The 221921-nt window shown below is 72.2% G+C and carries 225 protein-coding genes, 2 pseudogenes and 2 riboswitches (1 of these 229 only partly in view); of the genes and pseudogenes, 100 read left to right on the top strand and 127 right to left on the bottom strand.

From position 1 onward, the window contains the following. On the bottom strand, positions 1 to 802 hold the 5' portion of the coding sequence (locus OG344_RS26240; RefSeq protein WP_405085376.1) for an exo-beta-N-acetylmuramidase NamZ domain-containing protein. 305 nt of this gene lie to the left of the window's left edge; 802 of the gene's 1107 nt are visible here — the first part of the coding sequence; the start codon lies at positions 800 to 802; the stop codon falls past the left edge of the window. 31 nt (positions 803 to 833) lie between these two features. On the opposite strand from OG344_RS26240, the gene murQ reads away from it, so the two are divergent. From murQ to OG344_RS26225, 3 genes are all read left to right on the top strand, one after another. Further along, positions 834 to 1736 (top strand): N-acetylmuramic acid 6-phosphate etherase, encoded by a 903-nt coding sequence (gene murQ, locus OG344_RS26235; protein ID WP_405085375.1) that lies wholly within the window; start codon positions 834 to 836, stop codon positions 1734 to 1736. A gap of 73 nt (positions 1737 to 1809) precedes the next feature. Continuing rightward, a complete protein-coding gene (locus OG344_RS26230) occupies positions 1810 to 2847 on the top strand; it encodes a serine hydrolase domain-containing protein (protein WP_405085374.1) in 1038 nt (345 codons plus the stop codon). A 78-nt stretch (positions 2848 to 2925) separates the two neighbouring features. Continuing rightward, on the top strand, positions 2926 to 3738 hold the full coding sequence (locus OG344_RS26225; protein WP_405085373.1) for a DUF1206 domain-containing protein: 813 nt from the start codon (positions 2926 to 2928) through the stop codon (positions 3736 to 3738). A gap of 11 nt (positions 3739 to 3749) precedes the next feature. On the opposite strand, the gene OG344_RS26220 is transcribed toward OG344_RS26225, so the two are convergent. Beyond that, positions 3750 to 4349, bottom strand: a complete 600-nt coding sequence (locus OG344_RS26220) for a TetR family transcriptional regulator (protein WP_327045928.1) — start codon at positions 4347 to 4349, stop codon at positions 3750 to 3752. 143 nt (positions 4350 to 4492) lie between these two features. Here OG344_RS26220 and OG344_RS26215 point away from each other — a divergent pair, with 143 nt between their 5' ends. From OG344_RS26215 to OG344_RS26205, 3 genes are all read left to right on the top strand, one after another. Continuing rightward, positions 4493 to 5449 (top strand): SDR family NAD(P)-dependent oxidoreductase, encoded by a 957-nt coding sequence (locus tag OG344_RS26215; protein ID WP_405085372.1) that lies wholly within the window; start codon positions 4493 to 4495, stop codon positions 5447 to 5449. Between the two features lie 104 nt (positions 5450 to 5553). Then, positions 5554 to 6099, top strand: coding sequence for a TetR/AcrR family transcriptional regulator (locus OG344_RS26210; protein WP_405085371.1), 546 nt, complete (start codon positions 5554 to 5556; stop codon positions 6097 to 6099). A gap of 24 nt (positions 6100 to 6123) precedes the next feature. After that, on the top strand, positions 6124 to 8280 hold the full coding sequence (locus tag OG344_RS26205) for an MMPL family transporter (RefSeq protein ID WP_405085370.1): 2157 nt from the start codon (positions 6124 to 6126) through the stop codon (positions 8278 to 8280). 98 nt (positions 8281 to 8378) lie between these two features. Here OG344_RS26205 and OG344_RS26200 read toward each other — a convergent pair whose 3' ends face one another. The 8 genes and pseudogenes from OG344_RS26200 to OG344_RS26165 all read right to left on the bottom strand — a co-directional run bounded on the left by OG344_RS26200 (position 8379) and on the right by OG344_RS26165 (position 14597). Beyond that, positions 8379 to 8816, bottom strand: coding sequence for a fasciclin domain-containing protein (locus OG344_RS26200; protein ID WP_405085369.1), 438 nt, complete (start codon positions 8814 to 8816; stop codon positions 8379 to 8381). Positions 8817 to 8821: 5 nt separating this feature from the next. Further along, positions 8822 to 8929 (bottom strand): annotated as a pseudogene (locus tag OG344_RS26195) (sigma factor); the annotation flags it as partial. A gap of 164 nt (positions 8930 to 9093) precedes the next feature. Continuing rightward, positions 9094 to 9438: an RNA polymerase-binding protein RbpA gene (locus OG344_RS26190; RefSeq protein WP_327045920.1), complete on the bottom strand. Its 345-nt coding sequence runs from the start codon at positions 9436 to 9438 to the stop codon at positions 9094 to 9096. Between the two features lie 162 nt (positions 9439 to 9600). Continuing rightward, a complete protein-coding gene (locus OG344_RS26185) occupies positions 9601 to 11040 on the bottom strand; it encodes a hypothetical protein (RefSeq protein WP_405085368.1) in 1440 nt (479 codons plus the stop codon). A 40-nt stretch (positions 11041 to 11080) separates the two neighbouring features. Continuing rightward, complete coding sequence (locus tag OG344_RS26180; protein ID WP_405085367.1) at positions 11081 to 12430, bottom strand: MFS transporter; 1350 nt, start codon at positions 12428 to 12430, stop codon at positions 11081 to 11083. 56 nt (positions 12431 to 12486) lie between these two features. Beyond that, entirely contained in the window at positions 12487 to 13284 is a 798-nt protein-coding gene (locus OG344_RS26175) for a glycerophosphodiester phosphodiesterase (RefSeq protein ID WP_327045917.1), read from the bottom strand. 57 nt (positions 13285 to 13341) lie between these two features. Next, positions 13342 to 13938, bottom strand: coding sequence for a TrmH family RNA methyltransferase (locus OG344_RS26170; RefSeq protein WP_405085366.1), 597 nt, complete (start codon positions 13936 to 13938; stop codon positions 13342 to 13344). After that, entirely contained in the window at positions 13935 to 14597 is a 663-nt protein-coding gene (locus tag OG344_RS26165) for a class I SAM-dependent methyltransferase (protein WP_405085365.1), read from the bottom strand. The genes OG344_RS26170 and OG344_RS26165 overlap by 4 nt, the downstream gene beginning before the upstream one ends. A gap of 142 nt (positions 14598 to 14739) precedes the next feature. On the opposite strand from OG344_RS26165, the gene OG344_RS26160 reads away from it, so the two are divergent. The 3 genes from OG344_RS26160 to OG344_RS26150 all read left to right on the top strand — a co-directional run bounded on the left by OG344_RS26160 (position 14740) and on the right by OG344_RS26150 (position 17868). Then, positions 14740 to 15300, top strand: a complete 561-nt coding sequence (locus OG344_RS26160; RefSeq protein ID WP_405085364.1) for an RNA polymerase sigma factor — start codon at positions 14740 to 14742, stop codon at positions 15298 to 15300. Further along, positions 15300 to 16265 (top strand): hypothetical protein, encoded by a 966-nt coding sequence (locus OG344_RS26155; protein ID WP_405085363.1) that lies wholly within the window; start codon positions 15300 to 15302, stop codon positions 16263 to 16265. Before OG344_RS26160 ends, OG344_RS26155 begins: the two co-directional genes overlap by 1 nt. 187 nt (positions 16266 to 16452) lie before the next feature. Next, entirely contained in the window at positions 16453 to 17868 is a 1416-nt protein-coding gene (locus OG344_RS26150) for a hypothetical protein (protein ID WP_405085362.1), read from the top strand. Between the two features lie 5 nt (positions 17869 to 17873). Here the strand turns inward: OG344_RS26150 and OG344_RS26145 are convergent, their stop codons facing one another. Genes OG344_RS26145 through OG344_RS26135 form a run of 3 tightly spaced genes read right to left on the bottom strand, consistent with a single transcriptional unit; the run spans position 17874 to position 20778 of the window. Further along, entirely contained in the window at positions 17874 to 18821 is a 948-nt protein-coding gene (locus OG344_RS26145; RefSeq protein ID WP_405085361.1) for a VWA domain-containing protein, read from the bottom strand. Beyond that, positions 18818 to 19738 carry a DUF58 domain-containing protein gene (locus OG344_RS26140; RefSeq protein ID WP_405085360.1) on the bottom strand — a complete coding sequence of 307 codons (921 nt, stop codon included), beginning with the start codon at positions 19736 to 19738 and terminating at the stop codon, positions 18818 to 18820. Before OG344_RS26140 ends, OG344_RS26145 begins: the two co-directional genes overlap by 4 nt. Beyond that, positions 19735 to 20778, bottom strand: a complete 1044-nt coding sequence (locus OG344_RS26135; RefSeq protein ID WP_405085359.1) for an AAA family ATPase — start codon at positions 20776 to 20778, stop codon at positions 19735 to 19737. The genes OG344_RS26140 and OG344_RS26135 overlap by 4 nt, the downstream gene beginning before the upstream one ends. A 124-nt stretch (positions 20779 to 20902) precedes the next feature. Between OG344_RS26135 and OG344_RS26130 the strand changes: the two genes are divergently transcribed. Next, the gene (locus tag OG344_RS26130) at positions 20903 to 21655 is read left to right on the top strand and encodes a hypothetical protein (protein ID WP_405085358.1); all 753 of its coding nucleotides are present in this window, start codon (positions 20903 to 20905) and stop codon (positions 21653 to 21655) included. A 7-nt stretch (positions 21656 to 21662) separates the two neighbouring features. Here the strand turns inward: OG344_RS26130 and OG344_RS26125 are convergent, their stop codons facing one another. Next, the gene (locus OG344_RS26125) at positions 21663 to 22304 is read right to left on the bottom strand and encodes a response regulator (RefSeq protein ID WP_405085357.1); all 642 of its coding nucleotides are present in this window, start codon (positions 22302 to 22304) and stop codon (positions 21663 to 21665) included. 289 nt (positions 22305 to 22593) lie between these two features. Here OG344_RS26125 and OG344_RS26120 point away from each other — a divergent pair, with 289 nt between their 5' ends. Together OG344_RS26120 and OG344_RS26115 are read left to right on the top strand one after the other, a co-directional pair. Beyond that, on the top strand, positions 22594 to 22998 hold the full coding sequence (locus OG344_RS26120; RefSeq protein WP_405085356.1) for a hypothetical protein: 405 nt from the start codon (positions 22594 to 22596) through the stop codon (positions 22996 to 22998). A 3-nt stretch (positions 22999 to 23001) separates the two neighbouring features. Next, entirely contained in the window at positions 23002 to 25002 is a 2001-nt protein-coding gene (locus OG344_RS26115; protein WP_405085355.1) for a caspase family protein, read from the top strand. Here the strand turns inward: OG344_RS26115 and OG344_RS26110 are convergent. The 3 genes from OG344_RS26110 to OG344_RS26100 form a co-directional block, all read right to left on the bottom strand. After that, positions 24960 to 25166, bottom strand: coding sequence for a hypothetical protein (locus OG344_RS26110; protein WP_405085354.1), 207 nt, complete (start codon positions 25164 to 25166; stop codon positions 24960 to 24962). The genes OG344_RS26115 and OG344_RS26110 overlap by 43 nt on opposite strands. After that, positions 25163 to 26551, bottom strand: a complete 1389-nt coding sequence (locus OG344_RS26105) for a sensor histidine kinase (protein WP_405085353.1) — start codon at positions 26549 to 26551, stop codon at positions 25163 to 25165. The genes OG344_RS26110 and OG344_RS26105 overlap by 4 nt, the downstream gene beginning before the upstream one ends. Before the next feature lie 82 nt (positions 26552 to 26633). After that, positions 26634 to 27539 carry a hypothetical protein gene (locus OG344_RS26100; protein WP_405085352.1) on the bottom strand — a complete coding sequence of 302 codons (906 nt, stop codon included), beginning with the start codon at positions 27537 to 27539 and terminating at the stop codon, positions 26634 to 26636. A gap of 273 nt (positions 27540 to 27812) precedes the next feature. On the opposite strand from OG344_RS26100, the gene OG344_RS26095 reads away from it, so the two are divergent. Further along, positions 27813 to 28580: a TSUP family transporter gene (locus tag OG344_RS26095; protein ID WP_405085351.1), complete on the top strand. Its 768-nt coding sequence runs from the start codon at positions 27813 to 27815 to the stop codon at positions 28578 to 28580. Between the two features lie 60 nt (positions 28581 to 28640). Here the strand turns inward: OG344_RS26095 and OG344_RS26090 are convergent, their stop codons facing one another. The 3 genes from OG344_RS26090 to OG344_RS26080 form a co-directional block, all read right to left on the bottom strand. Continuing rightward, positions 28641 to 29879, bottom strand: a complete 1239-nt coding sequence (locus OG344_RS26090) for an MFS transporter (RefSeq protein ID WP_405085350.1) — start codon at positions 29877 to 29879, stop codon at positions 28641 to 28643. A 185-nt stretch (positions 29880 to 30064) separates the two neighbouring features. After that, entirely contained in the window at positions 30065 to 30826 is a 762-nt protein-coding gene (locus OG344_RS26085) for a DeoR/GlpR family DNA-binding transcription regulator (protein WP_405085349.1), read from the bottom strand. Positions 30827 to 30914: 88 nt separating this feature from the next. Beyond that, on the bottom strand, positions 30915 to 31280 hold the full coding sequence (locus OG344_RS26080; RefSeq protein WP_405085348.1) for a metalloregulator ArsR/SmtB family transcription factor: 366 nt from the start codon (positions 31278 to 31280) through the stop codon (positions 30915 to 30917). Positions 31281 to 31389: 109 nt separating this feature from the next. Between OG344_RS26080 and OG344_RS26075 the strand changes: the two genes are divergently transcribed. Together OG344_RS26075 and OG344_RS26070 are read left to right on the top strand one after the other, a co-directional pair. After that, complete coding sequence (locus OG344_RS26075; protein WP_327045906.1) at positions 31390 to 31857, top strand: ArsI/CadI family heavy metal resistance metalloenzyme; 468 nt, start codon at positions 31390 to 31392, stop codon at positions 31855 to 31857. Positions 31858 to 31968: 111 nt separating this feature from the next. Next, positions 31969 to 32670: a Clp protease N-terminal domain-containing protein gene (locus OG344_RS26070; protein WP_405085347.1), complete on the top strand. Its 702-nt coding sequence runs from the start codon at positions 31969 to 31971 to the stop codon at positions 32668 to 32670. Between the two features lie 762 nt (positions 32671 to 33432). Here OG344_RS26070 and OG344_RS26065 read toward each other — a convergent pair. Beyond that, positions 33433 to 34887, bottom strand: a complete 1455-nt coding sequence (locus tag OG344_RS26065; protein ID WP_405085346.1) for a nitrilase-related carbon-nitrogen hydrolase — start codon at positions 34885 to 34887, stop codon at positions 33433 to 33435. A gap of 229 nt (positions 34888 to 35116) precedes the next feature. Between OG344_RS26065 and OG344_RS26060 the strand changes: the two genes are divergently transcribed. Both OG344_RS26060 and OG344_RS26055 read left to right on the top strand, forming a co-directional pair. Beyond that, positions 35117 to 35668, top strand: a complete 552-nt coding sequence (locus OG344_RS26060; RefSeq protein WP_405085345.1) for a hypothetical protein — start codon at positions 35117 to 35119, stop codon at positions 35666 to 35668. Positions 35669 to 35785: 117 nt separating this feature from the next. Then, positions 35786 to 38845 (top strand): Tn3 family transposase, encoded by a 3060-nt coding sequence (locus OG344_RS26055; RefSeq protein WP_405085344.1) that lies wholly within the window; start codon positions 35786 to 35788, stop codon positions 38843 to 38845. Positions 38846 to 38896: 51 nt separating this feature from the next. Here the strand turns inward: OG344_RS26055 and OG344_RS26050 are convergent, their stop codons facing one another. Together OG344_RS26050 and OG344_RS26045 are read right to left on the bottom strand one after the other, a co-directional pair. Then, positions 38897 to 39514, bottom strand: coding sequence for an AAA family ATPase (locus OG344_RS26050; protein ID WP_405085343.1), 618 nt, complete (start codon positions 39512 to 39514; stop codon positions 38897 to 38899). Between the two features lie 106 nt (positions 39515 to 39620). Then, a complete protein-coding gene (locus tag OG344_RS26045; RefSeq protein ID WP_405085342.1) occupies positions 39621 to 40595 on the bottom strand; it encodes a tyrosine-type recombinase/integrase in 975 nt (324 codons plus the stop codon). Positions 40596 to 40785: 190 nt separating this feature from the next. Between OG344_RS26045 and OG344_RS26040 the strand changes: the two genes are divergently transcribed. From OG344_RS26040 to OG344_RS26030, 3 genes are all read left to right on the top strand, one after another. Next, positions 40786 to 41397, top strand: a complete 612-nt coding sequence (locus tag OG344_RS26040; protein ID WP_405085341.1) for a sensor histidine kinase — start codon at positions 40786 to 40788, stop codon at positions 41395 to 41397. A 4-nt stretch (positions 41398 to 41401) separates the two neighbouring features. After that, positions 41402 to 42082 (top strand): response regulator transcription factor, encoded by a 681-nt coding sequence (locus tag OG344_RS26035; protein ID WP_327045901.1) that lies wholly within the window; start codon positions 41402 to 41404, stop codon positions 42080 to 42082. Positions 42083 to 42184: 102 nt separating this feature from the next. Further along, the gene (locus OG344_RS26030; RefSeq protein ID WP_327045900.1) at positions 42185 to 43177 is read left to right on the top strand and encodes a transcriptional regulator; all 993 of its coding nucleotides are present in this window, start codon (positions 42185 to 42187) and stop codon (positions 43175 to 43177) included. Between the two features lie 170 nt (positions 43178 to 43347). Here OG344_RS26030 and OG344_RS26025 read toward each other — a convergent pair whose 3' ends face one another. Beyond that, on the bottom strand, positions 43348 to 45408 hold the full coding sequence (locus OG344_RS26025; protein WP_405085340.1) for a cellulose binding domain-containing protein: 2061 nt from the start codon (positions 45406 to 45408) through the stop codon (positions 43348 to 43350). Between the two features lie 189 nt (positions 45409 to 45597). Here OG344_RS26025 and OG344_RS26020 point away from each other — a divergent pair, with 189 nt between their 5' ends. Further along, the gene (locus OG344_RS26020) at positions 45598 to 45819 is read left to right on the top strand and encodes a hypothetical protein (protein WP_405085339.1); all 222 of its coding nucleotides are present in this window, start codon (positions 45598 to 45600) and stop codon (positions 45817 to 45819) included. Positions 45820 to 45855: 36 nt separating this feature from the next. Here the strand turns inward: OG344_RS26020 and OG344_RS26015 are convergent, their stop codons facing one another. From OG344_RS26015 to OG344_RS26005, 3 genes are all read right to left on the bottom strand, one after another. Continuing rightward, positions 45856 to 46332, bottom strand: coding sequence for a hypothetical protein (locus tag OG344_RS26015; RefSeq protein ID WP_405085338.1), 477 nt, complete (start codon positions 46330 to 46332; stop codon positions 45856 to 45858). A gap of 177 nt (positions 46333 to 46509) precedes the next feature. Next, a complete protein-coding gene (locus tag OG344_RS26010) occupies positions 46510 to 47283 on the bottom strand; it encodes an SDR family NAD(P)-dependent oxidoreductase (RefSeq protein WP_405085337.1) in 774 nt (257 codons plus the stop codon). Between the two features lie 94 nt (positions 47284 to 47377). Then, the gene (locus OG344_RS26005; RefSeq protein WP_405085336.1) at positions 47378 to 48121 is read right to left on the bottom strand and encodes a MarR family winged helix-turn-helix transcriptional regulator; all 744 of its coding nucleotides are present in this window, start codon (positions 48119 to 48121) and stop codon (positions 47378 to 47380) included. Positions 48122 to 48234: 113 nt separating this feature from the next. Between OG344_RS26005 and OG344_RS26000 the strand changes: the two genes are divergently transcribed. Together OG344_RS26000 and purB are read left to right on the top strand one after the other, a co-directional pair. Beyond that, positions 48235 to 51522, top strand: coding sequence for an efflux RND transporter permease subunit (locus OG344_RS26000; RefSeq protein ID WP_405085335.1), 3288 nt, complete (start codon positions 48235 to 48237; stop codon positions 51520 to 51522). A gap of 137 nt (positions 51523 to 51659) precedes the next feature. Further along, positions 51660 to 53087, top strand: coding sequence for an adenylosuccinate lyase (purB, locus tag OG344_RS25995; protein ID WP_405085334.1), 1428 nt, complete (start codon positions 51660 to 51662; stop codon positions 53085 to 53087). Between the two features lie 343 nt (positions 53088 to 53430). Here the strand turns inward: purB and OG344_RS25990 are convergent, their stop codons facing one another. After that, the gene (locus OG344_RS25990) at positions 53431 to 54180 is read right to left on the bottom strand and encodes an HAD family hydrolase (protein WP_405085333.1); all 750 of its coding nucleotides are present in this window, start codon (positions 54178 to 54180) and stop codon (positions 53431 to 53433) included. Positions 54181 to 54565: 385 nt separating this feature from the next. Between OG344_RS25990 and OG344_RS25985 the strand changes: the two genes are divergently transcribed. Then, positions 54566 to 56050, top strand: a complete 1485-nt coding sequence (locus OG344_RS25985) for a pectinesterase family protein (protein ID WP_405085332.1) — start codon at positions 54566 to 54568, stop codon at positions 56048 to 56050. A gap of 79 nt (positions 56051 to 56129) precedes the next feature. Here the strand turns inward: OG344_RS25985 and OG344_RS25980 are convergent, their stop codons facing one another. From OG344_RS25980 to OG344_RS25955, 6 genes are all read right to left on the bottom strand, one after another. After that, positions 56130 to 57209: a tyrosine-type recombinase/integrase gene (locus OG344_RS25980; RefSeq protein WP_405085331.1), complete on the bottom strand. Its 1080-nt coding sequence runs from the start codon at positions 57207 to 57209 to the stop codon at positions 56130 to 56132. A gap of 93 nt (positions 57210 to 57302) precedes the next feature. Next, the gene (locus OG344_RS25975; RefSeq protein ID WP_327045887.1) at positions 57303 to 57761 is read right to left on the bottom strand and encodes a ribosomal protein L7/L12; all 459 of its coding nucleotides are present in this window, start codon (positions 57759 to 57761) and stop codon (positions 57303 to 57305) included. Between the two features lie 50 nt (positions 57762 to 57811). Next, positions 57812 to 57991: a hypothetical protein gene (locus OG344_RS25970; RefSeq protein ID WP_405085330.1), complete on the bottom strand. Its 180-nt coding sequence runs from the start codon at positions 57989 to 57991 to the stop codon at positions 57812 to 57814. Between the two features lie 230 nt (positions 57992 to 58221). Further along, a complete protein-coding gene (locus tag OG344_RS25965) occupies positions 58222 to 58701 on the bottom strand; it encodes a hypothetical protein (protein WP_405085329.1) in 480 nt (159 codons plus the stop codon). Positions 58702 to 59847: 1146 nt separating this feature from the next. After that, positions 59848 to 60828: a diacylglycerol/lipid kinase family protein gene (locus OG344_RS25960; RefSeq protein WP_405085328.1), complete on the bottom strand. Its 981-nt coding sequence runs from the start codon at positions 60826 to 60828 to the stop codon at positions 59848 to 59850. A gap of 29 nt (positions 60829 to 60857) precedes the next feature. Continuing rightward, positions 60858 to 61253, bottom strand: a complete 396-nt coding sequence (locus OG344_RS25955) for a DUF3224 domain-containing protein (RefSeq protein ID WP_405085327.1) — start codon at positions 61251 to 61253, stop codon at positions 60858 to 60860. Between the two features lie 211 nt (positions 61254 to 61464). On the opposite strand from OG344_RS25955, the gene OG344_RS25950 reads away from it, so the two are divergent. Next, positions 61465 to 62202: an ATP-binding protein gene (locus OG344_RS25950; RefSeq protein WP_405085326.1), complete on the top strand. Its 738-nt coding sequence runs from the start codon at positions 61465 to 61467 to the stop codon at positions 62200 to 62202. 23 nt (positions 62203 to 62225) lie between these two features. Here the strand turns inward: OG344_RS25950 and OG344_RS25945 are convergent, their stop codons facing one another. Beyond that, entirely contained in the window at positions 62226 to 62675 is a 450-nt protein-coding gene (locus OG344_RS25945; protein WP_327045880.1) for a universal stress protein, read from the bottom strand. A gap of 164 nt (positions 62676 to 62839) precedes the next feature. Between OG344_RS25945 and OG344_RS25940 the strand changes: the two genes are divergently transcribed. The 5 genes from OG344_RS25940 to OG344_RS25920 all read left to right on the top strand — a co-directional run bounded on the left by OG344_RS25940 (position 62840) and on the right by OG344_RS25920 (position 67713). Continuing rightward, positions 62840 to 63775, top strand: coding sequence for an ABC transporter ATP-binding protein (locus tag OG344_RS25940; protein WP_327045879.1), 936 nt, complete (start codon positions 62840 to 62842; stop codon positions 63773 to 63775). Position 63776: 1 nt separating this feature from the next. After that, positions 63777 to 64550 (top strand): ABC transporter permease, encoded by a 774-nt coding sequence (locus OG344_RS25935; RefSeq protein WP_405085325.1) that lies wholly within the window; start codon positions 63777 to 63779, stop codon positions 64548 to 64550. Beyond that, positions 64550 to 65350, top strand: a complete 801-nt coding sequence (locus OG344_RS25930; protein WP_405085324.1) for an ABC transporter permease — start codon at positions 64550 to 64552, stop codon at positions 65348 to 65350. Before OG344_RS25935 ends, OG344_RS25930 begins: the two co-directional genes overlap by 1 nt. Positions 65351 to 65457: 107 nt before the next feature. Beyond that, on the top strand, positions 65458 to 66906 hold the full coding sequence (argG, locus tag OG344_RS25925) for an argininosuccinate synthase (protein WP_405085323.1): 1449 nt from the start codon (positions 65458 to 65460) through the stop codon (positions 66904 to 66906). A 69-nt stretch (positions 66907 to 66975) separates the two neighbouring features. Then, on the top strand, positions 66976 to 67713 hold the full coding sequence (locus tag OG344_RS25920) for a helix-turn-helix domain-containing protein (RefSeq protein ID WP_405085322.1): 738 nt from the start codon (positions 66976 to 66978) through the stop codon (positions 67711 to 67713). Between the two features lie 123 nt (positions 67714 to 67836). Here the strand turns inward: OG344_RS25920 and OG344_RS25915 are convergent, their stop codons facing one another. The 7 genes from OG344_RS25915 to OG344_RS25885 form a co-directional block, all read right to left on the bottom strand. Then, a complete protein-coding gene (locus OG344_RS25915) occupies positions 67837 to 68235 on the bottom strand; it encodes a VOC family protein (protein ID WP_405085321.1) in 399 nt (132 codons plus the stop codon). 181 nt (positions 68236 to 68416) lie between these two features. Beyond that, positions 68417 to 68734 carry a DUF952 domain-containing protein gene (locus OG344_RS25910; RefSeq protein ID WP_405085320.1) on the bottom strand — a complete coding sequence of 106 codons (318 nt, stop codon included), beginning with the start codon at positions 68732 to 68734 and terminating at the stop codon, positions 68417 to 68419. After that, positions 68731 to 69378 (bottom strand): TetR/AcrR family transcriptional regulator, encoded by a 648-nt coding sequence (locus OG344_RS25905; RefSeq protein ID WP_405085319.1) that lies wholly within the window; start codon positions 69376 to 69378, stop codon positions 68731 to 68733. The genes OG344_RS25910 and OG344_RS25905 overlap by 4 nt, the downstream gene beginning before the upstream one ends. 84 nt (positions 69379 to 69462) lie before the next feature. Continuing rightward, on the bottom strand, positions 69463 to 69786 hold the full coding sequence (locus OG344_RS25900) for a multidrug efflux SMR transporter (protein ID WP_327045871.1): 324 nt from the start codon (positions 69784 to 69786) through the stop codon (positions 69463 to 69465). Between the two features lie 159 nt (positions 69787 to 69945). Then, entirely contained in the window at positions 69946 to 71811 is a 1866-nt protein-coding gene (locus OG344_RS25895) for a CASTOR/POLLUX-related putative ion channel (RefSeq protein WP_405085318.1), read from the bottom strand. A gap of 427 nt (positions 71812 to 72238) precedes the next feature. Beyond that, on the bottom strand, positions 72239 to 74833 hold the full coding sequence (gene mgtA / locus OG344_RS25890; RefSeq protein ID WP_405085317.1) for a magnesium-translocating P-type ATPase: 2595 nt from the start codon (positions 74831 to 74833) through the stop codon (positions 72239 to 72241). Beyond that, entirely contained in the window at positions 74817 to 75170 is a 354-nt protein-coding gene (locus OG344_RS25885; RefSeq protein WP_405085316.1) for an ArsR/SmtB family transcription factor, read from the bottom strand. The genes mgtA and OG344_RS25885 overlap by 17 nt, the downstream gene beginning before the upstream one ends. Positions 75171 to 75398: 228 nt before the next feature. Between OG344_RS25885 and OG344_RS25880 the strand changes: the two genes are divergently transcribed. Further along, positions 75399 to 75662, top strand: coding sequence for a Sec-independent protein translocase subunit TatA (locus OG344_RS25880; RefSeq protein ID WP_405085315.1), 264 nt, complete (start codon positions 75399 to 75401; stop codon positions 75660 to 75662). A gap of 30 nt (positions 75663 to 75692) precedes the next feature. Here OG344_RS25880 and OG344_RS25875 read toward each other — a convergent pair whose 3' ends face one another. From OG344_RS25875 to OG344_RS25860, 4 genes are read right to left on the bottom strand one after another with little or no spacing between them, the layout of a single operon-like run. Continuing rightward, the gene (locus tag OG344_RS25875) at positions 75693 to 75890 is read right to left on the bottom strand and encodes a hypothetical protein (RefSeq protein WP_405085314.1); all 198 of its coding nucleotides are present in this window, start codon (positions 75888 to 75890) and stop codon (positions 75693 to 75695) included. 7 nt (positions 75891 to 75897) lie between these two features. Next, positions 75898 to 77274: a hypothetical protein gene (locus OG344_RS25870; protein ID WP_405085313.1), complete on the bottom strand. Its 1377-nt coding sequence runs from the start codon at positions 77272 to 77274 to the stop codon at positions 75898 to 75900. A 9-nt stretch (positions 77275 to 77283) separates the two neighbouring features. After that, the gene (locus OG344_RS25865; protein WP_327045865.1) at positions 77284 to 77772 is read right to left on the bottom strand and encodes a hypothetical protein; all 489 of its coding nucleotides are present in this window, start codon (positions 77770 to 77772) and stop codon (positions 77284 to 77286) included. A gap of 26 nt (positions 77773 to 77798) precedes the next feature. Next, entirely contained in the window at positions 77799 to 78752 is a 954-nt protein-coding gene (locus OG344_RS25860; RefSeq protein ID WP_405089173.1) for a copper resistance protein CopC, read from the bottom strand. A gap of 167 nt (positions 78753 to 78919) precedes the next feature. Between OG344_RS25860 and OG344_RS25855 the strand changes: the two genes are divergently transcribed. Continuing rightward, a complete protein-coding gene (locus OG344_RS25855) occupies positions 78920 to 80020 on the top strand; it encodes a radical SAM protein (RefSeq protein WP_405085312.1) in 1101 nt (366 codons plus the stop codon). 58 nt (positions 80021 to 80078) lie between these two features. On the opposite strand, the gene OG344_RS25850 is transcribed toward OG344_RS25855, so the two are convergent. Genes OG344_RS25850 through OG344_RS25840 form a run of 3 tightly spaced genes read right to left on the bottom strand, consistent with a single transcriptional unit; the run spans position 80079 to position 81107 of the window. Beyond that, positions 80079 to 80426, bottom strand: a complete 348-nt coding sequence (locus OG344_RS25850) for a DUF1048 domain-containing protein (RefSeq protein WP_327045863.1) — start codon at positions 80424 to 80426, stop codon at positions 80079 to 80081. A 1-nt stretch (position 80427) separates the two neighbouring features. Next, positions 80428 to 80784: a DUF1048 domain-containing protein gene (locus OG344_RS25845; RefSeq protein WP_327045862.1), complete on the bottom strand. Its 357-nt coding sequence runs from the start codon at positions 80782 to 80784 to the stop codon at positions 80428 to 80430. Beyond that, a complete protein-coding gene (locus OG344_RS25840; RefSeq protein WP_327045861.1) occupies positions 80781 to 81107 on the bottom strand; it encodes a PadR family transcriptional regulator in 327 nt (108 codons plus the stop codon). Before OG344_RS25840 ends, OG344_RS25845 begins: the two co-directional genes overlap by 4 nt. Before the next feature lie 147 nt (positions 81108 to 81254). Between OG344_RS25840 and OG344_RS25835 the strand changes: the two genes are divergently transcribed. Genes OG344_RS25835 through OG344_RS25825 form a run of 3 tightly spaced genes read left to right on the top strand, consistent with a single transcriptional unit; the run spans position 81255 to position 84447 of the window. Next, positions 81255 to 81851: a PadR family transcriptional regulator gene (locus tag OG344_RS25835; RefSeq protein WP_405085311.1), complete on the top strand. Its 597-nt coding sequence runs from the start codon at positions 81255 to 81257 to the stop codon at positions 81849 to 81851. A gap of 26 nt (positions 81852 to 81877) precedes the next feature. Further along, a complete protein-coding gene (locus OG344_RS25830) occupies positions 81878 to 82612 on the top strand; it encodes an ABC transporter ATP-binding protein (protein WP_405085310.1) in 735 nt (244 codons plus the stop codon). A 5-nt stretch (positions 82613 to 82617) separates the two neighbouring features. Then, the gene (locus OG344_RS25825) at positions 82618 to 84447 is read left to right on the top strand and encodes an FtsX-like permease family protein (protein ID WP_405085309.1); all 1830 of its coding nucleotides are present in this window, start codon (positions 82618 to 82620) and stop codon (positions 84445 to 84447) included. Between the two features lie 81 nt (positions 84448 to 84528). Here OG344_RS25825 and OG344_RS25820 read toward each other — a convergent pair whose 3' ends face one another. Beyond that, the gene (locus tag OG344_RS25820; RefSeq protein ID WP_405085308.1) at positions 84529 to 85059 is read right to left on the bottom strand and encodes a TetR/AcrR family transcriptional regulator; all 531 of its coding nucleotides are present in this window, start codon (positions 85057 to 85059) and stop codon (positions 84529 to 84531) included. Between the two features lie 189 nt (positions 85060 to 85248). Here OG344_RS25820 and OG344_RS25815 point away from each other — a divergent pair, with 189 nt between their 5' ends. The 3 genes from OG344_RS25815 to OG344_RS25805 all read left to right on the top strand — a co-directional run bounded on the left by OG344_RS25815 (position 85249) and on the right by OG344_RS25805 (position 86852). Then, a complete protein-coding gene (locus OG344_RS25815; protein WP_405085307.1) occupies positions 85249 to 85716 on the top strand; it encodes a nuclear transport factor 2 family protein in 468 nt (155 codons plus the stop codon). 51 nt (positions 85717 to 85767) lie between these two features. Continuing rightward, positions 85768 to 86523, top strand: a complete 756-nt coding sequence (locus OG344_RS25810) for a phytanoyl-CoA dioxygenase family protein (protein WP_405085306.1) — start codon at positions 85768 to 85770, stop codon at positions 86521 to 86523. 149 nt (positions 86524 to 86672) lie between these two features. After that, the gene (locus OG344_RS25805) at positions 86673 to 86852 is read left to right on the top strand and encodes a hypothetical protein (RefSeq protein ID WP_111697786.1); all 180 of its coding nucleotides are present in this window, start codon (positions 86673 to 86675) and stop codon (positions 86850 to 86852) included. Between the two features lie 34 nt (positions 86853 to 86886). Here the strand turns inward: OG344_RS25805 and OG344_RS25800 are convergent, their stop codons facing one another. Further along, positions 86887 to 87903 carry an Ig-like domain-containing protein gene (locus OG344_RS25800; RefSeq protein WP_405085305.1) on the bottom strand — a complete coding sequence of 339 codons (1017 nt, stop codon included), beginning with the start codon at positions 87901 to 87903 and terminating at the stop codon, positions 86887 to 86889. A gap of 730 nt (positions 87904 to 88633) precedes the next feature. Between OG344_RS25800 and OG344_RS25795 the strand changes: the two genes are divergently transcribed. Next, positions 88634 to 89725 carry a hypothetical protein gene (locus tag OG344_RS25795; RefSeq protein WP_405085304.1) on the top strand — a complete coding sequence of 364 codons (1092 nt, stop codon included), beginning with the start codon at positions 88634 to 88636 and terminating at the stop codon, positions 89723 to 89725. A gap of 34 nt (positions 89726 to 89759) precedes the next feature. Here OG344_RS25795 and OG344_RS25790 read toward each other — a convergent pair whose 3' ends face one another. Further along, a complete protein-coding gene (locus OG344_RS25790; protein ID WP_405085303.1) occupies positions 89760 to 92039 on the bottom strand; it encodes an ATP-dependent RecD-like DNA helicase in 2280 nt (759 codons plus the stop codon). A 108-nt stretch (positions 92040 to 92147) separates the two neighbouring features. On the opposite strand from OG344_RS25790, the gene OG344_RS25785 reads away from it, so the two are divergent. Genes OG344_RS25785 through OG344_RS25775 form a run of 3 tightly spaced genes read left to right on the top strand, consistent with a single transcriptional unit; the run spans position 92148 to position 95615 of the window. Beyond that, complete coding sequence (locus OG344_RS25785) at positions 92148 to 92813, top strand: helix-turn-helix domain-containing protein (RefSeq protein ID WP_405085302.1); 666 nt, start codon at positions 92148 to 92150, stop codon at positions 92811 to 92813. After that, positions 92810 to 94228 (top strand): MFS transporter, encoded by a 1419-nt coding sequence (locus OG344_RS25780; RefSeq protein ID WP_405085301.1) that lies wholly within the window; start codon positions 92810 to 92812, stop codon positions 94226 to 94228. Before OG344_RS25785 ends, OG344_RS25780 begins: the two co-directional genes overlap by 4 nt. 34 nt (positions 94229 to 94262) lie before the next feature. Beyond that, positions 94263 to 95615, top strand: a complete 1353-nt coding sequence (locus OG344_RS25775) for a serine hydrolase domain-containing protein (protein ID WP_405085300.1) — start codon at positions 94263 to 94265, stop codon at positions 95613 to 95615. A 9-nt stretch (positions 95616 to 95624) separates the two neighbouring features. Here OG344_RS25775 and OG344_RS25770 read toward each other — a convergent pair whose 3' ends face one another. From OG344_RS25770 to OG344_RS25755, 4 genes are read right to left on the bottom strand one after another with little or no spacing between them, the layout of a single operon-like run. Further along, a complete protein-coding gene (locus OG344_RS25770) occupies positions 95625 to 96869 on the bottom strand; it encodes an ABC transporter permease (protein ID WP_405085299.1) in 1245 nt (414 codons plus the stop codon). Continuing rightward, entirely contained in the window at positions 96866 to 97642 is a 777-nt protein-coding gene (locus tag OG344_RS25765; RefSeq protein WP_405085298.1) for an ABC transporter ATP-binding protein, read from the bottom strand. Before OG344_RS25765 ends, OG344_RS25770 begins: the two co-directional genes overlap by 4 nt. 20 nt (positions 97643 to 97662) lie before the next feature. After that, entirely contained in the window at positions 97663 to 98763 is a 1101-nt protein-coding gene (locus tag OG344_RS25760) for an efflux RND transporter periplasmic adaptor subunit (protein WP_405085297.1), read from the bottom strand. Continuing rightward, positions 98760 to 99341 carry a hypothetical protein gene (locus OG344_RS25755; protein WP_405085296.1) on the bottom strand — a complete coding sequence of 194 codons (582 nt, stop codon included), beginning with the start codon at positions 99339 to 99341 and terminating at the stop codon, positions 98760 to 98762. The genes OG344_RS25760 and OG344_RS25755 overlap by 4 nt, the downstream gene beginning before the upstream one ends. Before the next feature lie 162 nt (positions 99342 to 99503). Between OG344_RS25755 and OG344_RS25750 the strand changes: the two genes are divergently transcribed. From OG344_RS25750 to OG344_RS25735, 4 genes are all read left to right on the top strand, one after another. Next, a complete protein-coding gene (locus tag OG344_RS25750; protein WP_405085295.1) occupies positions 99504 to 100157 on the top strand; it encodes a response regulator transcription factor in 654 nt (217 codons plus the stop codon). Then, a complete protein-coding gene (locus OG344_RS25745; protein ID WP_405085294.1) occupies positions 100154 to 101386 on the top strand; it encodes a sensor histidine kinase in 1233 nt (410 codons plus the stop codon). The genes OG344_RS25750 and OG344_RS25745 overlap by 4 nt, the downstream gene beginning before the upstream one ends. Positions 101387 to 101638: 252 nt before the next feature. Continuing rightward, positions 101639 to 101773: riboswitch (cyclic di-AMP (ydaO/yuaA leader) on the top strand. Positions 101774 to 101786: 13 nt separating this feature from the next. Continuing rightward, positions 101787 to 102467 (top strand): CHAP domain-containing protein, encoded by a 681-nt coding sequence (locus OG344_RS25740; protein WP_405085293.1) that lies wholly within the window; start codon positions 101787 to 101789, stop codon positions 102465 to 102467. 78 nt (positions 102468 to 102545) lie between these two features. Then, entirely contained in the window at positions 102546 to 102764 is a 219-nt protein-coding gene (locus OG344_RS25735; protein ID WP_405089172.1) for an FAD-dependent monooxygenase, read from the top strand. On the opposite strand, the gene OG344_RS25730 is transcribed toward OG344_RS25735, so the two are convergent. Further along, positions 102746 to 103843 (bottom strand): SRPBCC domain-containing protein, encoded by a 1098-nt coding sequence (locus tag OG344_RS25730; protein WP_405085292.1) that lies wholly within the window; start codon positions 103841 to 103843, stop codon positions 102746 to 102748. The two genes, OG344_RS25735 and OG344_RS25730, sit on opposite strands and share 19 nt — an antisense overlap. A gap of 204 nt (positions 103844 to 104047) precedes the next feature. On the opposite strand from OG344_RS25730, the gene OG344_RS25725 reads away from it, so the two are divergent. After that, a complete protein-coding gene (locus tag OG344_RS25725; RefSeq protein ID WP_405085291.1) occupies positions 104048 to 105118 on the top strand; it encodes an RNA polymerase subunit sigma-70 in 1071 nt (356 codons plus the stop codon). A 193-nt stretch (positions 105119 to 105311) separates the two neighbouring features. On the opposite strand, the gene OG344_RS25720 is transcribed toward OG344_RS25725, so the two are convergent. Together OG344_RS25720 and OG344_RS25715 are read right to left on the bottom strand one after the other, a co-directional pair. Next, a complete protein-coding gene (locus OG344_RS25720) occupies positions 105312 to 105896 on the bottom strand; it encodes a dihydrofolate reductase family protein (RefSeq protein ID WP_405085290.1) in 585 nt (194 codons plus the stop codon). Between the two features lie 154 nt (positions 105897 to 106050). Further along, positions 106051 to 106704 (bottom strand): TetR/AcrR family transcriptional regulator, encoded by a 654-nt coding sequence (locus tag OG344_RS25715; RefSeq protein ID WP_405085289.1) that lies wholly within the window; start codon positions 106702 to 106704, stop codon positions 106051 to 106053. Positions 106705 to 106807: 103 nt separating this feature from the next. Between OG344_RS25715 and OG344_RS25710 the strand changes: the two genes are divergently transcribed. Next, positions 106808 to 108370 (top strand): FAD-dependent monooxygenase, encoded by a 1563-nt coding sequence (locus OG344_RS25710; protein WP_405085288.1) that lies wholly within the window; start codon positions 106808 to 106810, stop codon positions 108368 to 108370. Positions 108371 to 108595: 225 nt separating this feature from the next. Here the strand turns inward: OG344_RS25710 and helR are convergent, their stop codons facing one another. Beyond that, positions 108596 to 110776 carry an RNA polymerase recycling motor ATPase HelR gene (helR, locus tag OG344_RS25705; protein WP_405085287.1) on the bottom strand — a complete coding sequence of 727 codons (2181 nt, stop codon included), beginning with the start codon at positions 110774 to 110776 and terminating at the stop codon, positions 108596 to 108598. A gap of 208 nt (positions 110777 to 110984) precedes the next feature. Next, on the bottom strand, positions 110985 to 112208 hold the full coding sequence (locus tag OG344_RS25700; RefSeq protein WP_405085286.1) for a hypothetical protein: 1224 nt from the start codon (positions 112206 to 112208) through the stop codon (positions 110985 to 110987). A gap of 238 nt (positions 112209 to 112446) precedes the next feature. Between OG344_RS25700 and OG344_RS25695 the strand changes: the two genes are divergently transcribed. Further along, on the top strand, positions 112447 to 113154 hold the full coding sequence (locus tag OG344_RS25695; protein ID WP_405085285.1) for a YoaK family protein: 708 nt from the start codon (positions 112447 to 112449) through the stop codon (positions 113152 to 113154). Positions 113155 to 113178: 24 nt separating this feature from the next. Here the strand turns inward: OG344_RS25695 and OG344_RS25690 are convergent, their stop codons facing one another. The 14 genes from OG344_RS25690 to OG344_RS25625 all read right to left on the bottom strand — a co-directional run bounded on the left by OG344_RS25690 (position 113179) and on the right by OG344_RS25625 (position 128425). Continuing rightward, positions 113179 to 114825 (bottom strand): PucR family transcriptional regulator, encoded by a 1647-nt coding sequence (locus OG344_RS25690; RefSeq protein ID WP_405085284.1) that lies wholly within the window; start codon positions 114823 to 114825, stop codon positions 113179 to 113181. A gap of 54 nt (positions 114826 to 114879) precedes the next feature. Then, a complete protein-coding gene (locus OG344_RS25685; protein ID WP_405085283.1) occupies positions 114880 to 116040 on the bottom strand; it encodes a M20 family metallopeptidase in 1161 nt (386 codons plus the stop codon). A gap of 59 nt (positions 116041 to 116099) precedes the next feature. Next, positions 116100 to 116855, bottom strand: a complete 756-nt coding sequence (locus tag OG344_RS25680) for an SDR family NAD(P)-dependent oxidoreductase (protein WP_405085281.1) — start codon at positions 116853 to 116855, stop codon at positions 116100 to 116102. Continuing rightward, a complete protein-coding gene (locus OG344_RS25675; protein WP_405085280.1) occupies positions 116852 to 117868 on the bottom strand; it encodes an alpha-ketoacid dehydrogenase subunit beta in 1017 nt (338 codons plus the stop codon). The genes OG344_RS25680 and OG344_RS25675 overlap by 4 nt, the downstream gene beginning before the upstream one ends. Further along, positions 117868 to 118848 carry a thiamine pyrophosphate-dependent dehydrogenase E1 component subunit alpha gene (locus OG344_RS25670; protein ID WP_327045826.1) on the bottom strand — a complete coding sequence of 327 codons (981 nt, stop codon included), beginning with the start codon at positions 118846 to 118848 and terminating at the stop codon, positions 117868 to 117870. The genes OG344_RS25675 and OG344_RS25670 overlap by 1 nt, the downstream gene beginning before the upstream one ends. A gap of 59 nt (positions 118849 to 118907) precedes the next feature. After that, positions 118908 to 119771: a gamma-glutamylcyclotransferase gene (locus tag OG344_RS25665; protein WP_405085279.1), complete on the bottom strand. Its 864-nt coding sequence runs from the start codon at positions 119769 to 119771 to the stop codon at positions 118908 to 118910. Positions 119772 to 119806: 35 nt separating this feature from the next. Beyond that, the gene (locus OG344_RS25660) at positions 119807 to 121660 is read right to left on the bottom strand and encodes a gamma-glutamyltransferase family protein (RefSeq protein WP_405085278.1); all 1854 of its coding nucleotides are present in this window, start codon (positions 121658 to 121660) and stop codon (positions 119807 to 119809) included. Between the two features lie 70 nt (positions 121661 to 121730). After that, positions 121731 to 122615, bottom strand: coding sequence for an SMP-30/gluconolactonase/LRE family protein (locus tag OG344_RS25655; protein WP_405085277.1), 885 nt, complete (start codon positions 122613 to 122615; stop codon positions 121731 to 121733). Next, a complete protein-coding gene (locus OG344_RS25650; RefSeq protein ID WP_405085276.1) occupies positions 122615 to 124048 on the bottom strand; it encodes an amidohydrolase family protein in 1434 nt (477 codons plus the stop codon). Before OG344_RS25650 ends, OG344_RS25655 begins: the two co-directional genes overlap by 1 nt. Beyond that, positions 124045 to 124839: an ABC transporter permease gene (locus tag OG344_RS25645; RefSeq protein ID WP_405085275.1), complete on the bottom strand. Its 795-nt coding sequence runs from the start codon at positions 124837 to 124839 to the stop codon at positions 124045 to 124047. Before OG344_RS25645 ends, OG344_RS25650 begins: the two co-directional genes overlap by 4 nt. Before the next feature lie 2 nt (positions 124840 to 124841). Then, positions 124842 to 125645 carry an ABC transporter permease gene (locus OG344_RS25640; RefSeq protein ID WP_405085274.1) on the bottom strand — a complete coding sequence of 268 codons (804 nt, stop codon included), beginning with the start codon at positions 125643 to 125645 and terminating at the stop codon, positions 124842 to 124844. Then, a complete protein-coding gene (locus OG344_RS25635) occupies positions 125642 to 126472 on the bottom strand; it encodes an ABC transporter ATP-binding protein (protein WP_327045819.1) in 831 nt (276 codons plus the stop codon). Before OG344_RS25635 ends, OG344_RS25640 begins: the two co-directional genes overlap by 4 nt. Further along, positions 126469 to 127218: an amidohydrolase family protein gene (locus tag OG344_RS25630; RefSeq protein ID WP_405085273.1), complete on the bottom strand. Its 750-nt coding sequence runs from the start codon at positions 127216 to 127218 to the stop codon at positions 126469 to 126471. Before OG344_RS25630 ends, OG344_RS25635 begins: the two co-directional genes overlap by 4 nt. 148 nt (positions 127219 to 127366) lie before the next feature. Continuing rightward, positions 127367 to 128425, bottom strand: a complete 1059-nt coding sequence (locus OG344_RS25625; RefSeq protein ID WP_405085272.1) for an ABC transporter substrate-binding protein — start codon at positions 128423 to 128425, stop codon at positions 127367 to 127369. Between the two features lie 298 nt (positions 128426 to 128723). Between OG344_RS25625 and OG344_RS25620 the strand changes: the two genes are divergently transcribed. The 6 genes from OG344_RS25620 to rox all read left to right on the top strand — a co-directional run bounded on the left by OG344_RS25620 (position 128724) and on the right by rox (position 135617). Continuing rightward, positions 128724 to 129464, top strand: coding sequence for a VOC family protein (locus OG344_RS25620; RefSeq protein ID WP_405085271.1), 741 nt, complete (start codon positions 128724 to 128726; stop codon positions 129462 to 129464). A gap of 521 nt (positions 129465 to 129985) precedes the next feature. After that, positions 129986 to 130309, top strand: coding sequence for a circadian clock KaiB family protein (locus OG344_RS25615; RefSeq protein ID WP_405085270.1), 324 nt, complete (start codon positions 129986 to 129988; stop codon positions 130307 to 130309). Beyond that, positions 130306 to 131847 (top strand): circadian clock protein KaiC, encoded by a 1542-nt coding sequence (gene kaiC / locus OG344_RS25610; RefSeq protein ID WP_405085269.1) that lies wholly within the window; start codon positions 130306 to 130308, stop codon positions 131845 to 131847. The genes OG344_RS25615 and kaiC overlap by 4 nt, the downstream gene beginning before the upstream one ends. After that, on the top strand, positions 131837 to 132916 hold the full coding sequence (locus OG344_RS25605) for an ATP-binding protein (protein ID WP_405085268.1): 1080 nt from the start codon (positions 131837 to 131839) through the stop codon (positions 132914 to 132916). The genes kaiC and OG344_RS25605 overlap by 11 nt, the downstream gene beginning before the upstream one ends. A gap of 73 nt (positions 132917 to 132989) precedes the next feature. Continuing rightward, the gene (locus OG344_RS25600; RefSeq protein ID WP_405085267.1) at positions 132990 to 133403 is read left to right on the top strand and encodes a recombinase family protein; all 414 of its coding nucleotides are present in this window, start codon (positions 132990 to 132992) and stop codon (positions 133401 to 133403) included. A 762-nt stretch (positions 133404 to 134165) separates the two neighbouring features. Then, the gene (gene rox / locus OG344_RS25595) at positions 134166 to 135617 is read left to right on the top strand and encodes a rifampin monooxygenase (RefSeq protein ID WP_405089171.1); all 1452 of its coding nucleotides are present in this window, start codon (positions 134166 to 134168) and stop codon (positions 135615 to 135617) included. 80 nt (positions 135618 to 135697) lie between these two features. Here the strand turns inward: rox and OG344_RS25590 are convergent, their stop codons facing one another. Next, positions 135698 to 136120, bottom strand: a complete 423-nt coding sequence (locus OG344_RS25590) for a VOC family protein (protein WP_405085266.1) — start codon at positions 136118 to 136120, stop codon at positions 135698 to 135700. Between the two features lie 103 nt (positions 136121 to 136223). Here OG344_RS25590 and OG344_RS25585 point away from each other — a divergent pair, with 103 nt between their 5' ends. Continuing rightward, positions 136224 to 137177 (top strand): helix-turn-helix transcriptional regulator, encoded by a 954-nt coding sequence (locus tag OG344_RS25585; protein ID WP_405085265.1) that lies wholly within the window; start codon positions 136224 to 136226, stop codon positions 137175 to 137177. An 8-nt stretch (positions 137178 to 137185) separates the two neighbouring features. Here the strand turns inward: OG344_RS25585 and OG344_RS25580 are convergent, their stop codons facing one another. Next, on the bottom strand, positions 137186 to 138112 hold the full coding sequence (locus OG344_RS25580; protein WP_405085264.1) for a hypothetical protein: 927 nt from the start codon (positions 138110 to 138112) through the stop codon (positions 137186 to 137188). A 165-nt stretch (positions 138113 to 138277) separates the two neighbouring features. Between OG344_RS25580 and OG344_RS25575 the strand changes: the two genes are divergently transcribed. Beyond that, positions 138278 to 138691 carry a MarR family winged helix-turn-helix transcriptional regulator gene (locus OG344_RS25575; protein ID WP_405085263.1) on the top strand — a complete coding sequence of 138 codons (414 nt, stop codon included), beginning with the start codon at positions 138278 to 138280 and terminating at the stop codon, positions 138689 to 138691. A gap of 14 nt (positions 138692 to 138705) precedes the next feature. On the opposite strand, the gene OG344_RS25570 is transcribed toward OG344_RS25575, so the two are convergent. Further along, positions 138706 to 139158, bottom strand: a complete 453-nt coding sequence (locus OG344_RS25570; protein WP_405085262.1) for a winged helix-turn-helix transcriptional regulator — start codon at positions 139156 to 139158, stop codon at positions 138706 to 138708. Positions 139159 to 139248: 90 nt separating this feature from the next. On the opposite strand from OG344_RS25570, the gene OG344_RS25565 reads away from it, so the two are divergent. Both OG344_RS25565 and OG344_RS25560 read left to right on the top strand, forming a co-directional pair. Continuing rightward, complete coding sequence (locus tag OG344_RS25565; RefSeq protein WP_405085261.1) at positions 139249 to 139797, top strand: dihydrofolate reductase family protein; 549 nt, start codon at positions 139249 to 139251, stop codon at positions 139795 to 139797. A gap of 102 nt (positions 139798 to 139899) precedes the next feature. After that, positions 139900 to 140283: a TIGR03618 family F420-dependent PPOX class oxidoreductase gene (locus OG344_RS25560; protein WP_405085260.1), complete on the top strand. Its 384-nt coding sequence runs from the start codon at positions 139900 to 139902 to the stop codon at positions 140281 to 140283. Positions 140284 to 140349: 66 nt separating this feature from the next. Here OG344_RS25560 and OG344_RS25555 read toward each other — a convergent pair whose 3' ends face one another. Beyond that, positions 140350 to 141768 carry a xylulokinase gene (locus tag OG344_RS25555; protein ID WP_405085259.1) on the bottom strand — a complete coding sequence of 473 codons (1419 nt, stop codon included), beginning with the start codon at positions 141766 to 141768 and terminating at the stop codon, positions 140350 to 140352. 180 nt (positions 141769 to 141948) lie between these two features. Between OG344_RS25555 and trpB the strand changes: the two genes are divergently transcribed. From trpB to OG344_RS25540, 3 genes are read left to right on the top strand one after another with little or no spacing between them, the layout of a single operon-like run. After that, a complete protein-coding gene (gene trpB, locus OG344_RS25550) occupies positions 141949 to 143154 on the top strand; it encodes a tryptophan synthase subunit beta (protein ID WP_405085258.1) in 1206 nt (401 codons plus the stop codon). Continuing rightward, a complete protein-coding gene (gene trpA / locus OG344_RS25545) occupies positions 143151 to 144047 on the top strand; it encodes a tryptophan synthase subunit alpha (protein WP_405085257.1) in 897 nt (298 codons plus the stop codon). The genes trpB and trpA overlap by 4 nt, the downstream gene beginning before the upstream one ends. Then, positions 144044 to 144847, top strand: a complete 804-nt coding sequence (locus OG344_RS25540; protein WP_405085256.1) for a GntR family transcriptional regulator — start codon at positions 144044 to 144046, stop codon at positions 144845 to 144847. The genes trpA and OG344_RS25540 overlap by 4 nt, the downstream gene beginning before the upstream one ends. Here the strand turns inward: OG344_RS25540 and OG344_RS25535 are convergent. Then, positions 144840 to 145832: a hypothetical protein gene (locus tag OG344_RS25535; RefSeq protein ID WP_405085255.1), complete on the bottom strand. Its 993-nt coding sequence runs from the start codon at positions 145830 to 145832 to the stop codon at positions 144840 to 144842. The two genes, OG344_RS25540 and OG344_RS25535, sit on opposite strands and share 8 nt — an antisense overlap. 132 nt (positions 145833 to 145964) lie before the next feature. Here OG344_RS25535 and OG344_RS25530 point away from each other — a divergent pair, with 132 nt between their 5' ends. Both OG344_RS25530 and OG344_RS25525 read left to right on the top strand, forming a co-directional pair. Then, the gene (locus tag OG344_RS25530) at positions 145965 to 147146 is read left to right on the top strand and encodes a sensor histidine kinase (RefSeq protein ID WP_405085254.1); all 1182 of its coding nucleotides are present in this window, start codon (positions 145965 to 145967) and stop codon (positions 147144 to 147146) included. Then, positions 147134 to 147799 carry a response regulator transcription factor gene (locus OG344_RS25525; protein WP_327045807.1) on the top strand — a complete coding sequence of 222 codons (666 nt, stop codon included), beginning with the start codon at positions 147134 to 147136 and terminating at the stop codon, positions 147797 to 147799. The genes OG344_RS25530 and OG344_RS25525 overlap by 13 nt, the downstream gene beginning before the upstream one ends. A 7-nt stretch (positions 147800 to 147806) precedes the next feature. Here the strand turns inward: OG344_RS25525 and OG344_RS25520 are convergent, their stop codons facing one another. Then, a complete protein-coding gene (locus tag OG344_RS25520) occupies positions 147807 to 148529 on the bottom strand; it encodes a TioE family transcriptional regulator (RefSeq protein ID WP_405085253.1) in 723 nt (240 codons plus the stop codon). An 89-nt stretch (positions 148530 to 148618) separates the two neighbouring features. Between OG344_RS25520 and OG344_RS25515 the strand changes: the two genes are divergently transcribed. Beyond that, on the top strand, positions 148619 to 149776 hold the full coding sequence (locus OG344_RS25515; RefSeq protein WP_405085252.1) for an erythromycin esterase family protein: 1158 nt from the start codon (positions 148619 to 148621) through the stop codon (positions 149774 to 149776). Positions 149777 to 149813: 37 nt separating this feature from the next. Here the strand turns inward: OG344_RS25515 and OG344_RS25510 are convergent, their stop codons facing one another. Together OG344_RS25510 and OG344_RS25505 are read right to left on the bottom strand one after the other, a co-directional pair. After that, positions 149814 to 150293, bottom strand: coding sequence for a VOC family protein (locus OG344_RS25510; RefSeq protein WP_405085251.1), 480 nt, complete (start codon positions 150291 to 150293; stop codon positions 149814 to 149816). Positions 150294 to 150422: 129 nt separating this feature from the next. Further along, positions 150423 to 150662 carry a hypothetical protein gene (locus OG344_RS25505; protein ID WP_405085250.1) on the bottom strand — a complete coding sequence of 80 codons (240 nt, stop codon included), beginning with the start codon at positions 150660 to 150662 and terminating at the stop codon, positions 150423 to 150425. 149 nt (positions 150663 to 150811) lie between these two features. Here OG344_RS25505 and OG344_RS25500 point away from each other — a divergent pair, with 149 nt between their 5' ends. Continuing rightward, positions 150812 to 152572: a BTAD domain-containing putative transcriptional regulator gene (locus tag OG344_RS25500; protein WP_405085249.1), complete on the top strand. Its 1761-nt coding sequence runs from the start codon at positions 150812 to 150814 to the stop codon at positions 152570 to 152572. A 66-nt stretch (positions 152573 to 152638) separates the two neighbouring features. Here the strand turns inward: OG344_RS25500 and OG344_RS25495 are convergent, their stop codons facing one another. The 7 genes from OG344_RS25495 to OG344_RS25465 all read right to left on the bottom strand — a co-directional run bounded on the left by OG344_RS25495 (position 152639) and on the right by OG344_RS25465 (position 158723). Further along, positions 152639 to 152815, bottom strand: a complete 177-nt coding sequence (locus OG344_RS25495) for a hypothetical protein (protein WP_327045801.1) — start codon at positions 152813 to 152815, stop codon at positions 152639 to 152641. A 116-nt stretch (positions 152816 to 152931) separates the two neighbouring features. Then, positions 152932 to 153693 carry a hypothetical protein gene (locus OG344_RS25490; RefSeq protein ID WP_405085248.1) on the bottom strand — a complete coding sequence of 254 codons (762 nt, stop codon included), beginning with the start codon at positions 153691 to 153693 and terminating at the stop codon, positions 152932 to 152934. A gap of 138 nt (positions 153694 to 153831) precedes the next feature. After that, positions 153832 to 154323: a signal peptidase I gene (lepB, locus tag OG344_RS25485; RefSeq protein ID WP_405085247.1), complete on the bottom strand. Its 492-nt coding sequence runs from the start codon at positions 154321 to 154323 to the stop codon at positions 153832 to 153834. Beyond that, complete coding sequence (locus OG344_RS25480; RefSeq protein ID WP_405085246.1) at positions 154320 to 156188, bottom strand: ABC transporter ATP-binding protein; 1869 nt, start codon at positions 156186 to 156188, stop codon at positions 154320 to 154322. Before OG344_RS25480 ends, lepB begins: the two co-directional genes overlap by 4 nt. Then, positions 156185 to 156727, bottom strand: coding sequence for a hypothetical protein (locus OG344_RS25475; RefSeq protein ID WP_405085245.1), 543 nt, complete (start codon positions 156725 to 156727; stop codon positions 156185 to 156187). Before OG344_RS25475 ends, OG344_RS25480 begins: the two co-directional genes overlap by 4 nt. A 6-nt stretch (positions 156728 to 156733) precedes the next feature. Then, entirely contained in the window at positions 156734 to 157300 is a 567-nt protein-coding gene (locus OG344_RS25470) for a MauE/DoxX family redox-associated membrane protein (RefSeq protein WP_405085244.1), read from the bottom strand. Positions 157301 to 157421: 121 nt separating this feature from the next. Then, positions 157422 to 158723 (bottom strand): APC family permease, encoded by a 1302-nt coding sequence (locus OG344_RS25465; RefSeq protein ID WP_405085243.1) that lies wholly within the window; start codon positions 158721 to 158723, stop codon positions 157422 to 157424. A gap of 118 nt (positions 158724 to 158841) precedes the next feature. Here OG344_RS25465 and OG344_RS25460 point away from each other — a divergent pair, with 118 nt between their 5' ends. The 3 genes from OG344_RS25460 (at position 158842) to OG344_RS25450 (ending at position 162244) form a co-directional block, all read left to right on the top strand. Continuing rightward, positions 158842 to 159291, top strand: a complete 450-nt coding sequence (locus tag OG344_RS25460) for a helix-turn-helix transcriptional regulator (protein WP_405085242.1) — start codon at positions 158842 to 158844, stop codon at positions 159289 to 159291. A 5-nt stretch (positions 159292 to 159296) separates the two neighbouring features. Next, positions 159297 to 159707: a VOC family protein gene (locus tag OG344_RS25455; protein ID WP_327045793.1), complete on the top strand. Its 411-nt coding sequence runs from the start codon at positions 159297 to 159299 to the stop codon at positions 159705 to 159707. A 155-nt stretch (positions 159708 to 159862) separates the two neighbouring features. Continuing rightward, the gene (locus OG344_RS25450) at positions 159863 to 162244 is read left to right on the top strand and encodes an ATP-binding cassette domain-containing protein (RefSeq protein WP_405085241.1); all 2382 of its coding nucleotides are present in this window, start codon (positions 159863 to 159865) and stop codon (positions 162242 to 162244) included. Positions 162245 to 162285: 41 nt separating this feature from the next. Here the strand turns inward: OG344_RS25450 and OG344_RS25445 are convergent, their stop codons facing one another. After that, positions 162286 to 163371, bottom strand: coding sequence for a methyltransferase domain-containing protein (locus tag OG344_RS25445; protein WP_405085240.1), 1086 nt, complete (start codon positions 163369 to 163371; stop codon positions 162286 to 162288). A 443-nt stretch (positions 163372 to 163814) separates the two neighbouring features. Between OG344_RS25445 and OG344_RS25440 the strand changes: the two genes are divergently transcribed. Next, entirely contained in the window at positions 163815 to 164606 is a 792-nt protein-coding gene (locus OG344_RS25440; RefSeq protein ID WP_405085239.1) for a putative protein N(5)-glutamine methyltransferase, read from the top strand. On the opposite strand, the gene OG344_RS25435 is transcribed toward OG344_RS25440, so the two are convergent. After that, positions 164603 to 164752 (bottom strand): hypothetical protein, encoded by a 150-nt coding sequence (locus tag OG344_RS25435; RefSeq protein ID WP_405085238.1) that lies wholly within the window; start codon positions 164750 to 164752, stop codon positions 164603 to 164605. The genes OG344_RS25440 and OG344_RS25435 overlap by 4 nt on opposite strands. A 286-nt stretch (positions 164753 to 165038) precedes the next feature. Here OG344_RS25435 and OG344_RS25430 point away from each other — a divergent pair, with 286 nt between their 5' ends. Beyond that, positions 165039 to 167177: a HelD family protein gene (locus OG344_RS25430; protein WP_405085237.1), complete on the top strand. Its 2139-nt coding sequence runs from the start codon at positions 165039 to 165041 to the stop codon at positions 167175 to 167177. Here the strand turns inward: OG344_RS25430 and OG344_RS25425 are convergent. Next, positions 167110 to 167979, bottom strand: coding sequence for a pentapeptide repeat-containing protein (locus OG344_RS25425; protein WP_405085236.1), 870 nt, complete (start codon positions 167977 to 167979; stop codon positions 167110 to 167112). The two genes, OG344_RS25430 and OG344_RS25425, sit on opposite strands and share 68 nt — an antisense overlap. A gap of 95 nt (positions 167980 to 168074) precedes the next feature. On the opposite strand from OG344_RS25425, the gene OG344_RS25420 reads away from it, so the two are divergent. From OG344_RS25420 to OG344_RS25405, 4 genes are all read left to right on the top strand, one after another. After that, on the top strand, positions 168075 to 168635 hold the full coding sequence (locus OG344_RS25420; protein ID WP_405085235.1) for a helix-turn-helix domain-containing protein: 561 nt from the start codon (positions 168075 to 168077) through the stop codon (positions 168633 to 168635). Then, positions 168628 to 169479 carry an SRPBCC domain-containing protein gene (locus OG344_RS25415; RefSeq protein WP_405085234.1) on the top strand — a complete coding sequence of 284 codons (852 nt, stop codon included), beginning with the start codon at positions 168628 to 168630 and terminating at the stop codon, positions 169477 to 169479. The genes OG344_RS25420 and OG344_RS25415 overlap by 8 nt, the downstream gene beginning before the upstream one ends. A gap of 134 nt (positions 169480 to 169613) precedes the next feature. Further along, complete coding sequence (locus tag OG344_RS25410) at positions 169614 to 170096, top strand: cation:proton antiporter regulatory subunit (RefSeq protein ID WP_327045781.1); 483 nt, start codon at positions 169614 to 169616, stop codon at positions 170094 to 170096. 9 nt (positions 170097 to 170105) lie between these two features. Further along, positions 170106 to 171269 carry a cation:proton antiporter gene (locus tag OG344_RS25405; RefSeq protein WP_327045780.1) on the top strand — a complete coding sequence of 388 codons (1164 nt, stop codon included), beginning with the start codon at positions 170106 to 170108 and terminating at the stop codon, positions 171267 to 171269. Here OG344_RS25405 and OG344_RS25400 read toward each other — a convergent pair. Together OG344_RS25400 and OG344_RS25395 are read right to left on the bottom strand one after the other, a co-directional pair. Next, complete coding sequence (locus OG344_RS25400) at positions 171241 to 172050, bottom strand: cytochrome c oxidase assembly protein (RefSeq protein ID WP_405085233.1); 810 nt, start codon at positions 172048 to 172050, stop codon at positions 171241 to 171243. The two genes, OG344_RS25405 and OG344_RS25400, sit on opposite strands and share 29 nt — an antisense overlap. Further along, positions 172047 to 172592 (bottom strand): DUF2243 domain-containing protein, encoded by a 546-nt coding sequence (locus OG344_RS25395; RefSeq protein WP_327045778.1) that lies wholly within the window; start codon positions 172590 to 172592, stop codon positions 172047 to 172049. The genes OG344_RS25400 and OG344_RS25395 overlap by 4 nt, the downstream gene beginning before the upstream one ends. 139 nt (positions 172593 to 172731) lie before the next feature. On the opposite strand from OG344_RS25395, the gene OG344_RS25390 reads away from it, so the two are divergent. Beyond that, on the top strand, positions 172732 to 173160 hold the full coding sequence (locus OG344_RS25390; protein WP_405085232.1) for a glutaredoxin domain-containing protein: 429 nt from the start codon (positions 172732 to 172734) through the stop codon (positions 173158 to 173160). Positions 173161 to 173172: 12 nt separating this feature from the next. Here OG344_RS25390 and OG344_RS25385 read toward each other — a convergent pair whose 3' ends face one another. Beyond that, positions 173173 to 174318 carry an RNA polymerase sigma factor gene (locus tag OG344_RS25385; protein ID WP_405085231.1) on the bottom strand — a complete coding sequence of 382 codons (1146 nt, stop codon included), beginning with the start codon at positions 174316 to 174318 and terminating at the stop codon, positions 173173 to 173175. Then, the gene (locus OG344_RS25380) at positions 174315 to 174722 is read right to left on the bottom strand and encodes a YciI family protein (protein ID WP_405085230.1); all 408 of its coding nucleotides are present in this window, start codon (positions 174720 to 174722) and stop codon (positions 174315 to 174317) included. Before OG344_RS25380 ends, OG344_RS25385 begins: the two co-directional genes overlap by 4 nt. A 200-nt stretch (positions 174723 to 174922) precedes the next feature. Here OG344_RS25380 and OG344_RS25375 point away from each other — a divergent pair, with 200 nt between their 5' ends. Further along, on the top strand, positions 174923 to 175909 hold the full coding sequence (locus OG344_RS25375; RefSeq protein WP_327045774.1) for a tyrosine-type recombinase/integrase: 987 nt from the start codon (positions 174923 to 174925) through the stop codon (positions 175907 to 175909). Here OG344_RS25375 and OG344_RS25370 read toward each other — a convergent pair. The 3 genes from OG344_RS25370 to OG344_RS25360 form a co-directional block, all read right to left on the bottom strand. Further along, positions 175869 to 176618 (bottom strand): phosphotransferase family protein, encoded by a 750-nt coding sequence (locus OG344_RS25370; RefSeq protein ID WP_405085229.1) that lies wholly within the window; start codon positions 176616 to 176618, stop codon positions 175869 to 175871. The genes OG344_RS25375 and OG344_RS25370 overlap by 41 nt on opposite strands. A 27-nt stretch (positions 176619 to 176645) precedes the next feature. Next, positions 176646 to 177269, bottom strand: a complete 624-nt coding sequence (locus OG344_RS25365; protein WP_405085228.1) for a class I SAM-dependent methyltransferase — start codon at positions 177267 to 177269, stop codon at positions 176646 to 176648. Between the two features lie 69 nt (positions 177270 to 177338). After that, complete coding sequence (locus OG344_RS25360; protein WP_405085227.1) at positions 177339 to 177917, bottom strand: TetR/AcrR family transcriptional regulator; 579 nt, start codon at positions 177915 to 177917, stop codon at positions 177339 to 177341. A gap of 129 nt (positions 177918 to 178046) precedes the next feature. Between OG344_RS25360 and OG344_RS25355 the strand changes: the two genes are divergently transcribed. Then, positions 178047 to 178553: an MFS transporter gene (locus tag OG344_RS25355; RefSeq protein ID WP_405085226.1), complete on the top strand. Its 507-nt coding sequence runs from the start codon at positions 178047 to 178049 to the stop codon at positions 178551 to 178553. 176 nt (positions 178554 to 178729) lie between these two features. On the opposite strand, the gene OG344_RS25350 is transcribed toward OG344_RS25355, so the two are convergent. After that, on the bottom strand, positions 178730 to 179266 hold the full coding sequence (locus tag OG344_RS25350) for a GNAT family N-acetyltransferase (RefSeq protein WP_405085225.1): 537 nt from the start codon (positions 179264 to 179266) through the stop codon (positions 178730 to 178732). A 479-nt stretch (positions 179267 to 179745) separates the two neighbouring features. On the opposite strand from OG344_RS25350, the gene OG344_RS25345 reads away from it, so the two are divergent. Continuing rightward, on the top strand, positions 179746 to 180369 hold the full coding sequence (locus OG344_RS25345; protein WP_327049596.1) for a lysophospholipid acyltransferase family protein: 624 nt from the start codon (positions 179746 to 179748) through the stop codon (positions 180367 to 180369). A gap of 64 nt (positions 180370 to 180433) precedes the next feature. Further along, positions 180434 to 182053, top strand: a complete 1620-nt coding sequence (locus OG344_RS25340) for a penicillin-binding transpeptidase domain-containing protein (RefSeq protein WP_405085224.1) — start codon at positions 180434 to 180436, stop codon at positions 182051 to 182053. A gap of 24 nt (positions 182054 to 182077) precedes the next feature. Here OG344_RS25340 and OG344_RS25335 read toward each other — a convergent pair whose 3' ends face one another. Continuing rightward, positions 182078 to 182344, bottom strand: coding sequence for a DUF3040 domain-containing protein (locus OG344_RS25335; protein WP_405085223.1), 267 nt, complete (start codon positions 182342 to 182344; stop codon positions 182078 to 182080). A 162-nt stretch (positions 182345 to 182506) separates the two neighbouring features. On the opposite strand from OG344_RS25335, the gene OG344_RS25330 reads away from it, so the two are divergent. Together OG344_RS25330 and OG344_RS25325 are read left to right on the top strand one after the other, a co-directional pair. Then, positions 182507 to 183187, top strand: coding sequence for a class I SAM-dependent methyltransferase (locus OG344_RS25330; RefSeq protein ID WP_405085222.1), 681 nt, complete (start codon positions 182507 to 182509; stop codon positions 183185 to 183187). A 72-nt stretch (positions 183188 to 183259) separates the two neighbouring features. Continuing rightward, positions 183260 to 184639 carry a glycosyltransferase family 4 protein gene (locus OG344_RS25325; RefSeq protein ID WP_405085221.1) on the top strand — a complete coding sequence of 460 codons (1380 nt, stop codon included), beginning with the start codon at positions 183260 to 183262 and terminating at the stop codon, positions 184637 to 184639. Between the two features lie 94 nt (positions 184640 to 184733). Here OG344_RS25325 and OG344_RS25320 read toward each other — a convergent pair whose 3' ends face one another. Beyond that, positions 184734 to 185456, bottom strand: a complete 723-nt coding sequence (locus OG344_RS25320) for a recombinase family protein (protein WP_405085220.1) — start codon at positions 185454 to 185456, stop codon at positions 184734 to 184736. A gap of 301 nt (positions 185457 to 185757) precedes the next feature. Further along, positions 185758 to 186105 carry a hypothetical protein gene (locus tag OG344_RS25315; protein WP_405085219.1) on the bottom strand — a complete coding sequence of 116 codons (348 nt, stop codon included), beginning with the start codon at positions 186103 to 186105 and terminating at the stop codon, positions 185758 to 185760. On the opposite strand from OG344_RS25315, the gene OG344_RS25310 reads away from it, so the two are divergent. Together OG344_RS25310 and OG344_RS25305 are read left to right on the top strand one after the other, a co-directional pair. Continuing rightward, a complete protein-coding gene (locus OG344_RS25310; protein ID WP_405085218.1) occupies positions 186080 to 186439 on the top strand; it encodes an SDR family NAD(P)-dependent oxidoreductase in 360 nt (119 codons plus the stop codon). The genes OG344_RS25315 and OG344_RS25310 overlap by 26 nt on opposite strands. A 33-nt stretch (positions 186440 to 186472) precedes the next feature. Continuing rightward, positions 186473 to 187096, top strand: coding sequence for an NADPH-dependent F420 reductase (locus OG344_RS25305; RefSeq protein ID WP_405085217.1), 624 nt, complete (start codon positions 186473 to 186475; stop codon positions 187094 to 187096). Between the two features lie 161 nt (positions 187097 to 187257). Here OG344_RS25305 and OG344_RS25300 read toward each other — a convergent pair whose 3' ends face one another. From OG344_RS25300 to OG344_RS25275, 6 genes are all read right to left on the bottom strand, one after another. Beyond that, a complete protein-coding gene (locus OG344_RS25300) occupies positions 187258 to 187902 on the bottom strand; it encodes a Tn3 family transposase (RefSeq protein WP_405085216.1) in 645 nt (214 codons plus the stop codon). Next, entirely contained in the window at positions 187877 to 188191 is a 315-nt protein-coding gene (locus OG344_RS25295; RefSeq protein ID WP_405085215.1) for an NAD(P)-binding domain-containing protein, read from the bottom strand. The genes OG344_RS25300 and OG344_RS25295 overlap by 26 nt, the downstream gene beginning before the upstream one ends. A gap of 71 nt (positions 188192 to 188262) precedes the next feature. Then, positions 188263 to 189204, bottom strand: coding sequence for an SDR family oxidoreductase (locus OG344_RS25290; protein WP_405085214.1), 942 nt, complete (start codon positions 189202 to 189204; stop codon positions 188263 to 188265). Between the two features lie 52 nt (positions 189205 to 189256). Then, complete coding sequence (locus OG344_RS25285) at positions 189257 to 189511, bottom strand: hypothetical protein (RefSeq protein ID WP_405085213.1); 255 nt, start codon at positions 189509 to 189511, stop codon at positions 189257 to 189259. Positions 189512 to 189536: 25 nt separating this feature from the next. Next, a complete protein-coding gene (locus OG344_RS25280) occupies positions 189537 to 190370 on the bottom strand; it encodes a CPBP family intramembrane glutamic endopeptidase (protein ID WP_405085212.1) in 834 nt (277 codons plus the stop codon). A 59-nt stretch (positions 190371 to 190429) separates the two neighbouring features. Continuing rightward, positions 190430 to 191053, bottom strand: coding sequence for an NADPH-dependent F420 reductase (locus OG344_RS25275; protein WP_405085211.1), 624 nt, complete (start codon positions 191051 to 191053; stop codon positions 190430 to 190432). 151 nt (positions 191054 to 191204) lie between these two features. Here OG344_RS25275 and OG344_RS25270 point away from each other — a divergent pair, with 151 nt between their 5' ends. The 3 genes and pseudogenes from OG344_RS25270 to OG344_RS25260 all read left to right on the top strand — a co-directional run bounded on the left by OG344_RS25270 (position 191205) and on the right by OG344_RS25260 (position 192062). Continuing rightward, positions 191205 to 191675 (top strand): MarR family winged helix-turn-helix transcriptional regulator, encoded by a 471-nt coding sequence (locus tag OG344_RS25270; RefSeq protein WP_364137773.1) that lies wholly within the window; start codon positions 191205 to 191207, stop codon positions 191673 to 191675. Positions 191676 to 191703: 28 nt separating this feature from the next. Further along, positions 191704 to 191832, top strand: a pseudogene (locus tag OG344_RS25265) (pentapeptide repeat-containing protein); the annotation flags it as partial. Beyond that, the gene (locus OG344_RS25260) at positions 191778 to 192062 is read left to right on the top strand and encodes a pentapeptide repeat-containing protein (RefSeq protein ID WP_405089170.1); all 285 of its coding nucleotides are present in this window, start codon (positions 191778 to 191780) and stop codon (positions 192060 to 192062) included. The pseudogene OG344_RS25265 and the gene OG344_RS25260, both read left to right, overlap by 55 nt. Positions 192063 to 192192: 130 nt before the next feature. Here OG344_RS25260 and OG344_RS25255 read toward each other — a convergent pair whose 3' ends face one another. Next, positions 192193 to 193161, bottom strand: a complete 969-nt coding sequence (locus OG344_RS25255; RefSeq protein WP_405085210.1) for a helix-turn-helix transcriptional regulator — start codon at positions 193159 to 193161, stop codon at positions 192193 to 192195. Positions 193162 to 193203: 42 nt separating this feature from the next. Here OG344_RS25255 and OG344_RS25250 point away from each other — a divergent pair, with 42 nt between their 5' ends. The 6 genes from OG344_RS25250 (at position 193204) to OG344_RS25225 (ending at position 198111) form a co-directional block, all read left to right on the top strand. Continuing rightward, complete coding sequence (locus OG344_RS25250) at positions 193204 to 193938, top strand: alpha/beta fold hydrolase (RefSeq protein WP_405085209.1); 735 nt, start codon at positions 193204 to 193206, stop codon at positions 193936 to 193938. A gap of 109 nt (positions 193939 to 194047) precedes the next feature. Continuing rightward, positions 194048 to 194986, top strand: coding sequence for an ATP-binding cassette domain-containing protein (locus OG344_RS25245; protein ID WP_405085208.1), 939 nt, complete (start codon positions 194048 to 194050; stop codon positions 194984 to 194986). Next, complete coding sequence (locus tag OG344_RS25240) at positions 194986 to 195711, top strand: ABC transporter permease (RefSeq protein WP_405085207.1); 726 nt, start codon at positions 194986 to 194988, stop codon at positions 195709 to 195711. Before OG344_RS25245 ends, OG344_RS25240 begins: the two co-directional genes overlap by 1 nt. Positions 195712 to 195736: 25 nt before the next feature. Further along, positions 195737 to 196882 (top strand): sensor histidine kinase, encoded by a 1146-nt coding sequence (locus OG344_RS25235; RefSeq protein ID WP_405085206.1) that lies wholly within the window; start codon positions 195737 to 195739, stop codon positions 196880 to 196882. Beyond that, on the top strand, positions 196879 to 197484 hold the full coding sequence (locus tag OG344_RS25230; RefSeq protein WP_405085205.1) for a response regulator: 606 nt from the start codon (positions 196879 to 196881) through the stop codon (positions 197482 to 197484). The genes OG344_RS25235 and OG344_RS25230 overlap by 4 nt, the downstream gene beginning before the upstream one ends. Positions 197485 to 197529: 45 nt before the next feature. Next, positions 197530 to 198111 (top strand): CGNR zinc finger domain-containing protein, encoded by a 582-nt coding sequence (locus tag OG344_RS25225; protein ID WP_405085204.1) that lies wholly within the window; start codon positions 197530 to 197532, stop codon positions 198109 to 198111. Positions 198112 to 198181: 70 nt separating this feature from the next. Here the strand turns inward: OG344_RS25225 and OG344_RS25220 are convergent, their stop codons facing one another. Continuing rightward, positions 198182 to 199012, bottom strand: a complete 831-nt coding sequence (locus OG344_RS25220) for a GDSL-type esterase/lipase family protein (RefSeq protein ID WP_405085203.1) — start codon at positions 199010 to 199012, stop codon at positions 198182 to 198184. Between the two features lie 165 nt (positions 199013 to 199177). On the opposite strand from OG344_RS25220, the gene OG344_RS25215 reads away from it, so the two are divergent. Next, entirely contained in the window at positions 199178 to 200407 is a 1230-nt protein-coding gene (locus tag OG344_RS25215) for an isochorismate synthase (protein ID WP_327049595.1), read from the top strand. Positions 200408 to 200430: 23 nt separating this feature from the next. Here the strand turns inward: OG344_RS25215 and OG344_RS25210 are convergent, their stop codons facing one another. The 7 genes from OG344_RS25210 to menB form a co-directional block, all read right to left on the bottom strand. Beyond that, positions 200431 to 201090, bottom strand: coding sequence for an IMPACT family protein (locus OG344_RS25210; RefSeq protein WP_405085202.1), 660 nt, complete (start codon positions 201088 to 201090; stop codon positions 200431 to 200433). 132 nt (positions 201091 to 201222) lie between these two features. Then, positions 201223 to 203826 (bottom strand): DUF222 domain-containing protein, encoded by a 2604-nt coding sequence (locus OG344_RS25205; RefSeq protein ID WP_405085201.1) that lies wholly within the window; start codon positions 203824 to 203826, stop codon positions 201223 to 201225. 137 nt (positions 203827 to 203963) lie between these two features. Then, a complete protein-coding gene (locus OG344_RS25200; RefSeq protein WP_327045755.1) occupies positions 203964 to 204296 on the bottom strand; it encodes a YnfA family protein in 333 nt (110 codons plus the stop codon). A gap of 118 nt (positions 204297 to 204414) precedes the next feature. Continuing rightward, the gene (locus OG344_RS25195) at positions 204415 to 205605 is read right to left on the bottom strand and encodes an SGNH/GDSL hydrolase family protein (protein ID WP_405085200.1); all 1191 of its coding nucleotides are present in this window, start codon (positions 205603 to 205605) and stop codon (positions 204415 to 204417) included. 347 nt (positions 205606 to 205952) lie between these two features. Next, on the bottom strand, positions 205953 to 206594 hold the full coding sequence (locus OG344_RS25190) for a DedA family protein (RefSeq protein WP_327045753.1): 642 nt from the start codon (positions 206592 to 206594) through the stop codon (positions 205953 to 205955). Between the two features lie 106 nt (positions 206595 to 206700). After that, positions 206701 to 208350: a 2-succinyl-5-enolpyruvyl-6-hydroxy-3-cyclohexene-1-carboxylic-acid synthase gene (menD, locus tag OG344_RS25185; protein ID WP_405085199.1), complete on the bottom strand. Its 1650-nt coding sequence runs from the start codon at positions 208348 to 208350 to the stop codon at positions 206701 to 206703. A gap of 115 nt (positions 208351 to 208465) precedes the next feature. Next, positions 208466 to 209296, bottom strand: coding sequence for a 1,4-dihydroxy-2-naphthoyl-CoA synthase (gene menB, locus OG344_RS25180; protein ID WP_327045751.1), 831 nt, complete (start codon positions 209294 to 209296; stop codon positions 208466 to 208468). A gap of 116 nt (positions 209297 to 209412) precedes the next feature. On the opposite strand from menB, the gene OG344_RS25175 reads away from it, so the two are divergent. The 3 genes from OG344_RS25175 (at position 209413) to OG344_RS25165 (ending at position 212568) form a co-directional block, all read left to right on the top strand. Further along, positions 209413 to 210597 carry an AMP-binding protein gene (locus tag OG344_RS25175; protein ID WP_405085198.1) on the top strand — a complete coding sequence of 395 codons (1185 nt, stop codon included), beginning with the start codon at positions 209413 to 209415 and terminating at the stop codon, positions 210595 to 210597. Positions 210598 to 210669: 72 nt separating this feature from the next. Further along, entirely contained in the window at positions 210670 to 210990 is a 321-nt protein-coding gene (locus OG344_RS25170; RefSeq protein WP_327045749.1) for a hypothetical protein, read from the top strand. Positions 210991 to 211170: 180 nt separating this feature from the next. After that, positions 211171 to 212568: an RNA polymerase sigma factor gene (locus tag OG344_RS25165; RefSeq protein ID WP_405085197.1), complete on the top strand. Its 1398-nt coding sequence runs from the start codon at positions 211171 to 211173 to the stop codon at positions 212566 to 212568. 64 nt (positions 212569 to 212632) lie between these two features. Here OG344_RS25165 and OG344_RS25160 read toward each other — a convergent pair whose 3' ends face one another. Then, positions 212633 to 213085, bottom strand: coding sequence for a hypothetical protein (locus OG344_RS25160; protein WP_405085196.1), 453 nt, complete (start codon positions 213083 to 213085; stop codon positions 212633 to 212635). A gap of 138 nt (positions 213086 to 213223) precedes the next feature. Here OG344_RS25160 and OG344_RS25155 point away from each other — a divergent pair, with 138 nt between their 5' ends. After that, positions 213224 to 213811 carry a TetR/AcrR family transcriptional regulator C-terminal domain-containing protein gene (locus tag OG344_RS25155; protein ID WP_405085195.1) on the top strand — a complete coding sequence of 196 codons (588 nt, stop codon included), beginning with the start codon at positions 213224 to 213226 and terminating at the stop codon, positions 213809 to 213811. A gap of 309 nt (positions 213812 to 214120) precedes the next feature. After that, the gene (locus tag OG344_RS25150) at positions 214121 to 214321 is read left to right on the top strand and encodes a DUF5999 family protein (RefSeq protein ID WP_111698608.1); all 201 of its coding nucleotides are present in this window, start codon (positions 214121 to 214123) and stop codon (positions 214319 to 214321) included. Here the strand turns inward: OG344_RS25150 and OG344_RS25145 are convergent. Next, a complete protein-coding gene (locus OG344_RS25145) occupies positions 214308 to 214946 on the bottom strand; it encodes an alpha/beta family hydrolase (protein WP_405085194.1) in 639 nt (212 codons plus the stop codon). The genes OG344_RS25150 and OG344_RS25145 overlap by 14 nt on opposite strands. A 94-nt stretch (positions 214947 to 215040) precedes the next feature. Here OG344_RS25145 and OG344_RS25140 point away from each other — a divergent pair, with 94 nt between their 5' ends. Beyond that, positions 215041 to 215466 (top strand): hypothetical protein, encoded by a 426-nt coding sequence (locus OG344_RS25140; protein ID WP_405085193.1) that lies wholly within the window; start codon positions 215041 to 215043, stop codon positions 215464 to 215466. A gap of 47 nt (positions 215467 to 215513) precedes the next feature. On the opposite strand, the gene OG344_RS25135 is transcribed toward OG344_RS25140, so the two are convergent. The 6 genes from OG344_RS25135 to OG344_RS25110 all read right to left on the bottom strand — a co-directional run bounded on the left by OG344_RS25135 (position 215514) and on the right by OG344_RS25110 (position 221802). Beyond that, positions 215514 to 216044, bottom strand: coding sequence for a hypothetical protein (locus OG344_RS25135; RefSeq protein WP_405085192.1), 531 nt, complete (start codon positions 216042 to 216044; stop codon positions 215514 to 215516). 92 nt (positions 216045 to 216136) lie between these two features. Then, positions 216137 to 218962, bottom strand: a complete 2826-nt coding sequence (gene gcvP, locus OG344_RS25130; RefSeq protein ID WP_405085191.1) for an aminomethyl-transferring glycine dehydrogenase — start codon at positions 218960 to 218962, stop codon at positions 216137 to 216139. 180 nt (positions 218963 to 219142) lie between these two features. Further along, positions 219143 to 219235, bottom strand: a riboswitch (glycine riboswitch). Positions 219236 to 219280: 45 nt separating this feature from the next. After that, positions 219281 to 219898 (bottom strand): MerR family transcriptional regulator, encoded by a 618-nt coding sequence (locus OG344_RS25125; RefSeq protein WP_405085190.1) that lies wholly within the window; start codon positions 219896 to 219898, stop codon positions 219281 to 219283. Between the two features lie 155 nt (positions 219899 to 220053). Further along, entirely contained in the window at positions 220054 to 220524 is a 471-nt protein-coding gene (locus OG344_RS25120) for a bifunctional nuclease family protein (protein WP_111698626.1), read from the bottom strand. Between the two features lie 98 nt (positions 220525 to 220622). Continuing rightward, complete coding sequence (locus OG344_RS25115; RefSeq protein ID WP_405085189.1) at positions 220623 to 221279, bottom strand: MerR family transcriptional regulator; 657 nt, start codon at positions 221277 to 221279, stop codon at positions 220623 to 220625. Between the two features lie 19 nt (positions 221280 to 221298). Continuing rightward, the gene (locus tag OG344_RS25110) at positions 221299 to 221802 is read right to left on the bottom strand and encodes an FHA domain-containing protein (RefSeq protein ID WP_111698632.1); all 504 of its coding nucleotides are present in this window, start codon (positions 221800 to 221802) and stop codon (positions 221299 to 221301) included. Between the last annotated feature and the right edge of the window lie 119 nt (positions 221803 to 221921).

Below are 221921 nucleotides of genomic sequence, written 5' to 3'. Positions count from 1 at the left end.
GACCGTTCAGCGCGGCGGCGAGCCGCCCGTCCGCGTACGGCGCGCCGACCAGCTCGAACGGCCGGGTCGTGCCGCGTCCCTCCGCCGCGTTGACGCCCTCCAGCAGCCCGGTGCCGGGATAGACCAGCGCCGTGTCGAGGGTCGGCATGTTCGCCGACGGCATCACCCAGGGCAGCCCGGTCCGGCCGAAGTGCCACTCCCGGCGCCAGCCCTCCATCGGCACGACCTCCAGCACGGCGCCGGCCGAGCGGTTGGCGGCCAACGCGATCTCGCCCGGCGTGAGCCCGTGCCGGAGCGGCAGCGCGGCGCGGCCGACGAAGCTCGCGAAGGCGGGGTCGAGCACCGGGCCCTCGGCCACCGCGCCGCCGATCGGGTTGGGCCGGTCGAGCACGGTGAACGGCAGCCCGAGGCGGGCCGCCGACCCCATCAGGTCGCACATCGTCCACACGTACGTGTAGAACCGGGCGCCCACGTCGCCCATGTCGAAGACCAGCGCCTCCACCCGGGACGCCGCGACGAGCGCGTCCAGTCCGGCGCCCGTACGGCCGTAGGTGTCGGCCACGGGCAGGCCGGTGACGGGATCGGCCGCGGCGGCCTCGCCGCCGCCCGCCTGCGCCGTGCCGCGCAGCCCGTGTTCGGGACCGAAAAGCGTGGTCACGCGCGTTCCCGCGGCCAGCAGGGCCGGTGCGGCGGGGGTCAGATCGGGCAGGACTCCGGTGGGGTTGGTGACGAGGCCCACCCGCTCCCGTCCGCTCCGGGGCGTGGCCACCAGCCGTTCCAGTCCCGTACGCACGCGACCCATCAGAACAAGGCACTCCGAAGCTAGAGGAACCATGACGCACTCACTCGCCGCTCTCGCCACCGAACAGAGCGATCCCCGCTACAGCGGAATCGACACCCTGCCGACGGAGGAGATCGCGCGCCTGATGAACGCCGCCGACGCCGCCGTCCCGGCCGCGGTGGGCCGGGCGATCCCGGCGATCTCCGCGGCCGTCGACGCGATCGCCGCCCGGATGGCCGGCGGCGGCAGGCTGCTCTACGTCGGCGCGGGCACCTCGGGGCGCCTCGCGGTGCTCGACGCGTCGGAGTGCCCGCCGACCTTCGGCACCGACCCCGACCTGGTGCAGGGCATCATCGCGGGAGGTGAGGCCGCGCTGGTGCGCTCCGTCGAGGGCGCCGAGGACGACGCGGGGGCGGGCGCCGCGGTGATCGGTGACAAGGGCGCCGGCCCGCTCGACTCGGTCGTCGGCGTCTCCGCCAGCGGGCGCGCGCCGTACGTCGTCGGCGCGGTCGAGGAGGCCCGGCGGCGCGGCGCGCTGACCGTGGGCCTGGCCTGCAACACCGGCACCCCGCTCGCCCTGGCCGCCGAACGGGCGATCGAGGTCGTCGTGGGGCCGGAGGTCGTCACCGGCTCGACCCGGCTCAAGGCGGGCACGGCCCAGAAGCTGGTACTCAACATGATCTCCACGATCACGATGATCAGGTCGGGCCGCACGTACGGGAACTTCATGGTCGACGTCGTCGCCAGCAACTCCAAGCTCGTCGACCGGGCGGCCCGCATCGTCTCCGACATCACCGGCGCGGAGGTGCCGGACGCCCGGGAGGTGCTGGAGCGCGCCGGGCGCGACGTGAAGACGGCCGTGGTGATGATCGAGCGCGGGGTCGGGGCCGGCGACGCGAGGGCGCTGCTCGCCGCGCACGGCGACCGGCTCGGCCCGGCGCTGCGCGGCGCCTGACCGTATGTTCGGGAATGACCACTTGCCTTACTTTGTAAAGGCGCAGGGTTTGGGGGAAATCCTGCGAGCGGCGGTGCCCGAAGTCGCCTCGGCGGCGGTCGCCCTGATCGCCCTCGACAGGCGCACGGTCGCCGCGGCTGCCGTGGGGGAGGCCGCGCGCTACGCCGGGCCCGCCGAGGAACCGCTGCCTGAGCGGCCCCCCGTCGCGCTGGACGTGCTCTTCGACATCGCGTCGCTCACCAAGATGTTCACGGCCACGGTGCTGGTCTCGCTGGCCCAGGAGGGCGCGCTCGGCCTCGACGAGCCGGTGGCCGCGTGGCTGCCCCGGTTCTACGGGCACCGGCCCGGGATCACCGTACGGCACCTGCTGACGCATTCGGCCGGCCTGCCCGCGAGCCGCCGGGTGGAGCGGGAGCCGGAGGAGGCCCGCTGGGACCTGGTGCTGTCCACCCCCGCCCAGATGCCGCCGGGCACCCACCTCTACTCGGACGTCGGCATGATCACGGCCGGACGGGTGGCGGAGGCCGCCGGCGGCGCGCCGCTGGACGTGCTCGTGCGCGAGCGGGTCACCGGGCCGCTCGGGCTCGACGCCACGACGTACGGGCCGGTCGAGCCGGGGTGGGCCGTCGCGACCGAGTTCAAGCCGGAGCGCTGCGCCGGGGACCGTGCCGGCGGTGCCGGCGGCGGTGTGAGGGGGTGCGTCAGAGGTGAGGTGCACGACGAGACGGCCCACGCGCTGGGCGGCGTGACCGGCCACGCCGGGCTGTTCTCCACCGCGGCCGACCTCGTCCGCTTCGGCGAGGCGCTGCGCACCGGGGGCGGTCCGATCCTGTCCCCCGAGTGGACCGCCGAGATGCTGCGCGACCAGGGCGTGCCGGGCGCGGCCTTCCGGCAGGGGCTCGGGGTGCGGATCGGCGACCCGGCCATCGTGGGCCCTCTCACGGGCGCGTTCGGCCACTCGGGCTTCACCGGCACGTCGCTGGTGGTCGATCCCGCCCGCCGCCTGACCGTCGTGCTGCTCACCAACAACGTCCATCCCCTGCGGGGGCGGCCCGGCATCCGCGACCTGCGGCACGCCGTCGCCACCGAGGCCCTGCGCCTGGCCGGCTGAGCAGGCGGACGTTTAACCCTCCCCGTCCGGGTCAGCGGGCAGATCATCCGCCGCGAGTCCGCCCGGAGAGGAACCGTGATGACGACCGCGCATGAGACCGGCCGGCGATTGGAAGGCACGGCCCGGAGGGCGGCCGACCACCCCGCCCTGGAGAAACTGGCCAAGGTCGGCTTCGCCGCCCGGGGTGTCCTGTACGCGATCATCGGCCTGGTCGCGCTCCAGATCGCCTTCGGTAGCGGCGGAGAGGCCGACAAGAGCAGCGCACTCCAGATCGTGCGCGACTCGCCCCTGGGCGACCCCCTGCTGTGGATCATGTCCGTCGGCCTGGCCGCGCTGGTGATCTGGCAGATCTCCGAAGCCGTCTGGGGCCGGCCCGAGGCCAGGGAGCGCGTGGAGGCCGTGTCCAGGGCCGTCGTCTACGCCGCCCTCGTCAACTCGATGGTGGCGCTGCTCACGCGGAACAAGGCCGCCGCCTCGTCCGACAGCCAGTCGGAGGACGTCACCAAGGCGCTGTTCGACCTGCCCGGAGGGCAGTTCCTGGTCGGCCTGCTGGCTCTCGGCGTGATCGCCCTCGGCGCGTACTGGATATACGAGGGCTGGACCGGGAAGTTCATGCGGGACATGCAGGTGACCGAGCCCCGCGCCCGCGGTGTCGTGGTCAGGCTCGGCAAGGCCGGCTACATCGCCCGCGGCGTCATCGCCCTGTCCGCCGGCGCCCTGATCGGCCAGGCGGCCCTCACGTACGACCCGGACAGGGCGGCCGGAATCGACGACGCGCTCAAGGCGCTCGCCGACACCCCGGCCGGTCCGTGGCTGCTGGCCGTGGTCGCGATCGGCCTGGTGCTGTTCGCCGCCTACTGCTTCGCGGAGGCCCGCTGGCACCGCGTGTGAGCGGATCCGCCTCAGGCCGTCGCCCCGGAGGCGCCGTGGCGCAGGCCGTCCACGAGCAGGTCGATCACCCGCCCGGCCTGCTCGCGCCGCGCGGGCTCGCCCGCGGCGAGGCAGACGCCGTTCATGCCGGTGAGCACGTCCTCGGCCGCCACGTCCCGCCGGAACACCCCCGCGGCGGCCCCCGCCTCGATCAGCGTGCCGATCGCGCCGACCAGCCGGTCACGGCTGTGGGCGTACGGGTTGGCGCCGGCGGCGATCACCGCGCGGAGCGCGTCCGCCATGCCCCGCTTGGTCGCGAGGTAGTCGGCGAAGCGGTCCATCCAGGTGCGCAGCGCCACGTCGGGCGGCATCTCCTCCAGCAGCCCGGCCGCCGCGTCGCACAGCTTCGCCAGCTCGTTGCGGTAGGCCGCCTCGATCAGCGCCTCCCTCGTGGGGAAGTGGCGGTAGAGCGTGCCGATGCCGACGCCCGCCTCCTTCGCGATCGCGTCGAGCGTGACGTCCGGCCCCTCCTGGGAGAACGCCCGTACGGCGACGTCGAGCAGCCGCTCGCGGTTGCGCCGGGCATCGGCGCGCAACGGCTTGACTCCGGTCGGTCGAGCGGGGGTGGACACGGCTCCTCCGCGGCACGGGTTGCTAACCGGAGGAAGCTCCGGTTAGAGTCGCGAGCGTACCGGAGGTTCCTCCGGTTTGTTCTGATTGTAGCGGCCCGCGGACTCCCAGGGGCCCGCGCCGCCGTACGGGACGGGGAACGAACATGACTCGGAACACGACGGAGCAGACGCGCGTCACCACGCCGTTCACCGCCGAATCCACCGCAGCCGAGGTGATCGACGGCGTCGACCTGCGCGGACGGCGGGCGGTCGTGACCGGCGGCGCGTCCGGCATCGGCGTCGAGACCGCGCGGGCACTGGCCGCCGCGGGAGCCGAGGTGACGATCGCGGTCCGCGACCTCGGCGTGGGCAAGCGGGTCGCCGACGACCTCGCCCTCGCCACCGGCAACGCGCGGGTGCGGGTGGCGCCGCTCGACCTGATGGACCAGGCGTCCGTCGCGTCGTTCACCGCGACCTGGGAGGGGCCGCTGCACATCCTCGTCAACAACGCCGGTGTGATGGCCTCGCCCGAGGCGCGCACGCCCGAGGGCTGGGAGTCGCAGTTCGCCACCAACCACCTCGGGCACTTCGCGCTGGCCGCCGGCCTGCGCCCGGCGCTCGCGGCGGCCGGCGGCGCCCGGGTCGTGTCGGTCAGCTCCAGCGCCCACCTGCGCTCGCCGGTCGTCTTCGACGACATCCAGTTCCGGGAGCGCCCGTACGACCCGTGGCTCGCCTACGGGCAGTCCAAGACCGCCAACGTGCTGTTCGCGGTCGAGGCGGGCCGGCGCTGGGCGGGCGACGGCATCGTCGCCAACGCGCTCATGCCGGGCGCGATCCAGACCGGCCTCCAGCGGCACGTCACCGAGGAGGAGCTTGAGCGCATGCGCGCCCAGGCGGGCGGCGGCGGCCCCGCCTGGAAGACGGCCGAGCAGGGCGCGGCCACGTCCGTGCTGCTCGCGGCCTCGCCGCTGGTGGAGGGCGTCACCGGGCGCTACTTCGAGGACTGCCAGGAGGCCGGGCCGCATCGCCCGGGCACCCGCCGCGGCGTCGCCGAGTACGCGCTCGACCCGGAGGCGGCCACCCTCCTCTGGCAGCTGTCGGCCGACCTGCTCGACCTCTGACCGAAAGCCGCGTCTTCGGGAAAACAGCGTTAAATCCATCACAAAGGCAACATTGCCTGGCCGATCGGTCAATCACTGGCCGATCGGTCAGTTAGTGTGTCCGCATGGCACGCGCAACCACGACGCGCGCGGACATCCTCGACTCGGCCGTGCGGCTGTTCGCCGCCCACGGCTTCCGTGGCACCTCCCTGCAGGACATCGCCACGGACGCGGGCTGCTCCAAGGCGTCCTTGCTCTACCACTTCACGAACAAGGACGCGATCCTGACCGAGCTGCTGGCGCCCGTCGGGCCGGAGTTCGCCGAGCTGGAGGGGCGGCTCGCCGGGCTGCGCGGTGAGGAGGCGGCCCGTGCCGCCGTCACCGGGCTCGTCGACCTGTCCCTGCGCTTCCGGCTCCAGGTGAAGATCCTCCTGCAGGACGTCGACGCGCTGATCAACCGGCCGGAGCTGCCTGACGCCGACCACATCGTCGAACGGCTCACCGAGGCCCTGTCGGGCCGCTCGGACGCCCCGGAGGTCCGCGTCTGGGCCTGGATGGCGATGCTCGGGATCATCTTGACCAGCGCCGGTGAGTGCGCGATCCCCGAAGAGACACTGCGCGCGGAACTGACCCGCGGCGCGTTGCGGACGCTCGGTCTGCCGACCGGCTGACCTTCCCGAAGAAAGAGATCTGCTGTGGCAACCCTGCTGTACCGGCTGGGCCGGTTCTCCTTCCGCAGGCGCGGGCGCGTCGCCGCCCTGTGGCTGCTCCTGCTGGTGGTCCTGGGCCTGGCCGCCGCGGCCTTCCACGGCCCGGCCGGCGACAAGTTCTCGATGCCCGGCACCGAGTCACAGCGGGCCCTGGACGCCCTGGCCAAGGAGTTCCCGCAGGCCGGCGGTGCCACCGGGGCCATCGTGCTCGCCGCTCCGCAGGGCCGGAAGCTGGCGCCCGCCGCGGTCGCGCCCGTGGTCAAGGAGGCCGCCGCGATCCCCGGCGTCGTCGCCGCCATGGACCCGTTCCGGACCGGCGCGATCTCTCCCGACGGCCGCTACGCCCTGGTGCAGGTGCAGTTCGCCCAGGCGGCCGAGGACGTGACCGACGCCCAGCGCGCGGCGTACCTCAAAGCCGGATCCTCGGCCACGGGGCTGCGGGTCGAGCACGGCGGCGAGGTCCTGAAGGCCGCGCCGGAGGTCGGCGGGTCGGAAGGGCTGGGCGTCGTGATCGCCGCCGTGGTGCTGATCGTCACCTTCGGCTCGCTGGTGGCCGCGGGGATGACCCTGCTGAACGCGCTGATCGGCGTGGGCGCCGGCATGGGCGGGCTGTTCGCGCTCAGCGGCGTCGTCGAGCTGACCTCCGTCACGCCGGTGCTCGCGCTGATGCTGGGCCTGGCCGTCGGCATCGACTACTCGCTGTTCATCACCTCCCGCTACCGCCAGTTTCTCGCCGAGGGCATGGCGCCGGAGGAGGCCGTCGGCCGGGCCGTCGGCACCGCCGGATCGGCGGTCGTGTTCGCCGGGGCCACCGTGGTCATCGCGCTCGCCGGCCTGTCGGTGGTCGGCATCCCGTTCCTCAGCGTGATGGGCCTGGCCGCCGCCGGCACCGTGGCCGTCGCCGTCCTGGTCGCCCTCACGCTGCTGCCGGCCTTCCTGTCGTACGCCGGGGCCCGCGTGCTGCCCCGCAAGCAGCGCACCGGAGACGACGCGGGCGCGGCCGGCCGCGGCTTCGGCTACACCTGGGGACGGGTGGTCACCCGGCTGCGCGTGCCGATCCTGGTGGCCGGCGTCCTCGCCCTGGGCGCGCTCACGCTGCCGGCCCAGGACCTGCGCCTGGCTCTGCCCGACGCCGGCACCGCCGCCCCCGGCACTCCGGCCCGCGACGCGTACGACCTGACCAGCGAGGGATTCGGCGAGGGCTTCAACGCCCGCCTGATCGCCGTGGTCTCCGCCGCCGACCGCGCGGCCACGACCGCCGCCGCCGGGCAGGCCGCGCAGCTGATCCAGCAGACCCCCGGTGTGCTGGCCGTGGCCCCGCCGCAGCCGAACGCCGCGGGCACCACCGCGCTGCTGACCATCATCCCCAAGGCCGGGCCCACCGCCGCGGCCACCGAGGACGCCGTCCACGCGATCCGCGCCAAGGTCGCCGCCATCGGCGGCGCCGAGATCGCCGTCACCGGCGCCACGGCCGTGGGCATCGACGTCTCCGACAAGCTCGCCGACGCCATGCCGGTGTACCTGCTGCTGGTGGTCGGCCTGTCGGTGCTGCTGCTGATGCTGGTCTTCCGCTCGATCCTGGTCCCGATCAAGGCCGCGCTGGGCTTCCTGCTCACCGTCGGCTCAACGTTCGGCATCACCGTGGCGATCTTCCAGCAGGGTCACCTGGCCGGCCTGCTGGGCGTGGACGTGCCGGGCCCGCTGGTCAGCTTCCTGCCGATCCTGCTCATCGGCATCCTGTTCGGCCTGGCCATGGACTACGAGGTGTTCCTGGTCTCGCGGATGCGCGAGGACCACGTGCGCGGCGACGCTCCCCGCCAGGCGACGATCAACGGCATGGGGCACAACGCGCGGGTCGTCACCGCCGCGGCGCTGATCATGACGGCCGTGTTCGGCGGGTTCGTGTTCATGAACGACCCGATCATCAAGTCGATGGGCTTCGCGCTGGCCGTCGGCGTGCTCGTCGACGCCTTCGTGGTCCGGATGACCCTCGTCCCCGCCGTGATGTCCATGCTCGGCCGCGCCGCCTGGTGGCTGCCCCGCGCCCTGGACCGGGCGCTGCCCGACCTCGACGTCGAGGGTGAACGTCTGCGCCACCACCTCACCGCCGCCGAATCCCCGGAGCGGGCCGGGGTGTCCTGACGAGTGGCCCGCCCCGCTCCCGGGCCGTGTCGGGCCGGGAGCGGGGCGGGCCGCCGTCCAGGTGACGCCCCGGCGTCGCCTGGACGGCGGACGGGGCGTCAGGTCAGGGTCTTCCTGTCGGCGAGGACCTTGTCCAGGGTCGCCTTGGGGATCTTGGCGAAGGCGTCGTCGGTGGGCGCGAAGACGGTGATGCCGTCGGCGGAGTTGAGGGTGTCGACGAGACCTGCCTTCTTCACCGCGGCGACGAGGGTCGACAGGACCGGGTTGTTGGAGGCGGCGGTGGCCACCGGGTCGTCGGCCATGCCGGTGAAGCTTTCCTCGCCCTCGGGGGGACGGCCGAGCAGGCCGGGCCGAACGGCTGCGCCGCGGCCGGTCGCCGGCGGCTGCGAGGCCGTCGCCGCCGCGGTGCCGTCGCCGGTGCCGTCGCTGTCGCCGCAGGCGGACCCGCCCGCGCGGCGCGCTCCTCCCGATCCGCGCTCGCCTGCGCCGAGCGCACCCGGTCGACGGCCCGGCGGTGGGCGATCGTCAGGGCCCACGCGAGCGCCGAACCACGCTCGGGGTCATACCGCGCCGCGCTGCGCCACACCTCCACCAGCGCCTCCTGGGCGACCTCCTCGCTCTGCGCGCGATCGCGGACGACCCGCAGCACCAGGCCGAACACCTGGGGGGCCAGCAGTTCGTTGCGATCTTCCTTTCGGATTGGCGGCGATGCGCCGGGATTCCCCGGCGCGGCGGCCGCTCCGGCGGCCGGGCACACGCGAAACGCCCCCGGCGGCCCTGGTGTCCAGGGCCGCCGGGGGCGTCACAGGCGTCCTAAGCGCTCTTGCGCCGCTGTTCCCTCAGGATGGCGAGCCGCTCGTTGAGCACCTCCTCAAGGTCCTCGATCGAACGGCGCTCAAGGAGCATGTCCCAGTGGGTCCGCGTCGGCTTCGCCTTCTTCTGCTGAGGCTGCTCCGCGTCCACCCGCAGCGCGGGGCTGCCGCAGTGACGGCACTCCCAGGTCGTCGGGATCTCGGCCTCGACGGCGAGCGGGACGGTGGTGAGATGGCCCCTCGGGCACGTGTAGGACACCTCCTGGCGAGGAGCCAGATCGGTGTTGCGGTCGTTCTCGTAGCTGGTCGCGCCGAGCCGGGTACCGCGAAGTGCACGCTCGCCCATGTTCTTAAGCCTCCTGAGGTCCCCGCCTTCGAGGGGTTCGTTCGCCACCGCGTACAACGCCTGATACCGTGTGTGGATTCCCAGCCGAGACCTGATCCAATCGCGCTTTTTCCGTCCCACTGGTCCCAACTGTGCGGTATAAAGCGCGCCCTCACGATCGAGTCACATCGCCGGCCGATACCGGACAGGCACGATCTCGGGTAACGGGTCACCCCGCTCGATCGCCTCGGCGAGCCGGACCACATCGACGCGGTCTCCGTCGGGACCGACGAGTTCTCGCTGGCGCAGCGCCTGACCGTACCTGTAGCCCTTCATCCGCAGGTGGCGATGGAGAACGGGGAAGAGGGCACAGACCGCGGCTGTCGGGTGGGTACACACCCACTCCCTGTGCTCCCGGACGAGCTCCGCGCCGCGCCCGGCCGCGACGATCTCCATCAGGTCGGCGAGGGCCAGGTGCTCACGCCCGGTGAGTGCGGTCGCGGCCCGGAGGACCTGGTCGTGGCGGCACTTCATGATCTCGTCCCAGACGGTTTCCGGGACGTCGGGAAACGTGAGTTCGCGGCGCATGGCCGGGGCGCCGGCGAGAACGTCGCCGAGCCGGTCGCGGACGAACCGCGCCTCGACGGCGGGACCGGGCGTGAACATGATCGGGTCCGCCGCCGGCCCGGGCGGCTGGTCGAGGACGACTCCCAGCTCCGCCATGCGGCTGGTCGCGTCCAGGCCCAGTGATTCGGTCGCGGAGAGTTCGAGGTATCGCGGCATGAGCCGGGCCAGAAGGTCGTCCTTGTGCACCTTCCAGCGCCAGGCCGGGTAGAGGTCCAGCGGAAGACATCGGTGGACGGGCAGATCCGCGGCGTAGCGGTGCACGAACCAGTCGAACGACAGGCTCATGAGCATGCCGCGCAGAACCGCGTTCGCCGTGGTCCGCGGATCCGACACGCGGCAGCCGGCCATGTCGGCATCGGTGACGAGGGCCCGCACCACCGCGCCGATCTCCCGTTGTACGGCGGGCTTCATCCTCACCCCCGCCTTCCAGACCTCCAGGAGCGCACCGAGCGGCCACGACCTGCGCGCTTCCAGGAAGGCGAGCTCGAAGGCGATCACCGCGCGCAGCTCCGCCCGTTCGAACCCCATGAGGTAGGGCAGGCCGATCCACAGCTCCGTGCGCCGCGGCCCCAGCCGGATGCCGCCGCTCTCGGCGACGGGGGCGAGACACACGCGTGCCGGGCGCCGGACTCCGAGCTCGCCGGCCACCTCGGCGACCATCGCGTGCAGGTCGGGGTGATCCGCGCGCCGGGCGACGTGCCGATCCCGCACCGGTGCGGGCCAGACGATCGGCACCAGCCGGCCGGCGGCCAGCGCGACGCCGGCGACGAGGATCAGCTCTTCGCCCCGATGGCCGAGGCGCCAGGCGATCGCCGTGGAGATCGCCGCGGCCACGGCGGGCGCGAGCCCGTTGTCCACCCAGTCCGGGGCGAGGGCCCAGCGCCGCACTCCCCACCTCCCGGGCGGAGGCGGCCACCAGCCGCACCGCAGCCAGGCGGGGACGAAGGCCCTGGCGCGGTGGGTCAGCACGAGCCAGACCGCCCGTCGCGGGGTCATGCCTCCAGGCAGCACGGACGATCCCTCCCAGAACGCGCCCTCAGATGTGGTCGGGGACCTCGTTGCCCGCCTCGCGGATGGCCCGGGGCAGGTTGACGGTCGTGAGCAGCACGAATCCGAGGACGAAGAACACGATCAGCGAGACGATCGCGGTGCGGTAGCTGTCGGTGAGCTGGAGCGCCAGCGTGAGCACCAGCGAGCCGAGGAACGCCGACCCCTTGTCGCTGACCTGGTACAGGCTGAAGTACTCCGCCTCCCGCCCCGGCGGGATCACGAGTGAGTACATCGAACGCGACAGCGCCTGCGTGCCGCCCATGACGATCGCGATGGCGGCCGCGATCGCGTAGAACTGCAGGGCCGCGCCCTTCTGCAGGAAGTAGGCCACCGCGACCACCATGGTCCACACCACCAGGCTGGCGAGGACCGTGCGCTTGGTCCCGAACACCGCCGCGAGCCGCCCGAGCCCGAGGGCGCCGCCCACCGCGATGAACTGGACCATCAGGATCGCGCCGATCTGGTGGGTCTGCCCCAGCCCCAGCTCCTGGTCGGCGTACGTCGCGGAGAACCCGATCACGGTCTGCACGCCGTCGTTGTAGACGAGGTAGGCCGCGAGGAACAGCAGCGTGCGGGGATAGCGGCGCAGTTCGGCGATCGTGCGGCCGAGCTGGCGCACGCTGCCGGTGACCGCCCGCGCCGCGGTCGCCTCGTGGACCGGCACCCGCCGGTCGCGCAGGCGCAGCATCGGGATGATCGTGAAGGCGCCCCACCACAGGCCGGCCGAGGCCAGGCTGATCCGCACCGCGAGGCCCTTGTCGATGTCGGCGAACAGGTAGACCACCAGGTTGAGCGCGAGCAGCAGGCCGCCGCCGAGGTAGCCGAAGCCCCAGCCCCTGCTGGAGATCGTGTCGCGTTCCTCCGCCCCGGCGATCTGGGGCAGGAAGGAGTCGTACACGACCCGCGCCGAGCCGAAGGTGACGTTGGCGAGCAGGAACAGCGCGCCGCCCAGCAGGTACGCGTCGCCCGAGACGAGGTAGAACCCCAGGGTGGCCGCCGCGCCGGTGAAGGCGAACGACCCGAGGATGCGCCTCTTGCGCCCGGTGTGGTCGGCCAGGGCGCCGACGACCGGCATGACCACGATCTGGAGCAGCACCGAGATCGTCACCATCGCGGTGAAGTACGCCTTCGGCCGCAGGTCCAGGCCCAGGAACGACACGAAGCCGTCCGGGCCGCCCGCCGCCGTCGTGGCGACCGAGGTCAGGTACGGCCCGAGGAAGACGGTCAGGACCGTCGTCTGGAACGCCGAGTCGGCCCAGTCGTACCAGTACCAGCCGCGCTGCTCACGCCGTCGCGCGCCGGGAAGCTCCTCCTGAACGACCTGGGGGGCGGTCATCGTCTCTCCTCGCGTGTGGAGCGGTCGTGCCGGGCGGGTCAGGGGGGTTACGGGGGTTACGGGACCGCCGGGCGGGGGTGCCACTGCCCGCGCGACTTGAGGACGTCGCGCAGGCCGCTGATGCTGTCGGTCATGATGCCGTCCACCCCCAGGTCGAGCAGGTGGGCCATCGTCACCGGGTCGTTGACCGTCCACACGTGCACCTGCATGCCGATCGCGTGCGCGGTCCGTACGAGGGCGCGGGTGGTCACCCGCAGGCCGCGGAACCCGATCGGCGCCTGCGCGCACGGGACCCCCGCCCGGGCCAGCCCGGACAGCAGCCTGCCGTACCCGCCGCCCATCGCGGCGGTGCGCAGGGCGGCGAGGCCGCGCGGGCCGAGCGAGAAGCAGACCTCCCGGTCGATCGCGCGCAGCGCGCGCGACAGCCGGGCGTCGGAGAACGACGTCAGGCAGACCCGGTCGTGGGCGCCGGTGCGGCGGATGGCGCGGGCGAGCGGCGCGATCGCGCCGCTCTCCTTGACGTCGATGTTGACCCGCACGTCCGGCCAGGTGCCGAGCAGGTCCTCGATCAGGGGGATCTCGTGCCGTCCGCCGATCCTGGCCTCGCGCACCTCGCGGTAGGGCAGGCGGGAGACGCGCCCGGCGCGGTCGGTGACACGGTCGAGCGTGTGGTCGTGGAACGCGAGCAGGACGCCGTCGGAGGTCGCGTGGGCGTCGGTCTCCAGGTAGGTGTAGCCGAGGCCGACGGCCCTGGAGAAGGCCTCCATGGTGTTCTCCCGGCCCTCGGCGGCACCGCCGCGGTGCGCGAAGGCGAGCGGGCCGGGATGGTCGAGGAAGGCGAAACGGCGGTGCACGAAAGGAGTATGCCGGGTCTCGGGGAGTGCGTCAGCGCGCGGACATGAACATTTGGGTCACGAGGCGCCCATCGACGCCCATTCCCGCCGCCTGGCCTCGGCCATCGCGATCGCCGCCGCGACCGCCACGTTGACCGATCCGACCCTGCCGACCTGCGGGATGTAGGCCACGGCGTCGGCGGCCTCCAGGCAGGCGGGGGAGACGCCGTGGTCCTCGCTGCCCAGCACCAGGCAGACGTCCCCGTCCAGCGCGGCCTGGTGCAGTGGCGCGGCGTCGCCGGTCAGTTCGACGGCGACGACCCGGTATCCCTCCTGCATCGCGGCGCGTACGGCGTCGGTCACCGGGACCGGCTCGTGCCACTCGACCAGCCGCTCGGTGCCGAGCGCGGTCTTCTGCGCCTTGGGGTTGGTGGGCGGGGTGGCGTTGCCGGCCAGCCAGATCGTCTCCACGCCGAACGCGGCGGCGGTGCGGAAGACCGAGCCGATGTTGAAGGGGCCCGTGACGGATTCGAGGATCAGCGCCAGGCGGCCCTCGGTGTTGCGGCGCCAGGTGCGGTTGAGCCGCTTGACGTCGGTCGGCTTGAGCTGCCTGCGCGGGTTGGCCGTGTTCGCTTTGGCCGTGTTCGTCTTGGTCGTGTTCATCGGGGCGCTCATCGCTCCTGGTCGCCGGAAGAGCCGCGTACAGCGGACGGTCGGGGGGACGGTGTGGGGGACGGTGCGGGGCGGGCGTCCACCCGCAGGACGCGGTAGGCGGACCGGGAGGCCAGCCGCGATGCGGGCCAGCCCTGCTCGGTCAGCCAGCGCTGCAGCGAGTCGGAGCCCAGGTGCTTCTGCACGACGAGGTACGCGCTGCCGTCGGGGGTGAGCCGGTCGAGCCACCGCGTGAGCATGGCGTGGAGCGCGGCCTTCCCGATCCGGATGGCGGGGTTCGACCAGATGGCCCGGAACCTCACGTCGTCCGGCACCTCGTCGGCGTGCACCGACCTTACTTTGTCAAGGCGGGCGCTCGCGGCGTTCCGGCGGCACAGCTCCACCGAGCGGCGGTTCACGTCGACGGCCCACACCCTCGCCCCCGGCGCCCGGGACGCCATGGTCAGCGCGATCGGGCCGTAGCCGCAGCCCAGGTCGAGCAGGTCGCCTTCGGCCGGAGGCGCGGGCACGGTCTCCAGCAGCACCCGGGTCCCGGCGTCGATCCGCTCGGGGGAGAACACCCCGCTGTCGGTCTCCAGGCGCAGGTGCAGATCCGGGAGGACCAGGGTGACCGTCCCCGGCCGGCTGTCCGCCTCGGGACGCTCCTCGAAGTAATGGGCCACGTGCCCAAACGTACCAACGCCGCCGAGCGGTGATCTCCACGGACGGCTCGGCCGGGACGGGGTGAAACACTTCCGGCCTTCCGGACACGTACGAGATGGCGGGGAAAACGGTGAAGGGGGAGCAGCGGTGGGCGGCAGGGACATGAGGCGCCGTTTCGAGGAGATCTATGTGGCGCACTACGCGGATCTCCTCGCCTACGTGCGGCGCCGCGCCACATCCCCCGAGGACGCCGCCGACGCCCTCGCCGAGACCTTCGCCACGGCCTGGCGGCGCATCGGCGACGTCCCCGCCGGCCCGGCGGCCCGCCTGTGGCTGTACGGCGTGGCCCGGCGGGTGCTGGCCAACGGCCGCAGGGCCGAGACCCGCAGGAGCGCGCTCGTCGAGCGGCTCGGGGCGCAGCTCGCCCTGTGGGACGCGCAGCGGCGGGACGAGCCGGCCTGGCCGCCGGACCACGAGGAGCTCGACGCCGTACGCCGGGCGTTCCGGCGGCTCGGCGCCGACGACCGCGAGGTGCTGGCGCTGGCGAGCTGGGAAGGGCTGGCGTCAGCGGAGATCGCCACGGTGCTCGGCTGCTCGCGCGGGGCCGCCCGCCTCCGGCTGCACCGGGCCCGCAAACGCCTCGCCGCGGAGCTGAGCTCCGCGGGAGTGGACATGGCCCGGTACGGGGTCCGGATGGCGGCGCTGGCGGGAGGAGAGGCGTGATGGACCACCACGCACACGGCGGCGCACACGACCGAGCACACGGCGGCACGTACGGCCGCGCACGTGGTCGCGCTCAGGACCCCGCGCGCGACCACGACCTGCGCCGCCTGGTCGCCGGGATCGCCCCCGACCCCGGCCCGGGGCTGACGCCGCTGGCCATGGAGCTGCTGGAGGAGATCGTCTCGGGGCCGGCTCCGGCACGCGGTCACCGGGACCGGCTCCGGCACATGGCCCGCGGGGCCGTCCGGAATGTCCGGCTCCGCCTGGCGGTGGTCGTCCTCCCGCTCGCCGCCGTCCTGCTCGCGGTGTCCTGGCTCGTCCCCGGAGCGGCCGGACTCGGCCCCGCCTCCGCCGCGCTCGACATCAGGCGGGATGGTGACCACTACGTCGTCATGGTGCGGGACCTGTCCGCCGATCCCGCGACGTACCAGCGTGAACTGCGCCAGCGCGGCCTGGACGTGGAGGTGCGGATCGTGCCCACGGCGCCCGCTTCGGCGGGACGGGCCCTCTACGTCGACGGCACCCGCGACAACAGCGCCATCACCGCGATCCAGGCGCCGGGCACGTGCGCGCGCCCGGCCGGCTGCCCGGCCGGGTTCCGCATCCCGGTGGACTTCCGCGGGCACGCCGAGGTGCTGATCGGCCGCGCCGCCCGGCCCGGGGAGCGGTACGGCCTCATGGAGCACATCGACATGGAGGGCCAGCCCTTCCACTGCGTGGACTTCCTCAACAGGACCGTCGCCGAGGTCCTGCCCCTGCTGCGGGAGCACGGCCTGCGAGCGGAGTTCACCTCCTACGCCGCGGGCGGCGCCCGGCTACCCGCCCCCGCCGGCTGGTACGTCCACGAAGGGATCATGGTCGCCGACGGGCAGGCGCTCCTGCTGGTCGGCCCCGCCCCCAATCCCCGGCCACGCGCCAGGGACGCCTACTGCCCGGCGGCCACCGAGTCACCGTCCCACCCCTGAGTCGCCGTCCCACCCCTGAGCCGCCGAGCCGCGCTGAATCACGCGGCTCGGCGAGGCGACCGACCTCCCGCCGCGATCCCCGCCGCGATCCCCGCCGCGATCCCCGCCGCGACCCACGGAACCGGGCCACTGGGCGCCGTGCGCGGATGACGCCTGCCCGTGTCTCCTCTCCCCGATCGGATTCGCCATGCTCGCGTACGCTCGCCGCCTGCTCCCGGTCCTCGCCTGGGCCGGGCGGCACCGCGCCTTCACGGTCACGCTCACGATCGCGGCCGCGCTCCGGGTGGTCACCATGCTCGGCTACCCGCCCGCCCGGCTGTACTGGTACGACTCGTTCACCTACCTGCACAACGCCGTCCACCTGCGGCCCGAGCAGGGGTTCCACCCGATCGGATACCCCCTGCTGCTGCGTGCCCTCCTGCCCTTCCACAGCGTCGAGGTGGTCGTCGCCGCGCAGCACGCGATGGGACTGGCGACCGGCGTGGTCGTCTACGCGGCGCTGCGCCGCGGGGCACTGCCCGGCTGGGCCGCCGTGGCCGCCTCGGCGCCGGTGCTTTTCGACGCGTCGTTCCTCCGCCTGGAGCACGCGGTGCTGTCCGACTCGCTGTTCATCCTGCTGGTCGTGGCGGCCACGGCCCTGCTGGTCCGCCGCCCGGCGCCGTCCGCGCGCGCCGCCGCGGCCGCCGGCCTGCTCCTCGCGGCAGCCGCCCTCACGCGGACGATCGCGCTGCCGCTGATCCTGCTCGCCGTGCTGGTGCTCGCCGTCCGCCGCGTCCCCTGGCGCCGCCTGGCCGTGCTCGCCCTGTCCGGGCTGCTGCCGGTCGCCGCGTACGCGGGATGGTACGCCGGGGTCCACGGCAGGTTCGCGATCGGCGGCGGGGACGGGGTCGCGCTGTGGGCCCGCACCATGACCTTCGCGGACTGCGCGGTCGTCCGGCCTCCGCCGGACCTCGCTCCGCTGTGCCCGAACGGTCTCACGCTCGACGCCGCGAGCGAGTACGTGTGGGCGAGGGAGTCCTCCCTCAACCGGCTCCCCGGCGGGCACGCCGCGCTCAACGACCGGGCCCGTGCCTTCGCGCTGCGCGCCGTCGCCGCCCAGCCGCTGGACTACCTGCGCGACGTGGCGAGGGACACCGCGCTCGCGTTCCCCTGGACTCCCGCCGCCCACCCCGCGCGCGTCGTCCCCGCCTTCGGCTTCGCCGTCGGCACGTGGTCGCTGCCCGCCGACCCGCCGCTCGTCGAGCAGGTCAGAAGGGAATACGACCCGGGTCTCACCGGGATGCGGTCGGTCCGGCCGTACGCGGACCTGCTCGTCGCCTACCAGTACCCGGCCTACCTGCGCGGGCCGCTGCTGGCCGCCGTCCTGCTGGTGGGCGCGGCGGGCGCGGTACGGCGGCCTCGGACGGCGGCGCTGCCCTGGGCGGTCGCCGTCACGCTGCTGGTCGCGCCGGTGGCCGTGCTCGACTTCGACCACCGGTACGTGCTTCCCGTGGTGCCCGTGGCGTGCCTGGCGGCCGGGCTGGCCTTCGGCCGGGCTCCCCGTAACCCACCGGCGCCCGGCGGCGCGGCCCGTGAGGCGCCGGTCGCCGGGACGCGAGCGTGATCCGGTCAGGGGATGCGGGCGCCGAGCAGCATGGCCGCGGCGGCGGCGAGCATCCCGGCGATGATCGCGGCGACGAGGAACCGCTGGGTGATCTCCTGATGCACCACCTTGAAGCCGAGCGAGGTGCCGATCTGCGCGTAGACGTCCCGCAGTTCGCTGCCCGACTCGGCGGTGTACGCCCGGCCCCCGGTGCCGTCCGACAATGACTGCAGGGTGGCCTTGTTGACCGGCACCTGCACCGACCGGTTGTCGATCGTCACGGTGCCCTCCGGCGTGCCGTACGCGATCGTGGACACCGGCACCTTGGCGCCGACCGCCGCCTCCACGGCCTCGTTGACCGACCGGCCGGAGGTGTTGTCGCCGTCCGACAGCAGCACGATCGCCGCGGGCGGCGGATCGGTCATCGCCCGCTGGTCGAACGACCTGATCGAGTCGAGCGAGTTGAACACCGCCTCGCCGATCGCCGTGCCGGCCCGGGTGGTCAGGCTGGAGATCGCGGTGGTCACGGCCGCGTGGTCGGTCGTGGGGGAGATCACCACGGCCGCCGACCGGGCGAAGGCCACCACCCCGACGTTGAACCGGTCCGGCAGGTCCCGGACGAACTGCTGGGCGGCCTGCTTGGCCGCGACGAGCCGGGTGGGCGCGACGTCGTTGGCATCCATCGACAGCGACACGTCCACGGCGATCATGATGGTGGCCCGGTCCCTGGGCACCTTGACCGCGCCCGCGGGCCTGGCCGCGCCCATGACCAGCAGGGCCATCATGACGAGGAACAGCACCGCCGGCACGTGCCGCCGCCACGAGGGCCGCTCCGGCGCCACCAGCGACAGCAGCGCCAGGTTGGTGAAGCGCAGCGTGTAGCGGCGGCGGGTGAACTGCAGCGCCACGTACGCCGCGACCATCGCGGCGACCAGGACGAACAGCCAGAGCCAGCCGGGGGACAGGAAGGTCACGCGCCCGCCCTCCTGCCCGCGGCCCGCCGCATCAGATGGGCCGTGCGCCGCTGCCGCAGCACGAACCCGGCGAGGTCGACCACCCAGTCGCGGTCGGTGCGCAGGACCAGGTGCGCGGCCCCGGCCCGGCGCAGCGCCGTACGGATCTCCCAGCGCTGCTCGGCCGCCGCCTCGGCGTACCGCTCCCTGAGCCCGCGCGACAGGTGGACGCCGCGCGAGCGCCCGGTCTCCGGGTCGGTGAGGGTGACGAAACCCACGTCGGGCAGCTCCAGCTCGCGCGGGTCGACCACCTCCACGGCCAGCACCTGGTGCCGCGCGGCCAGGCGGCGCAGCGGCGGCTCCCAAGAATCGGCCGGGTCGAGGAAGTCGGAGACGACCACCCGCAGCCCCCGTTTGCGGTGCGCCGCAGCCATCATCTCCAGACCCTCCCCGAGATCGACCGAGCCCTGCGCGGGCGGTGCGCCGAGCAGCGAGTGCAGTAACGCATGCAGCCGGGGCCGGCCCTGCCGGGCCGGATACCGGTGCACGTCGTCGCCGTAGAGGACGTAGGCGCCGAACCGGTCGCCCACCCGTCCGGCGAGGATCCCGATCGCCCCCACGGCGGAGATCACCAGGTCGCGTTTGGAGACCTCGGCGGTGCCGAACTCCATGCTGGCCGACAGGTCGGCCAGCGCCCAGGTCTCCAGCTCCCGGTCGGCGATCAGGTCCCGCACGTGCGGGACCGTCGTGCGGGCGGTGACCGCCCAGTCCATGCGGCGCACGTCGTCCTCGCCGGGCACGTACACCCGGCTGTCGCCGTGCTCGCTGCCCGGCCCGGGAATCAGCCCCTGGTGGCGGCCCTGCAGCAGCCCGTCGAGCCGCCGCACCACCGTGAGCTCCAGCCGCCGCAGCGCCTGGTCGGGGTTCGCGCCGCTCATCGCATGCCCTGGTTCCACACCACGAGGGGCGGCGGCACGGCCCGCAGGATCCGCCCGACGACCTCGGCGGGCTCCACCTCGTCGGCCAGCGCGTCGAAGGTGAGCATCAGCCGGTGCGCCATCACGTCCACGGCGACGTCGCGGATGTCGTCGGGCAGCAGGTAGTCGCGCCCGCGCAGCAGGGCGAGCGCCCGCCCGGCGGAGATCAGGCCCAGCGTCGCCCGGGGGCTCACCCCGATCTCGATCGTGTCCTCCAGGTCGGGCAGGCCGTACTCCGACGGGGTCCGCGTCGCCATGACCAGCCGTACGACGTAGTCGGCCACAAGCTGGTGGACCGAGACCTCCTCGGCCATGTCCTGCAGCCGCAGCAGGGTGGCCGGGTCGAGCACCGGCCGCGGCACCGGCGGCCGGACGCTCATCCGCTGGAGGATCTCCAGCTCCTCGTGGGCGCTCGGGTGGGACACCAGCACGCGGAACAGGAACCGGTCGCGCTGCACCTCGGGCAGCGGGTAGACGCCCTCGGACTCGATCGGGTTCTGGGTGGCGAGCACAATGAACGGGCGGGGCAGCGGGTGGGTCCGCCCGGCCAGCGTGACCTGCCGCTCGGCCATCACCTCCAGCAGCGCCGACTGCACCTTCGCCGGGGCGCGGTTGATCTCGTCGGCCAGCAGGAAGTTCACGAACACCGGCCCCAGCTCGACGTCGAAGCTCTCGGAACCGGGATGGTAGACGCGGGTGCCGACGATGTCGCTGGGCACGAGGTCGGGGGTGAACTGGATCCGGGCGAACGAGCCGCCGGTCACGACGGCCAGCGTCGAGGCCGCGAGGGTCTTGGCCACCCCCGGCACGCCTTCGAGCAGGCAGTGCCCCCGGGCGAGCAGCGCCACCAGCAGCCGCTCGACCATGTGGTCCTGCCCGACGATCACACGGCGGACTTCGGCGAGCGCGTTCATCAGGGAATCCAGCCGAGCCTCCCCGTCCTCCTGCTCCGCGACGCCCTGGCCGGGCTCGGGGTCACTGCGTTCATCGGCAACGGTCATGCTCGTTATTCAACCGTGACTCGGCTGGAGAATCCATTTCTCTCCCATTTGCCCGTCCGGGCGCGCGCCACACCCCCTGTCGCGCCCATGTGTCGTCGTGTTTGTGTGTTTTGATGTGGAGGAGATGGTGACCCCTCTTCAGTACGGCGACCCGACCCACGTGGGGCCGATCACTCTGCAGGCGCGCCTGCGCACGGTCCAGGCCGGGCTCGTCTACCTGGGCCAGGCACCCGACGGCCGGGTGGTGTCGGTGGCGGTCCTCAGCAGCGGCGCCGCCCTCGACGCGGCGGCCCGGGACCGGTTCGTCACCGCGATCAGAGAGGCCGAGCGGCAGGGCCGTACGGGCGTGTTCGGGTGGGGTGCCACGCTGGTCGACCGGATGCGCGGCCGGGGCGCTCCCGACACGCCGCCCGTCCTGGCCATGCACGACGGCCCCGCCCCCTGGGTGGCCGTGCCGTACGCGCCGAACGCCCCGGGGGCCGAGCGGTTCCTCGACCCGGTCACGGTGTCCGGCACGCTCATCGGGCAGCGGCACGGGCCCGACTTCCTGCACTACTGGCAGGGCGACGCCACCCCCGCGGTGCCCGGCCCGCCCGCCCCGCCGCCTCCGGCGGTCGCCACCCGGCGCTCGGTCGTGCTCGCCTCGACGCTGCTGGCCACGCTGGTGCTCGTGCTCCTCGTGGCCGCGTGGCTGCTGCTCTTCCGCGGCGAGGACGAGCAGGAACCGGCCCGGCCGCTGCCGAACACGCAGTTCGTGCCCAGCCCGCCGCCCGAGCCCGCTTCACCGGTGCCGCAGCGGCCCACCCCCGGCCCGTCCGGGAGTGGCAGCGAGTCGCCGTGGCCGATGGACCTCGACGACGGCCGCGGCCCCATCTGAGTCCCGCTCAGCGGGGGGAGACGAAACCCGACTCGTACGCGGCGACCACCGCCTGCGTGCGGTCGCGGGCGCCGAGCTTGGTCAGGACGTTGCCGACGTGCGTCTTGACGGTCTCCATGCCGACGACGAGCTCGGCGGCGATCTCCGTGTTCGACAGGCCGCGCGCCATCAACCGCAGCACGTCCCCCTCGCGCGCGGTCAGCCGGCCGATTCCGGGCACCGGGCGCATGGTGCCGCGCGCCGCGGCCAGCGACCGGATGGCGGCCGGGAACAGCAGCGACTCGCCCGCGGCGACCACCCGGATCGCCTGGATGAGCTCCTCGGCCCTCGCCCGCTTGAGCAGGAAGCCGCTCGCGCCCGCCCGCAGCGCCTCGTAGACGTAGTCGTCGTTTTCGAACGTCGTCACCACCACGACCTTCGGTGCGCCCTCCGCCCCGACGAGCGCCCGCGTCGCCTGGATCCCGTCGACGGCCGGCATGCGCACGTCCATCAGGACGACGTCGGGCCGGACCTGGCGGGCCAGCGACACCGCCTCGGCGCCGTCCGAGGCCTCGCCCACGACGCTGAGGCCGGGCTCGGACTCGATGATGATCCGCAGGCCGGTGCGGATCAGGTCCTCGTCGTCGACGATCACCACACGCAGCGTCATGGCTCAACCCTAGAAGGCTGCCCACGGTTGGTTTGCCTGCCATCCGGGCTGATGTGCCGGCGACCAGGCCTAACGACTGGAACGGCCCCAGCGGCATAGGAACACCTGCTCAGGGCCTTGACCCCCCACCTGCGACACCAGGAGAGGATTTCGCCGGCCCCGTCACGTGCTGCGGCGGTCGGGCCTTACAGCTGGTGACGTACGGGGTGTAACGAAAAACGAGCGTAACGACGATAAACGGGGCGATGCGCGCGGAGGCTTCACACGGATAGGCAGGCGAGGGAGAGGGATGAACGAGAGGCCGGATGCCGACGGTGTGATCAGGGCGCGCGTCGAGCTGTGGCCCGACTCGGAGGCGGACATCGACCTACGCGACCGTCTCATCCGCAGGCTCCGCGGTGAACTCAACCTGGTCGATGTCGATTCGATCAGGACGGCACTCGGTGGCCCGGCCCCCGATGGGGCGAAAGGCCCGGACCCAGTCACATTGGGCGCGCTCCTCGTCGCCTTCAGCGCCTCCGGCGGCGTGTTCACCGCGCTGGTCGGGGTGCTGCAGGACTGGCTCAGCCGGCAGTCGGGACGGCACCGAATCGTGGTCACCATCGCCGGCGACTCCATCGAGCTGGACCGCGCCTCGGCCGGGGAGCGGCGCGAGCTGATCAACGCCTTCATCAAGCGGCACTCGGGCGGATAGCGTATGAGCCGTCGGTTCGCCCTGCTGATCGCCAGCTACGCGTACGACGATCCGGGACTACGACAGCTGACCGCTCCGGCGCACGACGCGGAGGCGCTGGCCGCTGTGCTCCGCGATCCGGAGATCGGTGGGTTCGAGGTTGTCACGCTGGTGAACGAGCCGAACCACCGCGTCGGAGAGGCCATCGGCGACTTCTACCGCGATCGGCGGGGCGACGACCTGACCCTGCTCTACTTCACGGGTCACGGACTCAAGGACGACGACGGCCGGCTCTACCTGGCGACGCGCAACACCCGGCGCGACAGCCTGATCTTCACCGCCCTCTCCGGTGAGCAGATTGATCGCGCGATGGAGGCGTGCGTGTCGCGCCGGAAGGTCCTGATCCTCGACTGCTGCTACAGCGGGGCCTACCCGGCCGGGCGGCTGACCAAGGCTGGAGGCGAGGTGCATGCGCTCGACCACTTCCGGGGCCGCGGCCGCACCGTCCTCACGGCCTCGGACGCCACGCAGTACGCTTTCGAGGGCGACCAACTGCACGGGAACGCGCCGCAGTCGGTGTTCACGCGTCACCTCGTGGAGGGGCTCCGTACGGGCCGCGCCGACCTGGACGGCGACGGCGATATCGCGCTCGATGAACTGTACGGCTATGTCTACGACCGGGTTGTGGCCGAGATGCCGCAACAGCGTCCCAAACGGCAGGACAACGTCGAAGGTCGCACCGTCATCGCGCGGAACGTCAACTGGTCGCTGCCCCTGCACGTCAGCAACGCCCTGAGCAGCCCGATCGCCAGGGACCGACGGAACGCCCTGGACGCGCTCGACCATCTCCACCGGATCGGCAACGGCATGGTCCGGGCCCGCGTGCACACGGAACTCATACGCCTGGCCGACGACGACAGCCGGATCGTTTCCACCGCCGCGGCCGCCCGCCTGCAGGCCATCGGTCCTGAGTCCTCCGCGCCCGAAGCGAACCCCGAGCCCCAGATCTCGGCTGCGACCGCGCCCCCCTCCTCCGTATCCGCGGGGGTGGAGGAACCCACCGGTACCGTAAGGTCGCGGGACCTCGCCGATTCGGCAACGCTGGAGAACCCCCAGGGAACGCCTCCGCATCCGCGGTCCCCCAAGCCGTCACCAGCGGATTCACTCAGTGTGCCGGAAGCCTCCAAACCACCGCCTGGCCGGCGGCGGCGTCTCGTGGACCGGCCGGACAAGCTGGTCGCATCGGACCGCATGCAGCGTGGCCGTGCCGCCGGCGGCAGGCTACCTTTCCCCGTGATGGGCGAGGCCGTAGGCGTACCGGTAGCGCACGACCCCGCTGCTTCACCGGGACCTGTTGAGACCGCGCCGAAGACGCCTCCACCTCCGTCGTCAGGCCGTCCGTCGTCCGGGCAGACGACGGCAGGCCGCCCGGCGCTCGCCCTGAACGTGCTGTTCGGCGTGACCATGCTGATCATGGCGACCAGCCATTCGAAGCCACACTCCCTCGCCTTCGTCACGGCCAGAACGATCGCCGAGGTGAGCCGGTCCCTCTGGCTGGTGGCGCTCGCGGCCGCCTTCGCGAGGTTCGTTCCGGGTAGGGGAGACCCCAGCCGCAGGCAGCGAGTGATGTTTCTGCCCCGTATCGCGGGGCTGCTCATCGCGGAGCTTGCGGCCGCCTTCGCGGGGTCGGCCCCCGATAGGGGGGACCCCAGCCGCGGGCAACGGGTACTTTTCCTGCTGGGTATCTCGGGGCTGCTCACCGCTGGGCTCATCGGGCTTCTCACGACGGGCAGCGACGTGTGGTGGGAACTGTACTTGTACGGCCTCGTGGGCGGTGTTCCTCTCCTTGTCCTTGCCGCGGCGGCCTGGTGGGCCTCGGTCCGGCCCGTCTCGGTGGTGGTGTCGATGGCGATCCTGCCGCTGACCTGGCTGATCGGGGTGCGCTACGAGCTGTACCTGCTGGGCCTGCCTGAACTGGTCTTCTACCTCGGCCTGACCAGGGTCGCCAGGACCCCCGGGAGCTGACCTCCGCTCGAGGCGGGCCAGACCGGGCTGGAAGACGCGCCGCACGCTATATGCCCGACCTCGCCCACGACGCTGAGGCCGGGCTCGGACTCGATGATGATCCGCAGTCCGGTGCGGATCAGGTCCTCGTCGTCGGCCACCAGCACGCCGATGCCGTCTGTCATGGCTCCGCCCGTCCGTCCTCGACACCCTCGTTCCCGCCCTCGCCCGGGCCCGGGAGACGCTCGGGGGAGCCGGCGGCGTCACCCCCGGGCAGGGGGATGCGGGCGTGGAACCGCCACGTCCCGTCGCCGCCGCCCGCCTCCATGCGACCCCCGAGCAGCGTCACCCGCTCCCGGACGCCGTCCAGCCCGTGGCCGGCCCTCCCGGCCCCGCCGCCGGATGCGTCGCCCGTCACGCCGCCGGCCCCGGCGGCCGAGCCACCCGGACCAGGCCCGGCCCGGCCGCGCCTGCGGGGCGGGTCCGCAGGCACCGCGTTGCGGACGCGCACCTCCAGGACCCGGTCGCGTACGCCGGCCACCACCTCGATCGGGCCCGCGCCGTGACGCATGGCGTTGGTCAGCGCCTCCTGCACCACCCGGTAGGCCTCCCGGGAGATCACGGGAGGAACGGCGGACAGGTCGCCCAGCCGCCGGGCGACCGGCCCGTCCCCGGTGCCGGCCGCGTCGAGCAACGCGGGAAGATCCACCAGGGACGGTTCCGGCGAGGACCGCCCGGCGCCCTCCCGCAGCACCCCGATGACGTGGTCGAGCTCGTCCAGCGCGCCGCGGGCGGACGCCTCGACGGCCTCCAGCGCCGCACGGGCCGCCGCGGGGTCGCGGTCGAGCACTCGGCCCGCGGCGGCGGCCTGCACCGTCACCACGCTGAGGGCGTGGCCCACCGAATCGTGCAGTTCCCGCGCCAGCCGGTTGCGCACGGCCAGCCGGCGGGCGGCCCGCTGCGCCAGGTCGAGCCGCTCGGCCGCCGAGGGCCCCAGAAACGCGGGGGCCAGGCGGGCGAGCAGCGCACCGGCGCCCGCCGCGAGGAAGCCCAGGCACACGAGCACGGCCAACGCAGCGGGCGGCCCCCACATCGTCGCCCGGCCGGCCCGGAGCCCCGGGTCCACCAGCCCCAATCGATCGCCGGACAACGGCAGGACCGTCAGCCATAGCGCGAACGGCACCGTCGCCAGGGCCAGCCCGCTCAGCACACCGCCGATTCCCAGGTGCAGGGTGAACCACGCCGCGGTGCGGCGCCGCTCCGGCCAGGTGCGCCGTACAGGTGACGGCGGCGGCTCAACGACCGCGCCCAGCAGTGCCCGGGCGAGCGCCACCTCGAAGGCCCGGACCGGCAGGAACAGCCCCGACACGGCCACCACGGGGAGCACGGCGACGAAGATCAACGGCTGTACCGACAGCAGCGGGTCGCCGGCACTCCGCGTCGGTCGCCAGATCGCCGTCGCGACCTCCCCGGCCATCATGTACGGCATGAGCAGCGCCCCGCCGACGATCAGGCAGGCCCACCTGCGGTAGGCGACCCTGCCGAGGAACGGGGCGAGGACGCGTCTCATGCTCCGATGGTCCCGCGTCCCCGGCGCGTGGCGTGCCGACCTGTTGTGACTTCCTCTGTGGCTCCCTTTCCGGCTCCCACGGTCACCGTCGGCTCAGTGTGATCGTCTCTGCCCCGCCCCGCGCGGCCCGCCCCTGCCAGGGGCGCCCCCGGCCGCAGCCGCGGCAGACGCCCCTGGTGCGGTAGTGGTAACCCACGGCCGCCGTGCCCATGGCGAATCCCCAGGCGAGGAACCAGGGATAGACGACGTCGAACACCCAGGGGGAGATGCTCATCTCCGGCTCCGGTGCGAGGCCGAGCGCGACCGCGACGCGCAGTCCGGTGCCGAGGACTCCGACCGGGATCAACATCACGCAGCCGACGGAGGCGGCGGTCAGCGGCATCCACCGCGGCATGCGCGGCGGCGGACGCCAGGTGCGGGCGAAACCGAGCCCGAGCGCCATGCCGATGAGCGCCAGCACCCCCGTGTCGCCCAAACCAGGGGTCCACAGGTGCACCTCCCCGAACGCCCGGGGATTCGTGAGACCGAACGTGCCCCCGAGGCCCCACTGCACCTTCAGCGCGCCGTACCCCGTGGCGAGCAGCGCCGTGAGGTACCCGGCGCCGACGCTCGCCGCCTGCCACGTCTCCCGGCCCCCGACGGCGGAAGACGTGCGGCCGGCGACGGCGCGCGGCGCCGGCCGGCCGCAGCGCGCGCACGCGCCACGCGCCCGGCGGTGACGCCGTACGGTCACGGCGAGCAGCGCCGCGCCGGCACCCAGCGCGGCGGCGCGGGCGGCGGCCGCCGGCCATTCGACCCCCAGATCGACGACGGGGCTCTCCCCGGTGACCGCCGAGATGCCCGCCATGATCCCGCCCACGATGTCGAAGGCGATGCCGCTCGCCCCGAACCCCGCGAGCGCGAGCCCGGCGAGGGCTCCCCCGGCGGTGGCGAGTGCGCCAGGGGGTTGTGGTGGGGATTCCCGGTCACGGGCAGATGCCGTTGTCATGAATCCAGGCTCGCGCGGGCGCGCTCGCCGGGCCTCCCCGCCGGGCGGGATTCACCTCCCCCATACGGGGGAGAGAGGCTCACCTCCGACCCCCATGGCCCCTTGTGCGGAGCGACCGCAGCCGGGCGCCGCCGGCGAGACGGCGCGGAGACCCCGGAGGGGATCTTCGCCGGTGCCGGGATGACGGCCGCCCGCTAGGCTCGGCCCTGTCAGCCGCTGGTCAAGCGTGGGCCGAGCAATGGGCAGGCGGGGGCAAAAGGGGGACGGAGGCGCATGCACGCCGGGCAGATCGTGCTGCTGCTGCTCGCCGCGGTGGCCGCCGGGTGGGTCGACGCCGTCGTCGGCGGCGGGGGCATGCTGCAGCTTCCGGTGCTGCTGCTGGCCGGTGTCCCGCCGGTCCAGGCGCTGGCGACGAACAAGTCCGCCGCCATCTTCGGCACCGCCTCGGCGGCCGTGACCTACGCCCGCAGGACGAAACTGGACCGCGCCGTGGCCGTGCCCGCCGGGGCGCTGGCGGTCGCCTTCGCCGGTCTCGGCGCCGCGTCGGCGGCCCTGCTCGACGCCGCCGTGCTGAAGCCGCTGGTCATGGTCGTGCTGCTGGGAGTGGCCGCGTTCGTGACCCTGCGGCCGGCGTTCGGCCGCCTGCCCCAGCCGCACCTGCGTACCCGCGGGCGGGTCGCGGCGGCGCTGGTCGTCTCCGGCATGGCGATCGCCTACTACGACGGCATCCTCGGGCCGGGCACCGGGACGTTCCTGCTCATCGCGTTCACCTCGATCCTCGGCATGGACTTCGTCCACGCCTCGGCCACGGCGAAGGTCATCAACACCGGCACGAACCTCGGCGCCCTCGCCGTCTTCGCCGCCCAGGGGCACGTCCTGTGGGCCGTGGGGCTGTCCATGGCCGCCTGCAACATCGCCGGGGCGCAGATCGGCGCCCGGATGGCGCTCAGCCGCGGTTCGGGGTTCGTCCGGGCCGTCCTGCTGTGCGTGGTGGCCGCCCTGGTCGCCAAGCTCGCCTACGACCAGTTCCTCGCCCCCTGATCACCCCGGATCACCCCTGTTCCCCACGGCGCCGTCCGGGCCTCTCGCCGGCGTACCCGGCTACGGTCTCTTCGGTGACGTCAGGGTCGCCCGCACCTGATCGGCGGGCTCGCGCCGCGGCGCCCGTACCGCCGGCGCCGCGAGGGCGACCAACAGTGCGAGCAGGGCGGGCGCCAGCAACGCGTACGGAAGGGTGACGGCCTCCGCCAGGCCGCCGATGAGCACCGGGCCGGTGAGGAAACCGGTGTAGCCGAGGCTCGCCACGGCCGCCAGCGCCCGGCCCGACTGCGCGGGGTCGCGGTGCCCGGCGGCCGAGAACACCTGCGGGATGATGCACGACAGGCCCGCGCCGAACAGCCCGAACGCCACGACCCCGGCGACCGGGCGACCGGCGAGGATCCCGGCCGCGAGCCCCGCCCCGGCGAGCAGCCCGCAGCAGCGCACCAGCGTGACCGGGCCCAGCCAGGCGGCGAGACGGTCTCCGGCGAACCGCCCGGCCGTCATCATGATCGAGAAGGCGGCGTACGCCGCGGCGGCGAAGCCGGGGGAGGACCCCAGGTCGTCACGCAGGTAGACCGATCCCCAGTCGGCCGAGGCGCCCTCGCCGATCATGCAACAGAACGCCAGGACGCCGAGGAACAGCACGCCGCCGCCGACGCGACGCCGGGCCGGGCCGCTTCCCGTGGGTGTGGCCGGGGCGACCGGTGTCGTGCGCCCCGGCGGGGCGTCGCGCAGCGCCCAGCGGGCGCTCAGCAGCGCGACGAGCAGGATGACCACCCCCATCGACGCGAACGTCAGGCCCGGGCTCACCTCGGCGTGGGCGAGCAGCCCACCCGCGGACGCCCCCGCGAACCCGCCGACGCTGAACACCGCGTGGAAGGACGACAGGATAGGCCTGCCGTAGGCCCGCTCGACCACGACGGCGTTGGCGTTCATCGCGACGTCGAGGGTGCCCTGCACCGCGCCGAAGACGAACAGGGCGAACGCGAGCGCCGGCAGGTTCGGGGCATACGCGGGGAGCACGAGGACGACGCCCTGCGCGACGGCCACCGGCAGCATCGTCCGGTAACTGCCGTACCGGTCCACCAACCGGCCGACGATCTGCATGCCGGTGATCGCGCCGGCGGCGATGCCGAGCAGTCCCAGGCTCAGCGCGCCGTCACTGAGCCGCAGGTCGGCCTTGATCGCGGGGATCCGGCTGGTCCACGTGCCGATGGCCATCCCCGACAGCAGGAACAGCCCGTAGACGGCAACCCGGGCGCGTACGAGCGCCGGACGGGCGGGGGCGGACAGAGCCATGTCGCATCGCTCCTCGAAGGCGGTGGTCGTCGGCAGGACCCGGGCGGCGGCCAGGCCGGGTGGAGTGGACTGAGCGGCCGGAGGCGTGGCGGTGTTCGGACGAACGTCGACATGTGTGCGATCGATCACGCCCGGCGTGCGTGCGGGACGGGCGGAATCACGTGTCCTGCCGCGGCGGGGATCTGTCAGGGAACGGAGGCCACGGCCGGGACCGTGCGTACGGTGACCCCGGCGGCGGCGAGGGCGTCGTGCTGGTCCTTGGGAATGCCGTCGTCGGTGACGACGACGTCGAGCCGGTCGAGTCCGCAGACCGCGCCGAACGCCGTCCGGTTGAACTTACCCGAGTCGCAGACCACCACCACCCGGCGGGCCGAGGCGATCGCGGCCTGCTTGATGGCCACTTCGGGCAGGTCGTGCGCGGTCAGTCCGTGCTCGGCGGACAGCCCGCAGCAGCCGACGACCGCGGTGTCGAACCGCAGGGCCTTGATGGACGCCTCCGTGAGCGGGCCGACGAAGTTCATCTCACCGTGGCGCACCTCTCCGCCGGGCAGCACGAGACGGACGCGGGGCGCGGCGGCGAGTTCCTGCGCCGCCTGAAGCGCGAGCGGCAACACGGTCAGCCGCCGATCGCGTACGACCCGGGCGACCTCCAGCGCGGTCGTGCCGCCGTCCAGCACCACGGCCTCGCCGTCGGCCAGCAGGGCGGCGACCTCCGCGGCGATACGCCGCTTGGCATCGACCGCCTCACGCTCACGCACCCCGAACGGCGGCTCCTCGCCGCGCAGCAGCAGGCTCAGCGCACCGCCGCGGACCCGGCGGACCACGCCCTGCTGGGCGAGTTCGTCAAGGTCGCGGCGGATGGTCATCTCCGAGACCCCGTATGCCAGTGCCAACTCGGCCACGGAGACGCTGTCGGTGGTGCGCAGCGCATTCATGATCGCACGCATGCGATCGGCACCTTCCATGTGTTCATTTGAACACAGGCTCTGTACGAGAGCAAACTAAATCTACTTTGTAAGGCCGACGGGATTTTTCCTACGCCGGGCCGATCAGCGCCGACATCCGGGCCAGTACGCCGGAGTTGACCCGGTAGTACACCCAGGTGCCCCGGCGTTCGGAGCCGATGAGTCCGGCCTGCCTGAGCACCTTGAGGTGGTGGCTGATCGTCGGCGGGGTGAGGTCGAAGGCGGCCGTGAGGTCGCACACGCACGCCTCGCCGCCCTCGTGGCAGGCGATCAGCGACAGCAGGCGCAGTCGTACGGGATCGGCGATGGCCTTGAACAGCGGCGCGAGCTCCACGGCCTCGCGCTCCGGCAACGGCTCGCATGCCAGCGGCGCGCAGCACGCCACGGCGGACCCATCCACGCCCCCGTCGGCGAGAGGCGGCTCTTGCTTTGGCATGTCTCTAATTTGACACAGCTCTATGCAGGGATACAAAGTGCCCATAGGTTGATTAGACAGTCATCGAAGCAGCGGGCTTGCCTGCGCTTCACGGTTCGCGGAGGAATCCATGTCGCGTGTCCAACTCGCCCTGCGCGTCGCCGACCTGGAGGGGTCGATCGCCTTCTACTCGAAGCTGTTCGGCGTCGAGCCCGCCAAGCGGAGGCCCGGTTACGCCAACTTCGCCGTCACCGAACCGCCGCTGAAGCTGGTGCTGCTGGAAGGCGAGCAGGGCGAGCCCACCCGGATGGACCACCTCGGCGTGGAGGTCGAGGACACCGCCCAGGTCGAGGCCGCGACCGAGCGGCTCAGGGAGGCCGGCCTCGCGACCTTCGAGGAGAACGACACCACCTGCTGCTACGCCCTGCAGGACAAGGTGTGGGTGCACGGCCCGGGAGGCGAGCCCTGGGAGGTGTACGTGGTCAAGGCCGACGCGGACGCCATCGGCACGAGCGCGACGGTGGCCGCGGGCGATGATGCCGGCTGCGGCGTCTCCGAGGAGAAGGGGGACGGCGGCGGGCCGGGCGGTTCATGCTGACCGGCTCCCGGAAAGTGATCGGGAAGCGGCTTCGCGGCCCGGGCCGGACAGGGCCGGAACGTGCGTCAATTACGGATTGACGATCGAAAATCGTCAAGCTACGGTTGACGCATGAGTCCACTCAACATCAGCCTCGCCGACCTCATCGCCCGCCTCGACGAGGAGCTCCCCGACGCCGACCATCTGGCCCGCATCAGCGAGGCGCAGCTGCGTGCCAAGACCCTGTCCGACCTCGCCGACCAGCTCGTCGGCCACTACGTCGGCAAGGCCAAGCAGGCCGGCGCGTCGTGGAGCGAGGTCGGCGACGCCATCGGGGTGTCCAAGCAGGCCGCCCAGCAGCGCCACGCGCCCAACGTGTTCGACCGGTTCACCGACCTGAACCGGCACAGCATCGTGCTGGCGCAGGAGGCCGCACGGACGCACAAGCACGACTTCATCGGCACCGAACACCTCCTGCTCGGCCTGCTCGGCGAACCCCGGGGCATGGCGTACGAAGTGCTGACGGCGAAGGCCGGGTCGGAGCAACGCGTCCGCGACGCGATCGGGGAGGCGCTGCCGCCGGCCGGGCAGAAGGCGCTGCGGGGTCACATCGCGTTCCGGCCGGAGGGCAAGGAGGCCCTTGAGCAGGCGTCCCGCGCGTCGGCCGACCTCGGCCACGACTGGGTCGGCACGGAGCACACGCTGCTGGGCCTGATCCGCGTGGAGGAGAGCCCGGCCGCGCGGATCCTGCGCGACCTCGGCTTCACGTCGGACGAACTGCACGAGACGGTCAGGACCGAGACCGCCAAACGGTCCGCCGCCGGCGACGAGTAGGCCGGCCGGGACCGCAACCGACTCTTGAACGTGGGCCGTCCGGCGGGATGGGCGGGGTTGAAGAAGTTGGCCCACGCCTGCCGGTAGGTTCTCAGCACCGCTTGGGCCGCCTGGGCGGGCAGCCGCCCCATCCAGTCGATCTCCCGGCGGGCCTGCCGGATCGCCGCGTCGCAGTCCTTCACCGAGGCCAACCGGCCCTGCCGGAAGGTGCAGAACTCATGCAGCAGGTTCCACAGCGCGCGGGCGGCGTGCGCCTGACCGTCCAGCACCGCCACCTGGGCCGTGCTGAGGTCGAGACGCGCCACGTGCGCACGCGCCTGCCTGGCCACCTCCACACCCGGATCGTACCCCCGGGTTTACGCCACCGTGACGGAATCCACACCCTGAGTGGCCCCTCGATCTGCGGCGCGGACGCCAACCGCACTGAAGGGCGTCTCGGGCGGATCCCCAGCGAGATATACAGCGCTCCCGTCCGCTGGTACCCGTGGAGCGGGCACTTCTGGGTGCGGCTGCCACCGTGCCGCACGCGTGGGCAACGCACCGCTCACGGTCCTCATGCCGCGAGTGCCGCGGACAGACGTTTGGCCATCACGTGCTCCCGGGAGGGGAGGGGGGCCGCATACCTGCTTGTCAATCATCGAAAGCGTCTTCCGCGTCCGAGGCAACGGACCGGCGGGGGCCCGGTCCGGCGGCCTGCGTTTTCGTCCGCCGCCGGGGGCCTGGTGAGGAAACTTTCAGACCCCTCGGTGGCGATGGCGAGGGTCAGCGAGCCGCGGCCCGGAGGCGGGTCAGGGACACGAGCGCGAGCAGCAGCAGGAGAGCGCAGGCCCAGGCGAACCAGTCGCCGAACCTCGTGTAGAGCGTGTCGGCCGAGCCGCTGGGCAGCGCGGCGAGTACGGACACGAACGGCGTGTCCGCGCTGTGCGCCTCGGTCCGGATCCGGCCGTTGGCGTCGCTCACGACCAGGTCGCCGTCCCGCGCCGCACGCGCCACGGTGAGCCCGGTCTCGACGCCCCGGGTGACCGCCATCCTGCCATGCAGCCAGCGGTCCCGGTCGAAGTCCCAGGCGGGCACGAAGATCGCCGTGGCGCCGCTCCTGCGGTAGTCGCGCACCAGGCCGGGCAGATCGAGGTCGAAACAGATCATGATCCCCCAGCGGCGGCCCGAACCGGGCACGAATGCCTTCTGGTCGCCGGGCTGGAAGTCGCTCTCCAGCCCGGGGATGAGGTGGTGCTTGAAGTACTCGACCGGCCGGCTCCCGTCGGCGGGGAAGTCGACAGCGGCGTTGCGGAGCCCGCCGGGCCGCTTGAGGATCAGCCCGGCGATGATGTCGACGTGGTGGTCGGCGGCGAGCCGCGCCAGCGGCGCCGCCAGGAGGGGCAGCGTCGCGTCGTCGGCGACGAACACCTTCTCCGGCATGACCACGACCCGCGCGCCGCGTGCCGCGAGGCCCGGGATCCGCGCTGCGTACCGCCCGAGAAGGGCACGTCCCTCCGCCGAGGCGACCGGGACCGACCCGTTCCGGTCGGCGGCGAGCAGCGCCACCTTCTCCGAGCCCGGGCCTTTCCCGCCCGGGCCTTCCCCGTACGGCGGGCGCAGCCGCCAGGCGCCGTACCCCACCGCCAGGGTCAGGGTGATCACGGCGGCGACCGCCACCCGCAGCCGCCCGCCCGCCCGTGGTGCGAAGAACGCGGCGACGGCCGCGGGAACCCCGAGGACCAGGAACGTCACCCCCCACGGTCCGGTGACCGAGACGGTCTGCAGCACCGGAAGGACGTCGGCCTGGGTGTAGGCCATGCTCCACCATGCCCCGTTCGGCGACAGCACCGAGACCGCGTACTCGACGGTGACCCAGGCCGCCGGCACGACGGCGGCGGCCGCCAGCGGACGTCCCCTCAGCATCAGTGCCCGGGACGACAGGACGACCAGCCCGAACAGCAGCGCCGACCCGACGAGCATCGACGCGACCATCGGCGGCGGGATCCGCACCGAGTCGAGGAGGTAACCCCACATCGCCGTCTCGCCGCCGAGCCACGCGGCCGACGCCGCGAGGAACGCGGTGCGAGCGCCGGCGTGGTGGGCGAGGACGAGCACCGGCAGCGGTGCGAGCCAGGTGAGCCAGGGCACCGGTGTGAGCCCGGTGCCGAGATGCAACAGCGTCGCCGACAGCGCCGTGGCGGCGAGTGCCACGGCCAGACGCCGAATCGGTGAATTCATCGTGCAGCCTCCTTCTTCAGCCGCCCCGACCCTCCAGGACCCGGCCTGGACGCACATCACCGGCGGGAGCGATCCGAGGGCCGGTCGCAGGGACCGGGACCGCTCGGAGGGTCGTGGCAGCGGGTCTCGCTCGAAGGAGTGAGGCGGCAGTCAGCCGAGCGGTGGAGGCGGCGGCGGGGGCCGCGCGCATAGTCTTGCCGGGTTCTCTCAGACAACCCCGGAGCCGGTCATGCGGGTGAGCATCCTGAGTCCGTCAAGGGCCGACGTCGCGATCGCCGCCGTCGTCACCGTGATGACGGTGACCCCCGTCCTGGTTCCGTACCGGCAGCCGTGGTGGGCCGTGGCGCTCGCCGCCCTGATGTCGGTGCCCGTGCTGTGGCGGCGCCGCGCCATTCTCTCCGTCGGTGCGGTCGTGGGCTGCGCCACGACGGTCCTGGCGATCGCGGTGAAGCCGCTGCCGCACTCCGGGGCCCTGGTGCTGTTGCTGCCGTACGGCGTGCTCGTGTGCACCTACACGTTCGCGGCGGCGGACCTCTCCCGGGCACGGCGCGCCGGGGGCGTCGCGGGTCTCGCCGCCGGCGTGGCCGTGTCGCTCGTCGTCCCCCACGAGAATCTGGAGACCTACCGTTACCTCCTCACCGCGATCGTCGCCGCGTACGCCCTTGGTGTGGGCGCGCGGGCCCGGCGGGCCGGCCGGGAAGCCGAATGGGAGCGCGAAGCTCGCGTCCGTGAGGAACGTGCCGCCGCGGTCGCCCGCGAACGCACCCGGATCGGGGGTTGAGGAACATCGGAACGAAAACTGGCGCTAAGCCGCTGAGAGCGTTCAGGGCGGTTTGACCTGGCTTTTCCCGGGCCGGAGCCTTGCGCAGTCGTCTTCGTCGGCTGCGTGGAGGTTTCGATGCCGGTTGAGTTTCTGTCCAATGAGCAAGCTGCTGCCTACGGGGCGTTCGCCGAGGTTCCCTCACGCGCGGAGCTGGAGCGCTACTTCTTCCTCGATGACGCCGATCGCGCTCTGGTGGAGGCCAAGCGGCGGCCGCACAACCGGCTGGGCTACGCCCTGCAACTGACGGCGGTGCGCTACCTGGGCGTCTTCCCCGACGATGTGACCCAGGTGCCCGCGGCGGTGGCGGAGTATCTGGCCGCCCAGCTTGATATCACCGACGTGGGCTTGCTGAAGGAGTACGGGGCGCGGGAGAAGACCCGGTTCGAGCACATGTGGGAACTGCGCGCCGAGCTGGGATATCAGGACTTCGCCACGGCGGAGATCGAGCTTCGCTCCTGGGTGGATGCGCGTGCCTGGACGACCGGGGACGGCCCCAAGGCGTTGTTCGACGCCGCGGTGGGGTGGCTGCGCGAGCGGCGGGTGCTGCTTCCGGGGGTCAGTACGCTGGCGCGGCTGGTCGCGGGAGTGCGGGAGGCGACCACGCAGCGGTTGTGGGAGACGCTGTATGCCTTGCTGGACCCTGGCCAGCGCGCGGTGCTGGACGCGTTGTTGGAGGTTCCGGCCGGGGCGCGGGCCTCGGAGCTGGAGCGGTTGCGGCGCGCTGTGGTGCGGGTCTCGGGACCGCAGATGGAAAAAGCTCTGGCGCGGGCGGCCGAGATCGCCGGGCTGGGGTTCACCGAGGTGGATCTGTCGGGGGTGCCGCCGCGCAGGCTGGCGGAGCTGTCGCGCTACGGCATGGACGGTAAGGCGTCACTGCTGCGCCGCCATGCGGCCGCGCGGCGGTTGTCGACGCTGCTGGCCACGGTGGTGCACCTGACGACCAGGTCGGTCGATGACGCTTTGGACCTGCTGGATGTGTTGATCGCGACCAAGCTGCTGGCGCGCGCCGAGCGCGAGTCGACCAAGGCGAAGATCAAGGCGTTGCCGCGGATGGAGCGGGCCTCGGCGAAACTGGCCGCCGCGATGAGCGCCCTCATCGACGTCACCTCCGATCAGGTCGATTACGAGACCGGGGAGGTCGTGGCGCCGCCGGCGGCGGCCAGCGTGGAGGCGGTCTGGGAGCACATCGAGGCGGTGGTGCCGCGCCGGGAGCTGGCCGCGGCGATCGCGGCGGTGCTGGAGCTGGCGCCGCCGCTGGATTCGGATGCCGAAGAAGCCTGGCGGGCCCAGCTGGTCACCCGCTTTGCCACGGTGCGGCCGTTCTTGCCGGCGCTGACGCAGGTGGTGGACTTCGGCGCCACCCCGCAAGGAAGCCAGGTGCTGGCCGCGCTGCGCAGCCTGCCGGGCCTGCTGGGACGCAAGAAGGTCACCCCCGCCGAGATCGACACCGACCTGCTGGCCGGGTCCTGGCGGCGCCTGGTGCTCGCTTCCCCGCACGTGGAGACCGGATACGTGGACTGGAAGGCGTATGTGTTCTGCGTGCTGGAGACCTTCCACCGGATGCTGCGCCGCCGCGAGATCTTCGCCTGCAACTCCTCCAAGTGGGGCGATCCGCGCGCCAAACTGCTGGCCGGAACAGCATGGGAGGCCGCCCGCGACACCGTGCTGGCCAGCTTGAAGCTGCCCGCCGAAGCGGGTGATCACCTGGCCGATCGCGCCGCGCTGCTGGATGGCACCTACCGTGAGGTCGCCGCCCGGCTGCCAGCCAACACCCAGATCCGCTTCGGCGAGGACGGCCGCCTGCACCTGGCCGCGCTGGAGCCCGAGGCCGAACCGCCGAGCCTGCTGCGGCTGCGGGCCGCGGTGAACGCGATGCTGCCTGCGGTCGACCTGCCCGAGGTGCTGCTGGAGGTCTTCTCCTGGACCGGCGCCGACCGAGCCTTCACCTCCATCACCGGCGGTGAGGCCCGGCTGGCCGACCTGCACGTCACGATCGCCGCACTGCTGGTCGCCCACGGCTGCAACGTCGGCTACGCCCCGGTGATCGGCAACGCCGACGCGCTCACCCGCGACCGGCTCTCGCATGTGGATCAGACCTACCTGCGGCTGGCCACCTACCGGGCCGCCAACGCCGCCCTCATCACCGCCCAGGCCGACATCGGCCTGGCCCAGGCCTGGGGTGGAGGGCTGGTCGCCTCGGTCGACGGGATGCGCTTCGTCGTCCCGGTCCCCTCCATCTACGCCCGGCCCAACCCCAAGTACTTCGGTCGCCGCGCCGGCGCCACCTGGCTCAATCTCCTCAACGACCAGGCCGCCGGGCTCGGCGGCAAGGTCGTGGCCGGCACTCCGCGCGACTCGCTGTATGTCCTGGACGTGCTGTACGACCGCGACGGCGGCCGCCGCCCCGAGATGATCGTCACCGACACCGCCAGCTACTCCGACATCGTCTTCGGCCTGCTCACCCTCGCCGGCTACACCTACGCTCCCCAGCTCGCCGACCTGCCTGATGCCAAGATGTGGCGCATCGACACCACCGCCGACTACGGCCCCTTCGAGGTCGCCGCCCGCGGCCGGATCGACCTGGCCCGCATCGAGCGGCACTGGGAGGACATCTTGCGCATCATCGGCTCCATCCACACCGGTGCGGTGCGCGCCTACGACGTCATCCGGATGCTTTCGCGCGACGGCCGCCCCACTCCGCTGGCCGATGCGATCGCCCACTACGGACGCATCCACAAGTCCCTGCACATCCTGCGCCTGGCTGATGAGCCCGACTACCGCCGCCAGATCAAAGCCCAGGCCAACCTTCAAGAAGGCCGTCACGCCCTGGCGCGGAAGATCTTCCACGGCAAGAACGGCCAGCTCTACCAGAGCTACCACGAAGGTATGGAAGACCAGCTCGGCGCGCTCGGCCTGGTCCTCAACGCGCTGGTGCTGTTCAACACCCGCTACATGGACGCCGCCCTCACGCAGCTACGCGCCGAGGGCTTCGACGTGCGTGACGAAGACGTCGCCCGGCTGTCACCGTTCGTGCGCCGCCACATCAACATGCTCGGCCGCTACTCCTTCTCCCTCCCTGACCTGCCCGAAGGCCTGCGCCCTCTGCGTGATCCGGATACTTCTGACGGAGGATGAGGCTGTTTCGGCGCTAACCGTTTGGCTGTGGGATTGCAACAATCGACGTGGTCAGGCTGGCTTTCGCATCGTCCGCCGGAGCGTCTCAAAGGCAGTGGGGCGTGACAGGCCCGGCAGCGCATCGCGGATCTGGAGAGCGCACTCCCGCGGGCTGTGAACACTCGTGTCGACATCGAGGTCGTGCAGTTCGTGGGAGTGCACCTCGTGATACTGCAGGGCGGCCAACCCGCGCTGCCGGTCGCCGCGTTCGATCTCGCGGCGTTCCAGTTCAGCCAGCGGGCAGCGCACCCCGACCAGAACGGTGTTTTCGGGTACGAGCACATCAAGGAGATCCAGCAGCCGCCAGCGCCGACTGAGCGGGTAGTCGACGACCACGTTGTTCCCGGCCGCGGCCATGCCGGCAACGGCACGGTGGAAGCCCTTGACGGTGCGATCGATCTCGACCTGGAGATCTTTGTCGGCTATCTCGCGCTTGGAACGCATCGCGTGAAAGGCATCCACCGGCATGTGGAACCAGGTCCCGTCCAGGAGGTTGAGAAGTTCCCGGGCGATGCTGGTCTTGCCGGAGCTGGACGTGCCGTTGAGCAGGATGGTCATGCCTTCGGCCGCGGTATCGGGGATATGCGCGTGAGCCGGATCTACCATGTCAGGGGTCACGTCGATCGCCATGATGATGTCTTTCCGCCTCGCAGCTTCACGGTCCGTGATCTAAAGGACTGAAATATACGTTCGTTCCCGATCATCGCAGGCAAGGCGAAGGCCGTCGCCAGCGATGTCACCGGCGGGCATCTCCGGGCGCCAGAAGGCTGGTCACTTCGGCGATGGACTCCGGGGAGGGCTTGAAGTACCGGCGCAGATTCTCCGGTTTCTTGTGCCGGGACTTGGCCATCAGCATCAGCAGGCTCGCCCCGCTCTCGCCCAGATGGGTCAGCGAGGAGTGGCGGAACTCGTGCAGGTCCCACCCGGTGCCCGGCCCACCGAGCGCGGTGTGCTCATCGAGCAGTGCGCGGGCCTGCCCGTAGGACAGGCGGGCGCATCCGGTCAGGGGACACACATCCCGCGGGCCGACGACCTTGCCGGGGGCGGGTCGGCGGTGGGTGATGAACACCGGCCCGCGGGTGCGCCCCTTCAGCAGGCGCGGCAACAGCCGGGCGGTACCGGCATCCCAGTAAACGGCCTCCAGCACGAAGTCCTCCCGCACCTGGCCCCGGCGGCGCGACGTGGCGCGAGCGCCCTTGGCCTTCACTCGTACCCGGCGCCCGGCCAGATCCAGGTCCTCGATATTGACGCCCAGGATCTCCTCGGCGCGTCCCGCCGTCTCGTACAATATCCGGTAGAGGGTCTTCTCCCGCAGGCCGACCTCGCGGCGGGCGATCAGCCGGTCGACCGCCATCTTCGGATGCGCCGGGGTCTGGCTGTCGGGCACCGCCAGCCGCTTGGCCCACACCGGGACGGCCGGGGCCTCATGACCACGCTCGCGGCACCAGGCAAGCCAGGACAGCACCGACGCCCGCCGCGCATTCCAGGTGTTGACCGCCGCAGTGCCCCACATCGTCTCCAGGGCCTCGCCGATCTCCTCGTCGGCCACCGATGCCAGCGGCCGCACCTCGCCGAGCCGCTCGGCGGTCTTGCCCACCCCGATCGCGTAGTTGCGGACGGTGTTGGGGTTGCCGAGCGAGTCCAGGAAGGCGTCGGCCGCCGCCCGGACGATCAGTGCCTTCCCGGTCGGCAGACGCACCACGGCGGACACCGCTTCCCCCTTGCTACAGATAACGGGGCCGCTTCGCGTAGCGGTCGGCAGCCATCGCTCCACGTCACGATCAGCGATACCACAGATAATAGGGCGTTATCTGGGGGAAGACTTCAAGCCGCGCTCGCCACCGATGAGCCATCAACCACTCACCAGGGGCGATGAGGGCTTAGCGCCAGTTTTCGTTCCGATGTTCCTCAACCCCCGGATCGCCCGCGACATGCACGACATCGTGACCCACTCGGTCGGCCTCATGGTGATCCAGGCGGAGACCGGCCCGCTGGTGATGCGCGATCACCCGGAGAAGGCCGAGGCGGTCTTCGAGGCGATCGCGGCGGCGGGGCGGGACGCGATCGGCCAGCTCCGCCTGATCCTCGGCGCGCTGCGCGGAGGCGAGGGGCACGGTGGTCCGGCTCCGGCCCGGGCGCCGCACCCCGGGCTCGACGCCCTGCCCGGCCTGCTGGACAACGCCCGCCGGGCGGGCCTGGACGTCTCCGCCGACGTGCGGGGCGAGCCGCGGCGTCTTCCCTCGGGCGTGGACGTCGCCGCGTACCGGATCATCCAGGAGGCGCTGACCAACACGATCCGGCATGCCGGCGCGAGCACCGTCCGCGTAGGGGTCCGCTGGTCCGGTGACACCCTGGATGTCGAGGTCGCCGACGACGGCCGGGGCGGGCGGGAGCTACGGGAAGGACACGGCATGATCGGGATGCGGGAGCGGGTCACGGCGTGCGGCGGCCGGCTCACCGTCCGGCCGGGGGACCCGGGTCTCACCGTCACCGCGACCCTGCCGATCGGCTGACGGCATGCTGCGCGTGCTCGTCGCCGACGACCAGGACCTGTTCCGCGGCGGCTTCGCGATGATCCTCGGCGCCCATGACGACATCGCCGTGGTCGGCGAGGCGGCCGACGGCGCCGAGGCCGTCGCGAAGGCGGTCGAACTGGAGCCGGACGTGGTGCTCATGGACATCCGGATGCCCGGCGTGGACGGCGTCGAGGCCACCGCGCGGGTGTGTCGCAGGACCGGCGCGAAGGTGCTGGTCCTGACGATGTACGACGCCGACGAGTACGTCTACGACGCCCTGCGCGCCGGGGCCAGTGGCTTCCTGCTCAAGGACGTACGCCGGGACGACCTCGTGCGCGCCGTCCGCCTGGTGGCCGCGGGGGAGTCGCTGCTGGCTCCGGCGATCACCCGGCGCCTGGTCGCCGAGTTCGTCGGGCGTGGACGTGCCCGGCCCCGGCTGCGGCGGCGACTCGGTGAGCTCACGGACCGGGAGACGGACACGCTGCGGCTGCTCGCCCGGGGCCGGTCCAACGCCGAGATCGCCGCGGATCTGGTGGTCTCCGAGCACACGGTCAAAAGTCACGTGAGCAACCTGCTCACGAAACTGGACCTGCGCGACCGCGCCCAGGCCGTCGTCTTCGCGTACGAATCCGGCCTGGTCGTCGCCGGCGACCAGGAGATGTCCCGCGGCGACCGGCGCTGACGACCCGGTGCCGCGCATCGGCACCTCGCCCGGACCCGCACCCCGGTTCCGGGCGGGGCCGGATGTCTTGATCTACATTGTAAAGGTGACAGACTGGTCGACATGCGTGCCAGCCGGTTGCTGTCCCTGCTCCTGTTACTGCAAACCCGCGACAGGGTGACCGCCGCCGACCTCGCCGAAGAGCTCGAAGTGTCGGTCCGGACCGTCTACCGGGATGTCGAGGCGCTTTCCGCCGCCGGAGTGCCGGTGTACGCCGACCGCGGGCCGCTCGGCGGCTACCGGCTGCTCGACGGCTACCGCACCCGCCTGAACGGGCTGACCGCGGAGGAGGCGTCCTCGCTGTTCCTGGCGGGCCTGCCGGGGCCCGCCGCCGAGCTGGGGCTGGGCGAGTTCGCGGCGGCGGCGGAACTGAAGCTGCTGGCCGCGCTGCCGCCCGGGCCGCGGTCGCACGCGGCCCGGATGCGCGAGAGGTTCCACCTCGACGTGCCGGGGTGGTACCGCAGCACCGACGAGGCGCCGTTCCTCACGGAGGTCGCGCAGGCGGTGTGGGAGGAGCGGACGCTCCGTACGCGGTACCGCCGCTGGGGGCCGGCCGAGGTCGAACGCCTGCTGCATCCGTACGGCCTGGTGCTGAAGGGCGGCTCGTGGTATCTGGCCGCGGCCTGTTCCGGCACGGTGCGGACCTACCGGGTGAGCCGGATGATCGAGGCCGAGGTCCTCGGTGAGCGTTTCGAGCGGCCGCCGGACTTCGACCTCGCGCAGTTCTGGCGCGGCTTCGCCGAGGAGTTCGCCGCGCGCATGTACACCGCCGAGGCGGTCGTACGGCTCGCTCCGGGCGGGGAGGACCTGTTCCGTTACACCCTCGGCGGTGACGTCGCGGACAAGGCGCTGGCGAACGGGCACTCCGAGCCGGGCGGCTGGACGCGGCTGACGGTGCCGATCGAGTCGCCCACGCACGCGCGGTGGCTGCTGCTGCGCCTGGGCACCCTGGTCGAGGTGCTGGAACCGCCCGGGCTGCGCGCGCTGATGGCCGAGGCCGTCGCCGATCTGTCCCGCCTGTACGGCACGGAGCAGGAGCCCGGCACGGCCGGATGAGCCCATGTCAGCGAACGGCGTGCAGGCGATGGAACCACAACATCCCACCATCCCCGCATCCCGCGCTCGGTCTCCGGCGCGGCCCGGTCCGCTGAGACCCTGCCCGGGGCGCGGCGTACCGGGTTCACCGACCGGTACGCCGCGCCGTGCTTGTCTTCAGGAGGCCGGGGTCACCGGGTGGTGCAGACGGTGCCGTTCAGGGTGAAGGCGGTGGGCAGGACGTTGGGACCGCTGTAGGCGCCGACGAAGCCGATGGAGGTGGTGGCGCCGGGGGCGAGCTTGCGGTTGTCCGGTGTGCTGGTGACGGTCACCGACTTCCCGCTCTGCGTCCAGTTGGCGCTCCACCCGCTGCTGACACTCTGCCAGGTGGTGGGCCAGGTGAAGTTGAGGGTCCAGCCGTCGAGGGCGGCGGTGCCGGTGTTGGTGATGTCGACGTTGCCGACGAACCCGCTGGCCCAGTCGGCGGTGTCCGTCAGGCGTACGGCACAGGAGCTCTCGTCGGGAGAGCCGGTGGTGAAGGTGAGCGGCGCGGAGGCCCAGGAGACACGGCCGGCGGTGTCGCGGGCGATCACGTTGACCGTGTAGCGGGTGCCGGGGTTCAGGTTGTGCACCACGTAGGAGGTGACGGAGGTCTCGCCGAGCTGTTCGGAGACGGCGCCGTTCTGGCGGTGGATCTCGTACTTGGCGACGGGAGCGGCGCCCGGTGTGGCGGCGGGCCAGGAGATGGTGGCGGTCCTGTCGGTGACGCCGCCGACGGTGGGCTGCCCGGGAGCGGTGGGGGCGCCCGTGGTGGCCGCCGAGGGGTGCAGCACCAGCGTGGTCACCGAGTACGGCGGGAGGGTCTGGGTGGTGGCGGTGCCGCCGCGGCCGGTGCTGACGGACGTCGCGCCGTTGGTGAGGCTGGACACCGTGGGCGCCTCCCCGGCAGGGGTGAACCCGGCGTAGCCGATCTTCACCTGGCGCTCGCCGTCGGGGTCGCGGTTGACCAGCAGCACGGCGAGGTCACCGTTGGGGCGGCGGACGGCGTGGGCGGCGACCAGCGGCTCGTCGGTGGCCGCGCGGACGAACTGGTCGCCGGGCCGCGCGAACGCGCTGACCATGGAGATCGCGTGGTAGGGCGCGAAGGGCGTGTTGAAGGGGGGTTCGCAGACGTCGCCCGTGCAGCCGGCGCTGGACAGCATGCCGAAGTCGCCGTAGTCGGTCTGGCCGGCGACGGTGCTGACGGTGCCGATCCCGTTGTGGACGTTCCACCAGTCGATCGTGAACAGGCCCTGTTCCATCAGGCCCGCGTAGGCGTCGGCGGCGAACAGCGCGGCGGGCTGGGTGTTGTACGCGATCCCGCTGTTGATCTCGGTCATGGAGATGCCGATGTCACCGGCGCGGGCGCCCGCGTACCTGGCGATCTGCTGCTTGACCATGTAGATCATGTCGGGGATGTGCGCGGTCTTGGTGAGGACGTCGGCGACGTCGCTGTGCGGGGGATACCAGTGCAGGACGACGAAGTCGATCTTCGAGGCGGCGATCGACAGGACGGTGTCGTTCCAGGTGGCCTGGTCGCCGTCGGCGACGATGCCGTCGGGCCAGTTGGCGGGGGTGGTGAGCACCGCGCCGATCTTGACGGTGGGGTCGACGGCCTTCATCGCGTCCGCGTACTTCACGACGTTCCTGGCGTACTCGGCCGGGGTCTTGTCGGCGTGGTCGTCGGCCTCCCAGTCGGCGCCGTAGTGGCCGTTGCCGTAGTTCTCGTTGCCGATCTCCCAGTACTTGACGCCGTAGCCCTTGGTGACGTTGGCGTACTTGACCCAGTCGGCGGCCTCCTCGGCGGTGCCGGTGCCGTAGTTGGCGATGACGATCGGCTGCGCGCCGGTGCGCTGCGCGCCGCGGATGAAGGTGTCGAAGTCGGTGTTGGGAGCGACGTAGCCGCCGGGGGCGGTGTGGGTCTTCCAGTGGTAGATGTCGGCGTACGACCCGCCGGGGTAGCGCAGCATCTTCACGCCGGCGGACTTGAGGAGGTCCGCGGTCTCGTTCGTCCCGAGGTTGGAGTCCCAGATCGCGTGGTTGGTGCCCACGGCGGTGTCGGACGCGACCGCCAGGGCCGCGCGGGTGTTGACGGTAACGTTGACCGGCGTCGTCTCCGCGCCGGCGGAGGGGATGCCCGCGAGGGTCTGGGCGGCCACCACTGCGCCCATGAGGAGCGCGAGGGCCGGCCTGGTGGTACGCAGGGTGCTCATGACGTCCCTTTTCTGGAGGATCTTGCCGTGCGATCGTGATGAGGCCGGGTGGAACGGTCAAGGAGAGCGCCTCGTACGCCTTCATGAGCTGCGGGGGAGTTAGGTGGGGCGTGCAACTTTCATCCGCCTGGTATCACCGCCGCGCGGGGGGACCGGCGGAATGCCGGTGCGGTCCGGCAGGATGACCGCATGGCTTCCTGGCAGGAGATCGAAACGGAGATTCCCGCGCTGGCGGCGCGCGTGCTGGCGAGCATGGGAAAGGGCAGGCACAAGACGATGGCGACGCTGCGGCGGGACGGCTCGCCGCGCATCAGCGGCACCGAGGTGGAGTTCAAGGACGGGGAGGTGTGGCTGGGGTCGATGCCGGGGTCGATGCCGGGGGCGATGAAGGCGCTCGACCTGCGCCGCTGACCCCTTCCCGCCGCCGGGGTCGCGCGCGGCGGGGCGTCAGGATCTGAAGTGGGTGGGCATGTTCTGCCCGGCCAGGCAGACGGCGGGCCGGGATCCGCAGACGAGGGCCTGCCCGCTGTACCCGCCGACACCGGTCATCGCCTGCTGGGTCTGTCCGATGACGAACGTGGGGGCCTGCATGCCGTTGAGGTTCTGGTTGGACCTGCCCGCACCCGACCGCCCCTGCACACCGGCCGCGTGCCCGCCGCTGATGACCTGGCCCCCGCCGCCACCGCTGCCACCGGGGTGGGGCGCGTGGAACGCGGCGACCGCCGTACGGGGATGGCGTGAGGCGACTCGCGCGTCGGCCGGCCGCGCGGCGGCGATTCCCGCCGCCGGTATGGCAAGCACGGCCACCAGCGCGGTGACCAGCGCGGCCAAGAGCGCGGCTACAGGCGCGGCCACGGGCAGGGCAGGGCGCCGGGTCGCGGGGACGGTCGCGCCGCGCGGGCTCCGGGTGCGGTAGCGGGACATCTCGGTGTGTGCCTTCCTGTTCCCGTCCCGGCGTTGGCTGTCGCTCGTCCGGTTCCGCCGGGACGTGACCCTCCTACCCGGCCGGGAACCCCGGTAGTTGCGGCGAGAGGCCAAGGAACGGTGCTCTGTCGTCATGCACCGGCATCGAGGGACGCCCGCCGTCCCGCCCGGCGCCTCCTAGTGGACGCTGAAGCCGCCGTCGACGCAGATGGCCTGGCCGGTGACGTACGACGCGGCGTCGGAGGCGAGGAACACGGCCACGCCGCGGAAGTCGCCCGGGACGCCGTTGCGGCCGGTCATGGTCCGGGCGGCCATCGCCTCCACCCGCCCGGGGACGGCCTGGGAGGCAGCGTTCAACGGAGTCAGCACGAATCCCGGCACGATCGTGTTGGCGGTGACTCCGCTCCCCGACCACGCCTCGGCCTGCGAACGGGTCAGCCCGCACACGGCGGCCTTGGACACGCCGTAGACGCCGCTGTCGCCGAAGGCGCTGATCGACTGCTGGGAGCCGACGTTGATGATCCGTCCCCAGCCGCGGGCGGCCATGCGGGGGCCGAAGTGCTGCCCGAGCAGGAACGGCGCGGTGAGGTTGACGGCGATGGTCTGCTCGTAGTCGCCGGCGGTGAGGTCGGCCATGGGCCTGCGGATGTTGCCGGCGGCGTCGTTGACGAGGATGTCGACGTCGCCGAAGAATCCGTCCGCTTCCTCACACACGCGGGTGATCGCGGCGCGGTCGCCGAGGTCGGCGCTGATCGTCGCCGCCCGCACGCCGTGGCCGTCGAGCCGGGCGGCGGCCTCGGCGAGTTCCCTCTCCCGGCGGGCGACCAGGATCACGGCCGCCCCCGCCCGCCCGAGAGACTCCGCCATCGCGTATCCGATGCCGGAACTGCCTCCGGTGACCAGGGCCACCCGGCCGGTCAGCGAGAAGAGCTCTTCGACGTGGGTCGGCACATCGGGTGAGGCTAGCAGCGTCCCGTCCCGGTCCGGCGTCCACCCCCGCGCGCTCTTACGTGCCGGGCGTGCGAGGGCTGCGCCGCGCGGGCGGTCAGCCGCGCCGGGGGAGTCCTCCGGTGGCCGCCGGATCTTCCGCGACCTCTCCGGCGTGGGCGGCGACGCCGGGGGAGAGGTCGTCGATGACGTCGTTCACGGCGTCGGTGACGGTCTCCTCGGCGTGCAGGTCGCGCATCGCGTCCTCGATCTTGCGCATGACCGTTTCCATGGTGCGCAGGGTCTCGGTGTCGAGCCGCCGCAGAAGGCGGACGTAGCCGCCCGTGCCGGCTTCGATGATCTCGCCGGTGAGCCGCCGCCCCGCCTCGGTGAGCTCGACCAGGCGTACGCGGCGGTCGTGGGGGTCCTCGTGCCGGGTGACCAGGCCCTGCGCGACCACCCGATCGACGATGCCCGTGACGGTCGCCAGGCCGACGCCGAGGTGGCGGGCGAGCTCCTGGCCGGAGGTGGGCCCGGCGAACGACAGGAACATGACGACCTTGAACTGCTGCATGGTCAACGTGGAGGCCATCAGCGGCATGGAGCGGTCGCGCGCGAAGAAGCGGCCCAGGCTACGCTGGAGATCCGCGAGCCTGGTGATGATCGATCCGCGCTCGGTCTCGTCCGCGGCGGTCTCCTCGGGGGTGGCGTCGTCCGCGCGGGCGTGGGGGTCCGGGCGGCCGGCCTGGGGGCGGGGGCCGCTCGTCCGGTCCGTCTCCGGCCTCACCTCCTGGTTCGCGTACGGGGCCTGTTCGGATCCCGTTCCGGTGGGGGGGCGTCGCCCGGCTGCGCTGTCGTTCACGTTCCACCTCTCGTCACGAGAGGTTACCAGCGTTTAATACACCGGCTAAATGTTTGGGCCATGCGAAGTGTTAGGGTTGCGCCAAACACTTCCTCCGATATGCAGGAGTTCGGATGACCTCCTTGGCCAGGCTGAGCCTCGCCAACCGCGCACTCGTGATCATGATCACGCTGGTGCTCGCGGGATTCGGCCTCTTCGCGATCCCCTCGCTGAAGCAACAGCTCTTCCCGTCCCTGGAGTTCCCGGCGGCCTTCACGGTGGCGAGCTATCCCGGCGCCGCTCCCGACATCGTGGAGGAGCAGGTCACCAAGCCGATCGAGAGCGCCTTCCAGGGAATCGCCGGCGTCACCGACATCACCTCCACCTCCCGTGAGGGGATGGCGCAGGTGCAGGTCGCCTACGAGTACGGCACCGACGTCGACCAGATGACCGGCAAGATGCAGCAGGCCGTGAGCCGGATCAAGGCGCAGCTTCCGGCCGGCGTCGACCCCCAGGTGGTGGCGGGCAGCACCGACGACATCCCGGTCATGGCGATCGCCGTGGGCGACGGCGGCGACGAGCACGCGATGGCCGACAAGATCGAGCGCATCATGGTGCCGGAGCTGCAGTCGATCGACGGCGTGCGCGACGTCACCGTCAGCGGCGCCCGCGCGCAGCAGGTCGTCATCACCCCCGATCTGGGCAGAATGGCTCTCCTGGGGCTGTCGGCCACCGCGATTCCCGACCTTCTGCGGGCCAACGGGGTGTCCATCCCGGCCGGCACGCTGACCGAGGGCGGCAAGTCGCTGACCGTGCAGATCGGCGATCCCGTCCGTACGGTCAAGGACCTGGAGAACCTGTACCTCACCCCCGCGAGCGCCCCGGCGGGCCAGCCGGGCGGGGGCCGGGCGGGGGCCGGCGCGGCCGGGGGACAGGGACTCCCCGGCCAGGCGCCGGCCGGCCGAAGCACCCAGGCAGCGGGCGCCGCAGCCGGGGGAGCCGGCGCGGCGGCGCCGGTCAGGGCGCCCAAGCCGGTCAAGCTGGGCGACGTGGTCGACGTCAAGATCGAGAACGCCGCCGCGACCACCATCACCCGCACCAACGGCACCCCCAGCCTCGGCGTCTCGATCACCATGGTTCCCGACGGCAACGCGGTGCGGATCTCCCACGACGTCAACGACGCCCTCCCCGGGCTGACCCGCGCCCTCGGCGACAGCGCCGAGCTGAACGTCGTGTTCGACCAGGCGCCGTACGTCGAGAGGTCCATCGAGGACCTCACCACTGAGGGCCTGCTGGGCCTGGCGTTCGCCGTGCTCATCATCCTGGTGTTCCTGCTGTCGGTGCGTTCGACGCTGGTCACGGCGGTGTCCATCCCGCTGTCGGTCGTGATCGCGCTGATCGCGCTGTGGGCGGGCGACTACTCGCTGAACCTGCTCACGCTGGGCGCGCTGACGATCGCGGTCGGCCGGGTCGTCGACGACTCCATCGTGGTGCTGGAGAACATCAAGCGCCATCTCGCCTACGGTGAGGAGAAACGGGGTGCGGTCCTGACGGCCGTACGCGAGGTGTCCGGCGCGGTCACCGCCTCCACGCTGACCACGGTCGCGGTGTTCCTGCCGATCGGCTTCGTCGGCGGGCTGGTCGGTGAGCTGTTCAGCTCCTTCGCCGTCACGGTCACCGTGGCGCTGCTGGCGTCGCTGCTGGTCGCGCTGACCGTCATCCCGGTCCTGGCGTACTGGTTCCTCAAGGCGCCGCGGTTCACCCCGCAGGAGGCGCAGGCCGTACGCGAGGACGCCGAGCGCAGGGAGCTGCGCAGCCCGCTGCAGCGGATCTACCTGCCGGTGCTGCGCTTCGCGACCCGGCGACGCCTGGTGACGGTGCTCATCGGCGTCGTGGTGTTCGCCGCGACGATGGCGCTGGCGCCCAAGCTGAAGACCAACTTCCTCGACTCCTCCGGCAACGACACCACCCAGATCAGCCAGCGGATGCCGGCCGGGACCGACCTCGCGACCACCGACGCGGCCGCCAAGAAGATCGAGGAGGTGCTGGCCGCCGACCCGAAGAACGTGAAGTCCTACCAGGTGACGGTCGGCGGCGGCAACCGCTTCCTCGGCGGGCTGGGCGGCGCCTCCGACCGCGCCTCCTACTCCGTCACCCTGCAGGAGGGCGTGGAGGCGCCCCTCCTGGAGGAGCGGCTGCGCGAGCGGCTGAAGGGCCTGACCGGCATCGGCGACGTCACCGTCGGAGGCAACGGCGGCGGGGGAGGGTTCAACTCCGACCAGGTGCAGGTCATCGTGCAGGGACCGGACCAGGACGCGCTGAAGACGGCCGCCGCCACGGTCCGCGACGCCATGTCCGGCGTGGACGGCCTGCGGGACGTCACCTCCAACCTCGAAGACAGCATCCCCCGGGTCGAGGTGCACGTGGACCGCGAGAAGGCCGCCGCCCGCGGCCTGACCGAGGCCGGCATCGGCCAACTGGTCGCGCAGGCGTTCCGCGGCGCGCCGGTCGGCTCGATCGACGTGGACGGCCGCTCCAGCGACGTGATCCTGCGCGGGGCCGGTGACGCCCCCCGCGACCTCGCCGCGATCAGGAAGCTCACCGTTCCCACCGCGACCGGCCTGGTGAAGCTGTCCGACGTCGCCGACGTCGTCAGGGCCGACGGGCCGACCCAGATCACCCGCCAGGACGGCGACCGCACCGCGACCGTGTCGGGCGCGGCCGACGCCTCCAACCTGGGCGCGATCACCGCCAAGGTCACCGACAAACTGAAGACCCTGACACTGCCGGCCGGGGTGACGTACAAGATCGGCGGCGCGAGCTCCGACCAGCAGAAGGCCTTCGCCGACCTCGGCATGGCGATGCTGATCGCCATCGCGATCGTCTTCATGATCATGGTGGCGACGTTCCGCAGCCTGGTGCAGCCGCTGATCCTGCTGGTGTCGATCCCGTTCGCGGCGACCGGCGCCATCGGACTCCTGCTGGTCACCGACACCGCGCTCGGCGTGCCCGCCCTGATCGGCATGCTGATGCTGATCGGCATCGTCGTCACCAACGCCATCGTGCTGATCGACCTGATCAACCAGTATCGCGAGCAGGGCCTCGGCGTGACCGAGGCGGTCATCGAGGGCGGCCGGCGCCGCCTGCGCCCCATCCTGATGACCGCGATCGCGACGATCTGCGCGCTCACCCCGATGGCGCTGGGCGTGACCGGGTCGGGCGGGTTCATCTCCCAGCCGCTGGCCATCGTCGTGATCGGCGGCCTGCTGTCCTCGACGCTGCTCACGCTGGTCCTGGTGCCCACCCTCTACGTCATCGTCGAACGGCTGAAGGAGCGCATGCGCCGCGCTCCCGCCCGGCCCGGGGGCGACGACGGCGAGGTCACGGTGTACGGCGAGGAGGCCCTCGAACCCGCCCGATGAGATCCCTGTGAAGGCGCCATCAGGGCAGCCATGAGGGCAGCATGGGGGAAGGGAGGACCCCGGGACGGTCGTCGCGACGACCGTCCCGGGGTCCTCCCGCGTCCGGCGGGCGGCGGACCTCAATAGACTGGGCCAACGTGAGTGCCAAGCCGCGTATCCCGAATGTCCTCGCCTCCCGTTACGCCTCGCCGGAACTGGCCCGCCTGTGGTCACCCGAGCACAAGGTGGTGCTGGAGCGCCGGCTCTGGCTGGCCGTCCTCAAGGCACAGGCCGACCTCGGGATCGACGTACCCGAACAGGCGATCTCCGACTACGAGAAGATCGCCGAGCAGGTCGACCTCGCCTCCATCGCCGGCCGGGAGAAGATCACCCGGCATGACGTGAAGGCCCGCATCGAGGAGTTCAACGCCCTCGCCGGGCACGAGCACGTCCACAAGGGCATGACCTCCCGCGACCTGACCGAGAACGTGGAGCAGCTGCAGATCCGCGACAGCCTCCTGCTGGTGCGCGACCGGGTCGTGGCTCTGCTGGCCCGCCTTGCCCGCCTGGCCGCCGAGCACGCCGCCACCGTCATGGCCGGCCGGTCGCACAACGTCGCCGCACAGGCCACCACTCTCGGCAAGCGCTTCGCCACCGCCGCCGACGAACTGGTCGTCGCCTACGAACGGCTGGAGAACCTGCTCGAGCGCTACCCCCTGCGCGGCGTCAAGGGCCCCGTCGGCACCGCGCAGGACATGCTCGACCTACTCGGCGGCGACGACCGGCTGGCCGCGCTGGAGGACCGCGTCGCCGCGCACCTCGGCTTCGCCCGCCGCTTCACCAGCGTCGGGCAGGTCTATCCCCGCTCGCTCGACTACGACGTGCTGACCACCCTGGTGCAGCTGGCCGCCGCCCCCTCCTCCCTGGCCAAGACGATCCGGCTGATGGCCGGGCACGAACTGGTCACCGAGGGCTTCAAGGAGGGCCAGGTCGGCTCTTCGGCGATGCCGCACAAGATGAACACCCGTTCCTGCGAACGCGTCAACGGCCTCACCGTGGTCCTGCGCGGGTACGCCTCGATGGCCGGGGAACTCGCCGGAGACCAGTGGAACGAAGGCGACGTGTCCTGCTCGGTGGTGCGCCGGGTCGCGCTGCCCGACGCGTTCTTCGCCTTCGACGGCCTGGCCGAGACCATGCTGACCGTGCTGGACGAGTTCGGCGCGTTCCCCGCCGTCATCGAGGCCGAGCTGGGCCGCTACCTGCCGTTCCTCGGCACGACCAAGATGCTCATGGCCGCCGTGCGGGCCGGGGTGGGCCGCGAGACCGCCCACGAGGTCATCAAGGAGCACGCGGTCGCCGCGGCGCTCGCCATGCGCTCGCGCGGCGCCGGCAACGAACTGCTCGACCGTCTCGCCGCCGACGAGCGCTTCCCCCTCGGCCGCGCCGAACTCGACGCGCTGCTCGCCGACCGGTCATCCTTCGCCGGGGCCGCCGCCGGTCAGGTCGCGGCGGTCGTCGCGCGGGCCGAAGAGATCATCGCGCGGCATCCCGGCGCCGCCGCCTACACCCCCGGCGCGATCCTGTAGGGACCCCGGTGCGGCCGAGCCCGTCAGTGCGCCCGCTGCTCGGTGAGACCGAGGTCGCCGCCGCCTCCGGCGAACCGGTCGGGTGATGTCATGGCCGGGCCTCCTCGGTCAGGTTCGTGGAGGGTGGGTGAGGACGGGCAGCAGGTAGCGGATGCGGGTGTCGATCTCGGCGGCGGCCCGTTCGAACGCCGGATAACCGGCCTGACCGGTCCCGTCGCCGGTGGCGGCGGGGTCGGGAATGCTCCAGTGCCGGCGCCGCGCGTGGCCGCCGGGCTCGGGGCAGACCTCGCGGACCTTGTCGCACAGAGATTGATCTGCCAGTTGTGGAGCGGGCGCGTCTGTCTCAGGCGGCGCGGACGGCGTCGGCCAGGCCCGGGTTCGGGCCGTCCAGCACGCCGGGCAGATCGCGCAGCGTGGTGACCCGCACCACGGAGTCGGCGGGTTCGCCGGACGAGGCGAACGCGGGGGAGGGCTCGGCGCGGTAGCGGTCGAGCCAGACGCCGTGCATACCCACCCGAGCGGGCGCGACGGCGTCCAGCAGCAGGTTGTCGCCGACCATCAGCACTTCCTCGGGCCGCAGCCCCAGCTTCGCCGCCGCCCGCAGATAGCACTCCGGGGCCGGCTTGAACGCGCCGAGCGTCTCGGGGGTCAGGACGACCTCCATGCGGTCCATCAGCCCGAGGCGGCGCAGCTTGGCCTCCTGCTGCACGGGATCACCGTTGCTGAGCACGCCCAGCGTCAGCCCGTCGCCGAGCGCCGCGAGTGTCGCGGCCACGTCGGGGAAGGCGGCCCAGGCGTCCTCGTAGTGGGTCAGGAACCCGGCGAAGGCCGCGTCCGGGTCGGCCGGCGCGGGCATGCCCAGCCGGTCGCAGAACTCCCGCAGCCGTCTGCGCCGCTGCTCGGCGAACGAGCACTCGCCGGCGTGCCAGGCCGGCAGATGCTTGTCCTCCAGGTCGAGCCACAGCGCCGGTGCCTCGGGCAGCAGCTCATGGCCGGGGCAGACCGTCTCCATCCAGCGGGTCGCGGCGTGGGCGACGGCCCGGCGATGGTCGAAGAGGGTCTCGTCGAGGTCGAACAGAATGGCCCTGATCACGAGTCCTCATCTTCACGGTGATGTGTTTCCGGTGCGTTTCGGAAGCGTGAAAGCCTGTGTGAAGATCGTAGTCAAGTGACTGTATGCGGGATGTCGGGTCGGAAAAATCCGACCGAAAGGACGGCACGGACGGCATGGGCGACACCCGGGGGACCGCCGGTCCGGGCGCGGCGTCACCGGGACGCCGAGCCGGACAGGGGAGGAGACGGCCGGGTGAAACTTTCCGGACCGGACCGCGTCCGAGCAGCGGCGACGCCGCAGCATTAGTTTGGACGGTTGACTTATTCCGCCGGGTGATCTTACCGTGCGGAGGCCCTCGCTCCACTGGCCACACGGTGCGAGCAGCGGCTTTCCGTCCACGATGGCGCGTCCCGAAGGAGTGCAGATGCCCGACACCACGCCCGGGACGGCGAGTCCCGGCCCGAGCGGCGGCTCCCACAGCGGCCGCCGCGGCGGTACGGCGGCTCTGGCGGCCGCGCTGGTCGTGGGCGGCCTCGCCGCCGGGGTCCCGGGGACGGCGGCCGCCGCGACCGGCTGCGCCGTCACCTACACCACCAGCGACTGGCCGGGCGGCTTCAGCGCCGCCGTCAGCGTGCAGAACCTCGGCAGCGCCGTCAACGGCTGGACGCTCGCCTTCACCTTCCCCAATTCCGGTCAGAAGGTGACCAGTGGCTGGTCGGCCACCTGGAGCCAGAGCGGGCAGAACGTCACGGCCACGAACGTGGACTACAACGCCGCCATCGCCACCGGCGCGTCCGTCTCACTCGGGTTCAACGGCTCGTGGTCGGGTTCCAACCCCCAGCCGGCGGCTTTCACGCTGAACGGCGTGACCTGCACCGGGTCCACCACCACCTCGTCACCCACCCCCTCGGTGACGCCCACCGTCACCCCAACCGTCACCCCAACCGTGACGCCCTCGTCAACTCCCACGGTGACGCCCTCTGTGACACCTTCCACGACACCGACGGCGACGCCCACGACCGGGAAGCCCACCGTCGCCGCCGACGGCACCGGCACCTACCGGACGGTGCAGGCCGCGATCGACGCGGTGCCGACCGGCAACTCCAGCAGGAAAGTGATCACGATCAAACCCGGCACCTACCGGGAGATCGTCACCATCCCGGCGAACAAGCCGTACATCACCCTGCAGGGCCTCGGCTCCTCGGCCAGGGACGTCCTGATCGTCAACAACCACGCGGCCGGCGCGTACGGCACCTTCAACAGCGCCACCGCGTTCGTCAATGGTCACGACTCAGCCCTCACCAACCTGACGGTCTCCAACGACTACGTCGAGGACGGCTCCACCGTCAACCAGCAGGCCGTCGCGCTGAACCTCAACGCCGACCGGTCGACCCTGTCGAACGTACGGCTGCTGGGCGACCAGGACACCTTCCTGGTCAACGCCTCCGCCCGCGCGTACGTCAGAAGCTCCTACATCGAGGGCACCGTCGACTTCGTCTTCGGCGACGGCACCGCCGTGCTGCACGACTGCGACATCTACGAGAAGCGCAGCAGCGGCGCCCCCATCACCGCGGCCAGGACCGACGCCGCCAAGCCGTACGGGTTCCTCATCTACAGGTCCCGGATCAGCGGCGCGGCCGGCGACACCACCCAGCTGGGACGGCCCTGGGGTCCCAACGCCCAGGTGGTCTACCGGGAGTCCACCCTCAGCTCGACCATCAAGACCTCGCAGCCCTGGACTGACATGTCGGGCAACTCATGGAAGAACGCCCGCTTCTTCGAATACCGGAACACCGGCGCCGGGGCCACGGTCAACGCCAACCGCCCGCAGCTGAGCGACGCGCAGGCCGCCAACTACACCCCGCAGAAGTACCTGGCCGGTTCCGACGGCTGGAACCCCGTGAGCTGATCCTTCAGGAGATGAACCGGGTGAGCCGGCTCCCGCCCGGCCGGCACACGGCCCGGCGGACCTACGGCGGCCCCGGGGGTCAACCCTCCCCGGGACCGCCCTCCCCGCCGGGCGCGGTCTGCCCGCCACGGCGCCGCAGCAGCGGATGCGACCCCATCGCCACCTCCAGCTCACCCGGCAGATCGTCGCGGTAACGACCGAGCGTCGACAGGTCGCTGTGCCCCAGCACCCGCCGCACCGCGTCCATGTCCGTGCCGTCGGCCAGCAGGTGCGTCGCCGTCGTGTGCCGCAACCCGTGCGGCGTCACCTCCCGGCTCCGCCCGGGCTCCACCCGCCGCCGCACCCGGTCGATCACCGCCTGCACGTCGCCCCGGGCCAGCCGCCTGCCCCGCCACGACAGCAGCAACGCCTTCTCGCCGTCCCCGGCCACACGCACCGCGAGGTAGGAATCCAGCGCGGCGGCCACATCACGGGGGAGCGGCACGTCACGGGTACGCCCGCCCTTGCCGAAGATCCGCCAGTAGCGCATCCCGTCGTTGGTGTAGAAATCCTCCACGTTCGCCCGCACCAGCTCCGACACCCGCGGCCCCAGCGCGGTCAGCAGCATCACCACCAGCGCGTCCCGCACCTCGGTCCGCTGGTCGGCCCGGCGGCGGCGCCCGTCCGAGCCGCCCGGCTCGGGTGGCGGGGCGGGGGAGCGGGCCGCCGCGATCAGGCCCTCGGCCTGCTCGCGGGTCAGCGCCCGGCGTTCCGGCCGCAACCCGCCCCGCTCACGCGCCCGCACCGACGAGGCGGCCATCGGGTCCAGATGTACCCATCCCGCCGACGCGGCGTGCCGGAACAACGCCGACACCGACCGGCGGAACCTCGCCTGCGACGCCGCGCTCTGCCCCGGGCCACCCCGCCGCGCCGGCCCGCGCCGCCGGCGTTCGTCCGGCTTGCGCGCGAACGCCAGCAGCACCGCGTCGACGTCCTCACCGTTCAGGTCGTCCAGCACCTGGCCGTCGCCCGCCAGCCGTACGAACGTGGCCACGTCCCGCGCGTACACCTCGGCGGTCGCGGGCGACAGCGCCCCTGTCACGGTCTTGGCCCGGACCAGCTCCACATAACGGTCCGCGGCCTCCTGCACGGTCAGCCGGTTCACCTGCGGGGGCAGCATGATCGACACCGTACCGCCCGGGACCGACAACAATCACCCGTGGAACCGGCGCGGACCTGACACGGCCACCATCCCCGGGCGCAGGCGCCGTTTCTATTCCACGACGAGCCCGTCGACGAACCGCTCCGCCTCGCTCTGGCTCATGCCCGTCTCACCGCGCACCAGGAACACCGCCTGCTCCACCTTGCCTGCCGCCTTCAGCTCCCGTGCCCGGGCGGCCAGGTCGTACCCGTGCCGCGCCGTGGCCACGGGCAGCGGGCGGCCCGCGCCGATCCCGTCGGCCAGGCCCTTCGCCTCCTTCAGCCCCAGCCCGGTCTCCTCGCGGATCAGCTTGATCGCCTCGATCTTCTTGTTCTCCGCGTACAACTCCCGTACGCGATGCAGCAGGGCGGCCGAGATCGGCGGCGCCATCCCCGGACTACGCCACGCGAGCGGCCCCGCGGGTCGCGCACCGGCCCGTACGGCGGCGAAGACGACGACGAAACCGAGCAGCGCGATCACGATGACGCCGAGGAGCATGAGCATGAACTCCATCGGACCCAGATTAGGCATGGGCTGATCGTAAAACGCGCGTCGGCACGACGGTGGCCCCAACCGGCAATTCAGGTACAGATCGCCGCCGCGTGGAACAGTGCGTCATGGCGGGCCATGTGGGCCATATCGGTGAGATAGAGCGTGTCGTCGCCGCGCGCCAGGTGGGCGGCGAAGGCCTCGTCACCCGCCCGGGCCCGTTCACGCATGTGGTTCACCAGGTGCTCCAGCCGGGCCGACGCGGTGGGCACCAGCGCCTCCCGATCGCCTGCGCCGAGGCCGTACGCGCCCGCGAGAAGACCCAGCCGCCGCCAGGTGCCCCAGCAGGCCGTGAACCGCCGGCGTCCACCGGCGGGCCGGGCGGCGCATGGTGCCGCCGATCCTGACGACCCGGTTGACGCCCCCTACCAGGATCTCCTCGTCCATGCCGGCCGGCCCTCCTCCCGCTTCACCGTACGAGAGGAGGGTCGGCCGTGCCGGGTCAGCTGAAGGAAATCGACTGCACGGTGCAGTTGGTCTGCCACGGCCCGGGGTAGACAGGGGCGGTGGTGCAGCCCCAGGTGCCGACGACGGTGGTCGTGCCCGCGGGGATGCTGGTATAGCCGATGGAGCCGAGCAGGTCGTACTGGTGTCCGCCGCTGCAGATGCCGCCGGCGCCGACGGCCGTGGTGCCGCTGGGCACCGTCTGGGTGAACTGCCACGAGTGCGTGGCCGGGATGGCGGTCGCGCTGCTGTAGGGCACCGACCCGCCACCCGAAGGAAGGGCGCCGAACCGCAGGTCGGTCGCATACCAGTCGGAGGTGTCTCCCGAGAAGTTCACGTTGAGGCAGTCGACTGTGGCCTGCACCGTGATGCCGGACGCCATGGCCGGTTGCGGCGCGGCCACCAGAGCCAGCACCCCGGTCGTGACCAGCGCCGATCCGAGCGCCAGCGCCCGCCGAGCCGATTTCGCAGCGAACATGTGCAATTCCCTTCTCGCGCCTCACCCTCGCCACGCGAATTCATCATCGCCGCCGGGAACGGTCAATGACCGAGATTTTCGGCGCTGACCGAAAGTTCTGCCGAAACGAGAGTGAAAATACCGCCGGCGAGAGTACGGAGTCCGAAACCGCGGGCGTATTCATCCGCGAGTACGGCACATGCAGCGGTAATGGACTTGTTTCTCGTCCGGGCCCGGCCGGAAATGTGGTTTCCGGCGGGGCGGCCGTTCGGGAAAGACGACCTGCCGGACCCGTGAAAAGTTCACTCCCGTAATCGCCCCGCATGGACGGGAGCGGCCATGTGCAGGCCGCGTTCCGCGCCCGGCAGGGGAGCGGCCCGAACCGGCGGACACACCAGCGCGAGACAACCCACGAAGACGAAGAGACCACCGCACGCATACGCGACGCCGGCTCCTGACGGGACTCATGGGCCGTAGGGGACCGACATGAGACGTGGCGCGGCGAAGATCGGTCGCTATCCGATCACTGCATCAGCGGATCGGATAGCGACGTTCAGCGTCTTCCGACAAGCCTGTGCTGGTGTGTGCTATACAAAACAGAATCCACCTTCTGTCTGGTATAGGGCGATTTGTGAATGTCTGGGAAGAGGGGGCGAGTACGGTTCCGGTTCTCCGATCGGCGCGGCCCGGCACGCGGCGAAGCGATGTCCGCCCGGTTCCCGCTAGTTCCAGTCCCGGGGCGTATCGAAGCCGGTGAGGCCCCGGATCGGCATCCCGGGGCGGAAATGCCGGCCAAAGGCCGGATCCGGCATGACTGGCAATGCGGCGTGATCATGACGCGAGCCCGGCATGTCGGAGACATCGGGCCCTGTGGCTCCGCGGAGCCAGCTGCCGCGACGTCACGCAGGCGGCGGTTGAGCGTGCCGGGTTCGGCGTTCTCGTCGTGGCGGAGTTCGCCTGACGTCGCAGAGGCGGTGAATGGGCGCGACCAGCCCGATCCGCCCCTTCCCGCGCCCGCAACTCGTTGCTCGATAATGAGCATTATGTCAAGTAGGCAAATGAGGGCGGTCCCCCGGAGATCACGGGACGCCGTCCCGGCCGTACGGGAAGGTCGTGCACGGTGACGGCCGGGACGGCGGCTGACTCGGAGCGCTGAGATGGCGCGGGTCAACCGGCGGTGTCGGGCAGGCAGAGGGTGACGGCTTCGGGCACCACCTTGACCGTGATGCGCTTGACCCGGTCGCGCGCTCCCCCGTCCAGTTCGTACGCCATGGGGGCCTGCAGTTTGACCGACACCTTCCTGGCGCGGGTGATGCGGACGAAAGGGGATTTTTCGGCGTTGCCGGCGCTCATCCGGCCGAGGGTGCGCGCCCACTGGATGGGGCCTTCGGCGATGGAGACGCCGACCTCCAGCCAGCCGTCGTCGTAGCGGGCGTCGTCGAAGACGTCGATGCCCCCGGTGACGGTGCCGACGTTGCCGACGAGCACGCAGCTCGCGTCGCCCTCGAACCAGTCGTTGCCGTCGACCTTGACCTTCATCGGGGTCACGGAGCCGCCGACGTGCCGCAGGCCGGTCCAGATGTAGGCGAGGCGGCCGAGGCGGTCCTTGAGGCCCCGGTCGGCGTCGGCGATCATCTCGGCGTCCAGGCCGACGCCCGCCATGACCGCGAAGTGCTCACCGTTGATCTTGCCGAGGTCGAGTCTGGCCCGGCGGCCCTCGAAGCCGATGCGTACGGCCTCGGCCAGGTCCTCGGGGATGTCGAGGTTGCGGGCGAGCAGGTTGGCGGTCCCGGCGGGGACGATGGCGACGGCGGCGTCGCTGCCGGCCAGTGCGTCGACGCAGCGTTGCACGGTGCCGTCGCCGCCCCAGACGAAGAACAGCTCGGCGCCGTCCTTGAGCGCCCGGCGGACCTTCTTGGGGGCCTTCCTGCTCTTGGGGACCTCGTACCACAGCAGGTCCTCGACCTCGTAGCCCGCGATGAGCTTGCGCAGTTCGTCGAGGCCGCCGCCGATGGTCTTCTTGCGGTGCGCGATGACCGCGACGCGCGGTGTCTGGGTACGGGGGGCCTTGGTACGGGGGGCCTTGGTACGGGGGGCGGCCGGGTCCGGCGCGGCGACCGCGGACTGCCGATCAGCGGATTTCACCATGGGCCCACGGCTACCCAGCCGGGGACCGATTAGGCCTCGGGCAGGGTGTAGCCGAGGGTGTAGTGGTGGCCGTCCTCGACGCGGATGGCGCCCTCCCCCGTGAGGCCGGTCAGTTCGCCGGTGCCGGTGGCGGGGACGATCTGCCACCTCATCCACTGTTCGCCGTCGTGGCTGGCGGCGCTGTGCTGCAGGACGAAGGTGCCCTTGCGTCCGTTCAGGGTGCCCTCGAAGTGTTCGACGCCGACGTAGGCGGCGGGGCCGTCGGGGGTGCCGACGGTCAGGATCTCGGTGGTGCTGGTGCCGGTGAGATCGCCCTGGAAGGTCTTGGTGATGCGGGCGCGGCCGAACGTGGCGCCCGGCTTCTCCTCGGTGGCCAGGTCGTTCCAGCCGGTGACGTCGAATGTGCCGGTGGCGTGCGTGTTCATGGGACCAGGGTGGCGGCTGTTCCTGTCATCTCCTGTCAGGTACGCGGCGGGTTTCCGAGTGGCTTTGCGGTGATGAGTCGGAGAAAGTTCGGCGAATGCGGTCAAGGCCGGCGCTTTACCGCCGGGCATGACGGATGATCGGAGACATGCCTACTCCCCCAGTGGCCGCGCCGGCCGCCGCAGGCCGGTCCGTCCAGGGCCGTTCCGCGGAATGCTGATCTCCCCCTTCCCCGCGCGGGAAGGCCGCAGGATCGCGTACCGGGTGTTCGGGTCGGTCGCGACCGCGCCGCGGCGGGCCCGCGCGTTCGTACGGTGCCAGCTGCGGGGGTGGCAGCTCGGGCATCTGGCGGACACGGCGGAGCTGGTGGTCTCGGAGCTGGTGACGAACGCGGTGCGGGCGACGGACGCCGTGGCGAGCCCGCCAGTGGCGTCGTCGATGTTCCCGGTGGCGCTGCGTACGGTGGCGCTGCGGGTGCGGGAGGCTCCCGGGCCGCGCAGCGTGTTCATCGAGGTGTGGGACGGCAGCGACCGCGAGCCGGTGCCGGGCGACGACGCGGGTGACGAGCCCGGTGAGAGCGGCCGGGGGCTGGTGCTGGTGGGAAGCCTGGCGCGGCGCTGGGGGCACTATACGGCGCCGGACCGGGGGAAGATCGTGTGGTGCGAGCTGGCGATCGCGCCGGCCGATGTGGGGGTTTTCGGCCCGCCGGAGGACGGTCCGCCGGCCGTGACGCGGGGGCCGTCGCCGGGGGTGTTCGCGGCGGTCATGACGGGGCTCGCGTCCGGAGTGTCGTCGGCGGTGCCGCCGCCGGTGGGGTCCGCCGGGGCGCTGCCGCGGCGGGACCGGCGGCATCCTGTGGGAGCGCGTGCGGACGGCCCGGACGAGGCGACGTTGCTGCGGGTGCTGGAGGGGCTGCGCGCTCTCGACGTGTCCGGCCCGGGTCACCGCTGACCTGGGGCCAACGGTGCCGGTGATCAGGGCACGACGGTGACCGGCCATCGGCCGGCGCGGACCAGGCGGAGCGCGACCGAGCCGATGAAGCGGTGCCCGGCCTGGGTCGAGGCGCCCACGACGACCGCGTCCGCCCTGATCTCGTCGGCGATCTTCGCGATGGCTCCGGCGGCGTCGCCGTACTCGGTGCGGAAGGTGTAGCCGACGTGGGAGTGGAGGGTCCGGGCGTAGTGCTCCACCTGTTCGCGGAGCTCCGCGGCGACCTGCTCCCCCGCCTCTACGACCGACGCCGAGGCGGTGGGCATCATCGTGCTGATCGTGCCGGGGTCGGTCACGTGGACGAGCACGACGTGGGAGCCCTGGCGGCGGGCCAGCCCCCAGGCGTAGGCAGCGGCGCGGAGCGAGGTGTCGGAGCCGTCGACGCCGACGAGGATGACCCGCGGGCCGTCGGTGCCCAGTTCGAACGTGCTCACGCACGCCAGGGTACGACCCGCGCGGGGTGCGCGTGCGGGGGCCCTCGCCTGCGCCACCGGGCGGCGGGAACCGGCAGGGACCGGCTGGGACCGGCTGGGGGCCTGGCGGATGCGTCGATAACCTGTTGCGGAAATGTCGGGGCCGTTGGTTAGGGTCTCGGATCGTGGCTGACCAACCTCTGATCGTGGCGCGTGGCCTGGTCAAACGCTTCGAAGATTTCACCGCCGTCGACGGGATCGACCTGGAGGTGGCGCGGGGCGAGGCGTTCGGGTTCCTGGGTCCCAACGGGGCCGGGAAGTCCTCGACGATGCGCATGATCGGGTGCGTGTCGGTGCCGACCGCCGGGGAGCTGCGCATCCTCGGGATGGACGCGGTGCGGGACGGGCCGCGGATCCGGGCGCGGCTGGGGGTGTGCCCGCAGCTCGACAATCTCGATCCCGATCTGACGGTGCGGGAGAACCTGGTGACGTACGCCAGGTATTTCGGGTTGTCGCGGGCGGAGAGCCGCAGGCGCGCGGACGAGCTTCTGGAGTTCGTGCAGCTGTCCGATCGCGCGAACGGGAAGGTCGAGCCGCTGTCGGGGGGAATGAAGCGGCGGCTGACCATCGCGCGGGCGATGGTGAACGAGCCCGATCTGGTGCTGCTGGACGAGCCGACGACGGGGCTGGACCCGCAGGCGCGTCATCTGCTGTGGGAGCGGCTGTTCCGGCTGAAGCGGCGGGGCGTGACGCTGGTGCTCACCACGCACTACATGGACGAGGCCGAGCAGTTGTGCGACCGGCTGGTGGTGATGGACGGCGGGCGGATCGTGGCCGAGGGGTCGCCGCGGTCGCTGATCGAGACGTACTCGACGGCGGAGGTGGTGGAGCTGCGTTTTCCCGACGGGCTGGAAGGGATCGCGGGGCATGCCGCCGCGCTGGCGGGGGTCGGCAAGCGGGTCGATCCGCTGCCGGATCGGGTGCTGGTGTACGTGGACGACGGGGACGCGGCGCTGGCGGAGGTGCAGCGGCGCGGGCTGGCGCCGTCCAGTGTGCTGGTGCGGAGGTCGACGCTGGAGGACGTGTTCCTCCACCTGACGGGCCGGACGCTGGTGGATTGAGGTGGCGCTCACGCGGTCGGTTCATCCGACCTTCGCGGTGCTGGAGCGGCGCCTGACGCTGTATCTGCGGCTGTGGCAGGCGTCGGTGTTCTCGTCGTTCGTCCTGCCGGTGCTGTTCCTGCTGAGCATCGGCATCGGGGTGGGCGGCTATGTCGGTTCGGTGCAGGGGGTCGACTACCTGTCGTGGATCGTGCCGGGGGTGCTCGCGTCGACGGCGTTCCAGATCGCGGTGGGCGAGTCGACCTATTCGGTGCTCGGGGACTTCAAGTGGGTCCGGGCGTACCACGCGATGCGGGCGACTCCGGTGGACGTGGCCGACATGGTCCGCGGTCATCTGATCTACCTGGTTTTCCGGGTGACGGTGACAGTGGTGGTGTTCCTGGTCGTGGTGGTGTTCTTCGGGGGGCTGCATTCGCCGTGGGCGCCGGTGACCGTGCTGGTGTGCGCCCTGGTGACGGTGGCGGTGGCGGCGCCGGTGACCGCGTTCTCGGCGTCGATCGACCATGACAGCTACTTCGCCCTGTTGTTCCGGTTGATCGTGCTGCCGGCGGCGCTGTTCTCGGGGGTGTTCTTCCCGGTCGGGCAGCTGGTGGTGGGATTGCGGCTGCTGGCGTACGCCTCTCCCCTGTGGCATGCGGTGGAGTTGTGCCGGGCGGCGACGCTGGGCCGGGCGCCGGCCTGGCCGGTCTGGGCGCACGCCGGTTATCTGCTGGTGTGGGCGGTGGCCGGGTTCGTGCTGGCGGTGCGGGTCTTCCGCGGGAGGCTGGAGGACTGATGGTGACGACTCTGGTGATCTCCCGGCTCTCCCCCGGCCGCGTGGGCGCCGTCATCGACCGCAACCTGGGGGCGCTGCGCTCGGGGCCGTCGTACTGGATCTTGCTGCTGTCGGGGTTCTTCGAGCCGCTGCTGTATCTGCTGTCGATCGGTGTCGGCGTGGGCGCGCTGATCGGTGAGCTGACGGTGGACGGGCGGACGATGTCGTACGCGTCGTTCGTCGCCCCGGCGATGCTGGCGGTGTCGGCGATGTCGGGCGCGCTGGCCGAGACCACCTTCAACTTCTTCTTCAAGATGAAGTACATGAAGACGTTCGAGGCGGTGCTGGCGACGCCGGTGCGGCCGGTGGAGGTCGCGGTCGGCGAGTTGGTCTGGGCGATCGTGCGGGGTTCGGTCTACACGGCGATCTTCCTCGTCGTGATGGTCGCGATGGGGCTGACCGAAGCCGGCTGGGCGGTGGCCGCGTTCCCGGCGACGGTGCTGGTGGGGCTGGCCTTCGGCGGGCTGGGGATGGCGGTCAGCACGCTGATGCGCGGGTGGCAGGATTTCGACCTGCTGAACACGGGTCAGTTCGCCCTGTTCCTGTTCTCCGGGACGTTCTCCCCCGTGCGGGATTATCCCGTCGGGGTGGAGGTGCTGATCCAGGTCACTCCCCTGTATCACGCGGTCGAGCTGGTGCGTGGCCTGTGCATGGGGGCGCCGGGGTGGGGCACGCTCGGCCACGCGGGGTATCTGGCGGTGCTGGCCGCCGCGGGGGTCTGGTTCGCGTCGCGGCGCCTGGAGCGCACGTTGTGCGCCTGACGCGATCTTCCTTGCCGCGCGGTGCCTGAACTGCGTCGAGTGGTTTTGCCCGGCCCGGCCTCGATCCGCATTGCATGTCCATGCAGTGGGGTGTATATATTCTACTCATGTCCAAGGTCCTCACCTCCCTGCCTGCCGGCGAACGTGTCGGCATCGCCTTCTCCGGTGGTCTCGACACCTCGGTAGCGGTCGCGTGGATGCGCGAGAAGGGCGCGGTGCCCTGCACCTACACCGCCGAAATCGGCCAGTACGACGAGCCCGACATCGCCTCGGTGCCGGGGCGCGCCACCGCGTACGGCGCGGAGGTCGCCCGGCTGGTCGACTGCCGGGCCGCGCTCGTGGAGGAGGGGCTGGCCGCCCTGGCGTGCGGGGCGTTCCACATCCGCTCCGGCGGCCGCACCTACTTCAACACCACTCCGCTCGGGCGGGCGGTGACGGGCACCCTGCTGGTGCGGGCGATGCTCGAAGACGGGGTGCAGATCTGGGGTGACGGGTCGACCTTCAAGGGCAACGACATCGAGCGGTTCTACCGGTACGGTCTGCTCGCCAATCCGTCTCTCCGTATCTACAAGCCCTGGCTGGACGCCGACTTCGTCGGCGAGCTGGGCGGCCGCAAGGAGATGTCCGAGTGGCTGCTGGCCCACGGGCTGCCCTACCGGGACAGCGTGGAGAAGGCCTACTCCACCGACGCCAACATCTGGGGCGCGACCCACGAGGCCAAGTCGCTGGAGCACCTGGACACGGGCGTCGAGATCGTCGAGCCCATTATGGGAGTGCGGTTCTGGGACCCGGACGTCGAGATCGTTCCCGAGGACGTCACGATCGGCTTCGAGCAGGGACGGCCGGTGACGATCAACGGCAAGGAGTTCATCTCCGCCGTCGACCTGGTGCTGGAGGCCAACGCCATCGGCGGCCGCCACGGCCTGGGCATGTCCGACCAGATCGAGAACCGGATCATCGAGGCCAAGAGCCGGGGCATCTACGAGGCGCCGGGCATGGCGCTGCTGCACGCGGCCTACGAGCGGCTGGTCAACGCGATCCACAACGAGGACACCCTGGCCAGCTACCACGTCGAGGGACGGCGGCTGGGCAGGCTGCTGTACGAGGGCCGCTGGCTGGACCCGCAGGGGCTGATGCTGCGCGAGTCGCTGCAGCGCTGGGTCGGGACCGCGGTCACCGGTGAGGTGACCCTGCGGCTGCGCCGTGGTGAGGACTACTCCGTGCTGGACACCTCCGGGCCGGCTTTCAGCTACCACCCGGACAAGCTGTCGATGGAGCGCACCGAGGACTCCGCCTTCGGCCCGGTCGACCGCATCGGCCAGCTGACCATGCGCAACCTGGACATCGCCGACTCGCGGGCGAAGCTGGAGCAGTACGCCAGGGTCGGCATGGTGGGCACCCCGCACCCGATGCTGACCGGTGCCACCCTCGTGGCCTCGACCGAGCTGATCGGCGCGATGCCGGAGGGCGGGGCCGAGGCCATCGCCTCCCGTGGTGAGGTCTCCACCGACGAGGAACTGCTCGACCACGCCGCCATGGAGGCCGGCACCGACTGATCGCTGTCGCCCTCCCACTCCGCGGGGCTCCGATGGCAGTGCCGAGCGGGTGAGGGGGATGATTGCCGGGTGTACGAGGAGAGACGGGCGGGGTTTCCGGGGGCGGTGCTGTGGTGGCAGGGCGCCCCCGGCTCCGCTCACGGTTCCGCTCCTGATCCCGGTCCCCCGCCGGTCCGGCGGGTGCTGCCCGACGGCTGCATGGATCTGATCTGGATGGACGGCACGTTGCTGGTGGCCGGGCCGGACACCGCGGCGCACCTGGTGCGTGATCGTGCGGGCAGCCGATATGTGGGGCTGCGTTTCGGCCCCGGCACCGCGCCGGGGATCCTTGGCGTGGCCGCCCACGAGGTGCGCGACCGGCGGGTGCCGCTGGCCGAGGTGTGGCCGGGGGCCGAGGCGCGGCGGTTGTCGGAGCGGGCAGCCGAGGCCGCCGACCCCGGCGTGGTCCTCGAGGAGGCGGCGCTGAGCCGGATCCGCGCGGCCGGGAGCCCGGTCGGCACCGTGCCCGCCTCCGCCGCGCTCATCTCTGCCGTGGTGGGCGGGGTCGGTGCGGGCCTGCCGGTCGCGGAGGTCGCGGCAGGTGCGGGGCTCGGAGTGCGGCAACTGCACCGCCGGTGCCTGGACGCCTTCGGATACGGCCCGAAGACGCTCGGCCGGATCCTCCGGATGAACCGCGCCCTGGCCCTGGTCCGCCGGGGTGTGCCCTACGCCGTGGTGGCCGACGCCGCCGGATACGCCGATCAGGCCCATCTCGCGCGGGAAGTGAAGGCGCTGACCGGTGCCACCCTGGGCGAGCTGACCCGCTGAGCCGCGTCACAGAGCCTGATCCCGGGCCGGTGGTCGCTGGTGGCGGCTCGTTCCGAGGGAGCGCCCGTGCGGAGTACGGGCAGGCACCGGACGCGAAGCGTGGTCAGTACATGCAGGGCGTGGTCAAACGCCGGGCAGCGGCGCGAACAGGTCGACGCCGTTGCCGTCCGGGTCGTGGAGGACGGCGTAACGCTGCCCCCAGAAGGCGTCCCACGGCGGCAGGTGCCCCGGGTAGCCCGCCTCGACCAGGTCGGCGTACAGGCGGTCGACCTCTTCGGGGCCGTCGCAGCGGAAGGCGAGGGACATCCTTGGGCCGCCCGCGGCGGGTTTCCACGCGGGGTCGAAGGACCGGATGGTGTCGACGGTGTCCCAGGCGAGGCGGAGCCCTCCGCCGAGGGTCACCTCGGCATGGGGCTCGGTGTCCGCCGACGGAGGGATGTCCAGGCCCAGCCGGCGGTAGAAGGCCAGGGAGGCGGCCATGTCGGCCACAACAAGGCCGATGAGGTCGAACGAGGGTGTCATGGCGCTCACGGTAGACGGCGGGTGGGCGCGGCGTCTTGAACGAATCGGACACGCGGCCACAGGAACCGCCGCCCCGAACCACCGCTTCAAGAGATCACACCGCTCCGGGAACACCGTGCCGTCGCCGTGCCGTCGCCGTGCCGTCGCCGCGCCGTCGCCGCGCCGTCCGTGAGGGGCGGGTTCACCGGGTGAAGGGCGTGACGGCGACCACTGCGGTCACCGGGATCGGCCCGTAGATGTGGGGGAACGCCTCCCCCGCGCCTTCGGGCACCTCCAGCCTGACCGGGCAGCCGAGCCGCTCCTCGTCGATCTCCAGCACCACCAGTGGTTCGGTGACCTGACCGTAGTAGCGGCCGGCCACGCCGCGCAGCTGGAGCAGATCGGAGCAGGCGTGGACGAAGCCCTCCTCCTCCAGGGTCACGCCGAGGGTGGAGACGCGGTATTCGCCGACGGCGACGGCGGCGTCCCAGTCGGCGGCCAGCGCGAGGTGAAGGATCATGAGTCGCCTCCGGCGGGAGTCTGGAGCGTGGTCAGTGCGCGGGTGACGGCGTCGCGGGCGCGTTCCCGCGAGTCGGCGCGGGCCTCGACGACGTCCTCCACCCACAGTCCGGACAACAACGCCGCGACGAATCGGACCTCGGAACGACCGCAGGGACAGCCCGCGCCGCGCAGCGCGGAGGCGACGATCTCGTCGCAGCCGTCGGTCCAGGCGCGGGCGACGGCCTGCAGCGCCGGGTCGCGGCCGGCCTGCAGGTACAGCTCCCACAGTCCGAGCTCGCGCAGCCGGTCCGCGGCGTACACGTCGGTGAGGGCCGCGGCGACCGCGGCGGCCGAACGGTCCGCCGGCTGCCGTACGGCGGCGCGCATGCGGGTGAGCTCGCGCTCGACAAGCAGCGCGAACGCCTCGGCCAGCAGCTGGTCGCGGCAGGAGAAGTAGTAGGAGGTGGCGGCGAGTGGAAGAGCGGCCTGTCTGGCCACCGCGCGGTGGGTGACCGCGGCGAAGCCGCCCTCGCCGAGCAGGTCGACCGCCGCGTCGAGCAGCGCCTCCCGCCGGCGTAGGGCCCGCTGCTGCGGCCGCCGGGCTGAGGATCCCCGGTCCTGGTCGGGCACGCGGTGGTCCTCCCCCGGCTTGTCGGGATTCACGGATTGTCGGAACGTGCGGGTTCCGAGGAACCCGGGAACCGTCCGGACCCACCCTTACCGGCACCCGGAGCCGGGGTCAAACGATCAGTGCGCGCCGGCGAGGTTGAGCACGGCCACCCCGGCGATGATCAGGGTGATACCCGCGATCTTCATCAGGTTCATGTGCTCGCCGAGGAAGAGCGCGCCGATCAGCGCGATCGCCGCGGTTCCGGTGCCCGCCCACACCGCGTACGCCATGCCGACGGGCATGCGGAGTTTGAGCGCCCAGGCGAGCAGGATGAACGAGGCGATGTATCCGCCGGCGACCACGATGGTCCAGCCCCAGCGGGTGAGGCCGTCGCTGAGTTTGAGCGCGGAGGTGGCCAGGACCTCCGAGGCGATCGCGGCGGCGAGCAGGAGCCAGGCCATGGAGGAACCTCACAGACAAAGCGGTACGCTTGTCCCAATTTTAGGTGCGAGGGCTCTTCCTGGCCATGGGGTTGCCGGGCCGGTGCTCCAACTATGCCGAATGAGGTGCGCTGGGCGTGTGGATCTGAGCCGGTCTCCACGAGCGTGCGGGCCGCCGGGTCAGGATTCGGCGACCACGATGACCTTGTCCTCCGGGTCCAGGGTGAGGGGTAGGGTCTTGGGCGGGTTGAGGACGACTCCGTAGCCGGGTGCCTCCTTGCTGGCTCGCTGGATCCGGTACCCGATCGCGGTCTCTCCCCTGCCGCGGGCGGCTTCGATGACCGTCGCGAAGTTCGCCTCCTTGCCGGGAGCGAGGTAGCACGGCGCGGGCTTGAGATAGATCTCTGATCCAGAGGGGTCGAACAGGTCGGCGAAGACTTCGTGCAGGTGCGGGTTCTCGCTGAGCTGGGTCAGCAGCAGGCTGATCAGCTTGCTGCTGACGATGAAGTCGTCCGCCTTGGTCACCTGGGCGACCTCGCGGTTGCGGTCGTCGTTCATCTCGGTGATGATCGAGTACGGATCGCCGAGCCGCACCTCGATGTCGCGCAGGTGGAGCAGGGTGACGAGGCTTCGGTCGTCGGCGTGGCCGGGCTCGACGGACTCGTTCGACAGCACCACGATGTGCTTGTAGGTGCCGAGGCCGAGGGTTTCCAGTGATCGCCTGCGGGTCGGTTCGCAGGGCTTGTAGCCGACCGTGAGGTTCACTCGGTCAGCGTCGACGGACTCGGTCGGTCGCTGCGGCGCGGCGACGTCCAGGGTGGAGCCCGGCTCGGCGAGACGGTCCAGCAGGTCGATGATGCGCTCCCCTCGGGAGTTCCAGCCGACCAGCAACGTGCGATCGGGCGTCCGCCGCTGGTCGACGGCCGAGACCACCGCCGCCTCGACGACGGGGGGACGGGCGCCGGCCAGGCGGATCAACAGGTCGTCCTCGGCGAGCAGGATCAGCTGGTCGCCCTTCTCGACACGGGTGTCCATCGGGGGGTTGACCAGTGCCCTGCCGTCGTGTTTGCGGATGCCGACGGGGATACCGAGCTCGTAGGCGCTGAGCGCGTCGCCGTAGGTGGCCCCGGTCAGCCGGGGTTCGGACCTCATGTAGAACTCGTTGCCGGCGAAGCTGAGCAATTCGGTGCAGACGGTGGACAGGCCGGCCTCCCGGTGAGACTGCACCACCAGTCGGATGGCGATGTCGTCGCCGTCGACGATCAGTGCCGCATCGCCGCCGGCCAGCCGGGCCGCTGCCAGGTTCTCCGACGTCCGCACCGCGGCCACCACGTGCGGCCGGGCAGGACCCCACGGCCGATTGTTCAGCAGCAGCAGCGTTTTGATGACGTCGATGTCGGCGTCCTCATGCTGTGGCGGCAACACCATGATCGACTTGGCGGTGTCCGGGCTCACCAGTTCCAGGTCCGCGCGTTTGAGTGGGCTGCCGGAGCGGCAGATGATGCGAGTGTGACCGGTTTCGGGGATCCGGGCGCGGATCTGATCCTCCATATCCACCTTGTCCTGATCGGCCAGAATGACCACGCATGAGCGCCGCTCGCTCTGGTTGGCCGTGACCAGTTCTTCGACGACCGTGAACACCTGCTCCGACCAGCCCAGCACGATGGTGTGGTCGCGTTCGATGAGCCGCGACCGGCCCTTGCGCAACTGGGCGATCTTGTTCTCCAGGCCGGTCGTGAGCACACCGATGAGCGCGCTCACGATGAAGATGCCGCCGATCGTGACCGTCAGCATCAGGCCCAGGAACACCGGACTGCCCTCGTCGCCGCCCATCGTGCCCGGGTCGAGCGTTCGCAGCAGGCTCATCCAGGCCACTCCCAGCCAGCCGCCGCTGGCCTCGGTGTCCCCGTCGGTCAAAACGACCACAAAGACGGTGACCAGAGCGACCAGTGCCGCGGACGCCAGCCCCAGCCACCCGATCAGCGCGGGCGTCCCGCGATCCATCGTGCCGTCGAACCAGTACCGCAGCCGGTCACGCCAGCTCATCTCCGCCGCAGTCCCTTCCCGTGGCCGGTCTTACCGTCTCGCTCACATCGCGACCCTCCACGCACCCGCGACCGTGATCCGGCTGGGATGAATGGGGCATAATCGCACACTTGCGCATTGCAGCAAGGAATTCCAGGGGGAGCCCGCCGCGACCGTGAACGGGGGCGGGCGCACGATGCCCGTACTGTGGCGGCTCAGCCGATCATGGCGTGTTCGTAGAGCTGATACAGATCCAGCAGGGACACCAGTGCCCACAGCATGAGAACGACGATCCGTTGCGTCCCGCCTCGGGAGCGCGCCCCTGCCCGCATGTCCCGCCCTTGCTGTTTCGGCGATATGTCACTTGCTGCATTGCGCAACTATATAACCGCTGATCGCGGGAGCAGGGGTGAGCGCACCCTGACGCCGACCTGCTTGTGGGGCGCGCTCAAGGCCGGCGGTCCCCGCACCGATCTCTCGTACGGCTGAGCGTCCATATCGCTCCGCCGTACAGGGCGATCACGGCCGCGAGAAGCAGGTAGTAGGCGATCGGCAGCGTGGTCAGCCCGAGCGCGGCCGCTGCCGGTGAGAGCGGCAACAGCAGGCTCAGGCAGGCCAGCGCTCCGGTCGCCGCCTTGAGCGGGCGGGAGACGTACCGGCCGGGGCGAAGCAGCAGCATGACCAGAGCCTGGGTGAGCAGGTTCTCGGTCAGCCACCCGCTGTGGAAGGCGGACTGCCCGCTCGGCGTGACGGCCTCGGGGAAGGCCCATATCAGCGCGGCGAACGTGGCCAGGTCCGCCACGGCGTTGAGTGCGCCGAAGGCGGCGACGAACCGCAGGAGTTCTCGCGGGCGCACCCGGACCGGGCGCCGCACGATGCCAGGATCCGCCCGGTCGAAGGCGAAGGCCAACTGGGCGGCGTCGAAGCAGAGGTTCTGTACCAGGACCTGGGCGGGCAGCATGGGCAGGAAGGGCAGCAACAGCCCCGCCGCGAGCATCGCGATCACGTTGCCGGCGTTGGATGACAGCGCGACCCGCAGATAGGCCGCGATGTTGCCGGTGCTGCGCCGCCCGACGACGATCCCCTCGCCGATGGTGGTCAGATCCTTGGTGGCGAGCACCACGTCGGCGGCTTCGCGCGTCACGTCGGCGGCTTCGCGCGGGCAGACGCCCACATCGGCCGCCCGCATGGCGGGCAGGTCGTTGACCCCGTCGCCCAGGAAGCCGGTCGTGTGCCCCGCCTGCCGCAGCGCCCGGACCAGTCGTGCCTTGTGCTCGGCGGTGCACCGGGCGAAGACGGTCGAGCGACGGGCCAGGTCGGCCAGCGCCGTGTCGGCCAGGCCGTCGATGTGCCGGCCGGTCACGACGTCACCGGGGTCCAGGCCCAGCTCCCGGCAGACGCGGGCGGCGGTGGCCGGATGATCTCCGGTCAGGACCTTGACCGCGACGCCGCGCTGAGCCAGGCCGGCCAGCGCCTGGGCCGCGTGCGGCGCGAGTGTGTCGCGCATCGCGACGAACCCCAGGAAGGTCAGCCCACGCTCATCGCCCAGGCGGTGGACGTAGGACCGCTCGGCGAGAGCCACGGCGAGCACCCGCAGCCCTTTGCCGGCCAGCCGCCCCGCGAGGCGCCGCAGTCGCCGGCGCGCCATCGGGTCCAAAGGCGCGTCCCGGGTACGCGCACAGCGGCCCAGCACGTCCTCGACGGCGCCCTTGACGACGACCAGGTGTGTGCCCCGGCGCGCGGGGTGGGCCACGACGGCGCAGGAGATCCGCAGCACCGGGTCGAAGGCGAGCGCGTCCACCCCCTCGTAGTCACCGAGATCCTGCTCCGCCTCGAGGATCGCCTCGTCCAGCGGGTCGGCGGCCGGAAGATCGGCGAGCTGCAGCGTCCAGAAGCTGTTGACCGAGGCCCAGCGCAACACGGCGGGGTCGGGGCGGCCGTCGTGATCCACACAGCGATCGAGCCGGGGCCGGTCCTGGGTGAGCGTGCCGGTCTTGTCCACGCACAAGACGTCGATCGCGCCCAGGTCGTGCAGCGCGGGCAGTCGTTTGACGATCACGGCGTGGGTGCGGGCCAGGGCCGCCGACCCCCTGGCCAGCGCCGTGGTGACGACGACGGGCAGCATCTCCGGCGTCAGCCCCACCGCCACCGCCACCGAGAACGGCAGCGCCTCCAGCCCTCGTCCGCGGAAGACGGCGTTGGCCACGAGGACGAGTGGTGGAACCAGCAGCATGAGCCGTACGAGGATCCAGGAGATCCCGTTGACCGAGCGGTCGAACGCCGACAGCCTGTGCGGGTTCTGCTGGTGAACGCCCGCGAAGCGGGTGTCGGCCCCCGTGGCCACGATCACCGCGAGGGCGCTGCCGGACGCCACGCTGCTGCCCTGCCAGCACAGGTGCCCATCCGCACCTGCGGGGACGTCGCCCGCCTGCTTGGTCACGGGAGCCGACTCTCCGGTCAGCGCCGCCTGGTGCACCGTCAGGCCGCTGGAGCGCAGCAGCCGCACGTCGGCGGGCACCAGGTCGCCCGGCCCCAGTTTGATCACATCGCCCGGGACCAGCTGATCAGCGGGAATCTCCCTTTCCGCGGGCGCGTCCCGCCCGTCCGGCCGCCGCCGCACCGTCGCCGTGACGCCCAGGAGCTTGCGCAGAGCCGCGGTGGAACGGTCTGCCCGGTACTCACCGTTGGACCTCAGCACGCAGGTGACGGCGACCAGGATCACGATGACGCAGGCCGTCCCCCACGAGGCGATGACCGCCGACACCACCCCCAGACACAGCAGCACCAGCGTGAAAGGGTCCTTCAGACAGCGCACGAACCGCCGCGGCCAGGAGGCCGGCCGCCGCTCGGGAAGCGTGTTCTCCCCATGCAGCGACAAGCGTGCCTCGGCCCGAGCCTCCACCAGCCCGCCCGGGCCGCTGCCCAGTGACCGCAGCACCTCCAGGCGGGTGTGCCCGGCGACCTCGGTCAGGGAGAGGCGCTCGGGCGGCACATCGCCCGCGGGATCACTCGCTGATGGCGGGGCGTCAGGCGCCCAGACCACGAGCCCCCCTCGCCGTCCCCGCATCGCCCGCACGCTCGGTCAAGCGGCCGATCAGCCACTGGACGGTGGCCACGATGTCCTGGTCGTCGACCAGGTACACCACCCGGCGGCCCTCACGCCGCGATCGCACCAGCCCGGCCAGCTTCAGCTTCGCCAGATGCTGGCTGACCGCGGGCAGAGCGCCGCCAACCCTCCTGGCCAGCCCGCTCACATCGCTCTCGTGCTGCGAAAGCGCCCAGACGATGTGCAACCGCGCAGGCGAGGCCAGCAAGCCGAACGCCGCGGCGGCCTCGGCCAGCACCTCCGCAGGAGGGTCCTCCACACCACTCGGCGCCACTGTCGCTCTCCCGTCCCGGCCGGTCCCGCGGATGCTCAGTCTAGATACAGCCAAACCCCGGCAGCCGGCTCCACGCAGCCGCGCGCCGCGATCGACGACGAATCCCGCGTCACCGTCAGCCGCCTCTCCGAACGGCCCGGGGTGTACCGCCGGGCAGCGGAAGGAATACGCTGTCGGCACTTGACGACGATGAGATTGGGAGGCGCCGTCATGGGTTCGCTGAGTCCAATGCACTGGATGCTTGTGATCGCGGTGTTCGTGCTGCTCTTCGGTTCCAGGAAGCTGCCGGACACCGCGAAGGCCGTCGGGCAGTCGTTGCGAATCTTCAAGCGGGAGACCAGCAAGCTCCACGACGAGGACGACGCCGTCAACGGTCGGCAGAGCGCAACGGTCACTCCGGCACAGGTGGCACCGGCCACCTCCGATGTGGAGGATCGGCTGCGCGCGCTCGAAGAGGAGAACGCCCGGCTCAGGGCCACGTCCGGCAACTGAACCGCACTCGGAACGTCCCTGTGGGGCGGGTCATGCCGGGAGGGTGGTGGCGCGGCCGAGGAACAGGTCGCGCTCGCGTGCGTTCCGGGTCAGCCCGGCGGCGCGGCGGAACTCGGCGGCCGCCGCCTCCTCGGACCGGACCGGGCCTGGCCAGCAGGTCCCCGCGTACGGCGGGCAGGTGCGCGTATCCGCTCCGTCCCCGGCCACTCCGCAGTGCCGGAACCGCACGGCCGGGTCAGGCGGCGAACAGCAGGAGCAGGCCCACCACGGTGTAGACGACCATCAGCACGAGCAGGGGGACCTGCCCGAGGACGGCGGTCCGTCGGGGGAACAGGGCGAGGGCGCGGTCGTGGGCCAGCACGGTGCCCAGCACATGGCCGACGACGATCACCGTCACCTGGAGAGTGGCGACTCCGGCGGGGGTGGTGCCGAGCGCCTGGATCTTCCAGCCGGCGGTGCCCAGCCAGTTGGCGCCGGTGTCCAGCGGGTCGGACAGCAGCGCGATGGTCCGCTGTCCTTCCAGGAGGAACAGCGTGTAGTAGTGGGCGATCACATATCCGACGGCGATCGGCACGATCGAGTGGGCGATCTCCCCGGCCGTCTCCCCCGCTGTTCCCCCGGCCGTCGTCCCCGCCGTCGTCTCGGCCGTTTTCCCTGCTGTCGTCCCGGCACCGGCGACGCCCCACCGCCCGGCGAGCGCGGTCGCGACGCGGTACGCCGCGAGCACCAGGCCGATGACGGCCAGCAGCCCGGCGGTGCCGGTGACCGGCGCCGGAATAGGGCTCTCCTGGACGAACCGCACCCAGATCGGGGCGTTGGACAGGCTGTCGTACATGGTGGAGCCGAGGAGGACGACCACCAGCGTCGTCAGTCCCGGCGCCGGTCGCAGCCCGGCCATGCCGTCGAGCGAGTTACGCCAGGCGACGACGCCGTCGTCGCGCCGGTGCACCGGGGCGAGCCTGCCCACGAGGCCGCTGTAGGCCTCGAACGGGTCGGCGTGGCCGAACCACCGGGCGCCGAAGACGACCGCTCCGGCGAGCATGATCGCGGCGTACGCCGCGAGCCAGGCGCCGATGACCGGCAGGGTGGCCCGTTCGGGGGCGATGAGCTCCAGCCAGACGAAGGCGAACAGCCCGGCGCAGGCCGGCCAGTAGCCGACGCCGGGGGGCAGCTGTCGCAGGCCGGCATCCGGGTCGCGCCGCAGGGCCGCGCAGGCCAGCAGATGCAGCGTCCGCAGCGGGCTCAGCGCGCGCCACACGGGGCCGAACAGCAGCGACAACGGCACCAGGCCGACCCAGAACAGGACGTAGAACGCGCCCGCCGTGGGGTTGTCGGCCTTGTCGGGGCCGAAGACCAGCCCGACGCAGAAGTAGGCGGCGGCGAGGAGCCCGGCGCTCCGCCAGGCCCAGCCCCAGGCCGGGGTGGCCATGGCCCGCCGGAGCGCGCCGGGCAGAGCGCGGGCATGCGGATTGTCGCCGCCGAGCCGCGGCTCCTTCCACAGCGCACCGAGTGCCACGAACGACACCAGCAACGCCAGCGCCGCGCCGGTCAGCGCGGCAGGGAACGGGATCGGCAGGTCCTGGCGTCCGCCGACCCCGTGCGCGAAGAGCATGAGATGGGCCTACCGCACCACGAGCTGGAACAGCTGGAGACCGGACCCGTGGGTCTCCATCTCGAACAGGCCGGTCTGGTCGGCCGTGAACTCGATGACGGCGGGGGTGCCGGGCTTCAGCTCCGCCTCCTTGTCGTACCCGTGCAGGTGCGCCTCGTCGGCGGCGTCGCCGGTGACGGTGATGCGCACCCGCTGCCCCTTGTCCACCTCGATGCGTCCCGGGGGCGGTGTGACCTTGCGGCCGCTGATCGTGACGTCGATCTCCTTCACGTCCGCGTCCGCGGGGGCGTCGGTCGCCGCGTCGGTGGCGGGCGCGTCCGTCGCTGTGTCGGCGGTCGCCGTGGGGGGCAGTTCGGTGGACGACGCGGTGGTCGGTGCGGCGGCGGGCTCGGTGCTGTCCGACTCGCCGCAGGCCGCCAGCGGCAGCGTCAGGCCGAGCAGGAGCGCGGCGAGCAGCGGGCGGCGGGCACGGTGGCGCCGGGCAGAGGTGAACGTCACGACATTTCTCCGGAGGTGAGGGTGGTTCAGCGCCGCTTGGCGGACCTGGGGCGGTCCGCCGTCCGCGACTGGGACGAACTCGTGGGGGTCTTCGGCCTGGGCTTGGGACGCCCGGAAGGCCGTCCGGTCGCCGGGGTCTTCGAGCCCGCCGTACGCGCCGGGGCGGCGCCGGTGGGCGAGGCGGGCCGCCGCCGCGCCGCCCGCAGGATCAGCACGCCCGCTCCCGCGACGAGGAGCGCCGGCACCAGCCACACAGACAGGCCGGTGCCGGAGTCGTCCTGCCGCGCCGCCGTGCGGGTCGCGGGGGCCGGTCCGGCCGTACCGGCGCCGGTCTCGGGCACGGCGGCAGCGCCGGTGGTGGGATCGGTGGCGGGGCCGGAGCCCGCCTGGGAGGGCGCCACCGGGCCCAGCGCGCCGCCACCGCCGTCGGACGTCGGGTTCGCGCCGGCGCCGCTTCCGGGCTCGGACGAGGCGAGCAGAGCGGAGTCGGGTTCGTTGGTCGGGGCCTGCCAGCCCTTGGGCGGGCCCGAGGTCCTGCCCTTGTAGGTGAAGCGCAGCTCTCCCTTGACGGGCTCCCCGTCGGAGGCGATCGACAGGTAGTGGACGACGTACTCGCCCCGCTCGGGCCAGTAGGCGACGGGGACCACCGCCGGGAACCCGGTGTTGTAGACGCTCGGTTCCCACACGCCGTCGACGAGGTTGTACTCCTGGACCGGCTTGTCGAGCCGTTCCGGCCGGCCGTGCGTCCAGGTCTGGTCGACGCGGGCGCCGCTGGGCGCGGTGACGGCGAAGTAGGCGTTCGGGGCGGGCGCCTCGGTGAAGTAGAGCCGCAGCGACTCCATCGGGGCCTTCACCGTGCCGTCCTTGGCGGGGGTGGACATCGCGAGCTGGCCGTGGGCGGAGGCGGGTGCGGCCAGGGCGGCGAGGGCCAGCACGCCGACGACGATCGGCAGAAGCAGCCGGCCCAACCACCGTGCCATCGTCACGTCCGTTCTCCATGGGGTACGGCCCCTGCCTGGGGCGAATGCGACGAGATTAGCCACTTATGACGTGATTGAACAGAACGTCATGCGTTCGCAACAAAAGTGGAGTAACGGGTGCCCGGCCTCCCGCGATGCGGGGCGTGGACACTTGGCGTGAGGGTCGAATGCGTGTTCTACTGATCCTCATGCGTCGCGACGCCACTTCCCGCCCCGATTCCCAATCCGGGGACCAGGGCCAGGCGCGGCCCGCCGAGCCGCAGGCGATCATGAGTGCTGAGCAGCAGTCGGCTGAGCAGCAGTCGATCGTCGGCGCGGGCCCCGCCCGCCCGCGCATCGAGCGGCAGGCCGTCACCCGTGTGTTCGACGGCATCACCTGCTACGAGGTGCCCGCGCGCGCCGCGCTGGAGCGCGTTTCCGACGCCGCCGAGCTGCCCTTCACCTGGGGCGCGAGCCCCTACCGGGGGTGCGAGGCGGGCTGCGGTTACTGCGCGGCCCGGCGCGGCCACCGCTACCTCGGGCTGGATCCGGGCCGGGACTTCTCCACCCGGATCGTCGTGAAGACCGACCTCGCCCGCCGGTTGCGCCGTGAGCTGGCCTCCGCGCGCTGGGGCGGCGAGCCGGTCGCGCTCGGCCTCACCGGCGACTGCTACCAGCCGGCGGAGGAGATCTACCGACTCATGCCGGGCGTCGTGCGGGCCCTGGCCGACGCGGCCAACCCGTTCACCGTGCTGACCAAGAGCCCGCTGATCCTGCGCGACCTGGACCTGTTACGCGACGCCGCGAAGGTGACCCAGGTCGGCGTCATGGTGTCGGTCGGCTTCGTCGACGACCGGGTGCGGCGGGCCGTGGAGCCCGGAGCCGCGACGCCGCAGCGGCGGCTGGAGGTCTGCGCCGCGCTGAACGACGCCGGCATCCCCTGCGGGGTGCTGATGGCTCCGATCCTGCCGCTCGTGACCGACTCCAGCGATCATCTGCTGGCCACGGTCAGGCGGGCGGCGGAGGCGGGGGCGGTCAGCGTGACGCCGGTCGTGCTGCGCCTGCCGTCCGGGGTGCGCGAGGGATACCTGGGCTGGCTGGAGCGCGAGCACCCCGGGCTGGTGCCGCGTTACCAGGCGCTGTACGGCAAGGGCCAGGTCGCCGAGGAGGGCTACCGCCGCCGGATCGCCGAGCAGGTGCGGGCGCTGGCCGAGACCTACGGGATCGGCGGCCAGGCCCGGCGCTGGCGCCGGCGCCGCTCCCCCGACCGGCAGCTCGCCCTCGTCTGACCGGGCGCCACTCCGCGCCTCCCGGTTCGCCCCGGCCGGGCCCCGCGCGACCGGTCCCTCATGTCCTGGTCACCGTCGCCCCGTTCGGCTGCTCGCTGCGCGACCGCTTGATGGACTCCTGGTAGATGTCCGCGTAGGTGCGCGAGTCCTTGATCAGTCCGTCGGCGAAGGCGGCGACGTCGTTGCCGATGAGTTCCAGGACTCCCTTGCCGGCCGCGACGCCCTCCTCGAAGAAATCGAGGATCCCTGAGAGCAGGGACCCGTCAAGCAGGTCGATCGGTCCAACCTTGAAGATGTACTTCTGAATCTCCTTGTAGACGATCTGGTAGTCCGGCGGGAGCGCCTTGACCCGCGCCGTGTGCGCCCGCCACTGCTTCTTGCCCTCGATGATGTCCTGGATGCCCACGTCAGCCTCCCAGCCGGCTCAATTTCCTCGCGACGTTCCTGTTCATCTGCTCGCGCCACCGGTCGCGATGACTCCGGGCCCCTTCACCGCCGGCCAGCGCCGCGCAGAAGCCCGCGACGTCGTCACCCAGCACCTCGTGAATGCTCTGCCCGTCGGCCGCTGTCACTTCGAGCAGCCCCAGAGCACCATCGAGAATCGGCATCAGATTCCGGCCTGAGAAGTCCGCGTACGAACAGAGATGACCCTTGATCTGTTCCCATGCCGCCCGATGATCGGGCGGCAATGCCGCGGCCCGCGCTTCGAACGCCTTCCATTCCCTGGTGAGATCGCTGCCTGTGATGGCCTCCCAGAAGTTCATCTCCCGCCCTCCTTGAGCTTGTCGATCCGTGATGTGATGTACTCCCATTTCGCCCAGAATGTCGCGAGTTCTTTGCGTCCCGCGTCGTTGAGCGCATAGAACTTGCGCGGCGGGCCCAGCCCGGACGGTCGTTTCGTCACCTGGACGAGCCCGTTCTTCTCCAGCCGCAGCAGGATGGTGTACACCGTCCCCTCGACGACGTCGGCGAAGCCGAGTTCGTTCAGTCGACGCGTGATGGCGTACCCGTAGGTCTCCTCGCTGTCGATGATTTCCAGCACGCAGCCCTCGAGCGTGCCCTTCAGCATCTCCGTCAGGTCGTCCATCGTGGGTCCTCTTCGGCTCCCGTACTACGTACCACTGAGTACCACTATACAGTACCAAAGAGTAGTGAGCCAATGTCTGGCGAGCGGTCGTTTTGACACCCCCTACGGCTAACCGCTATCTATCAGCTAACCGTTAGCCGTGAGGGGGTGCGAAGCGGGATGCAGGACGCGGTGCTGGCGATGCTCGCCAAGGAGCCGTCGTACGGGTATCACCTGCGCGCCCGGCTGCGGCAGGCCCTCGGCCCGCTGGGCGGGTCGATGAACCAGGGCCAGATCTACGTGACGCTGGCCCGGCTGGAAAAAGCGGGGTTCGTGGTCTGCGAACGGAGCGACGGCCTGCCCGACCGGGCGGACCGGAAGGTCTACGCGCTGACGCCGGCCGGGCAGCGGAGGGTGGCCGCGTGGCTGGCCGAAGTGGGCTGGCCGAAGCCGGACCTGGCGGAGTTCCATCTCAAGCTCGTCGCGGCGGCCGCGGCCCGGCTCGCCGACCCCGTCGAACTGGTGGCGGCGCAGCGCCGTGAGCTGCTGCGCCGCCTTCGTGAGGCGCAGCAGGCGGCCCTGAGCGAGCCGGAGGATTCGGCGGCCGCCGTGCTGCTGGAGGGGGTCATGCTGCGGCTGCGGGCGGACCTGCGCTGGCTGGCGGCCTGCGAGCGGGCCTGGTCCACCGGGGGTGTGGGCGGCGACGCGACCACCGGTGACGAAGACGGTGATGGTGACGAGAACGACGAGGTCGAGGGCGGATGAACGGGCCGGATGCCGTGCCGGGTTCAGTGACAGGTCCAGTGGCGGAGATCCGCGGCCTGGTGAAGGAGCACGGGCAGGGGCAGGGCAGGGTCCGCGCGGTCGACGACGTCGACCTGCAGGTGCCGCGGGGGCAGACGCTGGCGGTGATGGGGCCCAGCGGGTGCGGAAAGTCCACCCTGCTGCACCTGCTGGGCGGGCTGGAGCGGCCCACCCGCGGTGAGGTGTGGCTGGCCGGCCGGCGCGTCGACACCCTGAGCGAGCGTGCCCTGGCACGGCTGCGACGCCGGTCGGTGGGATTCGTCTTCCAGGCCTTCCACCTCATGGAGGAGCTGACGGCCGCCGAGAACGTGGAGCTGCCCGCGCTGCTGGCCGGGCGCTCGCCGCGCGAGGCCAGGCGCCGCGCGAGTCTCCTGCTGGAACGGGTGGGGCTCGCCGCGCGGGCCCGGCATCTGCCGTCGCGGCTGTCCGGCGGGCAGCGTCAGCGGGTCGCCATCGCCCGCGCGCTCGCCAACGAGCCGCCGATCGTGCTGGCCGACGAGCCGACCGGCAACCTCGACACCGCGGCGACGCTCGACGTGCTGAGGATCTTCGAGGAGCTGCGTACGGCGGGGCAGACCCTGGTGATCGTCACGCACGACGAACGGGTCGCGGCCACCGCGGACCGGCTGGTGTCGATGCGCGACGGCATGTTCGTCGACGACACCCGGCTGACCGGCTCCTCCTCGCGTGGGCTCGGCGGCCTGATCGAGTGGGAGAGCTGACCGGAATGGGCTCCTTCGCGCTCGTCGTTCGGCTCGTCCTCGCCGACGTCCGCCGGCACCGCGCCCAGGCCGCGATGCTGCTGCTCGCGGTGACCGTGGCCACCGCCACGATGGCCCTCGGCCTGTCCCTGCGCGGTGTGAGCGCGGCGCTGTACGAGCAGACCCGCGCGGCCACCGCCGGGCCCGACGTGGTGGCGCTCTCCGGCGACACGGGCCCCGCCGTCACCTCGGCCCTGGCCTCCCTGGCGGACGACCCCGAAGTGATCGCCCACCACGGCCCTTACCGCATCGTCTACGCCGACCTCACCACACACGGTTCGCACATGTCTTCCGCGGTGTCGTCCGGAGTGGTGGTGCACGGCTTCGCCGAGACGCCCGGCACGGTCAACCGGCCGCTGGTGACCTCGGGCCGTTGGGTGCGGCCCGGCGGCGCGGTCGTCGAACGCGGCTTCGCCGCCGCGCTCGGCATCGGCGTCGGCGACCGCGTCACCATCGCCGGCCGGTCGTACCCCGTCGTCGGGATCGCCGTGACCGCGGCCACCTCCGTCTACCCCTGGGCGGCGCAGATCGGCCCGTACGGCGGCCCGAGCGACTCCGGCGGCCTGGTCTGGCTCACCCCGCCGGACGCCCGGACCCTGGCGGGCCGGGATCTGCCGGTGACCACGGCCATGGACCTCAAGCTGCGCGACCCCGCCGCCACCGGGGCCTTCATCGAGGCGTTCGCGGACGTCCACCGCGACTCCACCGTCAGGGTGAACCTGCGCACCTGGCAGTTCACCGCCGAACAGGACACGGTCATCCTCAGTAACAGCCAGCCGATCCTGGTGGTCGGAAGCTGGCTGCTCGGTTTCCTGGCCGTTACCGGAGTGGCGGCACTCGCGGCGGGACGCGCCGTGGAGCAGACCCGCCGGGCCGGGCTGCTCAAGGCCGTCGGCGCCACCCCGGGCCTGATCGCCACCGTCCTGCTCACCGAGTATCTGGCGCTGGCGCTGATCGGTGACGCGCTGGGGCTGGTGATCGCCCGCCTGACCGTGCCCGGCATCGCCGGCCCTACCGCCAGCCGGATCGGTGACGCGGCCGGGCCCGGCGGCGCGACCGTCGCCACGGCGACCGCCCTCGCCGTGGCGGTGGCGGTGCTGTCCACGCTGCGTCCCACACTGCGGGCCATGCGTACGGCGACCGTCACGGCGCTGGCCGCCGCCGCGCACCAGCCCCGTCACCGGCCCCGTCACCAGCGACTGCTCACCGCGCTCTCCGCGCTGCTGCCCACGCCGCTGCTGCTCGGGCTGCGGCTCACTGCCCGCCGGCCGGGCCGCGCCGTGCTGCAGGCGTGCTCCACCGCCACCACGGTGATCGCGACCGTCGCCCTGCTGACCGTCTACTCCCAGGAGGAGAGGGGTTACGGCCTGAACGGGTCCTCCGTCCTGCCTGACCTGCGGGGCGAGCTCGACCGCCGGCTGATGCTCGCCGTCGTCGTCCTGCTGGTCGCGCTCGCCGTCGTCAACACCGTCACGCTCACCTGGACCACGGCCATGGAGGCCCGGGCGACCATGGCCGTCGCCCGCACGCTCGGCGCCACCCCCGGGCAGATCGCCGCGGGACTGTCGGCCGCCCAGGTTCTGCCCGCCCTGCCCGGCGCCATGGCCGGTGTTCCCCTGGGCATCGGTGTGTGCGGGCTCTTCAGCGCCAGGAACACGATCATGCCGCCCGTCTCCTGGATGTTCGCGGCCGCACTCGTGACCCTCCTGGTGACGGCGGCGTTCACCGCCCTGCCGGCCCGCCTGGCGGCCCGGCGGCCGGTGGCGCGGACCCTCAGCGCCGAGGCGGCTGCCTGACCGGCCGGAGGCTGGTGATAGATGGCCGGGGAAATCCTGTCCGCCTCTCCGGCGTCTGCTGCCACGGCTCGCACAGCCTGGTCATCGGTGGACGCCGCCGTGACGGAGTCCGTTCAAGAGGAGGGCGAGCAGGCGGTCGGCTTGAGCTGAGCTGTCAGGGGCGCCCTGGGCGGCCCAGGCGATAGCGCCGATCATCTTCAGTACGTCCGCGTCGTTCGCGTCGGAGACGAGCACGCCTGTTTGCCGCGCCCTCGCCAGCAACGCGGCTCCCGTCTCGAACATCTGCGCATGCCAGGTCGATACCGGGCCATTTTCGTGATCGAGCGCCGAGTCCATCACGGCGGCCGACAGACCTCGATAGGTCAGGCCATGCCTGAGCGCGGCACGCAACCAGGTGGACAACGCGTCGAATTCGTCCTCGGCGGTCAGCAGCCGGCGGCCAAGGTCGACCAGCTGGGCTATCTGCTCGGCGAGTACCGCCTCGATGAGATCCAGCCGGGTGGGGAAATGCCGGTAAAGCGTCCCGCTGGCCACCCCTGCCCGCCGGGCGATCTCGTCCAGGGAGGCGTCCACGCCGAACTCGGCGAACGCGATTTTCGCCTGCTCGACCAACTGCTCGTAGTTACGCCGGGCGTCCGCACGCCTCGGACGCCCGGCACGCGACCGTGGATCGTGGGCCGCCGACACCATTGGCACATCTCCGTTGCTAACCGGGGACACAGTCCGTTACTGTGGCCACCTAACCGGACTATGTCTCACCTTACTGGTATGGCTCACCCAGAGCATGGAGGGCCGCCCCCGATGGCGCTGACGGAACACGACCGAACCGACATCACCGACGCCGGCCTGCCGGACCAAGCGGAGGCTGGTCCACGTGAGGTTCTGGAGCGCTACCGCCAAGCCGCCATCAGCCGGTCCGCCGATGAAATGAGGCGCGTCTACGCCCTCGACGCGGTCCATGAGTTCCCGTTCACGCTCCCAGGCCTGCCGTCCCGGCTCGCGGGCAGGGACGAGATCGTGAACTGGATCACCGCAGGGTGGAAGGACTACCCGCTGAAGTACGAGCTTTACCGCACCCTTGCCATCCACGACACCGGGGATCCGGAAACGATCATTGTTGAGCAGGAAGCCCTCGGAACCAGCGTGACCACCGGCGAGTTCGCGCTCCCCAACCTCGTTGTGCTCACCGTGCGCAACGGGCAGATCACCCGCCTGCGCGACTACGTCAACATCCCGGCAGCCGCGGCCGCCATGGGAGGGAATCCATAGGCGGTGGAAAACCGATCGACGCGCGCGGCCGTGATCGCTACCGTCCACGGCATGGTTACCGACACCGACACCGATCGTTTCGTCGCCGAGGGCTTCCTCAAACTGGAGGAGGCCTTCCCCCGGGAGACCGGCGACCGGATCAGGGAAGCGCTCTGGCAGCAGGTCGGGCTGTCGCCCGACCGGCCCGGCGACTGGACGCAGCCGGTGGTGTGGGCGGCCCCCGACCCGATGGGACGCGGCCCGTTCGGGGAGCCGGTGCGCAGCCCCGCCCTGGCGGAGGCGCTCGACCTGGTCGCCGGGAAGGGCGGCTGGGAGCCGCGCGGCACGATCGGCAACACGCCGATCCGTTTCCCGCATCCCTCCGACGCCGGGGACACCGGCTGGCACATCGACCAGAACGACCCCGGGCCCGCCGGCGCCTGGGGGACGGTCACCGCCAGGTCCCGCACGCTCCTCGTGCTGATGCTGTTCTCGGAGGTCGGCCCCGACGACGCGCCGACCCGCATCAGGGTCGGCTCCCATCTCGACACCGCTCGCGTGCTCGAACCGCACGGCGAGAGCGGGCTGGAGTTCTTCGCCGCCGCGCCGCTGCTCGACGAGGCGAGCGCCGACCGGCCCGTGGCCCTGGCCACCGGACAGCCGGGAGACGTCTACCTGTGCCACCCCTACCTGGTGCACGCCGCGCAGCCCCACCACGGCACCCGGCCGCGGTTCATGTCCCAGATGCCGTTCATGCTGACCGGCCCGCTCGGCCCGGACGCCGCCACCCCCCTCGCCCGCGCGGCGCGGCTCGGCCTCGCCGGCTGACCACCGAGGGCCGGCTGACCACTGGAGCCGGCTGATCGCCGTGGCCGGACCAGCGGCCGGAACCGGGTGACGGCGTCAGACGGCCCGGCCGGGTCGCGTGTGCCGGGCTCCCGCCCGGCACCCAAGGGAGGGCGCGATAGCCTGACGGCATGTTCCACCGCAAACCCCTGGAAGAGCGCATCGCCGAGCGCGTCGCCAAACGCCCCCCGCTCAAGGAGGGCAAGCACTTCGAGCACCGCCCCGCACTGATCGTCTTCTGCGTGATCATGGTGCTGGTCGCGCTGAAGATCGTGGGCGCCTTCGTCCTCATGAAGTGGGGCATCACCTAGAGCGGACATCCCGCCAGGTCCCGGCCCTGACGGGTCAGGACTCCAGGGCGCTGCCCTGCTTCCACTTGCTGAACGGCATCTGCCAGAAGCCCCAGCCGTTGTTCCACTCCAGCGCCCGGTTCGTGCCGACGATCTTCACGACGTCGCCGCGGTGGAAGTTCTCGTAGAACCACTTGGCCTGCGAGGGGCTGGCGTTGACGCAGCCGTGGCTGACGTTGGCGCGGCCCTGCGAGCCGACCGACCACGGCGCACTGTGGACGTACTCGCCGCTGTTGGAGATGCGCACCGCGTGGTTCACGATCTCCTTGTAGTAGCCGGGGTCGCCCTCCTTCTTCCCCGGAGAGATCATGGTGACCGGGTTGCCGCGTTCCATGGTCAGGTGGACGCCGTTGGTGGTGGTGTACTCGCGGGTGGTCGCCTTGCCCGCGCTGATCTTCATGGACTGCACGACCTTGCCGTCGCGCTTGACCACCATCATGTGGGTCCGGGTGTCGACCGAGCTGATCCAGGCGGCGCCGATCCTGATGGTCGTGGAGTGGTCCTCCACGCCGTAGGTGTCGCGTCCGGCCTTCACCCCGGTGAGGTGCGCGGTGAACTTCACCTTCTGATGGGCGGGCCAGTACTTCGCCGGCCGGTAGATCGCGTACGTGTCGTCGATCCACCGCCAGGCGCCCTTGACCGGCTTCTGCGCCTCCACCTCGAGAGCCTGCTCGACTGCGCCCTTGTCCTGCACGGGCTGGTTGAACCGCACCATGATCGGCATGCCGACGCCGACGGTCTCCCCCTTGATGCCCGGGGTGACGTCGGCGATCTGCAGGGGGAACTTGGGCTTGAGCGTGCTGAAGCTGCTGGACGCGCTGGCGGGGCCGCCCTCGCCGCCGGCGGTGGCCGAGACGGTGTACTTGCTGGAGGGCGTGAGGGGCTGCTTGGACGTCCACTTGGTGTGGGTGGAGTCGAACTCGCCCTCGACCGCCGTGTCACCCGACCTCACGGTGACCTCCTGCAACTGGCCGCCCGCGGCCGTGACGACCACGGTCTTTTCGGGGCGCACGCCGGCACTGCCCGTCGCGGGGCTGATCTTGATCGTGGGGGCCGGGACCGCGGGGGCGGAGTTCCCCGATCCTCCGGACCCTCCGTCTCCGGTCGAGCCCGGTCCGCCAGACCCGCCGGAGCATGCCGACAGGGTCGCGGTCAGAATCACGGCGACACCGGCGATCGGCGTCATCGAACGACGTGCAGTGCTCAGCACAACTACTCCCCCATGAGCGCGAAGGGCACTATAAGACCTTATTCGGGGTTGCCTCTTAAGTTGGCATTTTCCCTGGCCCCGAGGTCACATTTCGGTCGCTCTTCGCTGGTCTCACCTCTGTAAACGGTAAGGCGCGGGTCAAGACTGATCAAGTGTTCGGTCAGGCGTGTCCCGGCCCGCGGGAGCCCGCGGTGCGGCGCCGGCGGCCGGCGGGCCGCGGCGCGGGAGATTCGGTGCCGCCCGATCGCACACTGGGGGCGAGCCCTTACCGCCGGAGTCCGGCGACACCCGTCCGGCCGCATTCCGGCAGGTGGATTGGGCCTTTTCACAGATCGCCACACGGGTTATCACAGAACGGAAAGGCGATAGTGAATCTTCGCCGTGACCCGCTCCACTGCTGATCGCCCGCTCCACTGCTGATCGCCCGCTCCACCCCGATCACCGCTCCATCCGAAGCAGGGCACGACGCGCCGGGACCGCCCGGCGTCGACATCTCGCTCGCCCACTGGGCACCACCCCGACGGAGGACGGCATGCGCCTGTTACGAACCGTGGTCGCACGATTACTGCTTGTCTGTGCGATGGTCGCCGCGAGCGCCACCGCCGCGGCGGGCGCCGCGAACGCGGCGGTTCCCGACGTGTGGGGATTCGCCTACGTCGACACCAGCTCCGGCGTGCCGAACCTGTCCTATCAGGCGGGCAGCTGGACGTCCGGCGCGGTCACCGTCGCCCCTGGCGTCCCCGGGGAATACTTCGTGCGGTTCCCGGGGATCGGGATCCCCAAGGGCGGGGTCGCGCACGTGACCGCGATATCGCAGGCGGCCGAGTGGTGCCAGATCGAGAAGTGGGGCCAGGTCGGCACGGACGAGATGGTGGCGGTGCGGTGCTACCGGTACGGCGGAGGCCCGGCCAAGGCGCTGTTCTCCATCGTCTTCGCGAGCAGCAGCGGCGCGCTGTTCCCGGCGTCGCAGGCGTACGGCTACGTCTTCTGGGACGGCGCCTCCATCGCCTCCGACTACAACTCCTCGCTCGCCGCGAACTCCGTCTTCCACAATGCCACCGGCGACTGGACCGTCTGGCTGCCCGGTCTCGGCTCCTCCGTGCAGGCGGGGAACATCCAGGTCACCGCGGTCGACTCAGGTCAGCCGGCGCGGTGCAAGGTGGGCGCCTGGAGCTGGGCGGCGTCCGGGCAGAAGATCCAGGTGCTGTGCCACGGCGCGACCACCACACCGCTCGACACCGGCTGGACCCTCACCTACCAGCGGGAGCGCGCCATCACCGGGGCGTTCGCGCCGCCGAAGTACTTCGCCTACACCTTCGACACCACCCCGGCCAACCCCGGGCCGTACGCGCCGCTGCCCACCGGGATCAACTTCAACTACCCGGGGGCGGTCAACACGGTGCAGTCGGCCGGGACCGGCCTGCGCCTGGTGACCTTCCCCAAGGTCGGGACGCTGCCCAACAACGTGCAGGTCACGGCGTACGGGCCGGGGCCGGCCTTCTGCAACCTGCTCACGCTGTGGACCACCTCGGGCTCGGACGTCTACGTCCGTGACGTGGTCTGCTACAACGGCACCGGGGCGCTCGGCCAGCCGTCCCTGGTGACCTACACCTCGAAGTACTGACCGAACCGGAGCACCGGCACGACCGGGGGGCGGGTCACGGCACGCGGAGGCGGTGGGTGAGCCCCGTGTGCCGGCGGCCCGCCCCCCGCGTGCGGACCGCCTGGCCGAGCGCCCGCCGCGACCCCACGACGACAACGAGCTTCTTGGCCCGGGTGATGGCGGTGTAGAGCAGGTTGCGCTGCAGCATCATCCAGGCGCTGGTGGCCAGCGGGATGACCACGGCGGGATACTCGCTGCCCTGGGAGCGGTGGATGCTGACCGCGTAGGCGTGCGCCAGCTCGTCCAGCTCGTCGAAGGAGTAGTCGACGTTCTCGTCCTCGTCGGTGAGCACGGTCAGCTTGCTCTCCTCGGGGGTGATGGCGGTGACGACGCCCACGGTGCCGTTGAACACCCCGGCCGCGCCCTTGTCGTAGTTGTTGCGGAGCTGGGTGACCTTGTCGCCGACGCGGAAGACGCGCCCGCCGTACCGGCGCTCGGGCATGCCCTCGCGGGCGGGGGTCAGCGCCTCCTGCAGGGCGATGTTGAGCGCGCCCGCCCCGGCGGCGCCGCGGTGCATCGGCGCCAGGACCTGCACGTCCCTGCGGGGGTTCAGCCCGAACTTCTTCGGGATGCGGCGGGCGACCACGTCCACGGTCAGCGCGGCGATCTCCTCGGGCTCCTCGCAGGGGAACAGGAAGAAGTCGGGGAACTCCCGCACGAGGGGGTGCTGCCCGGTGTTGACGCGGTGGGCGTTGACGACCACGCCGGACTCCTGCGCCTGGCGGAAGATCTGCGTCAGCCGCACCCGGGGGACGTCCGGGGCGGCGAGCAGGTCGCGCAGCACCTCGCCGGCGCCGACGGAGGGAAGCTGGTCGACGTCGCCGACGAACAGCAGGTGCGCGCCCGGGGCGACCGCCTTGGCCAGCTTGTTGGCCAGCAGCAGGTCGAGCATCGACGCCTCGTCCACCACCACCAGGTCGGCGTCGAGGGGGTTGTCGCGGTCGAAGGTGGCGTCCCCGCCGGGCCGCAGCTGGAGCAGCCGGTGCACGGTGGTGGCCTCGTGCCCGGTCAGCTCCGCCAGCCGCTTGGCCGCCCGGCCGGTCGGGGCGGCGAGGATGACCTTGGCGCGTTTGGCCCGCGCGAGGGTCACCACCGAGCGGACGGTGAAGCTCTTGCCGCAGCCGGGGCCGCCGGTCAGCACCGCGACCTTCTCGGTCAGCGCGAGCCGTACGGCCTGGGCCTGCTCGGGGGCGAGGTCGGCGCCGGCGCGGCCGCGCAGCCAGTCGAGGGCGGCGGGCCAGTCGACGTCCGCGAACGCCCTGAGCCGGTCGTGCGACGAGGCCAGCAGGCCGCGCAGCGTGCCGGCCAGTGACAGTTCAGCGCGATGGAAGGGCACGAGGTAGACCGCCGGGACGGTGGCGTCGCCGTCCTCGCCCGCCGCATCGCTCTTGGCGTCGCCTTTCCTGTCGCCTTCGCCGTTCCCCCGGGCCGGGATCTCCTCGCGGACCACGCCCTCCTCGGCGACCAGTTCCTCCAGGCAGGTCCCGGTCAGGGCGGCCGGCACCTCCAGGATCTTGACGGCGTCGGCCACGAGGTTGGGGGCGGGCAGGAAGCAGTGGCCGTCGTCGGCGCCCTGCGACAAGGTGTAACGCAGCCCGGCCTTGACCCGCTCGGGGCTGTCGTGGGGGATGCCGACGGCCTGGGCGATCGTGTCGGCCGTCTTGAACCCGATGCCCCACACGTCGTCGGCGAGCCGGTAGGGCTCCTTGCGGACCACCTCGACGGAGTCCTCGCCGTACTGCTTGAAGATGCGCACCGCGATGGAGGTGGACACCCCGACCCCCTGCAGGAAGATCATCACCTCTTTGATGATCTTCTGTTCCTCCCAGGCGGCGGCGATCATCTTGGTGCGCTTGGGGCCGAGCCCGGGCACCTCGACCAGCCGCTTGGGCTCCTCCTCGATCACCCGCAGGGTGTCGGTGCCGAAGTGGTCCACGATCCGCTCGGCCATCTTGGGGCCGATGCCCTTGATCAGGCCCGAGCCCAGGTAGCGCTGGATGCCCTGGATGGTCGCCGGGAGCACCGTGGTGTACGACCAGACCTCGAACTGCCTGCCGTACCTCGGGTGGGAGCCCCAGCGGCCGGTGAGCCGCAGCGACTCGCCGACCTGCGCCCCGAGCAGCGGCCCGACCACGGTCAGCAGCTCGGTGCCCGACCGCTCGGTGGCGACCCTGGCGATCGTGTACCCGGTCTCCTCGTTGGCATAGGTGATCCGCTCCAGCACGGCGTCGAGCTGGACGCCGGGCGGCCTGCCTTCGGGGCCCGCGGTGGTCATGGGTGGCATTCTCCCCCACGCCCTCCCCGGTGCGCGCCGGGCCGGACCGCCAACAGTTCTTCGCGAAGAACTCTTTGCAAAGAAGTCTTTGCGGTTTAGCGTGGGAGCATGTCCGACGCACCGTCCTCGCCCTACACCCCGGGCAACCCCGACGTGATCGTCCTGGACGCCAAGAGCCTGCGCGCCCTGGCGCATCCGGTACGCGTGCAGCTGGTCGGCCTGCTGCGCAAGCACGGCCCGTCGACCGCCACCCGGCTCGCCGAGCGGCTGGGCGTCAACTCCGGTACGGCGAGCTACCACCTGCGGCAACTGGCCGCCGCGGACTTCGTCGAGGAGGACGCCGGGCGCGGCAACGCGCGGGAGCGCTGGTGGCGCTCGGTTCACCGGTCGACGTATTTCGAGGGCATCGACCTGGTCGAGCGGGAACCCGAGGTCGCGCTGGCCTTCCTGCAGTCCGTCGCCGCCGCCCACACCCTGCGCGTGCAGCGGGCGGTGAACGAGTTCCAGACGATGCCCCGGCCGTGGCGGAGCGCCGCCGAGATGAGCGACTGGGCGCTGCGGCTCACCCCCGGGGAGGCCGTACGGCTGCGCGAGGAACTGCACGACGTCATCGCCCGATACCGCCGCGACGTCCCCGAGGAGGCGGCCGCCGCCCCGGAGGGCGCCGAGCGGGTGGGGCTGATCACCTACGTCCTGCCCGAACTGGACGCCCCCGGCGCGGACCCGGACGGCGACGCAGACGGTGGCGCAGACGGTGGCGGGGGCCCGTCGTGACGGCCGCGGCGCCCGACTCCGCGCCCGACTCCGCGGCCGACTCCGCGCCCGACTCCGCGCCCGACTCCGCGCCCGGCCCCGCGCCCGGCCAGGGCGGGTCCTCCCGGGAGGGAGGGGCGCGGGCGCTGACCGGGCTGCTCGCGGCCACGGCGGTGGCGCTGACCGGCACCCGGGTTTCGACCGTCGCGCTGCCGTGGTTCGTGCTCGTCACCACCGGCAGCGCCACCCAGACGGGCCTGGTGGCATTCTGCGAGATGACCCCCTATGTGGTGGTCAAGGCGCTGGCCGGGCCGCTGGTGGACCGGGTCGGCCCGCGCCGGATCTCCTCGAGCACCGACCTGGTCAGCGCGGCCGCCCTCGCCGCCGTACCGCTGCTGCACGGCCTCGGCCTGCTGTCCTTCCCGCTGCTGCTGGTCATGGTCGCGGTGGTCGGCGCGGCGCGCGGCCCCGGCGACCTCGCCAAGCACGTGATGGTGCCGGAGGCGGCCGAGCGCGGCCGGGTGCCGCTGGAGCGGGCCACGGGACTGTCGGGCGTGACCGAACGGCTGTCGTCGACCCTCGGCCTGCCGGCCGGCGGGATCCTGGTGGCGCTGCTGGGCCCCCTGACCGGTCTCGTCGTCAACGCGGTGTGTTTCGCGCTCGCCGCGCTGCTCGTCGCGCTGGCGCTGCCGCGGGGCATGGGACGGCCGGCCCCGCCCGGAAGCCCGGGACGTCCGCGGGAGGCGCCGCCCGGCGGAGAGCCGGGATACTGGCGGCGTCTCGGCGAGGGCTTCGTCTTCCTGCGCGGCGAACCGCTGCTGCTGGCCGTCATCGTCATGGTGGGGGTCACCAACCTGCTCGACGCGGCGCTGAACACGGTGCTCCTGCCCGTGTGGGCCGAGCGGTCCGGAAACGGTCCGGCCGCCATCGGCCTGAGCAACGGCGTGCTGGGCGCCACGGCGATCGCGGGGAGCCTGCTCGCGGCGGGCGCCGCGCACCGGCTGCCGCGCCGGGCGGTGTTCTTCACCGGGTTCCTGCTGGTCGGCGCGCCGAGGTTCCTCGTCCTCGCCGCCGACGTGCCGATGTGGGCGGTGGTCGCGGTGTTCGCCGTCGGGGGGTTCGGGTCCGGCTTCCTCAACCCGATCCTGGGCGCGATCGCGTTCGAGCGGGTGCCGCGCGCCCTGCTGGGGCGGGTCAACGGGCTGGGCGACGCGCTGGCGTGGGCCGGCATCCCCCTCGGCGGGCTGGCCGCCGGGGCGGCGGTGGCCGCCTTCGGCCTCGCCCCGGCGCTGCTGGCCGGCGGCGCGGCCTACTTCCTGACCACCAACCTGGCCGGGCTGCGGCCCGAGTGGCGCGAGATGGACCGCACGCGCGGGCGTGGTTTCCGGCCGGTGGCCTGCGCCGATGCGGAGGCCGCGGGAGCGGCGGAGCGCTAGCCTGGTGCGGATCACGGAGCGGGAGGGGTGGGGCATGGTTTCCGAAGGGACGGCCCGCGCGCTGCTGGCGAAGCTGGCGGCCGAGCAGGCGGAGTCACGGGTGCCGTCGCTGGTGGCGGCGATCGTGCGGGGCGGCGAGGTCGCCTGGTTCGGTGGGCGCGGCCGGGTCGGCGACGTGCCGCCCACGCCGGACACCCAGTATCGGATCGGCTCCATCACCAAGACGTTCGTCGCGACGGCCGTCATGCGGTTGCGTGACGAGGGCCGGCTCGACCTGCTCGACCCCCTCGGCAAGCACGTGCCGGGCACCCCGCTGGGCGACGTGACGGTCGCGCAGCTGCTGTCGCACACCGGAGGGCTGACCGCGGAGTCGCCCGGCCAGTGGTGGGAGCGCACGCCGGGGACGCCGCCGGCCGACCTGCTCGCCGCGCTCGGCCCGGAGACCGCGCGGCACCGGCCCGGCCGCCGCTACCACTACTCCAACCTCGGGTACGCCCTGCTCGGCGAGCTGGTCACGCGCAAGCGGTCGGCGCCGTGGGAGCAGGTGGTGCGTGCGGAGATCCTGCTGCCGCTCGGCATGCGCGACACGACCCCCCGGCCGAGGCCGCCGCACGCGACCGGATACGCCGTGCACCCGTGGGCCGATGTGCTGCTGCCCGAGCCGGAGAACGACCACGGCGCCATGGCCCCGGCCGGGCAGATGTGGTCCACCCCCGCCGACCTGGCCCGCTGGGCGGCGTTCGTCGCCGGCGACACCGGCGAGGTGCTGCGCCCGGCCACGCTGGCCGAGATGCGCGAACCGGCCACGGTGGAGGACGGCGACGCCTGGACCCGCGGATACGGCCTGGGCTTCCAGGTCGCCCGGCACACCGGGCCCGGCGGGCCGCGGCGGCTGGCCGGGCACACCGGGTCGATGCCCGGGTTCCTGGCCACGGTGTGGGCCGACCCCGCCGACGGCGTGGCGGTGCTGTGGATGGCCAACACCACCTCCGGGGTATGCCCCCTCGACACCGCGCTGCTGGACATCCTGGCCGAGCACGAGCCGCCGCTGCCCGCCGAGTGGCGGCCGTCGCCGGTGGACGAGGACCTGCTGGAGCTGACCGGGCCGTGGTACTGGGGGCCGGCGCCGTACGTGCTGCGGGTCCTGCCGCGGCGGGGCCTGTCGCTCGGCCCGGTCAACGGGCGGGGCCGGGCGTCCCGGTTCGTGCCCGGCGAGGACGGCACCTGGGTCGGGCTCGACGGCTACTACGCCGGGGAGACGCTGCGGGTGGTCCGCTCCCCCGGCGGCGTCACGCACCTCGACCTCAACACCTTCGTGTTCACCCGTGAGCCGTACGACCCGGCGGCCCCGGTGCCGGGCGGGGTCGACCCGGACGGCTGGCGGTAGCCCGGCCGGTCAGGTGGCCGACAGCGCGGCCGTCGGCGGCAGCCGGGCGGCGCGCATCGCCGGGTAGAGACCGGCGATCGTGCCGATGACCAGCGCGGCGCCGGCCGCGCCCGCGAACGCCCAGGGCGGCACCACCGGCGGCCAGCCGCGCGCCAGCGCGTACGCGGCGGTCGCCAGGCCGCCGAGCACGGTCCCGGCCAGCCCGCCGAGGGCCGACAGCAGCAGCGACTCGGTGAGGAACTGCAGGCGCACCTGCCCGCGGGTGGCGCCGAGCGAGCGGCGCAGGCCGATCTCCCGGCGCCGCTCCAGCACCGAGATGACCATGGTGTTGGCGACGCCGACCCCGCCGACGAGCAACGCGACCGCGCCGAGGCCCACCAGCAGGCCGGTGAACGCGCTCGCGGCGGCGGCCCGGGCGGCGAGCGCGTCGGAGGGCCTGCTCACCGTGACCTCCTCCGGGTTCTCCGGGTTGACCGTGCGCGGCAGCACGGCCCGTACGGCCTCCACCGACTCCTCCGGCGACCGCTCGTAGATCGTCGTCGGGTGGCCGTCGAAGCCCAGGTAGCCGGTGGCGGCGGGGAAGCCGACGAGCGCCGAGCGTTCGATCTCGGGGGCGAGCGGCATCGCGCCGAGGATGCCGACGACGGTGAACCACCGCTCGCCCATCCACACCTGTACGCCGGTCCGGGTGACGCCGAGGCGTTCTGCGGCCTTGGCGCCGAGCACGACGGCGGGCCGCGTCTCGGTGGCGGCGTTCAGCCAGGCGCCCGCGGTCACCCGGCCCTCCAGGGTGGCGAGCAGGCCGGACGTGGCGGCCTGGACGGCGATGCCGCCGGTCACCGCCTCGGGGATGCGGTTCGTGCGCCGGATCGTCGCGCCGACCACCCCGGTCGCCGACGCCGTACGGACCGGTCCTATGCGCCGGACCATGCGCAGCGCCTCCTCCGGCAGCTTCGCCTGCTCGCCGAACAGCGTGCGGCCGGGCGAGACGGTCAGCAGGTTGGTGCCGAGCCGGTCGAGGCGGCGCAGCAGTTCCTCGCGGGAGGAGGCCGAGACGCCCAGCACGGCGATCATGGTCGCGATGCCGATGGCGATGCCGAGCGCGGACAGGATCACGCGGGCGGGGCGGGTGCGGAGCCCGGCCATGCCGGTCCGCAGGACGTCGGACGGCCCGAGCCGGGCCGGGACGAGCCGCCCGCCGGTCGTCCCGCGGGTCGGCCGGGCGGTCGTCTCGGGGATCGCCTCGGGGGTCATCGTGGCGCTCCCTTCGCCGTCGCGGGGACGGGCCCGGGCGGGCGGCGGCCCGCTCCCGGGCCGTCGTCGCCGGCGATCCGCCCGTCGCGGACGCGCACCTGGCGCGGGCACCACGCCGCGATCTCCGCGTCGTGGGTGATGACCAGGATCGTGGTGCCGGCGGCGTGCAGGTCGCGCAGGACGGCCAGCACCTCGGTCCCGGCCGCCGAGTCGAGGTTGCCCGTCGGCTCGTCGGCGAGCAGCAGCGGCGGGTCGCCCGCCACCGCGCGGGCCACGGCCACGCGCTGCTGCTCGCCGCCCGACAGCTGGTGGGGCCGGTGGTCGAGACGGTGGCCGAGGCCCACCCGTTCCAGCGCCGCGGCGGCCTTCTCGCGCCGGGCCCGTGGCGGGACGCCCGTGTAGAGGAGCCCGTCGGCGACGTTGTCCAGCGCGGCCACCCCGGGGGCGAGGTGGAACTGCTGGAAGACGAACCCCAGGTGGCGGGCGCGCAGCGCGGACAGCTCGCGATCCGACAGCCCCGGAACGTCGTGCCCGGCGATCCGCACGGTGCCGGTGGTGGGCCGGTCGAGGGTGCCGATCAGGTGGAGCATGGTCGACTTTCCCGACCCGGACGGCCCGGCGACGGCCACCAGCTCGCCCTGCTCGACGAGCAGGTCCACCCCGCGCAGCGCCCGCACGCCGCCGTAGGTCCGGGTCACCTCGCGCAGTTCCACGACGTACGGCCCGCCGGCGTGGGCGGGCTCGTCCGGGGGCTGGTTCACTGGCTGGTTCATGGGCCGGTTCATGGGGCGGTTCATGGGGCGGGCACCTCGACCTCCATGCCCTCGGCGAGCCCGGCGCCGGTGATCTCGACCATGCCGCCGCCGAAGGCGCCGGTCTCCACCGGCACGATCCGGGTCGCGGCGCCCTCGGCCACCTCCACGCCGAAGCCGCCCTCGCGCAGCGCGAGCAGCGCCTCCACCGGCACGGCCAGCACGTCGCGGCGGCGTTCGCTGACCAGCTCCACCTGCACGGGCGCCTTGTCGAGCGGTGTTTTCGGGGTCTTTGCCAGCGTGATGTCCACGTCGACGGTGCTGTCCTCGTCCTGCCCCTCTCCCCGCGAGGCCGTCTTGGCGACCGTGCCGACCGAGGTCACCCTGCCCCTGACACGTTCGCCGCCGGGCAGCTCCACCGTGACCTTGGCGCCCTTCCGCACCAGCGCCTGGTCGCTCGTGGACAGGTCGACGTGGACGAGGCGGCGCAGGCCCGACACGACCAGGGCCGGTCGCCCGGGGCCGGTTCTGGCGCCGACCTCGGCCCTGGCGTCGGTCACCCGGGCGGCGGCGGGCAGGAACACCACCTGGGAGGCGTCCACCCGCCCGGTCCGCGGCAGGCCGGCGTCGTCCTGCCACTGCCTGACGGCGAGGTGGGTGGCGTAGCTGAAATGGTCGTCCACCGTCAGGTCGCCGCCGTAGCCGAGGACCTTGAGGTTGCGTTCGAGCTGCTCGACGTCCGGCCCGTCGGCGACGCCCTGCCGGAGCGTGCGGTAGAGCGGCAGCGTGCCGTACATCAGCACGACCGGACGGCGGGCGACCCGCAGCAGCGGGCGGCCCCGGCGGACGACCGCTCCCTCGGCGGGCACCCAGGTCACGACGCCCCGGGCGTCGGTGACGATCCGCCGCTCCCCGGAGTAGGTGAGCGAGCCCTCCACGGTCTTGGTGTCGACCAGGTCCTGCCGGGTGATCGGGGTGGTGGCCGGGACCGCCGGCGTGGAGGGCCCGGCCGCGCCGTCGCCTCCACCCGTGCCTGCGCCCGGCCTGCCACCGGGGCCGCCGCCCGTCACGGCGACGGCAGTTCCCGCGGCGGCCAGCGCCAGGACGCCCGCTCCGGCGAGGACCAGGGCCCGGCGCGTCACGGCCGCTCCCCCGGCGCGAACTCCTCGCACGCTTTGTGCGCCGTCTCCAGCGTCTTCTCCTGGCCCGGCTTGACCTTGACGAGGAGCCCTTCGCCGGGCTTGGGGTCGGGCATGTCCACGCCGTGTTCGCGCATGCACTGGGCGAACTTCAGCATCCGGTCGCGTTCCCGGGGGTCGCCCGCGCCCGCCCGGTCGCCGACGGCGTTCTTCATGAAATGCTCGCAGGCCCGCATGGCCTCACGGGTCGTCGCCTCCTCCCCCTTCCGGCCGGTGATCCGGACGCGGCCGTCGGCGTCGGGGTCGGGCATGTCCACGCCGTGTTCGCGCATGCACTGGGCGAACTTCAGCTGGGCCTCGCGCAGGTCGGTGCTCGCCGAGGCGGACGGCGTGGCCGCGGCCGTGGTCCTGGCTGTGGACGCGGCGGCGATTCCGTCGCCGTCAGAGGCGCCGTCCGAGGTTCCGTCCGGTGCGTCGCCGCAGGCGGCGGCCGTCGCGAGAGCCGTCGCCAGGGCGAGGCACAGCCCCGCTTGTACGGATCGAAAGCGCAGGGGTCGTGAGCGCGTCGCTCGCAGGCGCATGGTCGTTCCTCCTTCCCCGGGGCCTTCGCCCGGGACGGGGCCCAACTCCAGCGCAGCCGGTGCTAAGCACGGATAAGGAGGAGCCGCCGGTGATCCGGGAGGCTTCGCTTATCCGCGCCTAACACCGCGTGCGTCACTGTCGGTGCCGAGCGGGAGGCGAGGATGCGGGTGCTGGTGGTCGAGGACGAGGAACAACTGGCCGACGCCGTCGCCCGCGGGCTGCGGCTGCACGCGATCGCGGTCGACGTGGCCTACGACGGCCGGGAGGCGCTGGAGCTGGCCTCCTACGTCGGCTACGACGTGGTGGTGCTCGACCGCGACCTGCCCGACGTCCACGGCGACGAGGTGTGCCGGGAGCTGGTCACGGCGAGCGGCGCGAGCCGGATCCTCATGCTGACCGCGGCGGGGCGGGTGCGGGACCGGGTCGGCGGCCTGGCCCTGGGCGCCGACGACTACCTGGTCAAGCCGTTCGTGTTCGCCGAGCTGGTGGCGCGGGTCCGGGCGCTGGCCCGGCGCGCCCCCCGGGCCGCGCCGGCGGTGCTGGAGCGCGCCGGGATCCGGCTCGACCCGGCCCGCCGTACGGTGGCCCGGGACGGGCGGCAGGTGGCGCTGGGCCGCCGCGAGTTCGACGTGCTGCGGGAGCTGATGCGCGCCGGCGGCGGCCTGGTCAGCTCGGCGCGGCTGCGCGCGAGTGTGTGGGACGAGCACGCCTGCGCCGACACGGGCGTGCTGCGCGTCACTATCGCCTCGCTGCGCAGGAAGCTGGGCGACCCCCCGGTGATCGAGAACGTCCCGGGCCGGGGATACCGCCTGTGACCCGGCGCCTGCTGGTGTGGCGCAGGCTGGGGCTGCGGGCGCGGCTCACCCTGCTCTACGGCGGGCTGTTCTTCGTCGCGGGCTCGGTGCTGTTGTGGTTCACCCACCTGCTGACCGCCCGTGCGCTGAACCAGCGGTTCGTCGTGGCGGTGGAGAAGGTGGCCGACCGCGGGCGCCCAGAGCCCCTTGTTTCAGGCGGCGCCCTGCCCGCTCAGACCCCGCCCGCTGAGACCCTGTCCGCTCAGACCCTGCCGGGCGGCGCGCTCGGCGCCGACGGGATCGCGCGGCGCGTGCGCACCGACGTCGAGCAGGGCGCCGCCGACGTGCTGGACGAGGTGCTCCGGTCGTCGCTGATCGTGATGATCCTGGTCGGGGTGGTCGCGGTGGTGCTGGGATACCTGGTGGCCGACCGCGCGCTGCGCCCGCTCGACCGGGTGACCGAGACCGCGCAGCGGCTGTCGGAGAGCACCCTGCACGAGCGGATCGCCCTGCGCGGCCCGCAGGACGAGGTCAAGCGGCTGGCCGACACCTTCGACGCGATGCTCGACCGGCTGCACCGGGTCTTCGACGCCCAGCGCCGTTTCATCGCCAGCGCCTCCCACGAACTGCGCACCCCGCTGGCGGTCAACCGCACGGTGCTGGAGGTGTCGCTGGAGGAGCCCGCGGCGTCGGAGGACCTCAAGGCGCTGGCGCGGGCGCTGCTGGGCGCCACCGCCCGGTACGAGCGGCTGATCGACGGGTTGCTCATGCTGGCGCAGTCGGAACAGGAGATCACCGTCCGCAGGCCGGTGGACCTGCGGCAGGTCGTCCGTACGGCGATGGAGCAGATCGGCCCGCAGCCGCGCCGCGGGAAGGTCACGGTCCACGAGGACCTGCACCCGGCGGTCGCGCACGGCGACCCGCTCTTCCTGGAACGCTGCCTGGTCAACCTGCTGGAGAACGCCGTCAAGTACAACGTGCGGGACGGGGAGGTCTGGGTCCGCCTGCGCGAGGACGACGCCGGGGCGTGCCTGACGGTGGAGAACACCGGGCCGCCGGTGCCGCCGTACGAGGTCGGCGACCTGTTCGAGCCCTTCCGGCGGCACGGCGGCGACCGGATCCGGTCGGCCCGCGGCGCCGGGCTCGGCCTGTCCATCGTCCGCGCCATCGCGGTCGCGCACGGCGGCACGGCCGACGCCCGGGCCCGGCCGGAGGGCGGCCTGACGGTCACCGTACGTCTGCCCAGGTGAGCGAGGTGCGTTCGCTCTGAGCGAACAGGGGTGTGAACGCAGGGAAGGAGGGGAGCGCGGCATCCCCGGTGGGGCGGGCGAACCCGCCCTCTGCGCCCGCTCGGCTGACATCTCGCCAGGTAAAACCCGTCTTGTCATCACTTGACCGGTTTGGGCTTGTCTATTACTTTTTGAGCAACTCGGGGCGTACTTGCTCATCTCAGTGGTCAAGAAAGCCCACCTCACACCGACGCGGCCGGCCGATCCCGGCCTGCCGCCCGGCCGCCTAATCCGCGTGAGCGGAACCGGGGACCCAACCTCTTCCTGGGGTGAATCGGCATACCTGCCGTAGGGCGACTTCCAGCCCGAACCCGTCAGCTAACCCGGTCGGTGGCATGGAAGCAAAGGGAGTCCGCCCATCATGCACGCCCTCACGACCTGTCTGCGCACGGCCCTGGCCGGCGGAGTCCTCGCCTCGGCCGTGGCGATCACCCCGCCCGCCGCACAGGCGGCGGACAACCCGGTCTCCGGAAAGGCCCCGGCCGCCGCGGCCGCGGCGGCGCCGTCCCTGACCGACATCGCCGCCCGGCTGCCCAAGGTCGGCCCTCAGGACGTCATCAAGCTGGCCGCGAGCCAGGTCGGCATCAGCGAGAACGCCGCCGGCGGTGGGACCAAGTTCCAGGAGTGGTACATGACCAGCCCGCGTGCCCTGGAGACCCTGGCGCGGGACGGCGGGGCGCTGGGGGACTACGAGAACGCCCCCTGGTGCGACATGTTCGTCTCCTGGGTCGGCCAGCGGCTCGGCATCCAGCCGGTGATGGGCGCCGACGCCTACACCGTGGAGCACGCCCGCTGGTTCGCCGAGCACGGCCGCTGGGGCCGTACGCCCAAGCCCGGGGCCGTGGTGTTCTTCAGCTGGAGCGGCAGCAAGGCCATCGGCGACATCAAGCACGTCGGCTTCGTCGTCAAGGACAACGGTGACGGCACCATCCGCACCGTTGAGGGCAACACCGGTAACGGGGCCGTCGAGGCCCGCACCCGCCCCGCCTGGCAGGTCGCCGGGTACGGCTACCCGGTCTACCCCGCCGAACTCGCCTCCTGACGGCCCCGCCCCGGGGATCGCGGAACACGTTCCCGATCCCCGGCCCGGCTCCGAGGACGCGAGCCCCACGATCGAGTCCTGCCCGCCTACACCAGCGGCCGGATCGCCCTGCTCGGCGACGCCGCCCACGCCATGAGCCCCGATCGCGGTCAGGGCGCCGGCCAGTCGATCGAAGACGCGGTCGTCCTGGCCGCCGGCACTTCCGTGCCCGTCGCGCCTCGCGCCGCGCACGCTCGGTCCCCTGTGGGACTGGACACCCCCGGCCCTGCGCCCTTCCCTCACTTGATCACACGGTAGGTCAGGTGCTCGGCGGCCGGGGTGGACACGGAGCCGAGCGGCTCCAGCCGCAGGGACCCGGGCATGCCCTCGGGGAACAGCGACGTGCCGCCGCCGAGGATGAGGGGGGCGAGGTGGATCCGGAGGACGTCCACCTCGCCGGCGCGCAGGAACTGGTCCGCGATCACGCCGCCTCCCATGATCACGACTTCTTTGCCGCCGGCGGCGGCGCGCGCCTTCTCCACGGCGCTGCCGAGGCCGTCGGTGACGAAGTGGAACCGTTCGCCCAGCCGCACCTTCCCGGGCCGCGCGTGGGTGACGACTAAGACGGGCGGGGCGGCGATCTGGTCCTGGTCGTGGCCGTAGCCCACCTCGTCGTTCCATCCCTTGGGCCCGTCGACGACGTCGAAGGTGCGCCGGCCCATGATGACCGCTCCGGTGTCGGTGAAGGACTTCCGGAGGATCTCCGCGTCGCGCGGCGTCCGCTCGTCCTTCACCCAGGCGTGCAGGATCTCCCCGCCCACCCCCAGCCCATGCTCGGGGCAGGCGCCCGGCGCGGTGACGTACCCGTCCAGCGACATCGTGATGTCCAGGACGACCGGCCCGGTCTCCGGGCGGTCCTCGCCCTGGTCGTGGGCCAGTTCGCCGAGGCGGTCCATCGAGTCGACGACGCCGCGTTCCATCCCGCCGGCGATCATGGCGTCCCGTGCCTCGACGGTCGGGAACACCGAACGGGTCCACAGCCGGGTACGTCCGCCGAGATCCTCGAACGTCGCCGAATCGAGGCTGACGACACCGGGCGTGCCCTCGTACTCGAAAGTCTGGATGATCCGCTCGCCCGGGCTGACGGTGTGGAAGACGCCGTGGAAGACGTGCTCGTCGCCCTCGGTGTCGCGGTGCACGTAGCGGTACGTCCCGCCCGGGCGCGCGTCGTACTCGACCAGGCGCATCTCGACGTCCCGCGGGCCGAGCCAGCGGGTGACCAGCTCGGGGTCGGTGTACGCGCGGAAGAGCCGCGCGGGCGGCGCGTCGAAGTCGCGGACGACCTCGATGAACGGGCTGCCGGGCTGGGCCGTGATGGTGGTCGGGTTCTCGATCATGATTTCTGCTCCCCTGTCTCGCCAAGTACGTCGTCGAGGCGCCGGAACTGCCCCTCGTGGGTCAGCCGGTAGGTGTCTATCCAGCTCGTCAGCTCCTCGAGCGCCGCCGGGTTCAGACGGCACGGACGGCTTCACCGATCGGAAATCCTCCGCCACGTCGTCGGTTCTGGTAGCCCCTCGCCATCCGCGGAAGGATTGACGACCATGACCGACGCCAGACCGCCAGCCGACGACGAGGCCGCGTTCATCGCGGCGGCCCGCTCGAACGACGCGGCACAGTTCGCGCTCGTCACGGAGCGCTACCGGCGTGAGCTGCAGGTGCACTGCTACCGGATGCTCGCGAACTACGAGGACGCCCAGGACATGACGCAGGAGACGTTCCTGCGGGCATGGAACAAGCGGGAGTCGTTCAAGGGCCATGCCGCGCTGCGGACCTGGCTGTACCGGATCGCGACGAACGCCTGCCTCGACTTCCTGGAGAAGCGCAACGACCGCACACCCGTGCCTGCCGGACTGCCGGGCGCGGGCTCGGAAGTGCGCTACCTGCAGCCCTACCCGGACCGGATGCTCCCGGAGGACCCGCAGGAATCGGTGGTGGCTCGGGAGACGATCGAGCTGGCGTTCATCGTCGCCGTCCAGCACCTGCCGCCGCGGCAGCGGGCGGTGTTCATCCTGCGCGATGTCCTCGGCTGGCCGGCGTCGAAGGCCGCCGACGCCCTCGAGCTGACCGTCGCATCGGTGACCAGCGCACTGCAGCGGGCGCGCGTGACGATGCGCGAGCAGCTGCCCGACCGCCGCCTCGACTGGCGGAGCCCTGCCACGCACGAGCTGTCGGATGACGAGCGCGGCGTGGTGAAGTCGTATATGGACGCCCATGAGCGCAACGACCTCGACGGGCTGACGGCCCTGCTGCGCGACGACCTGCGCTTCGCGATGCTGCCCGGCACTCTGATCGTCACGGCCAGGGACGCGGTGGACGGCTGGGTCTCCGGCGGGCTCTTCCAGCGCGGCCACGACGACTGGCGCTGCATCCCCACGACGGTCAACCGCATGCCTGCCGCCGTGCTGTACCTCCGCACCCCCGACGACCCGGAATACCGGCTGTTCAACATCGCGGTCCTGCACATCGTCGACGGGAAGCTCGCCGAGCTCACCGGATTCGACGCGACCGGCAAACCATGGCTGGGCCTGCCCCCGACACTGCCGTCAGGCAAAGGCCCCATCGTCGATGAGTCCAGCGCACGGGTCGCCGTCGCCGAAGCCACCGCCGAATGAGCACCCCGGCCGGCTGAGCACCAACGCGGCGACGCGAACACCACCGCCCCGCCGGCGTTGCCGGCGGGGCATCTGCATACCCCGAAGATCATCGTCACGATCGACGACGACGTCGCCCTCATCGCCGAGGGTCACGGTGAGCACGCCAGAAGGATTTCGACCTGGCCTCACGCGCCGAGCATTCGGCCCGTGCTCATCGCCTCGCTTCATATCGGGTCAGCACCACGCCACCGGGAAATGTCCGCGTCTCGACCAGGTTCAGGTGCACCCAGCTGTCCAGCGCGGTGAAGAACGGCGTGCCGCCGCCCACCAGGACCGGCACGGTGACCAGCGCGTACTCGTCGATCAGCCCGGCCCGCATGGCCGCCCCGGCGAGCGTCGCGCCGCCGATGCCCATCGGGCCGCCGTCCCCGGCCTTGAGCCGGGTGATCTCGGCGACCGCGTCGCCGGTGACCAGGCGGGTGTTCCAGTCGACCTTGTCGATCGTCGACGAGAACACCACCTTCGGCGTGTCCCGCCAGTTCCGCGCGTATTCGATCTCCGCCGGGGTGGCGTCGGGCCGCTGGTCGCCGGTCGGCCAGTAGGAGCTCATCGCCTCCCACAGCTTGCGCCCGTACAGAAACATCTCGTTCGCCCGCTCCCGGTCGAGCCACCACTGGAACAGCTCGGCGCTCGGCGATGAGTCCGGTCCCTCACCCCCACTCCAGCCGATGTCGTCGCCGGTCGCGGCGATGTAGCCGTCCAGGGTCACGTTCATGGCGAAGATCAGTTTCCGCATCGTGCCAGCCTCCCGTGAGTCGATCTCACACGTACAGACGGGCGCGGCGCGGAAACCTAATCGGTGCTCAATCTGCGTCCGCGGGTAGTCCTCGCGTTACGGACTCAGCGCGGCGTACTCGGCGGGCTCGAGCACCACCGGCCGGATCTCGATTTCACCGATGCCGGTGGCGGAGTGCTCGTTGCTCCGCGGCGTCGAGTGCGGGTGTGAGGGGTGCGAGCGCGGCGCGCAGGAGGTCCGGCAGCGAGCCGGACGGCACGACGAGCCCGCCGGCCGTGAAGGACGAGACAGTCGTCTGCAGCCACTGCTCGATCGCCACGCGGACCGCGGCGGTCACGCTCGCCGCGAGCACCCGTGCGGTGTGCGGGTCGCCATCGCCGAGACGCTCGGCGATGGCCTCGGTGAGGGGACGTTCGATCGCGGTGGTGGTGTCGATGAACGCGTCACGCAGCGCGGGGCGGGTGGTGACCAGCAGCAGCGCCTCCTGGCCGGGTGCGTCCGAGGCGGTGTACTGATCCACGATGGCCTCGACAACGGCGTCGGAGAGGCCGACGCCGTCGGGCCGGTCGATCACCGCCGCCGCGACTCGTGCCTCTCGTTCGCCGGCCACGGCGGCGACGATCGCCTGTTCGCGGCTGGAGAAGTAGTTGTTGTACGTCCTCGGTGAGACGCCGGCGGCCTCGGCGATGTCATCGACGCGCACGTTGTCCGGTCCGCGCTCAAGAGCCAGCCGCAGGGCCGCCGCGCGCAACGCCTCTCGGGTGGCCTGCTTCTTCTGCTCGCGCAACCCCGTCCGTCTCGTCGCCACCGTCTCAGCATAGCTTAGTTGCGCGCACGCAAATTTGCGCGCACGCAACTTTGTACTAGCCTGACTTCCTCCTGTCCTTTTCGTACGAACCAAGGAGAAGCACGTGATCCCAGATGTCGTCGTCGCCGGTGGTGGCCCGAACGGGCTGATGCTGGCCTGCGAACTGAGCCTGGCAGGGGCCCGGCCGGTCGTGCTGGAGCGGCTGATCGAGCCCAGCGAAGAACCGAAGGCGAACGGATTGCTCGGCCAGGTCGTGAGAGTGCTCGACCACCGGGGACTGCACGAACGTCTCAGTGGTAGCCCACACCCTCCGCGGCCGAACTCCGGATACTTCATGTTCGGCGCGATCGGCCTGGACCTGAGCCTGCTGCGGGACAGCCCCGTCCATACCCTGCCGGTGCCGCAGCGACGCATCGTGCAGGTCCTGCAGGAGCGCGCCGTCGAACTGGGCGTGGAGATCCGCCGGGGACACGAGCTCGCCGGCCTGTCACAGGACGACGACGGGGTGACCATCGACGTCGCGGGCCCGGGCGGGACCTACCAGTTGCGGGCCCGGTACCTCGTCGGCGCGGATGGAGCCCACAGCACCACGCGCAAGCTCTCCGGCGTCGCATTCCCCGGCGTCACCTACGACCGGATGACTGTGCTCTCAGCGCACGCGACGGTCCCGGCGGAATGCGTCGATCCCGCGACCGGTGCGCTGAACGTGCCCGGCCATGGCGCCGTTCTTCCGTTCCTGCCCCACCGCACCGAACACGGCGGGTTCTCCTACGCGCCGTTACCTGGCCACCCACCGCTGATCAGCACCACCGAGTGGGACACGCCCGCGACCGACGCTCCGATGAGCCTGAAGGAGCTGCGGGAGAGCATCCGCCGCGTGCTCGGCGTCGACGTGCCGCTCGATCCGCCCGACGGCGCGGGGCCGCACGTGCTGCGCCGGCTGACCGGCGGCAACACCCGGATCGCCGAACGGTTCGCCGACGGCCGGGTGTTCCTGATCGGTGACGCCGCGCACGTGTACGCCGCCACGGGAGGCGGTCCGGGGCTCAACCTCGGCCTGCAGGACGCGGTCAATCTCGGCTGGAAACTCGCTGCCGAGATCCGCGGAAGCGCCCCGGCCGGGCTGCTGGACAGCTACGAGACAGAGCGGCGATCGGCCGCCGAGCGCATGGTGCTGAACGCGCAGGCGCAATCGGCCTTGATAGCCCCCGGCAGCGATGTCACCGGACTGCGCAAGGTGTTCACCGAACTGCTCAGCGACCGAAGCGCCGTACAGCGCCTGGCCGAGCTCCTCGCCGGCGCCGACGTCCGCTACGACATGGGCGAACCCGAGGCGCACCCGTTGACCGGCCGGTTCGCCCCGGACATGGACCTGGACACCTCGGGCGGACCGGTCCGCCTGGCCGAGCTGACCAGAAACGCGCGCCCTCTGCTGCTCGACCTGACCGAAGAGGCATCGCTGGCAGACACACCCGCCCTGCGGCACGACCAGATCGATGTCGTCACGGCGCGCTCCCGCATCCCCACCCCCACCGCCCTGCTCCTTCGACCGGACGGCTATGTGGCCTGGGCATCCGCGTCGCCCCGGCCCGGCCCCACGGAGATCGAAGCACTCCGGACAGCCATGCAGCGGTGGTTCGGAGTCAGCGGACCCGCCCACACCTGAGGTCGTGAGCGTCTCGACGTCGGGGTGAAGACGTTCGCCACGATCGTGGACGACGACGGCACCGTCACCGAGATCCACGCGCCCACGCCGCTCAAGGCCGCCTCGAGGCGATGAACCGCGAGCGGCAAGCCGCGTAGTTCCACGTCGCCGGGCAGTTCCCCGGAGACGCCAAACGCCTGTGGAGGCGACGTAAGACCAGGCTCCGGCCTGGCTGATGCCGATGAATCAGGAACGAGAATCCCTGAGATTCTCCGAACGGCTGGTGAGGATGACGAGCCGCCGGGTCGCCCGGGTCATCGCGACGTAGCGGTCGACGGCTCCCTCGATGCCCTCGCCGAAGGCGTCCGGGTCGACGAGCACGACCAGGTCGAACTCCAGCCCCTTCGACAGCTCGGGGGTCAGCGACCGGACGCGCGGCGTCTCCTCGAACGTGGGGTCGCCGATGACGCAGGCGGTCCCCTCGGCATGCGCGGCGAGCCACGCGCCGACGACCGGGCCGAGCTCCGACACCGGGCCGTGCGTTACGGGGACGCCGCCGCTGCGGATGGAGACCGGCACGTTCGCGTCGGGGAGCACGGCTCGGATGACCGGCTCGGCCTCCGCCATGACCTCTTCCGGCGTGCGGTAGTTGATGCTCAGGGAGGCCAGGGTGATCCGGTCGAACCCGATCCGCTCCAGCCGTTCCCGCCACGACTCGGTGAACCCGTGCCTGGCCTGGGCGCGGTCCCCGACGACGGTGAAGCTCCGGGACGGGCAGCGGCGCAGCAGCATCCGCCACTCCGCGTCGGTCAGTTCCTGAGCCTCGTCCACGACGATGTGCGCGAACGGACCGGCGAGCTGGTCGGGGTCGCCGGCGGCCAGCGCGGCCTCGTCGACCAGGGCGTCGCGCATGTCCTGCCCGCGGAGCATCGACATCACGAGCATCTCGGAGTCGTCGGCCTCGATCAGGTTCTCGACGACCCGGGTCATGTGCTCGTTCTGGGCGGCGACGGCGGCCGCGTTCCGGCGCCTGCGGAGTGCGGCCTCCGGGTCGCCGAGCCGCTGCCGCGCCGCGTCCAGGAGCGGCAGGTCGGACACCGTCCAGGCCTGCGCGTCCGCGTCCGCGCGCCGCAACGCGCGGATCTCCTCCACGCTGAGCCAGGGGGCGCACATCCGCAGGTAGGCGGGCACCGACCACAGGTCGCCGACGAGGTCGGCCGCCTCGATCAGGGGCCAGGCCCGGTTGAAGACCGTGAGCAGCTCCCTGTCGCGCAGCAGCGCCCGCCGGACCAGGTCGGGCGGTGCGTCGCCGTCGTGGCGGTCCACCAGGATCGTGAGCAGCTCCTCCCAGATCAGGTCGCGCGCGTCGTTGTGCGGGGTGCCGGGTTCGGCCGCCTCGAACGCCTCCGCCCAGTCGTCGGGGCTCAGCCGGACCTCCGACCACGGCGTGGTGACCGTCATCTCCGTGGCCGGCGGGTTCTCGTAGAACCTGACGGCCGGCTCGATCGCCTCCACCAGGCGGGCGGACGACTTCAGGCGGGCCGCCTCCGGGTCGGTCTCGATCCCGGCCGCGGCCCCCTCGGCGACCAGGTCCCGCAGGGTGCAGGTCCGTACGCCGTCCTCGCCGAGGCTGGGCAGGACGTCGGAGACGTAGGCGAGGTAGGGCTGGTGCGGGCCGACGAACAGCACGCCGCCGCGGCGCCGGCCCAGGCGGGGATCGGCGTACAGCAGGTAGGCCGCGCGGTGCAGGGCGACGACGGTCTTGCCCGTGCCCGGGCCGCCGTCGACGACGAGAGCGCCGCGCGATCCCGCGCGGATGACGGCGTCCTGGTCGGCCTGGATCGTGCCGAGCACGTCCCGCATCCGCGGCGACCGGCTGCCGCCCAGGCTGGCGATGAACGCGGACTGGTCGTCCAGCGCGGCGTTCCCCTCGAAACCGTCCGGGGTGAACACCTCGTCCCAGTAGTCGCTGACCCGCCCCCCGGACCAGCGGTACCTGCGGCGGCTCGCCAGGCCCATCGGGTTGGCGTGGGTGGCGCCGAAGAACGGCTCGGCCGCCGGAGAACGCCAGTCGAGCAGCAGCCGGCGGCCCGCGCTGTCGGTGAGGCCGAGCCGCCCGACGTACACGGGCTCGGAGCCGTCCGCACCGACCATGCGCCCGAGGCACAGGTCCAGGCCGAAGCGGCGCAGCGTACGCAGGCGGGCGGTCAGCCGGTGGATCTCCAGGTCGCGGTCCAGCGCCTCCCGGCCCTCGCCGCCGGGCGCCCTGCGTTCGGCGGCGAGACGGCCGGACAGGTCGGCGACCGACTCCAGCAGGCTCTCCGCGATGGCCGCGAAGTGCCGCTCGTCCCCGGCGATCAGCTCCGGGCCTGTTTTGTGGGACAGATGGTCGGGAAGGTCGAACGCACTGGTGGTCAAGGGGTTCACAGCATCGGCTCCGATCCGATCCGGTCCGGTGGTGCGCCGCCGTCCCCCGATGGGCGCGGCCCGGCCCCGGCCGACGATTGTGCGGCATGACGGGGGTCTTGTGGCAAGGCCCCCGGTGCGCTATAGGTTGAGAGTGGAAAGGAGCGGACAATTCCCTTTCCACTCTCCGCATCGGTCACCCCTCCGCCCGGGACCTGACCGCCGTGCGTCACCGGGCCGCCGGCGGGGCCTCCCCCGCGGCCCGCAGCTCCGCGGCGACCGCCCGCTCGCGCAGCTGGGCGGCCTCCGACCTGGCCACGTCGAGCTGTGAACGCAGGTCGTCCAGCCGCGCCCGTTCCAGTGACAGCTCCAGCGACAGCGCGGCCTGGGCCCGGTCGCGCTCGGCCACCGCCGAACGGGACTCCCCCACCGCGCGCTCCGCCTCCGCGACCGCCGCACGGGCCCGCGCCTCGGCCTGCGCCGCCTCGGCGCGCAGGCGGGCGGCCTCCGCGACCACCTCCTCGCGGGCCGACTCGGCGGCCTGCGCCCGTGACAGCGCCCGGTCGCGCTCGGCCTGGGCCTGGGCGACGGCCCGGTCGCGCTCGGCCTCCGCCCGCGCCACCGCGCGGTCACGCTCGGACTCGGCGGACTGGGCCCGGGCCAGTGCGGCGGCGCTCGCCTGCTCCGCCTCCCGGTGCGCGCGGCGGGCCAGTTCGGCCTCCGTCCGCGCCGCCCGCGCCCCGGCCTGCGCCTGGTCGCGCTCCTCGCCGGCCCGCGCCGCCCGTTCCCGCACCTGCCGCACCTCGGCCGTGGCCTTGTCCACCCGGTCGGCGAGCTCGCGTACGGCCTGCTCGCGGGCGGCCTCGGCGGCCTCGGCCCGCCGGGTCGCCTGATCGGCCTCCTGCCTGATCCGGCGCTCGGTGGCGGCCGCCTCGCGCAGCGCGGCGAGAGCCTGCTCGCGGGCGGTCTCGGCGTCGGCGAAGGCCGTGTCCCGCTCCGTGTAGGCCTCGTCCGTGCGGCGGCGGGCCTCCTCCGCGTCCCGCCGCGCCTCCTCGGCGGCCTCCCGGGCGAGGCGCACCTGCTCCAGAGCCTGCTCCCGCTCGGCGCGGGCGATGGCGACGCTGGTGTGCGCCTCCGCCTGGACCGCGCTCAGCTTGGCCTCCACCCCCGCCGGGCTCAGCTCCTGCTCCAGCACCCGCGCCAGCGGGTCGATCGCCGCGGCGAGGCCTTTCTCCATGCGCTCGTACAGGTCCTCCACCCGTGCCAGCGCGCCCTCCAGGCCCGGGGTCGCGCGGCGCAGCTCCCGCTCCCGCTTGGCCGCCGCCTGGCAGTCGCCGTCCGGGCAGTACTCCCGTGGCCTGCCCCGCCGTACGGGCTGGTCGATGGGCGCCCCGCAGTGCTTGCACGCGGTGGTCACGGAAGTGGTCACGGCCGGGGTTCCGGAGGTCGTCACGAGGGGCAGCGTACCGATTTTCTGATTTTCTGGAAACAGAAAACACAAACCCTCGATTTGTTGCGCGGCGTCGGCACGCGGATAACTTTGGAGATGGGTAATTCTCGCAAGTTATCTTTGGTCGGCGGCGCGCGTGCCGACAGATCGTCAAGGCGAGGCAGGCAATACCGGACATATCGGCACGTCCCCCACGGTTGCCGCCCATGTAGCCTCGTGCCGAAATCCCCTAGGAGTTGTTTTGTCCGGTGCTTCCCGCAAGCGTGACCTGCTGGTCGTGCTGCTCTCCTTGAACAGTGGCGCGACCGATGCCATCGGCTTGCTCCTCCTGGGCGGCGCCTTCACCAGCGTGATGACCGGGAACATGGTGCTCCTCGGCGTCTCGGGCGCCCAAGGGAACGGGCCGCTCGCCCTGCACGCCGGCGTGGCGATCGCCTGCTTCGTGATCGGCTGCGCGGTGGGCCACCGCCTGGCCGGCAGCGCACGTACCGACGACCCGGTCTGGCCCGCCCAGATCAGCCGGGCGCTCACCGTCGAGTTGGCCGTGCTCGTGATCTACGCCGCGTTCTGGATGGTCGCGGGCGGCGAGGTGTCGGAGATGGGCGCGCTCGGCCTGCTGGCGCTCAACGCGTGCGCTCTCGGCATCCAGAGCAGCAGCGTGCAGCGGTTCGGGGTGCCGGGCCTGTCCACGACGTACCTCACCGGCACGCTGACCACGCTGGTGACGCGGTTGACGGCGGGCAAGCCGCTGCGCGACGTCCAGCTCAGCGGGCTGCTGCTGGCCGGACTGATCGGCGGCGCCGCCCTCGGCGGGCTGCTCGCCCTGCGCGCGCCGGTCGTGGCCCCGCTGCTCCAGCTCGCGTGCGTCGGGACCGTTCTGCTCGCCTCGCGTTTCCTCACCCCCACTCCCGCGTCAGCTGCCTCCAGCACCGCCACGGTCACCGGCTGACCCGGCCGGAGCGCGGGAGCGTCGTCAGCCGCGGATGGCGTCCAGCGCCATCAGAGCGACCTCCAGGGAGACGCACACCTCCTCGGACTCCAGATCGGCGCCGAGGATGCGGCTGATCCGGGTGAGCCGCTCGTACATCCACGCGCGCGAGACGTGCGCGGCCTCCGCGGCGGCGGTCTTGTTCCGGCCGGACTCCAGGTAGGCGCGCAGCAGCGCGACGAGCGAGGTGCCGTGCTTCTCGTCGTACAGCAGCAGCGGGCGCAGCTCGCGCTCGGCGAAGGTCTGGAGCCGGGCGTCGTCGCGCATCAGCTGGAGCAGGCCGCGCAGCCGCAGGTCGGGCAGGCGGTAGTACGGACGTCGCTCGGGCATCCGGATCGCCGCGTCGGCCACCTGGATGGTCTCGAGCATGACCCGCCGCACCTCGGAGACCGAGGACACGGGATCGCCGAGGGCCATGACGTACCGGCCGTCGGGGTCTCCGCGGCGGATCCGGGTGGCCAGCCGTTCGACCGCGGCGTGGCCGTCCTCGCGCGGGCCGAGCGAGACCAGCATGCCGATCATGGCGTCCTCGACCGGGCCGACCAGGGCGAGCAGGCCCGCCTCGCGTACGGCGCCGGTCGCCACCCCGGCCACGGCACGCAGTGCGGCCTGCCTGTCGTAGGCGTTGGACGGCAGGGTCTCGCGGGTGCGCAGCACGACCGCGACCAGTTGGCGGCCGTCCAGTGGGACCCCGACGGCACGGGCCTCCAGGGCGACCTCCGCGCTGGTCTGCTTGGGCGACAGCAGCCCGGACAGCAAGGTGCGGTGTGTCTGGAGCGCCAGCGTCTCCAGGTCGCGGGTGACCAGCCGGCCGAGGGCGAGCGTGGAGGCGGCCCGCTCGACGAGCATGGTCAGCCGGGGTGAGGGGCCGGGGACCGAGACGAGAACGAGCCGGCCCCAGTCCTCCCCCCGCGCTCCCACGGTGGTGACCAGCCAGCCGGTGGGCTGGTCGTAGGCGGTGCGGGCACCGGTCTGCACGCTGCGAGAGCGGGCCTCCCACTGCTCCAGCACGTTTTCGGCCGGCCGCCCCGCGGTGTCGAAGGCCAGGACCTGGTGGGCGAGGTTCTCCAGCACGGCGGGCCGTCCGGACATCCTGACGACCTGGCGCAGCACGTCGCCAGGCTCGGCCCCCTCGACCGTCAGCTCGTTGAACGCCCCATGGATGCGCTCGGAGGCGCGCAGCTCCTCGATCTGCTTCTCCAGGATGCGCGAGTGCACATCCTCGGTGATCTCCACGAAGGGCGTGGTGCGCAGCAGCAGCACGAGCGGCAGCCGGTGCCGCTCGGCACTGGAGCGCATCGCCTGCGGCACCGAGTCGAGGAAGCGCGGTCCAAGCCCGACCACGACCCCCGCGGCGCCGACCCCGGCCAGTTCGTCGATGAACCGGGCCAGGGAGGCGTCGTCGGAGGCCAGTGCGATGCCGGTGGTGAGGATCAGCTCGCCGCCGCGCAGCATCGGCGCGATGGTGGGCAGCTCGCTCACGTGCACCCAGCGCACGGGCGCGTCCAGCCCGGCCGCGCCGGCCACGACCTGGGGACGGCCCTGCCGCAGCGAAGGGAATTCCAGCACCTGGGCGACGGTGGGCAGGGCCTCGACAGTGTCGGAACCCCCGTGAGGATCGTCGCCCGTCATGTCCCTCCCGAAAACGTCGCTAGACCTCCCAAACGTCGGGAAAGTAACGATACATCACCAATTGTCCATCAATGTCCAGAGAAGTCGCGCTCCGAGGTCGAGATCGGCCAGCGGGACGTACTCGTCGGCGGTGTGCGCCTGGTCGGTCGCACCCGGGCCGAAGACCGTGCACGAGGTGCTCCCGGTGAGCGCGGCGACCATGGACGCGTCTGTGTACGCCTCGTGCCCGTCGGCGCCTCCGACCGGAACCGGCCCTCCCACATGTGCCTGATAGGCGGCCCGGATGCCGCGAACGATCGGCGCGTCGTCCGCCGCGCGGACCGGCGGGCGCTCCGCGCCGAGCGGTTCGATCTCGTAGCGCGCGCCGGGATGCTCGGCCACCACTCCCGCGGCGACCTGCTCGACCATGGCCTGGGCCTGCTTCGGTGTCATCGGCGGCACGATCCGCACGTCCAGGCGCGCCTCGCAGGAGGGGGGCACCACGTTGGTGGCCACCCCGCCCTTGACGACGCCGCAGGTGAAGCGGGGCCGCCCCAGCACCGGGTCCTCGTACGGCAGGGCCGCGAAGACCGTTTTGAGCCGGTCGACCAGCTTGGCCGTGAGGTGGTTGGCGTCGATGCCGAGATGGGCGCGACCCGCGTGGGCCATCCGGCCGTGCATCCGCACGGTCAGCCAACGCAGGCCCATCTGCGCGATGCGCAGCCGCATCCCGGTGGGCTCCAGCGCCAGCACCTGGTCGTCGGGGCGCAGGAAGCCGCTCTCGACGAGGCGGTGCGCGCCCGCCATGTCCGGGGCCTCCTCGTCCACGGTGGCCACCAGCACGACGTCCCCTCGCGGCGGGCGGCCCCCGGCGGTCAGGGCGTCCAGCAGGTTGATCGCCAGCGCGAGTCCGGCCTTCATGTCGCAGGCGCCCCTGCCGTACAGGCGGCCGCCGGCGATGGCCGCGCCGAACGGCGGGTGTGTCCAGCCCTCGCCGACCGGGACGGTGTCCATGTGGCCGAGCAGCACCAGGCGAGGTGCGGCCGGGTCGCCGGGCACCCGCGCGATGACGTTGTCACGGCCCTCGACCACCGGCATGCGCTCGGGAGCCAGGCCCGCGTCAGCGAGCCGGTTGCCGACCCATTCGGCGCACTTGCCCTCGAGCGGGCCGGGGTTCTGGCTGTCGATGCCGATGAGAGCGGAGGTGTCGGCGATGACACTGTCCAGCGAGATCATTGTGTTCCTGTGGTTCGGTACGGCTGAGCCGCGGGATGGACGGATGGATGTCGATGAGGTCAGCCGGCGGGTGGCGGGCCGTCGACGACCACGGTCTGGCCACTGATCCCGGAGGACTCCGGCGAGACGAGCCAGGCGCAGACCCGCCCCACCTCGGCCGGGTCCAGCAGGCGGCGGAAAGCGGAAGCGTCCGCGAACCGGGCGAGCACTTCGGCCTCGGTCGCGCCCTCGCGCTCGGCCACCTGGGCCGCCAGGTGCCGCAGCATGGGGCTGTCCACGTTCCCGGGACACACCGCGTTGGCCCGCCCGCCGTGTCCGGCGATCTCGGCGGCGAAGCTCTGCACGAAGCCGATCAGGCCGAACTTGGACGCGCAGTAGACCGAGCCGCCCGCCTCTCCGCGCAGTCCCGCCGTGGAGGCCAGGAAGACCGCGCCGAAGGGGTGCGGGTCGGCCGCGAGCATCCGGGCGACGGCCCGGCCGGTACGGAACGCGCCCCGCAGGTTGACCGCCATCAGCCGGTCGTACTCCGCCCAGTCGGTCGTGGCCACCGGGCCCGTGTAGTTGACGCCCGCGGCGTACACCAGGCCGCTCAGCCGCCCCGCCTCGCCGGCCTGGGCCAGCAGTCGGTCGACCGACTCCTGGTCGGTCACGTCCACGAGGCTCGACCGGTGACCATCGCCGCCGGGCAGGGCGGCGGAGGGATCGACCGCGTCGGCCGCCCACACGGTGTGGCCGCGATGCGCGAGAGCGTGGCACGCGGCGCGGCCCAGTGCGCCGGCCGCGCCGACCACGACGACGATCGAGGAGTCGCTCACGAGGCCGCACCCATCGCGCGTACGGCCTGCCCGATTGAGGCGCGCCGCGGGACCACGGCCTGCTCCAGGGTGATCGCGGCGGGCACCGGCACGTCGGGCGTTCCGTGCCGCGCGACCTGGCGCAGCGCCTGGGGGCCGAGCCGTTCGATCACGCCGGTGACGACCTCGCCGCTGAGCCCGAAGCCGAGGTAGTCCTCGTCCACCACGAGCAGCCGCCCGGTGCGCGCCACCGAGGCGGCGACCGTGTCCAGGTCGAGCGGGACCACGCTGCGCAGGTCCACCACCTCGACGTCCACACCCTCGGCGGCCAGCTCTCCGGCCGCGGCCAGACTCTCCCCGACAGTGGCGCTGAGCGTGACGAGGGTCAGGTCGGTGCCCGGCCGCACGACCGCGGCCCGGCCGAGCGGAACCGTGTAGCGCTCGCGGGGCACCTCGGCGCCGTGCGCGAACGAGCCGGCCTTCTGCAGCAGCAGGCCCTTGTGCTCGATGAACACCACCGGGTCATCGCTCTCCACCGCCGCCGCCATCAGCCCCTTGCTGTCGTACGGAGAGGATGGCGCGACCACCTTGAGCCCGGGCAGGTGCGCGAAGGTGCCCCACAGGCACTGCGAGTGCTGCGCGGCCGAGCCGATGCAGCCGCCCGCCGTCTTGATCACCATGGGCATGGCGACCCGGCCGCCGGTCATGTACCTGATCTTGGCCGCGGCGTTGTAGACCTGTTCGAGGCAGACGCCGACGAAGTCCACGAACATGATCTCGACGACCGGCCGGTAGCCCTCCATGGCCAGGCCCACCGCCATGCCGGTGAAGGCCATCTCCGAGATCGGCGTGTCGCGCACCCGGTCCCGGCCGAACGCCTTCTGCAGGCCGCGGGTGCTGCCGAAGACGCCGCCCTGCAGGCCGACGTCCTCGCCGAGCACCAGGACCCGGCTGTCGCGCTCCATCTCCAGGCGCAGCGACTCGGCGATGCTCTGCGAGACGTTGATGTTGCGTACGGCGGTGCCGGTGTTCATCAGATCAGGCCTTTCTGGGCGGCCGCGCCGGCGAACACGTGGTCGCGGGCGGTGGCGGGGTCGGGCATGGGGTCGGCGCGGACCGCGGCGAGCATGGCGGCGATCGCCGCCGCGGCCTCCTCCTCGCCCGCGTCCAACTCGGCCCCGGTGGCCGCGCCGCGCGCCAGGATCCGCTCCCGGGTGAGGGACAGCGGATCCTGCTCCTGGCGGCGGCGGTCCTTCTCGCCCGCCGGCCGGTACAGGTCGAGGTCGCCCTCGTAGTGGCCGCGGAACCGATAGCAGGTGGCCTCGAGCACGGCCGGACCGTGCCCGGCGCGGGCGTGCGCGACCGCCTCGCCGAACGCCTCCGCCACGGCCTCCACGTCGAGCCCGTCCACCCGTCGTCCCCAGGCGCCGTACGCGGCGGCCCGTTCGGCCAGCGTGGGTGTTGCCGTCGACTCCTCGAACGGCACCGAGATGGCCCACTCGTTGTTCTCGATCAGCACGACCAGCGGCAGCCGCCACGCGCCCGCCATGTTGAGGCTCTCGTGGAAGCCCCCCGTGTTGGCTCCGCCGTCGCCGGTCACGCCGACCGCGACCGAGTCCCGGCCCTCGATCCGCGCCGCGTACGCGTGGCCGAGCGCCACCGGCAGGGTGGACCCGACGATGCCTGTGGTGGAGAATCTGCGCTCCAGGTCGAACAGGTGCATGTGGCCGCCGAAACCGCCGCACAGCCCGGTCGCCCGCTCGTAGATCTCGGCCAGCATCGGCTGGGCGGGCACGCCCTTGGCCAGCGCATGCAGGTGGTTGCGGTGCGTGCTGACCAGGGCGTCGTCGTCGCGCAGCGTGCCGATCATGGCCGCGGCGACGGCCTCCTGGCCGATTCCGATGTGCAGCTCGCCGTGGATCTCCCTGGTGGGCACGCCCGCCAGGCACGCCTCCTCGAACCGGCGCATCCGCACCATCGCGAAGTACCGCTCAACCAGCGTCGGACCGTCCATGACCGTGACTCCTTCTCTTTCGTCCCGGGTGCGCGTCGTGTTCTCGTCGTCCCGTTTGCCTAGCGGCTGGGGCACGGGTGTTCCTCCAGCTCGACGATGGTGCGCGAAGGCGTCCAGCAGTACGCGGCGCGCCCCTCGGCGTACTCCGTGATCCGGCCGATCAGCTCGCCGCCCGCGGCCGTCAGCTCGGCCAGCGCGAGGTCGATGTCGTCCACCAGATAGGCCGTGTGGCCGATCCCCGGCCACACCGGCAGCCGCGGGTCGGTTCCCGCCGGCACGTCGTGGAAGGCGAGCAGCTCGAGCCGCTGGCCGCTCACCGGCGAGACGCACTGCGCGAGGTCGCAGCGCACGTCCGGCAGCCCGACCGTGGCGCGGATCAGGTCGGTCATGCCGCGTGCCTCGAAGACCACCTCGAAACCCAGTGCCCGCCGGTGGAAGTCGATGGCCTCGTCCAGGTTCGGCACGACGACGCCGCTGTGGTGCCAGGTCCAGGTGGCCACGGCGCCCGCGCGGACCGGTCCGGGCAGGGCGGCGGTGTACTCCCGCCAGCCTCCGTACGGGGAGATGTCCAGGTGAACGCCTTCGGCCAGCTCGCGCGGGTAGAGGATGCCGCTGAGCACGCGGCCGTCGGCCAGCTCGACCGGACCCCGGTACAGGCCCGGGGGCTCGCCGTCCTCGACCCGGCGCAGTGTCTCGGCCGGAACGCGGTAGACCTCCCCCGCGACCGAAACTCCACGCGACGCGGCCTCCTGCGGTGGTAGCCGGTACATGCCGGGATGCACGTCCCCGATCGAGTGCACCCGGTAGTGCGGCGCGGTGCGCGCCTCGCCGAGGAACTCGGCGCCCGCCAGGTTGGGGTGCAGCGCGAGACCGCGCATCAGGGTTCCGTTGACGAAAAGCTCAACGGCCTCTTCGGTGTCCAAGTGACTGCTCTCCAGGGGTAGTGGCCGGTGAGTGCTCATCGGGCGATCGCGTACGCGCTGCGCCGGGGGTCGGCGCCCGCGGCGAGGACCCGTCGCTCGCCGGAGCGCGGGGGCGTCAGATCGCCCACGGACTGGACGGACCCGGCGTCGAACTCGTAGGCCGGCCAGGGCCGTACCCGGTGCCCGCGCGCGGCCAGGCCGTCGCGCACCGTCGAGGGGACGCGGTCCTCGACCAGCAGCAGGCCGTCGCCGGAGGGATGCGGGTGGAAGCCGCCCGGGTAGCTGGAGCCGAACACCCGCGGTGCCTCCACGGCCTGCTGCGCGGTCATGCCGAAGACCGTGCCGTTGAGGAACGCCTGGAGCATCGCCTGGACGATGACGTCACCGCCCGGGCAGGCCATCGCGGTGACCGCCAGGTCGCCGCCCGTGTCGCCGCCCGTGTCGCCGTCGAGCGCGATCAGCGCGGCCGGGGTGACGCACGGCCGTTTGCCGGGCGCGACCGCGTTCGGGTGGCCCGCGACCAGGCGGCTCTGCACGCCCCGAGGGGAGCAGAGGATGCCCAGCCCGGGGATGATCGGGGCGCCGTCGATGGTGTCGCTGGGCGAGGACGCGAACGCGGTGCCGTCCGCGTCCATCACCACCACCGCGGTGGTGGAGCCGAGCCGGGGTGTGCCGGACGGCAGGGTCGGCAGGTTCGGCAGCGCGCGCGGTCCGATCCTGGAGCGTAGAGCGTCCAGATGGGCGGGGGCGAGCAGTTCGGCGGGATCGAGGCCGGTGTGCGCCGGGTCGCCGTAGCACCGCTCGCGTTCGGAGAAGGCCAGCTTGAGGGCCTCCGTCACCAGGTGCAGGTGTTCCTCGCTGTTGTGGCCGGCCGCGGCCAGGTCGTAGCCGTCCAGGATGCCGAGCGCCTGCGCGACGATCAGGCCCTGGCTCCACGACGGCGTGACGTGCACCGAGCGGCCGGCGAACCGCACGGCGGGGGCGGTGGCGACCTCGGCGGCGTACCCCGCGAGGTCGTCGGCGTCCAGGAAGCCGCCCGCGCCGGTGACGAACGCGGCGATGGCCCGTGCGGGCTCTCCCCGGTAGAACGCGTCGTGCGCCGCCCGCAGCCCGCCGTCGCGATCCGCGCCGGCGCGGAGCGCGGCGCTCTCGGCGTCGGCCAGCGCGCGCAGCAGCGCGGCGAGTTCGGGCTGGACCAGCCGCTCGCCCGCCCGCGGTGCGCGCCCGCGCGGCCAGTACCGGGCCCGGCTGGATTCCCAGGCCCCGAACCCGCGGCCCATCACGGCCAGGCTCGCCGCGGTGCGCGTGTCGACGGGGAAGCCGTCCTCGGCCAGCGCGATCGCGGGGGCCGAGGCCTCGGCGAAGCCGATCGTGCCGAACTCGCGCAGTGCGGTGATCCAGCCGGACGGCGCGCCCGGCACGATCGACGGCGCACCGCCGAGCGGCAGCGCCCCGCCGTACCGGGCGAGCAGCGCGTCCAGGGTGGCCTCGCGGCCCCACACACCGACCCCCGCCACGCTGCGCACGGCGCCGGACCCCGCCGGTCGGACCAGGATCGGCGCGATCCCGCCGAAGTTGGCCATGTCCACCTGCACGACGTTGGAGGCGAGGCCGGCGGCGACCCCGGCGTCCACCGCGTTGCCGCCGCGTCCGAGCACTTCGGCGGCGATCTGGCTGACCAGCGGGTGCCCGGCCACCACCGCCCAGCGCTCGCCGAGCAGCGTGGGACGCATCGACTCCGCTCCGGGGAAGACGCCGGGGACGATCCCGCCGCCCATCCCCGCGCCCTTCCCGGCGTCCTTGTCCGGCGTTCCGTCCCGTCCCGTGGCGCTCGCCCCGCCGTACGGCCCGGCGGCGTCGGAGCTCTCGAACCCCTGCGCGATGGTCATCGTCCGTCCCTCCTCGTCCCGTCCTGCGGCCCGCCCGTGGCGGGCCCGCGCGCGCCGGTCATGCCGCGCGTCAGCCCGCGTACGGCGGGACCGGCACCCCGCGCACCCCGACGTCGGCGGCGAACACCGCTCCGGCCTCGGGCTCGGCGGCCAGCCGCCGCCGGTCCATCTCGACCCGGCCCGTGGTGATGTACAGCCGGTCCAGCTCCGGGCCGCCGAAGGCACAGCTGGTCACCTGGCGCACCGGCAGCGGGACGGTCGCGTCGTGGCCGCCGTCCTCCCGGTAGCGGCGCACCTGCCCGCCGCGCCAGAGTGCGACCCAGACCCCGCCCTCGGCGTCCACCGCGAGCCCGTCCGGCACGCCGGCCTCGTCCTCCACGGTCACCCACGGGCGGCGGCCGCTCGCCGTGCCCGTCGCCGGGTCGTAGTCGAACACGTCGACCCGCCGGGTGGCGCTGTCCACGAAGTACATCCGGGTGCCGTCCGGCGACCAGCCGATGCCGTTGGCGACGCTGGTCCGGTCCAGGATCCGCTCCGGCGCCGCCGCGCCGGGGGCGATGCGATGCAGCCCGCCGCGGCCGGGAAGCAGGTCCGCGTCGAGGGTTCCGAACCACAGGCGCCCGGCCGGGTCCACCCCGGCGTCGCCCAGCCGGTTTCCCGCGGGCTCGCCCGGCACCTCGACCGTCCGCTCCAGCACGCCCGCCGCGTCCAGCAGCATCAGGCCGGGGCGCGCGGCCACGATCAGCCCGCCGCCTGCGCGCGGTAGCACCGCGCTGACGGCGTGCCCGAACTCGCGGAACGAGGTCTCGCCGGTGTGCGGCACGTGCCGGTAGACCCGGCAGCGCAGCACGTCGACCCAGAGCAGCGCGCCTGTCACCGGGTCCCAGGCCGGCCCCTCGCCCAGCAGGTCACCGGCCCGGCAGACGGGTTCGGGGAGCACCGGAAGCACGCGCATCACGCCTCCACCCCGGTGAGCAGGCCGCGCAACCGCTCCTCATGCGCCGAGAGAGCGGCCAGCCGCGCGGCCCGCGCGGCCTGGTCGGCGGCGAGCGTCGCGCGCAGCCGCGTCCGCGCGGCGTCCGTCTCGGTCCGGCACAACGCGACCCCGGACTCCACCAGGCGGCGTCCCGCACTGAAGACGTCGGCGACGTCCGCACGAACCGCTTCGTACACGATCCGATCGGCCACGTCGCCGCGTCCGGGCCTGGACGCGACCGCGATCAGGTCGGCACGGTGGCCCGGTGCGATCCGGCCCAGCCGCCCCGCGTGGCCGGTCGCCGCGGCGCCGCCCTCGGTCGCCATTCTGAGTACCTCCCGCGGGGTCAGCGGTCCACCCGCCCGTTCGGCGGTGGCCAGCGCGGCTCGCATCTCCGCGAACATGTCCGGCGCGGACTCGTGCTGGCTGTCCAGGCCGAGCGCCACGTTCACTCCCGCGTCCACCCACGCGCGTACCGGCGCGTCCCCGGAGCCGAGCCTGCGGTTGGAGGTGGCGCAGTGCACCAGCGCGGCGCCGCGCCGCGCGAGCAGCCTGATCTCCGCTTCGGTCAGCCAGACCCCGTGCGCGGCCGACAGTTCCGGGCCGAGCAGGCCGGAGCGGTCGAGCATCTTCATCGGGTCGCCTTCCGCCGACCAGGCGCGCTGGCGGCGGCTTTCCAGCAGGTGGGTGTGGACACGGAGGCCGCCCGCGACGCAGCGGCGCAGCGCGGCGAGCGCCGCGTCCGAGCACCATTGGGGCGCAACCGGAGCGACGCCGAGCCGTACCCGCCGGGTGCCGTGCAGGCCGGCGGCCGTCGAGGCGAACAGGCCGGGGAAGCCGGCGGGGGCCACTCCGCGCTCGGGCGCCGCCAGCCGCTCGGCCCCCGGCCAGGCCGCGGGTGCCCGTTCGGGCAGGAACTCGCTCTGGTCGGTGAGGCCGAGCGCCAGCTCGGCGCGCAGGCCCGCCTTCTCCAGTGCGGAGACCACCGCGTGGACACCCGCCGCGTACTCGTCCGGCGGGGCGAAGGTGTGGTGGATCGCCTGCACGGTCGTGACCCCGGTGGCCGCCAGTTCGGCGGCGGCCACCAGCGCGTCGTCATGGGGGTCGAGCGCGGTCGTCCCGGTGAGTCGTACGACCCAGACCTCCAGGCAGGCGTCGGCGACACCCTGCTCGGCCAGCGGCAGCCCCCGCAGGTGCGAGTGCGCGTCGATGAAGGCGGGCAGCACGGTCCCGTCCAGGGTGACCGTACGGTCCGCCGGCACGTCGCCGGCCAGGTCGGCGAACGGCGCGACCCTGACGACCGTCCCGTCCGCCACGAGCACCCCGGCGTCCTCCAGCGGCACGGCATCGGCGTGGGCCAGGAGAGTACGGCAGCGCAACAGGAGGGGCCGAGCCCCGGAACCAGCGGTCATGACCGCACCACCCAGCGCAGCAGCCGCCGCTCCGCCACCGCGACCAGGGCGAAGACCAGTCCCGCCAGGGCGGTGGAGGTGAGGATCGCGGCCCACATCCGCTCGGACTCCAGCGCGAGCGCCGAGCTGATGACGAGTTTGCCCAGGCCGTCGCCGCCGATGACCCATTCGGCGGTCATCACGCCGAGCACCGCCGCCGGGGCGGCGATCCGCATGGCGTCGAAGAACGCCGGCATCGCCGCGGGCAGCCGCACCCGCCAGTAGACGGTCAGCGGGCCGCAGTCGAGCACGTGCATCAGCTCCAGCGCCTCGCGCTCGACCGAGCGCAGCCCGAGCAGCACGTTGACCAGCGTCGGGAAGAACACGATGAGGGCGGCCACGACCACCGTCGACGCCGTGCCACGGCCGAACGCCAGCGTGATGAAGGGCGCCAGCGCGACGATGGGGATCGCCCGCAGGGTCAACGCGAACGGGTAGAGGAGCGCGGCGAGCACCGGCGAGGCCGAGATGAGCAGCGCGAGCACCAGCCCGGCCGCGTTGCCCACCGCGAACCCGGCCACGACGGACATCGCGGTGGCCCGGGCGGCGTCGAGCACCTGGGTCCAGTCGGCGGTCGAGAGGATCGCGCTGGGCGCCGGCAGCACGTAGGACGGCGTGCCGGTGGCCCTTACCACGATCTCCCACACGACGAAGGCCAGAACGATCATCAGCCCGGAACCGGCCAGGCCGCGGGCGCCCGAGGGCAGGCCGGGTGACCGCCGGCGTGGCAGGGAGGGTGCCTCCGTGGCCATGCTCAGCGCTCCTTCGCCGCGTCGACCGAGGCGTGCCACGGGGTCGCCACCCGCGCCACCAGCCCGAACACGCCCACGAGCAGCCCGGTCACCGTGGTGGAGAGCACCAGCGCGGCCCACAGCTCCGGGATCTGGTAGCCGAACATCGCGTACAGCAGCGCCAGCCCGAGCCCCTGGTCCGCGCCGACCCATTCGGCGATCATCGCCGCGATGAACGCGGCCGGAGCGGCGATCTTGAGCGAGGCGGCGAACGCCGGCAGCGCGTACGGCAGGCGCAGGTGGCGCAGGGTGCGCAGCCAGCCGGTGCCGAGCACCTGGCCCAGCTCCAGCACCCGCGTGCCGGTGGCGCGCAACGCCCCGGTGAGGTTGACCAGAACGGGGAAGAACGCGGCCAGCAGCGCCACCACGGCCTTCGAGCCGAAGCCCAGGCCGAGCGAGGCGACGAGCGCCGGGGCGAGCGCGATGACGGGGATGCTGTACAGCATCAGCGACAACCGGTACAGGCCGTCACCGACCAGCCGGAACCTGTCCATGAGCAGTGCGAGCACCAGCGCGAGGACGACGCCGCCGGCGAACCCCGCCGCGGCCTCGGACATGGTCGTCAGGGTGTTGCTCAGGTAGCCGTCCCGGCTCCGCCACAGGGTGGCCAGGATTTCGGTCGGCGCCGGCAGCACCCCACCCGGACGGTAGAAGGCGCGTCCGTACGCCTCCCAGGCCAGGAGCACCGCCGCGTACCCGGCCACCGCGATCGTGATCGTGGCACGGCGGCCGATCCCGCCGGCCCCGAGTGCGTCGCGGCGGCTCACGGCTCGACCCCCTCGTACGCCTGGGTCAGCAGCCTGGTGAGCGTGCGCTCGTAGGCGGTGAACTCCGGCAGCAGCATGGTCTCCGCGTCGCGCGGGCGGGGCAGGTCGATCTCCAGGTCGGCGATGACCCTGCCGGGATCGCGGCCGAGAACCACCACCTGGTCGGACAGGAACACCGCCTCCGACACGTTGTGCGTGACGAGGATCGCGGTGGTGCCGGTCTCCATCCAGATCCGCTGCAGCTCGTCGTTCATCTGCCGCCGCCGGATCTCGTCCAGGCCGTTGAACGGCTCGTCCAGGAAGAGCAGCCTCGGCCGCAGGATCAGCGCGCGGGCGATCGCCACCCGGCGGGCCATGCCGCCGGAGAGCTTCGCGGGCAGGGCCTTCTCGAACCCCTCGAGACCGACCAGGCGCAGCAACTCGCGTGCCCGCCCCTGCCGCTCCGCCTTGGCCACCCCGGCGACCTGCAGCGGCAACTCGACGTTGGCCAGCGCGGTGCGCCACGGCAGCAGGACCGGATCCTGGAAGACGAAGCCGAACTCCGCGGCCCGCCTGGCCTCCTCGGGGGACCGGCCGAACACCTCGACCGTGCCCGATGTCGGGCGTACCACGTCGGCCAGGATGCGCAGCAGCGTCGACTTGCCGCAGCCGGACGGGCCGATGAGGGTGCTGAAGCGGCCCTCACGGATCGTCAGGGCGATGTCGTCCAGCGCGGTGAACGGCGCGCCGCCCACGTCGAATCGCTTGCCGATCCCCACCGCGCGCACCGCGTCGCCCGGCACGCCGTTCCGCCGCGCGTCCCCCGGCACTCCTGACCGAGTCTTCACTCTGCGGCCCCGGGTACCAGACCGAGCAGCCGCGCCAGGTTTCCGCCTTCGACGAGCGCCCGGTCGGCCTCGTCCGGGATGGCGCGGGCGATCTTGGCGCGCTCCAGGTCGAAGTGGCTGCCCGGCCAGTCGGTGCCCATCACCAGGCGGGACGCGCCCAGTCGCCGGTAGGCCATCTGCACCTCGATGAGTTGGGTGCCCGAGGTCTCCAGGTAGATGTGCTCGTTGCGCTCCGCGACCAGGATCGCCTCGTTGACATTCCAGATCGTGCCCATGTGCGCGATCAGCAGCGGTACGTCGGGGAACCCCTTGGAGATCTCCTCGATCGACAGCGGCGCGCAGAACGGGTCGTCCAGCGCGTTCACCAGGACCACCAGCCCGGCCTCCCGGCACGCCGCGAAGATCGGGTCGAGCAACCCGTGGTCCGCGAAGTGGTAACCGTGCATCGTCGGGTGCAGCTTGAGCCCCTTCAGGCCGTACTCGCGCCCACAGGCCAGCACGGTCTCGACCGCGTCCGGGCGCCGTGGGTCCACCTGTCCGAAGCCGACGATCCGGTCCGGATGCGCGGCGACGGTCCTCGCGATGAACGCGTTGTCGATCATCTGACCGAGGGAGCAGCCCACGGCCATGTCGACCCCGGCGGCGTCCATCGAAGCGATCATGCTCTCGGGCGTGTAGGACTCGGCGGTCAAGTAGTCCGAGGTCCCCCCGGCCTGCCACACGTTGTTATAGGCGTCGATGATCACGGGGTACTCCGCTCGTAGTGGTACAGATCTGGGGCCGGCGGATTGGGCTCGGCTGCCGCCGGCCGAGAGCTGCTCGGCCGAACCGGGCAGTTCGTCTCGCCCGTCGTTCGGATCTGCCGAGGCCGGGCCTGGTGCCGCGGGCCGGACGTCAGGTCAGCAGCGAGGTGCGCCCGCCGTACGCCGCGTCCAGGACGGACGTGGTGACCACGTCGGCGACGTTCGGCTTCTTGCTGATCGTGCCGGCCGCTGCCAGCTCGTCGATGATGTTCTGCATCTTCGACGGGTCGACCTGAAGCACCCCCTTGGGCGAGGTGATCAGATCCTTCTGGAATTCGGCGGTGGCCGCCTCGTTGTCGGCGTCCAGACCGCTGGTGTTCCACTTGGTGGCCACGAGCCGCCCGATCTCATCCGGGTTGGCGTTCATGTACTCGTAGCCCTTGATCGTCGCGCGCAGGTAGCGGACCAGCTCGTCGTGGTTCTTGTCCAGGTTGTCCCGGGTGGTCACCAGCACGTTCCCGTAGCTGTGCACGCCCAGGTCTTCCAGGTACAGCACGTGCACGTCCACGCCCTGCCGCTTCAGGGCCACCGCCTGGGAGGTGGCGTACCCGGAGTACCCGGACGCCTGGCCGGTGGTCAGCTGCGTCGGATCGGTGCCGGCGGGGATGAAGGTGACGCCCTTCACCCCGGCCTTCTTCACCAGGGACTCGAACTGCTGGCGCGAGGCCTCGGTTACGGCGATCGTACGGTCGGCGAAGTCCTGGATGCTGGAGATCGGGTCGTCGGCCTTGCTCAGGATCGCGAACGGCGAGGTCTGGAAGATCGCGCCGTAAATCACCAACGGCTGGCCCTTGGCCGCGGCCACCAGCACGTTGGTGTTGTCGTCGTCACCGGTCAACGCCTTCCCCGAGGCGATCTGCTGCCACGACAGGATGTTGGGACCGCCTGCGGTGAAGGTGACCCCGATCTTCTCGGCCGCGTAGTAGCCCTTCTCCTGGGCGGCGAAGAACCCTCCGAACTGGGCCAGCTTCAGCCAGCCGAGCTGGGCGTTCATTTCCAGCGCTCCGTCGGCGGAGGTCGTGGTGGCGGAACCGCCCGAGCAAGCCGACAGCAGCCCGCCCGCGGCGAGTAGCCCGGCCCCCGCACCGAACAGCTTCAGAACATCTCGGCGTCCACGGGTACTTCCGGCGATTCCGAGCGTTTTCTCCATGGGGTCCTCCGGGGGGATCGGTGGCGATGGGGAGGCCGGCTGTGCGCAGTCACCCGTAGGCACCTGCTGTTTCGTGTCCTCAACCCTCGCAACGCCGCCTCATCTGGGACAACGACCGAATTGTCGGTGGATTGGCCAGAACAGTTGACGATGTGTCCATGGCGAAACAGCAAGGCCGACAATCGGCAACAACCGGGAAACGTCCTCCTCCCGGCCGCCATGATCACGGATGTCGGAACCCCCCGCCTGGAGCGCGGCCCCTCCCTCGCTCATCCTCCTGGGCATAGGGTTGGGCGGCATGGCGCTGCGGCTTGTTCAGGTGAATTTCAAGGCTCGGGATGACTCGGCCCTCGGCCGGTTCTGGGCGGAGGCGCTCGGCTGGGGTGTCTCCAGCGAGGGACCCGGTGTGACCAACGTTGAACCGCTGGGCTTCACCTGGCCTGACCCGGTGGCCGTCTGCGTCGACGTCGTCGCCGTCCCGGACCCGGAAACGGTGAGGTACCGCGTGCACCTGGATCTCGCCACCACCTCTGTGGCCCATCAGGCGGAGTTGGTCGCGCGTCTGCAGGATCTCGGTGCGACGCCCGCGGATGTGGGCCAGGGCGACGTCCCGTGGACGGTTCTGGCCGACCCGGAGGGCAATGTGTTCTGTGTGCTGGAGCCTCGGGAGAAGTACCGGGACACCGGGCCGATCGCCGTGGTGGTGGTCGACTGCGCGGACCCGCGGGCCATGGCCCGGTTCTGGGACGAGGCGATGGACTGGACCCTGCACGAGGTGACCGACGATCACGCGGTGCTGCGTTCGTCGAAGGGTGTCGGGCCGTACCTGGAGTTCCTCCGCACGACGCCCGGCGGCAGGACCGTGTGGAACCGCGCCCATCTCGATGTGAAGCCGTACGGCGGTGACGATCAGGCGGCGGAGGTGGCTCGGCTGGAGGCCCTCGGCGCGACGCTCGCCGACGTCGGCCAGGGCGATGTGTCCTGGATGTGCCTCGCCGACCCGGAGGGCAACGAGTTCTGCGTCCTCACCCCGGGCTGACGGAGTCTCGCCAGCCCTCACCTCGGACACGGGGCTTGACCGACAACGGAACGGTCAGTGGCGTCAGCGAGCCGACACGGCCCTGAGCTCCTATAACTCAGCACCGAGCCGCAGGGCCCACGCTCGGCCGACCTGGTCGAACGAAACTTCGCCGCACCCGCGCCGAACCGGTTGTGGGTGGCCACCGATAGCGCCCGGAACGCCGCACCGCGGTGGTCTTCCTGCCGTATGACCACCAGCCCGCTGACCGTGCACGACACGAGACCAGCACAGGTCAGCCGCTGCGGAACCATATCGGCCGTCGGCTGATCACGAGGCTACCGGCCGCCGGAACAGCGGCTGGCCCTGTGATGATGGTGTCGGGACCGGTCAGCAGGGTATTTCGGGCTTGAAGGGGGCCTGGACCGGCCGGAAAGGCGCCGAGCGGAAGCGGCCAAGGGCGCTATGAGCATGCCGGCCGCCACGGGTCGACGTGTCGTGAAGGGGGATCCGGCCGGCTGGGATGACGAATCATCGATGACATGGCGGTGTCCACGCCGATGGCGATCTACTCGTTCAGGTTGTACGTGGTCGGACAGACACCGCGGTCGCTGACCGCGATGTCGAATCTACGGGCCCTGTGTGACACCTATCTTCCCGGCTGCCATGAGATCGAGGTCATCGATGCCGCGGAACGGCCGGATCTCGCGGAGGAGGAACGCATTCTGGCCATCCCCACCGTGATCAGGGTCACGCCGCGCCCGAGGTTCCGGGTCGTCGGGGATCTGTCCGACCAAGGCCGGGTCGCCGGTTTCCTGGACCTGCCCGGCGTAGGCAGACCGTTTCCCCGTGGGCGGGCACAATGACGGGCGGCGCTGCGATCGAGCGGACACCTACCGGTATCAGCGGCTTCGACGAGGTCGCCATCGGCGGGCTTCCCGCCGGCCGGTCCACGCTCTTGACCGGCACGACCGGCAGCGGGAAAACGCTGTTCGCCCTGGAGTTCCTCGCCCGGGGCATCATGCGCTTCGGCGAACCCGGGGTATTCGTCGCCTTCGACGAGACGCCTGAGGACATCCGCCGCAACGCCCGCTCCCTGGGCTTCGACATCGCGCGATGGGAGGCCGACGGAAAGTGGATGTTCGTCGACGCCTCGGCCGACACCGGTGAGGAAACCCTCACCGTCGGGAAGTACGACCTCGGCGCGCTGATGGCCCGCGTCGAGCGCGCCGTGCGCCAGATCGGCGCCAAACGGGTCTCCTTGGATTCGCTCGGCGCGCTCTTCATCCGCTTCCGCGACCGCGAGCTCATTCGCTACGCATTGCACCAGCTCGCCCGAGTCCTAGGGTCGCTCGAGGTCACCTCGGTCCTGACCACCGAACGCGAGGAAGAGTACGGCCGCGTTTCCCGGTACGGCGTCGAGGAGTTCGTCCTGGACAATGTCGTGATCACGCGGAACGTCCTGCGGAACGAAAGACGGCGCCGGACGATCGAGGTCGTCAAGTTCCGCGGCGCCACGCACCGTACCGGGGAGTGGCTGTTCACCATCGACCCGAAAGACGGATTGGTCATCATCCCGCTCGCCTTCCTCGCCCCAGGCGCGCCTGCGTCGCAGGAGCGGGTCTCCACCGGCAACCTCGAGCTGGACGCCATGGTGGGCGGCGGCATCTTTCGGGACGCGATCGTCCTGCTCACCGGGCCGCTCGGTGCCGGAAAGACACTGTCGGCCCTGCAGTTCGCGGATGCCGCGTTCCGGGCGGGCGAACGCTGCCTGTTCCACGTCTTCGACGAGACCCGCGAGCAACTCAGCCGCAACGCCGCCGGCTGGGGTCTCGACCTGGACGTCATGGAAGCCTCGGGGCTGCTCCGGGTCAGCGCCGCGTATCCGGAAGTGGCCTCGGTGGAGGACCATTTCCTACGGATCAGCAGCAACATCATGGACTTCGCGCCCGCTCGGCTCGTCATCGACGGTCTCTCCGCCCTGGAGCGCAGGGCGACGCCACGGATGCTGCTCGACTTCATGATCGCACTGGGCGGGGTCGTACGGCGGCACGGGATCACGACCCTATTCACCTCCGAACCGACCGGCATGGGAACGCCGATATTCACGGCGCCTATGACGGAGATCGCCAGCCTCACCGACGTGGCGATCCTGCTGCACTACACCGAGAGGGCGGCTGCGGTCCAGCGTGCCATCGCCGTCCTGCAGACGCGAGGCTCGGCACATGACCACGCCATCCGCCAGGTCAGCATCGACGGTGCCGGCATGCACATCGGTGGCCCCTGTCCCGGCGCCTTCCGCGTGCCCGCCGAAACCGCCGAGCTGCCACCCGGCCAGAGATGGCCGCTCGACCCAGACCGCGCAACGGCCGAGGAATGGACGGACCACCCGGATGAGACCTGATGGTCAGCCTCACGACGGCGGACAGAGGCCGGAAACCGGACCGACGCAGCCCGCGAATTTCGAGCGCGACGCCGGACAGATGATCATATCGGCGTCGGCGGACGGAATCATCGCGGTCGACGATCGCGGTGTGATCCGGATCTGCAACCCCGCCGCCGAGGAGCTGATGGGCCGGCCATCGGGGGAGCTCCTCGGCACCCTGTTCGGCTACCCGGTCGTCGCGGGCGAATCGACCGAGATCGACCTGATGCTGCCCGATGGCCAGACGCGGGTGGTCGAGATGCGCGCCACCACCACCACGGTGGCAGGAGAACGCTTGCACATCGCCGCGCTGCGCGAGGTCACCCTCCGGCGGCAGGCCGAACAACAGCTCGAAGCCGAACTCGAACGCCGGGGCTCGCTGATCGCCATGGCCGCCCATGAGGTCCGTAACCCGCTGACGGGGATCGGCCAGCTGGTGGACATGCTGCGTGACCCCCGGGAGAAGTTCACCGAGGAGGAGCAAGCCGACATCCTCGCCCGCATCGCGGATCGCACGGCCCGTCTCCAGTCCCTGGCCAAAAGGCTCCTCACCGTGGCGAAGATCGACGCGAAGGTCTCCCACGCCGACGTGAAGCCGGTGCCGGTGCTGGAGATGGTCCTCGAGCGACTCGCCGAGTTCGCCGACCGGCCCCGAGACGTATCCGTATCGTGCGATCCCGAAGTCCTGGTCCTGGCAGATCGCGGCGAGTTGTCGGAGATGTTGGTCAACTACCTGGAGAACGCCTTCGCCTACGGGACCCCACCGATCGAGATACAGGTGGCCGAGCAGTCCGGCGGTGTGGAGATCAAGGTGTGCGACAACGGGCCTGGCGTGCCCGAGGAGTTCGTGCCGAGGCTGTTCAAGAGATTCAGCCGTAGCCCGCGCAGCGCACGGGAGACCAAGGGCTCGGGCCTGGGGCTGTGGATCGTCCGCAGCCTCGCCCGGGCCAACGGCGGCGACGCTTACTACGAACCGGGCGAGAAAGCAGGTGCTTGCTTTTGCCTCCGCCTACGGGTCGAGGAACCGGCGGACAGTGATTGGCGCTGAGAATAGGCCGTTATCACGTACATCTCCGCGCCCTGGTCCTGTTGCGCAGCCCGGCGACCTCGATCGCACTGGTTTGAAGGACCAGCTCCTGGACCGGCATATCACCGCACTCACCGCGGCGGGCCGTCTGCGGATCTTCGCCGACAAGAAGTCCGGCAAGAACGTCGAGCGCGAAGAACTCCGGAAGGCCCTGGACTACCTACGCGAGGGCGACACACTGGTCGTGCCGTCGCTGGACCGCCTCGGCCGATCGCTGCAGGACCTCATCACGATCGTCGCCGGCCTGCGCAAACGCGGCATCGGGTTCCGGTCACTGAAAGAGGCTTTGGACACCACCACGCCGGGAGGACGGCTGGTATTCCACGTTCGCCGCGCTCGCGGAGTTCATCCGCGAACTCATCATCGAAAGCACCAACGAGGGCTTGGCCGCCGCCAAGGCCCGAGGCCAGCACCTTGGACGCCCCCGGCGAATACGTGCCCGAGTTGAAGTCCAGCGGCGACCGCCAAGCCAGCTCGCGGATCGCACCGGGGACCAGATCGGGCATGCGTCGTACGACGAGCAGCGGATTCGCATTCACCGTGATGGCCGGAGACCAGGGAGTGTAGCCGTGGCGGGCCACCCGGCCCGCCCGGCTTCACCCGGAAGGTGCCGGGCCCGATGACGACGACGTCGTAAGTGGTGGTGCTGTCCATGTCAGTTTCCCTTCGCGGCGCGGCCGAGACGGAAGGCCGAGATGAGGAACAAGATGCCACCGGGGATGGCGTAGCCGGCCGCGTTGATCAGCGTCGGGCCGGCCGAGGCGGCACTATCGATGAAGGATGCACCGGCGAGTGCGGAGATGCCGCCACTGATGATCGGCCACTAGCCGCTCATCTTGCGGCGAGTGACACCCACGAGCAGCTGGACCAGCCCGGCCACGACCGCCCCGCCGGCACCATCCGGGCCCTCAGCGAGTCCATCGTCCAGGGCATCCAGTCCCCCGGCTCCCGGGGATGCGCCTTCCTCAACGCCGCCGCCGAGTGAAAAGGATTGGACGGGATGATGCTCGGGCTTGTAGCTTGCGGTCGACCGTGACACCGCCCCCGAGGAGGTGAGACCCATGAACGCTGTATCGATGTGGGTGCTCCCCCTTCCCGTCACGGCCGGGCGATTGACGTAGGTGTCGCCGGGAGCGCCTCGCCACCAAGGCACTCCCGAAAGGCAACACCTATGGACTTTCAGTTCGCCTCCGAGCCGTCGTCGGACGAGATGGTCGAGCGCGACCGCGCGCCGCTCAAGTTCGATGTGATCATCGCCGGGTGCGGGCCGACCGGTGCGATGCTGGCCGCCGAACTGCGGCTGCACGATGTGCGGGTACTCGTTCTGGAGAAGGAAACCGAGCCCGCGTCGTTCGTCCGCATAGTCGGTCTGCATATTCGCAGTCTCGAGCTGATGGCGATGCGCGGACTGCTCGAGCGCATTCTCCGGCAAGGAAGACGGCGTCCGGCCGGTGGTTTCTTCGCCGCCATCGCCAAACCCGCGCCCCAGGGCCTGGATTCCGCGTACGCGTATCTGCTGGGCATCCCGCAGCCGGTCATCGAGCGCCTGCTCGAAGAACACGCGATCGAACTGGGTGCGCAGGTCCGGCGTGGTTGCGCGGTCACCGGTTTCGAGCAGGACGACGAGGGTGTGACCGTCGAGCTGGCCGACGGGCAACAGCTGCGTTCGCGCTACCTCGTCGGCTGTGACGGCGGGCGCAGCACGGTGCGTAAACTGCTCGGTGTCGGCTTCCCCGGCGAGCCCTCACGCAACGACACGCTGATGGGTGAGATGCGCGTGGGCGCGCCGCCGGAGGAGATCGCCGCCAAGGCGACCGAACTCCGCGAGACCCATCAGCGATTCTGGCTCCGGCCCTTCGGCGAAGGGGTCTACAGCGTCGTCGTCCCGGCCGCGGGAGTCAGCGACCGGGCGAAGCCGCCCACCCTGGAGGATTTCAAACAACAGTTGCGCGCCATCGCCGGAACCGATTTCGGCGTGCACTCCCCGCGCTGGATGTCCCGCTTCGGGGATGCCACCCGGCTGGCCGAACGGTACCGGGTCGGGCGGGTGCTTCTGGCCGGGGATGCGGCACACATCCACCCGCCCATCGGCGGACAGGGCCTCAACCTGGGCGTTCAGGACGCATTCAACCTCGGCTGGAAACTGGCCGCACAGATCCGCGGCTGGGCGCCGGACCCACTGCTGGACACCTACCAGGCCGAACGCCATCCGGTCGCCGAGGAGGTGCTGGACAACACCCGCGCCCAGATGGAACTGCTGTCCACCGAACCGGGCGCGCAGGCCGTGCGCAGGCTGCTCACCGAACTGATGGACTTCGACGAGGTGAACCGCCACCTGATCGAGAAGATCACCGCGATCGGCATCCGGTACGACTTCGGCGAAGGCCCCGACCTGCTCGGCCGCCGGCTGCGCGACATCGACGTGAAACAGGGCCACCTCTACGGTCTGCTGCATCGCGGCCGCGGCCTGCTGCTGGACCGCACCGAACGCCTGACCGCCGGCGGCTGGTCAGACCGGGTCGATCACCTCGCGGACCCCACTGCGGCACTGGATGTTCCCTGCGTCCTGCTACGCCCCGACGGCCACGTCGCCTGGATCGGCGACGACCAGCAGGACCTGGACGACCACCTCTCCCGCTGGTTCGGCAAGCCCGCCGGCTGATCGCGCCTGAGCAGCGCCCGGCCCGCCGCCGCGAGCTCGTGGAGGCTTACCCCAGCGAGCTCGCAGCGCGCCCCCGCTGCTCAGCCGGTGTGTTCGCTCGCGACGTCCACGACCCAGACGACGCCGAAACGGTCGGTCAGCATGCCGTAGAGCGGAGCCCACTGCGCGGGTTCCAGGGGCCGCGCGATGGTCGCCCCGTCGGAGAGCTTCTCCCAGTACGCGGTGATCTCCTCGGTGGTCTCGCCGCGGAGGGAGAGGAAGAACGAGTTCTCGCCCCGGTCCCACGGCAGGCCCGAGGGCACGTCGTAGGCCATCACGTGGAAGCCGTTACCGGCGACCACTTGGCCCCACATCACCTGGTCCGCCTCCGCCGGGTCCTGCACGTTCCCGGCGTCCTTGTAGGTGACGACGACGAGATGACCGCCGAAGACGGACTGGTAGAACTCCAGCGCCGCGCGGGCGTCGCCTCGGAAGTTCAGATGAGTGACGGACTTGACGGACATGCCGCTCCTATTGGTTCTGGACGCTGTGCAGCGCCTCATGTGCGACAACAGTCGCAGGGGTAGCGGTCAGGATGTGGCCGCTACCTGCGGCACACTGGATTGCATGCCGAAGACCTCAGCGCGACTGCTGGCGTTGCTCTCGCTGCTCCAGACGCGCCGGGACTGGCCGGGGGCGCTGCTCGCCGAGCGGCTGGAGGTCAGCCCGCGCACCGTGCGCCGTGACATCGACCGGCTGCGCGAACTCGGCTATCCCATCGCGACCTTCAAGGGACCCGACGGCGGGTACCGGCTGGACGCCGGCACGGAGCTGCCCCCGCTGCTGTTCGACGACGAGCAGGCCGTCGCCCTGGCCATCGCGCTCCAGACCGCCGTCACCAGCGGTGCCGGCATCGAGGAGGCCGCGGCCCGAGCGCTGAACACCGTACGGCAGGTCATGCCCGCACGGCTGCGCCACCGGATCGACACCCTCCAGGTCACCGCCGTCGAGCGCCCCGCGCCCCGACCGGCCCCGCAGGTCGGCGCCGAGGTGATCATGGCCCTCAGCGCCGCCGTCCACAGTCATGAGGTGCTGCGCTTCGACTACGTGCCGGGGTCCCTGCCGCGGCGGGCGGAGCCCCACCACCTCGTCACGTGGGGCGGGCGCTGGTACCTCGTCGCCTGGGACCTCGACAGGGAGGACTGGCGCACCTTCCGCGCCGACCGGATCACCCCGCACATCCCGGCCGGGCCCCGCTTCACCCCGCGCGAGCTGCCCGGAGGAACGGTGGCCGCCTTCGTGGCCGCCAGGTTCCGGGGCTCCGACGGCTCCGGCGACTGGCCCTGCCGCGGTGAGGTGATCCTCGACCTGCCCGCCGCCGTCGTGTCCCACTACATCCGCGACGGGGTCGTCGAGGAGCTCGGCCCGGACCGCTGCCGGCTCGTCTTGGGCTCGTGGTCGTGGACCGGACTGGCCGCCGCCGTCGGCAGGTTCGACGCCGGCATCGAGGTCGTCGGCCCGGCCGAGCTCAAGGCCGCCTTCGCCCACCTGGCCCGCCGCTACGCGGACGCCCTGCGGTGACGTGGCGGCTAGGGGACGAAAACGATGCGGTCGTCGGTCTCGGCGGTCCACGCCTGCGCGACCTGGGCGAGGGGCACGGCGCGGGCCCGTACGTCGATCGCGCCCGCGGCCACCGCTGAGGCGAGCTCCGGCAGCTCGGCGAGGAAGTCCCGGGCGGGAACCGAGCCGATGCCGCTGCCGACGATCTGCAGGCGGGCGGAGCGCAGCGCCGCGGAGGGGATCGGCGCGGTCTGGCCGGCGACGGATCCGATCTGGATCCAGATCAGCGGGGCGGTGCGGTCGGCGCGGGCGGTGAGCATCGGAATCATGGCACCGGCGGCGCATTCACCCCACACGTAATCGATGACCACGTCGACGTCGGCCGCGTGGCCGATCCGGTCGAAGGTGATCGTCTCGTCGGCGCCGAGCCCGGTCAGCGCCTTCAGGCGGGTGATGTCGCGACCGGCGGCGATGACCTGGGCGGCGCCGAACAGTTTGGCGATCTGGACCGCCATCCGTCCGGCGCTGCCGGTGGCGCCGAGGACGAGGACGCGCTGACCGGCGTGGAAGCCGACGCGCCGGCGCAGCGCGACCCAGGACGACATGGCCGGGTTCATCGCGGCGGCGATCCGCACCGGGTCGATGCCGTCGGGCAGGATCACGCTGCGACGAGGGTCGATGAGGGTACGGTCGGCGAACGTCCCCAGAGTCGTGTCGTCCAGGACCACGTAGCGGACGTTGCCCTCCTTGTCGCGTACCACACCGTCGACGCCGGGGACGAGCGGGTGCACACCGTTGCTGGAGTAGTGCGAGCCGTTCGCCTTGGCCCTGGTCAGATGGTGCAGACCGGCCGCGAGGACCTCGACGACCATCTCGTCGCCGTGCCGCTCCGCAGGGTCGGGGTGATCGCCGTAGACCGGCGGGGCATCGGCGGTTCGGATGACGGCAGCGCGCATGGTGGCCTCCTGTAGATATGGTTTGCATTACCAACCATCTCCATAATGGTTGGTAATGCAAACCATGTCAACGGAGGCGGTACGACGCGGGCGGAGTCACTCGCCGCTCGCGCGGGCCGGCTCGCTGGTTGGGATTGCCAACCATGCCGGAGCTACCATGACGGCATGACCGCCGCCGACGATGTCCTGGACGCCCTCGTCCGGACCACCTTCGAGGTCGCAGGCGTGCTGACCCGCATCGGCGGCGAGAACGACCTGTCGCTCACCCAGCTGCGGGTGCTCGGCATCCTCCGCGATCGCCGCGCCCGCGTCACCGAACTGGCCGCCTACCTCGGCCTGGACAAGTCCACGATGTCCGGCCTCATCGACCGGGCCCAGCGCAGAGGACTGCTGACGCGTGGCAGGAGCCCCGACGACGGCCGGGTCGTCGAGGTCTACATGACCCCGGCCGGGCTCGAACTGGTCGAGCGAGTGCATGACGAAGTCCGGCGCGCCCTGGCGCCCAGGACCGGCCGCCTTGGCCCGGAACAGCTCGATCAGCTCGTCGGCCTGCTCGAACTCGTCTCGGCCCGCCCGTAGCAAAGACACCGCGGTCAGGCGGCGGCACCCGGGCCCGGCAGCGGGTCGACGTCGCCGGCGTGCATCGGCTGGCCGCAGTGGGCGCAGCGCAGGTCGACGTGACTGATCTGGCCGCAGGCGTGGTGGCGGTAGAGCACCGGCGGCCCGGCTTCGCCCGCCAGCCACCTGTCTCCCCAGCCGGCCATGACCATGAGCAGGTCGACCAGCTCGGCGCCCATCTGGGTCAGGTGGTATTCGTATCGCGGCCGGTTGTCGTAGGGGCGGCGTTCGAGCACGCCCTGGTCGACGAGGTGGTTGAGCCGCTCGGTCAGCACCTTGCGCGAGATCCCGAGGTCGGCCTGGAGCTGGTCGAACCGCCTCATGCCGACCCACACGTCACGCAGGATCAGCGGCGACCACGGCTCCCCGATCACGTCGAGCGTGCGTGCGATGGAGCAGGCCATCTCCCCGAAGTTCGTGCGTTGCATGCGATCAGTCTAGCGGTTGGGGTTCCCTCAAGGAACTTTAGATGCTATGGTCATGGAGTCTCTTCAGGGAACCCAAAAGGATCCGGCGCGATGAGCAAGGTCTTCAGCGCCCACGCGGTGTCGGTCGACGGGTACATCACCGGGCGTGACCCCGGCACCGGGCGCGACACGCCCAGCCAGGTGTTCGGCGGGTTCAACCTGAGCGGGCCAAGCGCGCAGGTCTTCGACACCCTCGCCGGACGCGTCGGGGCGATCGTGGCAGGCCGCACCGCCTACGACGACTCCGATGGTTTCGGAGGCGGCAGCCCTCACCCCATGGCGCGGGTCTTCGTCCTCAGCCATCGACCGGCGCCGGAGATGACCGAGCGGCAGACCCTGATCACCACTGGCATCGAGGACGCGGTCGCGGCGGCGCGCGAGGCCGCCGGCGGGAAGGACGTCGGCCTCATGGGCGGCGGCGTCGCGACCGAGGCGCTCAGGGCCGGGCTCGTCGACGAGGTGATCCTCCACCAGGTGCCGATCCTGCTCGGCGGCGGCCGCCCCTTCTTCCAGGCGCTGCCCGAGCACGTGCGCCTGCGCCTCGTCCACGCCTTCCCGGCGCCCGGTGTCACCCACCTCCACTACCAGGTCGAACGCTGACCTTCGTCATCGGCTGCCGGGCTCTCCCCCGCTTCCGGACGGCACCACCGCAGTCGCCTGCCATGCCGCATCACTCACCGACATCCCCGCAAGGAGAAGCAGATGCTCAACCCCGACGTACGCCGCGCCTTCGACGGCACCTCGCTGGCCCACCTCGCCACCGTCCTCCCGGACGGCTCGCCCCACAGCGTCCCCCTCTGGGCGGGCACCCACGGCGACCACATCGTCTTCCTCACCGGCCCGCACTCGCGCAAGGCCCGCAACCTGCGCCGCGACCCGCGGGTGGCGCTCTCCCTGACGCCCGCCGACAACCCGTTCGAGCCCGTCATCGTCCGCGGACGGGTCGTCCGATGGCTCGAAGGCGACGCGGCATGGGAGATCATCGACCAGATCTCCGAGAAGTACATCGGCCGGCCCTACTCCCGGGCGGAGGAACGCGTCGTCGCCGTCATCGAACCCGGACGGCAGACCGTCGGCGTCAGCTGAACAGAGTCCAGGCTCATTGCGGTTCGGTCCAGGGACCGCGCCGCAGCGGAAAATGCGCTGTCGCCGTCAGTCGGCGGCGCGGTCGACGACGTTTTCGCGGGCCGCGGCGTACCGTTCGCGGATCGCCGGTACGGCGTCCGCCTCGTGGGTCTCGACCTGCCCGACCGTCCACGACGGTGGCCGCGGCCCGCCCGACAGTACCCAGGCCGCCTGGCGGGCGGCTCCGTCGGCGACGTACTCCCCCAGTGGCGGGACGAGCACAGGGCGGCCGAAGACCGTCGGCGCGATCCGGCGCACCGCCTCCGAGCGGGCGCCGCCGCCGACCAGGATGACCCGGTTGACCGTCGCCCCCTGCGCGATCATCGCGTCCAGCCCGTCGGCGAGCGCGCACAGCATCCCCTCCACCGCCGCGCGGGCCAGGTGCGCGGGGGTCGAGGTCCGCAGGGTCAGGCCGTGCACGGCTCCGGTGGCGTGCGGGAGGTTCGGTGTGCGCTCGCCCTCCAGGTAGGGCACCAGGACCAGCCCGTCGGCGCCCGGCGGGGCGGTCAGCGCCAGCGCCGACAGCTCCGCGTGGTCCACCCGCAGCATGGTCGCGGCCGCGTCCAGCACCCGGGCGGCGTTGAGCGTGCACACCACCGGCAGGAACCGGCCGGTCATGTCGGCGAACCCGGCCACGATCCCGCTCGGGTCCGCGGCCGGCACGTCGGAGACGGTGGACACGATGCCGGAGGTGCCGATCGACACGATCACGTCGCCCGGCTCGGCGCCGACACCCAGCGCCGCCGCGGCGCAGTCGCCGGCGCCGGGGCCCAGCGGCGCGCCGGTCCGCAGGCGCCCGGCCTGGCCGGTCGGCCCGAGCACCTGCGGCAGCAGCACGTCGTCGCGGCCGAACGCCAGCCGGATCAGGTCCAGGCGATACTCACCGGCCGCGGCCGACCAGTATCCGGTGCCGCTGGCCTCGCTGCGGTCGGTGCGCAGCGCGTCGAGCCCCGGCGCGCCGGACAGCCGCCAGGTCAGCCAGTCGTGCGGCAGGCACACCGCGGCCGTACGGGCGGCGTTGTCCGGCTCCGCCGTGGCCAGCCAGCGCAGCTTGGTGACGGTGAAGCTGGCCACCGGCACCAGGCCGACCGCCTCCGCCCATGCTCGCCGTCCCGCCTCGCCGCCGCCGAGATCCGAGATCAGGTCGGCGGCGGCGCCGGCCGAGCGGGTGTCGTTCCACAGCACGGCGTCCCGGATCACCGCGCCGCCGGCGTCGAGGCACACCATGCCCTGCTGCTGCCCGGCGATCGAGGCGGCCGCCACGTCGTCCAGTCCGCCGGCCTGTGCGACCGCGTCGGACAGCGCGGCCTCCCACGCGGCCGGCGGCACGGCGGTGCCGACGGGATGCGGTGCGCGGCCTTCGCGCACCAGTTTTCCGGTCTCGGCGTCGCGGACGACGACTTTGCACGACTGGGTCGACGAGTCGACCCCGGCGACGAGGGGCACCGGTCCTCCGGGGGGTGTCGGGTGCGGGTGGCTGCGCTGGGTCTGCTGTCGAGATCATGACACAGCCGGTCGTGCGCGACGTCGCCGGCCAGGGATCCGTGGTGGCGCGCCCAGGCTCCCCCATGCCACACTCACTGTTATAGAACTCAATCATGAGTTATAGAACGATAGGAGTCTGACATGCGAGACGTGTCGCTGTGGCGTGAGCCGGTCCCCCCGGACGGGCTGATGGGCGAGCCCCCGGCGCGGGGCCGGTTCGGTGAGTACGGCGGACGGTACGCGCCGGAGTCCCTGGTGGAGGCGTGCCGCGAGGTGGACGAGGCGTTCCGGGAGGCCTGGGCGGACCCGGGGTTCCGCGGCGCCCTGGCGCGGCTGCTCGCCGTGCACGCCGGGCGGCCGACCCCGCTCACCCCGGCCCTCCGCCTGTCCGAGGAACTGGGAGTGCGGCTGTATCTCAAGCGCGAGGATCTCACCCACACCGGGTCCCACAAGATCAACAACGTGCTGGGTCAGGCGTTGCTGGCCACCCGGATGGGACGGCGCAGGCTGATCGCCGAGACGGGGGCGGGCCAGCACGGGGTGGCCACCGCGACCGCCGCCGCGCTGCTCGGGCTGGAGGCCACGGTCTTCATGGGCGAGCGCGACATCGAGCGGCAGTCGCTGAACGTCTTCCGGATGCGCATGCTGGGCGCCGAGGTGGTCCCGGTGACCACGGGCAGCCGTACCCTCAAGGACGCGACCAGCGAGGCCATGCGGCACTGGGTGGGTGCGACCGGCGACTCCCACTACTGCATCGGCTCGGTCGTCGGCCCGGATCCGTACCCCTGGATGGTCAGGGAGCTTCAGCGCGTCATCGGCGACGAGGCCCGCGCGCAGTGCGCCGCCGAGCTGCGGACCGGCGTCCCGGACCACGTGGTGGCGTGCGTCGGCGGCGGCTCCAACGCGGCCGGCACGTTCGCCGGTTTCGCCGGCACCCCGGCGCGCCTGGTCGGTGTCGAGGCGGAGGGCGGCGCCGGGGCGGCCCGCGGCCGGCTCGGCGTCCTGCACGGTTGCCGCTCGCTGTTCCTGCAGGACGGCGACGGGCAGATCACCCAGGCGCACTCCGTCGCCGCCGGGCTCGACTATCCGGGAGTCGGCCCGGAGCACGCCCACCTGCGCGACCTGGGCCGGGCCCGCTACGTCACCGTGACCGACGACGAGGCCGTGCGCGCGGCGGTGCGGCTGGCGCGCACCGAGGGCATCGTCCCGGCACTCGAATCGGCGCACGCCCTCGCCTGGGTGATCCGCGCGGCGGGCGACGGCGACCTGCCCGCGGGATCGACGGTGCTGATGACGTTGTCCGGCCGCGGCGACAAGGACGTCTCGACCCTGAAGGAGCTGCTGTGACGAACCCCAGGACGAACCCCAGGACGAACCCCAGGACGAACCCCAGGACCAACCCCAGGACGGACCCCGGAGCGGACCCCGCCCTGGCCGCGGGCGCGGTCGAACGCCACCTGCGCGCCCGCCGGGACACCGGCCGCGGCCTGCTCATGCCGTATGTCACCGGGGGGATCACGTCCGGCTGGACGGAGTACCTGCCGGCGTTCGCCGCCGCCGGGGCGGACGCGATCGAGGTCGGCCTGCCCTTCTCCGACCCCACGCTGGACGGCGTCACCATCCAGCGGGCGAGCGACACGGCACTGGCCCGGGGGGCGAGCACCCGCCGGATCCTCGCCGACCTGTCCGATCTGTCTGGTCTGCCGGACCTGGGCGTGCCGTTGGTCGTCAGCACCTACTACAACCTGGTGCTGCACGACGGCCCCGAGACGTTCTGCGCCGCGCTGCGCCGGGCCGGCGTCGGCGGCCTGATCGTGCCCGATCTGCCGGTGCGCGAGGCGGACGAGCTGACCGGCGTGGCCGCCGGCGCCGGGATCGAACTGGTCCTGCTGGCGTCTCCGGCGACGCCGCAGCCGCGACTGGCGCAGATCGCGGCCCGGAGCCGCGGATTCGTCTACGCGGTGTCGCTGATGGGCACCACCGGTGAACGGGCCGCCCTCGCCGCCTCGGCGGCGGAGCTCAGCGGGCGGATCAGGCGCGTCACCGACCGGCCGGTCTTGCTAGGATTCGGCATCTCCACCCCGGACCAGGCACGCGAAGCCCGCCGGCACGCCGACGGCGTGGTGGTCGGCGCCGCGGTCATGCGGCGGGTGCTCGACGGGGCCGGGCCGGACGACCTGCGGGCCTTCCTCGCGCCCCTGCGGCAGGCCCTCGACCAGGAGTGTGACCGACCACGATGACCCCCGAGGCGACCCCCGAGGCGACCCCCGAGTTGACCCCCCGGGCGACCCACGACGCCGGGCACGAGGCGAGATACCGCGCCATCGCCGCCGACCTCGCCGCGAAGATCCGGTCGGGGCACTACGCGCCCGGTGCGGCCCTGCCGCCGCAACGGGAGCTGAGCGCCTCCTACGGGGTGACCCTCATGACGCTGCGCCAGGCGTTGCGGGAGCTCAGCGACGAGAGACTGATCGTGCAGCGGCCCGGCAAGGGCACGTTCGTCGCCCCGCCCCACCTGGCGTACCAGCTCGACTCGCTCCGCAGCCTGGTCGACGACCTGCGTAAACAGGGCCACGACGTGCGCACCGCGGTGGCCGGGCGGGCGGTGCGCCGGGCCCCCGCCCGGATCGCCGCGGAGCTGCGGCTGCGCCCCGGCGACACCGCCCTGCGACTGGAGCGGGTCCGCGAGTTCGCGGGGCGTCCCGCCGTGCACCAGGTGTCCTGGGTCCGCCGGCCGGTCGCCGACCGGATCCGCGACCGCGACTTCACCGCCGTCTCCCTCTACACGGCCCTCGCCGACGCGGGGGTGACGGTCGCCCGGGCCTCCGAGGTGGTCCGGCCCGGGCTGCTCGACCCCGCCGCCGCCCGCCACCTCCAGGAGCCGCAGGGCAGCCCGGTGCTCGTCAGCACCCGGATCACCTACACGCTCGACGCCACCCCCGTGGTGTCCGACCACGCCACCATCCTCGGCAGCATGATGGAGATCCGCGCCGAACGCGCCGCCACCGGCCTCTCTCTCACCTGGGGCGCCGTCAGCTGAGCACCTGTGCGCGGGCCGTCGAGCGGCCCAGCACGGCCAGCAGGCCCGCCATGACCACGCCGACGGCCGCCAGGCCGGCGCGGTCGGCGCCCGTGTCGGTGTTGGAGATCAGCCCGAAGGCGGTGTGGGCGACCAGGGCGCCGGAGGCCAGGGCGAGGCTGTGCCGGTCGGTCCATCGGCCGCCCGCCGTCCACCGGCGCAGGAGCCACGCGGCGGCCACCGCCACGACGGCGGCGGCCGACATGGGCACGAGCACCCACCCGCCGTGCGTGAAGGCGGGCCGGGCCGCGCCGCCGAAGGGGAACAGCAAGGCCAGGTATGCGAAGGCGGCGACCGCGCCGAACAGCCCCGCCGCCGCGGGCGCGGGCGGCCCGATCGTCCCCGCGGGCGGACGGAACTTCAGCCGTAGCCCGGCCGCCACCAGCAGGGCCACGGCGACGGCGCAGCCCGTCAGGACCGCGGGCGGCGCCTGATAGCCGGGGTCGATGGAGGTCACGACCGTCACCCGCAGCAGCAGCGCGCCGAGGACGAAGACCGCCCCGGCCACCCACGTGCCGAGCCTGCCGAGGTAGGGCCGGTCGCGCAGGGACGGGACGATCAGATCGGTCAGGAGGATCGGGATAGCGGCGCTGAAGACCGCGTGGTAGGGGATCTGCAGCTCGGTGTAGGCGCTGTTCAGGCCCAGGATCCGGGGCGCCCACCCGGCGGCGCCGTACATCGTGGGGCTGCTCAGCGCCTGCAGCGCCAGGCCCTCCTCGACGATGCCGTACGCCGCGCCGAGCAGCAGCACCCCGGTCCAGCCCGTCCCGGCCCGCCGTACGAGCTCGCGCACCAGGACGACGCCCGCGCCGTAGATCGGGATCCACAGCAGCAGGAGCCAGGCCATGCGCAGCGGTGGGTTGCCGAGGGTGAACTCGGCCACGAGCGGTGTGATCACCGCGAGGAGTAGTGCGGCCAGGCGGCCGCGCGTCTTGTTCGCCGTCATGCGGCCAGCGTGTGCCGCGCGCACCACCCGCGTCTTCCGCCCCGGGTCCCGCCCGTGGCAACCCAGGTGACAACCCAGCGTCGACTTTGGTTGCTGCCGCCGCCCGGCCCGCGGTCGTTACGCTGGGCGTCCGTGACGGCAGACGTACGGCCCGGCCCGGCCCGGACCCGGCGGGACCGGGCGATCCGGGCGGGGAGCGTCGCCTGCGCGCTGGCCGCGGCGGCGGTCGTCGTGCGAGGCGATCTCGGCGCGGCGCCCGCCTGGCACCTGGCCGCCGACGCGGCCGGCGGCGCGGCGGCGTGCGGGGCGCTGTGGCTGTCGCGCCGGTGGCCGGCCACCACGGCGCTGATCGCCGTGGCACTGGCGGTGCCCGCCGCCTCGGCGTCGGTCGCGGCCGGCATCGCCACGCTGATGACCGCCCTGTACCGGCGTTCGGCCGTGGCGATCGTCACGGGCGCGGCGTGGGTGGCGGCGACGCTGGCCCGGTTCTGGCTGCGGCCGCCGGGCCTCGCGCCGTACCCGGTGTGGGCGCTGGTCGCGGTGCTGTTCGGGGTGGCGCTGACCGGATGGGGGATGCTGGCGCGGGCCCGCCGCCAGCTGGTGCTGTCACTGTCGGAGCGGCTCCGCAGGGCCGAGGAGGAGCAACGGCGGCGCGTCGAGCAGGCCCGCCACACCGAGCGCCTGGCCATCGCCCGCGAGATGCACGACGTGCTGGCGCACCGGCTGTCGCTGCTGGCGCTGCACGCCGGGGCGCTGGAGTTCAACGCGCGGGCCGACCCCGCCGAGGTGGTCGAGGCGGCGGCGGTCATGCGCTCCAGCGCCCACCACGCGCTGCAGGAGCTGCGCCAGGTCATCTCGGTCCTGCGCGAGGCGCCCGTCCTGGCCGGGCTCGACCTGCCGGCGCTGGTCGAGGAGGTACGGCGGGCGGGCATGCGCGTCGACGTGCACGACGGCGGCGTGCGCCTGCCCGGCCTGCCGGGCGCGACGGCGCGGGCCGCCTACCGGATCGTCCAGGAGGGCCTCACCAACGCCCGCAGGCACGCCCCCGGCCGGCCGGTGACCGTACGCCTCGACGGCGCTCCCGGCCGGGGGCTGACCATCGAGGTGCGCAACCCCGTCGCGACGTCCGCCGCCGGTTCCGCTTCCGGTTCCGCCTCTGTGGCGGGTCCTCTCGCGGGTGAGGGCGCCGGCCTGGCCGGGATGCGGGAGCGCGCCGAGCTGGCGGGCGGCCGGGTGGAGGGGGCGGGTGTGGAGCGGGCGGGTGTGGACGAGGGCGAGTTCCGGCTGGCGGTCTGGCTACCATGGCCGGTGTGAGCGCCATCCGCGTGCTGGTCGTGGACGACGACCCGCTCGTGCGGGCGGGTCTGACGCTGATGCTCAGGGGCGCCGACGAGCTCGTCGTGGTGGGCGGTGTGGCCGACGGCGCCGACGTCGCGGCCGCGGTCGACGCGCACGCGCCCGACGTGGTGCTCATGGACATCCGGATGCCGGGCCTGAACGGGATCGACGCCACCCGACTGCTGCGGCGGCGGCCCGACCCTCCCCAGGTCGTCATCCTGACCACGTTCGACGCCGACGAGCACGTCTTCGGGGCGCTGCGCGCCGGGGCCGGCGGGTTCCTGCTCAAGGACACCCCGCCGGAGGGCATCGTGGACGCGGTCCTGCGGGTGGCGGCGGGCGAGCCGATCCTGTCGCCCGGCGTGACCCGGCGCCTGATCGCCCACCTGGCGCCCGAGACGGAGGACCGCCGCCGGGACGACGCGCGCAGGCTGCTGTCGAGGCTCAGCGACCGCGAGCGCGAGGTCGCCGCCGCGGTCGGCCGGGGCAGGTCCAACGCGGACATCGCGGCCGAGCTCCACATGAGCGTCGGCACGGTCAAGAGCTATGTCTCCCGCATCCTCGCCAAGACCGGCCTGGACAACCGCGTCCAGCTCGCCCTGATCGCCCACGACGACCCGCCGGCGTGACCCGGCGTCAGGGGTCGCGGGTCCGGAGGTAGGCGTCGAGGTCGGCGGCGCCCCTGAGCATGGCGCGGCCCCGGGCGGACAGGCGGCCCCGCCAGTCACGCAGGGCCGACTCCAGCGGGGCGACCCCTCCGGCGGAGCGGACCTGGGCGATCAGCGGGGCGATCTGCTCCAGCAGGTAGCCGCCCCGCCTGAGCTGGTGGGCCAGCCGGACGTCCCGTACGTCGCCGGCGCCGTAGACCCGGTAACCCGTCCGCGGGTCGCGCCGCGGCCGGACCAGCCCGGCGTTCTCCCATTTGCGCAGGGTGGCCGGGCGGAGGCCGAGCCTTCTCGCCAGCGGGCCGATGAAGGTGCCGCCAGAGAAGGTGTCGCCGCGTTCCTGCGGCACGGGCGCCAGGTCGTGGAGCGCGGCTTCGACGGCATCGAGGGTGCGGCGGTCGTCGAGGAGCCGGGCGTGGCTCTCGTCGAGGAGCCGGGCGTGGCTCTCGTCGACGATTCGCAGCGCCTCCTCGGTGGCGCCCCGGTTGACCGCCCGCATGATCGACGTGGCCGTCTGGTGACCGTGGCCGGGCACGAGGGAGAGGAACGCGCGCAGCGCCCGCGCGTGCAGCGGCGTGTAGACGCGGTAGCCGGAAGGGGTGCGCCCGGCGGCGGGCAGGATGCCGGCGTCCTCGTAGTTCCTGACCGCCTGGGTGGACAGGCCGTGCTCCCGCGCCAGGTCCACCGGCCTCATATGTGCATCACGATTGAAGGTCCATCGCTGATCAGCAGAGTCAAACGGGGAAAAGTTTACACCGAGAGTTCAACGATACCGTCGAAGGCATGGATATCACGGACACGGCCCGGCCGCTCGACGGCGCGGGAGTCTCGGCGTTCCTCCGGTCGCTGCCGGCGCGGCCCCTGCTGCTCGGCCTGGGTGAGGCGAGACACTTCGTGGGCGAGCTGGGCGAGGTGCGCAACGAGGTCTTCCGGCATCTGGTCGAGCACGAGGGCTACCGGTCGTTCGCGATCGAGAGCGACTGTCTCATGGGTCTGGTGGTGGACGACCACGTCAGGACGGGCGCGGGCAGCCTCGACGACGTCATGGAACGCGGCTTCAGCCACGGCTTCGGCGCGTCGGAGGCCAACCGGGAACTCGTCCGCTGGATGCGCGCCTACAACGAGGAGCACGACGAGACGCTCCGGTTCTTCGGCTTCGACGGCCCGCTGGAGTATTGGGCGGCGAGCCCGCGCGAGGCGCTCACCGCCCTGCACGCCCTCCTCGACGGCCCGCTCCCCTGCACCCGCGACGCGCTGGAGGAGTTGCTCGGCCCGGACGACCGGTGGTCGGACGACGCCACGGCCATGGACCCGTCCCGGTCGATCGGGCGGTCCGCCGACGCCCGGCGGCTGCGGCTGATCGCCGACGACCTGGTCGCGCTGCTCGACACGCAGGTCCCGGGGCTGAGCGCGGACGACGGGGAGCGGGCGGCACTGTACGCCCGCACCGCCGTCGGCCTGCTCCGCTACCACCACTGGATGGCCGACGCGTCCGAGGCGCGGTGGACCCGCCTGTCGGCGCAGCGGGACGCGATGATGGCCGCCAACCTGCGGGCCGTCGCCGGCCATGGACCGGCCCTGGTCTTCGGCCACAACCTCCACCTGCAGCGGAACAGGAGCGTCATGCCGCTCGGCGACCGGACGCTGGAGTGGTGGAGCGCGGGGGCCATCGCCGGAGCGCACCTGGGCGACCGGTACGCCTTCCTCGCCTCGGCCCTCGGCACGACCGGCGACGACGTACCTCCCCCGGACACCGTCGAGGGCATCCTGTCCACGCTCCCGTGGGATCGCTCTCTCGTCGACGCCCGCCGCCTGGCCGAGGCCGTCACCGAACCCGCGCCGCGCGTCTCCCAGGACTTCCGCTACTTCCCGCTCGACCCGGCCCGGCTCGACGTGATCGACGGCGTCGTCTTCCTCAAGCAGGCGGTCGAACTGGGCTGACGCGACTCGGGGGCCGGGCCCGGGGGCCGGGCTGCGCCTAAGTGGCGCAGAACTCGTTGCCCTCCGGGTCGAGCATGATCCACCATCGACCGGCGGGGCCCTTGTCCACCTCGCGGACGCGGGTGGCGCCGAGGCCCTCCAGCCGCGCCACCAGCGCATCGAGACCACCGGGCTCACCGGGCTCACCGGGCTCACCGGGCTCGCCGTGCACGTCGATGTGCAGACGGTTCTTGCCGGACTTGCCCTCGGGCACGTCCTGGAAGAGCAGCCGCCGCCCGAGCCCGACGCCGCTGGTGGCGTCGAAGGGGTCGTCGGGGTGGCGGATCGCGGCGTACCCGCGGAAGATCATGCGGCCGCCGTGCTCGGCGGCCGCCTCCGCCGGGAGGTGACCGGCGGCCAGCAGCCGCCCGACGAGCGCGCTCGGATCCTCCACCTCGTAGCCCAGCGCCGCGGCCCAGAAGTCCGCCAGCACGGGCGCGTTCACACTGTCGACGACCAGCTTCCAGCTCAATGCCATGTAACGGGTTATAGTGGTTACATGAGTTCGGGCGCAACCCGCGGCAGTCACGACGACCGGTCACGGGACTGGTCGTCGTGACCGTCGTCCGGCGGGGTGTCCGCTCAGGCCGGCTCGCCGCGGCGGCCTCTACCTGGTCGCCCGGGCGACCAGCTCGCGTAGCCGCTTCGCCTCCGCCGACTCCCCGATGGCGTCGAGCTTGAGGGTCGCGGCGATGGCCTTGAACCGCCAGGGGGCGAGGACCACCGCCGCACGGCACAGCGCCGCGAGGGTGGGCCGCTCGCTGCCGGGGTTCTTCGCCTTGAACGTGAGCAGCTCGTCGGCGAGACAGCGCTTGTCCGGGCGGCTGTCCGGAACTGTTCCGGACACCCACGGCGCTTGTGAGCGGCCCCCCGGGACGGCGATCTTGGTGGGGTTCTCCTCACCCGATCCTCGCGAGACGCCACGGGAGGCTTCCTCGTGCACCGATCACCACGCTCGACGCGAACGTGCGCCCCATACGGCCCCCGGAGAACGGGGTGAACCTCCGTTTCGGGTTGCTCGGCCCGGTTCAGCTGCACCGGAACGGCCGGCCGGTCCCGCTCGGCACACCCAAACAGCGCGTCCTGCTGACCGCGCTGCTGCTGGAACCCAACCGGGTCGTGTCGATCGACCGGCTCGTCACGGCCGTGTGGGACGCCGAGCCGCCCCGCTTCGCGGTCGCCAACGTCCGCACCTACGTCAACCGCCTGCGCGGCACGATCGGCGACGGCGACCGGTTGACGGCCCGCCAGCCGGGCTACGTCCTCGCCGTACGGGACGGCGAGCTGGACGTGACCGAGTTCGCCGACGCCCTGCGGCAGGGCAGGCGGTCGCTGTCCGCCGGCCGGCCGGACGCGGCGCTGCGACAGGTGTCCGCGGCTCTCACGCGGTGGCGGGGCGACCCCGCCGAGGACGTGCCCCGCTCGGCGGCGCTCGGCCCGCGCCTTGACGCCCTCTCCGAGCAGCGCTGCCTCGCCCTGGAGACGCTGGCCGAAGCCCGGCTCATACTGGGCGAGCACGCCGACGCGGTGGCGGAGCTCCGCGAGACGGTGGCCGCCCATCCCACCAGGGAACGGCTGTGGGGCGCCCTCATGCTCGCGTTGTACCGCACCGGCGACTGCGCCGCCGCGCTCGCCGTCTACGGGCAGGCACGGGCGTTCCTGGCGGAGGAACTGGGCGTCGAGCCCGGCCCCGAACTGGCCGGGCTGCACCGGGGGATACTCGACCGCGACCCCGCGCTCCGCGCGGCTCCCGAGACGCCCGCCCCGGCGGCGGCCACGGCGGTGGTCATGGCGCCGGGATGTCTGGTGGGCCGCGAGCCGGAGCTGAAGGAGATCGCCGCGGCGATCGGCGCCTGCCCGCCGCGGCCCGTCGCCGTACACGGCCCGGCGGGGGTGGGCAAGTCGGCCCTGGCCCGGCACGCCGTCCGCACGGCGGCGCCCGGCTTCCCCGGCGGCGTGCATCACGTCGATCTGCGCACCCTCCCCCGGCCCGGCCCGTACGAGACACTGGTGCGGCTGCTGGGACGGCTGGGGCTGGCCGACGACGAGATCGCCGCGGACCTCGACGAGGCGCTGCACCAGCTCAGGACGGCCACGGCCGCGAGGCACGCACTGGTCCTCCTCGACAACGTGACCGGCGAGGAGCAGGTGCGCCCGCTGGTCACCGGCTGCCCGGGCTGCCGGTTCGTCATCACCAGCAGGAGGATGCTCGCGGCGCTCGACGACGTCGAGCACCTGCCGCTCGCGCCCCTCGCCGACGACGCGGCGTACGAGATGCTGGCCCGGCTGTGCGGGCGGGACCGGGTCGACCCGGCGCAGGCGAGCAGGGTGGCCCGGCTCTGCGACAACCTGCCGCTCGCACTGGAGATCGCGGGCAAGCGCCTCGCCGTCCGGCGGGAGTGGACGGCGGAGGCGTTCGCCGACATGCTGGCCGCCGACGAGCATCGGCTCGACCTGCTGACCTGCGGCGACCTTTCCGTGCGGGCCGCCCTCGACCTCGACCACCAGGCCCTGCGGCGTCCCGGAGGGACGGCGGACCGCGGCGCGCTGGCCCTGTTCCACCGCCTCGGCGAGCGCGGCCTGGCCGACTGCGGGCCGGCGGCGGCCGCCGGCCTTCTCGGCTGCGACCGGCCTACGGCGTCGGCGGCGCTCGGCAGGCTGGCCGATCTCCGCCTGATGGAGCCGCTCGCCCCCGGCCGCTACCGCATGAACGGCCTCACGCGCCTGTACGCCATGGAGATCGCCGCGACCAGGTGACGGCGGCGGAGCGCCCCGGCCCCCGTATCCGGGGGCGCTCCGCCGTGCTCGTTCAGGCGTGGTCGTTCAGGAGCAGTGGTAGCTCCATGGGGTGCAGTAGCCGCTCGGGATGCCTGACCCGCTGCAGCAGGTGCGGCTGGTGCACGGCCCGCCTTCGCTCCAGCAGTTGACCGCCTCCGCCCTGGTGGCCGGGACCAGGCGGGCGACCATCCGGTCGGCCAGCCGCTGAATCGTCCGCGTCATATCGTCTCCTTCTGGTGAAAGGACTTCTTGTCCACCGACGTTAGGGGCGGCCCCGATCATGGCGATACCACTCCGATACACGGGCGCTTGTATGGCCGGGCACGCGGTTCAGGCGTTCAGCCGCCGGGGCACGACAACGGTGATCGACCGCGCGCGATCGGCCAGGCTTCCAGCATGGGCGCGGTGAGCACGGCACCGATCGCCGCGGTGCTTCCGCCAACGAACGTGGAGTCGAAGTCGATCTCGGTCGCCACGCACCACGCCCGGTCGGCCGGCCAGAACAGGCTCGGCGACTGTGTCCACCACACCTCGGGGCCGTCGTACCGGGCGAGGTCGGTCACCGCCGGCAGCGGGCCGCGCAGGAGGAGGTAGTCGCGCCCGGGCAGCCGCAGCCGCGGGCTCGCCCACTCCTGCGGGCTGAGGAGCGGCGGCACCGGTTCGCCGCCCTCCGGGGTGAGCAGCGACCTGCCGCCGTTGAGATGCCCCCATCCCTCCCAGAGGGCGAAGAAGCAGTCGCCGGGGGTCGTGGTGTGGGCCGACAGCGCCTCGCAGAGCGCCCGCAGTTGCGCCAGGGGGAGATTTCCCACCTCAGGGCCGCCATGGGGCCACAGCTCCGAGCAGGAGCCGTACGGGCCGGCGGCGTCGATGAGCGTGTGCCACCGGGCCGCCGGGTGTACCCGGCGGCCCGTGACCTCGGCGACCCGAGCCCACGTGACCGGCTCACCGCTCTCGCTGTCGGCCGGGTGCAGCACCCGCGCGTACGCCGCGTACCCGCTGGGCACAGTGCCGAATACCGTGCCCCCGGGCCCGGTCAGCCGCCCCGCGATCCAGTCGGCGGGCGCGACGTCGTCCAGAAGGCGAACTCGATCCGTCCACATACCGCCAGCCTTCCAGATCGCCGGAAATCGGCGAGGGCCTCGCAACGGCGAAGGGCGGCCTCGTGGACGCGGCGGAACGGCGGGCCGACCTCGGCGGCCTTGTCACTCACACGGGCGCTTGCATGGCGGGTTCGCGACTCACGCGTTGAGCCGCCGGAGCACGACACCGGTGATCCTGCTCTCGGGCAGGAGGCCCCACTGCCGCGAGTCGGTGCTCCGCGACGGGTTGTCGCCGAGGACGAGCAGCCGCCCCGGCGGCACGCGCGCATCCCCCGGCGCCTCTCCGGGCGCCTCTCTAGGCACCTCCGCATGGGTCTCGAACCCGGGAGGGATCGGGTCCCCGGCCACGGCCGCCGCCCGTTTGATCACCAGGTTCGTGCCGCCGTCGAGCGTCAGGCCCTCCCCCGGGCCCACGCGGGCGATGACGACGACGTCCCCCCGCCGGACGCGCGCCCCCGCCCGGCCGGGCCGCAGGTTCCGTACGAGGACCCGGTCGCCGGGCCGCAGAGCGGGACGCATGCTCTCCCCGTGGACCTCGACGACGCGCAGGGCCCGCCTGACCGCCGTCACCGCCCCGGCCGCGAGCACGGCCGCGAACGCCGCGGACACCATGAACGGGACCGGTGTCATCGGGCCTCCGAGAGCCGCGGGTGCGGGGCGTCGGCGTCCGGGTCGTCCCCCTGCTGGTATCCCTCCGCCTGCAGGGCGAACAGCTGGGCGTAGATCCCGCCGCGTGCCAGCAGCGCGGCGTGCGTGCCCCGCTCGGCGATCCGCCCGCCGTCGAGGACCACGATGTGGTCCGCGTCGCGTACGGCGCCGAGCCGGTGACTGATCAGCACGCTCGTACGGCCCCGGCGGTGCTCCCGCAGCCCCTGGTGGATCTCGTGCTCCGCCTCGGCGTCGAGGCCCGAGCTGGGCTCGTCCAGGATCAGCAGGTCCCGCTCACCCCGCAGGTAGGCTCGGGCCAGGGCGAGCCGCTGCCACTGCCCGCCCGACAGGTGGACGCCCGCCCCGCCGCCCTCCGCGGAGCCGTCGGGATCGGCGGGATCGGCGAAGATGCGCGACAGCATGGTGTCGTACCCCCGGGGCAGGCGGCTCACGGCGCCGTGCGCGCCCGCCCGCCGCGCCGCCGCCTCGATCCTCCCCCGGTCGCCCATCGCGGCGAGATCGCCCAGGCCGATGTTCTCGGCCGCGGTCATGTCGTACTCCATGTAGTCCTGGAACACCGCCCCGATGCGGGCGCGCAGCTCCGCCGGGTCGATCTCCCTGAGGTCGGCGCCGTCCCACAGGACCGCGCCGCGTTCGGGGTCGTACATCCGGCACAGGAGCTTGACCAGCGTGCTCTTGCCCGCGCCGTTCCTGCCGACGAGCGCCACCGAGGCGCCGTACGGGATGGTCAGGTTGACGCCGCGCAGCGCCCAGGGGTGGCCGGGCGAGTAGCGGAACCACACGTCGCGCAGCTCGATCCCGCAGCGCGGCGGCCCCGCCCGCCGGGGGTGGTCCGAAACCGGGAGGTCCGGCCCGGCGTCGAGGACGGCGAGATAGTGGCCGAACAGCAGCACCTGCTGATGCGCCGAGACCAGTTCGAGGACGAGGCCGCCGGCCGCCGCCTGCACCCCGGCGACGGCGGCGACGAACAGCGCCACGTCGCCGGCCCCGCCCGTGCCGTTCACCGCGTCGAGCAGAACCCACAGCAGGCCGCCTCCGGCAGCCAGCGCGGCGATGGTCCCGGTGGCGGCCTGGACGCGCAGCTCCCGCCGGTCGGTACGGCTCCGCTCGGCGTTCGCGACCCGCCGCTGGGCGTTCAGCAGCCCGCGCAGGTGCGCCCCGACGCCGAAGAGCCTGAGCTCCTTGGCGGCCCGGACATCGACGAGGAGCTGCCCGAAGAAGACCTCGCGGCGCTCGGCCGGGCCGATGCCCCACAGCATGGCGGCGCGCCGCCGCGACAGCCACAGCTCCGCGGCCAGGGACGGCGCCGACGCCACGATCACGAGGACCGCCGTCCACGGGTTGATCATCACGAGGGAGACGAGGAAGGCGGCGCCGGTCAGGACCGTCCTGGCCGCGCCCAGCGCGGCGGAGACCAGCATGCCGGGGGTCGCCCCGCCGTACTGCTGGGCCATCCGGATCCGGTCGAGGAAGGCGGGGTCCTCGAACCGGGCCAGGCCGGTGAACCGTTCGACGGCCCGGAAGAGGCGGTCCTGGGCGACGAGGCCGACCCTGCGCCCGCTCTCGTCCCTGACGTACTGGACGACCTGTGGCCCCAGCGCGGCCAGCAGCCCGCACCCGGCGAGCGCGGCGCCGAGCGCCGCCGTCACCCCGGGCCGGGGGTGGTCGCCGCCGATCTCGTCGAGGACCAGCTTGGTGCCCCAGGCGATCGTCACCGGCAGGGCGGCCATGAGCGCGGTGAGGGCGGCGAAGGCGAGGGTGAGGCCCCTGCTCGCCCGCCAGGCCAGGCCGACGGCGGCGGCCACCGCCCGCGTCGGCGCCGTCACGCGGGTGCGGGAAGCGCGTCGAGGGCGGCCAGCGTGCTCCCGCTGGCGAGGACCGTGCCGTGCCCGTCGAGCAGGGCGAGCGACGGGAAGCCCTCGACCCGCAGCGCCTTCGTCACGCCGGTGCCGAACTCCTCGACCAGCACCAGGGCGACGGGCTCCAGCGCCCGCCGCTGGGCCGCCACCTCCTCCTCGGTCCCGACGAGCACGGCCAGCACGTTGCCGCGTCCTCCGGGGAAGGACCGCGCGCGTTCGGCGAACTGCGGCAGGCGGTCCCCGCAGGCGGGGCAGTCGGGTGAGAAGACGCCGACGAGGGCCGGCTCGGTCAGCGTCTCGGCGGAGACGCGCACGCCGTCGGTGCTCACGGCGGAGAAGGCGCCGATCACCGCCCCGGGCGGGAGCATGATCGGTGGGGGCGCCACCGGCCGCGCCGCGAGCATCTCCTCGTGCGTACGCAGCCTGCGGATCACCCCGACCGTCAGCAGCAGGTCGATCAGGCACAGGACGCCGACGCCGAGGACGAGCGCTGTGAGGAACGGCATGAGGGACTACCTCCGTGAGGGCGTGTGCGTGAAGAGGCCGGCGATCTCACCGGTCGCCGACAGCAGGACGGCCGCGGCCCCGGCCGTGAGGGCGGCCGCGGCCAGCCCGGCCACTCCCAGGTCCGCGGGGACGGCTCCGGCCGATCCCGCCGCGCCCGTCATCGCGGCCTGCACCGCTCCGGTCGCCGCTCCGGTCGCCGCCGCGGCGGCGAGCACGGCGTTGCGTACGAGATGACCGGGGCCCACCGGGACGGTGGAGGCGCCGAAGCAGCGGCAGCGGACCCGGCGGCGCCGCCGCAGAGCGGCGGCCATGGCCACGGTGAACGCGGCGAGGAGCCCGAGCGCGACGCAGAAGCCGGCGAGCACGGTGGGCCGCCAGGCCAGCAGCGGCGCGACGGCGGCCTCGGCGGCGACGACGAGCGCCGCGGCGGGCCTGGCCGGCAGGCGCGGCGCGAGCGCGCGGGTGGCCGCCGTGAACTCCTCGTACGCCGTCCGCCCGCGCAGCTTGCTCACGGCGGAGGCGAGGAAGACGATCCCCGTGAGCAGCCGGCAGAAGGCGTAGAGAAGGGCCACGGGCGTCCTCATCCCCGGTCGGTCGGGCGGGTCGCCCCCCACGCTAGGAACGGCCCCGGCAGCCGGGGTACACGACGGCTACACGCGGCGATGTATCGCTGGTCTGTACCCGGCCGGTCCTTCAGGCGCGGCGGCGCAGGACCAGCCATCGGCCGGCCAGGCCGGCGGCGAACATGACCACCCCGGCGAGCACGGACGGCCAGGGCAGGGTGGCGATCAGGGTCAGGCAGCCGGCGACGCCGAGCAGGTTGAGCGCGCGCGGCCAGCGGCGCTCGGACGCAGGCTGGGTGAACGCCGAGGCGTTCGCGACGGCGTAGTAGACGAGGACGCCGAAGGAGGAGAAGCCGATCACCCCGCGCAGGTCGGCGGTGGCGACCAGGACGCAGACGACGGCGGCCAGGGCGATCTCGGCGTGGTGCGGCACCCGGTGGCGGGGGTGGACGGCCGCCAGCCAGCCGGGCAGGTCGCGGTGGCGGGCCATGGCGAGGCCGGTACGGCCGATCCCGGCGATCAGGGCGAGCAGCGCGCCCAGCGCCGCCGGCGCCGCGCCCGCCCGCACCACCGGGGCCAGGCCGCCGGCGCCCGCCGCCTCCACCGCGGTGGTCAGCGGCGCGGGCGAGGCGGCGAGCCGGGCGGGCCCGGCGGCCAGCAGCGCCGCGACGCCGACCACCAGGTAGACGGCCACGGTGACAAAAAGAGCGATCGGGATCGCGCGGGGAATGGTGCGGCCCGGGTCGCGGACCTCCTCGCCCATGGTGGCCACGCGGGCGTATCCGGCGAAGGCGAAGAACAGCAGCCCCGCGGCCTGGAGGACGCCGTACGCGCCGCCGGCGCCCGGCCAGTCGCCCAGGCTGCCCGGCGCGGCGCCGCCACCCGCTGCGACCCCCACTGCGATCCCCGCCACGACGACGGCCAGCGCGGTCAGGGTGGCGGCGACGAGGACCCGGGTGAGCAGGACGGTCCTGGTGACGCCGTGGTAGTTCAGCGTGGCCAGCCCCAGCACGGCCGCGACGGCGACGGCCCGCTGCGCCCACCAGGGGCCGGGCACGACGTAGGAGGCGAAGGTGAGCGCCATGGCGGCGCACGACGCGGTCTTGCCGACGACGAAGCCCCACCCGGCCGTGAACCCCCACCAGTGGCCGAGGCGCTCGCGGCCGTAGACATAGGTGCCGCCGGAGACCGGATACACCGCGGCCAGTTGCGCGGAGGCGACCGCGTTGCAGTACGCGATCACCGCGGCGATCACCAGCCCGATCAGCAGGCCCGTGCCCGCGGCCCGCGCGGCGGGACCGAACGCGGCGAACACGCCCGCCCCGATCATCGACCCCAGCCCGACGACCACCGCGTCCGCCGTGCCCAGCCGGCGCGCGAGGCCGCCGCCGTGGTCCTGCCCGTACGGGCCGGTCTGTGGCTGGGACGCCACCGCACCCCCACGGGGTCATATACATCAAACGGGTTCGATGCATCGTCCGGGGCGCGGCACCGCGGAGTCAAGCGGACCAGGCGCGCGACCGCCGGCGGTCGCGGCGTACGATGCCCCTGTGACCGGCCCACCCGTCTCCAAGCAGCGCCTCGGCGACCTCGCGCGGCTGCGCCGCGTCCGGGACCGGATCGACCGGGAGTACGCCCAGCCCCTCGACGTGGAGGCGCTCGCCCGTGGCGTGAACATGTCCGCCGGGCACCTGAGCCGCCAGTTCCGGCTCGCCTACGGCGAATCGCCGTACGGCTATCTCATGACCCGCCGCATCGAGCGGGCGATGGCGTTGCTGCGCCGCGGCGACCTCAGCGTCACCGAGGTCTGCTTCGCGGTCGGCTGCTCGTCGCTGGGCACCTTCAGCACCCGCTTCACCGAACTGGTCGGCATGCCGCCGAGCGCCTACCGCCGCGGCGCGGCGGGCGCGACGGCGGGGATGCCGTCGTGCGTCGAGAAACAGGTGACCCGGCCGGTCAGGAATCGAGAAGCGCGGACCACCGGTTCGAAACTAGCCTGACCTGTATGAACCTCACTATTCACGCGACCTTTCTTCCGCACGACGACCCCGAGGCCTCGCTCGCCTTCTACCGCGACGCCCTCGGCTTCGAAGTGCGGGGAGACGTCGGATACGGCGGCATGCGCTGGATCACGGTCGGCCCCGCCGGCCAGCCCGGCACGTCCGTCGTCCTGCACCCGCCGGCCGCCGACCCGGGCATCACCGACGACGAACGCCGCGTCATCACCGAGATGATGGCGAAGGGCACCTACGGGATACTCACCCTGGCCACCGACGACCTCGACGGCACCTTCGACAGGCTGCAGGCCGGCGACGCGGAGGTCGTCCAGGAGCCGACCGACCAGCCGTACGGGGTGCGCGACTGCGCCTTCCGCGACCCTTCGGGCAACCTGATCCGCATCAACCAGCTCGGCTGACGCGAGCGCGCGGCCCCCGACCGGGTCGCGCCGCCGCGCCGGAGCCGCCGATCGGGTAGACAGGGGGACCGTCGCCGTGCCCCCAGACCGCCCGCAGACCGCCCGGATGACCACAAGGCACGACCCCGCGTACGCAGATGGAGACACAGAACACGATGAGCCTGCCCCCGAGCCCGGACACCCCGCCGCACGCCGCCGACAGCCACGACCTGATCCGCGTGCACGGGGCACGGGAGAACAACCTCAAGGACGTCAGCGTCGAGATCCCCAAGCGCCGGCTGACCGTCTTCACCGGCGTCTCCGGCTCGGGCAAGAGCTCGCTGGTGTTCGGTACGATCGCCGCGGAGTCGCAGCGCCTGATCAACGAGACCTACAGCGCGTTCGTGCAGGGCTTCATGCCGGCGCTGGCACGGCCCGAGGTGGACGTGCTCGACGGCCTGACCACGGCGATCATCGTGGACCAGCAGCGGATGGGCGCCAACCCGCGCTCCACGGTCGGCACCGTCACCGACGCCAACGCGATGCTGCGCATCCTGTTCAGCCGGCTCGGCAAGCCGTACATCGGCTCGCCCCAGGCGTTCTCCTTCAACGTCGCCTCGATCAGCGGAGCGGGCGCGGTCACCATGGAGCGGGCCGGGCAGACCGTGAAGGAGCGCCGCAGCTTCACCGTCACCGGGGGCATGTGCCCCCGCTGCGAGGGCATGGGCCGGGTCTCCGACATCGACCTGTCCCAGTTGTACGACGACTCCAAGTCGCTCAACGAGGGCGCGCTCACGATCCCCGGCTACACCGTCGACGGCTGGTACGGCCGCATCTTCAGCGGCTCCGGCTTCTTCGACCCCGACAGGCCGATCCGCGACTTCACCGAGACCGAGCTGCGCGACCTGCTCCACAAGGAGCCGACCAAGATCAAGGTCGACAACATCAACCTCACCTACGAGGGCCTGATCCCGCGGATCCAGAAGTCGATGCTGTCCAAGGACAAGGACGCGCTGCAGCCGCACGTCCGGGCGTTCGTCGAGCGGGCCGTGACGTTCACCGCCTGCCCCGACTGCGGCGGCACCCGGCTCAGCGAGGCCGCCCGGTCGTCCAAGATCGGCGACATCGGCATCGCCGACGCCTGCGCCATGCAGATCAGCGACCTGGCCGAGTGGGCGCGCGGCCTCGACGAGCCGTCAGTCGCGCCGCTGCTGGCCACGCTGCGGCAGACCCTCGACTCGTTCACGGAGATCGGCCTGGGCTATCTCTCGCTCGACCGGCCCTCGGGCACGCTGTCGGGCGGCGAGGCCCAGCGCGTCAAGATGATCCGCCACCTCGGCTCCTCGCTCACCGACGTCACCTACGTCTTCGACGAGCCCACCACCGGCCTGCACCCCCATGACATCCAGCGCATGAACTCCCTGCTGCTGCGGCTGCGCGACAAGGGCAACACCGTGCTCGTCGTGGAGCACAAGCCGCAGACCATCGCGATCGCCGACCACGTCGTCGACCTCGGCCCCGGCGCGGGCGCCGGGGGCGGCACCGTCTGCTACGAGGGCGGCGTCGAGGGGCTGCGGACCGCCGGCACCGTCACCGGCCGCCACCTCGACGACCGGACCCGCCTCAAGGAGACGGTGCGCACGCCCTCCGGCAGGCTGGAGATCCGCGGCGCGCGCGCCCACAACCTGCGCGACGTCGACGTCGACATCCCGCTCGGGGTCCTCGTCGTCGTCACCGGCGTCGCCGGCTCGGGCAAGAGCTCCCTCGTCCGCGGGTCGATCCCCGCCGGCGCGGGCGTGGTGTCGGTCGACCAGGGCGCGATCCGCGGCTCGCGGCGCAGCAACCCCGCGACGTACACCGGGCTGCTCGACCCGATCCGCAAGGCGTTCGCGAAGGCCAACGGCGTGAAGCCGGCGCTGTTCAGCGCCAACTCCGAGGGCGCCTGCCCGGCCTGCAACGGCGCGGGCGTCATCTACGTCGACCTCGCGATGATGGCCGGCGTCGCCACCACCTGCGAGGAGTGCGAGGGCAAGCGCTTCCAGGCCGCGGTGCTCGGCTACACCCTCGGCGGCAAGGACATCAGCGAGGTGCTCGCGATGCCGGTGACCGAGGCCGAGGAGTTCTTCGGCGCCGGCCCGGCCCGCACCCCCGCCGCGCACGCCGTCCTCCGCCGGCTCGCCGACGTCGGGCTCGGCTACCTCAGCCTCGGCCAGCCGCTCACCACCCTGTCGGGCGGCGAGCGGCAGCGGCTCAAGCTGGCCACCCACATGGCCGACGACGGCGGCGTCTACGTCCTCGACGAGCCCACCACCGGCCTCCATCTCGCCGACGTCGAACAACTGCTGGGCCTGCTCGACCGGCTCGTCGACTCCGGCAAGTCGGTCATCGTCATCGAGCACCACCCGGCGGTCATGGCGCACGCCGACTGGATCGTCGACCTCGGGCCCGGCGCCGGCCACGACGGCGGCCGGATCGTCTTCGAGGGCGCCCCCGCCGGCCTCGTCGCCGCGCGCTCCACCCTCACCGGCCAGCACCTCGCCGACTACGTCGGCGCGTGACCCGGCCGGCGCAGGCGGGGGACGCGTAGGCCGGGGCCGCCTCACCCCGCCCCGCGGGCGGGCCTGGGCGCCGTCAAGCGGACGAGGAACGACTCCGCCCCGGCGATCCGTACGCGCTGGAGGTGCGCGGGCGTGAGGCCCTGACGGATGGCGAGGGGCAGGTCGCCGACACCGGGAAGCAGGACCACGGCGGTCCCGCCGGGTGCGAGCACCCGGCGCATCTCCGCCCACCACCGTGCCGGGGACGCGGCGAGCAGGCCGCCGGGGGCGACCTGACCACCCCAGGGCGGGTTGGCCAGCACGCGCTGGGCGACGCCGTCCCGCACCGGCAGCCGCCCGGCGTCGGCGCGGGCGACGGCGACGGGCAGCCCGGCCGCGTTCTCCCGGGCCGCCGTCACCGCTCTCCCGGCCAGGTCGAACCCGTACAGGCGGGTGGCCGGGCCCTGCCGCGCCGCCTCGATCAGCAGCGTCCCGGCGCCGCAGCAGGGATCGAGGACCGTGTCGCCGGGCTCGACGCCGGCCATCGCCACCATGGCGGCGGCCAGCGGGGGGTGCAGGGTTCCGGGGACCGACCGCCGCTTGTACTCCCGCCGGTGCAGGGGACGCTCGGCGATCCGCAGCAGGAGCGTGGCCCGCTCGCCGTCCAGCGTGACCCGCCAGCCGCTGTGACCCGGCGGCGGCGCGCCCGCGCCACGCCGCGAGTGGTAGCCCACCCCCAGCCGGCCGGCCAGGGCGCGGCCCACCGCGTCCTCCACGTCGTACCTGGTGAAGGTGCGCCGGCCCAGGAACGACGCCGACACCTCGACGCCGGTGAGCCCGCGGGGGCCGCCGTGGTCACGGCGCAGCCGCGCCAGCGCGGCGAGGTCGGCCGTGCCCGCGAGTGTGCCGGCGAGCCCGGCGAGCGCGGCGGCGCCCTGCCGGGTCGTGCCGACGTCGGGGCCCTGCGCCGCCAGCAGGAACACGTCGTCCGCCGTGCGCAGGCCCAGGGCGGTCAGGCGCGAGGCGCGGAAGCGCACCTCGCGATGCCCGATGTGGGTGATGACTCCGAGGCCGCACCGCAGGATCTCTGCGGCGAGCGTCGGCTCCAGCCCGTGAACGCACCGCGCCACCAGGCTCGCCGCCGTCACGGGACGGCGAGAGCGCTGGGACGCGGAGCGGTGAGAGTGACAGCGCGAACGCGCATGGTGATCCTTCTTCTCCCGCGTCAGCCCGGGACGGCACAGCGCCGCCCCGCCTCGTCGGCGACGGGTCGTTCCTCGCTTCGCCGACGGCGGCTAGCGGAGGTGGAAGAAGGAAGTGAACTTCATGGCGGCGATCCTAGGGCCGGAAGACGCGGATGATCAACCCGGCGCCTGCTCGGCCGCCTCTTCGCGGGGGGTGAAGGCCTGCTCTGATACTGTGCCGTCCACGGCGGCGACGACGCGAGGAGGTGAGCCCCATTACCGCTGAACTGGTCGGGTGCTCCCTTCTCCCCCGCGCCTAGGGGCCACGCGCGTACGAGTCACGTGCCTACGGCCCCCTAGAGACAAGGCGACCACGGGAGCGCCCTCGCATTCCGGAAGGCTCCCCCATGTCCCTGACATCCCGCTCCCCCGCTCCGCCTTCGATCGTGACCCGGCTGCGCGCCGCCGGGTGCGTGTTCGCCGAGGACGAGGCCCGTCTGCTGGTCTCCGCGGCGCGTACGCCGGCCGAGCTCGACGCCATGGTGGACCGGCGCGTCGCCGGCCTGCCCCTCGAACACGTCCTCGGCTGGGCCGACTTCTGCGGCCTGCGGCTGGCCGTCGAACCCGGGGTGTTCGTGCCCCGGCCCCGCACCGCCTTCCTCCTCCGTCAAGCGGTCGCGCTGGCGCGGCCGGGGATGGTCGTGGCCGATGTGTGCTGCGGCTCCGGCGCGATCGGCGCGGCGCTGGCCGCCGCCGTGGGACCGATCACGCTGCACGCCGTGGACGTCGATCCCGCCGCCGTCGCCTGCGCCCGCCGCAACCTCGCCGCGGCGGGCGGCCGGGTGTACGAAGGCGACCTGTACGCGCCGCTGCCCGGCGACCTGCGTGGCCGGGTCGATCTCATCGTGGCCAGCCCGCCGTACGTGCCGACGGACGCGATCGGGCTGCTGCCCCCCGAGGCGCGGGACCACGAGCCGCAGGTCGCCCTCGACGGCGGCGCGGACGGGCTCGACGTCGTACGGAGGGTCGTCGCGGAGGCCGCCCGCTGGCTCGCGCCCGGCGGCCAACTGCTGGTGGAGACCAGCCGGGGCCAGGCCGGGGAGACCGCCGAGGCCGTCGCCCGCGCCGGGCTCACGCCGCGCCTGACCGTCAGCGACGAACTCGACGCGACCGCCGTCGCCGGCGCCCTGCCCGGCTAACCGCGGCCGGGCCCGGTGCGCTCACCGCCGGGCCCGGCCAGGCCGTGCAGCAGCAGGCCGGTGAGCGCGTCGACGATCACATCATTGAGCTCGGGCTTTACTGGTCGGAACAGCGCCGGAGCCACCAAGCCCGAGCGCGCAGGCACCACTTCAAGCGGCACCTGCGCCTACAGGTCCTACAGATCTAGCTATGCAGTACTAGTAGGCGCCGACGGCATCTGGTCGGCGACCCGGCGCGTGCTCGACCCGGCCGCGCCCGAACCGGCGTACGCCGGGTTCTACTCCGTTTCCCGTTCGCCTACGAACGCGCCACGGCCTGGCTCTACGACTACGAACCGCGCCTGGGCGGGTGACCAGGATAAGTAAGTCAAGCCTTACTTTCGCGGAAACTTGGCCGCATAGTGGAGGGCCGAGTCGAGAGGAGGACTGCTGTTGCCGCAGTTCGACGAGGATGCCGCAGGACAGGTTGAGGTGGAGCAGGCGCACGTGGCCGCCATGTACGGGCTGCTCGATGAGCGATCGGCGTCTGTACGTGCCCGGCTGGCGGACGTGTTGAGGTCGCCGGCCGGAAGCGCGGGTGAGGTGTACGCGCGCGATGTCGAAGCGGAGCGTCTGGCGCGTCGGCTTCGCCGGCTGGAGGAGGCCGAGGAAGGGCTGGCGTTCGGCCGGATCGATGGCGCGGACGGAACCGTCCTGCACATCGGACGGCTCGGCCTGCACGTGGGCGATCGGGAGCTGCCGCTGCTCGTCGACTGGCGAGCGGAGGCGGCGCGGCCCTTCTACGCGGCGACGGCCGTCCACGCGATGGGGCTGCGGCGGCGCCGTCATCTGCGGGTCGAGGACCGTGCGGTCCGTGCGGTGAGCGACGAGCTACTGGACGGATCCCCACCCAGGGGCGGCGACATCGTCGGCGACGGTCCGTTGGCGGAGGCACTCGAGGCGCAGCGGACGGGGCGGATGCGGGCCGCGGTGGCGACGCTGCAGGCGGAGCAGGACGAGATCGTCCGGTCTCCGCATCGGGGTGTGACGGTGGTGCAGGGCGGCCCCGGCACGGGCAAGACCGTTGTCGCGCTGCACCGGGCGGCGTACGTGCTGTACGCGTTCCCGGGCGCCGTCGCGCGCGGTGTGCTGGTGCTCGGGCCGAACGCGCGGTTCCTCGACTACGTCTCCCGGGTGCTGCCCTCGCTCGGTGAGAACGATGTGCTCCTGGCGACCTGCGCGAAACTGGCCGGGGTGGCGCCCGCAGCTGCGGAGCCTTCTGATGTCGCGCGCCTCAAGGGGGGTTCAGCGCTGGCCGAAGCGCTCACGGACCTGGTGCGCTCCCTGCAGGCACCGGGCGGGGGGTTCGCGGTGCGTGCAGGGCAGGAGTGGGTCCGTCTGACGAGCTCGGATGTCGCGGCGGCGCGGGAAGCCGCGGCGGCGAGCGGCCTGGCCCACAATCATGCGCGGGGGGTGTTCAAGGAGCACCTGATCGACATGGTCACGGGCGCCCTGGAGCGCGGCGCCTTCGAGGCCCTCGAACTCATCGACGCCGAGGTCGCCGAGAGCACGGGCATGGATCTCGATGCCGCGGCCGAGGCAGATCTGCGGGCTCTCGGCTTCGACGATGCACCGGCCGCGGATCCGGCCGAGGTGTTCGACGTGGATGCCGTCCGCGAGACTCTTGCGGGCGACGCCCACGTCGACAGTGCGGTGGAGACCCTCTGGCCGCGGCTGACACCCGAAGTGGTCGTACGGGCGCTGCTGGCGGACGCGCGCACGATGGCCAGGCATCTGCCGTCGCTCGCCGGTGACGAACACTCCCGGCTGGTGCGTTCCCCTGATGCCCCGTGGACCGATGCCGACGCACCGCTGCTCGATGAGGCGGCGGCCCTGGTGGACGGGCCGCCGGAGCGGACGTTCGGACACGTCGTGGTCGACGAGGCTCAGGAGCTGACCGCGATGCAGTGGCGGATGGTGATGCGCCGGTGCCCGGCCAGGTCGATGACGCTGGTGGGCGACTTCGCCCAGGCGGGCCCCGCGACGGCCGCGAGTGACTGGTCCCAGGCGCTGGGCCCGCACCTTGGCAACCGGTTCGCCCTGCACACCTTGACCGTCGGTTACCGCACGACCCAGGAGATCCTGGCCACCACCCACGGCCTGCTCGCGCGGATCGCCCCCGGTCAGGCGCCGATTCGGTCGATCCGCCATGGCGAGACTCCCCGCAGCCTCGCCGCATGCCCGCACACACTCGCCACCACGGTGGCCGAGGAACTCCGGGCGCAGGCCGCGGCACACCCGGGCGACCTGCTGGCCGTGATCTGCGCGGACGACCGGGTCAAGGAGATGGCGTCCGCGGGTGCCGACCAGTGGGCGCGTCTCGTGCCGGCCTCCGAAGCCCGCGGCCTGGAGTTCGACGCGATCGTCGTCGTCGGCCCGGAAGAGATCGTCGCGGCCCGCCCCAGTGGGGTGCGTGATCTGTATGTCGCCCTCACGCGTGCCACCAAGAGACTGTGCACGATCGCTACCAGTGCGCCGGACGGCCGAGAGCGGGCGGGAGCCTCGTGGCGTCGTCGCCCCGGGCGGCGTTGACCTGGGGCTGGGTGAGGAAGAGGCTCTCGGCGAGGTTCGCCCCCCGCAGGTCGGCCGCCCGCAGATCCGCCCCGATCAGGTCCGCGCCGCTCAGATCGGCTCCCGACAGGTCGGCGCCGATGAGGCAGGCTCCTCTGAGATTCGCCCCCCGCAGGTCGGCCCTCCTCAGCCGGGCGCCCGCGAGGTCGGCGCCCCGGTGATCGGCGCCCCGGTGATCGGATTTCCCGCGCTCGCGGCCCCGGCCACTACGATCGCGGTCTCCCGCGGCCCGGACCAGCGCGCTGACCCGCAGCAGCAGCCCGTTGACCGCGTCGTGGTGAGCGGCGACGTCCAGCGCCAGCAGGTCGTCCGGGCCGGAGAGGGTGAGGCGCTCGGTGTCCTCGAACGCGCGGCGCAGCTCGGCGTGCAGTTCACCGGGCACCTGGCGGGCCACGGGCGGCGACAGCCCCTCGCCGAGGTACCACAGCAGCTCGTGCAGGTGCCGCATCACCGCGAAGACCTCGAACATCCGCGCCGCGTTCGCCGGCTCCTCCCGCCAGCTGCGCCCGAAGGTCACCTTCGAGACCTTCTGCCCCGCTCCGAAGCAGTCGTACACCGTGCAGCCGGGAAAGCCGCTCTCACGAAGGCGCGCGTGGATGCCGCAGCGGAAGTCGGCCCCCAGGTTGGGGCACGGACGCCCGGCGTCCTTGGCGATCGCGAAGTCGGCCGAGGCGGCGAAGGGCAGCGCCACACAGCAGAGCCCGGAGCAGCCGGCGCAGTCGGCTCGCAGGTCGTCGCGGAGGTCGTCGTGTGTGTCGGGCAAGGTGCCTGTTCTCCTCGTGTCCGGATCTCGACGGTATCCCACCTGCGGACGGCCCATTGACAAACACAATTTTTACGTACAGGATTGTTTTTGCGATGAGAGACGTCCTGTATCTGGATCAGATCGAGCAGGCCGAAGCCCTGCTCAAGCCGCAGCGCATCGAGGTGCTGCGGCAACTGGCCGAGCCGTGCACCTGCACCGAGGTGGCGGCGGCACTCGGCCAGACCCCCCAGCGCGTGTACTACCACGTCAAACGCCTCGTGGAGGCCGGCCTGGTGCAGCAGGTCTCCGAGCGGCGGGTGCGCGGCATCACCGAGGGCATCTACCGGGCGAGCGCCAGGTCCTACTGGCTGTCGCCCGGCCTCGTCGGCCGGATCGGTGGGCTGCGTCGGCAACAGGACGAGCTCAGCCTCGGCTATCTGCTCGACCTGATGGAACAGGTGCAGGCCGACGTCGCCGCCCTCGACCGGACGGCGCCGGAACTGCCGTCCATCGGCGTCTCCGGGGAGATCCGCGTCACCCCCGAACGCCGGCAGGAATTCCTCAACGACCTGCGGTCCGCACTTCAGGACCTGTTCACCCGCTACGGCGGCGCCGAAGGCGACGCCTTCAAACTCGCCGTGGCCTGCTACCCCAAGGGAGACGACAGTGAGTGAGCCGATGATCGTCCGTGTCCGCCTCGATGCCCCGATCAAGGAGGTGCGCCACGCGCTGACCGACCCCGCGGCGATGCGGGTGTGGCTGGCCGAGCACGCCGAGGTGGACCTGCCCGGGCGGTACGAGTTCTGGGGCCGCCGCACCCCCGAGGGCGACGCCCCCCACCAGCGCCTGCTGCACGCCGACGACCACATCCTGCGCTTCACCTGGCTGCTCGGCGGCGAGGAGACCACCACGGAGATCACCCTGCGGGAGGAGGACGCCGGCACGACCGTCCTGACCATGTCGCAGACCCACTTCGACTTCCAGGACGCCATCACGGGGGCGAACATCCGCGGGGTGCTGCAGGTGTTCTGGTCGCTCGCCCTCTCCAACCTCGCCGACCACGTCCAGGGACGGGAGATCGGTCCGCAGCCCGACTACACCACCACCGACTTCCGCGGTCACCTGGACATCGCCGCGCCCGTGTCCACGGTGTACGACTCCCTGATCGACTCCGGCAAGGCCACCGAGTGGTTCGGGTACCCCATCGGCATCGAGCCGTACGTCGGCGGGCGCTTCGCGATGGGCGGCCTCGACGCCAACCCCCAGCCCGCCAAGATCATCGACCTGGTTCCCGGCAGCGCGATCTCGGTCGACTGGGGACCGATGGGCGTCGTCACCTGGGAATTGGAGGACACCGGCGGCGCCACCCGCCTGACGTTCGTCCAGAGCGGCTTCGACACCGCCAACCCGCCGTACGGCGCCTGGACCGGATGGCTGTCCGGCCTCGCCGAGCTGCGCCGCTACCACGAGCAGCCGGACTGGCGTCCGATCTGGCTCGCCGACGACCAGGCGGCCTGACGCCCGAGCGTCGTCGTCCCGCCGTCGTCCCGCCGTCGTCCCGCCGCCGAGCGAGACCGGCGGCGGGACGACGGCGTCTTATTGGTAGGTTCTCCGGACAAGTATTCACATGTTACGAACGGAGGAGCTGCGCCGTGGACGTCGAGCAGACGGTGTTGCCGGGAATCGGGTTGCGGCACGAGTTCACCACTCGCTCGGGCCGGCGCATCGGGGTCGTCTCCCACCGCACGGGACGGCGGGACCTCGTCATCTACGACCCCGACGATCCCGACAGAGCCTGTGAGACCGTCAAACTCAACGACGAGGAAGCCGACGCGCTCGTCGAGCTCCTGGGCGCACCCCGCATCGTGCAGCGCCTGAACGCCATGCACCGGGAGGTCGAGGGCCTGGTCAGCCTCCAGGTTATGATCACACCCGGCTCCCGCTACGACGGCCGTCCCATGGGCGACGCGCAGGTGCGCACCCGCACCGGCGCCTCCATCGTCGCCGTGGTCCGCGCCGGGCGCGTCTTCGCCAGCCCCGCACCCGACTTCGTCCTGACCGGCGACGACATCGTGGTCGTGGTGGGCGGCGAGGAGAGCACCACCGCCGTCGCCGACATCTTCGCCAGCGGCTGAGGGCAGCGCGTGCACAACACCGCAATACTTTTTCTGGAATTCGGCGCCGTCGTCCTCGGACTCGGCATTCTCGGAGCGCTGGCGCTGCGCGTCGGCATCTCCCCCATCCCTCTCTATCTCCTCGCCGGCCTGGCCTTCGGCACCGGTGGCATCCTCCCGCTGGGCACCAGCGAGGACTTCACCGCCACCGGCGCCGAATTAGGCGTCATCCTCCTGCTGCTCACCCTCGGCCTGGAATACAATGCCGACGAACTGGTGACCAGCCTCAAGGGCAACGCCCGCGCCGGTCTGGTCGACCTCCTGCTCAACGCCGCCCCCGGCGCGATCCTGGCGCTACTGCTCGGCTGGGGACCCGTCGCCGCGGTCGCCATGGCGGGCGTCACCTACGCCACCTCCTCCGGAATCACCGCCAAGGTCCTCTCCGACCTCGGCTGGATCGGTAACCGCGAGACCCCGGTCGTGCTGTCGCTGCTGGTGTTCGAAGACCTCACGATGGCGGTCTACCTCCCGGTCCTGACCGCCATGCTGGCCGGACTGAGCCTGGTCGCCGGGGCGGTCACCGTGGCCATCGCGCTGGCCGCGGTCAGCGTGGTGCTGCTCGTCGCGCTCCGCTTCGGCCGCTACATCGAGGCGTTCGTCGCCAGCCCCAACTCCGAGGTGCTCGTGCTCAAGGTGGTCGGGCTCGCGCTGCTGGTGGCCGGGCTGGCCCAGCAGCTGCAGGTCTCGGCCGCGGTCGGCGCGTTCCTGGTCGGCATCGCCCTGTCGGGCGAGCTCGCCGAGGACGCCCACGCGCTGCTCGCCCCCCTGCGCGACCTGTTCGCCGCGGTGTTCTTCGTCTTCTTCGGCCTGCAGACCGACCCGACCAAGATCCTGCCCGCGGCCGGGCTGGCGGCCGGCCTCGCCCTGGTCACGATGATCACCAAGCTGATGACCGGTATCTACGCGGCCCGCCGCGCGGGCATCGCCCGCGCCGGACGGGTACGCGCCGGCATCGCCCTCATCCCCCGCGGCGAGTTCAACATCGTCATCGCCGGGCTGGCCGTGGCCGCCGGCGCCCACCCCGACCTGGGCGCCCTGGCCGCCGCGTACGTCCTGATCCTCGCGGCCTTCGGCCCCCTGGCGGCCCGCCTGGTGCAGCCGTTCCTCACCAAGATCGCCGCGCGTACCGCGTGACGGCGGGCCCGTGCCCCGCACCCGTGCGGGGCACGGGCCGCCACGTGGCGACCAGAGCCGCCGCGAGGAGAAGCTCGGCGATGTCGCCGCCGTAGTACATGATCTCCGCACCACCCCGCACCTCGGCGATCGGGGCCCGCACGTCCACCCAGAAGCCGCCGTACATCAACTGGGCCACGACGGCGTGCACGGCGACGGCGCAGCCGAGGTACACCAGACGGGCACGCACCCCAGGCCGGCCCGGCGCCGGGTCGGGCCCGGCGATCACGTAGGCGAACAGGCAGCCCGACAGCAGGAAATGCGCGTCCAGCAGCTGGTGCCCCGCCGCCGACGCCATGGCCGCGTCGTAGAGCGGGGTGAAATACAACGCCACGAGGCTGCCGGTGGACAACAGCAGCGCGACCACCGGATGCGCCACCACCCGGGCGGGACGGCTGTGCAGCACGGCGGTCACCCGCCGCCCGCCGCCGGCGGGCAGGGTGCGCAGCACCAGGGTGACCGGCGCGCCGAGCACCAGCCCGAGCGGTGCGTACATGCCGACGAGCAGGTGCTGGACCATGTGACCACGGAAGTCCGCGTGGGCGAAGGACGCGACGGGCGGCGCCAGCGCCGTGCCCAGCAGAACGAGCCCGGCGACGAACCCCGCCGTACGCCACCGGCTCCAGCCCCGGGCGGGATTGCGGCGGCGCGCCCGCCGGGCCAGGCACAGGTAACCGATCGCGCATCCGAGCACGGCCAGGATCGGCAGCGAACCCGCGACGTGGGCGCCGTGTTCTGTCACTGGTCCTCCGGCTCGAAGGAGCGCCCGCTCCGCGCCAGCAGGTAGCCCCCGGCGACCAGCAGCGCCCCCAGGACGAGGAACCCGATGTCCCACCACAGCTGGTACGGCCCGCCGTGCACATGATGGATGGCCAGGAGGTGATGGTCCACGACGCCCTCGACGAGGTTGAACAATCCCCATCCGGCCAGGATCCAGCCCCACAGCACCCGCGAGCCCCACACCCGGCGGCGGTCCCGCGTGACCCGGGAGTACAGGATCGCCAGACCGGCCAGAACCGCCAGCCAGCACACGGTGTGGAACAGGCCGTCCCACACCGTGTTCATCTCCAGCCCGGAGACGGTGCGCGGATCGTAGTACCGCACGCCGATGTGATCACTGTCGGTGCTGCTCAGCATGTGATGCCACTGCAGGATCTGGTGCAACAGGATCCCGTCGACGAACCCGCCCAGCCCCACACCCAGCACGATGCCCGGCAGCCGGAGACTCACCGGTTCCAGGTCGGTGCGGGCCCCGCCCGCGGTGGTCGCCATCGACTCGTTCACCCCTCCGTCCTCGGCACCAGTGATCGGGTCCTCGCCAGGTTCCCGGGACGGACGGATCCAGTCACGCGGACGCGCGCGGACCGGCCACGTGACCTACCAACTTTTGCGGGCGGAACAACCGCCCGATAGCGTGACCGGCATGGTGCGCGGATGGACACTGCCGGTCGTCTTCCTGGCCTGCGGGATCGCCTCGGCGTTCCGGCAGACGGCCCAGGGGTCACCCGGCGGCGCCGTCACGCTCTTCCTGGTGTTCCTGCTCGCCGCCGTCCTCCTGTCCCCCCTGGTGTTCCCGAGGTCGATCGGCGCGGCCGAGGCGCGGCGCCGCAGCGAGGCCGACGGCCGCCCGATCGTCTACTGGCGCCCCGGCTGCCGCTACTGCCTCCGGCTCCGGCTGCGTCTCGCCCGCGACGCCCGGCGGCTGCACTGGGTGAACATCTGGCAGGACCCCGAGGGCGCGGCGGCGGTCCGCGCCGCCACCGGCGGCGACGAGACGGTGCCGACCGTCGTGGTCGCCGGCGACCCCCACGTCAACCCCGACCCCGAGTGGGTACGCCGCCAACTCCCCTGACCGCGCCCGGCGTCACGGACGCAGCAGTTGGCGCACCCGCGCGGCCTCCCGGGTGAGGTGGTCGCGCTCCGGCACGCTGACCGCGGCGCGGGACGCCTCGGCGTACAGCTCCGCCGCGCGCTCCAGGTCGCCGGCGCGTTCGTGCAGGTACGCCGTCACCGCGGCGTACCTGGGCAGGCCGGGGTCCACGCCGGCCAGTGCCGCCAGGCCGGCCCACGGCCCGTCCGCCTCCCCCACCGCCACCGCGCGGTTCAGCCGCACCACCGGACTGCCGGTGAGAAGGAGCAGCTCGTCGTACCACTCCACGATCTGCACCCAGTCGGTCTCGGAGGCGGCCGGGGCGTCCGCGTGCAGCGCGGCGATCGCGGCCTGCGCCTGGTATTCGCCCAGCCGGTCACTGGCCAGCGCGGTCTGCAGGATCGTCACCCCCTCGGCGATCAGTCCGGTGTCCCAGCGCGATCGGTCCTGCTCGGCGAGCGGCACCAGGCGGCCGCCCGGGCCCGTACGGGACGCCCGGCGCGCGTGGTGCAGCAGCATGAGCGCGAGCAGCCCCGCGACCTCGGGCTCCTCGGTCAGGGCGGCGAGCTGACGGGCGAGCCGGATCGCCTCGGCCGCCAGGTCGACGTCCCCGCCGTACCCCTCGTTGAAGACGAGATAGAGCACCCGCAGCACCGTCCCGAGATCACCGGGCTGGTCGAGCTGCAACCCCGCGATCTTCCGCTTCGCCCGGCTGATCCGCTGTGCCATGGTCGCCTCGGGGACGAGGTACGCCGCCGCGATCTGCCGGGTGGTCAGGCCGCCGACCGCGCGCAGCGTCAGGGCGACGGCCGAGGCAGGCGGCAGGGTGGGGTGCGCACACAGGAAGTAGAGCCGCAGCGTGTCGTCCGTGGTGGGCGCCGGACCGGCGGGAGGCCCGGCCTGTACGGCCACCTCCCGCCCCCGCCGCGACGCCTCGGCACGGGTGGCGTCGAGGAACCGGTGCCACGCGACCGCGACGAGCCACGCCTTCTGATCACGCGGTGGATCGTCCGGCCAGGTCGCCAGCGCCCGGATCATGGCCTCCTGCACGGCGTCCTCGGCCGATGCGAAGTCGGCCCCGCGCCGGACGAGGACGCCGATGACCGCGGGCACGAGCTCCCGCAGCAGCGATTCGTTCACTCGGTGACCGCGGGCGGCTCGGTGAGGAACGGCCGGACCTCCAGCCATTCGTGGATCGGCTCACCGCGGGGCCCCGGAGCGGCGGACAGCTCCCCGGCCAGCTCGACCGCGCGGTCCCACGACTCCACGTCGATGACCATCCACCCGGCGATCAGGTCCTTGGTCTCGGCGAACGGCCCGTCGGTCACCGGTGGGCGCCCCTCGCCGTCGTACCGCACGAACGTGCCTTCGGGCGACAGCGCCTGGCCGTCGACGAACTCGCCCGTCTCCTCCAGGCGGGCGGCGAAGTCGCGCATGAACTGCACGTGCGCGTCGACCTCCTCCGGCGTCCACCGGTCTAGCGACCCGTAGTCGACGACGGGGGCCGGACCACCGCGGTAGTGCTTCAGGAGCAGGTATTTCATCGTGCTTCTCCTTCGTCGTCGTGCGGCCCGTTCGGCCGCTCATGCCCCTGGGACGGAGCCGACGCCACATTCTCGACACACGGCACGAGATTTTTTCGAAGGGCCGCCTCCCTCGGTGAGGCCTTTGATGGTGGTGTCCGGGGGATACGTAAAAAATCCGATCGCCTTTACATTGTAGATTCATAGTAGGATCGGGGCCGATGAGCATCCCCGCGGTTCCCGAGCGGCGCGTCCCCGCACCCTCCACACCCGATCCGTACGAGGTGTATCTCGGCGCGCTGCAGAGCCCGGAGTCCCGGCGCACCATGAAAGGCTGCCTCGACCGCATCGCCCGCCTCGTCACCGGCGACCCCGAGGCCACCGGGGCCGGGCAGCCCTGGGCACTGCTGCGCTACGAGCACACGGTCCGCCTCCGTACGCTGATGCGCGAGCAGGGATGGTCCCCCTCCCACGTCAACAAGCACCTGGTGGCGCTGCGCCGCGTGCTCAAGGAGGCGTGGCGGCTCGGGCTGATGAGCGGCGAGGACTACCAGCGCGCCGCCGACCTGCCCGCCTACAAGCACACGCGCGTCCCGGCGGGACAGCACGTCGAGGCCGAGGCGCTCGCGGCCGCGCTGGAGGTGTGCGACGAGGACCACTCCCCCGCCGGCCGCCGGGACGGCGCCATGCTGGCGGCCCTCTACTCCAGCGGCTGCCGCCGGGCCGAGATCGCCGGGCTCCGGCTCGCCGACTTCGACCCGCACGCCCGCTCCCTGCGGGTGCGCGGCAAGGGCGACAAGGAACGGCTCGTCTACCTGACCCCGCAGGCCGTCGAGCGCCTGAGCCTGTGGCTCGCCGTACGCGGCCGGGCGGCCGGGCCGCTGTTCTGCCCGATCAACAAGGCCGGGCGGCTGCGCATGGCCCACATGACCGGCCAGGCGATCGCCGACATCGTCGCGCGGCGCCTGGCCGCCGCCGGGGCCTCGCCCCGCACCCCGCACGACTTCCGGCGTACGTTCATCGGTGAACTCCTCGACGCGGGGGTCGATCTCGCCACCACCCAGGCGCTGGTCGGCCACGCCTCCCCCGCCACCACCGCCCGGTACGACCGGCGGCCCGAGCGCCGCCGCCGCGAGGCCGTCGACCGGCTCCGCGTCCCCGGCACGGCTAACCGAGCCGATCAAGAGCCCGACCGGCCGCCCGGGTGAACGTACCGGGCGGATTTCCCGGCCCTTCGTCCCGCAGCAGGAAGACCCACATCAGCGCGAAGAGCCTGCGGCACTCCCGCATTCTGCGCCGTTCGGCGGCATCGAGGTCGAACCGCAGCTCGCTCTCCCCTTGGACCCAGCACGACACGTGCTCGGCCATCTCCGCGACCTCGGCCGCCCGGTCGCTTCGCCCCGGCTCCTCGAAATCCACGATTCCGACACGCGCCCCGTCCCACAGGAAGTTCGCCGTGTTGCCGTCACCGGCCCCGAACACCGGTCGTACCCCGCGCTCGCCCGGCTCCCACGTCGAAAGCCACCGTGCGCCTTCCCTGACCACCAGGTCGGCGAGCTCGTTCTTCGGCTGCCACCGCTCGGCCCAGACCAGCACCTGCTTCCTGATCCGCTCCACCGGCCACAACCGCGGTGGCACCGTGTCGAGCACCCGCCGCGGCACCGCCCCGTGCAGCAGGTCCACGGCCTCCACGAGCTGCCTTGCCGGCACGTCAGTTAACAGGCGGACCGGTGTGCCCGCAAGGCGGGACATCACCACATGATCGATCCCGTACGCCACGGGTGAGGGTGCGAGCCCGGGAGCGTACTCCGCCAGCAGCGACAACGCCCGCCACTCCCTCTCGGCCTCGCCCCGCTCGCCATCGGCGAAACGTTTGCGTACGAGCTCGCCGTCGATCCGCACATCGTGCCTCTGCATAGGTGAGCAGTGAACCAGGCGCGATGATCACCGGCGGCGGACGGCGCGCACGACGACGTCGTGGAGGGGGCCGCCGTGGCCGGAGCGCGTACGCACGTGCTCCTCGGCGGTGACGATCTCCCACTCCGAGTCGTCCAGGCGCGCGGCGACGGCCGCGGAGGTGACCGACGCCTCCTCCGGGGGGTGATGCCCGTGCCCGGAGCCGGCGACGTGGAGGTGCCCCACGATGAGCAGCGTGCCGCCGGGAGCCACCCATCCGGCGATGCGGTCGTAGAACTCCAGTTGCGGCATCGCGGGATGGGCGTAGTGGGTCATGACCAGGTCGAGCCGCGTGTCCGGACTCCAGACGCCCAGATCCGCCTCCACCCACCGCACGCGCTCGGCCGCCCCGCTCGCCTCCGCTCGGTCGGCGGCCCGGGCGAGGACCTCGGACGAGATGTCGGCCGCGGTGACCTCCCAGCCGTGCGAGGCGAGCCAGATCGCCTCGGCGCCGCCGCCGCACCCCGCGTCCAGCGCCGTGCCCGGGGTCAGGCCATCGATCTCACGGGCGAGGTACGGATTCGGCGGGTTGCCGCCCATCGACCCCGGGCCCCCGTCCCGCCCCTGCCGCCAGTGCCGCTCCCAGTAGTCCTTGTCGAATCCATGCGTCATGCCGCTCATGGTGCGGACAGACATGACAGGACGCAAATCCCATTGCCGAACCAGCAAACCAGCTCGCGATCATCGCTGGGCACGGAAGCCGGAGATCACCAGGTCGATCAGGTGGCCGGTCTCGTCCCGGTCCTCGCCGGCCTGGCCCGCGGCCAGCACCACGGCGTTGACCAGGATCAGGGTGCGCTCGGCGTCGACGTCGGGACGGATCACGCGGGCCTCCTGCGCGGGCCGCAGCAGCGAGTCGACGGCCCGCGACAGGCTGCTCCGGCAGCTTCGGAACAGCTCGGCGTCGCCCTCGTACCGACCGGTGATCAGCCCCTTCATCCCGCGGTGCTCGACGAGCAGACCGGCGAACTCGTGCAGCCAGCCGACGAGCGCCGCCAGCGGATCCTCGGAGGATGCCGCGAGCTCGTCGGCGCGGACGGCGAGCGCCTGGACGTGCCCGGCGTACACCGCGGCGAGCAGCGCCTCCCTGGTGGGGAACCTGCGATACAGCGTGGCGGTGCCCACGCCCGCCGCCCGCGCGACCTCGCTGAGCGGCGCCTCCGGCCCCTGCTCCTCGAAGACCCGCGTCGCCATCTCCACCAGACGCTCCACGTTGCGCCGGGCGTCGGAGCGCAGTCCCTTCGCGTGATCCGCGGGCATCGTCGACCTCCGATAACTGGGCGGGTCGCCCGTTTACAAAGTGGGCGGGTCGCCCATATCGTAGTGCGCGCCTGACCAGGACGTGGCCACGCCTGGAGCACCTGCCCGTCTCCCGCGGAAGAGGCTCACATGACCGGACGGCCGGCGATCGTGCTCGCCGTGGTGCTCGCCTGCCAGCCGATGGTCGGGATCGACGCCACGATCGTCAACATCGCCCTGCCCGAGATCCAGGCGCGGCTGCACTTCACGCAGACCGGTCTGGCCTGGGTGTTCAACGCCTACACCCTCGCGTTCGGGGGGTTGCTGCTGCTCGGCGGCCGCGCGGGCGACCTGCTGGGCCGTCGCCGGATGTTCGCCTCCGGCGTGCTGCTGTTCACCGCGGCCTCACTGCTCGGCGGTCTCGCCACCCACTCGTGGTGGCTGGTCGCGGCCCGTGCGCTGCAGGGCGTCGGCGGCGCGATGGCCTCGCCGAACGTGCCGTCGCTGATCATGTCCGCGTACGAGGACGGCCCCCGCCGGACCCGGGCGCTCGGCGTGTTCGCCGCGGTCTCCAGTGCCAGCCTCGCCCTCGGCCTGCTCGCCGGCGGCGTGCACCGTCGCGCTGAGCGTCACCGCATTGTCGGGCGTACGCCGTGAGGACTCCGGCGCCGGGGCCGGCGTGTTCCAGACACTGCAGTGGACCAGCTGGTCCCTCGGCCTCGCGGTGCTGGTCACCCTGTACCACACGGCCGCGGGCGGCGGAGGGGAGTCGATGGCGCGCGGCACCTCCTCGGCGTTCGCCGGCGCGTCGGTGGTCGCGGTGATCGCCCTGCTCAGCACGCTGGTCTTCGGGCGCGGTAGAGCACGTGACGGCGCAGCGGATGTCCCTCGGGGAGCACCGGGTGGTCGAAGTCTTCCCCCGGGTCGCGGGTCATCCCGAGACGCCGCATCACGGCCTGCGAGCGGACGTTCGGCACCGCCGTGAACGAGACGACCTCGGTCAGCCCCAGCGTGCCGAAGCCGTGTTCCAGCGCCGCCCGCGCGGCCTCGGTGGCGTACCCGTGCCCCCAGGCGGATCTGGCGAGCCGCCAGCCGATCTCCACGCACGGCGTGAAGTGCGCGGTGAACCTCGGCACCTGCAGCCCGGTGAAGCCGATGAACACGCCGTCCGCCTCGACCGCCCACAAACCGAACCCGCGCTCCTCGAACGCCGCTTCGATGCGCTCGACGAACGTGTCGCTCTCCTCGCGGGTGAGCGTGGCCGGGAAGTGCTCCATCACCACCGGGTCGGCGTTCAGTGCCGCGAAGGGCTCCTTGTCGTCCTCACGCCAGCGCCGCAGCACCAGCCTGCCGGTTTCGATGAGATTCACCCCCCGAGAATAGGGGGCGGGAGAAAGCAGGGGCCGGCGTCGGCTAGAGTCGGTAGTGGCCGATGTGGTTTGTGTCCCCCGGGCCGCAAACACCGCCTTCACGGAATACCGTTCGGCTGGAGCCGTGTTGTGCATTCCGCCGAGGAGGCGACCGCCACATCGGCCCTCGACGTGGACGCCCCGCGAGACCCGGTCTCGCGGGGCGTCATGTTGTCCGCCGCCGACGACCGGGATCGAGGGCCGGAGCGGTCTGGTCCCGACGTAGCCGCGCTCCCACAGCAGCTCGCGCGTGCTCTCGAGCGAAGTGTTGGCGATGCCGTACAGAACACGGGAGGGTGTGTTGCAGGGGGCGCACACCTGAACGGCCCCCGGGGCAGCCTAGGGTATGTCCGTCGAGCCGAGTCCGAGCCCGAGTCCGGTGGTGCTGAGAAGGAGAGTCCGTGCTCTATTCCGCCCTGAAGGCCGTCAGCGTTCCCGTCATGCACCTGCTGTGGCGGCCGCGGATGGAGGGACGCGAGCACGTCCCCGCGCACGGGCCCGCGATCCTCGCCTCCAACCATCTTTCCGTGCTCGACTCGTTCTTCATGCCGGCGCTGGTGCCCCGCATGGTGCGCTTCGTGGCCAAGAAGGAGTACTTCACGGGCAACCGCCTCGCGGCCGAGTGGATGCGGGCGATGGGGGCCGTGGAGATCGACCGTGAGAACGTCACCGCCGCCCAGGACATGCTCGACGCCGCCGTGGAGGTCCTCAAGGCGGGCGAGCTGTTCGGCATCTATCCCGAGGGCACCCGCTCCCCCGACGGCCGCCTCTACCGCGGCAAGATCGGCGTCGCCTGGCTCTCGCTGACCACCGGTGCTCCGATCGTGCCCGTGGCCATGCTGGGCACCGACAGGGTCCTGCCGCCCGGCGCGTCGGTGCCGCGCCTGCGCCGCATCGGCGTGCGGTTCGGCGAGCCGATGACCTTCACCGGCGACCCCGGCAGCGCCCGGGACCGGCGGCGGGTGACCGACGAGGTCATGGCCGCGATCCAGCGCCTGTCCGGCCAGGAGTACGTGCCCCGGTACGGCGCGAGCGTCAAGGGCGCCGGCGAAACGGGGGTGTGAACAACCGATCAGGCCCCGCTAGGCTCTGGTCCCGACCGGGACACGGGCGTGACTGGGGGTACCTGTGCCGCGAGGACGAACTGTCGCGATCTCGGCCGCCGCGGCCGTCGTGGTGGCCGGGGGCGCCGCCGGAGGGGCCTACTACGTGCTGCACACGCGCGGCACGCCGCAGGAGACGGCGACGCGCTTCACCTCGGCCTGGTCCCGGGGCGACCTCGCGGCCATGAAGGCCGAGCTCGCCTCTCCCGCACCCGGCTTCGACGCGGCGTACGCGGAGCTGACCAAGAACCTGGGGGCCGTCAAGGTCGCCGTACGGGACGTGCGGGCGGGCCAGGCGAAGGACGACCGGGCCGCCGCGTCGTTCACCGCCACCGCGAGCCTCAAGGACGTCGGCGACTGGACCTACCAGGGCTCGCTGAGGCTCGTCGTGAAGGACCACTACTGGAAGGTCGACTGGTCGCCCGCCGCTGTCCATCCCGCCCTCGACGGGACCACCCACCTGGCGCTGAAGACGTCGTGGCCCCAGCGGGCGTCGATCACCGACGCCAACGGCGACCGCATCGACGGCGGCGACGTGGGCGGCTCGGTGCAGCAGCTCGTCGGCTACCTCGACAAGGCCGGCGACGACGACCTCGGCAAGCTGGGCAGCGCGTACAAGAAGAACGACCCCGTGGGGCGCGCCGGCCTGCAGGAGACCTTCCAGAAGCAGCTCGCCGGCACCCCCACCACCGAGATCCAGGCGGTGGGCGCGAGCCGGAAGACCCTGCACTCGATCAAGGGCTCCTCCGGCCGCGACCTCGCGACCAGCCTCGACCTCAAGGTGCAGCGGGCCGCCGCCGACGCGGTGCGCGACCTGCCGAAGCCCGCCTCGCTCGTCGCCGTACGGCCCTCGACGGGCGAGATCCTCGCGGTCGTCAACAACAAGGGCGGGTTCAACCGCGCGCTGGACGGCAAGTACGCCCCCGGCTCGACCTTCAAGACGATCACGGCGGCCGGGCTGCTGGCCGAGGGCCTGACCCCGTCGAGCCGGGTGACCTGCCCCAAGGAGGCCGTGGTCGGCGGCATGAAGATCCGCAACTCCGACCACGAGGCCTTCGGGTCGCTGTCGTTCCTGGACTCCTACGCCCACTCGTGCAACACCACCTTCGCCCCGCTCGCCGCCGAGAAGCTGGGGGCCGAGAAGCTGTACGACCTGGCCACCGAACTGGGGTTCAACCAGCCGCTCCGCATCGGCGTCCCGGCCACGCCCGGCAGCATGCCGAAGGCCACCAGCGACGCCGAGCTGGCCGCCGAGTCGTTCGGCCAGGGCAGGATCACCGCGAGCCCGCTGGTCATGGCGACCGTGGCCGCGGCGGTCGCGGACGGCTCCTGGCGCCCGCCCACGCTGGTGCCCTCCCGCAAGCAGGCCGAGTCTCGCCGGGAACTGCCCGGCGAGGTGGTTAAGGGCCTGCGCTCGATGATGCGGGCGGTGGTCAGCAAGGGCACCGCCCGCAAGGCGGGGCTCCCCTCGGGCACGGCGGGCAAGACGGGGACCGCCGAGTTCGGCACCGGGCCCACGCTCGAATCGCACGCCTGGTTCATGGGCTACCGCGGCGACGTGGCCTTCGCCGTCGTCGTGGAGGCCGGCGGCATGGGCGGCGACGTGGCCGCCCCGGTCGCCGCGCGCTTCCTCAAGGCCCTGTAGCCGGTTTCGTCACACCCGGTTTCGTCACACGGGGAACGCGGCGGCGTCGTGCCGCAGGGCCATGACCAGCAGGGTCGCGATCAGAGTGGCGATGAGCAGCCAGCTCACGGCGATGATCAGCGTGGAGCGGCCCGGCCGGCGGCGGGCGCCGCCCCCCTGCCGTCCCCGCCCCTGACTGTGGCTGACACGGTGGTTGAACGACTCGAGCCTCGCCGCCAGCTTCGGGTCCTCGTCCGTGAGGTGCCGTTCGATCATCGCCAGCATCCGCTCTTCGTCCTGCGACCAGGCCATCGCGCAACACTCCCAGAACGCAAGGTATGTGCCGACGTTGTCCCCAACGATGATGATCGTTAGCCGTTTCCAGGACCGCGATTTACGATGAGATGCCAATAGGGGTTCGGCGTGCGGGCGGCCCTGCGGCGTTTCGTCTGGATGACGCTACGATCGCCCGGCATGAGGCACGACCTGCACGCCGAGGCGTTCGTCCGCGCGCACACCAGGACGGCGGCCGTGCCCTACGTGCCGGAGATCCGGCTGCGTCACGCCGCGGCTCATGACGAGGCTCATGACGAGGCTCATGACGAGGAACACGGCGAGCTGTACGCGATCTGGGAACGGGCCGGGGGGCTGCCCTTCTGGGCGTACCCCTGGGCCGGCGGGCAGGCGCTCGCGCGCCACGTGCTCGATCATCCGGAGACCGTGCGCGGCCGGACCGTGCTCGACCTCGCCACCGGGTCCGGGCTGGTCGCCGTGGCCGCCGCGCTGGCCGGAGCCGCCCTGGTCGTGGCCAACGACGTCGACCCGTACGCGCTGGCGGCCGTGCGGCTCAACGCCGCCGCCAACGGCGTCGCCGTACGGGTCCTCGGCGGCGACCTGCTCGACGGCGCGCCGGCCCAGGAGGTCGTACTCGCCGGAGACGTCTTCTACGAAAGGCCCCTGGCCCTGCGGGCCGCCCCCTTCCTGGCCAGGGCCGCGGGTGAGGTCCTCACCGGGGTGCCCGACCGGGCCTGCTCCTACCTGCCCGACGGCGTGTTCGAGCCGGTGGCCGTGCACGAGGTGCCCACCCTGCTGGAGGACGCGCCTCGGAAGCGGACGACGATATATCGGCTTTCCGGCCAGGAAAGCGGGGCGTGACCCACATCACAGCAACACATGAACTGCCGGTGACGTCCAAGGGAAGGGGATCTTCACCGACACGGACGGGGCGTGATTGTGGTTTCGCTACGCAGAATCGGGGCCAGGGTGGTGGTCAGGGCGCTGGAGGCCCGCGACCGGCGGCGTGCGAGGTCGGCGCCGCCGCCCGACGGTCGCGAGATCCGGATCCTGCTGCTGCACGCCAACGGCATGGGCGGCACGGTCCGGACGGTCTTCAACCTGGCCGGGCACCTGGCCCGCACCCACGACGTCGAGATCGTCAGCGTCGTGCGGGAGCGTGCGGAGCCTTCCTTCCCCGTCCCGCCCGGGGTGCGCGTCCGCTACCTCGACGACCGCCTGCCGCGCCGAAAGGGCCTGCTGTCCCGCTTCCCCAGCAGGCTCGTGCCCAAGGACGAGGCGGCCTATCACTGGTTCACCCTGCGCACCGACCTCAAGCTGGTCCGCTACATCCGGTCCCGCCGTCGCGGCATCGTCATCGGCACCCGGCCGGGCCTGAACCTGATCGCCGCGCGCTTCGCGCCGCCGGAGATCGTCACCGTCGCCCAGGAGCACGGGAACCTGTCCTCGCACCAGCCGCTGGTGCGCAGGCAGATCGTCCGCCGGTACGGCAGGCACGACGCGGTCGTCACCCTCACGCAGGCCGACCTGCGCACCTACGAGCGGTCCTTCGAGAAGGCCGGCCGGGAGCGCCCGGCCGTGCTGGCCCAGGTGCCCAACGCGACGCCCCGCCTGGACGGCGGCGTCTCGCCGCTCACCGCCAAGACCGTCGTCAGCGTGGGCCGCCTGACCTGGGGCAAGGGCTACGACCTGCTCATCCGCGCGTGGGCGCACGTCGCCGAGCGGCACCCGGACTGGACGCTGCGGATCTACGGCGGCGGTCCCCGGCAGGAGAAGCTCCAGGCGTCGATCGACAAGCGCGGGCTGACGGAGCGGGTGTTCCTCGAAGGCCCGGCCGACGACGTCGGCGCGGTCCTCGCGGACGCCTCGATGTTCGTGCTGAGCTCCCGCCACGAGGGCATGCCGATGGTCATCCTGGAGGCGATGAGCAAGGGCCTCCCGGTCGTCAGCTACGACTGCCCCACCGGCCCGAAGGAGATGGTCAGCCACGGCCGCGACGGGCTGCTGGTGAAGCCGCAGAAGATCCACGCGATGGCCGACGCCATCGGCACCCTCATCGAGGACCAGGACCTGCGCCGCGAGATGGGCGCCAACGCCATGGCCACCGCCGCCCGCTACGACCTCGACGTCATCGGCGCCCGATGGGAGAACCTGCTGTCCGGCCTGGTGGCCCGGCGGCGCGGTCTCCCGCCCGGCGACCCGCTCGCGCACGGGCCGGCCGGGACCGGCGAGCACGACGCCGGTGACCGGCCGGGGCCTCTCGACGCCGCGGCGTTCGAGGCCCCCCACTCGGGTCGGCGTCACCAGGGGTGAAGTAACACTGTGTAACGCCGTTGGGTAGTTGAGTAGGTGGCTGGGCGGCTCCGATGCCGGGGGCAATGTAACGGAGCGATGCGCCTCAAGTCCGTTACGTCGCGATCACGGCTCTGGCATACCGAACGGTAGTCGAACGGTTACAAACCATGTTTCTCCTGACCTTCGTTGGAGGTCGGGAGGAAAGGGTGCCGACATGCGGCGCGAGTGGGAGTTGGAGGACCTGATCGAGTGCTGGACGCTGGATGAAGAGGAGTTCGCCTTGGGCGAGGGCGGCGATCGAACGGCCCTCCAGGTAAGAGGTGCGGACGGTGTCGGTCTTCGTGGCCGGGACGGCCGGGCGGCGCCCACCTTTGCTGCCCTTCGCCTCAGCTGCCCGCAGTCCGTCGTAGGTCAGCTCGCGCTGGAGGTCGCGCTGGAGTTCGGCGGCGGCGGCGAGGGTCTGCACCATGAACTTCACGGTGGACAGCAGTTCTCCGGTGCGCGGGTGGCGGGCGGTGAGGTCCATCGCGGAGAACGCGCCGTCGTGGATGCGCAGCGCGACCTGGTCGCGGTGGAGGACGTCGAGCACGTCGAGGATGTGCCCGGTGCCGCGTACGAGGCGGAACATCTCGTAGATACGCACGGTGTCGCCCGGCCGCGCGTAGGTGAGCAGTTCGCGAAACTTCGGGCGCTGGAGGGGGTGGAGGCGGCTGGTCGTTCCCGGGTCCTCCTCGAAGACGACCGGGTCCTCGATCCCGGCCTCGTGAAGGACGAGGTTCTGCCGGGCGGTGGACTGCTGGTCAGTCGAGACCCGCTTGTAGACCAGGTTCGCCACCGGAGGGTCCCTTCCGTACGGAGAATCGGACCCTATCTGTCGTCAAACCCTGTCAGCAGTCATCATCGGATCTGATTGGATTCGCGCCGCCGCGAACCCCCGGATTGCACGGGTTCATTGGACGCTTAGCTCGCCTGTCGTCAAACGATCGTTTGCCGACACTCTCGCATAGCCAATTACATGGCACCCCGTTCGGTGCTCGTTGACGACCCCGGGCCAGGTGCCGGGCGGCTGGTGTCGCGTACCAGCGGGTGCAGCCGTGCGACCGGCAGCGCGTCCAGCCCGGCCGCGGAGTGCCACGTCAGCTTGACACTTCCTCCCGTCGCCGTTCATCGCTGGCTGTGGCGGGGATGGCGTTGTCGATGAGGACGGCGGCGATGGCGGCGGCGGTGGGGAAGGCGTCGGCGTTGAGGACCCGGGTGCGGGCCGCGGCGCCGTCGATGAGCAGCGCGAGCTGCTGGCCGAGCTGTTCAGGGTCGGCGGCCCCGGCTTCGCGGGCGGTGTCGGCGAGCCGCGCGGCGACGGCTTTCTTGTAGTCGCGTGCGTACTGGGATGCGGGGTGCTGGGGGTCGTGGAGTTCGACGGCGGCGGCGATGTAGGGGCACAGGGGGGTGGTGGGGGGGATGTCGAAGGCGGCTTCCATCCTCATGACCGGCTCCAACGCCTCCCTCGGCGCCTTCCCCGGCTGGAGCGTCTACGCAGGCAGCAAGGCCGTCCAGCAGGCCTGGGCCCGAATCTGGCTCAACGAGCTCAAGGACCGCCGCATCCGCGTCAACGTCTTGACCCCCGGCCAAGTCGCCACCGCCAAGCAGGAAGAACTCTTCGACGAGGCCACCAAGCGCCAGTTCGAGTCCCTCATCCCACGCGGCCAGATGGGCCGCCCCGACGAAATCGCCACCGCCGCCCTCTTCCTCGCCTCTGACGACTCCAGCTACGTCAACGGCATGGAACTCGTCGCCGACGGCGGCACCACCGCCATCTAGACCGAACAACACACAACCAGGGCAGGACATCTCATGAGCAACATCAGCATCATCGGCACCGGGAATATGGCCCGCACCCTCGGCGCGCGGGCGATAGCGGGCGGCAACACCGTCGAGGTCATGGGCCGAGATCAGTCCAAAGCCGCTGACCTGGCCAAGGCTCTCGGCGGCGGCACCACGACGGGAGAATGGGGCACCGCCCCGGCCGGGGACATCGTCATCGTGGCCCTGCTGTATAACGGTGTCGTGCCGGTTGTCGCCGAGTACGGAGACGCTCTCGCGGGCAAGGTCATCGTCGACATCAGCAATCCCTTCAATTCCACGCTCGACGGGCTAGCCCACCGCGAGGAGACCTCGATCGCACAGGAAGTCGCCAAGGCCGCCCCGGCCAGCGCCAGCGTGGTGAAGGCGTTCAACACCATCTTCCGCCATGTCCTGGAGAAGGGGCGGCCCAACGTCTTCATCGCCGGCGACAATGCGCAGGCCAAGGCAAGTGTGGAGGCGTTCGTCGAGAGCCTCGGGTTGCGCCCGCTGGACGTCGGTGGCCTGAAAATGGCGCACTGGCTGGAAGGAGCGGGCGTGGTCACGGTGGGCCTCGCCAACCACGGGGTGGGGAACTTGGACTTCGCCCTCAATATCACCGAACTTCCCGTCTGAGCAAACGGTTGACGGATGGATCATCGAATTGCTGCCCTGCCTCGGTGTTGCGCCGCATGTAGCGGGTGCTCTCGGGGTCCAGTGGCATGCCCGGCGTGCTAAGACCGCCTACGCTCTCGCCGCCGAGATCGAGGGCGCCCGAGAGATGTCGAGCAGCGTGCTCATTCCTCGGCTTCGTCGTCCTCGTCCAGTCCAGGCGCGTCCGGGTCGCGCAGCGGGCGTAGGGCGCCGGCGGGCGGGACGCTGGCGGTGAAGCTGTAGCGGCCGAGCAGGTTCAGGTTGCGGTGCTTGAGCAGGGAGAGCCGGGCGATGTCCTCGTCGCGGATTTCGTGGCACTCCGCCTTCGCCTGGGCGACGGCGGCGTCGATGTACTTCGTCGTCCAGAGCACGATGGCGTTGAGGGCCAGGCCGAGCGAGCCGAGCTGGTCCTCCATGCCGTCCCGGTACGCCTGGTGGATGGTGCCGCGTTTGCCGTGACACACGTCCCGGGCCAGCTTGTGGCGGGACTCCTGCACGGTGAGCTGCCGGTTCATCTGCCTGCGGTAGATGTCGTCGACCGGGTCGACCACCCGCAGCAGGTGTTCGGTCTTGGCAATGCGCCCGTACTCCGCGAACGCCGCGCCCAGCGGAGTCGGGCGCCCCTCCCGGCCGAACATGCGCGGCAGGTCGCAGGCGCGGACCTGGTTGGTGACCAGGGAACCGGCGGCCTTCAGCATGAAGAACCGCTCCAGCTCGGGCCTCGTCGGCTCCTCGGCGAACGTCCCGTACGCCTCAGCTTGTTCATCGCTCAGAAATTCCACCGGCACGAGCCGGACCGTAGCCAGCCTCGGAGCAGGCCCGAAGGCGTTTCACCGAACCCCAGCGGCGAAGGTTGGGGAACGCCTTGACCGGCACCGTGACCACGACGATGTCACCGGCCGCCGCGGCCTCCCCGCTCGTCGCCGCGGACGCCCGCGGCCCCAGTTCTGCGGCCGTGTCCGCGAGCGTTTCGGGACCGCGCGAGTTGCTGAGCACGACCTGGTGCCCGGCCGCGATGGCGAGCCGCGCGATGGTACTGCCGATGTATCCGCTTCCGATGAATCCCACAGTCGTCATATTCTCAGCGTCCCTCCCAAGAGCCGTATCCTTGCGATTGGCCGGACTCGTTGCGATGGGGGTCCCTGCCGTCAGCTGGCGGGGAAGTAATGGCCGTTGTCCAAATCGGCGAGCAGGCTGGGCTGAGCGGGTTCCCAGCCGAGGGTCCGGCGGGTGATGAGGTTGGACGCCGGGTAGCTCTGCGTGACGATGTTCGCGAGGAACCCGAAGTATCCCGGCAGCATCAGTTCGTCCACGGGAACACTCACGGCGGGCAGGCCCAGGCGGCTGCCAATGGCCTCGGCGATCTCCCGGAACGGGATGCCCCCGTCGTCGACCGCATGCCAGTATTTGCCGGCCGGGCCCTTCTCCAGCGCCAAGCGGAACAAGGAGGCGACATCGCGGATGTGCACGGCGTTCCACAGGTTCGCGCCGTCTCCGGGGTAGCCGATGAAGCCCTTCTCCTTCGCGAGCGCGATCAGCTGCACGAGGAAGCCGGCACGATCGGTCGTGCTGTGCGCGATGTTGGCAATCCGCACGACCGAAGACCGCACTCCCCGCTCGGCGAGGCCGACTACGGCGGTTTCCACGACGTTACGAGCCCGCAGGGTACCCTTGTACTCATCGCCGCCGGGAAGGGCCGGGTCCTCCTCGGTGGCCGTCCGGCCCAGGAATCCCTGCCCGGGCGAGCCGATGCTCCCCGCCGCGACCAGCGGCTTTCCGGTTCCCGCGAGTGCCTCGCCGTAGGCGAGCATGATCGGGAGCTCGGCGGCGGCCACGGCGTGGATCCCACCGGACGGAAGCAGGTCTTGCCTGTGCGCGACGTGGATGACGCCGTCGGAGTCCGCAGCCGCTTCCTTGAGCCCGTCGAGATCCTGGAGGTCGCCGCGGCGCACCTTCGCGCCGAGCGCGGACAGCGCCGCCGCGGCCGTGTCCGACCGGGCCAGGCCGGTGACCTCGTGCCCGGCGGCGATGAGCTCGGGGATGATGTACGAACCGGAATGGCCGGTCCCGCCAGTGACGAAAACGCGCACGCTACTGCTCCTTGTGATTGATGTGGCGCGAGAAGTGGTGGTGCGGGCGCGCTCAGGCAGAAGTGCTGACGCCGAGGGTGAAGTTGAAGCTTCCCGCGCCGTAGCGGCCCAGGCCTATCATCATCAGGCCCGTTCCCTCCAGCCAGCGCGCCATTCCCAGGGGGCCGGTGTCCATCGGCCGCAGCCCGAGGCTCTTGATGAATGCCGACACAGTCGCCTTGGCCTCAGCGTCGTCGCCGGCGATGAGCACGTCCAGCGGGTTGCCCTGCGCCAGCATGTGACCGAAGACGGTGTTGAACGCCTTCACGACGTGCGCGCCGGCGGGGGTTCGATCACCTGGCGAGCCTAGCGGCCACGTCCGCCCGGGCCGAGCGACGGACGGGGACCACGTGACCACGCCGGTGTGCCAGCCACATGAACACGACGGTGGCCACCACGCCGAACACCACGGCGTACACACTGCCCTCCGGTCCGAAGTCGCCGCCCGTGACCAGCGCGGGACCCGACATCGTCGCGTCCAGCAGGCCCTGCGGGGTGTTGCTGCCGGACACCTTGGTGCTGAAGATGGCGCTCGCGGCAATGTTCCAGCCGAAGTGCAGACCGATCGGCACCCACAGCTTGCGGGTGGCGATGTACGCGGCGGTCAGCATCCCGCCTGCCTCGATGGCGATAGCGATGGCGCCCCACAGGGTGGCGTTCGCGTTGAGCAGGTGGATCAGGCCGAACAGCGAGCCGGTCAGCACGAGCGCGATCCAGGTTCCGGTCCAGTGCTCGACGTTCCGGAACAGGACACCGCGGAAGACCAGCTCCTCGGTCACGGCGGCACCCGCCATGATGCCGAGCAGGCCGACGGCGCTCGCTGGCGTGCCCAGGCCGTTGATCGTGTAGTCGCCTAAGAAGGCGATGTTCGCGATGACTGCCCCGAACAGCGCGATGCCGAGCAGCGTGCCCCAGCTGATCCCCGCGCCTGCTCCCTTCAGCGACACCTCGACGGGGGCCCGGTGCTCGGTGCGCCGCACCACCCAGCCGTAGACCAGGACCGCGACGACGGCCGTCAGCAGGCCGGCGACGAGCGCCAGCCAGGGGTTGTCCTTCACCGCCGCCGTGCCCAGACTGCCGAGGATCCAGACCGCCACAACCGCCAAGAGCTGCCATATCAGACGCACGATGACTCCTTCGTGAGAATCCGTGGCGGGAGCGCCGCGGGCTACTAGCAGGGGTGCGCTCAGCCGGGGAGGTCGACGCCGAGGGCGACGTCGAAGGTCCCCGCGCCGTTGCGGGCCAGGCCCATCAGCAGCGGCCCGACCCCTTCCAGCCAGCGGGCCATCTCCAGGCCGCCGACATCGAGCGGGCGCAGTCCGAGACTCTCGATGAACGCCGACACGTCGGCCTTGGCCCGCGCGTCATCTCCGGCGAAGAACACGTCCAACGGACGCCCCTGGGCCAGCACGTGGCCGAAGACCGTGTTGAACGCTTTCACGACGTGCGCGCTCGCCGGGACTGCCTTGGCGATCTCCTGCGCACCGGACGTGCCTTCAGGGATGACGAGCCCGGTGGCGTCGGCGTTGAACGTGTTGGAGATGTCGATGATGAACTTGCCGGCCAGTGCATCCCCGTACTGGGCGACGACCGGCACGGCGCTGGCGTATGGCACGGCCAGGACGACGATGTCGCCAATCGGGACGGCGCCGAATGTCCCGACCGTAGCCCCGCCGCCGAGCGCGGCGGCCAGGTCCTTGGCCTTGGCCGCGTCGCGGCCGATGAGCTCGACGGCGTGGCCGCCCTCGACCGCGCGGGCGCCAATGGCGCGGCCCATACCCCCCAGGCCGATAATGCTGATGCTGCTCATGGAGTGCCTGCTTTCTGGAGCTGGATAAGACGCCATGCCCACCCGTCGTTGTCAACGGCTGTGGCATCGACGCCCCCCATTTGGTTAACGTGTGAACCAAAATGTACGTGGCACTTGGTTACCATGTCAACCAGACGGTAAAGTGACGTGCGTGACCGAGCCGCGGTGGTTGGACGAGCGAGAACAGCAGGCCTGGCGCAGCTTGATGAAGATGCAGGACGGGCTGTCGGAGTTCATCGAGCGGCAGCTGCGCAACCGGTGCGGGCTGTCCGGCGCTGACTACCAGGTCCTGGCCCATCTTTCTGAGGCGCCCGAAGGCCGGCTGAGGTCGTTCGAACTCGGCCAGTTGTTGCGCTGGGAGAAGAGCCGCCTGTCGCAGCACCTGGGCCGGATGCAAAATCGCGGCCTGGTGTCCCGCGAGCGGTGCCTCGCCGACCAACGGGGGGCGGTAGTCGCCATCACTCCCCGGGGCAGCGACCTGATCAAGGTCGCGGCTCCTCAGCACGTGGCCGACGTCCGCGACGTGCTCATTGATCATCTCACTGCGACCGAGATGGCGATGCTCGTCACCATCGGCGACAAAGTAGCCGAACGGCTGGCGGCGCTGGAACACAAGCACTGATACCCGATCCCGGACCTCATCGCTCACGGGTGCGGGGCTGAGCTGGACGACGCTCACCCGCGCGGATCTCACCAACGCGACGCTGACACACGCGAACATGAGATTCGCACGACTGCGCTCAGCATCACTCGTGCGGATCTGCGCGGGGCGGCGCTGAAGGATGCTGACTTGCGGGGTGCGAACCTGAGCGGGGCGAACATGCGGAACATCACCGGCCCCGTCAAGGCGGCCATCCAGGCGCGGTGGCTACCACCGATGGCACCACTTTTTTCGGGTTCTTCGGTTCTGACCGAACCCAGACGGGGCTCGGAACTACTGCTACGGCGACCATTACTGATGATCAGGGCGCCAAGGCAGCCTCGTCAGCCGCTCGCTGTCCCAGCATGAGAGCGATCACCCCCACCGCACCGGCGCACCTAAGCCGCACATCACCGGCCCCAGAACCCCCCGGCCGTACACCGGACGGGCGGGCCGCACACCTCGGCCAGAACGCCTGACCCACAGGCGCGCGGCCGCGTCACGGGGCAGTTCGCCTCGGGGCCGGACCGGCCCACTCCTCCAGACGACGGGCGAGCGCCCGCACCTCCTCGCGGAGTTCCGGCGGGCCGGCCACGGTGAACGGCACGCCGAGGCCCGCCAGCACCTGCGCCATGCCGTCCAGCCGCTCCGCGCGGCCGGTCATCCGGACGCCGCCGTCCACCGGAGCGAGCGTGGCCACCGTCGGCGGGATCCGCCGCCGCGCCTCCTCCATCGTCGTGGCCAGCACCACCTCGACCTCGTACCGGTACGGCACGGAGGCCAGCGACTCCATGACGTGGGCGACCGCGTCGAACTCCCCCGGGGCGGGAAACTCCTCCTCCGTCATCTCCGCCCGGCCGATACGGTCGAGCCGGAACGTCCGCACCTCGTTCCTGCGGTGGTCGTGGCCGGTCAGATACCAGCGGCCCGAGTGGAACACCAGCCCATAGGGATCGACCGTCCGCTCGCTGTCCTGTCCCCGGTAGGACCGGTAGGCCAGCCGTACGCGGAGACGCCGGCGGGCCGCGTCGGCCAGCGTCAGCAACGTGGCGCCACTGGGCCGGGAGGTCGCGGCGGAGCGGGTGGTCAGGCCGACCATGTCCTCGATGGCGCCGACCCGGTCGCGCAGGGCGTCGGGCAGCACCCGCTGGATCTTCGCGAGCGCGCTCTCGGCCGTCCCCTCGCCCACCGTCAGGCCGGCGCGGCGGCCCGCGAGCAGCCCGAGCACCACGGCGGTGGCCTCGTCGCCGGTCAGCATGAGCGGCGGCAGCCGGTAACCCGGCATCAGCCGGTAGCCGCCGTAACGTCCCCGCTCGGCCTCCACCGGAATGCCGAGGTCCTCCAGCCTGCGCACGTAGCGGCGCACGCTCCGCACGTCCACCTCCAGGCGCTCGGCCAGCTCGGGACCGGTGAGCCCGGGTCTGGCCTGCAGCAGCTCCAGGAAGGCAAGAACGCGATTGGTCGACATATCAGGACCGATTCTGCCCTGATTGGGCTCTAGCGTCGACGCATGACGACATACGTACTTGTCCCTGGCTTCTGGCTCGGCGCGTGGGCATGGCGGGACGTGACCGCCACCCTCCGTGGCATGGGGCACGAGGTTTACCCCCTGACCCTCACCGGCCTCGCCGACCGCGCCCACCTCGCCTCCCCCGATCTCGACCTGGACACCCACATCCGCGACATCACCGGCCTCGTCGAGGCCGAGGACCTGCACGATGTCGTGCTCGTCGGCCACAGCGGGAGCGCCGCCGCCATCACCGGAGCCGCCGCCCGCGCGGCCGGCCGCGTGAGCCGGGTCGTATACGTCGAGAGCGGCCCGGTGCCGGACGGCTTGGCCCAGATCGACCTGACCGGGCGGGAGTTCGTCGAGAAGCGCGTCGAGGACGGCCGGCGTTACCCGATGCCCTCCTGGGACGAACTGCAGGAGTCGGGCGCGAGCCTGGAAGGGCTGGGCGAGGGGGAGCGTGCGCTGATGGCCGCCCGAGCCACCGACCAGCCGCTCGGCACGATCAGGCAGCCCCTCGCGCTGGGCGACGCCGCCGCCGCGTTCGCCGCGCTGCCGAAGACGCTGGTGAGCTGCTCGTTCCCGCTCGCGCAGGTCAAGGAGCTGATCGCGAGCGGGAATCCGGTGTTCGCGCCGCTCGGCGGCCCGGAGTGGGAGCTGCGTGAGCTGCCCACCGGCCACTGGCCGATGCTCTCCCGCTCAGGTGATCTGGCCGTGCTCCTCGCCGAGATGGTCTGACAAGCCGACGCCTTTACGTTGTAGATTCACTGGTTGGGACTTTTGTCCTGCCCGAGGCCGGATCGATCGCTCTGGTCGCGCGAGCCTCCGCGCTTCTACCGTTTTCAGCATGGACACCGACATCCCCGACCCGGGCAGTTCCCCCGCAGTGTCCCTGACCACTGCGACGAAGAGCTTCGGCCCCGTACGGGCCGTCGACGGGCTCACGCTCACCGTCCCCCGCGGCCAGACCCTGGCCCTCCTCGGCCCCAACGGCGCCGGCAAGTCGACGGCCATCGCGCTCCTGCTCGGGCTGATCCCCCCCGACTCCGGGCGGGCCGCGCTGTTCGGCCTGGCCCCCGAGCAGGCCGTGCGGCGGGGCCGCGTGGGCGCGATGACGCAGGAGGGCGGCCTGGTCCAGCGGGTCACGGTCCGCGAACTGCTGTCCTTCGTGTCCGGCACCTATCCCGCTCCCCTCCCCCTCGACGAGGCGGTGGCCCTCGCGCGGATCGGCGACCTGCTCGGCCGCCGGGTCGACCGGTTGTCCGGCGGCCAGGCCCAGCGCGTCCGGTTCGCGATGGCGGTGTGCGGCGATCCGGACCTCGTCGTCCTCGACGAGCCCACCGCCGCCCTCGACGTCGCGGCCCGGCGGGAGTTCTGGACCGGCCTGCGCGGGCTCGCCGACCAGGGCAAGACCATCCTGTTCTCCACGCACTATCTGGAGGAGGCCGACGAGCAGGCCGACCGGATCGTGGTGCTCGGCCGCGGCCGCGTGATCGCCGACGGCACCAGCGCGGAGATCAAGCGCGCGGCGGCGCTGACCACCGTCCGCGTGACCATCGACGGCGACGCCTCCTGGCTCGCCACCCTGCCCGGTGTTCGTCACATGGAGATCCGGGCCGGCCGGGCCCACCTGCGCAGCGGCGACTCCGACGCCACCGTCATGGCCCTTGCCCGCGCGGGAGCCGTACGCGACCTGGAGGTCGTCCCGGCCGACCTGGAGGACGCCTTCGTCGCCCTTACCAGCACAGCCCCAGCCCCCGCCCCAGCCAGCAAGGAGAACGTGTGATGTGGGGATACGTCCGGCTTGAACTGACCAGGACCATGCGCGACGGCGGCTATGTGATCTTCGCTGTCCTGATGCCGGTCGTCATGTACGTCATCTTCACCAACCTCGGCCTGGCGCCCGGCGACCGCCACGACGCCGCGATCTACACGATGGTCAGCATGGCGGCGTACGGCGCGCTCGGCGGCGCGTTCAACAACGGCAGCGGCATCGCCGAGGACCGCGCGACCGGATGGCTGCGTCAGTTGCGCCTCACTCCGCTGACCCCCGCGCAGGTCGTCACGGGGAAGGTGCTGACCGGGGTCGTCGGCGTCGTGCCGAGCATCGCGGCCGTGCTGCTGGCCGGCGTGCTGGTCAACCACGTCACGCTCCCGCCGCAGCGGTGGCTGGCGATCATCGTGCTCCTGTGGGCCGGGACCGTGCCGTTCTCCCTGCTCGGCCTCGGCAACGGCTACCGCCTGTCCGGCCAGACGGCGGCGGTGGCCAACGTCGCGACCATGCTGACCCTGTCCATCGTCGGCGGCCTGTGGATACCGGCGGAGACGTTCCCCTCCTGGCTGCGCGCGATCGCCGACTGGACGCCGTCGAACAGCTACGCGGGCCTGTCCTGGCGGGTCGCCTTCGGCGACGTCCCCACCCTCCGGCAGGCCGCGATCCTTGGGGCGTGGCTGCTCGCCTTCGCCGCCTACGCGATGTACGGCTACCGCCGCGCCGGGCGCCGGGCCTGATCTCCAGGATACCCTGACACTCCCCATGACGACCGAACGCGACATCTGGCTCGATCCCCTGCGGGAGGGCGAGCGCGGCCCCGACGCCAAAGGGATGTTCTTCTGGGTGGTCCTGGCGGCGGGCGCGGTGTGGGACATCGCGCACGGCCGGTCCCACCCGCTCTGGCTGGCGTGGCCGGCGGTGGGGGCCGCGGCCGGGCTGTACTTCATCACCACCCACTACTCCTTCGCCGACCGGCGGCGAGCCCTGCCGTCGCTCGCACTACTGGCGGCCGTCGTCCTCGCGGCGGCCGCCGGGTTCGGCGGCAACTGGCTCTATCTGGTCATCATGCTGGCCATCGCCACCGGGATCGCGGTGCAGGGCCGGATACTGCCACTGCTGCTGTTCGCGGAGTGCGCGGCCGCCCTGATCCTGGCCGTACGAGGCGGAGCCGGCCTCACCGACGCGGCCCCGCTGGTCTGGGGCACGTTCACCGCCGGCCTCATCCCCGCCATGATCGTCAGGCTGTGGTCGGCCATCCACGAGCTCAAGGCCACCCGGGAGGAGCTGGCGCGCACCGCCGTCACCGAGGAACGGCTGCGTTTCTCCCGCGACCTGCACGACCTGCTCGGCCACACCCTCTCGGTGATGGTCGTCAAGGCCGAGGCCGTACGCCGGCTGACGCGGGTGGACGCGGAGGCGGCCACCGCGCAGGCCGCCGACATCGAGCGGATCGGGCGGGAGGCGCTGGCGGAGGTGCGGGCCGCCGTCACCGGCTACCGCGGCAGGGGCCTGCCGGCCGAGCTCGACACCGCCCAGGCCGTCCTCGCCGACGCCGGCATCGGCGCCGTCGTCCGCACCTGCCCGGTGCGGACGGCTCCGGAGATCGACGCGCTGCTCGGCTGGGCCGTACGCGAGGGCGTCACCAACGTCGTACGGCACAGCGGCGCGGCGTCCTGTGAGATCGATCTGGTCGAGGGAGGCGGCCGCCTGCTGCTGGAGATCCGCGACGACGGCCCCGCCCGGGAGAAGGCCCCCGGGCACGGCAACGGGCTGACGGGGCTGCGCGAACGGGTCCGGGCCGTGGGCGGCAGCCTGGAGATCGCCGCGCCGCCGAGCGGAGGCTTCCTGCTCCGCGTGGCCGTGCCGTACGACAAGGCCGTGCCGTACGACAAGGGGGAGCAGGCGTGATCAGGGTGCTGCTGGCCGAGGACCAGGGCATGATGCGTGGCGCGCTGGCCCTGCTTCTCGGCCTGGAGGACGACATCGAGGTCGTCGCCCAGCTGGGCCGCGGCGACGAGGTGATGGACGCCGCCCTGCGCGCCCGGCCCGACGTCGCCCTGCTCGACATCGAGATGCCGGGCCGCGGCGGCCTGGAGACCGCCGCCGACCTGTGCGAACGCCTGCCCGGCTGCGCCGTGCTCATCCTCACCACCTTCGGTCGGCCCGGATACCTGCGCCGGGCGATGGAAGCCGGGGCGCGGGGGTTCCTGGTCAAGGACGGCCCGGTCGAGGACCTCGCCGACGCCGTCCGCCGAGTGCTGCGGGGCGATCTGGTCATCGACCCCGCCCTCGCGGCCGCCGCGCTCAGCACCGGCCCGAGCCCGCTGACCGAACGCGAGCGCGACGTCCTCGCCGCGGCGGCGGACGGCTCGACCATCGCCGACGTCGCCGCGCGGCTTCACCTGTCGGAGAGCACCGTACGCAACTATCTGTCGTCGTCGATCGGAAAGACCGGGACCAGGAACCGGATCGAGGCGGCCCGCCTGGCCCGCCACAACGGCTGGCTCTAGCCCCATACCGGTAACCAGTGACAGTGGTTACACGAGAATGGTTACATGAGCCTGACGCTACGCGCCCGCGACGGGGCCACCTTCCGGTTCGATCCGGGCGCGCTCTGCCTGGAGTTCCTCATGAGCGGAGGCGTGGGGGTCTACGCCTGCTACGAGTCCCTGCACGAGCCGGCCGACCTCGCCCGCTGGACCGCCGTGTCCCGGCTCGGCCTGGACCGGGTGGACACGACCGTGGACGACCTGGCCCGGGCGAAGGTCCTGCGCGCCGCCCTGTGGGGGCTCGCCGCCGACCGGGCGCACTGCCGTACGCCACGGCAGGCCGATGTCGACGCGGTGAACGAGGCGGCCGCGGCGGCCCCGCCGGCGCCCGTCATGACCGTGGACGGGCGGAGGTCCTGGGCTCCCCCGGTCACCGGCCGTCAGGTGGTGGCGGCCGTCGCGCGGGACGCGATCGACCTGTTCACCGGGCCCTTCGCCGCGCGGGTGCGCGAGTGCGCCGCGGACGGCTGCCCGCTCATCTTCGTCGACACCTCCCGCCCCGGCAGCCGGCGCTGGTGTTCGATGGAGCGGTGCGGGAACCGGCACAAGGTGCGCGCGCACCGCTCCCGTGACGTCGCGCCAGGGTGAGGACGGGCCGGGGTGAGGACGGGCCGGGGTGAGGACGGGCCGGGGTGAGGACGGGCCGGGTGATGAAAGGTCAGGCGTCGGTGTCGCGGAAGAAACCGGCGTCGTAGGTGACCTTCGCGAGGGCCCGCTGCCCGTCGGCGTTGGGATGGAAGTAGTCCCAGCCGCTGACCTCCTTGAGCGTGAACGGGTAGGAGAAGACCGCTCCCCCGTCGTAGCGGCAGGCCGGGCCGTACAGGGCGCACGCCTCCCTGAGCTGCTCGTTGTAGTCCATCACCCGCTCGCGCACCCGGTCGCGCCTGGCCACGTCCTTCTTCGCCGTCGACCGGGGATTGGCCAGCATCGCCTGGCAGATGTGGCCGACCGCCCAGAAGGCCCGCGCCCACCCGTTGCCCCTGCCGATGCGCCACAGGTGCTCGATGTCGGGGATGCTGGCCACGAAGACCCGCGCGCCGGTCGGCCGGAGCACGGCGAAGGCCTCCTCGATATGCTGCCGGAACACCGGCACCGGCGTCATCTCCTTCTCCGAGCCGACGCAGGCGTCCTGCGCGCCGATGAGGACGGTGACGTAGTCGGCCTTGTCGCGCACGGCCTGCCGGGCCTGCCCGGCGAGGGCGGCGCTGGTCGAGCCGGGGACCGCGAAGTTGAGGTTGTGCCCCTTGATCGCGTGTTCCGAGGCGAGCAGGCGCAGGTAGTGACTGTCCACCTTGGGGTTGTCGCCCGACGACCAGGAGCGGGACCTGCAGGCGACGTACCAGCCGCAGGCGTTGAACCCCGCGCTGATCGAGTCGCCGAGCGCGGCCATCACGGTGGGGGACGTGCCGGCGTGGGCGGCGGCAGGCACGAGCAGGACGGACGCGGCAAGGACAGGCGCGACCAGGACAGGCGCGATCTTCTTGAGCATGTACACCTCCGGAAGATCAACGGTAGGGATTTCTTGGAGGTGCGCTCTATCGCTTTCAGGGAAGGCGGGCCTTCCGTGACCGATTTCCTATCGCGGCTTGACAGAATGGGCTCAGGCGGCATGCGGGGGCCTCTTGTCGAACATGTTCAGATCGTGCGTAGAGTGATTCGGGTGAGTGTCGCCCTTATCCAGCCCCTGGTGGTTCGCACGGTCGCGGTGAGCGACCCCGACGATCTCCTGGCACGCCTGCCCGGCGCCGCGCCGTACGCGTGGATCAGGAACGGCGAGGGACTGGTTGGCTGGGGGGAGGCGGCGCGGGCGATGGTGCCTCCCGGCCCCGGCCGGTTCGACTGGGCCCGCGGCTGGCTCTCCTCGCTGTTCGCCGGCGCGCTCATCCGGGACGAGGTCGGCATGCCGGGCTCGGGCCCGGTGGCCTTCGGCTCCTTCACGTTCGACGCCGACGCCCCGGGGACCGTCCTGGTCGTCCCCCGCGTGGTGCTCGCCCGGCGGAACGGCCGCGCCTGGCTCACCACGATCGGCGACAACGCGTTCGAACTGGCCCGCCCTCCGGTGGAGCACGGCCGCATCCGGTACGGCGACGGCACGCTGACGGCGCCCCAGTGGGAGCACCGGGTCGCGCGAGCGGTACGCCGCATCAGGGACGGCGGCCTCGACAAGGTGGTGCTCGCCCGTGACCTGACGGCCGTCGCCGACCGGGACATCGACATCCGCGTGCTGCTCGGCCGGCTCGCCCGGAGCTACCCCGAGTGCTACACGTTCTCCGTGGACGGCCTGGTCGGCGCGACCCCCGAACTTCTGGTCCGGCACACCGGCCAGGCGGTGGAGTCACTGGTCCTGGCCGGCACCACACCGCGCGGGTCGGGCCCGGCCGACGACGCCGCCCGCGCCGCCGCCCTGTACGCGTCGAAGAAGGACCGGCACGAGCACGCCTGCGCGGTCGCCTCGGTTCGTGAGGCCCTGGCCCCTCTGTGCTCGGCGTTGCACGTGCCCGAGGAGCCGGAACTGCTCGTGCTGCCCAACGTGCAGCACCTGGCGAGCCGGGTGACCGGGCGGCTGTCCGACGGCGCGTCGGTGCTCGACGTGGTCGCGGCCATGCACCCCACGGCCGCCGTCGGCGGGACGCCCACCGGCACCGCCCTCGGCCTGATCCGCGAACTGGAGGGTATGGACCGCGGGGGCTACTCCGGCCCGGTCGGCTGGATCGACGCGCACGGCGACGGCGAGTGGGGCATCGCCCTGCGCTGCGCCTACATCTCCGGCAGGCACGCCCGGCTGTTCGCCGGCTGCGGCATCATGGCCGGCTCGGACCCGGCCATGGAACTCGCCGAGGCACAGGCCAAGCTCCGCGTCATGCAGTACGCCCTGGAGGGGTGAGCTGCGGCGGTGACCGGTGGGCCTCAGCGGGCCAGGTGGACGGTCTCGCCGAGGGCCGTCTCGGCCCGTCCGGCGGTGACCGCCGCGATCCACTCCTCGAAGGCGGGCAGCCGATCCTCGGCGACGGTGACCTCGAAGGCCACCCGCGCGCCATGGCCGTCCCCGTCGTCGACGCTGTAGTCGACACCGCGCACCGCGTACGACGAGGCGCGCAGATCGCTCTCCAACCTGCCGGCCTGGGCGTGGCCGACCAACACGGTCACGACTGCCGCGGGAACCATATCGACGACCTGCGCCCGGTCGAGGGTCTCCCCCACGGTGCCGCCGTACGCGCGGGCGAGACCGCCGGCGCCCAGCAGCACCCCGCCGAAGTAACGGGTGACGACGGCCACCACGTCCGCGAATCCGCGCCGGGTGAGCATCTCCAGCATCGGCGTGCCCGCCGTACCGCCCGGCTCACCGTCGTCGTCCGCCCGGCGCACCCCTCTGCTGCCGCCGCCTTCGCTGATCACGTACGCCACGCAGTTGTGACTGGCGTCGGCGTACAGTCTCCTACGCTCGGCGATGAACTCCCGTGCTGCCTCCTCCCCGTCCACCGGAGCCAGGGCGCAGATGAAGCGGGAGCGGCGGATCTCGGTTTCATGCTCGACGACGGTTCTGATCGTCCGGTACGGCGCTGTCACGTTGCCAGTCTATTGAGCCCGCCACTTTACGAAGTAAGGTCAGACCGGTTCATAGTTCGGCGACGGCGTCCCGCCGCGCTGACATCGGCTCGCATCGGCTGGACTCCCGCGGCCCCTGGCCTGTCCCGTGTCTCATTCGCGTTTCCGGGTGGTTCGGGGGTTGCGGTAGGCGAAGGCCCAGCGGTCGTCGCCGATCTTGCGGCGGGTGTAGCGGGTGGGGTGGCGGTAGCGGTCGCGGTTGTGGAACTGGCAGGCCGGCCCGAGCAGCTTCAGGTCGGTCAGCCCGCCGCTGCACCAGTTGTCACAATGATCGATCTGGCACATGGTGGCGGGCAGGGGGCAGCCGTCGACCCAGCAGGTGGCGTACCGGGCGAAGACCGCCCGGCGCTGGGCGGGGGTGGCGAGGCGGACTTTGCGGCCCATGTCGAGGACCTGCCCGGCGGCGTTCATGACGATCCTCACCAGGCTGCTGCTGCGGGCCAGCCGGTGCACGCTGGAGACGGGCAGCAGGTGCCCGGTCGCCAGGATCAGCCCCGGCAACCCCCGCAACCACACCCCCGGCGGCGCATTGCCGCCCGCTCCCGGCGGACTGCTTCCCGGCGGCGCGTCGGCTCCCACCCCCGCCCAGGTGTCGCCTCCCGGCCAGGCGCCACCGCCCGGCCAGGCGCCACCGCCAGGCCAAGCGTCGCCTCCCACTCCGGCGTCGCCTCCCACCCCGGCGTCGCCTCCCGGGCAGGCGCTCCCTTCCGCATCCGGCGGGGCGTCGGGCTCGGGTGGGGGATCAGGGGCATGCGTCTGCTGCGGGGGTGCCTGCTGCGGGGGTGCCTGCTGCGGCCGCGCTCGGTTTCTGCGGTGTCCTCGCTCGATGCCCTCTTCCTGAGTGCCGGGGTCGTCGTCAGAGTCGTCGTCAGAGTCGTCGTCAGAGTCGTCGGCGTGGTCGTCGGCGTGGTCGTTGGCGTGGCCCTGCTGGACGTCATCGCAGTCGCGCAGGTCGCCGCGCTCGTGGCCGTGCTCGTGGCCGCGCTCGTGGCTGCCGGTGGGGTCGAAGTGCGGCCAGGCGGCAGCCGGACCGTCCATGGGCGAGCTACCGGCGGCCGCGCGGCCGGTGACAGGCTCCTGCCCGTCAGCGCCCCCACACGCGCCCGCGCCCGCACCCGCACCCGCACCGGAGGCGGCACGGCAGGGGGCATGGGAGGCGGCACTGGGCGCGGCAGGGGAGGTGTCGTCTCCTGCGGAGGGCGCGACGGTCGAGCAGCCGTCCTCGTGGGCTGAGCGATCACCGCCCCCCGGGGGCACAGTGGCTGTGCGTTCGGGGCTGGTGGCTGTGCGTTCGGGGCTGACGGCCGGTGGCCGTGTGCCCGGCTCCGCACCCTCCGACTGCTCGTCGGCGGGCTCTGGCTCTCCGTCGGCGGGCTCCTCAATGGTGGGCTCGCCGTCGTCGACGGTGGGCTCACCCTCGTCGCAGAAAGTGCCACTCGGGGGGTCGTCGGGGAGAGACTCGGCGTTGACCAGCACCAGAAGCTCAGTCACGATCTTGTTCTCCAAGAACGCGATCAACGCGTCCGCGTTCCGCACACTCAACGGCCGGTCATCACCCTCCGCCTTCGGCTTGGCGTAGACGTCCAGCATGTGCCGCAACCGCGCGGCCGCCTCCACCGGCAGGTAGAACTCCCCCTCCACACCGCCGCCCCTACGCCGGCGGACCCGGAAGAACCGGCGATCGAAGTCCGCCTGCTCGTCCTTCTCATGCCCGTCAGGGTCGAGCACCGCGCGTAGGTACCGCCCCGCCTTGGCCACCTCCGCCGCACCCGCCGAGTTCGCCAACTCCAGCAGAATCCGCTCAGCGGTCGTGGCCTGGTCGTCGGTCAACCCCGCGGTGGCGGTGCAGATCGCCTCCACGATCCCCTCGGTCAGGCCACCCTCCGCGAACAGGCGGCGGACCTTCGGCAGACGGTGCAGTTCCATGCTCATCGTCACCAACCGGCCCGCCCCCGCGGGCGTCATCCCCCCAGCGCTACGCAGCCACAACTTCGTGGACGCATGCCCATGGTGCTTCGCCTCCCCCGCCCGATGCACCCGCCCCACCCGGGCCGCCAACGCCGAAGTGATCCGATCACGGACCGCAAGCAACTCCTCCGCCTCGGCCAGACACACACCCGCGTCCTCAGGCACCGGCACCAACGCCACCACCCGAGCCGCCTCGACAAGAGCCGCCACCGCCACCCACGACGACGACCCCGAGCCGGAAGTGCCTCCAACGGCAGCGCCAGAAGCAGCACCGGCGGCACCACTGGGGACATCGTCGGGAACATCGCTGGAGGCGTCACCGGAGGCACCCTTGGGAGCATCACCAGGAGCGCCGGGAGTGCAGCCAGAAGTGCTACCCGGGGCGTTTTGGGCCGCGCTTCTCCGGTACACGGCGTCACGGTGCTCGGCGGCGGCATCGCCGGCGTGGGCGTCATCGGCTGGGTTCGCCGGGACCTCGCCGGCAGGTCTCGCGGTGGAAGTGCCGCCACCCGCAGCGATGGGGTTCCCTTGCACGCCGTCCTGGTGGCGAGCGCGGTCAACAGCGTGACCCGGGAGGCCGGCAGGGCGAGGACTGGGGGCTTCCTCAGCGCTGGGCCTGGGCGCGAGCGAGTCCTCCGAGGACCAGAAGGGCGGGCCGTCGATGATCCTGGCCCACCATGGATCAGCTGGAGGACGAGGCGATGGCACGCCGAACGCCGGAGATTCCATCTCCCCCTCCTCTCGCAGCACCTACGCTTCGAACACTTGACCTAATCCTTTCATCGCCACCCGCCTAACACAAGGCAGCCAATTGATTACCTGGCGTCACAGGAGGCAAGGCCCCGCGTGGTCGAAGGAGACGGCACTCAGCCGCGCGGGGCGTACATGATGACCGCCACTCCGACCAGGCAGATGGCCGCACCCGCGAGGTCCCAGCGGTCGGGGCGGAAGCCGTCCATCACCACGCCCCACAGCAGCGATCCGGCGACGAACACCCCGCCGTACGCGGCGAGGATGCGACCGAAGTGCGCGTCGGGCTGGAACGTGGCGGCGAACCCGTAGGCGGCCAGCGCGAGGATCCCGGCGACGATCCAGGCGGCCCCCCGATGCTCGCGCCAGCCCTGCCACACCAGCCACGCCCCGCCGATCTCGAACACGGCCGCGAGGACGAACAACACCAGAGAACGGACGATCGTCATGACCGGTAGTGCAGCACATGCGCGGCGCACCCGACGCCGCGCCCCTGTGGAAAGTCCCGGAACCAGCTCCGCCGGTGCCGGGTGGCGGACGGCTCAGCCACCCGGCTTGGCGGGGTTGTCACCAGCGCAGCGGGAGGGTGGCGACGAAGTCGCCGAGGCGCCGTGAAATGATCTTGTGGTCGTGGGCAGAGGGGTGCCAGTCGCAGCCGCCGTAGTCGAGGTCCGTGTTGTCGTAGTACCAGTAGCGGACCCGGTCGTCGCCCCGCTTGTTGCGGTCCTGGACGATCTGCCGCGCCGCGTCGGCGAACGCCGTCGTGTTGGACATGTACGTGGCGCTGACCACGATCATCGCCTTCTTGCCGTACCGGGACCGGAGCTTGTCGATGAAGCCGTGGTAGGCGCGCTTGTACGCGGCGACCAGGCTCTCCGGTGTCCACGGCTCGCCCGGGTTGATGGCGGTGGAGAAGTCGTTGATGCCGAGGCCGATCACGATCAGCTGCGGGTGCCAGGTGCCCGGGTTCTTCCAGACGTCGCCCGGCACGCCGATCAGGGCCCGGTCGTAGTAGGTGCGGTAGTCGGTGCCCGGCTCGATCCCGTTGTAGTTGCGCACCACGCCGCGCCCGGAGAAGGCGTTGATCTGGTAGTCGGCGCCGAGCCCGCGCGCGGTGAGGGCGCCGAAGCTGACGTCGGCGTTGGTGGTCCTGTCGATCTGGCCCGGGGCCGGGCAGTCGCGGGTGCCGGACATGTTGCCGTAGCCCGCCGTGTAGGAGTCGCCGATGAACTCGATCTGCCGGCGGTGGTCGGCGGGTTTGGGCAGGATCGCGCCGCCGGGGGCGGCGACGAACCCGCCGAACTCGCCCACCGCCCACGGGCTCTCGCTGCGCTTGACGAGCCGTACGCCGTGCGCGCCGTTGCGGAGGTTCTTGACCCAGTACGTGGTGCGGCCGGGGGTGACCAGCGTGGCGACGGTGGCGCCGTCGATCTGGACGTCGTAGTCGTTGGCGGCGTCGTCGAGCACGATCCCCACGCCGGTGCCGCGGAAGCGGCCCTCGAAGTAGACGCCCGGCCAGCTGTACCGCACGGAGCGTCCGGCGGCCTCGACCCGGCCGGCGGTGTGCGCCGTCGCCGGAGCGACCGGAGCGGCCGGAACGGCCGGAACGGCCTTCCCCGGACGCCCCGCCTGAGCCGGGCCGGCCGGGAGCGGGCCGGCCGGGGGCGAAGCGGCCGCCGCGGGCAGCGACGTCGTGGGGAGCAACGTCGTGGTGACCGCCAGCGCGGCCAGTGCCGCGTGTACCTGAGTGCGTCGCACGGTCTTCCCTTCTCCCTGCCGGCGCGAGGGCGCCCGGGCCTGCAAGCGGCCCGCCGGGCGCCGGGGCCGGCGCTGAACGTTTCACGGACGCGGGTACGACGGCGGCGAAGGCGGCGCACGCGGCCCGGTCGCACGCGGAGGTGCCGGGGCGCGGGTGACCACGGATGACCTGGGGGGCAAGGCTCACCCTCTGCCTCGGAGCGGACGGCGGGCGACGGGACCCGGAGAAGGTCCGGGGCCGGCGCCGGGTGCAGAGTGTCCGCTCCCCCGGTGGAAGGTCAAGGCCCGTCAGGAAAGGCCCGTGAAGGTCACCATGCCGGAAGGCGAGAGAGCCGGGACGGCCTTCCTCAGGCGACGGTGGCGGTCTCCGGAACGGGCTCCTCCTCGCGGGCCGCCTTGGCGGCCTTGCGCTTCAGCCACATCGTGCTCCCCAGCCCGAGCAGCAGGGCGATCACCAGCCCCACCCAGGAGAAGCCCTTCAGCCACTTGTCGGCCACGACGCCGAGGTAGTAGATCGCGGCCGTGGTGCCGCCGGCCCACGCGACGCCGCCGAGGACGTTGGCGACGAGGAAGCGCCAGTAGGGCATGTGCAGGGCGCCGGCCAGCGGCCCGGCGAGGATGCGCAGCAGCGCGACGAACCGGCCGAAGAACACCGCCCACATGCCGTGACGGTTGAAGACCTGCTCGGCCTTGGCGATGTGCGCCGGGCCGAAGTGCTTGGGGAAGCGCCGCCCCAGCCGGTCGAACAGCGGCCGCCCGCCCTTGCGGCCGATCAGGTAGCCGATCGAGTCGCCCACGATGGCCCCGCCACTCGCGCACAACCCGAGGACCACCGGGTCGACGACCCCCCGGGACGACAGCAGCGCGGCGCTGACCAGGACGATCTCGCCGGGCAGCGGAATGCCCAGGCTCTCCAGCCCGATGATGGCGCCCACGAGCACATAGACCCAGACGGACGGGATGGTCTGCAGCCACTCGTCGACGTGCATGTCACTCCTCAGTGCGGAAAGCTTCCCCCATTCTGCCGCCGCCCCGCCGATGCGGCATCCGCCGTGAGGACCAGACGAGACCGTGTCGCCTGCGACCGAGGGATGATCAGTCGCGCATCGCCGCGCGGACGGCCTCGCGCATCGCGACGTGGACGGCGGCGTTGCGCGCCCGGTCGGTCCGCGCCTCCACCAGGCGCAGGCCGTCCCCCTTGAGGGCCTTGGACAGCTCGTCCGTCTCCTGCACCACCGTGTGCGGCAGGCCGCTCGCGGCGGCCAGGTAGCCGAGGTCCACGCCGTGCGGCGTGCCGAAGACCCGCTCGAACGGGTCCTCCAGCGCGGCCTGCGGCAGCAGCGAGAAGATCCCGCCGCCGTCGTTGTTCACCACCACCAGGCACAGGTCGGGCCGGGGCTCGCGCGGGCCGAGGATCAGGCCGTTCTGGTCGTGCAGCAGCGTGAGGTCACCGATCAGCGCGTACGCCGGGCCGTTGTGGGCGAGCGCGGCCCCGACCGCGGTGGAGACGAGGCCGTCGATGCCCGAGGCGCCCCGGTTGGCCATCAGCCGAAGTCCCCTGCGGGGCCGCATGGCCTGGTCGAGGTCCCTGATCGGCATGGACGACCCGCAGAACAGCAGCGACCCGTTGGGCAGCACCTCGGCGAGGTCCCTGGCCAGCCGCGGCTCGGTCAGCCCGGAGGAGTCGAGCACCGCGTCGATCGCCTCGCGGGCCACGTGGTCGGCGTGCCGCCAGGCGCGCAGCCAGGCGTCGCCGCCCGCGGCGATCGGGATCTCCACGGCCTGCGCGACCTGGGTGGCCGACCGGGTCGGGTCGGGCCAGCGGGTGAGGTCGGGAGCCACCACGATGTGCTCCTCGGCCCGGCGCAGCCACGACAGCAGCGGGCGCGACAGTCCCGGGCGGCCGAGGGTGACCACCACGTCCGGCCGGTGGGCCTCGGCGAACTCCTGGTCGCCCAGCAGAAAGTGGTAGGCGGAGACGGCGTGGTCGCCGTACCGGCCGCCGCCGTTGGGCTCCGACAGCACCGGCCAGCCCGCCATGCCCGCGGCGGCGACGTAGCGCCGCACGTTGGCGGCGCCGTCGCCGACCACCAGCGCGCCGCGCCGGGTCGGCGGGATGTGCAGGGCGGCCGATGGTGGCGCGACCCGCGCCCGGAACCACGAGCCGGAGGCGTCCCCGTCGAGGGACTCGCACCACGACGCGTCGCCGTCGGGGATCAGCGGCTCGCGGAAGGCCACGTTGAGGTGGACGGGCCCGGGATCCGGCGGCCCGGAGGCCCGGAGGCAGGCCCGGCAGACCAGAGACCGCCAGTAGGCCACCTGGCCGGGGCGGTCCTCGGGCACGCCGACCTCGGCGAACCAGCGCACGGCCGATCCGTACAGCTTGATCTGGTCGATCGTCTGGTTCGCGCCGGTGCCGCGCAGTTCGGGCGGGCGGTCGGCGGTCAGCACGAGCAGCGGCACGCCCGACTCGGAAGCCTCGATCACGGCGGGGTGGAAGTTCGCCGCCGCCGTGCCCGAGGTGCAGACCAGCGCCACCGGCCGCTCGGACCGCTTGGCCAGGCCGAGCGCGACGAAGGAGGCCGAGCGCTCGTCGACGCGCACGTGCAGCCGCACCCGCGAGTCGGCGTGCGCGGCGAGCGCCAGCGGCGCGGACCGGGAGCCGGGGGCGAGCACCACGTCGGTGACCCCGCAGCGCACCAGTTCGTCGATCAGTACGGTCGCGAGGGCGGTAGCCGGGTTCACCGCCGCGCCTCCCGAACGCTCTGGCCGGCCCGGTTTGTGTCCAACCGCCCGTCTCCTCCCGTTCCCGAAGCCGACAGCGTACGGCACACCAGGGCAAACCCCGTCACACCACGCCCTATGGCCGGCGGGGGAACTTCCCGAAGTCGGGCCTGCGCTTCTCCTTGAACGCGTCGCGGCCCTCCTGGGCCTCCTCGCTCATGTAGTAGAGGAGCGTGGCGTCACCGGCGAACTGCTGCATGCCGGCCGCGCCGTCGGTCACCGCGTTGAGCGCGCCCTTCAGCATGCGCAGCGCGAGGGGAGACTTCTCCAGCAGCTCGCGGGCCCACTGGACGGTCTCCTCCTCCAGCCGCTCCAGGGGGACGACGGCGTTGACCAGGCCCCACTGGAGGGCGGTCTCGGCGTCGTACTGACGGCACAGGTACCAGATCTCGCGGGCCCGCTTGAGGCCCACGGTCTCGGCCAGCAGCCAGGAGCCGTACCCGCCGTCGAACGAGCCGACCTTCGGGCCGGTCTGGCCGAACCTCGCGTTGTCGGCGGCGATCGTCAGGTCGCAGCACACGTGCAGGACGTGGCCACCGCCGATGGCGTAGCCCGCCACCATCGCGATGACCGGCTTGGGGCAGCGCCGGATCTGCACCTGCAGGTCCAGGACGTTGAGCCGGCCGACGCCGTGGGTCTTGTCGTCCACGTAGCCGTCGTCGCCGCGGATCTTCTGGTCGCCGCCCGAGCAGAACGCCTTGTCGCCCGCGCCCGTGAAGATGATCACGCCGACCTCGGTGTCCTCCTGCGCCCGGTTGAAGGCGTCCCGGAGCTCGAACAGAGTCGTCGGGCGGAAGGCGTTGTGCCGCTCGGGGCGGTTGATCGTGATCTTCGCCATCCCCTCCGCGGTCTCGTAGAAGATGTCCTCGTACTCGCCCGACCGCTTCCAGTCGACCCCGCTCGTCACACCCGCTCCTTCGTCGTCACAATTTGTCGTCACAGTTCGTCGTCACAGTTCACCGGTTCGCCGTCACCGGCCGGGCGGTCGCCTCCCGCCACCGCGCCGGGACTAACCTTACGACCGTGCTCAGCCGTCCAGGACACCGCCCGCGAACGCACCCGGGACAGCGGCCGGTACACGCCCTCGTCCTGCCGGCCGGTCCCGCCCTGTACGACGCGGTGCGGCGGGCCCTGACCGGCGACGGGCCGGCCGTGCTGCCGCTCTCCCCCGACCTGCCGCGGCCCGCGCTGGAGGCGGCGCTCGCCGCGCTGCGTCCCACGCACGTCGTGACCCCCGACGGCGTACGGCGTCAGCCGGACGGCGTGCCGTCCGGCGCGGCGCTGATCATCGCGACCTCTGGCTCGACGGGCGCGCCCAAGGGCGTCGAACTGACGGCGGAGGCGCTGCTCGCGTCGGCCCGCGCCTCGCTGGCCCGGCTCGGGGCCGGGGAGGGCGACCGCTGGCTGTGCTGCCTGCCGCCCTCGCACATCTCCGGGGCGCAGGTGCTCGTCCGGTCGCTGCTGTGCGGCGCCGAGCCGATCGTCCACCCGCGCTTCTCCCCCGCCGCGGTCGCCGCGAGCGGCGCGGACCACGTCTCCCTCGTCCCCACGCAGCTGCGGCGGATGCTCGACTTCGGGGCCGGCGTCGCGGCCTTCCGCACGATCCTGCTCGGCGGGGCCGCCGCCCCCGCCGGCCTGCTGGCCGAGGCCCGCGCCGCCGGCGCCCGGATCGTCACGACGTACGGCATGAGCGAGACGAGCGGCGGGTGCGTGTACGACGGCGTGCCGCTGGACGGCGTGGACGTCGCGATCGGCGGCGACGGGCGGGTGCGGATCGCGGGCCCGGTGCTGCTGTCCGGTTACCGCCACCGGGACGAGCCACACCTCGACGACGGCTGGTTCGTCACCTCCGACCTCGGTTCGATCGAGGACGGCCGGCTCACGGTGCTGGGCCGGGCCGACGACGTGATCAACACCGGCGGCCGGAAGGTCGTGGCCGGCGCGGTCGCCGAGGTCCTCTCCGGGCATCCGGCCGTACGGGACGTGGTCGTGGTGGGCCGGCCCGACCCGGAGTGGGGCGAGATCGTGGTGGCGGTCGTCGCCGGGAAGACCGGGCTGAAGATCGGGCTGGACGACCTGCGGGCCTTCGCCAAGAAGCGGCTACCCGCCTACGCCGCGCCGCGCGCCGTCGAGCTGGTGCCCCGGATTCCACTCCTGCCGAACGGCAAACCGGATATGGTCGCACTCAGGAACCGGAACCGCGGATGACCTTTCTGCGTCATAGGAGCAGGGGCGTCGACTGAGAGCGCCCGACCGGGAGCAGGGGAAGGGGGACGCCGCATGCGACCGATCCGGATCACGCCGGCCCACAGGATGATGGCCTCCGCCGTGCTCGTCAGCCTTGTCATCCTGGGCGGAGCCTCGGTCACCGCCGCCGCGTTCGCCGCCCGGCTGGACAAGGTCGTGCAGAACGCCCCCGCCGCCAAGCTCGGCCCCGTCCCCACCGAAGATCCCGGCACCGGGGACTCCTCCGTGGTGTCCAGGGTTCTCACCGACGACCCGGAACAGGTCGGCGGCTACTGGACGCCCGAGCGTCTGGACGACGCGAGCCCGATGCCGGTGCCCGAGCTCAGCATCGACATCGTCACGCCCAACGACTGAGGAAACGGCTCAGACGGCCCGCGCGGCCGAATCGGAAGACCTGCCCCACCGAGTCTGGGAACAAACCGGGCACGAGAGCGTTATTGATACTGGTGCGCTGAGCCGCCGGACGCCGCGCCCCGCACACAAGCATTTGAAACCCTGAATCGATCATGAACTCCGCAAGGAGGAGGTGTCTTCATGCCCCGGACCGCCGTGGCGAACTCGCACGAGCGCGAGGTGACCCCGACGACGCTCGACCGGCTCCTGGAGCGCGGCCGTACGCAGGGTCGCCTTTCCCTGTCGGAGCTGCGCGAGGCCTTCGCAGAGGCCGGCGTCAGCCCCGTCGAGGGGCGCTCCATCCTCCGCGAGCTCACCGAGGCGGGCGTGAACCTGGCCGCCGAGAACGAGCCGGGTCTCACCGCCGGTACGCGGACCTCCGGAGAGGCGCCGGGCAAGGCGCCCGCCAGGAGGTCGCGCCGGGCCGCCCAGGCCGCGGCGCAGGCCGCCGGGGACGCGCCCGCCCGCGGCGGCGCCGCGAAGAAGCCGACGGCCAAGGCGAGCGCGGCCGGCACCACCACCGGCACCGCGGCCGACGAGCCCGTCGACGAGGAGGTCGCCGGCGCCGAGGCGGAGGCCGAGGTGGCGGACAACGAGCCGCTCGACCTCGACGACACCTCCTCGGTCATGGGCGACTCGGTGCACACCTACCTGAAGTCGATCGGCCGCCGCACGCTGCTCACCGCCGCCCAGGAGGTGGAGCTCGCCAAGCGCATCGAGGCCGGGCTGTACGCCGAGTACAAGCTGGAGACGGCCCTGGAGAGCGGCCTGCCCGCGCACGTCCGCGAGGACCTGGAGTGGGCCATCGAGGACGGCCGCAGGGCCAAGGACCACATGCTGGAGGCCAACCTCCGGCTGGTGGTCTCGGTGGCCAAGAAGTACACCGACCGGGGCATGGCCCTGCTCGACGTGGTGCAGGAGGGCAACCTCGGCCTGATCCGGGCGGTCGAGAAGTTCGACTACACCAAGGGCTACAAGTTCTCCACGTACGCTATGTGGTGGATCCGGCAGGCCATCCAGCGCGGCTTCGCCGACTCGGCCCGCACCATCCGCCTGCCCGTCCACGTGCTGGAGATGCTGTCGAAGCTCTCCCGCGTGGAGCGTGACATGCACCAGCGGCTCGGCCGGGAGCCCACGCCGGAGGAGCTGGCCGCCGAGCTGGACAAGACGCCCGACCAGATCGAGGAGCTGCTGCGCACCAGCCGGCAGCCGATCAGCCTCGACTCGACCATCGGCGAGGACGGCGAGACCCGCATCGGCGACCTCATCGAGGACGTCGACTCGCCCGAGGCGTCCGAGGTGGTCGACCGGCAGCTGCTGGCCGAGCAGCTCAAGGGCGTGCTCGGCAACCTGTCGCCGCGCGAGGCCAAGATCATGAGCCTGCGGTTCGGCCTGGCCGACGGCAAGCCCCACACGCTGGACGAGATCGGCAAGCACCTGGGCCTGACCCGGGAGCGGATCCGCCAGCTGGAGAAGGAGTCGCTGTCCAAGCTGCGCCACCCGAGCAACACCCGGCCCCTGCTCGACTGGGCCAGCTGACATACCACCTACGGCCCGCGCCCCTCGGGGGTGCGGGCCGTACGGCTGTCTCGGGAGCGGGCGGTCAGCCGCGGGCGGAGGCGAGGCCCCCGCGCACGTCGCGCGGGGTCAGCCGGGCGGGGTCGCCCGTCCGGCCGACGCGGGGCATCCGCGGGATGCCGCTGAGCCGGTGCGCCTCGCGCATCGTGCGCAGGCGGTTCACCTCGTCGGTCCACAGCGCGCCGTCGGGCGTCGCCCGTCCCTTGCGCCGGGCGATCCTGCTGTCGTAGGACTTCACCCCGAAGGTGGCGCGCTGTCCCGCCTCGGCGGCGCGCAGCGCCTCGGTCAGCGCGGTGTCCAGGCCCAGGGCCGCCTCGCGGAGCCCGGGCAGCGGCGCCCCGGCCGCCTTCGCCTCCTGGAACCGCCGCTGCGCCACCCGGACCTTCTCCAGCACATCGCCGAAGTTCCGCCGGATCTCCAGATCCGCGTGGTAGCGGACCTCCGCCTCCCGGCTCACCCGCGGACGGAAAAACGCCATCGTCAGTCCCTTCGGTTCCCAGCTTGTGCACAGTCACGTTCATGTACGCGTCATGTACTCGGTAGCGTACGCGGTCCGCGCGAGGCCTCGTACCGCAGGGTGCGCCGCCCTTTACGAAGTAAGGAAAGCTGTGGCAGCATGCTCGCCATGCCTGCCAAGCGACCACCCGTGCCGCTGTCCCGGGAACGGATCATCGACGCCGCCCTGCACATCGCCGACGGCCAGGGCCTGCGCCGGCTGACCATGCGCCGGCTCGGCGACGCCCTCCAGGTGGAGGCGATGGCGATCTACCACCACCTGCCCCGGGGCAAGGAGGCGCTGATGGACGCGCTCGCCGAGCACGTGACGACCGTACGCGTCGACCCGGCCGAGGCGCCGGGCTGGCAGGACAGGGCCCGCGCCTGGGCCAGGGCGAGCCGCGCCGCGCTGCTCGAACACCCCGGCGTGCTGTCGCTGGCCCTCACCAAGCCGCCGAAGGGCTCGGCCCTGATCGCGATCAGGGAGCAGACCGAGCAACTGGGCGAGGCGGGCGCGCGCGACCCGGAGGCGGCCGTGCGGGCGCTGCGGGCGTACGTGTTCGGCAGCGTCGCGGTGGAGGTCCAGCGGTCGGGGTGGGCCGACCCGGACGCGACCGTGCGCGACGCGCGGACCGCCGAGGGCGAGCGCGACTTCGAGCACGGTCTCGACGCGCTGATCAGCGGTCTCGGCGGTCGGCACCGGGCCTGAGACCAGCGCTGACACCGGAGCTGTGGCCTCCCGGTTACCCGATGGTCGGCGTGTCGAGGTTGGAGCGTTATCTCGAATGGGGCATTCTTGTGTACTAGGTCACATCAGTGTGTGTGAGGCCGCTCGGGGGGTGTGGTCGGGTCCCCAGCCCGACCGGCGGAAATGCCCCGAACGGACTATGTCATGCGGATGGGGCCGAACCGCAGACTGGAGTAGTCCGATGTGTCGTATGTCATACGCAACGCGGCGGACACCCGGCGGAACACACGAACGTAAGACGAGCGATAGAGAACACGGGGAGCCCCGGCGATGTGCCCTCATGAACCGGCCTGTCCCACTGCGGACGCGAAGGACCGAGAAGCCGCGCGAACGGTAGCCTGCCACCCCGAGCAGGGCTGGAGCCTGCTCTGCAACGGCGTGGTGCTGTTCGAGGACACCGGGGAGCTGCTGCCGGACGGCGGCGTCATCGCTCCGCACCGCCCCACCGACATGGCGATCAGCGCGGCCTAGCGGAGTAGCGGGCCTCCTGCTCCAGCAGCCACGGGAGCAGCCACCGCGCCACCTCCTCGCCCACCCGGGCGGGGTTCCTCCTGAACTCGTGCCCCTCCCCCGGGAGGACCACGAGACGCGCGGCGTCCTTCTCGTCCGGCACGCCGAACGGATCCCGATCCCCGCTGATCACGAGCACGGGGGTCCCCGCCTGCCGAAGCTCGTCCGCCCGCGACCGCTCAGGTCTGCCCGGCGGGTGCAGCGGGAAGGCGAGCACCACCACCGCCCCGGCCCCCGCCGCACGCGCCGTGCGGCACGCGACCCGCGCGCCGTTGCTCCGCCCGCCCTGGACGAGCGGCAGGCCCGGGTGGCGGGCCCGGAGCGCGGCGACGACGGCCAGCCACGCCTCGTCCTGTTTGACGGCCGATCCCGGTGCCCGGGCTCCGCGCAGCCGGAACGGCTGGACCACCCGCGCGACCGTCACCCCCGCCGGCAGCACGGCCTCCCGTACGGCGAGCAGGTCGGGGGCGTCCACCCCGCCGCCGGACCCGTGCGTCAGCACCAGCAGCAGCCGGGCGCCCGGGGCCTCGTCCACCTCCGCCAGCGCCGGGCCGTGCGGAGTCTCGATCTCCACCGCGGTTCCCATGCCGGTGACCGTATCGGCTCCGCCCCGGGCAGTCGGCTCCGCCCCGGGCAGGAGATGCGGACCCTCCGTGGGGAGGATGGCAGGCCCTGCGAGTATGGGCCAGAATGTCATGGTGCCGGAGATCACATCGCAACCGCCCGCAGCCGGGCAGGGCTACAGGCCGCCGCAGCAGGCGGGGACGTCGTCGACCCGGGAGGACCTGCGCGCCGTCATCGCGGCCCGCCGGGACCTCGGCCCGGAGTACGAGGACGCGCTGGTCGACTCGTTCCTCGACAAGCTCGACGTGGAGATCGCCGCACGGGTGCGGAACGAGGTCGCCGCGCAGATCGGGCACCAGCCGCTTCCCGGAAAGCGCCCGAAGGACAGCGCGGTGGGCGTGGCCCTGGGCTCGCTCGGCATCGGCATCCCTCTGACCGCGATCGCGGCGGGCGCCGCGCACGGGCCGGGCCTCCTGCTCGCCTGGGGCGGGATCGTCGCCGTCAACCTGGCGTACGCGCTGAGCCGCCGCGCGCACCGCTGACCAACCGGCGCCGACCGGCCGGCCGACGCCGGCCGTTCGGGCCTCGCCTAGGCCTCGACGCTCTCCATGGCCGGGCGGACGTCCCGGCCGAGGCGCAGCCGCACCTGCTCGGCGAGCGCCCGGTCGGGGTGGCCGAGGCCGTAGCGCCACACGGTCTCGGCGTCCGCGTCACGCCCCCGCAGGGGCAGCGTGCGGGCCAGCAGTTCGATCGCCAGCGCGCCGGTCTCGGCGTCCGGCCCGCGGCCCTCCTCGACCGCGCCGGCGAACTGGGCGCAGGCCATCTCCAGGTGCGCGATGCCGAGCAGCACGCGCAGGCGCGCCCGGTCGGCCACCGCGGGCACCGACAGCGCCTCCAGCAGCACGTCCGCGGCCCGCTCCGGCTCCCCCTCGGCGAGCAGCCGCTCCGCCATGTCCTCCACGACGGCCGACAGGCCCGCCGCGGCCTCGGCGCGGTCGGGCGCCTCCTCGTCTGCGGCGAGTTCCGCGAAGATCGCCGCCGCCGCGTCGAGGTCGCCCGTCTCGGAGAGCCGGTGCGCCTGGTCGAGCCGGCCGGGCCGCCCGGGGTCGATGGCCGTCATGAGGGGGCCTCGCAGAGGTCGCAGGGACAGGAACCGTGCATCCGCGATCTTAACGAGCCCGGCCTCCGGGCGGGGCCGACATGCGCAACCGGTCAGTCCTCGTACGCGTCCAGCGGCGGGCAGGAGCAGACGAGGTTGCGGTCGCCGTACGCCTGGTCGATGCGGCGCACCGGCGGCCAGTACTTGTCGTCGCGCAGGCCGGGCACGGGGTAGGCCGCGACGGCCCGCGAGTAGGGGTGGGCCCACTCGCCGGCGGTGAGGCACTCGGCCGTGTGCGGCGCGTTGCGCAGCGGGTTGTCGATCTTGTCGTACTCGCCCGACGACACCTTGGCGATCTCGCTCCGGATGGCGATCATCGCGTCGGCGAAGCGGTCGAGCTCGGCCAGGTCCTCGCTCTCGGTCGGCTCGATCATGAGCGTCCCGGCGACGGGGAACGACATCGTGGGCGCGTGGAAGCCGTAGTCGATCAGCCGCTTGGCCACGTCGTCGACGGTGACGCCGGTCTCCTTGGTGATCTGGCGCAGGTCGACGATGCACTCGTGCGCGACCAGGCCGTCCCGGCCGGCGTAGAGGACCGGGTAGTGCGGCGCGAGGCGCCGGGCCAGGTAGTTGGCCGACAGGATCGCCTGCTCGGTGGCCTGGCGGAGGCCGTCGCCGCCCATCATCCGGACGTACGCCCAGGAGATCGGCAGGATGCCCGCCGAGCCGTACGGCGCGGCCGACACGTGCGCGGGCAGGTGCTCCGCGAGGTGGGCCTTGACCGCGACCGGGCCGACGCCGGGCCCGCCGCCGCCGTGCGGGATGCAGAAGGTCTTGTGCAGGTTCAGGTGGGAGACGTCCGCGCCGAACTCGCCCAGCCGGGCCAGGCCGACCAGCGCGTTGAGGTTGGCCCCGTCCACGTAGACCTGCCCGCCGGCCTCGTGGACCCGCTCGCAGATCTCGACGATCGTCTCCTCGTACACGCCGTGGGTGGACGGGTACGTCACCATGATCGCGGCGAGCGTGTCGCGGTGCTTGCCGATCTTCGCGGCGAGGTCGGCGAGGTCGACGTTGCCGCTCTCGTCGCAGGCCACCACGACGACCCGCATGCCCGCCATGACGGCGCTGGCGGCGTTGGTGCCGTGGGCGGACGACGGGATGAGGCAGACGTCGCGGCCGTCCTCGCCCCGGGAGCGGTGATAGGCCCTGATCGCCAGCAGCCCGGCGAACTCGCCCTGCGAGCCGGCGTTGGGCTGGATCGACACCCGGTCGTAGCCGGTGACCTCGGCCAGCCAGCCCTCCAGGGCCGCGATCAGCTCGGCGTACCCCTCGGCCTGCTCCGCCGGCGCGAACGGGTGGATCGCGGCGAACTCCGGCCAGGTGACCGGCTCCATCTCGGTGGTCGCGTTGAGTTTCATCGTGCAGGAGCCCAGCGGGATCATCGACCGGTCGAGCGCGACGTCCCTGTCCTGCAGGCGCCGCAGGTAGCGCAGCATGGCCGTCTCGGAGCGGTGGGAGTGGAAGACCCGGTGGGTGAGGAAGCCGGAGGTCCGCTGCAGGCCCGCGGGAATCGCGTCGGAGGTCGCCCGGTCGATGTCCTCCACCACGGTCCCCGGCACGCCGAAGGCCTCCCAGACAGCCCGCAGGTGGGCGACGGCGGTCTTCTCGTCGCAGGCCACGCCGACATGGTCGGCGTCCGCCAGGCGGAGGTTGACGCCCCGCTCGGCGGCGGCGGCCACGACCCGCTCCGCCCGGCCCGGCACGCGGGCGAGCACGGTGTCGAAGAACTCGTCGTGGACGATCTTCACGCCCCCCTCGCGCAGCCCGGCGGCGAGGACGGCCGCGTGCCGGTGCGCCCGCTGGGCGATCCTCCGGAGGCCGTCCGGGCCGTGGTAGACGGCGTACATCGAGGCCATGACGGCGAGCAGGACCTGCGCGGTACAGATGTTGCTGGTGGCCCTCTCCCGCCGGATGTGCTGCTCGCGGGTCTGCAGGGCCAGCCGGTAGGCCGTACGGCCGTCGGCGTCCACCGAGACGCCGACCAGGCGGCCCGGCATCTGCCGCTGCAGGCCCTCGCGGACCGCCATGTAGGCCGCGTGGGGGCCGCCGTAGCCCAGCGGGACGCCGAAGCGCTGGGAGGAGCCGACGGCGATGTCGGCGCCCTGCTCGCCCGGGGGTTCCAGCAGGGTCAGGGCCAGCAGGTCGGCCGACGCGACGAGCAGCGCGCCGGCGGCGTGCGCCCGCCCGGCCAGCGCCCGGAAGGACGCCACGCGGCCGCTCGCGCCCGGATACTGGACGAGGACGCCGAAGCACTCGGGCAGGTCGCCGACGAGGTCCGACTCCACCAGCGTGATGCCGAGCGGCTCCGCGCGGGTCGCCAGCACGGCCTTGGTCTGCGGCAGCGCGTCGGCGTCGACCACGAAGACGTCCGCCCCGACCTTGCTCGCGCGCCGCGCCAGCGTCATCGCCTCGGCCGCGGCGGTCGCCTCGTCCAGCAGGGACGCGCCCGCGACGTCGAGGCCGGTGAGGTCCGACACGACCGTCTGGAAGTTCAGCAGGGCCTCCAGCCGCCCCTGCGAGATCTCCGGCTGGTAAGGCGTGTACGCGGTGTACCAGCCCGGGTTCTCCAGCACGTTGCGGAGGACGACCCCCGGAGTGATCGTGTCGTGGTACCCCAGGCCGATCATCGGGGTCAGCACCCGGTTGCGGGCGGCGATCGCGCGCAGCTCGGCCAGCGCCTCGGCCTCCCCCGCCGCCTCGGGCAGGTTCAGCGGGCTCCGCGTGCGGATCGCCTCGGGCACGGCCACGGCGAGCAGGTCGGCCGTCGACTCGTAGCCGACGGCCTCCAGCATGCGGGAGCGGTCGGTGTCGGAAGGACCGATGTGGCGGGTCGCGAAGGGCGGGGCGGAAAGATCCTCAAGCGTCGAGCGGTCGGTCATGACAGGGGCCTCCTGGGCGGGTCGAGACCTGCGGCGACCGCCTCGCGCCCGTGGGCGCGACCGGTCGTGATGCGGTCTCCCCCTCTGTCATCGGACCTGAGAGCTTCACCGGGCCGCCCGGCCCGGCTTTCCCCTTCGGTGAGGCGCCGCCTGGCCGGCGGGCCTGCTTTTCAGAGTCGCCTCGTCCGTGCGGTACGGATGCCTGAGAGTTTCCGGGGAGGTTTGCTCCTTCGGCGCCCCTGCAACTTCAGGGGTCTCTCCCGCACGAGGTCGTCGGCCGTGTCCACTCTACCCGGTTACTTCCGTTGTACCCGTTTCTCAGCCGGTCTTGCGGGCCTTCCTGCGGCGGGCCAGCTCGTCGGCGGGATGGTCTCCCTCCGCATCCGGGGCGGACTCCGCGCGCTCACCCGGCAGCTCGGCCAGGGAGCCCTCCACCTCCCGCCAGACCCGCCCGAGTGCGATGCCGAACACGCCCTGGCCGCCCTGCAGCAGGTCGATCACCTCGTCGGCGCTGGTGCACTCGTAGACGCTCACGCCGTCGCTCATCAGGGTGATCTGAGCCAGGTCGTTGACGCCGCGGTCGCGCAGGTGCCGTACGGCGGTGCGGATCTGCTGGAGGGAGACCCCGGTGTCGAGGAGACGTTTGACGACCTTCAGGACGAGGATGTCGCGGAAGCTGTAGAGTCGCTGCGAACCGGACCCCTGAGCTGCTCTTATGGTCGGGAGCACCAGTTCGGTCCGGGCCCAGTAGTCGAGCTGCCGGTAGGTGATCCCGGCCGCCGCGCACGCCGTCGGCCCGCGGTACCCGATGTTCTCGGGCAGCGCCGTCGGCTGCTCGTCGAACAGCAGACCCTGTTCACCGGCGCGCTCGCGTGCCGCCCGCCGAACCGGGTCGTGCTGGCCGGCCGGCCTACCCTCGCCGCTGCTGACCGCCACTGCGGACCTCCGGCTTTCTCTCATCCCACGGTCTGATCTGGGGGTTCGCGAATTACAACCGTGGTTTCCCTTGCACCGTAGGACCGGGGGCATCGTCAGTCAACGACCCCGTCCGGCGCGTCGTGAAGCGTAATTTCCCGAAATCGTGCGGCACGTCAGCCCGCTCGCCCGAAGTCTTCCGGTGTGATTTTGTCCAGGAACTCGCGGAACTTCTCCACTTCGTCCTCCTGGTCGTCGGGCATGCTCACACCCGCCTCCTGGATCACGTCCTCACTCGCGTAGATCGTCGCTCCCGTACGCAACGCCAGCGCGATCGAGTCCGAAGGGCGGGCGCTCACCTCGACCCCGTTCGAGAACACCAGGTCGGCGAAGAAGATCCCGTCACGGAGCGCGACGATGTTGACGGTGCGCAACCGCACCCCCAGCGCCTCAAGCACATCGCGGAACAGGTCGTGGGTCAGCGGCCTGGGCGGGGGCTCCTCCGCCTGGGCCAGCGCGATGGCGGTCGCCTCGGTCATGCCTATCCAGATCGGCAGGTACCGATCACCGCTCGCCTCCTTCAGGAGCACGATCGGCTGGTTTGTGGGCATCTCAACGCGAACCCCCACGACCTCCATCTGCAACACGGGCGGCTCCGTCTCAAGCGTCGCGGCATATCACCAGGCATTCAACGTAACACCCGCCAGGGAGCGGATGTGCCGGTCACTGCCCCATCAGCCCACCACTACCGGCCCAGAACGCCACGAACGCTACTACGCAGCAACGCATTGTGCAGTTCCTGGAGAAGCCCGGACATCTCGCGGGCGGTCTCGTCGGCCTCCGCGATCGCTCCGGTCGCCTTACGGCGCAGCACGGGCGCCACCGCCTGCTCGATCAGGCCGGCCTCCCGCTCCACCAGCGCCCGCACCGCCCGGAGATGCCGCGCCCGCAGGCCGAACCGCGCGAGCGCCCCCACGCTGCGCGCGATCTCCAGCGCCTCGCCGTCGTAGCGGCGGGCGACCGGTGCGACCAGGCCGAAGCTCTCCAGCTCGGCCAGGATCTCCTCGTCGATGCCCGCGGCCTCGATGAGCTCGTCCCTGCTGAGACGCACCGCCGGCGGGCCGTCGGAGACGCCCTGCGGGCGCGCCGCCTGACCGTCCAGCTGATCCTTGATCACCCGGAGCGGCAGGTACTGGTCACGCTGCGCCCGCAGGATGTACCGCAGGCGCTCAACGTCGTTGTAGGTGAACTTGCGGTAGCCCGAGGGGCTCCGCTGGGGCTCGATCAGCCCCTCGCCCTCCAGGAACCGGATCTTGGAGACGGTCACGTCCGGGAACTCGGCCTGCAGCAGGCCGAGCACCTCTCCGATGCTCATGAACGCCCGTACGGCCTGTGCGCTCATGACTTCTCCTCCTCACCGATCACAGCCCTCCAGGACCACGCGTGAGGAACACCAGCCGGAACTTGCCGATCTGCACCTCGTCGCCGCCCTGCAACGGGGACTCCTCGATGCGTTCCCGGTTGACGTAGGTGCCGTTCAGGCTCCCCACGTCGCGGACCGTGAACTGGCCGCCGCGGCGGTAGAACTCGACGTGCCTCCTGGACACGGTTACATCGTCCAGGAAAATGTCGCTTTCCGGGTGGCGACCCGCCGTGGTGAGATCACTGTCGAGCAGAAAACGGCTGCCCGCGTTCGGGCCGCGCATGACCACCAGGAGAGCCGTGCCGGGCGGCATCTGCTCGATCGCCGACCGGTCCGGCAGCAGCGTCTGGCCCGTCTCCGCCTCCAGCGCCTCCAGAGAGATCGTCGAGGTGGTGTCGGCTGCGACGGGCGCCGGAGCGCTCAGCGGCGAACCGCACCTTGAACAGAAACGGGCATCCTCGGGGTTGGCATGACCGCACTGCGTGCAGTAGACGCTGGGCATCGAACGGCTCGGCCTCTCTCACGACTTGCTTGGGACTGGCTCAACTGCTCTGGCTCAAACTGCGAATGCCGCAACTTACGCTGATCAGGCACAAAGGTCAAGAAGCGCGCCTGGGCGTG

This window comes from Microbispora sp. NBC_01389 (assembly GCF_045040095.1).
In the GTDB taxonomy this organism is placed as follows: Bacteria; Actinomycetota; Actinomycetes; order Streptosporangiales; family Streptosporangiaceae; genus Microbispora.
This window is presented reverse-complemented; position numbering and strand designations above follow the sequence as displayed.

What these genes read in the sequence shown, in the direction of transcription:
- murQ (WP_405085375.1), top strand. Translation starts at nt 834, where the DNA reads ATGACGCACTCACTCGCCGCTCTCGCCACCGAACAGAGCGATCCCCGC.
- OG344_RS26225 (WP_405085373.1), top strand. Translation starts at nt 2,926, where the DNA reads ATGACGACCGCGCATGAGACCGGCCGGCGATTGGAAGGCACGGCCCGG.
- OG344_RS26215 (WP_405085372.1), top strand. Translation starts at nt 4,493, where the DNA reads ATGACTCGGAACACGACGGAGCAGACGCGCGTCACCACGCCGTTCACC.
- OG344_RS26210 (WP_405085371.1), top strand. Translation starts at nt 5,554, where the DNA reads ATGGCACGCGCAACCACGACGCGCGCGGACATCCTCGACTCGGCCGTG.
- OG344_RS26190 (WP_327045920.1), bottom strand. Translation starts at nt 9,438, where the DNA reads ATGGGCGAGCGTGCACTTCGCGGTACCCGGCTCGGCGCGACCAGCTAC.
- OG344_RS26185 (WP_405085368.1), bottom strand. Translation starts at nt 11,040, where the DNA reads ATGACCCCGCGACGGGCGGTCTGGCTCGTGCTGACCCACCGCGCCAGG.
- OG344_RS26180 (WP_405085367.1), bottom strand. Translation starts at nt 12,430, where the DNA reads ATGACCGCCCCCCAGGTCGTTCAGGAGGAGCTTCCCGGCGCGCGACGG.
- OG344_RS26170 (WP_405085366.1), bottom strand. Translation starts at nt 13,938, where the DNA reads ATGAGCGCCCCGATGAACACGACCAAGACGAACACGGCCAAAGCGAAC.
- OG344_RS26160 (WP_405085364.1), top strand. Translation starts at nt 14,740, where the DNA reads ATGAGGCGCCGTTTCGAGGAGATCTATGTGGCGCACTACGCGGATCTC.
- OG344_RS26155 (WP_405085363.1), top strand. Translation starts at nt 15,300, where the DNA reads ATGGACCACCACGCACACGGCGGCGCACACGACCGAGCACACGGCGGC.
- OG344_RS26150 (WP_405085362.1), top strand. Translation starts at nt 16,453, where the DNA reads ATGCTCGCGTACGCTCGCCGCCTGCTCCCGGTCCTCGCCTGGGCCGGG.
- OG344_RS26140 (WP_405085360.1), bottom strand. Translation starts at nt 19,738, where the DNA reads ATGAGCGGCGCGAACCCCGACCAGGCGCTGCGGCGGCTGGAGCTCACG.
- OG344_RS26135 (WP_405085359.1), bottom strand. Translation starts at nt 20,778, where the DNA reads ATGACCGTTGCCGATGAACGCAGTGACCCCGAGCCCGGCCAGGGCGTC.
- OG344_RS26130 (WP_405085358.1), top strand. Translation starts at nt 20,903, where the DNA reads ATGGTGACCCCTCTTCAGTACGGCGACCCGACCCACGTGGGGCCGATC.
- OG344_RS26125 (WP_405085357.1), bottom strand. Translation starts at nt 22,304, where the DNA reads ATGACGCTGCGTGTGGTGATCGTCGACGACGAGGACCTGATCCGCACC.
- OG344_RS26120 (WP_405085356.1), top strand. Translation starts at nt 22,594, where the DNA reads ATGAACGAGAGGCCGGATGCCGACGGTGTGATCAGGGCGCGCGTCGAG.
- OG344_RS26115 (WP_405085355.1), top strand. Translation starts at nt 23,002, where the DNA reads ATGAGCCGTCGGTTCGCCCTGCTGATCGCCAGCTACGCGTACGACGAT.
- OG344_RS26110 (WP_405085354.1), bottom strand. Translation starts at nt 25,166, where the DNA reads ATGACAGACGGCATCGGCGTGCTGGTGGCCGACGACGAGGACCTGATC.
- OG344_RS26105 (WP_405085353.1), bottom strand. Translation starts at nt 26,551, where the DNA reads ATGAGACGCGTCCTCGCCCCGTTCCTCGGCAGGGTCGCCTACCGCAGG.
- OG344_RS26100 (WP_405085352.1), bottom strand. Translation starts at nt 27,539, where the DNA reads ATGACAACGGCATCTGCCCGTGACCGGGAATCCCCACCACAACCCCCT.
- OG344_RS26095 (WP_405085351.1), top strand. Translation starts at nt 27,813, where the DNA reads ATGCACGCCGGGCAGATCGTGCTGCTGCTGCTCGCCGCGGTGGCCGCC.
- OG344_RS26090 (WP_405085350.1), bottom strand. Translation starts at nt 29,879, where the DNA reads ATGGCTCTGTCCGCCCCCGCCCGTCCGGCGCTCGTACGCGCCCGGGTT.
- OG344_RS26085 (WP_405085349.1), bottom strand. Translation starts at nt 30,826, where the DNA reads ATGCGTGCGATCATGAATGCGCTGCGCACCACCGACAGCGTCTCCGTG.
- OG344_RS26080 (WP_405085348.1), bottom strand. Translation starts at nt 31,280, where the DNA reads ATGCCAAAGCAAGAGCCGCCTCTCGCCGACGGGGGCGTGGATGGGTCC.
- OG344_RS26075 (WP_327045906.1), top strand. Translation starts at nt 31,390, where the DNA reads ATGTCGCGTGTCCAACTCGCCCTGCGCGTCGCCGACCTGGAGGGGTCG.
- OG344_RS26070 (WP_405085347.1), top strand. Translation starts at nt 31,969, where the DNA reads ATGAGTCCACTCAACATCAGCCTCGCCGACCTCATCGCCCGCCTCGAC.
- OG344_RS26065 (WP_405085346.1), bottom strand. Translation starts at nt 34,887, where the DNA reads ATGAATTCACCGATTCGGCGTCTGGCCGTGGCACTCGCCGCCACGGCG.
- OG344_RS26060 (WP_405085345.1), top strand. Translation starts at nt 35,117, where the DNA reads ATGCGGGTGAGCATCCTGAGTCCGTCAAGGGCCGACGTCGCGATCGCC.
- OG344_RS26055 (WP_405085344.1), top strand. Translation starts at nt 35,786, where the DNA reads ATGCCGGTTGAGTTTCTGTCCAATGAGCAAGCTGCTGCCTACGGGGCG.
- OG344_RS26050 (WP_405085343.1), bottom strand. Translation starts at nt 39,514, where the DNA reads ATGGCGATCGACGTGACCCCTGACATGGTAGATCCGGCTCACGCGCAT.
- OG344_RS26040 (WP_405085341.1), top strand. Translation starts at nt 40,786, where the DNA reads ATGTTCCTCAACCCCCGGATCGCCCGCGACATGCACGACATCGTGACC.
- OG344_RS26035 (WP_327045901.1), top strand. Translation starts at nt 41,402, where the DNA reads ATGCTGCGCGTGCTCGTCGCCGACGACCAGGACCTGTTCCGCGGCGGC.
- OG344_RS26030 (WP_327045900.1), top strand. Translation starts at nt 42,185, where the DNA reads ATGCGTGCCAGCCGGTTGCTGTCCCTGCTCCTGTTACTGCAAACCCGC.
- OG344_RS26025 (WP_405085340.1), bottom strand. Translation starts at nt 45,408, where the DNA reads ATGAGCACCCTGCGTACCACCAGGCCGGCCCTCGCGCTCCTCATGGGC.
- OG344_RS26020 (WP_405085339.1), top strand. Translation starts at nt 45,598, where the DNA reads ATGGCTTCCTGGCAGGAGATCGAAACGGAGATTCCCGCGCTGGCGGCG.
- OG344_RS26015 (WP_405085338.1), bottom strand. Translation starts at nt 46,332, where the DNA reads ATGTCCCGCTACCGCACCCGGAGCCCGCGCGGCGCGACCGTCCCCGCG.
- OG344_RS26000 (WP_405085335.1), top strand. Translation starts at nt 48,235, where the DNA reads ATGACCTCCTTGGCCAGGCTGAGCCTCGCCAACCGCGCACTCGTGATC.
- OG344_RS25985 (WP_405085332.1), top strand. Translation starts at nt 54,566, where the DNA reads ATGCCCGACACCACGCCCGGGACGGCGAGTCCCGGCCCGAGCGGCGGC.
- OG344_RS25980 (WP_405085331.1), bottom strand. Translation starts at nt 57,209, where the DNA reads ATGCTGCCCCCGCAGGTGAACCGGCTGACCGTGCAGGAGGCCGCGGAC.
- OG344_RS25975 (WP_327045887.1), bottom strand. Translation starts at nt 57,761, where the DNA reads ATGCCTAATCTGGGTCCGATGGAGTTCATGCTCATGCTCCTCGGCGTC.
- OG344_RS25965 (WP_405085329.1), bottom strand. Translation starts at nt 58,701, where the DNA reads ATGTTCGCTGCGAAATCGGCTCGGCGGGCGCTGGCGCTCGGATCGGCG.
- OG344_RS25960 (WP_405085328.1), bottom strand. Translation starts at nt 60,828, where the DNA reads ATGGTGAAATCCGCTGATCGGCAGTCCGCGGTCGCCGCGCCGGACCCG.
- OG344_RS25955 (WP_405085327.1), bottom strand. Translation starts at nt 61,253, where the DNA reads ATGAACACGCACGCCACCGGCACATTCGACGTCACCGGCTGGAACGAC.
- OG344_RS25950 (WP_405085326.1), top strand. Translation starts at nt 61,465, where the DNA reads ATGCTGATCTCCCCCTTCCCCGCGCGGGAAGGCCGCAGGATCGCGTAC.
- OG344_RS25930 (WP_405085324.1), top strand. Translation starts at nt 64,550, where the DNA reads ATGGTGACGACTCTGGTGATCTCCCGGCTCTCCCCCGGCCGCGTGGGC.
- argG (WP_405085323.1), top strand. Translation starts at nt 65,458, where the DNA reads ATGTCCAAGGTCCTCACCTCCCTGCCTGCCGGCGAACGTGTCGGCATC.
- OG344_RS25915 (WP_405085321.1), bottom strand. Translation starts at nt 68,235, where the DNA reads ATGACACCCTCGTTCGACCTCATCGGCCTTGTTGTGGCCGACATGGCC.
- OG344_RS25910 (WP_405085320.1), bottom strand. Translation starts at nt 68,734, where the DNA reads ATGATCCTTCACCTCGCGCTGGCCGCCGACTGGGACGCCGCCGTCGCC.
- OG344_RS25900 (WP_327045871.1), bottom strand. Translation starts at nt 69,786, where the DNA reads ATGGCCTGGCTCCTGCTCGCCGCCGCGATCGCCTCGGAGGTCCTGGCC.
- OG344_RS25895 (WP_405085318.1), bottom strand. Translation starts at nt 71,811, where the DNA reads ATGAGCTGGCGTGACCGGCTGCGGTACTGGTTCGACGGCACGATGGAT.
- OG344_RS25880 (WP_405085315.1), top strand. Translation starts at nt 75,399, where the DNA reads ATGCACTGGATGCTTGTGATCGCGGTGTTCGTGCTGCTCTTCGGTTCC.
- OG344_RS25870 (WP_405085313.1), bottom strand. Translation starts at nt 77,274, where the DNA reads ATGCTCTTCGCGCACGGGGTCGGCGGACGCCAGGACCTGCCGATCCCG.
- OG344_RS25860 (WP_405089173.1), bottom strand. Translation starts at nt 78,752, where the DNA reads ATGGCACGGTGGTTGGGCCGGCTGCTTCTGCCGATCGTCGTCGGCGTG.
- OG344_RS25855 (WP_405085312.1), top strand. Translation starts at nt 78,920, where the DNA reads ATGCGTGTTCTACTGATCCTCATGCGTCGCGACGCCACTTCCCGCCCC.
- OG344_RS25845 (WP_327045862.1), bottom strand. Translation starts at nt 80,784, where the DNA reads ATGAACTTCTGGGAGGCCATCACAGGCAGCGATCTCACCAGGGAATGG.
- OG344_RS25840 (WP_327045861.1), bottom strand. Translation starts at nt 81,107, where the DNA reads ATGGACGACCTGACGGAGATGCTGAAGGGCACGCTCGAGGGCTGCGTG.
- OG344_RS25825 (WP_405085309.1), top strand. Translation starts at nt 82,618, where the DNA reads ATGGGCTCCTTCGCGCTCGTCGTTCGGCTCGTCCTCGCCGACGTCCGC.
- OG344_RS25815 (WP_405085307.1), top strand. Translation starts at nt 85,249, where the DNA reads ATGGCGCTGACGGAACACGACCGAACCGACATCACCGACGCCGGCCTG.
- OG344_RS25810 (WP_405085306.1), top strand. Translation starts at nt 85,768, where the DNA reads ATGGTTACCGACACCGACACCGATCGTTTCGTCGCCGAGGGCTTCCTC.
- OG344_RS25805 (WP_111697786.1), top strand. Translation starts at nt 86,673, where the DNA reads ATGTTCCACCGCAAACCCCTGGAAGAGCGCATCGCCGAGCGCGTCGCC.
- OG344_RS25795 (WP_405085304.1), top strand. Translation starts at nt 88,634, where the DNA reads ATGCGCCTGTTACGAACCGTGGTCGCACGATTACTGCTTGTCTGTGCG.
- OG344_RS25790 (WP_405085303.1), bottom strand. Translation starts at nt 92,039, where the DNA reads ATGACCACCGCGGGCCCCGAAGGCAGGCCGCCCGGCGTCCAGCTCGAC.
- OG344_RS25785 (WP_405085302.1), top strand. Translation starts at nt 92,148, where the DNA reads ATGTCCGACGCACCGTCCTCGCCCTACACCCCGGGCAACCCCGACGTG.
- OG344_RS25775 (WP_405085300.1), top strand. Translation starts at nt 94,263, where the DNA reads ATGGTTTCCGAAGGGACGGCCCGCGCGCTGCTGGCGAAGCTGGCGGCC.
- OG344_RS25770 (WP_405085299.1), bottom strand. Translation starts at nt 96,869, where the DNA reads ATGACCCCCGAGGCGATCCCCGAGACGACCGCCCGGCCGACCCGCGGG.
- OG344_RS25765 (WP_405085298.1), bottom strand. Translation starts at nt 97,642, where the DNA reads ATGAACCAGCCAGTGAACCAGCCCCCGGACGAGCCCGCCCACGCCGGC.
- OG344_RS25755 (WP_405085296.1), bottom strand. Translation starts at nt 99,341, where the DNA reads ATGCGCCTGCGAGCGACGCGCTCACGACCCCTGCGCTTTCGATCCGTA.
- OG344_RS25750 (WP_405085295.1), top strand. Translation starts at nt 99,504, where the DNA reads ATGCGGGTGCTGGTGGTCGAGGACGAGGAACAACTGGCCGACGCCGTC.
- OG344_RS25740 (WP_405085293.1), top strand. Translation starts at nt 101,787, where the DNA reads ATGCACGCCCTCACGACCTGTCTGCGCACGGCCCTGGCCGGCGGAGTC.
- OG344_RS25730 (WP_405085292.1), bottom strand. Translation starts at nt 103,843, where the DNA reads ATGATCGAGAACCCGACCACCATCACGGCCCAGCCCGGCAGCCCGTTC.
- OG344_RS25725 (WP_405085291.1), top strand. Translation starts at nt 104,048, where the DNA reads ATGACCGACGCCAGACCGCCAGCCGACGACGAGGCCGCGTTCATCGCG.
- OG344_RS25720 (WP_405085290.1), bottom strand. Translation starts at nt 105,896, where the DNA reads ATGCGGAAACTGATCTTCGCCATGAACGTGACCCTGGACGGCTACATC.
- OG344_RS25690 (WP_405085284.1), bottom strand. Translation starts at nt 114,825, where the DNA reads ATGACGGGCGACGATCCTCACGGGGGTTCCGACACTGTCGAGGCCCTG.
- OG344_RS25685 (WP_405085283.1), bottom strand. Translation starts at nt 116,040, where the DNA reads ATGATCTCGCTGGACAGTGTCATCGCCGACACCTCCGCTCTCATCGGC.
- OG344_RS25675 (WP_405085280.1), bottom strand. Translation starts at nt 117,868, where the DNA reads ATGAACACCGGCACCGCCGTACGCAACATCAACGTCTCGCAGAGCATC.
- OG344_RS25670 (WP_327045826.1), bottom strand. Translation starts at nt 118,848, where the DNA reads ATGGACGGTCCGACGCTGGTTGAGCGGTACTTCGCGATGGTGCGGATG.
- OG344_RS25660 (WP_405085278.1), bottom strand. Translation starts at nt 121,660, where the DNA reads ATGACCATCGCGCAGGGGTTCGAGAGCTCCGACGCCGCCGGGCCGTAC.
- OG344_RS25655 (WP_405085277.1), bottom strand. Translation starts at nt 122,615, where the DNA reads ATGCGCGTGCTTCCGGTGCTCCCCGAACCCGTCTGCCGGGCCGGTGAC.
- OG344_RS25650 (WP_405085276.1), bottom strand. Translation starts at nt 124,048, where the DNA reads ATGACCGCTGGTTCCGGGGCTCGGCCCCTCCTGTTGCGCTGCCGTACT.
- OG344_RS25645 (WP_405085275.1), bottom strand. Translation starts at nt 124,839, where the DNA reads ATGGCCACGGAGGCACCCTCCCTGCCACGCCGGCGGTCACCCGGCCTG.
- OG344_RS25625 (WP_405085272.1), bottom strand. Translation starts at nt 128,425, where the DNA reads ATGGAGAAAACGCTCGGAATCGCCGGAAGTACCCGTGGACGCCGAGAT.
- OG344_RS25620 (WP_405085271.1), top strand. Translation starts at nt 128,724, where the DNA reads ATGGCGCTGCGGCTTGTTCAGGTGAATTTCAAGGCTCGGGATGACTCG.
- OG344_RS25615 (WP_405085270.1), top strand. Translation starts at nt 129,986, where the DNA reads ATGGCGGTGTCCACGCCGATGGCGATCTACTCGTTCAGGTTGTACGTG.
- kaiC (WP_405085269.1), top strand. Translation starts at nt 130,306, where the DNA reads ATGACGGGCGGCGCTGCGATCGAGCGGACACCTACCGGTATCAGCGGC.
- OG344_RS25605 (WP_405085268.1), top strand. Translation starts at nt 131,837, where the DNA reads ATGAGACCTGATGGTCAGCCTCACGACGGCGGACAGAGGCCGGAAACC.
- rox (WP_405089171.1), top strand. Translation starts at nt 134,166, where the DNA reads ATGGTCGAGCGCGACCGCGCGCCGCTCAAGTTCGATGTGATCATCGCC.
- OG344_RS25590 (WP_405085266.1), bottom strand. Translation starts at nt 136,120, where the DNA reads ATGTCCGTCAAGTCCGTCACTCATCTGAACTTCCGAGGCGACGCCCGC.
- OG344_RS25585 (WP_405085265.1), top strand. Translation starts at nt 136,224, where the DNA reads ATGCCGAAGACCTCAGCGCGACTGCTGGCGTTGCTCTCGCTGCTCCAG.
- OG344_RS25580 (WP_405085264.1), bottom strand. Translation starts at nt 138,112, where the DNA reads ATGCGCGCTGCCGTCATCCGAACCGCCGATGCCCCGCCGGTCTACGGC.
- OG344_RS25575 (WP_405085263.1), top strand. Translation starts at nt 138,278, where the DNA reads ATGACCGCCGCCGACGATGTCCTGGACGCCCTCGTCCGGACCACCTTC.
- OG344_RS25570 (WP_405085262.1), bottom strand. Translation starts at nt 139,158, where the DNA reads ATGCAACGCACGAACTTCGGGGAGATGGCCTGCTCCATCGCACGCACG.
- OG344_RS25565 (WP_405085261.1), top strand. Translation starts at nt 139,249, where the DNA reads ATGAGCAAGGTCTTCAGCGCCCACGCGGTGTCGGTCGACGGGTACATC.
- OG344_RS25560 (WP_405085260.1), top strand. Translation starts at nt 139,900, where the DNA reads ATGCTCAACCCCGACGTACGCCGCGCCTTCGACGGCACCTCGCTGGCC.
- trpB (WP_405085258.1), top strand. Translation starts at nt 141,949, where the DNA reads ATGCGAGACGTGTCGCTGTGGCGTGAGCCGGTCCCCCCGGACGGGCTG.
- OG344_RS25540 (WP_405085256.1), top strand. Translation starts at nt 144,044, where the DNA reads ATGACCCCCGAGGCGACCCCCGAGGCGACCCCCGAGTTGACCCCCCGG.
- OG344_RS25535 (WP_405085255.1), bottom strand. Translation starts at nt 145,832, where the DNA reads ATGACGGCGAACAAGACGCGCGGCCGCCTGGCCGCACTACTCCTCGCG.
- OG344_RS25525 (WP_327045807.1), top strand. Translation starts at nt 147,134, where the DNA reads ATGGCCGGTGTGAGCGCCATCCGCGTGCTGGTCGTGGACGACGACCCG.
- OG344_RS25520 (WP_405085253.1), bottom strand. Translation starts at nt 148,529, where the DNA reads ATGAGGCCGGTGGACCTGGCGCGGGAGCACGGCCTGTCCACCCAGGCG.
- OG344_RS25515 (WP_405085252.1), top strand. Translation starts at nt 148,619, where the DNA reads ATGGATATCACGGACACGGCCCGGCCGCTCGACGGCGCGGGAGTCTCG.
- OG344_RS25510 (WP_405085251.1), bottom strand. Translation starts at nt 150,293, where the DNA reads ATGGCATTGAGCTGGAAGCTGGTCGTCGACAGTGTGAACGCGCCCGTG.
- OG344_RS25495 (WP_327045801.1), bottom strand. Translation starts at nt 152,815, where the DNA reads ATGACGCGGACGATTCAGCGGCTGGCCGACCGGATGGTCGCCCGCCTG.
- OG344_RS25490 (WP_405085248.1), bottom strand. Translation starts at nt 153,693, where the DNA reads ATGTGGACGGATCGAGTTCGCCTTCTGGACGACGTCGCGCCCGCCGAC.
- lepB (WP_405085247.1), bottom strand. Translation starts at nt 154,323, where the DNA reads ATGACACCGGTCCCGTTCATGGTGTCCGCGGCGTTCGCGGCCGTGCTC.
- OG344_RS25475 (WP_405085245.1), bottom strand. Translation starts at nt 156,727, where the DNA reads ATGCCGTTCCTCACAGCGCTCGTCCTCGGCGTCGGCGTCCTGTGCCTG.
- OG344_RS25455 (WP_327045793.1), top strand. Translation starts at nt 159,297, where the DNA reads ATGAACCTCACTATTCACGCGACCTTTCTTCCGCACGACGACCCCGAG.
- OG344_RS25450 (WP_405085241.1), top strand. Translation starts at nt 159,863, where the DNA reads ATGAGCCTGCCCCCGAGCCCGGACACCCCGCCGCACGCCGCCGACAGC.
- OG344_RS25440 (WP_405085239.1), top strand. Translation starts at nt 163,815, where the DNA reads ATGTCCCTGACATCCCGCTCCCCCGCTCCGCCTTCGATCGTGACCCGG.
- OG344_RS25420 (WP_405085235.1), top strand. Translation starts at nt 168,075, where the DNA reads ATGAGAGACGTCCTGTATCTGGATCAGATCGAGCAGGCCGAAGCCCTG.
- OG344_RS25390 (WP_405085232.1), top strand. Translation starts at nt 172,732, where the DNA reads ATGGTGCGCGGATGGACACTGCCGGTCGTCTTCCTGGCCTGCGGGATC.
- OG344_RS25380 (WP_405085230.1), bottom strand. Translation starts at nt 174,722, where the DNA reads ATGAAATACCTGCTCCTGAAGCACTACCGCGGTGGTCCGGCCCCCGTC.
- OG344_RS25375 (WP_327045774.1), top strand. Translation starts at nt 174,923, where the DNA reads ATGAGCATCCCCGCGGTTCCCGAGCGGCGCGTCCCCGCACCCTCCACA.
- OG344_RS25370 (WP_405085229.1), bottom strand. Translation starts at nt 176,618, where the DNA reads ATGCAGAGGCACGATGTGCGGATCGACGGCGAGCTCGTACGCAAACGT.
- OG344_RS25365 (WP_405085228.1), bottom strand. Translation starts at nt 177,269, where the DNA reads ATGACGCATGGATTCGACAAGGACTACTGGGAGCGGCACTGGCGGCAG.
- OG344_RS25360 (WP_405085227.1), bottom strand. Translation starts at nt 177,917, where the DNA reads ATGCCCGCGGATCACGCGAAGGGACTGCGCTCCGACGCCCGGCGCAAC.
- OG344_RS25355 (WP_405085226.1), top strand. Translation starts at nt 178,047, where the DNA reads ATGACCGGACGGCCGGCGATCGTGCTCGCCGTGGTGCTCGCCTGCCAG.
- OG344_RS25345 (WP_327049596.1), top strand. Translation starts at nt 179,746, where the DNA reads ATGCACCTGCTGTGGCGGCCGCGGATGGAGGGACGCGAGCACGTCCCC.
- OG344_RS25335 (WP_405085223.1), bottom strand. Translation starts at nt 182,344, where the DNA reads ATGGCCTGGTCGCAGGACGAAGAGCGGATGCTGGCGATGATCGAACGG.
- OG344_RS25330 (WP_405085222.1), top strand. Translation starts at nt 182,507, where the DNA reads ATGAGGCACGACCTGCACGCCGAGGCGTTCGTCCGCGCGCACACCAGG.
- OG344_RS25310 (WP_405085218.1), top strand. Translation starts at nt 186,080, where the DNA reads ATGTCGAAGGCGGCTTCCATCCTCATGACCGGCTCCAACGCCTCCCTC.
- OG344_RS25315 (WP_405085219.1), bottom strand. Translation starts at nt 186,105, where the DNA reads ATGAGGATGGAAGCCGCCTTCGACATCCCCCCCACCACCCCCCTGTGC.
- OG344_RS25305 (WP_405085217.1), top strand. Translation starts at nt 186,473, where the DNA reads ATGAGCAACATCAGCATCATCGGCACCGGGAATATGGCCCGCACCCTC.
- OG344_RS25295 (WP_405085215.1), bottom strand. Translation starts at nt 188,191, where the DNA reads ATGACGACTGTGGGATTCATCGGAAGCGGATACATCGGCAGTACCATC.
- OG344_RS25275 (WP_405085211.1), bottom strand. Translation starts at nt 191,053, where the DNA reads ATGAGCAGCATCAGCATTATCGGCCTGGGGGGTATGGGCCGCGCCATT.
- OG344_RS25255 (WP_405085210.1), bottom strand. Translation starts at nt 193,161, where the DNA reads ATGTCGACCAATCGCGTTCTTGCCTTCCTGGAGCTGCTGCAGGCCAGA.
- OG344_RS25250 (WP_405085209.1), top strand. Translation starts at nt 193,204, where the DNA reads ATGACGACATACGTACTTGTCCCTGGCTTCTGGCTCGGCGCGTGGGCA.
- OG344_RS25245 (WP_405085208.1), top strand. Translation starts at nt 194,048, where the DNA reads ATGGACACCGACATCCCCGACCCGGGCAGTTCCCCCGCAGTGTCCCTG.
- OG344_RS25240 (WP_405085207.1), top strand. Translation starts at nt 194,986, where the DNA reads ATGTGGGGATACGTCCGGCTTGAACTGACCAGGACCATGCGCGACGGC.
- OG344_RS25235 (WP_405085206.1), top strand. Translation starts at nt 195,737, where the DNA reads ATGACGACCGAACGCGACATCTGGCTCGATCCCCTGCGGGAGGGCGAG.
- OG344_RS25225 (WP_405085204.1), top strand. Translation starts at nt 197,530, where the DNA reads ATGAGCCTGACGCTACGCGCCCGCGACGGGGCCACCTTCCGGTTCGAT.
- OG344_RS25220 (WP_405085203.1), bottom strand. Translation starts at nt 199,012, where the DNA reads ATGCTCAAGAAGATCGCGCCTGTCCTGGTCGCGCCTGTCCTTGCCGCG.
- OG344_RS25205 (WP_405085201.1), bottom strand. Translation starts at nt 203,826, where the DNA reads ATGGAATCTCCGGCGTTCGGCGTGCCATCGCCTCGTCCTCCAGCTGAT.
- OG344_RS25200 (WP_327045755.1), bottom strand. Translation starts at nt 204,296, where the DNA reads ATGACGATCGTCCGTTCTCTGGTGTTGTTCGTCCTCGCGGCCGTGTTC.
- OG344_RS25190 (WP_327045753.1), bottom strand. Translation starts at nt 206,594, where the DNA reads ATGCACGTCGACGAGTGGCTGCAGACCATCCCGTCCGTCTGGGTCTAT.
- OG344_RS25170 (WP_327045749.1), top strand. Translation starts at nt 210,670, where the DNA reads ATGCGACCGATCCGGATCACGCCGGCCCACAGGATGATGGCCTCCGCC.
- OG344_RS25165 (WP_405085197.1), top strand. Translation starts at nt 211,171, where the DNA reads ATGCCCCGGACCGCCGTGGCGAACTCGCACGAGCGCGAGGTGACCCCG.
- OG344_RS25160 (WP_405085196.1), bottom strand. Translation starts at nt 213,085, where the DNA reads ATGGCGTTTTTCCGTCCGCGGGTGAGCCGGGAGGCGGAGGTCCGCTAC.
- OG344_RS25155 (WP_405085195.1), top strand. Translation starts at nt 213,224, where the DNA reads ATGCTCGCCATGCCTGCCAAGCGACCACCCGTGCCGCTGTCCCGGGAA.
- OG344_RS25150 (WP_111698608.1), top strand. Translation starts at nt 214,121, where the DNA reads ATGTGCCCTCATGAACCGGCCTGTCCCACTGCGGACGCGAAGGACCGA.
- OG344_RS25145 (WP_405085194.1), bottom strand. Translation starts at nt 214,946, where the DNA reads ATGGGAACCGCGGTGGAGATCGAGACTCCGCACGGCCCGGCGCTGGCG.
- OG344_RS25140 (WP_405085193.1), top strand. Translation starts at nt 215,041, where the DNA reads ATGGGCCAGAATGTCATGGTGCCGGAGATCACATCGCAACCGCCCGCA.
- OG344_RS25135 (WP_405085192.1), bottom strand. Translation starts at nt 216,044, where the DNA reads ATGACGGCCATCGACCCCGGGCGGCCCGGCCGGCTCGACCAGGCGCAC.
- gcvP (WP_405085191.1), bottom strand. Translation starts at nt 218,962, where the DNA reads ATGACCGACCGCTCGACGCTTGAGGATCTTTCCGCCCCGCCCTTCGCG.
- OG344_RS25115 (WP_405085189.1), bottom strand. Translation starts at nt 221,279, where the DNA reads ATGAGCGCACAGGCCGTACGGGCGTTCATGAGCATCGGAGAGGTGCTC.
- OG344_RS25110 (WP_111698632.1), bottom strand. Translation starts at nt 221,802, where the DNA reads ATGCCCAGCGTCTACTGCACGCAGTGCGGTCATGCCAACCCCGAGGAT.